Annotated in this window: 190 protein-coding genes, 3 tRNA genes, 4 pseudogenes and 1 CRISPR repeat array (2 of these 198 cut by a window edge); of the genes and pseudogenes, 132 read left to right on the top strand and 65 right to left on the bottom strand. The window is 44.8% G+C overall.

What is annotated here, in order from left to right; all coding sequences use genetic code 11:
* The 3 genes in view from gspE to gspC are tightly spaced (at most 50 nt apart) and all read right to left on the bottom strand, a layout consistent with a single transcriptional unit that may run on beyond the window.
* On the bottom strand, positions 1-1342 hold the 5' portion of the coding sequence (gene gspE / locus EOPP23_RS15440; RefSeq protein ID WP_153766891.1) for a type II secretion system ATPase GspE. The gene continues 146 nt to the left of window position 1, outside the view; 1342 of the gene's 1488 nt are visible here — the first part of the coding sequence; it begins with the start codon at positions 1340-1342; the stop codon falls past the left edge of the window.
* Positions 1342-3543: a type II secretion system secretin GspD gene (gene gspD, locus EOPP23_RS15435; protein WP_153766890.1), complete on the bottom strand. Its 2202-nt coding sequence runs from the start codon at positions 3541-3543 to the stop codon at positions 1342-1344. The genes gspE and gspD overlap by 1 nt, the downstream gene beginning before the upstream one ends.
* A 50-nt stretch (positions 3544-3593) precedes the next feature.
* Entirely contained in the window at positions 3594-4397 is an 804-nt protein-coding gene (gene gspC / locus EOPP23_RS15430) for a type II secretion system protein GspC (protein WP_194842627.1), read from the bottom strand.
* 422 nt (positions 4398-4819) lie between these two features.
* Between gspC and EOPP23_RS15425 the strand changes: the two genes are divergently transcribed.
* From EOPP23_RS15425 to EOPP23_RS15410, 5 genes are all read left to right on the top strand, one after another.
* Positions 4820-7759 carry an Ig-like domain-containing protein gene (locus EOPP23_RS15425; RefSeq protein ID WP_153766888.1) on the top strand — a complete coding sequence of 980 codons (2940 nt, stop codon included), beginning with the start codon at positions 4820-4822 and terminating at the stop codon, positions 7757-7759.
* A gap of 324 nt (positions 7760-8083) precedes the next feature.
* On the top strand, positions 8084-10477 hold the full coding sequence (gene lon / locus EOPP23_RS15420) for an endopeptidase La (RefSeq protein ID WP_370514801.1): 2394 nt from the start codon (positions 8084-8086) through the stop codon (positions 10475-10477).
* A 388-nt stretch (positions 10478-10865) separates the two neighbouring features.
* Complete coding sequence (locus tag EOPP23_RS21660; RefSeq protein ID WP_255471720.1) at positions 10866-10991, top strand: hypothetical protein; 126 nt, start codon at positions 10866-10868, stop codon at positions 10989-10991.
* Between the two features lies 1 nt (position 10992).
* On the top strand, positions 10993-11265 hold the full coding sequence (locus EOPP23_RS15415) for an HU family DNA-binding protein (protein WP_034840682.1): 273 nt from the start codon (positions 10993-10995) through the stop codon (positions 11263-11265).
* A 210-nt stretch (positions 11266-11475) separates the two neighbouring features.
* On the top strand, positions 11476-13377 hold the full coding sequence (locus EOPP23_RS15410) for a SurA N-terminal domain-containing protein (protein WP_153766885.1): 1902 nt from the start codon (positions 11476-11478) through the stop codon (positions 13375-13377).
* A 30-nt stretch (positions 13378-13407) separates the two neighbouring features.
* Here the strand turns inward: EOPP23_RS15410 and EOPP23_RS15405 are convergent, their stop codons facing one another.
* The 3 genes from EOPP23_RS15405 to EOPP23_RS15395 all read right to left on the bottom strand — a co-directional run bounded on the left by EOPP23_RS15405 (position 13408) and on the right by EOPP23_RS15395 (position 16893).
* Positions 13408-15681, bottom strand: coding sequence for a hypothetical protein (locus EOPP23_RS15405; RefSeq protein ID WP_228550743.1), 2274 nt, complete (start codon positions 15679-15681; stop codon positions 13408-13410).
* A gap of 115 nt (positions 15682-15796) precedes the next feature.
* On the bottom strand, positions 15797-16354 hold the full coding sequence (locus tag EOPP23_RS15400; protein WP_153766883.1) for a hypothetical protein: 558 nt from the start codon (positions 16352-16354) through the stop codon (positions 15797-15799).
* 65 nt (positions 16355-16419) lie between these two features.
* Positions 16420-16893, bottom strand: a complete 474-nt coding sequence (locus EOPP23_RS15395) for an Lrp/AsnC family transcriptional regulator (protein ID WP_153766882.1) — start codon at positions 16891-16893, stop codon at positions 16420-16422.
* Positions 16894-17066: 173 nt separating this feature from the next.
* On the opposite strand from EOPP23_RS15395, the gene hppD reads away from it, so the two are divergent.
* From hppD to EOPP23_RS15370, 5 genes are all read left to right on the top strand, one after another.
* On the top strand, positions 17067-18161 hold the full coding sequence (gene hppD, locus EOPP23_RS15390; protein WP_153766881.1) for a 4-hydroxyphenylpyruvate dioxygenase: 1095 nt from the start codon (positions 17067-17069) through the stop codon (positions 18159-18161).
* An 11-nt stretch (positions 18162-18172) separates the two neighbouring features.
* Positions 18173-18955, top strand: a complete 783-nt coding sequence (phhA, locus tag EOPP23_RS15385; RefSeq protein ID WP_153766880.1) for a phenylalanine 4-monooxygenase — start codon at positions 18173-18175, stop codon at positions 18953-18955.
* 200 nt (positions 18956-19155) lie between these two features.
* The gene (locus EOPP23_RS15380; protein ID WP_153766879.1) at positions 19156-19974 is read left to right on the top strand and encodes an alpha/beta fold hydrolase; all 819 of its coding nucleotides are present in this window, start codon (positions 19156-19158) and stop codon (positions 19972-19974) included.
* On the top strand, positions 19955-20806 hold the full coding sequence (locus EOPP23_RS15375) for an alpha/beta fold hydrolase (RefSeq protein WP_153766878.1): 852 nt from the start codon (positions 19955-19957) through the stop codon (positions 20804-20806). The genes EOPP23_RS15380 and EOPP23_RS15375 overlap by 20 nt, the downstream gene beginning before the upstream one ends.
* A gap of 47 nt (positions 20807-20853) precedes the next feature.
* Positions 20854-21690 carry a DUF4892 domain-containing protein gene (locus tag EOPP23_RS15370; protein WP_153766877.1) on the top strand — a complete coding sequence of 279 codons (837 nt, stop codon included), beginning with the start codon at positions 20854-20856 and terminating at the stop codon, positions 21688-21690.
* 83 nt (positions 21691-21773) lie between these two features.
* Here EOPP23_RS15370 and EOPP23_RS15365 read toward each other — a convergent pair whose 3' ends face one another.
* Entirely contained in the window at positions 21774-23105 is a 1332-nt protein-coding gene (locus EOPP23_RS15365; RefSeq protein ID WP_228550742.1) for an MATE family efflux transporter, read from the bottom strand.
* Between the two features lie 190 nt (positions 23106-23295).
* Positions 23296-26988: a methionine synthase gene (metH, locus tag EOPP23_RS15360; RefSeq protein WP_153766876.1), complete on the bottom strand. Its 3693-nt coding sequence runs from the start codon at positions 26986-26988 to the stop codon at positions 23296-23298.
* Positions 26989-27225: 237 nt separating this feature from the next.
* On the opposite strand from metH, the gene nfuA reads away from it, so the two are divergent.
* Positions 27226-27807, top strand: a complete 582-nt coding sequence (gene nfuA, locus EOPP23_RS15355) for a Fe-S biogenesis protein NfuA (RefSeq protein WP_153766875.1) — start codon at positions 27226-27228, stop codon at positions 27805-27807.
* 198 nt (positions 27808-28005) lie between these two features.
* On the opposite strand, the gene greB is transcribed toward nfuA, so the two are convergent.
* Positions 28006-28485, bottom strand: coding sequence for a transcription elongation factor GreB (gene greB / locus EOPP23_RS15350; protein WP_153766874.1), 480 nt, complete (start codon positions 28483-28485; stop codon positions 28006-28008).
* 190 nt (positions 28486-28675) lie between these two features.
* Between greB and EOPP23_RS15345 the strand changes: the two genes are divergently transcribed.
* Complete coding sequence (locus EOPP23_RS15345; protein WP_153766873.1) at positions 28676-29140, top strand: hypothetical protein; 465 nt, start codon at positions 28676-28678, stop codon at positions 29138-29140.
* A gap of 63 nt (positions 29141-29203) precedes the next feature.
* Here the strand turns inward: EOPP23_RS15345 and EOPP23_RS15340 are convergent, their stop codons facing one another.
* The gene (locus tag EOPP23_RS15340) at positions 29204-30277 is read right to left on the bottom strand and encodes a 3-deoxy-7-phosphoheptulonate synthase (RefSeq protein WP_153766872.1); all 1074 of its coding nucleotides are present in this window, start codon (positions 30275-30277) and stop codon (positions 29204-29206) included.
* A gap of 243 nt (positions 30278-30520) precedes the next feature.
* Complete coding sequence (locus EOPP23_RS15335) at positions 30521-31294, bottom strand: sulfite exporter TauE/SafE family protein (RefSeq protein WP_153766871.1); 774 nt, start codon at positions 31292-31294, stop codon at positions 30521-30523.
* Between the two features lie 207 nt (positions 31295-31501).
* Here EOPP23_RS15335 and cysB point away from each other — a divergent pair, with 207 nt between their 5' ends.
* Complete coding sequence (gene cysB, locus EOPP23_RS15330) at positions 31502-32476, top strand: HTH-type transcriptional regulator CysB (RefSeq protein WP_153766870.1); 975 nt, start codon at positions 31502-31504, stop codon at positions 32474-32476.
* A 143-nt stretch (positions 32477-32619) separates the two neighbouring features.
* Here the strand turns inward: cysB and EOPP23_RS15325 are convergent, their stop codons facing one another.
* Together EOPP23_RS15325 and pabB are read right to left on the bottom strand one after the other, a co-directional pair.
* Positions 32620-32901 (bottom strand): hypothetical protein, encoded by a 282-nt coding sequence (locus EOPP23_RS15325; protein WP_153766869.1) that lies wholly within the window; start codon positions 32899-32901, stop codon positions 32620-32622.
* A gap of 43 nt (positions 32902-32944) precedes the next feature.
* Positions 32945-34363 carry an aminodeoxychorismate synthase component I gene (pabB, locus tag EOPP23_RS15320; protein WP_153766868.1) on the bottom strand — a complete coding sequence of 473 codons (1419 nt, stop codon included), beginning with the start codon at positions 34361-34363 and terminating at the stop codon, positions 32945-32947.
* Between the two features lie 260 nt (positions 34364-34623).
* Here pabB and EOPP23_RS15315 point away from each other — a divergent pair, with 260 nt between their 5' ends.
* From EOPP23_RS15315 to EOPP23_RS15285, 7 genes are all read left to right on the top strand, one after another.
* A complete protein-coding gene (locus EOPP23_RS15315; protein WP_153766867.1) occupies positions 34624-35280 on the top strand; it encodes a GntR family transcriptional regulator in 657 nt (218 codons plus the stop codon).
* A gap of 58 nt (positions 35281-35338) precedes the next feature.
* Positions 35339-36178 (top strand): oxaloacetate decarboxylase, encoded by an 840-nt coding sequence (locus EOPP23_RS15310; RefSeq protein ID WP_153766866.1) that lies wholly within the window; start codon positions 35339-35341, stop codon positions 36176-36178.
* Between the two features lie 77 nt (positions 36179-36255).
* Positions 36256-37383: a 2-methylcitrate synthase gene (prpC, locus tag EOPP23_RS15305; RefSeq protein WP_153766865.1), complete on the top strand. Its 1128-nt coding sequence runs from the start codon at positions 36256-36258 to the stop codon at positions 37381-37383.
* A gap of 176 nt (positions 37384-37559) precedes the next feature.
* The gene (gene acnD, locus EOPP23_RS15300; protein WP_153766864.1) at positions 37560-40160 is read left to right on the top strand and encodes a Fe/S-dependent 2-methylisocitrate dehydratase AcnD; all 2601 of its coding nucleotides are present in this window, start codon (positions 37560-37562) and stop codon (positions 40158-40160) included.
* Positions 40161-40294: 134 nt separating this feature from the next.
* Positions 40295-41479, top strand: coding sequence for a 2-methylaconitate cis-trans isomerase PrpF (prpF, locus tag EOPP23_RS15295; protein WP_153766863.1), 1185 nt, complete (start codon positions 40295-40297; stop codon positions 41477-41479).
* Positions 41480-41718: 239 nt separating this feature from the next.
* Positions 41719-42957, top strand: coding sequence for a hypothetical protein (locus tag EOPP23_RS15290; protein ID WP_153766862.1), 1239 nt, complete (start codon positions 41719-41721; stop codon positions 42955-42957).
* Positions 42954-44273 (top strand): hypothetical protein, encoded by a 1320-nt coding sequence (locus EOPP23_RS15285; RefSeq protein ID WP_153766861.1) that lies wholly within the window; start codon positions 42954-42956, stop codon positions 44271-44273. The genes EOPP23_RS15290 and EOPP23_RS15285 overlap by 4 nt, the downstream gene beginning before the upstream one ends.
* 23 nt (positions 44274-44296) lie before the next feature.
* On the opposite strand, the gene EOPP23_RS15280 is transcribed toward EOPP23_RS15285, so the two are convergent.
* Complete coding sequence (locus EOPP23_RS15280) at positions 44297-45118, bottom strand: pyruvate, water dikinase regulatory protein (protein WP_370514780.1); 822 nt, start codon at positions 45116-45118, stop codon at positions 44297-44299.
* 164 nt (positions 45119-45282) lie between these two features.
* Here EOPP23_RS15280 and ppsA point away from each other — a divergent pair, with 164 nt between their 5' ends.
* Positions 45283-47646 (top strand): phosphoenolpyruvate synthase, encoded by a 2364-nt coding sequence (ppsA, locus tag EOPP23_RS15275; protein ID WP_153767225.1) that lies wholly within the window; start codon positions 45283-45285, stop codon positions 47644-47646.
* Between the two features lie 318 nt (positions 47647-47964).
* Positions 47965-48456: a putative 4-hydroxy-4-methyl-2-oxoglutarate aldolase gene (locus EOPP23_RS15270; RefSeq protein ID WP_153766859.1), complete on the top strand. Its 492-nt coding sequence runs from the start codon at positions 47965-47967 to the stop codon at positions 48454-48456.
* Here EOPP23_RS15270 and EOPP23_RS15265 read toward each other — a convergent pair.
* The 3 genes from EOPP23_RS15265 to aceA form a co-directional block, all read right to left on the bottom strand.
* Positions 48447-49028 carry a hypothetical protein gene (locus tag EOPP23_RS15265; protein ID WP_153766858.1) on the bottom strand — a complete coding sequence of 194 codons (582 nt, stop codon included), beginning with the start codon at positions 49026-49028 and terminating at the stop codon, positions 48447-48449. The genes EOPP23_RS15270 and EOPP23_RS15265 overlap by 10 nt on opposite strands.
* Before the next feature lie 813 nt (positions 49029-49841).
* Positions 49842-50840 (bottom strand): threonine/serine dehydratase, encoded by a 999-nt coding sequence (locus tag EOPP23_RS15260; RefSeq protein ID WP_153766857.1) that lies wholly within the window; start codon positions 50838-50840, stop codon positions 49842-49844.
* 226 nt (positions 50841-51066) lie between these two features.
* Positions 51067-52338, bottom strand: a complete 1272-nt coding sequence (gene aceA, locus EOPP23_RS15255; protein ID WP_153766856.1) for an isocitrate lyase — start codon at positions 52336-52338, stop codon at positions 51067-51069.
* Between the two features lie 337 nt (positions 52339-52675).
* On the opposite strand from aceA, the gene EOPP23_RS15250 reads away from it, so the two are divergent.
* From EOPP23_RS15250 to EOPP23_RS15245, 3 genes are all read left to right on the top strand, one after another.
* Positions 52676-53644: a LysR family transcriptional regulator gene (locus EOPP23_RS15250; RefSeq protein ID WP_153766855.1), complete on the top strand. Its 969-nt coding sequence runs from the start codon at positions 52676-52678 to the stop codon at positions 53642-53644.
* Positions 53645-53935: 291 nt separating this feature from the next.
* Complete coding sequence (locus EOPP23_RS21655; RefSeq protein ID WP_255471705.1) at positions 53936-54067, top strand: hypothetical protein; 132 nt, start codon at positions 53936-53938, stop codon at positions 54065-54067.
* A 162-nt stretch (positions 54068-54229) separates the two neighbouring features.
* Positions 54230-56392: a malate synthase G gene (locus tag EOPP23_RS15245; RefSeq protein WP_153766854.1), complete on the top strand. Its 2163-nt coding sequence runs from the start codon at positions 54230-54232 to the stop codon at positions 56390-56392.
* A 69-nt stretch (positions 56393-56461) separates the two neighbouring features.
* Here the strand turns inward: EOPP23_RS15245 and purB are convergent, their stop codons facing one another.
* The 3 genes from purB to mnmA form a co-directional block, all read right to left on the bottom strand.
* Entirely contained in the window at positions 56462-57832 is a 1371-nt protein-coding gene (gene purB / locus EOPP23_RS15240; protein ID WP_153767224.1) for an adenylosuccinate lyase, read from the bottom strand.
* A gap of 159 nt (positions 57833-57991) precedes the next feature.
* Positions 57992-58603, bottom strand: a complete 612-nt coding sequence (gene hflD / locus EOPP23_RS15235) for a high frequency lysogenization protein HflD (protein ID WP_370514779.1) — start codon at positions 58601-58603, stop codon at positions 57992-57994.
* A gap of 88 nt (positions 58604-58691) precedes the next feature.
* Positions 58692-59825: a tRNA 2-thiouridine(34) synthase MnmA gene (mnmA, locus tag EOPP23_RS15230; RefSeq protein ID WP_228550740.1), complete on the bottom strand. Its 1134-nt coding sequence runs from the start codon at positions 59823-59825 to the stop codon at positions 58692-58694.
* A gap of 426 nt (positions 59826-60251) precedes the next feature.
* Between mnmA and EOPP23_RS15225 the strand changes: the two genes are divergently transcribed.
* From EOPP23_RS15225 to clpA, 3 genes are all read left to right on the top strand, one after another.
* Positions 60252-62483 carry an NADP-dependent isocitrate dehydrogenase gene (locus EOPP23_RS15225; RefSeq protein WP_153766853.1) on the top strand — a complete coding sequence of 744 codons (2232 nt, stop codon included), beginning with the start codon at positions 60252-60254 and terminating at the stop codon, positions 62481-62483.
* Between the two features lie 433 nt (positions 62484-62916).
* Positions 62917-63273, top strand: a complete 357-nt coding sequence (gene clpS, locus EOPP23_RS15220) for an ATP-dependent Clp protease adapter ClpS (RefSeq protein ID WP_153767221.1) — start codon at positions 62917-62919, stop codon at positions 63271-63273.
* A 20-nt stretch (positions 63274-63293) separates the two neighbouring features.
* The gene (gene clpA, locus EOPP23_RS15215; protein WP_153766852.1) at positions 63294-65591 is read left to right on the top strand and encodes an ATP-dependent Clp protease ATP-binding subunit ClpA; all 2298 of its coding nucleotides are present in this window, start codon (positions 63294-63296) and stop codon (positions 65589-65591) included.
* A 43-nt stretch (positions 65592-65634) separates the two neighbouring features.
* On the opposite strand, the gene infA is transcribed toward clpA, so the two are convergent.
* The 3 genes from infA to aat form a co-directional block, all read right to left on the bottom strand.
* Positions 65635-65853 (bottom strand): translation initiation factor IF-1, encoded by a 219-nt coding sequence (infA, locus tag EOPP23_RS15210; RefSeq protein ID WP_034842760.1) that lies wholly within the window; start codon positions 65851-65853, stop codon positions 65635-65637.
* Between the two features lie 232 nt (positions 65854-66085).
* Entirely contained in the window at positions 66086-66796 is a 711-nt protein-coding gene (locus EOPP23_RS15205; RefSeq protein WP_153766851.1) for an arginyltransferase, read from the bottom strand.
* Positions 66783-67511, bottom strand: coding sequence for a leucyl/phenylalanyl-tRNA--protein transferase (gene aat, locus EOPP23_RS15200; protein WP_153766850.1), 729 nt, complete (start codon positions 67509-67511; stop codon positions 66783-66785). Before aat ends, EOPP23_RS15205 begins: the two co-directional genes overlap by 14 nt.
* 144 nt (positions 67512-67655) lie before the next feature.
* On the opposite strand from aat, the gene EOPP23_RS15195 reads away from it, so the two are divergent.
* The 3 genes from EOPP23_RS15195 (at position 67656) to EOPP23_RS15185 (ending at position 70269) form a co-directional block, all read left to right on the top strand.
* Positions 67656-69116 (top strand): aminoacyl-histidine dipeptidase, encoded by a 1461-nt coding sequence (locus tag EOPP23_RS15195; protein WP_370514778.1) that lies wholly within the window; start codon positions 67656-67658, stop codon positions 69114-69116.
* Positions 69117-69372: 256 nt separating this feature from the next.
* Positions 69373-69771, top strand: coding sequence for a hypothetical protein (locus EOPP23_RS15190; RefSeq protein WP_153766849.1), 399 nt, complete (start codon positions 69373-69375; stop codon positions 69769-69771).
* A gap of 216 nt (positions 69772-69987) precedes the next feature.
* Positions 69988-70269, top strand: coding sequence for a 4a-hydroxytetrahydrobiopterin dehydratase (locus EOPP23_RS15185; RefSeq protein ID WP_153766848.1), 282 nt, complete (start codon positions 69988-69990; stop codon positions 70267-70269).
* 13 nt (positions 70270-70282) lie between these two features.
* Here EOPP23_RS15185 and EOPP23_RS15180 read toward each other — a convergent pair whose 3' ends face one another.
* The 5 genes from EOPP23_RS15180 to EOPP23_RS15160 all read right to left on the bottom strand — a co-directional run bounded on the left by EOPP23_RS15180 (position 70283) and on the right by EOPP23_RS15160 (position 75738).
* Positions 70283-72205: a hybrid sensor histidine kinase/response regulator gene (locus EOPP23_RS15180; RefSeq protein WP_153766847.1), complete on the bottom strand. Its 1923-nt coding sequence runs from the start codon at positions 72203-72205 to the stop codon at positions 70283-70285.
* A 94-nt stretch (positions 72206-72299) separates the two neighbouring features.
* Positions 72300-73214 carry a glycerophosphodiester phosphodiesterase family protein gene (locus EOPP23_RS15175; RefSeq protein WP_153766846.1) on the bottom strand — a complete coding sequence of 305 codons (915 nt, stop codon included), beginning with the start codon at positions 73212-73214 and terminating at the stop codon, positions 72300-72302.
* Between the two features lie 135 nt (positions 73215-73349).
* Complete coding sequence (locus EOPP23_RS15170; RefSeq protein WP_153766845.1) at positions 73350-74645, bottom strand: ammonium transporter; 1296 nt, start codon at positions 74643-74645, stop codon at positions 73350-73352.
* Between the two features lie 87 nt (positions 74646-74732).
* The gene (locus EOPP23_RS15165; RefSeq protein ID WP_153766844.1) at positions 74733-75071 is read right to left on the bottom strand and encodes a P-II family nitrogen regulator; all 339 of its coding nucleotides are present in this window, start codon (positions 75069-75071) and stop codon (positions 74733-74735) included.
* Between the two features lie 118 nt (positions 75072-75189).
* Positions 75190-75738: a class I SAM-dependent methyltransferase gene (locus EOPP23_RS15160; protein ID WP_228550739.1), complete on the bottom strand. Its 549-nt coding sequence runs from the start codon at positions 75736-75738 to the stop codon at positions 75190-75192.
* Positions 75739-76423: 685 nt separating this feature from the next.
* On the opposite strand from EOPP23_RS15160, the pseudogene EOPP23_RS21545 reads away from it, so the two are divergent.
* Positions 76424-76656: pseudogene (locus tag EOPP23_RS21545) on the top strand (ISAs1 family transposase); the annotation flags it as partial.
* An 89-nt stretch (positions 76657-76745) separates the two neighbouring features.
* Here EOPP23_RS21545 and EOPP23_RS15150 read toward each other — a convergent pair.
* A complete protein-coding gene (locus EOPP23_RS15150) occupies positions 76746-77786 on the bottom strand; it encodes an IS1595 family transposase (protein WP_153766841.1) in 1041 nt (346 codons plus the stop codon).
* Between the two features lie 56 nt (positions 77787-77842).
* Here EOPP23_RS15150 and EOPP23_RS15145 point away from each other — a divergent pair, with 56 nt between their 5' ends.
* The 27 genes and pseudogenes from EOPP23_RS15145 (at position 77843) to EOPP23_RS15015 (ending at position 107471) form a co-directional block, all read left to right on the top strand.
* Positions 77843-78307 (top strand): ISAs1 family transposase, encoded by a 465-nt coding sequence (locus EOPP23_RS15145; protein WP_370514777.1) that lies wholly within the window; start codon positions 77843-77845, stop codon positions 78305-78307.
* A 10-nt stretch (positions 78308-78317) separates the two neighbouring features.
* Positions 78318-78431 (top strand): annotated as a pseudogene (locus EOPP23_RS15140) (IS200/IS605 family transposase); the annotation flags it as partial.
* A gap of 220 nt (positions 78432-78651) precedes the next feature.
* Positions 78652-79695 (top strand): GDP-mannose 4,6-dehydratase, encoded by a 1044-nt coding sequence (gmd, locus tag EOPP23_RS15135; RefSeq protein WP_255471703.1) that lies wholly within the window; start codon positions 78652-78654, stop codon positions 79693-79695.
* Positions 79692-80615 carry an NAD-dependent epimerase/dehydratase family protein gene (locus EOPP23_RS15130; RefSeq protein WP_153766838.1) on the top strand — a complete coding sequence of 308 codons (924 nt, stop codon included), beginning with the start codon at positions 79692-79694 and terminating at the stop codon, positions 80613-80615. Before gmd ends, EOPP23_RS15130 begins: the two co-directional genes overlap by 4 nt.
* The gene (locus EOPP23_RS15125) at positions 80608-81018 is read left to right on the top strand and encodes a hypothetical protein (RefSeq protein ID WP_153767220.1); all 411 of its coding nucleotides are present in this window, start codon (positions 80608-80610) and stop codon (positions 81016-81018) included. Before EOPP23_RS15130 ends, EOPP23_RS15125 begins: the two co-directional genes overlap by 8 nt.
* Positions 81015-81587, top strand: a complete 573-nt coding sequence (locus EOPP23_RS15120; protein WP_153766837.1) for a hypothetical protein — start codon at positions 81015-81017, stop codon at positions 81585-81587. The genes EOPP23_RS15125 and EOPP23_RS15120 overlap by 4 nt, the downstream gene beginning before the upstream one ends.
* Positions 81584-82678, top strand: a complete 1095-nt coding sequence (locus EOPP23_RS15115) for a DegT/DnrJ/EryC1/StrS aminotransferase family protein (protein WP_228550738.1) — start codon at positions 81584-81586, stop codon at positions 82676-82678. The genes EOPP23_RS15120 and EOPP23_RS15115 overlap by 4 nt, the downstream gene beginning before the upstream one ends.
* Positions 82675-83481, top strand: coding sequence for a hypothetical protein (locus tag EOPP23_RS15110; RefSeq protein ID WP_194842626.1), 807 nt, complete (start codon positions 82675-82677; stop codon positions 83479-83481). The genes EOPP23_RS15115 and EOPP23_RS15110 overlap by 4 nt, the downstream gene beginning before the upstream one ends.
* Positions 83478-84782: a lipopolysaccharide biosynthesis protein gene (locus tag EOPP23_RS15105; protein ID WP_153766835.1), complete on the top strand. Its 1305-nt coding sequence runs from the start codon at positions 83478-83480 to the stop codon at positions 84780-84782. Before EOPP23_RS15110 ends, EOPP23_RS15105 begins: the two co-directional genes overlap by 4 nt.
* Positions 84783-85019: 237 nt before the next feature.
* Positions 85020-86156 carry a hypothetical protein gene (locus EOPP23_RS15100; protein ID WP_153766834.1) on the top strand — a complete coding sequence of 379 codons (1137 nt, stop codon included), beginning with the start codon at positions 85020-85022 and terminating at the stop codon, positions 86154-86156.
* Between the two features lie 385 nt (positions 86157-86541).
* Positions 86542-86940: an HAD-IIIC family phosphatase gene (locus EOPP23_RS15095; protein ID WP_370514776.1), complete on the top strand. Its 399-nt coding sequence runs from the start codon at positions 86542-86544 to the stop codon at positions 86938-86940.
* Positions 86937-88553: a hypothetical protein gene (locus EOPP23_RS15090; protein WP_153766833.1), complete on the top strand. Its 1617-nt coding sequence runs from the start codon at positions 86937-86939 to the stop codon at positions 88551-88553. Before EOPP23_RS15095 ends, EOPP23_RS15090 begins: the two co-directional genes overlap by 4 nt.
* A gap of 11 nt (positions 88554-88564) precedes the next feature.
* Positions 88565-89284: a capsular biosynthesis protein gene (locus EOPP23_RS15085; RefSeq protein WP_228550737.1), complete on the top strand. Its 720-nt coding sequence runs from the start codon at positions 88565-88567 to the stop codon at positions 89282-89284.
* Positions 89285-89464: 180 nt separating this feature from the next.
* Complete coding sequence (locus EOPP23_RS21835; RefSeq protein WP_153766831.1) at positions 89465-90244, top strand: glycosyltransferase family 2 protein; 780 nt, start codon at positions 89465-89467, stop codon at positions 90242-90244.
* On the top strand, positions 90241-91344 hold the full coding sequence (locus EOPP23_RS15075; protein WP_153766830.1) for a hypothetical protein: 1104 nt from the start codon (positions 90241-90243) through the stop codon (positions 91342-91344). The genes EOPP23_RS21835 and EOPP23_RS15075 overlap by 4 nt, the downstream gene beginning before the upstream one ends.
* The gene (gene asnB / locus EOPP23_RS15070) at positions 91344-93287 is read left to right on the top strand and encodes an asparagine synthase (glutamine-hydrolyzing) (RefSeq protein ID WP_153766829.1); all 1944 of its coding nucleotides are present in this window, start codon (positions 91344-91346) and stop codon (positions 93285-93287) included. The genes EOPP23_RS15075 and asnB overlap by 1 nt, the downstream gene beginning before the upstream one ends.
* Positions 93288-93377: 90 nt before the next feature.
* Positions 93378-94796: a mannose-1-phosphate guanylyltransferase/mannose-6-phosphate isomerase gene (locus tag EOPP23_RS15065; protein ID WP_153766828.1), complete on the top strand. Its 1419-nt coding sequence runs from the start codon at positions 93378-93380 to the stop codon at positions 94794-94796.
* Positions 94797-95255: 459 nt separating this feature from the next.
* Positions 95256-97082, top strand: coding sequence for an acyltransferase family protein (locus EOPP23_RS15060; RefSeq protein WP_153766827.1), 1827 nt, complete (start codon positions 95256-95258; stop codon positions 97080-97082).
* Positions 97083-97577: 495 nt separating this feature from the next.
* Entirely contained in the window at positions 97578-98714 is a 1137-nt protein-coding gene (locus EOPP23_RS15055; protein WP_153766826.1) for an ISAs1 family transposase, read from the top strand.
* A 185-nt stretch (positions 98715-98899) separates the two neighbouring features.
* Entirely contained in the window at positions 98900-100177 is a 1278-nt protein-coding gene (gene tviB / locus EOPP23_RS15050; RefSeq protein ID WP_153766825.1) for a Vi polysaccharide biosynthesis UDP-N-acetylglucosamine C-6 dehydrogenase TviB, read from the top strand.
* Between the two features lie 60 nt (positions 100178-100237).
* On the top strand, positions 100238-101260 hold the full coding sequence (locus EOPP23_RS15045) for an NAD-dependent epimerase/dehydratase family protein (RefSeq protein WP_153766824.1): 1023 nt from the start codon (positions 100238-100240) through the stop codon (positions 101258-101260).
* A 6-nt stretch (positions 101261-101266) separates the two neighbouring features.
* The gene (locus EOPP23_RS15040; protein WP_153766823.1) at positions 101267-102403 is read left to right on the top strand and encodes a glycosyltransferase family 4 protein; all 1137 of its coding nucleotides are present in this window, start codon (positions 101267-101269) and stop codon (positions 102401-102403) included.
* A complete protein-coding gene (locus tag EOPP23_RS15035; RefSeq protein WP_153766822.1) occupies positions 102400-103350 on the top strand; it encodes an SDR family oxidoreductase in 951 nt (316 codons plus the stop codon). Before EOPP23_RS15040 ends, EOPP23_RS15035 begins: the two co-directional genes overlap by 4 nt.
* An 18-nt stretch (positions 103351-103368) precedes the next feature.
* Positions 103369-103926, top strand: a complete 558-nt coding sequence (locus EOPP23_RS15030; protein ID WP_153766821.1) for a sugar transferase — start codon at positions 103369-103371, stop codon at positions 103924-103926.
* A gap of 364 nt (positions 103927-104290) precedes the next feature.
* A complete protein-coding gene (locus EOPP23_RS15025) occupies positions 104291-106084 on the top strand; it encodes a nucleoside-diphosphate sugar epimerase/dehydratase (protein WP_228550736.1) in 1794 nt (597 codons plus the stop codon).
* 182 nt (positions 106085-106266) lie between these two features.
* A complete protein-coding gene (locus EOPP23_RS15020; RefSeq protein WP_153766820.1) occupies positions 106267-106623 on the top strand; it encodes a transposase in 357 nt (118 codons plus the stop codon).
* Complete coding sequence (locus EOPP23_RS15015; protein WP_370514775.1) at positions 106575-107471, top strand: IS3 family transposase; 897 nt, start codon at positions 106575-106577, stop codon at positions 107469-107471. The genes EOPP23_RS15020 and EOPP23_RS15015 overlap by 49 nt, the downstream gene beginning before the upstream one ends.
* Before the next feature lie 165 nt (positions 107472-107636).
* On the opposite strand, the gene EOPP23_RS15010 is transcribed toward EOPP23_RS15015, so the two are convergent.
* On the bottom strand, positions 107637-108209 hold the full coding sequence (locus EOPP23_RS15010) for a hypothetical protein (protein WP_153766818.1): 573 nt from the start codon (positions 108207-108209) through the stop codon (positions 107637-107639).
* A gap of 257 nt (positions 108210-108466) precedes the next feature.
* Here EOPP23_RS15010 and EOPP23_RS15005 point away from each other — a divergent pair, with 257 nt between their 5' ends.
* From EOPP23_RS15005 to EOPP23_RS14985, 5 genes are all read left to right on the top strand, one after another.
* Positions 108467-109660, top strand: a complete 1194-nt coding sequence (locus tag EOPP23_RS15005; protein ID WP_153766817.1) for an outer membrane beta-barrel protein — start codon at positions 108467-108469, stop codon at positions 109658-109660.
* A gap of 235 nt (positions 109661-109895) precedes the next feature.
* Positions 109896-110465, top strand: a complete 570-nt coding sequence (locus EOPP23_RS15000) for a polysaccharide biosynthesis/export family protein (RefSeq protein WP_153766816.1) — start codon at positions 109896-109898, stop codon at positions 110463-110465.
* Positions 110466-110498: 33 nt separating this feature from the next.
* Positions 110499-112697, top strand: a complete 2199-nt coding sequence (locus EOPP23_RS14995) for a polysaccharide biosynthesis tyrosine autokinase (RefSeq protein ID WP_153766815.1) — start codon at positions 110499-110501, stop codon at positions 112695-112697.
* Positions 112698-113083: 386 nt separating this feature from the next.
* The gene (locus EOPP23_RS14990; protein WP_153766814.1) at positions 113084-113287 is read left to right on the top strand and encodes a sugar phosphate nucleotidyltransferase; all 204 of its coding nucleotides are present in this window, start codon (positions 113084-113086) and stop codon (positions 113285-113287) included.
* A 127-nt stretch (positions 113288-113414) separates the two neighbouring features.
* On the top strand, positions 113415-113699 hold the full coding sequence (locus tag EOPP23_RS14985; protein WP_194842624.1) for a VPA1269 family protein: 285 nt from the start codon (positions 113415-113417) through the stop codon (positions 113697-113699).
* Positions 113700-113704: 5 nt separating this feature from the next.
* Here the strand turns inward: EOPP23_RS14985 and EOPP23_RS21650 are convergent, their stop codons facing one another.
* Complete coding sequence (locus tag EOPP23_RS21650) at positions 113705-113827, bottom strand: hypothetical protein (RefSeq protein WP_255471701.1); 123 nt, start codon at positions 113825-113827, stop codon at positions 113705-113707.
* Between the two features lie 60 nt (positions 113828-113887).
* Here EOPP23_RS21650 and wecB point away from each other — a divergent pair.
* The 17 genes and pseudogenes from wecB to EOPP23_RS14900 all read left to right on the top strand — a co-directional run.
* Positions 113888-114478, top strand: a pseudogene (gene wecB, locus EOPP23_RS14980) (non-hydrolyzing UDP-N-acetylglucosamine 2-epimerase); the annotation flags it as partial.
* A gap of 470 nt (positions 114479-114948) precedes the next feature.
* Positions 114949-116205, top strand: a complete 1257-nt coding sequence (locus EOPP23_RS14975; RefSeq protein ID WP_194842623.1) for a lipopolysaccharide biosynthesis protein — start codon at positions 114949-114951, stop codon at positions 116203-116205.
* 4 nt (positions 116206-116209) lie between these two features.
* A complete protein-coding gene (gene pseB, locus EOPP23_RS14970) occupies positions 116210-117211 on the top strand; it encodes a UDP-N-acetylglucosamine 4,6-dehydratase (inverting) (RefSeq protein ID WP_153766810.1) in 1002 nt (333 codons plus the stop codon).
* Positions 117208-118356, top strand: a complete 1149-nt coding sequence (gene pseC / locus EOPP23_RS14965) for a UDP-4-amino-4,6-dideoxy-N-acetyl-beta-L-altrosamine transaminase (protein WP_153766809.1) — start codon at positions 117208-117210, stop codon at positions 118354-118356. Before pseB ends, pseC begins: the two co-directional genes overlap by 4 nt.
* The gene (locus EOPP23_RS14960; protein WP_153766808.1) at positions 118353-119219 is read left to right on the top strand and encodes an aldo/keto reductase; all 867 of its coding nucleotides are present in this window, start codon (positions 118353-118355) and stop codon (positions 119217-119219) included. Before pseC ends, EOPP23_RS14960 begins: the two co-directional genes overlap by 4 nt.
* Entirely contained in the window at positions 119216-121243 is a 2028-nt protein-coding gene (locus EOPP23_RS14955; RefSeq protein ID WP_153766807.1) for an aminotransferase class III-fold pyridoxal phosphate-dependent enzyme, read from the top strand. Before EOPP23_RS14960 ends, EOPP23_RS14955 begins: the two co-directional genes overlap by 4 nt.
* Positions 121244-121250: 7 nt before the next feature.
* Positions 121251-122366, top strand: coding sequence for a UDP-2,4-diacetamido-2,4,6-trideoxy-beta-L-altropyranose hydrolase (pseG, locus tag EOPP23_RS14950; RefSeq protein ID WP_153766806.1), 1116 nt, complete (start codon positions 121251-121253; stop codon positions 122364-122366).
* A gap of 37 nt (positions 122367-122403) precedes the next feature.
* Positions 122404-122964: a UDP-4-amino-4,6-dideoxy-N-acetyl-beta-L-altrosamine N-acetyltransferase gene (pseH, locus tag EOPP23_RS14945; RefSeq protein WP_153766805.1), complete on the top strand. Its 561-nt coding sequence runs from the start codon at positions 122404-122406 to the stop codon at positions 122962-122964.
* A 90-nt stretch (positions 122965-123054) separates the two neighbouring features.
* Positions 123055-124104, top strand: a complete 1050-nt coding sequence (pseI, locus tag EOPP23_RS14940) for a pseudaminic acid synthase (protein WP_153766804.1) — start codon at positions 123055-123057, stop codon at positions 124102-124104.
* Positions 124105-124230: 126 nt separating this feature from the next.
* A complete protein-coding gene (locus EOPP23_RS14935; RefSeq protein ID WP_153766803.1) occupies positions 124231-124941 on the top strand; it encodes a GNAT family N-acetyltransferase in 711 nt (236 codons plus the stop codon).
* A gap of 612 nt (positions 124942-125553) precedes the next feature.
* Positions 125554-126858, top strand: a complete 1305-nt coding sequence (locus EOPP23_RS14930; RefSeq protein WP_153766802.1) for a hypothetical protein — start codon at positions 125554-125556, stop codon at positions 126856-126858.
* Positions 126848-128098, top strand: a complete 1251-nt coding sequence (locus EOPP23_RS14925) for an O-antigen polymerase (protein ID WP_153766801.1) — start codon at positions 126848-126850, stop codon at positions 128096-128098. The genes EOPP23_RS14930 and EOPP23_RS14925 overlap by 11 nt, the downstream gene beginning before the upstream one ends.
* An 80-nt stretch (positions 128099-128178) precedes the next feature.
* Complete coding sequence (locus EOPP23_RS14920) at positions 128179-129312, top strand: glycosyltransferase family 4 protein (RefSeq protein ID WP_153766800.1); 1134 nt, start codon at positions 128179-128181, stop codon at positions 129310-129312.
* Positions 129312-130733, top strand: a complete 1422-nt coding sequence (locus EOPP23_RS14915) for a mannose-1-phosphate guanylyltransferase/mannose-6-phosphate isomerase (protein WP_370514800.1) — start codon at positions 129312-129314, stop codon at positions 130731-130733. The genes EOPP23_RS14920 and EOPP23_RS14915 overlap by 1 nt, the downstream gene beginning before the upstream one ends.
* Positions 130734-130736: 3 nt before the next feature.
* Positions 130737-132113 (top strand): phosphomannomutase CpsG, encoded by a 1377-nt coding sequence (locus EOPP23_RS14910; protein WP_153766799.1) that lies wholly within the window; start codon positions 130737-130739, stop codon positions 132111-132113.
* Between the two features lie 52 nt (positions 132114-132165).
* Positions 132166-132537 carry a VanZ family protein gene (locus EOPP23_RS14905; RefSeq protein WP_194842622.1) on the top strand — a complete coding sequence of 124 codons (372 nt, stop codon included), beginning with the start codon at positions 132166-132168 and terminating at the stop codon, positions 132535-132537.
* Between the two features lie 56 nt (positions 132538-132593).
* A complete protein-coding gene (locus EOPP23_RS14900; RefSeq protein WP_153766797.1) occupies positions 132594-133967 on the top strand; it encodes an undecaprenyl-phosphate glucose phosphotransferase in 1374 nt (457 codons plus the stop codon).
* Between the two features lie 360 nt (positions 133968-134327).
* On the opposite strand, the gene EOPP23_RS14895 is transcribed toward EOPP23_RS14900, so the two are convergent.
* Positions 134328-134822 carry a transposase gene (locus tag EOPP23_RS14895; protein WP_194842621.1) on the bottom strand — a complete coding sequence of 165 codons (495 nt, stop codon included), beginning with the start codon at positions 134820-134822 and terminating at the stop codon, positions 134328-134330.
* 154 nt (positions 134823-134976) lie between these two features.
* Here EOPP23_RS14895 and EOPP23_RS14890 point away from each other — a divergent pair, with 154 nt between their 5' ends.
* Positions 134977-135297, top strand: coding sequence for a helix-turn-helix domain-containing protein (locus tag EOPP23_RS14890; RefSeq protein WP_153767216.1), 321 nt, complete (start codon positions 134977-134979; stop codon positions 135295-135297).
* 2 nt (positions 135298-135299) lie between these two features.
* Here EOPP23_RS14890 and EOPP23_RS14885 read toward each other — a convergent pair whose 3' ends face one another.
* Genes EOPP23_RS14885 through EOPP23_RS14850 form a run of 8 tightly spaced genes read right to left on the bottom strand, consistent with a single transcriptional unit; the run spans position 135300 to position 144681 of the window.
* Positions 135300-136184, bottom strand: coding sequence for a hypothetical protein (locus EOPP23_RS14885; protein ID WP_153766795.1), 885 nt, complete (start codon positions 136182-136184; stop codon positions 135300-135302).
* On the bottom strand, positions 136184-137782 hold the full coding sequence (locus tag EOPP23_RS14880) for a TniB family NTP-binding protein (protein WP_153766794.1): 1599 nt from the start codon (positions 137780-137782) through the stop codon (positions 136184-136186). Before EOPP23_RS14880 ends, EOPP23_RS14885 begins: the two co-directional genes overlap by 1 nt.
* A complete protein-coding gene (locus tag EOPP23_RS14875; RefSeq protein WP_153766793.1) occupies positions 137779-140145 on the bottom strand; it encodes a hypothetical protein in 2367 nt (788 codons plus the stop codon). Before EOPP23_RS14875 ends, EOPP23_RS14880 begins: the two co-directional genes overlap by 4 nt.
* A 35-nt stretch (positions 140146-140180) precedes the next feature.
* A complete protein-coding gene (locus tag EOPP23_RS14870) occupies positions 140181-141011 on the bottom strand; it encodes a TnsA endonuclease C-terminal domain-containing protein (RefSeq protein WP_153766792.1) in 831 nt (276 codons plus the stop codon).
* A gap of 33 nt (positions 141012-141044) precedes the next feature.
* A complete protein-coding gene (gene cas6f / locus EOPP23_RS14865) occupies positions 141045-141611 on the bottom strand; it encodes a type I-F CRISPR-associated endoribonuclease Cas6/Csy4 (RefSeq protein WP_153766791.1) in 567 nt (188 codons plus the stop codon).
* Complete coding sequence (locus EOPP23_RS14860; protein WP_153766790.1) at positions 141608-142657, bottom strand: type I-F CRISPR-associated protein Cas7f/Csy3; 1050 nt, start codon at positions 142655-142657, stop codon at positions 141608-141610. Before EOPP23_RS14860 ends, cas6f begins: the two co-directional genes overlap by 4 nt.
* 9 nt (positions 142658-142666) lie before the next feature.
* A complete protein-coding gene (locus tag EOPP23_RS14855; protein WP_153766789.1) occupies positions 142667-143512 on the bottom strand; it encodes a hypothetical protein in 846 nt (281 codons plus the stop codon).
* Positions 143509-144681 carry a hypothetical protein gene (locus EOPP23_RS14850; RefSeq protein WP_153766788.1) on the bottom strand — a complete coding sequence of 391 codons (1173 nt, stop codon included), beginning with the start codon at positions 144679-144681 and terminating at the stop codon, positions 143509-143511. Before EOPP23_RS14850 ends, EOPP23_RS14855 begins: the two co-directional genes overlap by 4 nt.
* 415 nt (positions 144682-145096) lie before the next feature.
* On the opposite strand from EOPP23_RS14850, the gene EOPP23_RS14845 reads away from it, so the two are divergent.
* The 10 genes and pseudogenes from EOPP23_RS14845 to EOPP23_RS14800 all read left to right on the top strand — a co-directional run bounded on the left by EOPP23_RS14845 (position 145097) and on the right by EOPP23_RS14800 (position 155206).
* Entirely contained in the window at positions 145097-145651 is a 555-nt protein-coding gene (locus tag EOPP23_RS14845) for a recombinase family protein (RefSeq protein ID WP_153766787.1), read from the top strand.
* 28 nt (positions 145652-145679) lie between these two features.
* Positions 145680-145946: direct repeats of the CRISPR family, unit length 28 nt; unit sequence ATTCATAACCACCTATGTGATGGGTAGC.
* 277 nt (positions 145947-146223) lie between these two features.
* Positions 146224-146292 (top strand): annotated as a pseudogene (locus EOPP23_RS21705) (helix-turn-helix domain-containing protein); the annotation flags it as partial.
* Positions 146293-147731: 1439 nt separating this feature from the next.
* Positions 147732-147962, top strand: a complete 231-nt coding sequence (locus tag EOPP23_RS14835) for a WecB/TagA/CpsF family glycosyltransferase (RefSeq protein WP_370514799.1) — start codon at positions 147732-147734, stop codon at positions 147960-147962.
* 23 nt (positions 147963-147985) lie between these two features.
* A complete protein-coding gene (locus tag EOPP23_RS14830) occupies positions 147986-148360 on the top strand; it encodes a VanZ family protein (RefSeq protein WP_153766786.1) in 375 nt (124 codons plus the stop codon).
* A 43-nt stretch (positions 148361-148403) separates the two neighbouring features.
* Complete coding sequence (locus EOPP23_RS14825) at positions 148404-149777, top strand: undecaprenyl-phosphate glucose phosphotransferase (protein WP_153766785.1); 1374 nt, start codon at positions 148404-148406, stop codon at positions 149775-149777.
* 148 nt (positions 149778-149925) lie between these two features.
* Positions 149926-151257, top strand: a complete 1332-nt coding sequence (locus EOPP23_RS14820) for an O-antigen ligase (protein ID WP_153766784.1) — start codon at positions 149926-149928, stop codon at positions 151255-151257.
* A gap of 208 nt (positions 151258-151465) precedes the next feature.
* A complete protein-coding gene (galU, locus tag EOPP23_RS14815) occupies positions 151466-152293 on the top strand; it encodes a UTP--glucose-1-phosphate uridylyltransferase GalU (protein ID WP_153766783.1) in 828 nt (275 codons plus the stop codon).
* A 147-nt stretch (positions 152294-152440) separates the two neighbouring features.
* Positions 152441-153184, top strand: a complete 744-nt coding sequence (locus tag EOPP23_RS14810) for a tyrosine-protein phosphatase (protein ID WP_153766782.1) — start codon at positions 152441-152443, stop codon at positions 153182-153184.
* Complete coding sequence (locus tag EOPP23_RS14805; RefSeq protein WP_194842619.1) at positions 153184-153840, top strand: hypothetical protein; 657 nt, start codon at positions 153184-153186, stop codon at positions 153838-153840. The genes EOPP23_RS14810 and EOPP23_RS14805 overlap by 1 nt, the downstream gene beginning before the upstream one ends.
* Before the next feature lie 169 nt (positions 153841-154009).
* A complete protein-coding gene (locus tag EOPP23_RS14800; protein ID WP_153766780.1) occupies positions 154010-155206 on the top strand; it encodes an SWIM zinc finger domain-containing protein in 1197 nt (398 codons plus the stop codon).
* Positions 155207-155499: 293 nt separating this feature from the next.
* On the opposite strand, the gene EOPP23_RS14795 is transcribed toward EOPP23_RS14800, so the two are convergent.
* A complete protein-coding gene (locus EOPP23_RS14795; RefSeq protein WP_228550735.1) occupies positions 155500-156435 on the bottom strand; it encodes a hypothetical protein in 936 nt (311 codons plus the stop codon).
* 167 nt (positions 156436-156602) lie between these two features.
* Between EOPP23_RS14795 and EOPP23_RS14790 the strand changes: the two genes are divergently transcribed.
* Positions 156603-157199, top strand: coding sequence for a DUF1285 domain-containing protein (locus EOPP23_RS14790; RefSeq protein ID WP_153766778.1), 597 nt, complete (start codon positions 156603-156605; stop codon positions 157197-157199).
* 109 nt (positions 157200-157308) lie between these two features.
* Here EOPP23_RS14790 and EOPP23_RS14785 read toward each other — a convergent pair whose 3' ends face one another.
* Positions 157309-158967 carry an electron transfer flavoprotein-ubiquinone oxidoreductase gene (locus tag EOPP23_RS14785; RefSeq protein ID WP_153766777.1) on the bottom strand — a complete coding sequence of 553 codons (1659 nt, stop codon included), beginning with the start codon at positions 158965-158967 and terminating at the stop codon, positions 157309-157311.
* A 603-nt stretch (positions 158968-159570) separates the two neighbouring features.
* On the opposite strand from EOPP23_RS14785, the gene EOPP23_RS14780 reads away from it, so the two are divergent.
* The 8 genes from EOPP23_RS14780 to EOPP23_RS14745 all read left to right on the top strand — a co-directional run bounded on the left by EOPP23_RS14780 (position 159571) and on the right by EOPP23_RS14745 (position 165469).
* The gene (locus EOPP23_RS14780; protein WP_153766776.1) at positions 159571-160320 is read left to right on the top strand and encodes an electron transfer flavoprotein subunit beta/FixA family protein; all 750 of its coding nucleotides are present in this window, start codon (positions 159571-159573) and stop codon (positions 160318-160320) included.
* The gene (locus tag EOPP23_RS14775; protein ID WP_153766775.1) at positions 160320-161249 is read left to right on the top strand and encodes an electron transfer flavoprotein subunit alpha/FixB family protein; all 930 of its coding nucleotides are present in this window, start codon (positions 160320-160322) and stop codon (positions 161247-161249) included. Before EOPP23_RS14780 ends, EOPP23_RS14775 begins: the two co-directional genes overlap by 1 nt.
* Before the next feature lie 240 nt (positions 161250-161489).
* Positions 161490-162146, top strand: a complete 657-nt coding sequence (uvrY, locus tag EOPP23_RS14770; protein ID WP_153766774.1) for a UvrY/SirA/GacA family response regulator transcription factor — start codon at positions 161490-161492, stop codon at positions 162144-162146.
* 57 nt (positions 162147-162203) lie between these two features.
* Positions 162204-164111 (top strand): excinuclease ABC subunit UvrC, encoded by a 1908-nt coding sequence (uvrC, locus tag EOPP23_RS14765; RefSeq protein ID WP_228550734.1) that lies wholly within the window; start codon positions 162204-162206, stop codon positions 164109-164111.
* A 117-nt stretch (positions 164112-164228) separates the two neighbouring features.
* Positions 164229-164801, top strand: a complete 573-nt coding sequence (pgsA, locus tag EOPP23_RS14760; protein WP_153766773.1) for a CDP-diacylglycerol--glycerol-3-phosphate 3-phosphatidyltransferase — start codon at positions 164229-164231, stop codon at positions 164799-164801.
* Positions 164802-165051: 250 nt separating this feature from the next.
* Positions 165052-165127 (top strand) — tRNA-Gly (locus EOPP23_RS14755).
* Positions 165128-165245: 118 nt separating this feature from the next.
* A tRNA-Cys gene (locus tag EOPP23_RS14750) sits at positions 165246-165319 on the top strand.
* Between the two features lie 63 nt (positions 165320-165382).
* Positions 165383-165469: transfer RNA gene (locus EOPP23_RS14745), tRNA-Leu, on the top strand.
* A gap of 485 nt (positions 165470-165954) precedes the next feature.
* Here EOPP23_RS14745 and EOPP23_RS14740 read toward each other — a convergent pair.
* Genes EOPP23_RS14740 through EOPP23_RS14730 form a run of 3 tightly spaced genes read right to left on the bottom strand, consistent with a single transcriptional unit; the run spans position 165955 to position 170843 of the window.
* Positions 165955-167094 (bottom strand): TniQ family protein, encoded by a 1140-nt coding sequence (locus EOPP23_RS14740; protein ID WP_153766772.1) that lies wholly within the window; start codon positions 167092-167094, stop codon positions 165955-165957.
* 1 nt (position 167095) lies between these two features.
* Positions 167096-168223, bottom strand: a complete 1128-nt coding sequence (locus EOPP23_RS14735) for a TniB family NTP-binding protein (protein ID WP_194842618.1) — start codon at positions 168221-168223, stop codon at positions 167096-167098.
* Position 168224: 1 nt separating this feature from the next.
* A complete protein-coding gene (locus EOPP23_RS14730; protein WP_153766770.1) occupies positions 168225-170843 on the bottom strand; it encodes a Mu transposase C-terminal domain-containing protein in 2619 nt (872 codons plus the stop codon).
* Positions 170844-171402: 559 nt separating this feature from the next.
* Here EOPP23_RS14730 and EOPP23_RS21830 point away from each other — a divergent pair.
* Complete coding sequence (locus tag EOPP23_RS21830) at positions 171403-171702, top strand: helix-turn-helix transcriptional regulator (protein WP_153766769.1); 300 nt, start codon at positions 171403-171405, stop codon at positions 171700-171702.
* Here the strand turns inward: EOPP23_RS21830 and EOPP23_RS14720 are convergent.
* On the bottom strand, positions 171697-172509 hold the full coding sequence (locus EOPP23_RS14720; RefSeq protein WP_194842617.1) for a helix-turn-helix domain-containing protein: 813 nt from the start codon (positions 172507-172509) through the stop codon (positions 171697-171699). The genes EOPP23_RS21830 and EOPP23_RS14720 overlap by 6 nt on opposite strands.
* Before the next feature lie 239 nt (positions 172510-172748).
* Positions 172749-173012 (bottom strand): hypothetical protein, encoded by a 264-nt coding sequence (locus EOPP23_RS14715; RefSeq protein ID WP_153766767.1) that lies wholly within the window; start codon positions 173010-173012, stop codon positions 172749-172751.
* Positions 173013-173293: 281 nt separating this feature from the next.
* Between EOPP23_RS14715 and EOPP23_RS14710 the strand changes: the two genes are divergently transcribed.
* From EOPP23_RS14710 to EOPP23_RS14690, 5 genes are all read left to right on the top strand, one after another.
* Positions 173294-173506: a helix-turn-helix domain-containing protein gene (locus EOPP23_RS14710; RefSeq protein WP_153766766.1), complete on the top strand. Its 213-nt coding sequence runs from the start codon at positions 173294-173296 to the stop codon at positions 173504-173506.
* Positions 173503-174126, top strand: a complete 624-nt coding sequence (locus EOPP23_RS14705; protein WP_153766765.1) for a BrxA family protein — start codon at positions 173503-173505, stop codon at positions 174124-174126. Before EOPP23_RS14710 ends, EOPP23_RS14705 begins: the two co-directional genes overlap by 4 nt.
* Entirely contained in the window at positions 174123-174731 is a 609-nt protein-coding gene (locus tag EOPP23_RS14700; RefSeq protein ID WP_153766764.1) for a DUF1788 domain-containing protein, read from the top strand. Before EOPP23_RS14705 ends, EOPP23_RS14700 begins: the two co-directional genes overlap by 4 nt.
* Positions 174732-174764: 33 nt before the next feature.
* The gene (gene brxC / locus EOPP23_RS14695; RefSeq protein WP_153766763.1) at positions 174765-178436 is read left to right on the top strand and encodes a BREX system P-loop protein BrxC; all 3672 of its coding nucleotides are present in this window, start codon (positions 174765-174767) and stop codon (positions 178434-178436) included.
* Positions 178437-178861: 425 nt separating this feature from the next.
* Positions 178862-180037: a hypothetical protein gene (locus EOPP23_RS14690; protein WP_153766762.1), complete on the top strand. Its 1176-nt coding sequence runs from the start codon at positions 178862-178864 to the stop codon at positions 180035-180037.
* A 28-nt stretch (positions 180038-180065) separates the two neighbouring features.
* On the opposite strand, the gene EOPP23_RS14685 is transcribed toward EOPP23_RS14690, so the two are convergent.
* Positions 180066-180419, bottom strand: coding sequence for a hypothetical protein (locus tag EOPP23_RS14685; RefSeq protein WP_153766761.1), 354 nt, complete (start codon positions 180417-180419; stop codon positions 180066-180068).
* 340 nt (positions 180420-180759) lie between these two features.
* Here EOPP23_RS14685 and EOPP23_RS14680 point away from each other — a divergent pair, with 340 nt between their 5' ends.
* From EOPP23_RS14680 to EOPP23_RS14635, 10 genes are all read left to right on the top strand, one after another.
* The gene (locus EOPP23_RS14680) at positions 180760-182370 is read left to right on the top strand and encodes a hypothetical protein (RefSeq protein ID WP_153766760.1); all 1611 of its coding nucleotides are present in this window, start codon (positions 180760-180762) and stop codon (positions 182368-182370) included.
* Positions 182367-183605: a hypothetical protein gene (locus EOPP23_RS14675; protein ID WP_153766759.1), complete on the top strand. Its 1239-nt coding sequence runs from the start codon at positions 182367-182369 to the stop codon at positions 183603-183605. Before EOPP23_RS14680 ends, EOPP23_RS14675 begins: the two co-directional genes overlap by 4 nt.
* Before the next feature lie 243 nt (positions 183606-183848).
* A complete protein-coding gene (pglX, locus tag EOPP23_RS14670; protein ID WP_153766758.1) occupies positions 183849-187493 on the top strand; it encodes a BREX-1 system adenine-specific DNA-methyltransferase PglX in 3645 nt (1214 codons plus the stop codon).
* 211 nt (positions 187494-187704) lie between these two features.
* Positions 187705-189414 carry a UvrD-helicase domain-containing protein gene (locus EOPP23_RS14665; RefSeq protein WP_153766757.1) on the top strand — a complete coding sequence of 570 codons (1710 nt, stop codon included), beginning with the start codon at positions 187705-187707 and terminating at the stop codon, positions 189412-189414.
* A 62-nt stretch (positions 189415-189476) separates the two neighbouring features.
* Positions 189477-191426: a DUF262 domain-containing protein gene (locus EOPP23_RS14660; RefSeq protein ID WP_153766756.1), complete on the top strand. Its 1950-nt coding sequence runs from the start codon at positions 189477-189479 to the stop codon at positions 191424-191426.
* Positions 191423-194029, top strand: a complete 2607-nt coding sequence (gene pglZ / locus EOPP23_RS14655; protein WP_153766755.1) for a BREX-1 system phosphatase PglZ type A — start codon at positions 191423-191425, stop codon at positions 194027-194029. Before EOPP23_RS14660 ends, pglZ begins: the two co-directional genes overlap by 4 nt.
* A 358-nt stretch (positions 194030-194387) precedes the next feature.
* The gene (locus EOPP23_RS14650) at positions 194388-196097 is read left to right on the top strand and encodes a hypothetical protein (protein WP_153766754.1); all 1710 of its coding nucleotides are present in this window, start codon (positions 194388-194390) and stop codon (positions 196095-196097) included.
* Positions 196097-196801, top strand: a complete 705-nt coding sequence (locus tag EOPP23_RS14645; RefSeq protein WP_153766753.1) for an OmpA family protein — start codon at positions 196097-196099, stop codon at positions 196799-196801. The genes EOPP23_RS14650 and EOPP23_RS14645 overlap by 1 nt, the downstream gene beginning before the upstream one ends.
* Positions 196798-197934 (top strand): HNH endonuclease, encoded by a 1137-nt coding sequence (locus tag EOPP23_RS14640; RefSeq protein WP_153766752.1) that lies wholly within the window; start codon positions 196798-196800, stop codon positions 197932-197934. The genes EOPP23_RS14645 and EOPP23_RS14640 overlap by 4 nt, the downstream gene beginning before the upstream one ends.
* A gap of 591 nt (positions 197935-198525) precedes the next feature.
* Entirely contained in the window at positions 198526-198864 is a 339-nt protein-coding gene (locus EOPP23_RS14635; protein ID WP_135512722.1) for a YajD family HNH nuclease, read from the top strand.
* Positions 198865-199149: 285 nt separating this feature from the next.
* On the opposite strand, the gene EOPP23_RS14630 is transcribed toward EOPP23_RS14635, so the two are convergent.
* The 5 genes from EOPP23_RS14630 to EOPP23_RS14610 all read right to left on the bottom strand — a co-directional run bounded on the left by EOPP23_RS14630 (position 199150) and on the right by EOPP23_RS14610 (position 204113).
* Complete coding sequence (locus EOPP23_RS14630; RefSeq protein WP_153766751.1) at positions 199150-200427, bottom strand: hypothetical protein; 1278 nt, start codon at positions 200425-200427, stop codon at positions 199150-199152.
* A gap of 234 nt (positions 200428-200661) precedes the next feature.
* Positions 200662-201213, bottom strand: a complete 552-nt coding sequence (locus EOPP23_RS14625; RefSeq protein ID WP_228550733.1) for a winged helix DNA-binding protein — start codon at positions 201211-201213, stop codon at positions 200662-200664.
* Between the two features lie 50 nt (positions 201214-201263).
* On the bottom strand, positions 201264-202565 hold the full coding sequence (locus EOPP23_RS14620) for a TRAP transporter large permease (protein WP_153766750.1): 1302 nt from the start codon (positions 202563-202565) through the stop codon (positions 201264-201266).
* The gene (locus tag EOPP23_RS14615) at positions 202562-203083 is read right to left on the bottom strand and encodes a TRAP transporter small permease (RefSeq protein WP_153766749.1); all 522 of its coding nucleotides are present in this window, start codon (positions 203081-203083) and stop codon (positions 202562-202564) included. The genes EOPP23_RS14620 and EOPP23_RS14615 overlap by 4 nt, the downstream gene beginning before the upstream one ends.
* Positions 203084-203132: 49 nt before the next feature.
* On the bottom strand, positions 203133-204113 hold the full coding sequence (locus EOPP23_RS14610) for a TRAP transporter substrate-binding protein (protein ID WP_153766748.1): 981 nt from the start codon (positions 204111-204113) through the stop codon (positions 203133-203135).
* A gap of 305 nt (positions 204114-204418) precedes the next feature.
* Between EOPP23_RS14610 and EOPP23_RS14605 the strand changes: the two genes are divergently transcribed.
* The 5 genes from EOPP23_RS14605 to EOPP23_RS14585 all read left to right on the top strand — a co-directional run bounded on the left by EOPP23_RS14605 (position 204419) and on the right by EOPP23_RS14585 (position 208784).
* The gene (locus EOPP23_RS14605; protein ID WP_153766747.1) at positions 204419-205168 is read left to right on the top strand and encodes a 5-oxoprolinase subunit PxpA; all 750 of its coding nucleotides are present in this window, start codon (positions 204419-204421) and stop codon (positions 205166-205168) included.
* The gene (gene pxpB / locus EOPP23_RS14600; RefSeq protein ID WP_153766746.1) at positions 205165-205884 is read left to right on the top strand and encodes a 5-oxoprolinase subunit PxpB; all 720 of its coding nucleotides are present in this window, start codon (positions 205165-205167) and stop codon (positions 205882-205884) included. Before EOPP23_RS14605 ends, pxpB begins: the two co-directional genes overlap by 4 nt.
* Positions 205874-206836: a biotin-dependent carboxyltransferase family protein gene (locus EOPP23_RS14595; RefSeq protein WP_153766745.1), complete on the top strand. Its 963-nt coding sequence runs from the start codon at positions 205874-205876 to the stop codon at positions 206834-206836. The genes pxpB and EOPP23_RS14595 overlap by 11 nt, the downstream gene beginning before the upstream one ends.
* Before the next feature lie 225 nt (positions 206837-207061).
* Positions 207062-207556, top strand: coding sequence for a 2,4'-dihydroxyacetophenone dioxygenase family protein (locus tag EOPP23_RS14590; RefSeq protein WP_153766744.1), 495 nt, complete (start codon positions 207062-207064; stop codon positions 207554-207556).
* Between the two features lie 10 nt (positions 207557-207566).
* A complete protein-coding gene (locus tag EOPP23_RS14585; protein WP_153766743.1) occupies positions 207567-208784 on the top strand; it encodes a cytochrome P450 in 1218 nt (405 codons plus the stop codon).
* A gap of 79 nt (positions 208785-208863) precedes the next feature.
* Here the strand turns inward: EOPP23_RS14585 and EOPP23_RS14580 are convergent, their stop codons facing one another.
* The 4 genes from EOPP23_RS14580 to EOPP23_RS14565 all read right to left on the bottom strand — a co-directional run bounded on the left by EOPP23_RS14580 (position 208864) and on the right by EOPP23_RS14565 (position 210848).
* Entirely contained in the window at positions 208864-209298 is a 435-nt protein-coding gene (locus tag EOPP23_RS14580; protein WP_153766742.1) for a GFA family protein, read from the bottom strand.
* Between the two features lie 12 nt (positions 209299-209310).
* Positions 209311-209724: a GNAT family N-acetyltransferase gene (locus tag EOPP23_RS14575; protein ID WP_153766741.1), complete on the bottom strand. Its 414-nt coding sequence runs from the start codon at positions 209722-209724 to the stop codon at positions 209311-209313.
* Between the two features lie 36 nt (positions 209725-209760).
* Positions 209761-210267 (bottom strand): GNAT family N-acetyltransferase, encoded by a 507-nt coding sequence (locus tag EOPP23_RS14570; protein WP_228550732.1) that lies wholly within the window; start codon positions 210265-210267, stop codon positions 209761-209763.
* 62 nt (positions 210268-210329) lie between these two features.
* Positions 210330-210848, bottom strand: coding sequence for a GNAT family N-acetyltransferase (locus tag EOPP23_RS14565; protein WP_194842615.1), 519 nt, complete (start codon positions 210846-210848; stop codon positions 210330-210332).
* A gap of 160 nt (positions 210849-211008) precedes the next feature.
* On the opposite strand from EOPP23_RS14565, the gene EOPP23_RS14560 reads away from it, so the two are divergent.
* The 6 genes from EOPP23_RS14560 to EOPP23_RS14535 all read left to right on the top strand — a co-directional run bounded on the left by EOPP23_RS14560 (position 211009) and on the right by EOPP23_RS14535 (position 216574).
* A complete protein-coding gene (locus tag EOPP23_RS14560; protein ID WP_153766738.1) occupies positions 211009-211500 on the top strand; it encodes a hypothetical protein in 492 nt (163 codons plus the stop codon).
* 65 nt (positions 211501-211565) lie between these two features.
* A complete protein-coding gene (locus EOPP23_RS14555; protein ID WP_153766737.1) occupies positions 211566-212624 on the top strand; it encodes a PQQ-dependent sugar dehydrogenase in 1059 nt (352 codons plus the stop codon).
* Between the two features lie 220 nt (positions 212625-212844).
* Positions 212845-213816: a cysteine synthase A gene (cysK, locus tag EOPP23_RS14550; RefSeq protein WP_153766736.1), complete on the top strand. Its 972-nt coding sequence runs from the start codon at positions 212845-212847 to the stop codon at positions 213814-213816.
* Positions 213817-213951: 135 nt separating this feature from the next.
* Positions 213952-214866 carry an SPFH domain-containing protein gene (locus EOPP23_RS14545; RefSeq protein ID WP_370514774.1) on the top strand — a complete coding sequence of 305 codons (915 nt, stop codon included), beginning with the start codon at positions 213952-213954 and terminating at the stop codon, positions 214864-214866.
* Positions 214867-214884: 18 nt separating this feature from the next.
* Entirely contained in the window at positions 214885-215331 is a 447-nt protein-coding gene (locus tag EOPP23_RS14540; protein WP_153766734.1) for an NfeD family protein, read from the top strand.
* 184 nt (positions 215332-215515) lie between these two features.
* Positions 215516-216574 carry an ion channel gene (locus EOPP23_RS14535; RefSeq protein ID WP_153766733.1) on the top strand — a complete coding sequence of 353 codons (1059 nt, stop codon included), beginning with the start codon at positions 215516-215518 and terminating at the stop codon, positions 216572-216574.
* A gap of 84 nt (positions 216575-216658) precedes the next feature.
* On the opposite strand, the gene EOPP23_RS14530 is transcribed toward EOPP23_RS14535, so the two are convergent.
* Together EOPP23_RS14530 and EOPP23_RS14525 are read right to left on the bottom strand one after the other, a co-directional pair.
* A complete protein-coding gene (locus tag EOPP23_RS14530; protein WP_153766732.1) occupies positions 216659-217438 on the bottom strand; it encodes a class II glutamine amidotransferase in 780 nt (259 codons plus the stop codon).
* Between the two features lie 32 nt (positions 217439-217470).
* Positions 217471-217878 (bottom strand): hypothetical protein, encoded by a 408-nt coding sequence (locus tag EOPP23_RS14525; protein ID WP_153766731.1) that lies wholly within the window; start codon positions 217876-217878, stop codon positions 217471-217473.
* A 251-nt stretch (positions 217879-218129) separates the two neighbouring features.
* Between EOPP23_RS14525 and EOPP23_RS14520 the strand changes: the two genes are divergently transcribed.
* The 3 genes from EOPP23_RS14520 to EOPP23_RS14510 all read left to right on the top strand — a co-directional run bounded on the left by EOPP23_RS14520 (position 218130) and on the right by EOPP23_RS14510 (position 222763).
* On the top strand, positions 218130-218846 hold the full coding sequence (locus EOPP23_RS14520) for a DUF599 domain-containing protein (RefSeq protein WP_153766730.1): 717 nt from the start codon (positions 218130-218132) through the stop codon (positions 218844-218846).
* A gap of 131 nt (positions 218847-218977) precedes the next feature.
* Positions 218978-220900, top strand: a complete 1923-nt coding sequence (gene htpG, locus EOPP23_RS14515; RefSeq protein ID WP_153766729.1) for a molecular chaperone HtpG — start codon at positions 218978-218980, stop codon at positions 220898-220900.
* Positions 220901-221206: 306 nt separating this feature from the next.
* A complete protein-coding gene (locus tag EOPP23_RS14510) occupies positions 221207-222763 on the top strand; it encodes a trypsin-like serine protease (RefSeq protein WP_194842614.1) in 1557 nt (518 codons plus the stop codon).
* 43 nt (positions 222764-222806) lie between these two features.
* On the opposite strand, the gene EOPP23_RS14505 is transcribed toward EOPP23_RS14510, so the two are convergent.
* The 6 genes from EOPP23_RS14505 to EOPP23_RS14480 all read right to left on the bottom strand — a co-directional run bounded on the left by EOPP23_RS14505 (position 222807) and on the right by EOPP23_RS14480 (position 228602).
* Positions 222807-223841, bottom strand: coding sequence for a hypothetical protein (locus EOPP23_RS14505; protein WP_153766727.1), 1035 nt, complete (start codon positions 223839-223841; stop codon positions 222807-222809).
* Between the two features lie 43 nt (positions 223842-223884).
* Positions 223885-224193: a N(4)-acetylcytidine aminohydrolase gene (gene yqfB, locus EOPP23_RS14500; RefSeq protein WP_153766726.1), complete on the bottom strand. Its 309-nt coding sequence runs from the start codon at positions 224191-224193 to the stop codon at positions 223885-223887.
* Between the two features lie 105 nt (positions 224194-224298).
* Entirely contained in the window at positions 224299-225405 is a 1107-nt protein-coding gene (gene ugpC, locus EOPP23_RS14495; RefSeq protein WP_153766725.1) for a sn-glycerol-3-phosphate ABC transporter ATP-binding protein UgpC, read from the bottom strand.
* A gap of 17 nt (positions 225406-225422) precedes the next feature.
* Positions 225423-226337 carry a sn-glycerol-3-phosphate ABC transporter permease UgpE gene (gene ugpE / locus EOPP23_RS14490; protein WP_153766724.1) on the bottom strand — a complete coding sequence of 305 codons (915 nt, stop codon included), beginning with the start codon at positions 226335-226337 and terminating at the stop codon, positions 225423-225425.
* The gene (locus EOPP23_RS14485; RefSeq protein ID WP_370514773.1) at positions 226337-227215 is read right to left on the bottom strand and encodes a sugar ABC transporter permease; all 879 of its coding nucleotides are present in this window, start codon (positions 227213-227215) and stop codon (positions 226337-226339) included. Before EOPP23_RS14485 ends, ugpE begins: the two co-directional genes overlap by 1 nt.
* Positions 227216-227291: 76 nt before the next feature.
* On the bottom strand, positions 227292-228602 hold the full coding sequence (locus EOPP23_RS14480; RefSeq protein WP_153766723.1) for an extracellular solute-binding protein: 1311 nt from the start codon (positions 228600-228602) through the stop codon (positions 227292-227294).
* Between the two features lie 221 nt (positions 228603-228823).
* Here EOPP23_RS14480 and EOPP23_RS14475 point away from each other — a divergent pair, with 221 nt between their 5' ends.
* Positions 228824-230686 carry the 5' portion of a hypothetical protein gene (locus tag EOPP23_RS14475; protein ID WP_153766722.1) on the top strand. The gene runs 828 nt beyond the window's last position, so the window shows 1863 of its 2691 coding nt (coding positions 1-1863); the start codon lies at positions 228824-228826; the stop codon falls past the right edge of the window.

Raw genomic sequence — 230686 nt, 5'->3', positions numbered from 1 at the left:
TGGCTTCTTCGGTGCTCAGAAACAGTTCATAGATGCCTGTTCGACCCTGATAACCTGTGTGGTTGCATTCATGACAGCCGGTTGGGTGCCAGATAAGTTTGGCTGCAGAGTGAAGAGGGGATTGAGATAAAGACTGTGCTGACTTCATAAGCTCCAGCTCGGCTTCTGTCGCTGGTGCCTGAATACGACAGTGCAGACATAAAGTCCGTACCAGGCGCTGGGCCAGTACACCAAGAAGGCTGGATGACAGAAGAAAGGGCTCAATACCCATGTCTCTCAACCGGGTCACGGCACCGGTTGCGGTGTTGGTATGCAGTGTACTTAATACAAGGTGACCGGTCAGTGAGGCCTGAACCGCTATTTCAGCCGTCTCAATATCACGGATCTCACCGATCATAACCACATCAGGGTCCTGTCGCAGGATAGCTCTGAGCCCCCGGGCAAAGGTCATATCGACCTTGCTGTTGACCTGAGTCTGTCCGATGCCGTCGATATCGTATTCAATAGGATCTTCAACGGTCATGATGTTGCGTTCAGGGGTATTGATTTCACTAAGGCCTGAATACAGCGTGGTTGTTTTACCCGAGCCGGTCGGGCCGGTTACCAGCAAAATGCCATGGGGCTTCTGCAGTTGTTCACGAAACTGCTGGCAAAGCTGTTCGTTCATACCGGACTGACCCAGATCGTGCTGAACACTGCCTCGGTCGAGCAGTCGAAGCACGATACGTTCACCATGACGTGCCGGTAACGTCGATACTCGTACGTCAACTGCGCGACCACCCAGTTTCAGGGAAATACGACCATCCTGTGGTATCCGCTTCTCGGCGATATCGAGCTTCGCCATAACCTTGATACGAGATACCAGCAGGGCAGCCAGTTTTCGTTGTGGTTTAAGGATTTCTCTTAATACGCCATCAATACGGAATCGGATGATCAACGAATTTTCAAAAGTTTCAATATGGATGTCGGAAGCACCTTCGCGAATAGCCTCTGACAACATAGCATTGATCATGCGAATAATCGGTGCGCCGTCATCCGCTTCCAGCAGGTCTTCATTTTCCGGTAACTCTTCTGCCAGTGTCTGCAGCGCATGATCACTGTCGATATCCGTCATCAGTTGTCTGGCGGTATCAGAGTCTTGCTGGTAGTGCTGTGCCAGCCGTTGTTGGAATTCTTGCTCCGGAATCAGCGTCAGTTTGAACGGAGCCGCCAGTGAACGCCTGACTTCCAGCAGGGTTTCAGCAACTAACGGTTCGACATGATAGAGCTGATAACCCTGCTCGCGGCTTTCAATCAACACCTTAAAGCGATTGGCGAAGGAAAAAGGCAGACTCTGGCTCATTAATTGATGGCCTCATCATCGACTTGTTTCAATGATGATTTGTTGAGAAAAATAATTTCCCTGGCAACCACTAGTTTCTGTCCAACTGAAAGCTCATTACCCTGCAGGCCATTCATATTCCTGAGTCTGCCGACTGTTGTGCCGTAATGTCTGGCTATCGAGTACAGAGTGTTCCCCGCTTCTACGGCATGGTATTGCAATCGCTCGCTTCTAACAGGCTCGGAGGCTTCCTTTGTCTGTGCTGTCGATGATGTCTCGGTTGATGATTGAGGTTCAAATGTAAGCTCTGGTAATACTGGAACCCTGGTATCCGGCATCAGATCGATACCATCTTCGGATTTCCTTATTTGCGCTGCACGAATCAGGCTGTATTTGTTAGCACTGATCTGCTTCATCATCTCATCATCACGGATAATAGTCGGACGGATAAAGACCATAAGGTTTCGTTTGATGGTTTTGCTGGATGTTGAGCGGAACAGGTGACCAAGAACAGGAATGTCTCCCAGCAGGGGCACTTTGGATTTACTTTCTTGAACATCGTCGTCCATCATACCGCTGATCACGACCGTATCACCGCTGCGAACCATAACCGAGGTCTTAACTTCGCGGGTAGAAAAGGTAACGTCTACGGCGGTTCTGCCATTAACCTTGGATACTTCCTGTTCAATATCCAGGCGTACTGCGTCACCCTCGTTGATTTGCGGCGTAACGTGCAGCTTTACACCGACCTGACGACGGGTAATGGTTTGATAAGGATTATCATTGTTACTGCCCGACGTTGAGCCGGTAATGGTTGGAACTTCATTACCGACGACAAAAGAAGCGGGTTGGTTGTCCAGAGTCATCAGGCTTGGCGTGGATAAAACATTGGACTGGGTCGATGCCGCTACCGCCTGAACCAGTGCTGCCCAGTCTCCGGATGATACAGCAATGGCTGAGCCTGATATCCGTGCCAGGGATTTGGCAAGGCTGCTGAAGTCGCCACCTTTATCCGGTGTTGTTGTGGTAACGATATTACCGTCGACCACGGTCTGAGTGGTGGTGCCTTTCTGCTTTTGTGCGCCTGCAACCCCGGCAAGAATTTCTCCAATAGGTACTGATTTTCCGTCGTTAAACTGAACCAGTGAACCGTTCTTTCCGGCCAATTGCAGAGACAGGTCAATACCGTCAGCATCTGATACTTCAGCGATAATGGCTTCGACCATAACCTGAGCTCGACGTATATCCAGTTTGGCAATCAGCCCTGACAAGGATTTCATCAGCTCTGGCTGTGCGGTAATAACCAGGGCATTGTTATCCTCGTGAGCGGTAATGCTGTAGCTCTTGGTGCCATTCTTACTGCTCTGGGCTACAGAGGCAGCATTTTCAAGAACTTCCTTCAGTGAGGCTGCCCGTGCGTAACGCAGATAGAAAACTTTGTCGTTGCCGCTGTTTCCTGATCGTTCCGCATCCAGCTGTCTGGCCAGCTTTTTCATCCGGGAGAGCATTTCCGGTGTGCCGGATAGGATGACCTGATTGCCCTGCTCATTAGCGACAACATTGGTCATACCAGTGCTTTTGGCATTTTTATCCAGATAAATACTGGTCAGGATCCTTGCCATTTCTTTTGCGGAGGTGTGAGACAGAGTGACAACGGCTACCGATTTTGCGCCTACCTGATCAATCTGCTGAACCATACTGACCATTCGTTCAACGTTGGAAGCACGGCCGGTAATAATCAGGATATTGGAAGGGTTAAAGTTAACGACAGTGCCATAGTTAGCATTCATCTGTCTCAGAAGAGGAGCCAGTTCACGGGTAGGCACGTTGTTGACGGCAACGACCCAGGTCACCATGCTGTCGGCAGGTTGACCGTTCGGGTTGGTCAGTGGAAAGACAGTTTCCTTACTTTTTTTGCTTTTAACTACTTTCAGCAGGTCGTTTTTTAATGGAATTACGCTATAGCCGTGCAACTCGAGAACACTGAGGAATAACTGATAATATTGTTCTTCCGTCAACTCGTTATGAGTGCGAATGGTGATGCTGCCCTTGACCGAAGGATCAGTAAGAATGGTTCGACCCAGAGTAATGCTGACAGTATCAATGAACTCGGTGATATTGGCTTTGTTAAAACTGGCAGAGTATCCCTGTGCCACAGCAGTGTTGCTGATGGCAGTACTGAGTAGCAGTGAGGCCAGTAGCCCGTATAATGAACGACGCATATTCTTTATTTCCTGATAATTCTTCTTGGCTCAGCTGCAGGTTGTGTCAATCATATGGATAACTGTATTTGATGAAGCTGTCCGTCACGTTCAACGGTTACACTGACCTGTTCAAGTAGCTCAAGTTCTTCCAGCATCTCTAAAGCTTGCTGTGGTGAAGTCATGTCGTAGCCATCAATGGCAATCGCTATGTCGTCTGCCTGGAATCCGGCGCGTTCAAAGGCATCTCCGAGACGACCACTGCTGATTCGATAGCCTTTTAGAACATCACCGTCTCTGACCGGCGCCAGGTTGATGATCTCATCGACGGTAGACAGAATGTTGTCAGCATTTTTTGAGCCGCGCAGTTGCAAGCTTGCCTCTTTGTCAGCCGGCAGACGTATGTTTGCAAGAACCCGGTCAGGGTCATCGGGCCGTAGAAGCAGTACTTCGTTTCGGCCATTACGGCTCAGTACAACACGGTCGGCGTGGATGCTGACGATGGTTGCCTGGGTATTAGTGATCGAGTCACCGGATTTCAGAATCTGCTGATTGCCACCTGTTTTGATGATGGCGAGTGACTGGCTGTTATCCGGGTGAGAGACAATGCCAGTTAGTGTCGCAGTAACAGTCGTTCTCGGTAATTCGGTAATGGCAATAGCGGAGGCGGGCTTTGGCTTAAATGACCCAAATAATTCCAGTTTAGGCAGGTGTTCATAACTGTGATTTTTGGCAGTAACGGCGGAGTTGAATGTCGTTCTTGTCTGGAGAGCTGGGCTGGCAATGGCTTCCAGCTGGCTATGATTTTGCAAAGCGAGCACAGTTTTCGCAATGAATACCAGTGCGAGCCCTGCGAGTGTGGCTTCCAGGGCCAAAACGAAAATTCTTCCTGAGATGAAATTTCTGCCCTTCAGTCTGTCTTTTAACGTATTGCTGGTCAAGGCAAGGCTGCTCGTTATCTTTTGTTCTGATCGTTTACTTGTCCTGACTTTCCATGAGGCAACTAATCCATATTTTAAGTAAACGACAATGACTTACCTCAGGCTCGGGCATTTCAGCACATTAGCAAGAGGAATGTAAGTGTATAAGTCGGGAGATAAACAGAAATGAGGTGTGTATCCAGTTTTCGGAATCATCTTCCTTAATGATTAAGAAAACCGATTAATTGACGTATTCACAGTGACAGCCAGTGATGCTGTTTTGGTTTGATAAGTGCCTGATAAAACGGTGTGAATCTGTTGGTTAATGCTCAGTGGTTCTGATGATTGAATGATTGTATATAAGATTGGTGTATTAAATGAATAAGCTGCCACTGGCTTTATTAGCAGGCCTGGCATTCAACAGTTACGCGACTGGGCCGCAGATTGTTCCTGAATATCCGGGGACAATTCCCGTGTATATTGGTGCCAAGCAAAAGAGTTATACCAATCAGATAAAAACCACCAGTTGGGATCACTATGAACTGACAACGCCGCTTGTTCCCATGAGGGACACCTTCAAGCTGCACAGCAAGCCGGATGCAAAAAAAACTGTTTATCTTGATCTTGATGGCCATGTTGAAGATATAAGTGGCCATAAGGCTTCAGAGCGCGGTGAAGCCATAGTTGTTAAACCTTTTGATGCCGACGGCTCTCCTGATACCTTCAATGTTGATGAGAAAATAAGAATTCAATACTGGTGGCTGATCATGGCTGAAGCTATGGCGCCCTTTGATATTGATGTGACCACTGAATACCCTGGTGAAGACGCTATTCGCAGGGACTCAGGCTCAGACCGTTATTACGGTACCCGTATCGCCTGCGGCAACAGTGTTGAGGGTAATTCCGGTGGTGCTGATTTTGGTAATGCCCTGCTGTCTGGTCAGGACCATTCGCCAACTTATGCCGGTAATGGCTGCTCCAGCATGATTCATGAGTTCGCGCACACCATTGGTGGTTACCATCCCGAGAACTATGCTGGTCAGCATGAAGAAGGCATTGAAACCATTAAGGGGAAAAAGGGAGTTGGTGAAACCAGGTACGCTTTCAACTGGAAGAATAATCTTCGTCGATATAACAGTTGGACCATCAACGATCTGACGAACATCAGAAATAACAGTATTGATTTTCGTAAGGATGATCATGGCGATAGCATTTTAAATGCTACAGATGTCGTCTGGAATAAAAGTAGATCAGGATTCAGGCAAGGTGGTCTGATCAGTGAAAATGTTGATCTTGATGTTTTCAAATTTCGATTAAACAAAGTCCATCTACTGAGAGTCAATATCGACCCATCAAAGCTGGCAGGTAATCTTGATATTCAGGCGAGCCTGTTGGACAGCAATGGCGAGATCATTGTCAGCAGCAATCCGGTGACGCACCGTGATGCTATTCTGGAAAAGCGATTGTCTGCAGGTGTTTATTATATAGCAGTCCGAAATACCGGCCGTAAAGCAGATGAAAACCACCTGGGTTACCCTGATTTCACTGCGCTTGGGCACTTCACTCTATTCGCTGAATTGACCCCTGTCAGTAAAGCGCTAAAGCAGGTTACTGATGACTTCTATATCGTTGGAAAAAATGCCCGCAAGTTAGTACGACCATGGAGTAATGATTCAATTAAGGCAGAAGACATTGCTTTCGTTGAATACGCCGGTTCCGGCCTTGGTGCCAGACTGACAGCAACATCTCGCATTCTGAAAATTGATGGCCCGGGGGTCGCAGGCAGTGACAGCATCGCTTATACGCTGACCACAAAAGATGGCCGTACGGGCAGTGGTACCATCAACATCCAGTTTGTAGATAGCAGTAAGGCTCATGCTGTTTCTGACAACGTTAATGTTGCTGCCGGGAACTCCGTTAGTTTCAGCCCTCTCTGGAACGATAAAAGCTCAGAAGGTGGTCTCAGGCTTGACTGGGTATCCAGACCTGAATTTGGTGCCATTGAAAAAGCCAGTGATAAGCTGGTTTATAAGGCGGCTCCGAACTTTCAGGGTGAAGACTCTGTCACCTATCGAGTGGTTTCCAAATCCGGCGTGAAGTCAGAAGCGGAAGTGGTTTTCAGCGTTCATGATGCCAATGGCTTACTGGTTCAGTCAGACTATCGAAAAACTATTGAGGGGCATGCGGTGCCTGTTGATTTGTTGGTTAACGACAGTAGTACTGTTGGTCAATTGAAGGTCACCGATATAGGTTCTGCTGAAAATGGCAGCATTGAGCTGGCCATTGATGGCCAGCTGCATTACCGCCCAAAGGACGGCTTTATCGGACGTGAAGTGATCAGCTACCAGGTAACAGATGGCGTATCTTATGCTGATGGTGAAGTCACTATCGATGTCGTCAAGTATTCCTGGAGTGGCGATAAACCTTTACCGGAAGACGATACGGTTACCACTGTTATGGGTAAACCCGTTGTCGTAAATGTTCGACAAAACGACAGCACTCTGACAGGTGATGCCTACGATATCAGAATCAGTTCTTATAGAGGTTATGGGCAAGGCTCCCATGGCAAGGTAACTATGCAGGTTGATGGTGAAACACTGGTTTATCAACCGGAACCGGGCTTCTTCGGTCTTGATTCATTCGGCTATAACAGCAGTGTTGCTGACTATGCGTCGATACGAGAGCCTGCGCAGGTTTATGTGCTGATCAAAGAGATCGGTGGGCCTGAAGCAGATAGCTGGAAGATACGAGACGTGGACAGTCTGGACTCTACTGTCCTTGCTGACAGTGGTCAGAATACAGTGCTGATAGGGAGTTACGAAAGTGATGCCCTTCGTGGCAGTACCGGTAATGACTGGTTACTGGGGCAGCAAGGGGCTGATCGTATGACTGGCGGCTCGGGTGATGACTGGGTGAGTGCTGGTAAGGGAGATGATCGCCTGTTCGGCAATCATGGTAATGATCTGTTGTTTGGTGGCTCTGGGAATGACCTGATCAGCGGTGGCAATGGTAATGATGTTTTAGACGCTGGTACTGGTAATGACATCTTAAACGGTGGTAAAGGTGACGACACCTATAAGATTACCAAAGGACGTTATGCTGATCTTATTCAGGACAAGGGTGGTAATGATACTTTAGTGCTTGATAAAGGTATCAGTTTTTCAGACATCATAAACAGTGAAATGAAGGGTAAGCATCTGAAACTGATCTTGAGAGCAGGGCAAAGCATTACTATTAAGAACTGGACAGACCAGGGCAGCATAGAGTGGCTCCAGACGGTGGATGGAGCAAAAATTCCGCTGCAGAATATTCTTTAGTCCTGTTTGCCTTTATAAAAGTCTCCTTAATCAGAAGGCGGCTGCTATTTGCTAAGGCGTTCTCAATCAGGTTACTCGCATAGTTGATTGAGAACGGCTCCTCGTAGCCTCCCTTTACCTGCTACCCTCTCTTTGTACCTTCATCTATAAGGTAATGCTTTAATGCTATTGTATTTTGTCAATAAAACCCTCATGTTAGCTTTTAACAGGTTCTGAAAATGCATCAGAATCATGAGAGCCGTGTCCAAAGGCTATAAATCGGACTGTACATATGAAGACGTCGTAAAAGGGGACTGAGTCATGGATAACAAAGATACCTTACATCTGTCAGAGCCCTTTGAGTTGCCGTTACTGCCTCTCAGGGATGTTGTTGTTTACCCCCATATGGTGATTCCGCTTTTTGTCGGAAGAGACCGCTCTATTCAGGCCCTTGATGAAGCCATGGGTCAGGATAAAAAAATTCTGCTGGTTGCCCAGAAAAATGCTCAGGTTGATGACCCTGAAGCAGGAGACTTGTTTGAAGTCGGAACTCTGGCCAGCATTCTGCAATTGCTGAAGCTTCCGGATGGTACCGTAAAGGTGCTGGTGGAAGGTGAACAGCGCGTTACAGTTAACCATTTGATGGATCAGACCGACTTCGTTACTGCTGAAGTTCAGGTCATCGATGGTACCAGTGTCAGTGAACGTGAAAGTGAAGTATTAATTCGTTCCTTGATGTCGCAATTCGAGCAATACGTTCAACTCAGTAAAAAAGTACCTAATGAAGTACTGACATCACTCAGCGGTATCAGTGACGTAGCCAAGCTGGTCGATACCATTGCGGCTCATATGCCGATGAAAATCGAGGACAAGCAGAAGGTACTCGAAGTCGGTGATCTGGGTGAACGACTGGAATACCTGATTGGTATTATGCAGGGCGAACTGGATTTTCTGCAGGTAGAAAAGAAAATTCGTGGCCGTGTTAAAAAACAGATGGAGCGCAGCCAGCGCGAGTACTATCTGAATGAGCAGATGAAAGCCATTCAGAAAGAACTGGGCGATATGGATGAAGCCCCGAATGAGCTGGATGAACTTAAGCAGAAAATTGATGACGCAGGCATGTCTGCGGAAGCTAAAGAGAAAACTCTGGCTGAACTCAATAAGCTGAAAATGATGTCACCGATGTCGGCGGAAGCGACAGTGGTGCGTGGTTATATCGACTGGATGATCGGTGTGCCATGGAAGAAACGCAGTAAAGTACGTCATGATATGAAGCGTGCTCAGGATATTCTTGAAGCTGAGCATTATGGTCTTGAAGAAGTGAAAGAGCGGATTCTTGAATACCTCGCCGTACAAAAGCGAGTTAAGAAGATCAAGGGACCGGTACTCTGTCTGGTAGGACCTCCGGGTGTGGGTAAAACCTCTCTGGGTGAATCCATTGCCCGTGCCACCAATCGAAAATTTGTGCGTATGGCGCTGGGTGGTGTCCGCGATGAGGCCGAAATAAGAGGCCATCGTCGTACCTATATTGGTTCCATGCCGGGTAAGCTGATTCAGAAGATGGCCAAAGCCGAGGTCCGTAACCCACTTTTCCTGCTCGATGAGATCGACAAGATGGGTTCAGACATGCGCGGTGATCCGTCTTCAGCACTTCTGGAAGTGCTGGATCCGGAACAGAATAACTCTTTCAACGATCACTATCTGGAAGTGGACTACGACCTCTCTGATGTCATGTTTGTCTGCACCTCCAACTCCATGGATATTCCGGCGCCGTTGCTGGATCGTATGGAAGTGATTCGTATCCCGGGTTACACCGAAGACGAAAAGGTTAATATCGCCACGCGCTACCTGGTGACCAAACAACTGAAAAACAGTGGTCTGAAAGACGGTGAACTGTCTTTTGAAGAAGCGGCTCTTCGTGATGTGATTCGTTATTACAGCAGAGAAGCGGGGGTTCGTGGTCTTGAGCGTGAAATAGCGAAGATTTGTCGTAAAGCTGTGAAGGATGATGCTCTGTCGGTTGCAGACAGGCATAAGATAGTAACGCCAGATTCTCTGGAATACTTTCTGGGGGTTCGTAAGTTCAGCTTTGGCTCCGCAGAAGATCAGGATCAGGTAGGGCAGGTGACTGGTCTGGCCTGGACTCAGGTTGGTGGTGAACTGCTGACCATTGAATCCATGGCGGTGCCGGGTAAAGGACAGATCACCAAGACAGGTTCTCTCGGTGATGTCATGCAGGAGTCCATTCAGGCTGCACTTACTGTGGTCAGAAGTCGTGCCGAGACGTTGGGAATTGCTGCCGATTTCCACCAGAAGCATGACCTCCATATTCACGTTCCTGAAGGTGCTACCCCTAAGGACGGTCCTAGTGCCGGTGTCGGTATGTGCACTGCCCTGGTATCTGTTCTAACTGAGATACCTGTGAAAGCCGAGGTTGCCATGACCGGCGAAATTACCCTGCGTGGTCAGGTACTGGCTATTGGTGGTCTTAAGGAAAAACTGCTGGCTGCACACCGTGGTGGCATCAAGACCGTGGTTATTCCTGAAGAGAATCGTCGTGATTTGAAAGAGATTCCCGAGAACATTAAAGAGGACCTGAACATCGTTCCGGTGAAATGGATTGATGAGGTTCTTGATATAGCTCTTCAGTATATGCCGGACGCTGATAGTGAAAAATCGCTGAAATCAGTGGCTAAAAGTGATAAAGGACGTAAAGGTAGCCAGATAAAGACCCACTAGGCTGTGGCTTTTGTTGACTTTATCCGCTGACCGTTGATATAAAAGGCGATCGTTACAAACCACGTATTATCTGGGCTGGACAACATTTTCTTCATTCCTGTTGTCAGTCCGGGTTATACATTTGAGCCATCAGGTTCAATGTTCTAAACCTGCTCTTTCGGTTCTTTATAAACTGGCTGAGAGAAGAGGTTTGAGTGGTTGTGTTATCAGGCTGTTTTTTATCGGTACTGACATCTCAATTTTGAGAATGGTTGATATTTTTACATCGATTGACTGAAGTTTCCGTATTTTGCTGCGGTTTGCCGAGATGTTGTTGATGTGGATTACCGGGAAAGCTTCCGGCAAGATGTAAAAACGGTATTAATTAATGGGGAGGCTGCGCTACTGCTTGAGTTTTCAACTAAAATCACGCAGCATAGCAAAGCGCCCGATGGGTTGGGCATTACAGGGTATTTTCCTGAATGCCATTCAGGCCGTTAAGGCTGAAAACGCATCCTACAAAGAAGGGGAATAGAGTGAACAAGTCCGAGCTGATTGAAGCAATTGCGGCATCTGCTGACCTGCCAAAGGCTGCCGCTGGTCGTGCCCTGGACGCCATGATCAACTCTGTCACTACTGCTCTGAAAGACGGTGAACAGGTTGTACTGGTTGGTTTTGGTACTTTCGCTGTCAAGGAGCGTGCCGCTCGTACAGGCCGCAACCCTCAGACTGGTGAACCGATTGAAATTGCTGCTGCCAAGATTCCTAGCTTCAAGGCAGGCAAGGCGCTCAAAGACGCTGTAAACTGATTTAGCGCCTCTGGCAATGAAGCCTCAGGGCTTCAGAAAACCACAAGGGATGGGGCAAAAAAAACAGCGAAGTTCATTACACTGTATTTTTTTGCTACCTTTCCGAAAAGGCGCATCTTCACGATGCGCTTTTTTTTTGTTTCTGGACCGGCCATCAGGTTCGTGTCTTAATTAATCTAAGCTAAAGCGAGCTTTGAACCTGAGGTTAGTATGCTCCAAACAATGAGGGACTCGGCGAAGAGTTGGGTAACGTTTGTTATTGTCGGCATTATTGCCTTCATGATGGCGATTACCGGCCTGGAAAGCCTGTCACCCAACCCTAATAATCCTAATGTAGCCACTGTTAACGGGGTTGATATTACCCGTTCCGAGTTGGCCCAGACTCTTGAACAGCAACGGCGGGCAATGATTCAGCGTATGGGGGATCAGTATGATCCTGCTTTGCTGGATGAAAAACTGCTGAACGAGCAGGCTCTTCAGTCTCTCATTGACCGGACTCTTCTGCTTCAGGCTGCCGAAAATGGTGGTATGAGTGTGGGTCAGAAAGAGCTGGATGCAATGATTATCAGCATGCCGCAATTTCAACAGGACGGTCGTTTCGATCAAGATCGTTTCATGATGACCGTTCGTAGCTATGGCATGTCGCCACAACAGTTCCGTTCCGTATTGAAAGACGAAACTCTGCTGGGGCAGATTCAATCCGGTGTTGCCGGCTCTGAATTCATGACCGTAGAGGAAGTCCGTCACCTGACCCGTCTGGAAAACCAGAAACGTGATATCAGCTGGCTGGTTCTGGATGCTGCTGGTAAGCGTGCTGCTGTTACTCCTACGACAGAAGAGATTAAAGCTTACTACGACAATAATAATGATCGTTTCATGACCGATGAGCAGGTTGTGATCAGCTACATCGAAATGAACCGCGCTTTCGTAGCCGAACAGGTTGATGTTGAAGAGCAGGATCTTCGTGATGAATACCAGCGTCGTATTCAGGATCTGGAGGCCAAGCCGGGCAAGATGACGGTATCAACGATTCTTCTGCAAACGGGCGACAAACGTTCCAAAGAAGAAGCCGTTAAGCTGACTAATGACATTATTGCCAAGCTGAATAGTGGGACAGACTTTGCCAAGCTGGCAAAAGAGTATTCTGAAGACCCGGTTACTGCAGCTAATGGCGGTGACATGGGGCAGGTTCAGGCAGGTTTCTTTGGTGATGACTTTGACGAAGCTATTGCCAATTTGAAATCAGGTGAAGTTTCTCAGCCAGTGGAAACTGACTTCGGTGTCCAGGTTCTGAAAGTAACTTCCCGCGAAAAGACTGAGATTCCTTCATTTGACGAGTTGAAAGAGCAGCTCCTGGCTGACCTTAAGCGTGATGAAGCCGGAACCCTCTACCTGGATAAAACCAGAGAGATGGCGGATATCAGCTTTGAAGCATCTGACCTGGGACAACCTTCCGAGCAGCTGGGTCTTACGATTCAGTCTGCAGGTCCGTTCTCCCGTAAGGGTGGTCAGGATCTGACAGCGGATGCCAAAGTCATTGCTGCTGCTTTCAGTGCTGATGTGCTTGAGCTTGGTGCAAATTCGGAACTGGTTGAACTGTCTCCTGAAAAAGCGCTGGTACTGCGTGTTAAGGAACACCTCAAGCCAGAACTGAAGCCTCTGGAGCAAGTGCAAGGTAGCATTATTCAGGCTCTTAAGGTTGAAAAGGCTAATGAGCAGCTTCAGGTTCAGTCAGGAAAACTGCTGGAAGAGCTGCGTACAGGTCGTGAATTCAAAGTGGTAGCAGATACTGCAGGTATCAAGCTGAACGAAGCGATCGAAGCCACTCGCAGGCAGCAGGGTGTTCCGCAACAGTTGCTGGCCACAGCCTTTAAACTGCCTCACCCGATCAACAATACTGCCAGCTTTGGTCAAGCTGAACTGGCTAACGGTGATCTGGCGATTATTGCTCTAAACAAGGTCGCTGAAGGCAGTGCTACTGATGCAGATGCAGAACGTGACCGTATGATGGCTATGTTCCTGGCTAATGCCAATGCCCGTAATCTGTTCACGGAATACCTGAAGAGCATCAAGGCTTCCGCTGACATCAAGATTATCAAAAAGGAAGAGTGAGTTAGAGTTCTTCCTACCTCTTGATCGTTGTCAGCTCGAACTTTTTCGGGCTGACATCAAGGGTCTGAATGGCTGCCTTAAGGGTGGCCATTTTTCTATTTCGGGCTCCATATCCTGTTGAGACAGTTTCACACCTGCCTTCCCTGAAATTACAGAAACGGAAATCTGTGGTGGTGGGGCATGAATTTCCCCGATTTTCAGTTTCTTCCTGTCTACAACAGTTTCCGCAGTGACTCTGTATTCCTGCAGTTGTACCTTGCCTTTATCGTCTGCTCCAAAACGGTATAACGGTCTTTTTGTTGTGTATGTCTGCTGAACTTTATAATTGCCGTCAGGTTGCTCAGTAACTTTGTATTTAATATCTGTTTCTGCACTCTTAAGATCCGCAGATAGTTCGATCGGAGTCACCTCACGCAGTCTGTGATGCTCTATCTGTTGAGCGTAATCAGTCAGGCTCGTTTTCAGAAAGCGGCTCATGGTTGCACCACTTTTGGTATTGTTCATAAATCTCCCAAGACTGTATTTGCTTAATGCTTCTGTCGCACGTTTGGTTTTATGATTAACGCCATCTTGATTGAGCGTTGCTCGTCCTGAAAAAGGCTGAGAAGCTTCGCTTTCTCCAGCAGGTTTGAGCTTGATTTTAGATAAACCCTTGCTCCATTCAGCTTTCATGGTTTGTTCAACCGCAAGCTGCTTGGGGTCAATAGCTCTGCCAGTAAGATAGGACAGTGATTGGGGCAGTCTTTCTATACATTGTTCTGCGAGAGTGCTTTGTGCTGATGGGAGAGCTTTTTCAAGCCAGGTTGTTATAGCTGTCGTTGTCTTGAAGTTTCTTATAACTTTCAGTGCCGAGTTTGTACTGTTATAGAGCCGGTTAAGCGCAATATCGTAGGTGTTACCGGAATCGTTGGGATCAGAAAGTTGAGCAAGATAGCTGTCGATTTTAGATATATGGCCTGGTATACCCTCCATCTCCTGATTTGTCTTGATACGAATTGCATTGATATCCTGATGGAATGACTGGCTCCATGAAGATTGCTGTAAGGTTTTTTCCGGTTTCTGGTTCAGCCATTGGGGATCAAGGCAGCGAGTGATGGAGCCGAGCAGTGAAGTTTGCTCCGGCATGAGGATTGAAAGTACCAGCAGATAGTTTTGGTAGCGTTCTGAGGAAAGCTGATTCTTGTTCAGATCAGACTCTAGAGCAGAAAACAGGCGAGTTAATTCAGGCGATGTTGATGACTCTGAAAGAGTATGAATCAGATCGAGAAACTGTTCTTTTGTTACCGGTTTTTTAGATGTGGTTGCGAGTTTAAGCTGATGCTGAAGTTCAACACTGGATTGATGGCATCTGGCTATTGTTGAGAGAGATTCTGCTAATCCATCGAGTTCATTAATTGAGGGTAGTTGAGCAAGCTCTCTGGCTGTTTCCGGGGTAGGGCTTGCCATAAATGTGAGAAGCTCACAGCGTGCTTCTTCGGGAATTTCCTGCTCCAGCTCAAGGCACACTTGTATTAGGTTTTCTGGTGAAACGATGGCGGGACACAGCTTCAAGAATGGACTTGTATCGACGGCTTTCTGTTTTTGTTCAGATTTTTCTTCATCAGCTTTGTCAGCAGCTTCTGCTTTCTCCAGCTCATCAAGGTGCGACATGGTTACCAGTATTTTAGCGGGGAAGGCATTGAGCACGTCATCGTCGTCCTCACCCTCATTCTCGCCATCATCAACCTCAACAACCAGACCGCTGGCTATAAGGTTGTGAATAGAAGGGTTTCCGGTCTCACGGGAAGTAAGCAGTAAAAAATAGAAGATGAATGCCTGACCCAGCTGCAAGTCATCATTAAGCATCTGTTTTCCACAACTGATCGGTTCCGGGAGTGAAAGATAAGTGTCCAGAGTCTTCAGGTGATGCGGCGCCAGCTTTGAGGCGGAAAACCAGCCGGTAGGCTTTACCTTTCCGGGGTGACCTTGTGCCAGTCCCATTTTTACCAGCAGAAAATCAATTTTATATTCAAGAAGGAGGTCATCGTTGTATTCCTCCTTATAGTGACTAATGAGTTCCTGTTTAAATTCTGTCAGTTGATCAGATTTCAGTTTCTTGCCCTGAAAGCTGATTAAAGGTCTGCCTTCAACTGGAGTGACTTGCCATCGATCCAGTGTTTTTTGTGAGAAAGGCAGGCTGGCAGGCTTGTGCACCGGAGGCACTTCAACAGGAGTAACCTTACGAGTATCAGTACGCCCGCCAGGCTTATTCCGGCGGGCCTGAAAACTCTGTCCAAGAGAACTGAAAAGTGCTCGTATCTTCATTGCTGAGTCTATCATCCGTGAAGTTCAGCCTTACTTCTCTATAACGGCTGTCAGCAGGGTTGGCTGAATGTTTAGACTCAAGCCTGGAGAACACTTCTATTCAGCCCTCCTGTTTTCAGTCTTCCAGTTCCAGCATCCAGTCGCCAGCCAGCCAGAAGTCGTCGAGTTGAGATGAGAGGACCGGTCGAACCTTTTGATCAAACATCTGCTTACCGTCCTCGAATGACTGAAGACATTCGGCTTCAATAATCGGGCCGATTAATTCAGGCTTGCTGGTCTGGTTAGAGTCGAGCCGTGCAATGACTTCCGAGGCTGAAAAACCGTTACCACAGCCCCAGATTTCATTCAGGCCTTGGCGAGCACAGCCATAAACGATTTTCTCGATATTCAGTCCATAGCAACCTCCCCATAAAATATTAGTCATGGCGCCACTTTCAGGCTCGGCCGTAGTAATCATTGTTAGGGCGTGATCTGCTTTGTAATGAAAATTCTGAGCCAGCAGGTGAATGGCCAGAGCTTCGGAGCTGAACAGAGGGCTTATGTGCATGGCGTTGCAGGCGGTGACCAGAATCTGCCCGCAGGGATCAATAATGGTAGTGACAAAGGGAGCGACAGGGTTGGCATTGATTCCAAGCTCGACCAGCTCACCCATCAGTTCTTCATACTCCTGCATAATTGCCTCCGGGGCATAGGAAAGTTGCATGAAGCATAGCTGTAATGCGGTGAAACAGCGTTTTTTTACAGTTGCAGAGGCAGGCGGGTTGTCGTTTTAATGGAGCCCAGAGATAAGGAGGTGTGAACCTTGCTGATGCATTCAAGGCCAAGCAGTTCTGTCATAACAAACTGTCTCAAGGCTTCGTTATTACTGGCAATGACTTTCAGCAGGTAATCACCTTCCGCGCCGGTGATGGCATGGCATTCAAGTATTTTCTCATTATTTAGAACCTGCTGTTGAAACTTGTCAGCAGTGGTTGCGTCATGCTGACTAAGGGTGACATTAATAAACGCCTGAACATCGAGTCCCAGCGAACTTGCGTTAAGCAGGGTGGCCTGTCGGGAGATAATGCCTTTTTCCTTGAGCCGGCTGATTCGCCTTGAGCACTGGGAGCTGGAAAGATTTATTCGCTGGGCGATGGTGTTCAGGCTGATACCATCTTCACTTTGTAAGACCTGCAGCAGTAGCCGATCAAACTTATCCAGTGACTCATCCATAATCTGCCCTTTATGTGCAATATTATTGCATCACACTCGCGAACGTCTTGCAGAATGCAACCTTATTGTATCCCCGTCCTCTTATACTGAATTCTGGTCTTGAAAATAACAAGTGGCTGGCGATAGAGCCATACAATGGTTCTGCTCATTCAGCTTATAAAGGGAGACTTGGCATGGATGCAACAGGCAGTAAATCTGTGATTACAGATATCAATCCTATGGGAACCGACGGTTTTGAATTTATAGAGTTTTCCATGCCTGACCCCGGTGTTCTAGATCAGTTATTTAATCAGTTAGGCTTTAAGGCGTCAGGTTCTACCCCGTCAGGTAACAGAATGCTTTACCAGCAGGGTGATATCAGCTTCATCATTAATTCTGATAGGGATTCATCGGGTCATTCCTTTTACTCTATCCATGGTCCTTGTGCCAGCGCCTTCGGAATACGTGTGGCGGATGCCGATTATGCATTAAAACGTGCTCTCAGCCTAGGCGCAGAGCAGGGTGTATCCGAGTATCAGGTGAATGGACGAGAAGTCCCCTGTATTGTCGGGATTGGTGGTTGCCTACTGTATCTGGTGGACAGTTATAGCTCGTCCGGTTCTATCTATCAGGATGATTTTCAGGTCGATAATATTCAACTGGAAACCACCAATAATGCCGGCCTAGAAATACTGGATCACGTCACCCACAACGTCTATCGCGGTAATATGGATAAATGGGCGGGCTTCTATGAGAAGTTGTTTAATTTTCAGGAGGTTCGTTACTTCGATATTGAAGGAAAACTGACCGGCTTGAAATCTCGAGCCATGACCAGCCCCTGCGGAAAAATTAAAATTCCTATCAATGAATCATCAGACGACAAAAGTCAGATTGAAGAATACCTGCAACAGTATCAGGGAGAAGGTATTCAGCATATTGCTCTGACTGCCAGAGATATCTATGCAGCAGTCGATCAGCTAAAGCTGAATGGGCTACAGTTTATGACGTCACCGCCAGAGACCTATTATGAAATGTTGTCAGAAAGGTTGCCCTGGCACGGTGAAAATGTCGACGCATTAAAATCAAGAGCGATACTGCTGGATGGTGCACCGACGCCAGATGGTGGTTTATTGCTGCAGATTTTTACTGAAACGGTTATTGGTCCCATCTTTTTTGAAATTATTCAAAGAAAGGGAGACGAAGGATTTGGTGAAGGGAACTTCAAGGCTTTGTTTGAAAGCATGGAGCGTGATCAGGTTCGACGAGGTGTACTTCAGGATTCTGATTAAGGGCGTTCTGTATGAAAACAGCATCCAGTTATACGGCCAGAAAACCTGACGCTTCAGGGTTGATTGATTACCCTGATTCTGAGCATGAAGTCTGGTCTCTGCTCTATAACAGACAGATGACAGTTATCATAGACAGGGCTTGTCCCGAGTATCATCAGGGGCTGGATTTGCTTGGCCTGACAGCAGACAGAATTCCACAACTGCCAGAGCTGGATGCAGTGCTGCAGCAAACCACGGGCTGGTCTGTCGCCAGAGTCCCAGCCCTTATTTCGTTCGATCGCTTTTTTCAACTACTGGCCAACAGGCAATTTCCTGCTGCTACATTTATTCGCAGGAAGGATGAATTGGATTACTTGCAGGAGCCGGATATCTTTCATGAAGTGTTTGGCCATTGCCCGCTGCTGACTAATCCTGATTTTGCTGCGCTAACAGAAGTCTATGGAAAGATGGGGCTGGCCGCGAGTAAAGAAGAGCGGGTCTATCTGGCAAGATTATACTGGATGACAGTAGAGTTTGGCCTGGTACAGAGTGGTGATAGTGAAGGATTGAAAATATACGGTGGAGGTATTCTTTCCAGTCACAGTGAAACGCTTTACGCACTGGATAGCGATCAACCAGTGCGCAAAGCGTTTGATTTAATTGATGTACTCAGAACGCCTTATCGAATTGATATCCTGCAACCCGTTTATTTTATTATTCCCGAGTTTCATGAACTTAAATCTATCGTTGAATCCGACATTATGGAGGCAGTGCGTGAAGCCATGAAACTCGGCATGCATAAACCACTTTTTTAAGCTCCATTTATTATCTCGCTTAATATTCGTCTTACCACTTTTGTATGTTGCTTTCCAAAAACCATCCTGATAGCGTTTCAGACCGCTGAATAAAAGCTGCAACCAGTAACTATAACGGGTTGCTTTTATCGTGTTTATGTTCGTTTTTCTCAGTCATGTACTGAGTATTGCCAGAGTAGAGAAGAAAAAGAAATATTGGAATGAACAAAACACAGATTCATTTTGCCCACGCCAATGGCTTTCCGGCATCCAGCTATCAGAAATTATTTACGGCTCTTGAGCAAGACTACGATATCGGTTTTATCGACTGTCATGGTCACACGTCCGAGTTTCCAGTCACAGACAACTGGGAGTATCTGATTCAGGAACTGGTCTGCGAACTCAAGCAGAATTACACGTCACCGGTTATTGGTCTGGGCCACTCCTTCGGAGGAGTGCTTACCTGGTTGGCCGCGAGACGTAATCCCGAGCTATTCAAGGCAGTAGTCGTCCTTGATCCGCCGTTGTTAACAGCTATGGATATGGTTTTTATTCGACTGGTGAAACGATTGGGAATCATTGATCGTATTACGCCTTCAGGTAGAACCAAAGTCAGAAAGACAGAATGGTCAACCGCTGTCGAAGCAGAAGAGTACTTTCGTTCAAAATCACTGTTCAAAGGTTTTGACCCGGATTGCCTCAGTGATTATGTTGCCCATGGCATGATGCACGGTAACGCGTCTCTTCGACTTAAATTTGAACGTGAGGTTGAAGCAGCTATCTTTGCTACCGTGCCTCACTCATTTGGCAAGGCCGCAGAAGATTTTAAAGCGCTGCCGGTAGCCATGATCCATGGCTCTGACAGTGATGTAATGACAAGGCACAGAGTTTTGTATCATAGAATTGCAAATGGTTTTATAACCCGACCCTTTGAGGGCGGGCACTTGTTCCCTTTCCAGAAACCTGACGCTGCGGCGGATTCAATTCGGGAAACCATTGCTGTTCTGACAGGAGAGAGAGATGGACCCCAGGGACATTGAAATTAATATTGGCCGGATGAGTTTTTCCGGTCAGGAGTGGGGTGACCCTGATGGCAAGCCCGTTATTGCACTCCATGGCTGGCTGGATAATGCGGCCAGCTTTGCACCGCTGGCGGCTTTTCTTGATAAAAGTATCAGACTGATCGCTATTGATCAGGCAGGGCATGGTCGCAGTGATCATCGCGCAGAGCAAATGGATTACTCCATCTGGAACTATGTCGAGGATGTTGTTGATATCGCTGATACGCTGGAGCTGGAATCCTTTTCACTGCTGGGTCATTCCATGGGGGCTATTGTTTCCACTATGACTTCGGCAATACTGGGTGATCGAGTTGAAAAGGCCATCATGCTCGATGGTCTTTTTCCAATGCCCCGTAAAGCAGAAGACTCTCCGGCTGCATTGAAAGCATTTGTTGACGAACGCAAAGCTTTCCGTAAGGGCAAAACCGTTAATCGTTTTCGCTCTATGGAACACGCGGTAAGGGTTCGCTGCCTGGGACAGTTTCCTGTGAGCAGGGATTCCTCTGCCATTCTGGTAGAGCGAGCACTTTATATGGACGGAGATGCCTGGACCTGGCGTACCGATCCCAGGTTGAACCTCCCTTCGCCTGCGCGATTTACTGAAGATCAGGCGTTGGCATTTGCCGAGCAGATGACCTGTGAATCCCATATGTTGTATGCGAAGGAAGGTTATATTGATGCCCTGATTGAACCGCATCGTGAGCGGCTCGCTAATATTCAGTTTTACCCAATGCCGGGCAGCCACCATTTTCATATGGACGGTGAAACGGAAGCGGTTGCGGCGATAGTTAATACTGTTATGAATACCTGACTGTGATATTCTGAAAGTCGGTCAATTGGTTGAGAAACAAGTGCCTTATGCCGGTTTTCAGATTTCCCCTGGTGTTAACCCTTCTTGGCGTTCTTCTGCCAACAACTGGCTGGACAGCAGCCGATGATATCAAGTCTTTTCCTAATGCCCGGATTGATTTGGAAGAGTCCCGGCAGGTGACCAGCTATCCAATCGTCAGTAGCACCATTAAAAAAGTGAATGGTCAGGTTACTGCTGACGAAGAGAAATGGCTGAGTGGTGATCTTGAACGTACTCTCTACCTCCTTCCCAATGGGCGTTCCAGTGAGCAGGCCTTTGAATACTTCAGGGAGCAGCTGCTGAAACTGGGCGTTGCGCCTCTCTTTGAATGTGATCGTTTCAGTTGTGGTGAAAGTAATTTCTGGGCGAACAATATTTTTAAAATATCCCGTCTTTATGGTCTTGATAAAGCACAATCCTATTTTGTAGGTAGTCGTCTGGAGGCAGGTAAAACCGTCTACTATCTGGTTTATACGATAAGGCGTGGAAATAAGCGTGAATATGCGCTGATGGATGTGTTTACAGAAGGTAAGAAAGTGTCTCAGCTTTCTTCTGATGAATATTCAATTCAACTGCCACTCAATGCGGAAGCATTTAAAAAAATCGAAGCCTTTAAGCAGGTTGTCAGCTCTGCAGCAGATAAGGTGGCTCTCATCAGTATCAGTTCGTCAGAAGCTCAGAATAATGTCGATCTTAAAACCAAATTAAGTCAGCTTACGGATGCCCGAAGAGCGGTACGACGAGCACTGATCAGTAAAGGTGTTTCAGAAGAACGTTTTTATATTCAGACTCAGGTTGGCCAGGCTTCCTCTGACTCATTGAGTGTTCTGCTACTCGAACCCTGAAGTAAATCGAGCTTTGAATCAAAAGTGCTGGGGTACAGTTTGCGCCAGCACTTATTTTTTTAAGCTCAGGTAGACTTAAAGCCTCAGACACTGATTCGATTCCATTTCCTGGCCTGCCATACCGTCACGAATGCCATTGAGCTGAACAGTCGCTGTAACAGCTGAGTGATCCAGATCGCAGTCAGTCCCATTCCCAGAACAGGCCCAACCAGCCAGCATAAAGGCAGCAGTATCAGCCACTGGCTGGCCATTCGAATACCCAGTACCGTTTTATTAGCGCCGGCCCCCAGCAAAGCCTGAGTAAAGACCAGCGAGGCGGCATCCAGAAGAATGCTGAAGCCGGTAATCTGCAGTGGCAGTTTGGCCTGCTGTACCAAAATATCCTGATGCAAAAACAGGCTGAGTATTAATTCCGGAGTAAACAACAGTGGCAGACTGAGCAGCATCAGAATACAGACGGTCACACCAACAATATCCCAGCCCCAACGCCAGGCTTTTTCAGGCTTGCCAGCCCCAAGGCTTTGGCTAACCAGCGTATTTGCTGCCATGCCGAGCCCGATACCCGGAAGAATCAGCAGTAATGATATGTTCATCAGTACATGAGCAATGGCCAGTTCACTGCTGCCCATCTGGGCAATAATGGCGAACAGCATCATAAAACCGAAAGAGAACATCACCTGTTGTATCGAATCAGGAACCGCCAGTTTGATTAAGCGACCTGTCTGCTGAAAATCCATTTTCCTCAAAAAACTGAAGTTCAGGAAGCCGTGACTGGTGGCTGCTTTCGTCATCGAAAACAGATTTAGAAGCGCTGCGAGATAGAGTGACAGGAAGGTGCCAAGGGCTGCACCTTCGACCCCCATTGCAGGTAATCCAGCTTTGCCATAAATCAGGCAATAACTGGCGGCAGCGTTAAATAGGTGAGAGATCACCAGAATACGCATAAAACCGGAAGGCCTGCCGGTGCCATTCCAGTAGCCTCGAAAAGAAAGACACATGGCTGCAGCTGTCAAAGACATAACACGAATCTGAAAATAGGAGACGGCGGCATCCTGAATCACTTGCGACTGGCTGAATATCTGCAATATCCAGGGAGCCAGTAATACCAGGCAGATACTGAAAGGCAGGGTGATACATAGAGCAAGTAACAGACCATGGTTGACGGGTGTCGCACAGGTGCTGAACTGCCCGGCACCAAAACGACGGGCGACTTGTGCCTGTACGGCAGAAGATAGACCGGCGACCACAGCCATAGCGACAAAGATGGCGTAACTTGCAGCACCAACAGCTGCAAGGGAATCACTACCTAATGGGCCAACCAATGCAGCATCCACAAGATTGAGCAGACTCTGAGACAGCATGGCCAGAATGATAGGAGTGCCCAGTCTGAGAATTGTGGTTACGCGTTGCTTCAAGTAAACCCCGGGGAAAAAGAGTGATGCAGTAAAATTATTGTAAGCCTGAAGAGCCGGTAATGTCACCAGATAAAGCTTAGGTAATGGCAGAGGTGCAGTAGGGTTCAATGACTACACGGCAGTGTGTATTACAGTTCAGAATAAATTTGCAGGTCAGTATTTGATCTTGATACTGACCTGCAGGGAGCGTTTATTCGAAGTTAGGTCTCAACCAGCGATGAGCTTCATCAAGAGGCATCTTCTTACGTTCGGCATAAGACTCAAGCTGGTCCTTGGCAATTTTCCCAAGACCAAAATACTTGGACTCAGGGTGTGAGAAGTACCAGCCGCTGACACTGGCTGCAGGCATCATGGCGAAGTGTTCGGTTAGTGACACACTGGTGTTCTTTTCTCCATCCAGCAAAGCAAACAGCTGAACTTTTTCCGTGTGATCAGGGCAGGCCGGATAGCCCGGAGCAGGGCGAATACCTGTGTACTTCTCCTTGATCAGGGAGTCATTATCCAGTTCTTCGTCCGGTGCATAATGCCAGAACTCTTTACGCACCCTTGCGTGCATATGTTCGGCAAAAGCTTCAGCCAGGCGGTCAGCAAGGGCTTTGACCATGATGCTGTTGTAGTCGTCGCCATTATCTTCGTATTGCTTGGCCAGCTCTTCAGCACCTATGCCTGCAGTGGTGATAAAACCGCCAATATAATCTTCCAGTCCGGTCGATTTAGGGGCAATAAAGTCAGCCAGCGAATAGTTAGGCTTGTCATCCGGTCTCGGGTTTTGCTGACGCAAATGATGAAGTAGGGTTTTAACGTCGCTGCGATTTTCATCCTGATAAACTTCCAGATCATCACCATTAATCTGGGACGCAGGCCAGAAGCCGATAGCAGCTCTGGCGGAAATCTTTTTGTTATCAATCAGGTCCTTCAGCATTTCACGAGCGTCTTCGTAAAGGCTTGTCGCTGCTTCACCCACCACCTCATCCTCAAGTACTGCCGGGAATTTTCCGCCCACGTCCCAGGTGATAAAGAAGGGGGTCCAGTCGATGTATTCGACCAGCTGCTCAAGGGGATAGTCTTCAAAGACTTTTGTACCGGTGAACGTCGGCACTGGCGGCTGGTAATTTTTCCAGTTGGGTGAGAAAGCATTATCCAAAGCTTCCTCATAAGTCAGTAACTGTCGCTTACCGTGACGTTTGGCATGACGGATACGAATCTTCTCATATTCCGTACGGGTTTCTTCCAGCAATACGGGTTTCAGTTCGTCGCTCATTAAGCGAGTGGAAATGCCTACACTGCGAGAGGCATCGGTTACATAGAGTGAAATATCATTTTGATACTGAGGCTCAATCTTTACCGCGGTATGTGCGCGAGAGGTAGTCGCACCACCAATCAGTAGTGGTAAGTTCATGTTTTGTCGTTGCATTTCGCTGGCAACGTGAACCATTTCATCCAGAGACGGTGTGATCAGGCCGCTGAGGCCGATGATATCGACGTTTTCTTCCCGTGCTGTTTTTAGAATTTTATCGCAGGAAACCATCACACCAAGGTCAATAACTTCAAAGTTATTACAGGCCAGTACAACTCCGACAATGTTCTTGCCAATGTCGTGTACGTCACCTTTTACCGTTGCAAGCAGGATCTTACCGTTGGAACGGATTTTTCCGGACTTCTCTTCCTCGATAAAGGGAATCAGGTGGGCAACGGCCTGTTTCATAACCCGGGCACTTTTCACTACCTGGGGAAGGAACATTTTACCGGCACCGAATAAATCACCTACTACGTTCATGCCGTCCATCAATGGACCTTCGATAACGTGAATAGGGCGGTCGGCCTGCTGTCGTGCTTCTTCGGTGTCTTCTACTACGTAAGTGTTGATGCCTTTTACCAGTGCGTGTTCCAGACGTTTGTTAACGTCCTGCTCACGCCAGCTGAGGTCTTCAACTTTCTTTTCACCTTTTCCGGCACCACGATAATCGTCTGCGATAGACAGAAGGTCATCAGTGCCTTTGTGACTGGCGTTAAGAATCACAGCTTCTACTTTTTCCCGTAGATCCTTGGGAATCTCTTCGTAAATTTCCAGCTGTCCGGCATTTACGATACCCATGGACAGACCATTCTTGATGGCGTGATAGAGGAATACAGCGTGAATAGCTTCACGAACCGGATTATTACCCCGGAATGAGAAGGAAACGTTACTGACACCGCCGGAGCTCATGGCGTGTGGCAGATTGTCCTTGATGTATTCCACGGCATTGATGAAATCAACGGCGTAGTTGTTGTGCTCATCAATACCTGTGGCCACGGCAAAGATGTTGGGGTCGAAAATAATATCTTGCGGCGGGAAGCCAATCTCGTTGACCAGAATATTGTAAGAGCGAGTGCAGATCTCAATCTTGCGCGCTTCGGTATCCGCCTGACCTTCGGTATCAAAGGCCATCACTACAACAGCGGCGCCATAGTTACGGCAGAGGCGAGCATGATGTCGGAACTGCTCTTCACCTTCTTTCAGGCTGATAGAGTTAACAATGCCTTTACCCTGAATGCACTGCAGACCGGCTTCGATTACATCCCATTTGGAAGAGTCGACCATTACCGGAACTCTGGAAATATCCGGTTCGGAAGCAATCAGGTTCAGGAAGGTGGTCATGGCACTGTGGGCATCGAGCATGCCCTCATCCATGTTGATGTCGATAATCTGGGCGCCGTTTTCTACCTGCTGACGGGCAACGTCCAGTGCCGTGTCGTAATCTTCTTCGATGATCAGGCGTTTGAAGCGGGCTGAACCGGTTACGTTACAGCGCTCACCGACGTTGACGAAGAGTGAGTCAGAAAAGATATTGAACGGTTCCAGACCACTCAGACGACAGCCGACTTTAATTTCCGGAATCTGGCGACGTTCGATGGTGGCCATACTGTCAGCAATGGCTTTGATATGCTCCGGCGTGGAACCACAGCAACCACCAATAATATTGATCAGGCCTGATTCGGCAAACTCCTGAACAATCGCATTCATTTCTTCCGGCGTTTGGTCGTATTCACCAAAAGCGTTAGGAAGACCGGCATTCGGATGTGCACTGACGTAGGTGTTGGCAATATTGGACAGTTCTTCCAGATAAGGGCGAAGTTCATCAGCGCCCAGAGCACAGTTTAGACCCACAGAAATGGGGTTGGCGTGCTGGATAGAGTTCCAGAAGGCTTCCGTCGTTTGTCCGGACAGCGTACGACCGGATGCATCGGTAATAGTGCCAGAGATCATGATGGGCAGTTCGTAGCCCAGCTCATCAAACAGATCTTTTACGGCAAAGATTGCGGCTTTGGCATTCAGAGTGTCGAAGATGGTTTCGATCAGAATAATATCCGAGCCACCTTCAATAAGAGCTATGGTCGCCTGTTTATAAGCTTCTGCCAGTTCCTTAAAGCTGGTGTTACGAAAGCCAGGATTGTTTACATCCGGTGAAATGGATGCGGTTCTATTCGTTGGGCCAAGAACACCGGCGACAAATCTTGGTTTGTCAGGATTAGCTGCGGTAGCTCTGTCAGCCACTTCTCTGGCCAGTCGGGCTGATTCTCTGTTTATTTCTGGAACGAGATGCTCCATCTCGTAATCAGCCATGGCGATGGTGGTGGTATTGAAGGTATTGGTTTCAATAATATCCGCACCGGCATCGAGATAAGCCTGATAGATTTCCTGAATAATGTCAGGACGAGTCAGAGACAGCAGGTCATTGTTGCCTTTGACATCACAGCCATGATCCTGAAAGCGGTCACCACGATAATCCGCCTCAGTCAGCTTGTATTTCTGGATCATGGTTCCCATGGCTCCATCGAGCACCAGAATGCGATCATTCAGTTGCTGATGAAGTAGGGAGGTTCTGTTGTCATTATTAGGCATGGTCTGTATCCGGACAAAACTTGCGACTGCTCACCGGCAGAAAAACTGCCCGGCATATGCTGGCCGAAATGGTGATTAAAGGTGATGAATAGTACCAGATTATATGTGCTTGTACTTATAAGGGCTGTTATATCCTTTATGTATGTAGTTATAAGAATACTTGACTGAATCGCTGGGGTTTTCACAACAGGGTGCTATGGCTTAGAATGGCGCTCATATCGAAGAGAGGGTTCTGAGTTGAATATTACAATCACGGAAGCTGCACAGGAGTACCTGGCAACACTGCTGGAGAAGCAGAATGTAGAAGGGATTGGTGTTCGTCTGTTTGTAACACAGCCTGGCACGCCTTATGCGGAGACTTGTCTGGCCTACTGTAAGCCGGGTGAAGAGAAGGAAGGCGACATTGTGATGGAGCTGATCCACTTCAATTGCCATGTTGAAGGTAAGAGTGAAGCTTTTCTCGAAGACGCTATGGTTGATTATTCCAGCGACAAGCTGGGTGGGCAGCTGACGATTAAGGCTCCCAATGCCAAACTGCCTCAGGTAAGTGATGACAGTCCGCTGGATGAAAAGATCAGCTACTATCTGCAGACTGAAATCAATCCAGGTCTGGCTTCCCACGGTGGTGTGGTGTCTCTGGTAGAAATTGATGAAGGTGTTGCTGTTCTGCAATTCGGCGGTGGTTGTCAGGGTTGCAGTGCTGTTGATATGACATTGAAAGACGGTGTTGAGAAAACACTGTGCGAGCGTATCCCTGAGCTGAAGGGCGTTCGTGATGTCACAGACCACAGTGTGACCGAGAACGCTTACTTCAAGTAAGGGTTACTGATTCAAGTGCCGACTCTATTGTCGGCATTTTTATGTTTCAAATTAACTTAATAGATATTATCCAATCATAATTGTTTCTAGAATCTATTTTCAGTCTTTCCTGAATAACTAAGAACAGCAATAATGATGGGCTGATAGAGTTATCAGCCTGCTTATTTTGTAGTCCTTCTTGCAGTTCTTCTCGATGCTCTACTGAAAGGGCTGATATTGAATTTTGTTAATAAACCAGTCCTTGATGCCGGAAGGGGTGTTAACACTGACTTCATCGTCAACCTGTTTGCCAAGTACGGCTCTGGCCATAGGTGAGTCTATGGTGATATGACCTTTACTGGTGTCTATTTCATCAGTGCCGACAATGCGACAGACCAATATCTCACCTTCTTCATTTTCCAGTTCCAGCCAGGCGCCAAAGTAGGCTTTACCTTCCTGCTCTGGAGAGTATTCAACGACTTTAACCGCTTCCAGTCGTTTTCTAAGAAAGCGTACTCTGCGGTCAATGGCTCTCAGTTCTCGCTTGCCTTCCTTGTATTCAGCATTCTCGCTGCGGTCACCAAGGGCTGCGGCTTCGGAGACAGCCTGAGTCACCTGCGGTCGCTTGATTCGCCAGAGATAGTCCAGTTCTTCCTGCAGGGCTTCTTTGCCTGCTGCGGTAATCAGGTTGGTTTTCATGGTCAATAGCTTGCGAACTTATGTAATAAGTGATGATAATAATTATTCGGCCTGCGTCTGTCAGTTTAAATCAGCCGCAGTAACTTTTATAAGCGACTTTTATGGTGTGACTTTTAAAAAGTCATTACTAAGAAGTCGCTATACGCATCGGGTTGTAGCGTATTTTTACCTAATTGCCCATGATGCCAGTATGACTAACGGCCAAAATCGTGTATTGTTTCCCGCCTTTTCTACCCCGGTAACAGCGGAATTATTTCCAGACAAGGGACTCGTGAAACGATACAAGCAAGCCATACTGTCTAACTACTTCGTCACTCATATTATCTCCCCATGCGGCACTGAGCATCACCATCTGGTTGAAGCCAACTTGGATATTGAGTCACGAGCCGATCGTACTCTGTGTACCGAAGTCATACACGGAGCCTACGAGTATGAAGTATTAACCAATGCTTTGCTTGTCGACGCCTGTCCGATCTGCTCTGCCATTCTGGATCGTCGTATCAGTAATATGCCGAAGGATCGAAAGCTTCACTCTATGGTAGAGGAAAGTGAGCAGGAAGTGCCTGAATCACAGATGGCCCTGATGCTTCCGGAAATATCTTCGGATGAGTCTGAGTTGCTGGATGAAAGCGGTCAGATTGACCTGTTTGGTTAAAGGAAGGAAATAAAAAAGGCGTAACCCGAAAGCTACGCCTTGTTGAGACTCATTGGAAACTGATTAGCTCACTCTGGCTGGCAGAACATCTTTCAACTTGGTTCTCATATCACGCAGCGTCTTTTCAGTAGTTTCCCAATCGATGCAGGCATCGGTAATGGATACGCCGTATTTCAGATCGTTCAGATCGGCAGGCACTTTTTGTGCACCCCAGCCAATATTACTTTCGACCATCAGGCCAACAATGGATTTGTTGCCTTCCAGAATCTGGTTGCTGACATTCTCAAGAACCAGTGGTTGTAAAGAAGGGTCTTTATTGGAGTTAGCGTGTGAGCAGTCAATCATAATGTTCGGCTTGATGCCTGCTGCCTCCAATTCCTGTTCGCAGATACGAACGCTGACCGAGTCATAGTTAGGCTTGCCGTTACCACCACGCAGTACTGCATGGCCGTAAGGGTTGCCCTTGGTACGTGTCACAGCAACCTGACCGTTACTATCAATACCCAGGAAACGGTGTGGCTTTGAGACCGAGTTGAGTGCATTAATCACTACTTCCAGTCCACCGTCAGTACCGTTTTTGAAACCTACCGCAGAAGAAAGGCCGGAGGCCATTTCACGGTGAGTCTGGGATTCTGTGGTACGGGCACCGATGGCAGACCAGGCCACAAGATCCTGCAGGTACTGAGGAGAAATTGGGTCCAGAGCTTCAGTAGAAGAAGAAATGCCCAGTTCGGCAACGTCCATCAGCAGACGACGGCCGATGTGCAGACCTTCTTCAATCTTGAACGAGTCGTTCAGATGCGGGTCGTTAATCAGACCTTTCCAGCCAACGGTGGTTCTTGGCTTCTCAAAATAGACCCGCATAACCAGATAGAGGGTGTCGCTTAGCTCGTCAGCCAGTTTCTTTAGACGACGGGCATAATCCATTGCGGCATCGACATCATGAATAGAGCATGGGCCTACAACGACAAACAGTCGGTGATCCTTGCCATCCAGAATATTGCGAATAACCTCGCGGCCTTCAGACACAGTCTGGGCAGCGGCTTTGCTCAATGGGATTTCCTGCTTCAGTCTCTCAGGAGTAACCAGTACGTCCTGGGATTCAATGTTCAGGTTTTCTATTGGTAATACGGCCATTTTTTGGACTCTTTATCGCAATCTCAATCTAATATTCTCCCTGGCGGGGCTTGCCGTGGCTTTTAAATAGGAGCTACGGCCGCCGTAATTGCTAACCTTGTGGGTTGCAGCTGTTCACGACGTTTCACACTCTAATCAAGGCTGCCTGTGCCTGCAACCTCCGAAAGGGGTATCTGTATATTTACTCTATTTTTTCTGTACTGCTTTCCTCTTCCGATACCTGTGAGAGGAGAGCAGATGTATTCACGTCAGGTAACGAATGCCCAGAAACAGCAGAATAGCTGCCAGAACCATCCTCATAATATTCTCAGGCAAGTGTCGGCCTATTTTAGTTCCCAGATAAATAGCAGGAAGTGAGCCTATCATCAGGGAGCCAAGCAGGCTGAAATCAACATTGCCAAGCCAGATATGTCCTATACCCGCCACTAATGTTAGAGGAACAGCGTGAGCCAGTTCTGTGCCGACCACTCTTACTGAAGTCAGTGCCGGGTATATGAGTAGCAATACAGCTGTGCCTAGTGCGCCAGCACCTACGGATGACAAAGTTACCAGAGTTCCGAGCACCGCTCCCATGGCAATGGTAAATATCGACAACTGTTTTGAAGGGCCTGCCGGGCGCACTTTATGTTTCTGCAGCTTCTTCAGCTTGTTACTGAATAGCAGTACCAGTGCCGTTAAAGTCAGCATAAAACCAAGGCAGCTGGTTAAGATCGGGCTATAATGATCGCTCTCGGTAAACAGATACTTCAAAAGAAATATCGTCGCAACGGTAGCGGGTATGCTGCCGATGCAGAGCAGTCGAACCAGAGGCCAGTCGACGCTTTTTTGCCGGTGATGGATGACGACGCCACTGACCTTGGTCAGTGCTGCGTACATGAGATCGGTTCCGATAGCCACGTAGGCAGGGAATCCGAAAAGTAACAGCAGCGGCGTCATCAGAGATCCGCCTCCGATACCGGTCAGGCCGACGGCAAAACCCACGCCGGCACCCGCAAATATGTAGAGCAATGTGTCCATGAATTATGGTCTAAAGTTATAAGTAGCTCAGGCGATGTTTGAAATCATGATAAAAACCAGATGATTTGCTGGTAACTGTAGCGACCGGCTTGTATTCTTGGAAGTAATTAAATGGCATTCTCTTATGCCACTTAGAACTAAGAATGCTCATATTTCTCTACCTCACGCTACGGGTAATAAAGAAGTTAGCTTGACCGGAGGCCATCAATGAAGCTGCAACAGCTGCGCTATATCTGGGAGGTCGCACACCATGACCTCAACGTTTCAGCCACAGCGCAGAGTCTTTATACTTCCCAGCCTGGCATCAGTAAGCAGATTCGACTGCTTGAAGATGAGCTGGGTGTAGAAGTCTTTGCCCGAAGCGGTAAACACCTTACCCGCATAACACCTGCCGGTGAAAAAATTATAGAAACGGCCGGTGAAATTCTCCGTAAGGTTGAAAGCATTAAGCAGGTTGCCCAGGAGTTCAGTGATGAACGCAAAGGCAGTCTTTCTATTGCGACGACACATACTCAGGCTCGCTATGCGTTGCCGAATATCATCGACAATTTTATCAGCCAGTACCCGGATGTATCGCTCCATATGCATCAGGGGACGCCTATTCAGATTGCTGAAATGGCGGCTGACGGAACCGTTGATTTCGCCATCGCTACGGAAGCTCTGGAACTTTTCAACGATCTGGTGATGATGCCTTGCTATCGTTGGAACCGTTGTATCCTGGTGCCGAAAGATCACCCTCTGGCGCAAGTTTCTGAACTGACTCTGCAGCATGTTGCTCGTTTCCCTCTGGTGACATACGTATTCGGTTTTACGGGTCGTTCAAAACTGGATGAAGCCTTTATGAACGAAGGTCTTTCACCCAGAGTTGTGTTCACTGCAACCGACGCTGACGTGATTAAGACTTATGTCAGGCTTAACCTTGGGGTCGGTATCATCGCCAAAATGGCTTATGACCCTGATACTGATTCTGACTTAGTCGCTTTGAATGCGGATCATCTGTTTGAACCAAGCGTAACGAAAATTGGTTTCCGCAGGGGTACATTCATCCGTGGCTTTATGTATGACTTTATTCAACAGTTTGCGCCACACCTGACTAAGGACGTGGTTCAGGACGCGATTTCCCGCCATAACAAGCTGGAAGTGGATGAGCTCTTTTCCGGAGTGCAGCTGCCAGATCGTTGATCGTCTGCCTTTTTGAATAGTGTTTTTGTGCTTTTTAGAGTTTTCTGTCAGTAGCGATATTCAGCTTTTTCCGTCACCACCAGATCGAGGTGACGGAAAATGGCTGTGTTCAGAAGAACCTGGGATAAAATACAGTTATCTTCTCAGGCGGGTAGAGCGTTGAATACTTCTTTCACCAGCTTAAAGTAAATAGTAAATATTCTTGTCTCTTGGCCTTCTTCCTCAACGATAAAAAACGGCGCTTTATCAGCATTGTAAAAGTCAGCCAGTAGTGAGCCTTCACTAGTAGGATCGCTTTCTTTGGCAACAACTACCTTATCGATAAACTGCATCTGACCGGCTTTATCCAGTCTCTCCTGAACTTCCCGGCATTTCTTGCATGGGCTGCCATCCGCCAGTTCTTTTTTAACCATAGTAATGCGCATGGTGTTTCCCCTTATGTTGATTGTTTTTCTGTTGGAAAAAATTCTAGCAGTTTGAGTCAGTTGCGGTCAGTGCAAATTGCTCCAGTCCACGCATCAGGTTTTTAACCTTGGTGATGGATTCCTGATATTCCTGATGACAGTCTGAGTCGGCAACAATAGCACCGCCACCCCAGCAGTGCAGGGTATTGTCGTTGGCGACAATGGTTCTGATGGTAATACTGGTATCCATATTGCCATTGCAGCTTATATAGCCAATGGAGCCACAATAAACACTGCGGGCAGAGGCTTCCAGTTCACGAATGATTTCCATCGAGCGAATTTTCGGAGCACCTGTTACCGACCCCCCTGGAAATGCGCTTTCCATCAGTTCCAGTAAGCTATGATCATCAGCCAGTTCACCTGTCACTGTGCTGACCATATGATGGACGTTGGCGTAACTCTCAAGTCCAAACAGTCTTGGTACTTCTATAGAGCCGGTTTTGCAAACCCTGCCCAGGTCATTACGAAGCAGATCAACAATCATCAGGTTTTCTGCCTGATCCTTTTGACTGCTGAGCAGTTCTTCAGCCAGAGATTGGTCTTCTTCCGGCGTTACACCTCGCGGTCGAGTGCCCTTGATAGGGTGTGTTTCTACCTTCCTGTCAGCAACTTTTATAAACCGTTCCGGTGAATGACTGAGAATCGTAATATCAGGATGATTAATGAAGGCCGAGTAGGGCGCGGGACTGACTGTGCGCAAATGCTTGTAGGCAGACCAGCTTGATCCAGAATATTTTGCGGTGAACTCCTGGGTGAGATTTACCTCATAGGTGTCTCCGGCAAGAATATAATCCTGTACGCGATCAAAAACTTCACTGTATTCATCTTCATTGATAGATGTAGTGAAAGGTGATGTCAGCTGGAAATGTTCAGCTTCAACAGTACGGGTAATATCGAGTTTTTTCAGTATTTCCTGTTGCTGATCAGCACTGATATCAGGATGAAAAACCACACAGCTTCTTTTCTCCTGATGATCACTGATTAATGCCCAGTGATAAAGGCCCACCCCCATTAATGGGAGCTCTTGCCCTCTTGCTTGAATGCGTGATGGCTCGAGCAGGCCGACCAGTTCATATCCCCAGAAACCCAAAGCACCTCCAGTGAAAGGCAGGTCTTCATCGGAAACTGTTGTCATGGTATTCAGAAGCTGGTCAACCACAGAAAAAGGTGATGCCTGGTTAAATTCCTGAATGTGTCCATTTGAATGATTGTTAACAATTATGCGGCTGTTTTCGTATACAGAGACGTCTGCCCAGGGCTGGGCAGTGATGATATCGAAGCGGTTATGCTGTTCTTCGTTAAACGCAGCTGAGCTGCTGTCCAGAAAGCAGGCCCATGCATCATTTGCAAAGGGTTCGAAATAAAGGCTGGAATCAGCCTGATAGTCCAGTTCAACGATGAAGAGGGCTGACGATGAGGGCATAAATGGCTCCGACTACTACTGTGCGCAATTCTACCTATAGAGCCTTGGCAGTGCTATCCGAAGCAGAGATTTAACTGCAGGTAACTGGTTTAACTTTCTGCTCTTTTCCGATTTTCCAAAGCAGGTGTCAGGTGCTTCTACTAAAGTTTAAGTCAGGATTGTTAACAATATGTTGAGTAAGACTTACTCATTAGTGTATAAAGTGTCTCGAAAGATAGAAACTGTAGACAATGTTTGAGTGGGACTGAACTGTGTCAATAATGAAAATCGGTACACAAGCTCAGGAAGTGGCAGACATATTGATCAGGGATATCACTTCCGGTGATTTACCTGAAGGAAGTCGTGTATCTGAACCTGAGCTGTCTCGCCGCTACGGTATTGGTCGTGGCCCTCTGCGTGAAGCTATTCTCAGGCTGGAAGGTATGGGGTTGGTAGTCAGGGCACCCCATGTAGGCGCCAGAGTTGTTACCCTGAGTCAAAGTGAACTGGTTGAAATTTTCGCTGTTCGAGAAGCACTGGAAGGAATGGCAGCTCGACTCGCCGCAAAAAACATGTCCGACCACGAGTTGCAGGAGCTCGAGGCACTTTTGGATTCCCACGCTACCTATATAAAAGAAAATAAAGGTCAGGTCTATTTTGACCAGCAGGGTGATTACGACTTTCACTATCGAATCATTAAAGGCTCTCATAACCAGCGGTTGGTCCGTTCACTCTGTGATGAGCTCTATCATCTGATTCAGATGTATCGAAAATCGTCTGAAAGCAGTAAGCGACCTGAACAGGCGCTGTTTGAACATCAAATGATTCTGAAAGCACTCAAGGATAGAGATGCTGATCTTGCCGAGATGCTGATGCGTCGACATATCGGCAAGGCACGACGGGAAATCGAACAGTTTATTGAAGCTTCGTCAGCGTAATGCTGGCGGAGCCACTAACGTACACACTATATAAAAGAACAACAAAAGAGGACGTGATATGAGTGATAAAGACAATGCTCTCAATCGCCTGATTGCCAAAGAAGGAATCGTAACAGCACCGGGCGTTTATGACGGCATCTCGGCTCGTCTGGGTGAAGAAGCCGGTTTCTCTGCTCTGTACGGCAGTGGTGGAGCAATTGCCCGTTCTACCGGTGTGCCGGATATCGGCCTGCTGACTTTGACCGAAGTTGTTGATCGCTACCGTCAAATCTGTGATGCCACTTCTCTGCCGGTAATTGCTGACGCTGATACCGGTTTTGGTAATGAAGTGAACGTTAAGCGCACGGTTGAGCTATATAAAGGTGCAGGCGTTTGCGGTTTCCATATTGAAGATCAAGAATTCCCCAAGCGCTGCGGTCACCTGGATGGTAAGTCTCTGGTGTCACTGGAAGAAATGTGCAAGAAGGTCTCTGTCGCGGCTAAGTACGCTGGCAACATGACGGTGATTGCCCGTACTGATGCTATTGCAGTAACCGGTTTTGACGATGCAATTGAACGTGCAAAGGCGTATGTTGAAGCAGGCGCCGATATGCTGTTTGTAGAAGCACCTCAGACTATCGAGCAGATTGAAGAAATTGCCCGACAAGCGCCGGGTCCAAAGCTGATTAATATGTTCTACAGCGGTAAGACTCCACTGGTACCGACGGAAGATCTGAAGGCCATGGGGTATCAGCTGATTATCATTCCATCCGACCTTCAGCGTGCAGCAGTGACAGCGATGCGTGAAGTGCTGGGTGTTATCAAGCGTGATGGAAACAGTGGTGCTATTGCCGACGGCATGATGACATTTCAGGAGCGTGAAGCGCTGGTTAAAACACAGGAATTCCTGAACCCGTAATAAACGATGATCGTCGGTTATTAATCTGATTCAAACCCATAGTTTGTTTTCATAAAAGAATAAAACGGAGAACTATCATGGCTGAGAAAAAGCTGAGTGGCGCAGGCCTTCGTGGTCAATCTGCAGGCGAAACTGCATTGTGCACTGTAGGTCAAACCGGTTCTGGTTTGACCTATCGTGGTTACGATATCAAAGAGCTGGCGGCTAACGCTGAGTTTGAAGAAGTGGCTCATCTGTTGTTATACGGAAAACTGCCAAATCAATCTGAACTGACTGCTTACAAAACTCGTCTGAAAGGCATGCGTGCACTTCCAGCTGCCTTGAAAACAGTTCTGGAGCAGATTCCGGCTACTGCACATCCTATGGATGTTATGCGTACCGGTTGTTCCATGTTGGGTAATCTGGAAACTGAAGGTGATTTCTCAGAGCAACTGGATCACATTGACCGCATGCTGGCCATCTTCCCTGGCATCATCAACTACTGGTATAACTTCAGCCACAACGGTGTTCGTGTTGAAACCGAAACCGGAGCTGACTCTATTGCCGAACAGTTCCTGTGGACCCTGCATAACAAAAAGCCTGAACCACTGCACGTTAAAGTAATGCATGCGTCTCTCGTTCTGTACGCCGAGCACGAGTTCAATGCATCAACTTTCACTGGTCGTGTATGTGCTTCTACCCTGTCTGACATCCACAGTTGTGTTACCGGCGCTATCGGTTCCCTGCGTGGACCTCTGCACGGTGGCGCTAACGAAGCCGCTATGGACATGATTCAGCAGTGGCAGAGTGCCGATGAAGCGGAAGAAGCGATCATGGGTATGCTGGCTCGCAAGGACAAGATCATGGGCTTCGGTCACGCGATCTACCGTGAGTCCGATCCACGTAACGCCATCATCAAGGAATGGTCGCAGAAGCTGGCCAAGCAGGTAGGCGACACACACCTGTATGCGGTTTCCGAGCGTGTTGAAGCCGTTATGTGGCGCGAGAAGAAACTGTTCTGTAACGCTGACTTCTTCCATGCGTCTGCTTACAACTTTATGGACATTCCTACCAAGCTGTTTACACCGATCTTTGTATGTTCCCGTGTATCCGGCTGGACTGCTCACGTCATGGAGCAGCGTGCCAACAACCGTATCATCCGTCCTTCTGCGGATTACACCGGTCCTGAAACCGCTGAGTGGGTTGCTATTGAAGATCGTGCGTAAGCTCGATTGAAATAGTTGTTCACTGGGCTGGTCACTTTTTTAAACGTTCTTTAAGCATTCTTTTAAACGTTTTTTAAGCAAGAGTGACTGGCCCAGTCAGCGAAGAAAATAATAATAAAATAATCAGATCACTCGATCTGATTCAAACAATCATGAAGTTGATGGATTGCGAAGTCATGAATACTGCATACCGCAAAACTCTACCGGGCACTCAACTGGATTATTTCGACACCCGCGCAGCAGTCGAAGCAATCCAGCCCGGATCTTATGAAAAACTGCCTTACACCTCACGTGTACTGGCTGAACAGCTGGTTCGTCGCTGTGAGCCTGAAGCGCTGACTGATTCCTTGAAACAGATTATTGAACGCAAGCGGGACCTGGATTTTCCCTGGTATCCGGCTCGTGTTGTTTGTCACGACATTCTCGGCCAAACCGCACTGGTTGATCTGGCCGGTCTTCGTGATGCCATCGCTGATGAAGGTGGTGACCCTTCCAAGGTTAACCCGGTTGTGCCAACCCAGTTGATTGTTGACCACTCTCTGGCTGTGGAACACGGTGGTTTTGATGCTGAAGCCTTTGATAAAAACCGTGCCATTGAAGACCGTCGTAACGAAGACCGTTTTCACTTTATCGAGTGGACCAAAACCGCTTTTGAAAACATCGATGTCATTCCTGCCGGTAACGGCATCATGCACCAGATCAACCTGGAGAAAATGTCTCCGGTGATTCAGGCTCGTGACGGCGTTGCTTATCCTGATACCTGTGTTGGTACTGACAGTCACACACCGCACGTTGATGCACTGGGTGTTATTGCAATCGGTGTTGGTGGCCTGGAAGCGGAAACCGTTATGCTCGGTCGTCCTTCCATGATGCGTCTGCCGAACATTATTGGTGTAGAACTGACGGGCAAGCGTCAGCCTGGTATTACAGCCACCGATATCGTACTGGCTATTACTGAATTCCTGCGTAATGAACGTGTTGTTTCTTCCTATCTGGAATTCTTTGGTGAAGGTGCAGCCAATCTGACCATCGGTGACCGTGCCACTATTTCCAATATGACACCAGAATTCGGTGCTTCTGCCGGTATGTTTTATATCGACGAACAGACCATTGATTATCTGAAGCTGACCGGCCGTGAGCCTGAGCAGGTAACTCTGGTTGAACAGTACGCCAGGGAAACCGGTCTCTGGGCTGACAATTTAAAGGCCGCTGAATACGAACGTGTTCTGACATTTGATCTGTCCTCTGTATGCCGCAACATGGCAGGTCCATCAAACCCACATCGTCGTTTGCCTACAGCTGACCTGGCTGAGCGCGGTATTGCGGTTGATCTGGACAAGGCACAAGCCGAAGAAGCAGAAGGCAAAATGCCGGATGGCGCAGTTATTATCGCTGCCATCACTTCCTGCACTAATACCAGTAACCCTCGTAACGTGGTTGCTGCCGGTCTTGTTGCCCGTAAGGCTAACGAGCTGGGTTTACTTCGCAAGCCATGGGTGAAATCTTCTTTTGCGCCAGGCTCCAAAGTAGCCAAGCTCTATCTTGAAGAATCCGGTTTGCTGCCAGAGCTGGAAAAAATGGGCTTTGGTATTGTCGGTTATGCCTGCACCACCTGTAACGGTATGAGTGGCGCACTGGATCCTGAGATTCAGAAAGAAGTCACTGAACGTGATCTTTATACTACGGCGGTATTGTCCGGTAACCGTAATTTTGACGGACGAATTCATCCGTTCGCCAAGCAGGCATTCCTTGCTTCACCGCCGTTGGTTGTAGCCTATGCTATTGCCGGTACCATGCGTTTTGATATTGAAAAAGACATACTGGGTACAGATAAAGACGGCAATGCAGTAACACTGAAAGACATCTGGCCCAGCGATGAAGAGATTGATGCTATCGTTGCTGACAGTGTTAAGCCTGAGCAGTTTAACGAAGTCTACATTCCGATGTTTGATCTCGGTCAACGAGTGGAAGCTGAAAGTCCACTGTACGACTGGCGCGCACAAAGTACTTATATTCGTCGACCTCCTTACTGGGAAGGTGCGCTGGCCGGTGAACGTACCATGAAAGGTATGCGTCCTCTGGCAGTACTGGGTGACAATATCACTACTGATCACCTGTCGCCCTCCAATGCCATTATGATGGACAGTGCTGCGGGTGCTTATCTGCACAAAATGGGTGTTCCGGAAGTTGATTTCAACTCCTATGCCACCCACCGTGGTGATCACCTGACCGCACAGCGTGCAACCTTTGCTAACCCTAAGCTGTTGAATGAAATGGTTCAGGAAAACGGTGAAGTAGTGCAGGGCTCTCTGGCTCGTGTTGAGCCGGAAGGCAAGGTAACCCGTATGTGGGAAGCTATCGAAACCTATATGGAACGAAAGCAGCCGCTTATTATCATCGCCGGTGCTGACTATGGTCAGGGTTCTTCCCGTGACTGGGCAGCCAAAGGTGTGCGACTGGCGGGTGTTGAAGTGATTGTTGCTGAAGGCTTCGAACGCATTCACAGAACCAACCTGGTGGGTATGGGTGTATTGCCGCTGGAATTTAAAGCGGGCACCACCCGTAAGACCCTGGAGCTGGACGGTACTGAAACCTACGATGTTTTGGGCGAATGGACTCCGGGTGCGACTCTGGCGCTGTTGGTTCATCGTCAGAACGGTGAAACTGTTGAAGTGCCTGTGACCTGTCGTCTGGATACCGCTGAAGAAGTGTCTGTTTACGAAGCTGGTGGTGTACTGCAGCGTTTTGCGAAAGACTTTCTTGAATCAAACTCTTGAGTCAAACCGCTAAAGGTAGGTTGGGCTGAATGTAATAAAGCCCAACACTTGTTTTTCAGCCTTGTTGGGTTACGAGCTTTGCTCTAACCCAACCTACATTCCACAATCAAAACGAATTAAGGAAGGTTGTAGCCATGGCTCATGCTCCACAAATTAAAATACCAGCGACCTATATGCGTGGTGGCACCAGTAAAGGTATGTTTTTCAGCCTGACTGATCTGCCGGAAGCTGCGCAGGTAGCGGGTAAAGTTCGAGATGATTTGCTGCTGAGGATTATTGGCAGTCCTGATCCGTACGGTAAGCAAACCGATGGTATGGGCGGAGCAACCTCAAGTACCAGTAAAACCGTGATTCTTTCCAAATCCGAACAGCCTGATCACGATGTCGATTATCTGTTTGGCCAGGTAGCCATTGATCGTCCCTTTGTAGACTGGAGCGGTAACTGCGGAAACCTGACGGCTGCAGTGGGTGCTTTTGCTATCAGTAAAGGTCTGGTTGATCAAAGCCGTATTCCGGAGAATGGGCTCTGTACTGTTCGTATCTGGCAGGCTAATATCAAAAAAACCATCGTTGCTCATATTCCCATAACCCATGGTGAAGTTCAGGAAACCGGCGATTTTGAGCTGGACGGTGTGACTTTTCCGGCGGCGGAAGTTGAAGTCGAGTTTATGGATCCGTCTGACGGTGAAGGCTCCATGTTTCCTACCGGAAACCTTGTTGATGATCTGGAAGTGCCGGGAGTTGGCACTCTGAATGCCAGCATGATCAATGCCGGTATTCCTACCATTTTCCTGAACGCTGAAGAGATCGGTTATACCGGTGCTGAGTTGCAGGAAGCCATTAATGGTGATGCGGAAGCACTGACGAAGTTTGAAACCATTCGTGCCTATGGTGCTGTGAAGATGGGATTGATTCAGGATATTTCTGAGGCAGCAGCCCGTCAGCATACGCCGAAAGTCGCTTTTGTTGCCAGGCCAAAGGACTATGTTTCTTCCAGCGGTAAAGAGGTTCAGTCAGCGGATATTGATCTGCTGGTTCGTGCCTTGTCTATGGGAAAGCTGCATCATGCCATGATGGGAACCGCCGCGGTTGCTATCGGTACGGCTGCAGCGATTCCGGGAACATTGGTTAATCTGGCTGCTGGAGGAGGTTCACGTTCGGCAGTTACCTTTGGCCATCCTTCAGGCACTCTGAAAGTGGGTGCTGAAGCCAAGCTGGTGGACGGTGACTGGGCGGCGACTAAAGCCATTATGTCCCGCAGTGCCCGTGTGCTGATGGAAGGCTGGGTGAGAATTCCCGGTGATGCACTGAATCAGTAGTTATTTCTCGCAAGTGGTTAAAAGTAACGCCTTTTAACCACTCTTCTTAGATGATTTTTAAACAGTTTCTTATTATTAGTCCCTTATCTCAGCCGATATAGCCCTCAGGTTTCCCTTCTTTATGAGTCCTGATCATGAGGTTATATCTACTCCTGCTTCTGTCTTCTTGTCTGATGCATTCTCTCAGTTCCTGGGCTGTAAGTAGTGATCAATTCTGTGTAAAGAATGATCTCTATAAAGTGTTCAGTTCGCTGGTCAGCAACACGAGTATCGGGATCACTATAGAAAAAAATGGCAAGGTTGTTTTTCCTGACAGCGGCTCACCCTATGATCTCGGCTGGGGGAAAAGCTGGTGCAGAGACAGTATCGAAGGCGAGAGCCTTATTATTCATGAAGCTCAGTACTGGAGCAGTTGGAAAAGTCGCCAGAAATTAAATGCCGCTTTTTTGGGAGGTATAGAAGTCAGGCTTGAGCAGGCAGGTCGCAATGATACCAATTTCGGCATTAATCTTGTTTCCAGGCCAGAGGATATCAGCCAAATACCGAATTCTGCCTCTTGGATGACCGATCTGCTGGCTGATTCGGATCTATCACTGAATCAGATTTGTATCCCCGGCAGCCATGATAGCGGGACTTACGCTATTTCGACTTATTCAGGGTTAGATCCTGAAATGGATGAAGCGCTGAAGGGTATTTTTGACATAGCCGGTAACGCTCTTGCACTTCCGATAAAGGATATTGTTAAGGCCTGGTCGATCACTCAAACATTGAATACCTATAACCAGCTGAAATCCGGCATTCGTTATCTCGATATCAGGGCCCGAATGGTGAATGGAACGCTATATACAGCCCACGGTCTTCTTGGTGCGACCATTGCTGATATGCTGGATGAGATTCGAAGATTTCTGGATGAACACCCAAAAGAGGTTGTTATATTTGATATTCAGGAATTGCTTGGCATGTCTCAGCAAGACATCGATCAACTCTACACTCTACTGAATAAGTACTTTGCAGGGCAAATAGCCCCCTCCAATATGACATCTTCGACTCCAATCAGTGACTTTCAGGAGAAGGGGGTGCAGCTGATCGTTGTCTCCAACGCCTGGCCTAATGGTTACAGCAACTGGCAGAGGGGGCAAAATCTGAGCAGTCCCTGGTTTGATCAGAATGAGCCTTATCCTTTATTACAGAAGCTTGCACAGGGTATTCGTTATCGCAGTAATGACCGGTTCTATGTTTCTCAGGTGGTGCTTACATCCAGAGACTCGGATATGAAGCTGATGGTGCTGGGTACGTCACCTGCCAATCTGTGGGAGCTTGATAATACCCTTCGTTATCGTTCCGGCTTTGCTCAGTATCTTCATAATGCGGCCCGTGCTTCAGGGCAGCTGTCCAATATTATGCTGCAGGATTTTCCGGAATCGGGTGATCTCTATAACAATTGCATGCAGGAGAATATCAGGAGGCTGGAGCAATGAGACATTTACTGACGGTTTTTCTTATTCTGTTCTTCAGTCGTGTTGTTGCAGCCCCTGTTCCTCAGGCGTTGTCTGAGCGATTTGATCAGCTATTGAGTGAAACTGAAGATGGATACACTCGGGAAAAGCTTTCAGATGCCAGAGCAGATGTTCTGCTGGCGTTAAATGCCTGGTGTAGCAGGCAGGATGAATGTCAGCCAGAACTGATCAGTATCACTGATCTTGAATCTCTGACCAGTATTCTGCTTTCTGCACGGGGTGATGAAATCAGACTGAATGCACTGATCATCACTGAACTTGCCGCTATTCAGGATGATCGACGTTATTTGCTATTGCAAAGTCATCAGTCCGAGCTGGTAAAGGATTTTAAGCGTTACTGCGAACTGAATATTACCTGTTATATCGATAGCCTGACTGATGAACAAGTACGCCGATTTTTAAAAGTATGGACACCCTCAGAAAAGGACGCAGAGGCTCAGGTTGTTGATTCTGAAAGTGCCCATGACTCATTGCCTCCCGAATTACCACAACCATACTGGGAATGCTCTGCATTCGAGAATAACAAAGACAACAGTATTCGCTATGGCTGGCTTTACTGGCGGGATGTGCGTGTCTTTCTGAATCCGGAAGTCGCAAGAAGAGAGCAGGGACCGTTGGTGTTCTACTGGCATGGTTCCAATGAAACCTGGGAGCAGATCTATCGTGTGCTCGGTAGTTCAGTGATGCAGCAGATTATGGATGAAGGTGGCATTATTGTGGCTCCCCATGCGGGAGCACCAGAAGCTTTGCCATGGTATGTCATGAATCCTGCGACTGCCATGTTGGAGAATGACTTCTATCTTGCTGATCAGTTAGTGGCCTGTTCCGAGCAGCTCTATGATATCAATGAACGACGAATTTACAGTATGGGTTTCAGCGCCGGAGGGATTATGAGTACCGCGATGGGACGTTATCGTTCTAATTATATCGCCTCCATAGCCAGCTATTCCGGTGGTCAGCTGCCCTGGTACGCAGTCACTTTCAGTCAGCAACCGGCAAATTATTACAACGCCTTTATCACCTATGGAACGCCGGGCAAAGATATTGTGCCGAAGGTAGAGTTTGCTGCAACCAGTGAAAGCTTTATTAATTATCTGGAGTGGCGGGGCTTTCATCGAGTCAAGGTTTGTCAGGAAAAGCGCGGTCACAGTATGCCTTATAGTACGATGCAGAAAGGCTGGGACTGGATTAAAAACACCCGCTTCAGAGAGCTCTACCCCAGTGATGTAGAGAACTTTCAGGAAGCGGATGTTCGTTATAATGGCGTCGGTTGCTGAGTGACCATTTAAACAGCCTGGAGCTATTTCAGTCGCCGCTTAAGGTCAGTCAAAGACATTACTCTGGTGGCGATCTCTTCGATGGATGAATCCGTTGTACTCAGATACTTAACATTTTCCCTTCTATAAAGCTGCTCAATAGTCTGAATTTCATACTGGCATTGCTGACTGGATGAGTACCTCGAATTAGGTCGCCGCTCATGACGAATACCGGCCAGGCGACTGGCGTTAATGGTCAGACCAAACAGTTTGTCCCGGAAAGGCTTTAATGGTGCAGGCAGTGTCAGGCGGCCTTCAAAATCTTCTTCTGTGATCGGATAGTTAGCTGCAAAAATACCAAACTGAAGTCCTAGGTAAATACAGGTCGGTGTTTTGCCTGAGCGTGAAGCCCCAAGTAGAATGATGTCAGCCTTATCATAGTAACGGGTTCTGGCACCATCATCATTATCCAGAGCAAACTGAACCGCTTCAATACGGCGATGATAGCTGTGGCTATGAGTCGTTGAGCGCTTCTTGCCGGGCTTATACAGAGGGTGCTCGCCCAATTGTTGCTCAAGTCCTGGCAGAAAAGTCTGAAACAGGTCGACGATGTAGGCGCCACTGCCATGAAGCGCTTCACTCACCTCATCAATCAGCACGGTCATAAATACAATGGGTTGTATTTGTTCAAGTTTGTGAGTGTTATGAATTTGCCCAATGATCTCTGCTGTTTTCTCTGCAGAATCGATATAAGGACAGGTAACGTGTTGAAATTCATAGCCTTCAAACTGAGCCAGCAGGCTCTGGCCAAATGATTCGGCAGTGATGCCGGTTCCGTCTGAAACAAAAAAAACAGTTCTTTGCACTTTTTCTCTCTTTGGGTGTATCATTTTCGCACAAAATCTAACATATTAATTCCGCTGAATCACGGACCTAATAAATTGAATGTATGCCGGTTTGACTCCGGTAAGTCATTTTTGCGCATTGAAGAATGGCTGGAAGCACCGAAAATTATACGGGGACTGCTGCTTTGAACAGTTTTGTTATTGGCCTGGAACATCTGGGCTCAGGAGATGTAGAGAAGGTTGGAGGCAAGAATGCCTCTTTGGGTGAAATGATCAGTGGTCTGTCTCAGGCTGGCGTTAAGGTGCCAGGTGGTTTTGCGACCACAGCAGAAGCGTACCGTGACTTTCTTGCCGGTAATGGCTTGTATGAAAGAATTCACCAGTTACTCGATGGTCTTAATATCGATGATATACGGGCACTGACGACAGCGGGTGCCCAGATTCGCCGCTGGATCATGAGTGAGCCTCTGCGCCCTGAATTCGAACAGGCTATCATCGACGGCTATCGTCGCATGAGTGGCGGCAATGATGAGTTGCCCGTGGCTGTTCGTTCATCAGCTACTGCTGAAGACCTTCCTGATGCATCTTTTGCTGGCCAGCAGGAAACCTTTCTGAATATCCGTGGCGTCAGTAATGTACTGCATGCGGTTCGTGAAGTATTTGCCTCCCTGTTTAATGATCGTGCCATTGCTTACCGTGTTCACCAAGGTTTTGACCATCGTAATGTTTCCCTTTCGGCCGGGATTCAACGCATGGTGCGCAGTGAAACCGGCTCTTCCGGTGTCATGTTTACCCTCGATACCGAAAGCGGTTTTGACAATGCCGTATTTATTACCTCGTCCTACGGCCTCGGTGAAACGGTTGTTCAGGGTGCAGTAAACCCTGATGAATTTTACGTTTACAAGCCTGCGATAAAAGAGAGGCGTCCGGGCATTCTGAGGAGAAATCTCGGCAGTAAAGCCATCAAGATGGTATACGGCCGTACAGGTGTAACCGGTAACTCAGTTCAAACTGTGGATGTTGATCTGGCGGCCCGTGGTCAGTTTTCCATTACAGATGAAGATGTAACTGAGCTTTGTCGTCAGGCGCTGGCTATTGAAGCGCATTATGGTTGCCCGATGGATATTGAGTGGGCCAAAGACGGTGATGACCAACAGATTTATATTGTTCAGGCGAGACCGGAAACTGTTCAGAGTCGGACCTGTAATCGCTCTCTTGAGCGTTACACCTTGAAAGAGCAGGGTGAGCTTTTGATTGAAGGTCGCAGTATCGGTCAGAAAATCGGCCAGGGTAAGGTTCGCGTTATTCATGACCTCGATGAAATGGATCATCTGGAAGACGGCGATGTGCTGGTAACTGATATGACCGATCCGGACTGGGAGCCGGTCATGAAACGCGCTGCTGCTATCGTTACCAACCGTGGTGGGCGTACCTGCCATGCGGCGATTATAGCCCGTGAGTTGGGCATTCCGGCAGTGGTGGGTTGTGGCAATGCAACCCGATTGTTGAAGGAAGGTCAGGATGTAACGGTTTCCTGTGCTGAAGGAGATACCGGCTTTATCTATAAAGGCCTGCTCAACTTTGAACACAGTGTTCGTAACCTTGATGAAATGCCGGACCTGCCTTTCAAACTGATGATGAATGTTGGTAACCCTGATCGTGCTTTCAGTTTTTCACGCTTGCCTAATAGTGGTGTTGGTTTGGCGCGACTGGAATTTATCATCAACAAGATGATAGGCGTGCATCCAAAGGCATTGCTTGGTTTTGATAAGCTGCCTGCCGATGTCAAACGACTGGTTTCTGAACGTATGTCGGGCTACAGCGATCCGGTTGATTTCTACGTTGAAAAACTGGTGGAAGGTGTTTCTACTATTGCGGCTGCTTTTGCGCCAGAGAAGGTTATTGTTCGTCTGTCTGATTTTAAGTCCAACGAATATCATAACCTTGTCGGCGGTAGCCTGTTTGAGCCTACTGAAGAAAACCCGATGCTGGGCTTCCGTGGTGCGTCCCGCTACATCTCTGATGATTTTCAGGCCTGCTTTGAGCTTGAATGTCGAGCCATGAAGAAAGTACGGGATGAAATGGGGCTGACCAATGTCGAGTTGATGGTGCCTTTTGTTCGTACGCCGGATGAAGCGCGTCAGGTTATTGAGATCATGGCGAAATTTGGTCTCAAGAGAGGGGAGAATGGGCTTCGTATTATCATGATGTGCGAGTTACCTTCCAACGCGCTGATGGCGGATGAGTTTCTTCAGTACTTTGACGGTTTTTCCATTGGCTCTAATGATATGACTCAGCTGACACTGGGGTTGGATAGAGACTCCGGTTTGATTGCCCACTTGTTTGATGAGCGTAACCCAGCAATCAAGCAGTTGCTTTCCATGGCTATTCAGGCCTGTCGCAGGCAAAGTAAATATATTGGTATCTGTGGTCAGGGCCCCAGTGATCACCCGGACTTCGCCAAATGGTTGATGGACGAAGGCATTGAAACAGTGTCGCTTAATCCGGATTCTGTGCTGGAAACCTGGCTTTACCTCGCTGACAACTGATTTCCTTCCCATTATTGTTTATCAGTAGAGTCTGCTATTTGCAGGCTCTGCTTTCTCTGCTTCTTATTAACTATATAGCTTCTGTTTATCTCCGGTATTCATGCCACTGACGTTCGCTTTACTGCGCATGTCGGTACACTCTTGATTGACCTCTGTTATACCCATCGCCTTTCAAGATGCTACGTTGTTGTCTGCTCTCGTTCACCCCAGTCACCTACTGTTCGTAGGCTCCTGAGGTTCACTCGGTTGACGCCTAGTAGCATCTTGAAATCCAATGGGTATATAAGAAAAACAATCGAGAAGAGCTGTGAGACAATTATGACATTTACGACCCCTGATCTCTGCGATGAAAATCCCGGTAAAGTCTCAGTTCTTGAGTCGGGTTTTAAAAATTTTGGTGGCATTAATGAATTCTACGGTGAAGTAGTTACTCTTAAATGTTTTGAAGACAACTCTCTGGTGAGAGAGAATGTTGGTCGAAACGGTCGTGGTAAGGTGCTGGTGGTTGATGCAGGTGGTTCAAAACGGCGGGCAATGCTTGGCGATATGCTGGCAGAGAAAGCAATAGAGAATGGCTGGGCAGGCATTATTATTTACGGTTGTATTCGTGATGTTGATATTATTGCTGGCCTACAACTGGGAGTTCAGGCTTTGGGTTCACATCCGATGAAAACCGATAAAAAAGGTGTGGGTGAAGAGGGGCTGGAGGTGAGCTTTCATGGTGTGTCTATAAAGCCTGGTCAATTTATCTATGCGGATAATAATGGGATTGCTGTTTCTGAGCATTGCCTGATTCATGTTCAGGGATGAATCGTATATTTAATGAATTCATTTCTCCAAAGATTTTGAAAGAGGGAGTTGGCTTCCGGTTTCCAGCTGTTATCGCCGACGAGTGAGTCCCAGAGCATCGGAAACCGACCTATGCAGTCGTCACAGGAAATGTCCTCATACCAGAGGTCGAAGCCCGCGGGGGTGAGATATTTCTTGTCAAGCGAGGATTCTTGATGATGGCTCAGAGAGTTCATTAAATAAAGCAGTGTTTCGTGTGAGGGATTATTGCTGGCTATCAGGTCATCGTTGCCTAGAAGTTCCGAGGAGTAGAAGTGAAACAGAATCGGATTATGTGCTGTTATCAGTGGTAGATAGCCGCCGGAATCTTTTGCGGTGATATCAAGATCCATATAGATCATCCAGTGATTGTTTGCATCAGTATTCTGCTTGGGCACCCCGGGTAGCGAAGAGATTCCCTTTGTTATCAGTGCAATTCTGGCTAAGTCAGACGCTGCGGCAAAGCGGCTGCGAGAAAATACCGGAATATCATCAAAAAACATGCGGTCCAGCAGCTTCTGTATAGGTAGAGCGCTCCCCTGTATGTCATTCAATTGAGCGTCTGCTATGTCCAGAACGCTTATATTGTCTCGACTCTCGCTGAGGACGGTGTAGGCCAATAATTCCTGTTTACTGATCAGTCGATAGTCAACCCAAAGGATAATGGACAGATCTTTGTACAGATCTGCCCAGTTTTGGATATTGATCGCGTACTGTGTTGGGAGGTCAGGCCCAAACCATATGAAATTAAGTACTTCTGCAGTGTGTGGGCTTTTTTGATAGCTGTATGCCCTATGTGTTTGAGGAATTTCTTCCAGATTGGTTGGCTTTGTTGAAGGGTGTTCTTATGAAAGAAGCTCCATTCTGGCATTGAAGGTCGATGAATCATCGGCAATTCCGAGCATTTTGGTATGAAGGTGCCTCATTGCAGATATTATTTCATTCGGTGACAGTGATTGTAAGAATGTATCTCTTTTATCTGTGAACAAATAGTAACTGAGCAGTCCGGCTGCAATGACTTGAGTCTGATATTCAGAGTGTTCTGTCGTCTTGATTTCTCTAATAGTTTCTGTCCCCAGTGCCAAAGCTGTTCGCGTTTTTGTTTCGATGAGTTGCTACCGGCAAATAATACTCTCCAAAATAAGGAGCCTTGTTTTTCTGTGGCTGAATAGAGTGCAGTAGTATTCAGATTTTCATAAGCTTCGATCATTGCGCTGTAAGATAAAAAGCCCGTAGCAGTGGCCATGCTGTTGCATCTTTCTACGCTGACCATTTCCGGTGAACAAAGGCTGAACTGCCACTCATAAGCCATTGACTGCGAGGGTATGTTCGCGAGCAGGCAGAAGAGGAATATTGGGTAAAGATGTTTAGTTGATATCATCTTGTATTAAAAGATCTCGGTATTGCCTACTGTCAATATTGCCGCCGGTAGCAATAATGCTGACAGACTGATTTATAAAGTACTGGGGATATTGTATTAAAGTGGCAATCCCGATAGCTCCGCTTGGTTCCAGTACCAGCTTTAATTCCCTGAACGACAGTTGAATAGCTTCTCTGATGAAAACCTCCTTAACTGCCAGGCATTGACTATTGCTGTTCCTCAAGATGTCAAAATTGTTTACACCAGGTGTTACTGCCTGCAATGCGTCGCATATGGAAGGAGTTTGACCGTTGTCTCGTTCGTGCTGCTGATTAACCAGTGATTTTTTTAAACCAGCATAATGTTCTGGCTCAGCAGTGGTCAGTAGCGGTTTTTGACTGCAATCTTCTATAGCTAGTTTTGCGCCTGCAGCCAGGCTGCCACCACCCACAGGACAAACAAGACTGTCCAGAGTAATATTCTTTTCCTGTGCCTGTTCCAGCAGCTCAAGTGTGACAGAAGCCTGTCCTTTAATGAGCTTCAGGTCATCAAATGGGTGAAGCAGTGTGTAATTATGCTGTCTGGCAAGGTCAATGGCCTGCTGGCTTGCGGCTTCTTCTCTGGAGGGTGAAAATTCATGGCAGAGAATAACTTCAGCGCCTTGTTGTCGCGCAGCCAGAATTTTTATTTCAGGTGCGTCGGCGGGCATCACTATATGTATATTAATGCCGAGCAGCCTCCCTGCTGTGGCCAGTCCCCGGGCAAAGTTTCCGGATGAGTAGGCGATAATACCGTGTTCTTTTTCACTGTCAGACAGCTGAAGAAGTCTGGACAGTGCTCCTCTGAATTTGAACGCTCCCGTCCGCTGTAAGTTCTCAGCCTTGATGAAAACGGAGCCATTAATCAAATTACTGAGTGTTTCACTGTAAAGCAAAGGTGTTCTTGCAATGTAAGGCTTTTGAAGCTCATACAGTAAGTAGAGTTCTTCCTGGTCGGGCGGGTGCATCTGAAAATCCAAACGTGGTATCGGATGTAAGATAGACGCAGTTTCAGGGAAAAGGTTCAGAAAGGCGGCGGGGCTGTGCAAGCCCCGCCTGTCAGGGCCTTTTGCTTTCGCTCAAGGCTGTCTGGGAGTCTTTAACCTACCGGGGGGATAGTTGAAGGCTCTCAGGTTTTCACTCAGGTTCTTTCTTAAGGTGTGCCGGTTGGTCGTGTGTATAGCTCTTGTTATATCACCTCCCTTTCTGAATAACGTGAGTAATATGGTCAAAGTAGCCGGTGCCCACTTCTTTTTGAGGGTTAGTGAAGGTATAACCCTGTTCCTCGGCAGCGTACTCTTTGGCCTGTACCAGTTCGGCATAGTGCTTCATGCCTTCGCCTTGTGCGTAGCTATGGGCCAGTTCAAACATATTGCCCCACATACTGTGAATGCCGGCGAGAGTGACAAATTGGAACTTGTATCCCATTTTGCTCAGCTCATCCTGGAAGCGGGCAATAGCGCGGTCATCCATATTCTTCTTCCAGTTAAAGGAAGATGAGCAGTTGTAGGCCAGTAGCTGGTTCGGGTACTCCCTGTGAATAGCCTCAGCAAAGGTTCTTGCTTCATCCAGATCCGGTGTGGCTGATTCGAACCAGAGCAGGTCTGCATATGGCGAGTAAGCCAGGCCTCGCGCAATCGCTTTATCAATGCCTTTATTAGTTCGGTAGAAACCTTCTCTGGTCCGTTCGCCGGTCATAAAGCGATGGTCGTACTCGTCAATGTCCGAAGTTATCAGGTCGGCGACACAGGCTTCTGTTTTTGCCATAACCAGTGTTGGCACATCGGCGACATCGGCAGCCAGTCTCGCGCTAACCAGTTTATCTACGGCTTCGCTGGTAGGAAGCAGAACCTTGCCACCCATATGGCCGTTCTTTTTGACGGAAGCCAGCTGGTCCTCAAAGTGGACACCGGCAACGCCTGCAGCAATCATATTGGTCATCAGTTCGTAGGTGTTACGTACACTGCCAAAGCCGTCTTCACCGTCAGCCAGAATCGGTGCGAACATATCGATAAAGCCTTCAGTACCTGCTACGTGGCCGCACTTGGATTGGATCTGGTCAGCACGACGCATGCTGTTGTTCATTTTTTTAATCAGGTTCGGGACCGAGTCCACTGGGTAGAGTGACTGATCGGGGTACATGGCACCGGCAGAGTTGCTGTCTGCAGCTACCTGCCAACCTGAAAGATAAACGGCTTCAATGCCGGCTTTAATCTGTTGAATAGCCTGGCCACCAGTGACAGCGCCCAAAGCGTTCACATAACCTTTACGGGATGTGTTGTTGTAAAGCAGATCCCATAGTTTTTCTGCACCCATGCGGGCCAGTGTGTTCTCTACCTTGATAGAACCGCGCAGACGTACGACATCAGCAGCTGAATAAGGTCTGGCGACATTTTTCCAGCGAGGATTCTCTTTCCAGTCCTGTTCTATGCGGGCAATTTCTTCGGCGATGTTGTAATGAGTCATTGGTACGCCTCTCCTGAAATTCAAACGGTTGTTTGTCAAGGCGCTTTCAATTTATAACAATGCTGAACATTATGAATAATTTATTACCATTATTATTGTCATTGTTGCGGTGAATACCTATGTAGGAAAATTACAACAAGACTTTGGTCGAGGTTTGGTTGAATATCAGGCTGTGGTCTTCTTTTGTTAGGATATAGGTAATATCTAATTGAAACGACTGTTTGAAAATGGTTCGCTCAGTATTTATGCTTGGCGTTTGGCGAGTGTAAACAATAAGTAGTGATCAGCCGTGAGAGCGCTCTCTGGATACTCACGGTAAATAAAGCGAATAATAAATATGAACCTGGCCCGGATTGATCTGAATTTACTCGTATACCTGGATGTACTGCTCCGGGAAAAAAATGTAACCCGTGCCGCTGAGTTGCTGGGTATTACTCAACCAGCGATGAGTAACGGTTTGAAACGCCTGCGAAGTTTGTTTAACGACCCTCTGCTGGTACGTACCAGTGAGGGTATGTCGCCAACCGAGCGGGCAATAGCGCTTCGGCCGCAGATAGCAGAAGCTCTGATGCTGCTGGAACATGCCGTGTTGCCAAGAGATGCTTTCGATCCCCTGGAAAGCAAGCGTATTTTTCGGGTTATGGCCAGCGACTATTCGGAATCGACTCTGATTCCTATGGTGCTGAAGCGGCTTCGTGCAGAAGCTCCAGATGTCACTCTGGATATATTGACGCCCAGCGACGTCAGCTTTCATGATGTTGAGCATGGTCGTGTTGATATGGCAATCAACCGTTTCAGTACCATGCCGCAGTCGTTTCATCAGTCGCTGTTATGGCGGGATTCGTTTTCCTGTGTTCTGAACAAGGAAAATCCCATTATTCAGGATTTTACGCTGAAGAATTATCTGGAAGCACGGCATATCTGGGCCAGTAAAACCGGAATGGGTGTGGGTGTGGGTGTTGATCCGGAAGATGTTCAGCAGCTGGGCTGGGTTGATGAGGCTCTGTCTGCGCTTGGGTATAAACGTGAGATTCGGGTTTTCACTCGGCATTATCAGGCTGCCATGCTGATTTCTTCTCAGAATGACTTGATTGCAACACTGCCTAGTCGGCTTGCTGAACTTCAACACCATAGAGATAACCTGGTCGTATTGCCGCCGCCCTTCGAAATACAACCTATTCAGTTGAAAATGGCCTGGAGCTCTCTACTGCATCACGATGCAGGGCACCAATGGTTGCGGCAGTTGATCAAGTCTGTGGCGAATCCTGAATCTGCTTCTTTCCTTCATGCCAGTCAGGCAGTGTAATCACTACCCGACTCTTCTCTTTATCGATTTGCATTTGCTCTCATCATAAAAGGACTGGATATGATCTTCAGTCTTTTTATTTTTCGCGCACAAATGTTAATAGATGGTAGGTGATGTTAGTTTATAGAAAATACCTGTGGTAATAAGTGTTTTAGATTGATAAGGTATGTTCATCTGAAGAAGGGAGGAGGGGCCTTTCTTCAGTACGCGGGAAGAAAAACGATAAATGTGGATTTGTCGTTTTAAGCGTGAACTTAGAACTAAAAGATAAATCCACTGGAAGGTCTAATAATGAACTGGTTAACAGAACTGAACGATGAGCACAGCCTTTTTGAAGTAGCTGATGAGTGTGTAGAACATATGTCTGAAAGCTACTACATGGTGATTGCCGAGCAGAAGCAGGAATCTCATCCTGACGACTGATTTCGTTATTCGATCATAAAACCGCCTTCATGGCGGTTTTTTTTCGCCTGAGGAAAGGTATTTCTTCAGCGAATATCGCTAATAAATGTTCTGAATTGGTAATTCATGTGAGCTCGGAATAACAATACAGCCTGAAGTCGAGCCGGATAAAAAGGAAAGCAGATGACCGCACGAATCCGCCATGGGGGCTTACAGGTTGCAAAGCCTATTGATGATTTACTGAATCAGGCAATCGCCGGTACAGGTGTTGAAACTGGACAGTTCTGGCAAGGGTTTGAGCAGCTGCTGGCTGAGTTTTCTCCTGAAAATAACAAGCTGCTGGAGAGACGTGAAAGTCTGCAGCAGCAAATAGATCAGTGGCACCAGCAGAACAATGATCGGCCGCACAGTCCGCAAGCCTATAAGGATTTTCTGATCCGTATTGGTTATCTGGTGCCTGAGGGTGATGATTTTTCAGTAACTACTGACAATGTCGATAGTGAGATTGCTTTGCAGGCAGGGCCGCAGCTGGTGGTTCCGGTGATGAATGCCCGCTTTGCCCTGAATGCGGCCAATGCCCGCTGGGGAAGCCTCTATGATGCTCTCTACGGCACTGATGTTATTTCCGAAGAAGGTGGTGCTGAGAAGGGTTCCGGTTACAACCCTGTTCGTGGCCAGAAGGTTATTGCCTTTGCCCGTCAGTTGCTGGATCAGGCTGCTCCGCTTGCTAAAGGTTCGCATGCTGACTCCATTGCTTACTGTATTAAGGAAGGACAGTTGGCTGTGTCGCTTGCCGATGGCTCGGTAACGGCTTTGCAGTCTGGAGATAAGCTGGTGGGTTTTGTCGGTGATGCTGAAAGCCCTTCTTCTGTTCTATTGAAAAACAATGGCTTGCATATAGAAGTTCAGATTGATTCTGAATCCGCCATTGGTAAAACCGATCCTGCGGCTATTAATGATCTTGTGATGGAAGCGGCTGTCAGCACCATTATGGATTGTGAAGATTCGGTGGCTGCTGTGGATGCTGAAGACAAGGCGGTTGTTTATGGTAACTGGCTTGGATTAATGAAGGGGGATCTGCAGGAAAGTTTCCAGAAAGGTGGTCAAACCCTGACCCGTGAATTGAATGTTGATCGTCAGTTTACTACTCCTGATGATGAGCGGCTGAGTTTACACGGTCGCAGTTTGATGTTTATCCGAAACGTAGGTCACCTGATGACCACAGATGCCATTCTCGATCCCGAGGGTAATGAAATTCCTGAAGGCATTATGGATGGTATGTTCACTTCACTGATTGCCATGCACGATTTGAAGCGTTCAGGTAATTCCAGAGCCGGCAGTGTTTATATTGTTAAGCCGAAAATGCACGGCCCGGAAGAAGTGGCTTTTGCAAATAAGCTGTTCGCAGCAATTGAAGCTGTGCTGGGGTTGTCTGCGAACACTCTGAAGATGGGTATTATGGATGAAGAGCGTCGCACCTCCGTCAATCTGAAAGAGTGTATCCGTGCCGCCAGTGAGCGGGTTGTATTTATCAATACCGGCTTTCTTGACCGTACCGGTGATGAGATTCACACCAGTATGGAAGCAGGGCCAATGGTGCCGAAGGGTGAGATGAAGCAGTCGGCCTGGATCAGTGCCTATGAAGATCAGAATGTCGATATTGGTCTTGAATGCGGTTTGCAGGGCAGGGCGCAGATCGGTAAAGGTATGTGGGCTATGCCTGACGAGATGGCGCAGATGATGGACGCTAAAATTAGTCATCCGAAGTCCGGTGCCAATACGGCCTGGGTTCCTTCTCCTAACGCAGCCACTCTCCACGCGGTTCATTATCATCAGGTTGATGTCAAAGCCCAGCAGCAGACCATTGCTGAAAGACAGCGAGCCAGCCTTGATGATCTTCTGGCAATTCCGCTACTCGAAGATCGTAACAGTCTGACCGAAGAAGTCATTCAGCGAGAGCTTGATAACAATGCTCAGGGTATTCTTGGTTATGTAGTGCGCTGGACTGATCAGGGTGTGGGTTGCTCAAAAGTGCCTGATATCAACGATGTTGGTCTGATGGAAGATAGGGCGACTCTACGAATTTCCAGTCAGCATATGGCAAACTGGCTGCGCCACGGCATCTGTTCAGAAGGGCAGGTGATAGCATCCATGAAACGAATGGCTGCTGTTGTGGATCGTCAGAATGAATCTGATGCTGACTACACGCCGATGGCGGCTGATTTTGATAGTAGCGTGGCTTTTCAGGCGGCTTGTGAGCTGGTGTTTGACGGTTGTGTTCAACCCAGTGGTTATACCGAACCGGTTCTGCACAGAAGGCGTAGAGAGTTTAAAGGGAAGGTATAACGCTTTCTTTTTATAAAGAACCAAAAAAGCCCTCAAATTCGAGGGCTTTTTCGTTCGACAGATTAAAGCTTAGATAGCTTTAGCCTGGTCAATCGCATTACCGATATAGCTTCCCGGAGTCAGCTGTTTCAGTTCTGCTTTAACGGCTTCAGGCATTTCCAGTCCGTCGATAAAGGCGGACAGGGTTTCCTTGGTGATGCCGTCCTGACCGCGGGTCAGTGCTTTCAGCTTTTCGTAGGGTTGGTCAATGCCGTAGCGACGCATAACGGTCTGAATCGGTTCAGCCAGAACTTCCCAGCTGTTATCCAGATCTTCGTTCAGACGTTCAGCACTGGCCTGCAGCTTGCTAACACCTTTCAGGGTGGAAGCGTAAGCGATCAGGGAGTAACCCAGACCGGCACCGAGGTTTCTCAGTACGGTGGAGTCAGTCAGGTCACGCTGCCAGCGGGAAACAGGCAGTTTCATCGCCAGATGCTGCATAACCGCGTTTGCGATACCCAAATTGCCTTCAGAGTTTTCGAAGTCAATCGGGTTAACCTTGTGTGGCATGGTGGAGGAACCGACTTCACCAGGAACGGTTCTCTGTTTGAAATAGCCCAGAGAGATATAACCCCAGATATCACGATCAAAATCGATCAGGATAGTGTTGAAGCGGCAGATGGCATCGAACAGTTCAGCGATGTAGTCGTGCGGCTCAATCTGAGTGGTGTAAGGGTTAAACGCCAGACCAAGGCTGGTCACGAACTCTTCAGCGTGTTGCTGCCAGTTCACTTCCGGATAAGCAGACAGGTGAGCGTTGTAGTTACCAACGGCGCCGTTAATCTTACCCAGCGGTGTCACCTGCTTCATCAGCTCTACCTGGCGGCGCAGACGATAAGCGACGTTCGCCATCTCTTTACCGAGAGTGGTAGGGGATGCAGTCTGACCGTGGGTACGGGACAGCATGGGCTGTTCTGCATGAGCGTGAGCCAGAGCTTCGATCTCGGAAATAATCTTTTCCATCGGTGGAAGAACCGCTTCTTCCATACCCGCCTTCAGCATCAGGCCGTGAGACAGGTTGTTGATGTCTTCCGAGGTGCAGGCGAAGTGAACGAATTCACTGACGGCTGCCAGCTCGCTGTTGTTCTGAATCTTTTCTTTGATCAGGTATTCAACGGCTTTTACGTCGTGGTTGGTGGTACGTTCGATCTCTTTTACACGAAGCGCGTCTTCAAGAGTGAACTGATCGACCAGCTGATCCAGCAGCGCGTTAGCTTCTGCAGACAGAACTGGAACTTCGGTAATGGCAGCGTGGTTGGCCAGAGCCTGTAACCACTTAACTTCAACGGTAACGCGAAAACGGATCAGACCGTACTCGCTGAAGATGCTTCGCAGACTGGATGTTTTGTCTCCGTATCGCCCGTCAACCGGGGAAACAGCAGTCAGTGCAGACAGCTCCATGTTCAACATGCCTTTATGCTCTTGGAAAGGGCGCATCATACCGAAAAATGCCTGTTGATTCAGTGGCAATTTCAGGAGTGAGGCGGGGTGAATGATTCTTTTTGTGCTTTTTATTAAAAATGCAGCTCGATTGTTTATTCTGATTCTGAAGCGAGCTGCTTACAGTTTGCTCAGGCCATCAAGCAATTTGTTGCGACCAATAAGTAGCTGGAAGCGGCTGCCGCCGGTCTGGCGCCAGAGAATGGCGGAACGAATGCCGGCAAATAGAATGGCGCGAATCTTGTTGGCATTGGCTGGAATCTGAAGGTTCTTTAAGTCGCCGGTAACCTGTACCCGAGTCTTAAAAGTACTGACCGTGTCGAGGTAAATGCTGGCAAGACTGGAGATGACCGTTTCGTGCATCAGACCAAAGTGTTCGGACTGACCCTTAGTGCGCTCAAGGCGCTGGCCAATCTCTGCCAGCATGTTCTTGTTGCGGGACAGTTTGCGTTCCAGATGAATCAGGGTCAGGGCATAACGAACCGCATCACCTTGAATAGTGTCTGCCTGACGTTCAAGGACGTTTTTCAGAACACGGCGACCTGCCATAAGATTCTCGTAGCCGCCATAGACGTCGGAAACATTATCAGGGTTGGTAATAAAAAGACTCTGGATCAGAGGTTCAAGCTGGTCGTTATCAGTCTGGCCGTTCTTTGCCATCTGTTCCACCAGACCGGCGGCCTGGAAAATGCCGGACAATGCGGCGGCCTGTTCCTTCGAAGTGTACTGCACCCGTTGCTCTCTATCTCTGGTTGTCTCTAGCGTTGAATCTGGCAGCAAGATCGCTCAGGAAATAGTTGCCAGACTTTTATAGTCATTATTAATGGCGGGATTCTATAACACCGCCGCCCAGACAGATATCATTTTGATAGAAAACAACAGACTGACCCGGGGTTACGGCGCGCTGAGGGTCATCAAAGGTCACCAGATAACCGTTTTCATCCTTGCACAAAGTACAGATCTGATCCTGCTGGCGGTAGCGAACCTTGGTGGCCAGTTTGATCGGCATTGCCGGCTCTTCTCCGGAAATCCAGAAAATATCACTGGCTCTGAGGCTTTCTGAAAACAGTAGGGGATGCTGGTTACCCTGGCCTACGACCAGAATATTGTTCTCAACGTCCTTATCTACTACATACCAGGGCGATTCGTCTGCACCCTTCATGCCGCCAATACCCAAGCCCTGACGCTGACCAATAGTGTGGTACATCAGACCGGAATGCTTGCCGATGGTTTCACCACTGTCGGTGATAATGTCGCCAGGCTGGGCAGGCAGGTACTGCTTAAGGAAATCGGTAAAGCGACGTTCGCCAATAAAGCAGATACCAGTACTGTCCTTTTTACCTGCAGTAATCAGGTCGTGCTCTTCAGCAATGCGGCGTACTTCCGGCTTTTCAATATCGCCAACAGGGAACAGGGTCTTTGCCAGCTGTTCAGTGCCGACCTGGTGCAGGAAATAGGTTTGATCCTTGTTGTTATCAATGCCTTTTCTCAAAATGGCTTTGCCATCAACAGTATCCCGGCGGGCGTAGTGACCCATGGCGATATAGTCGGCATCGAGAGTGGCCGCATAGTCCAGAAAGGCTTTGAACTTGATTTCCTTATTACAGAGAATATCCGGGTTCGGTGTCCGACCGGCTTTGTACTCTTCAAGGAAGTGTTCAAAAACGTTGTCCCAGTACTCTGCAGCAAAGTTGGCTTTGTGCAGTTTGATGCCGATTTTGTCACAGACTGCCTGGGCATCAGCAAGGTCTTCCATGGCCGTGCAGTATTCAGTGCCGTCGTCTTCTTCCCAGTTCTTCATAAACAGGCCTTCGACTTGATAGCCTTGTTGTTTCAACAGCAGTGCTGAAACAGAAGAGTCGACACCGCCGGACATGCCGACAATGACACGAATCTCTTCGTGGGGGCGATCTTCGGAGGCTTCTATGGATGGGGAAGTGGAAGCTTGCGTCATGATTATCTAATAGCTGACTGTAAAGAGCGGCTATTCTACCTGTGCGGTAGTTTTTCTTCCATATAGTCTTCTTTAGGTAAGAATACTTACTGAAAATGGTAAATTATGTAACAAAACTACATTTATTCCTTACTCGCATTGGTATATCTTATGGTGCCGATAACGCCAAAAGCGTTCTGAGGCTGTGCGTGCAGTAGAAAATCTTTTCTTTTTCATCTCTGCAGATGGTCGTCCAGGCTCCATATTCATTGTTTTTTGTTGAATGACCATCAATTTCTGGTGGCTTTCAGTATGAAAACTGCAATGACATACACGGTCGAATAACAGGTTCGAATAACAAATTCAGCGAATCGTGACGCTCAGAGGTGTGATGCTCAGAAATAGTTCCCGCCGAAGCGCCGCAGCCAGTTGTTTTAGGAGAAATTAATGACAACAGATACCACTAAAATCATCTACACCATTACAGATGAAGCTCCTGCGCTAGCCACATATTCCCTTCTTCCTATCGTTGAAGCGTTCACCAAAGCAGCAGACGTTGCTGTAGCAACCAAAGATATCTCTCTGGCGGCTCGTATTATTGCCAACTTCCCTGAGAAGCTGACTGAAGCACAGAAGCAGAACGATGCTCTGACTGAGCTGGGCGAGCTGGCCAAGACGCCTGAAGCAAATATCATCAAACTGCCTAACATCAGTGCTTCTATTCCTCAGCTGGTTGCTGCGATTAAGGAACTGCAGGCGCACGGTTACGACCTGCCTGATTTCCCGGAAGAAGCTAAAACTGAAGCAGAGCAATCTGTTAAAGCACGTTACGCCAAGATTCTGGGCAGTGCTGTAAACCCTGTACTTCGTGAAGGTAACTCTGACCGTCGTGTAGCTGCACCGGTAAAAGCTTATGCTCAGAAGAATCCGCACTCCATGGGTGACTGGAGTTCCGAGTCGAAGTCTCACGTTTCCCATATGGAAGACGGTGACTTTTATTCCAGCGAACAGTCTGCTGTTATGCCGGAAGCGTCCGACGTTAAGATTGAATACGTGGGTAAAGACGGTTCTTCCCAGGTACTGAAAGCAAAAACCAGCCTGCTGGCCGGCGAGGTGGTTGACAGTGCTGTTATGAATATCAATGCCTTGCGTGCTTTCTTTGATAAAGAAACTGAAGACGCCAAGGAAAAAGATGTGCTGCTGTCTCTGCACCTGAAAGCGACCATGATGAAGGTTTCCGACCCGATCATGTTCGGTCATGCGGTGACTGTTTTCTATAAAGACGTGTTTGAAAAGCATGCTGCCGTATTTGCTGAACTGGGTGTGGATGCGGATAACGGTCTGGGCGATGTATACGCCAAGATTGAAAATCTGTCTGCTGAACAGCGTGACGTTATCAAAGCCGACATCATGAAGGTGTATGAATCTCATCCTGATCTGGCGATGGTTGATTCCGACAACGGTATCACCAACCTGCATGTACCGAACGACATCATCATTGATGCGTCCATGCCTGCGGCGCTGCGTACTTCCGGTATGATGTGGAACCCTGCCGGTAAGCTGCAGGACACCAAGTTCATGATTCCTGATCGCTGCTACGCCGGTGTGTATCAGGCGGTTGTTGATTTCTGCAGAGAAAATGGTGCGTTTGATGTCACCACTATGGGTAACGTATCCAACGTTGGTCTAATGGCTCAGAAAGCGGAAGAGTACGGTTCCCACGATAAGACCTTCAAAGCTCCAGGTGAAGGTGTGATTCGTGTCACTGATGAGTCCGGCAGCACTGTTTTCGAACAGAAAGTTGAACAGGACGATATCTTCAGAATGTGTCAGACCAAAGACGCACCGATTCGTGACTGGGTGAAGCTGGCTGTTAACCGTGCCCGTGCTACTGGCTCGCTGACTCTGTTCTGGCTGGATGCTAACCGTGCCCACGATGCACAGTTGATTGCCAAGGTTAATGAATACCTGAAGTTCCATGACACTGAAGGTCTGGATATCCGTATTCTGCCTCCGGTTGAAGCGTGTCGTCTGTCTATGGAAACTATCAAAGCTGGTAAAGACGCGATCTCCGTTACCGGTAACGTACTGCGTGACTACCTGACTGACCTGTTCCCGATTCTGGAGCTGGGAACCAGTGCCAAGATGCTGTCTATCGTTCCTCTGCTGGCCGGTGGTGGTCTGTTTGAGACTGGTGCGGGTGGCTCTGCGCCTAAGCACGTTCAGCAGCTGGTGAAAGAAAATCACCTGCGTTGGGATTCTCTGGGTGAGTTCCTGGCTCTGGGTGTATCTCTGGAAGACATCGCTGTTAAGACCGAGAACAAGAAAGCTCAGGTTCTGGCTGATGCACTGAACGCCGGTATTGGTAAATACCTGGATGAGAACAAGTCACCATCCCGTCGTGTCAACGAACTGGATAACCGTGGCAGTCACTTCTTCCTGGCTCAGTACTGGGCGGTTGCTCTGGCTGAACAAAATGAAGATCAGGATTTAAAGGCGAGCTTTGCTGATCTGGCCAGAACTCTGGTAGAAAATGAGTCGCAGATTGTTGAAGAGTTGAACTCTGTTCAGGGTGTTGCAGTTGAGCTGGGTGGTTACTTCCAGTTTGATGATGCCAAGGCTGCTGTAGCCATGCGCCCAAGTGCGACCCTGAATGCTGCAGTTGATGCGCTGCGTTAATTGACTCGCTACTGTCGAGTTACGACTGAGCACTAATCAAGTTGTGACTGAGCACTAAATAGTACACTTAACCCTATGAACGGCTGGCAATTTTTATCAGCCGTTTTTTTATTATGAGATGCGGTATAGTCAGATTCTGTAGCCATTTCATGTTTCAATGTTGCTGTATTTCCCGCTCATGACTGTCATCTTTATTCCTTTCTTATAAAGCAGTTGAATTTTTCACTGTCATCTTTCGTTGTTCTTTCCGATAACTTCTTTAGAATGGAATTCAGGGTGTTTGTGTTTTGACGTTGTGCAGTAAATTCATTCTGTAAGTGCACCTATAGAAAGACGTCAGATGACACCTGAAGTGGCGATCCAGAGCCTTCGAGAACCAGCTGTACACTAACTGGAAGCAAGTGCAATGCAGCATATCGCAGTTCATCCGTACATGAGTAAATTTGAGTGGGTTCGTCTAAGCTTGGAAAAAGAGGGAGCAGAGTATGAAGGTGACACTGATGTCGCCGTGGCACCGGCGAAAACAAAGCTGCAACCGCCCGCCAAATATCAGGTAGTGCTCCTGAATGATGATTTTACGCCGATGGATTTTGTTATTGAGATCCTGGAGAAGTTTTTCAACATGGGAACTGAGCAGGCTACACAGACCATGTTGATGGTACATACGCAGGGCAAGGCAATTTGTGGGACCTTCAGCAAAGATATCGCTGAGACCAAAGCCCGGCAGGTGAATGAGTACTCCAGAGAATGTCAGCATCCCCTGATGTGCAAAACAATTAAAGCCGAATAGTGTTCTCAGGATAATTTTTTATGCTCAATAAAGACCTCGAGTTAACGCTGAACAGTGCATTCAGAGACGCAAGAACCAAGCGTCATGAGTTCATGACTGTTGAGCATCTGTTACTGGCACTGCTTGATAATGAATCTGCTTCCCGCGTGCTGGTGGCCTGTGGCGTTGAAACCGACAAGCTCCGAAAAGAGCTGGAGGAATTTGTCGACACCACAACACCTTTAATTCCAGAAAACGATACTGATCGTGAAACTCAGCCAACTCTTGGTTTTCAGAGAGTGCTTCAGCGTGCTGTGTTTCATGTTCAGAGCTCCGGTAAAAAAGAAGTCACCGGCGCTAATGTTCTTGTCGCTATTTTTAGTGAGCAGGAAAGTCAGGCTGTTTATTTCCTCAAGCAGCAGGACGTTGCCCGTATTGATGTGGTGAATTACATCGCTCACGGCATTTCTAAAATGTCCGGCAATGAAATGGAAGATCTTGGTGGTAACGAACTGCTGGAAGATCATTCTGACTCAGAGGGTGGCAGCAAAGACCCTCTGAAGAATTATGCCACCAACCTTAATGAGCTGGCACGTGCTGGCAAGATCGACCCGTTAGTCGGTCGTGAAGAAGAGGTTGAGCGGGTTTCCCAGATACTGACTCGCCGTCGTAAGAATAACCCGTTGTTAGTGGGCGAAGCAGGCGTTGGTAAAACCGCTGTTGCTGAAGGTCTGGCCAAACGAATCGTTGATGGCGAAGTACCAGAGGTTCTGTCCAACGCCGTTGTCTACTCGTTAGACCTGGGTTCTCTGCTGGCAGGCACCAAATACCGGGGTGACTTTGAGAAACGCTTCAAGAAGCTGCTGGGCGAGCTGAGAAAGCTTGATGATGCGGTTCTGTTTATTGATGAGATTCATACCATCATTGGTGCCGGTGCGGCATCCGGTGGTGTCATGGACGCTTCAAACTTGTTGAAACCTTTGTTGACCACCGGTGATCTTCGTTGCGTCGGTTCCACTACCTTCCAGGAATTCAGAGGTATCTTCGAAAAGGACAGGGCGCTGGCTCGTCGTTTCCAGAAGGTCGATATCGCTGAGCCTAACGTAGAAGATACGATCGATATTCTTCGTGGCTTGAAGAGTCGTTTTGAGGAACATCACTCTATTGAGTATGTTGATGAAGCATTGAAGGCTGCTGCTGAACTTGCCAACAAGCATATTAATGACCGTCATATGCCGGACAAAGCTATTGACGTTATTGATGAGGCGGGTGCCTATCAGCAGTTGCAACCGGCAGAATCACGCAAGTCCGTCATCGAAGTCGGTGATGTCGAAGAGATTGTTGCCAAGATTGCTCGTATCCCGCCTAAGTCGGTTTCATCGTCTGATAAAGAACTGCTCTCCAAGCTGGAGCGTAATCTGAAGATGGTGGTGTTTGGTCAGGATGACGCTATTACATCACTGTCCACGGCGATTAAGCTTTCCAGAGCTGGCTTGAAAGCACCTGACAAGCCAGTCGGCACCTTCCTGTTCTCGGGTCCTACTGGTGTCGGTAAGACCGAAGTATGTAAGCAGTTGTCCAAGTCCATGGGAATGGAGCTGGTTCGCTTTGATATGTCCGAATACATGGAAGCCCATACGGTTTCCCGTTTAATTGGTGCACCTCCCGGTTACGTTGGTTTCGATCAGGGGGGGTTGCTGACTGAAGCCATCAATAAGACACCTCACTGTGTATTGTTGCTGGACGAGATTGAGAAAGGTCACCCTGATGTCTTCAATCTGCTGTTGCAGGTGATGGATCACGGTACTCTGACGGACAACAATGGTCGTAAGGCTGATTTCCGTAACGTTATTCTGATTATGACCACCAACGCTGGTGCTCAGACAATGACCCGTAGCTCTATCGGTTTTACCGAGCAGGATCATACGACGGATGGCATGGAGGTCATCAAGAAAACCTTTACACCGGAATTCCGCAACCGCCTTGATTCCATTATTCCTTTCGACGCCTTGTCTGAAAGTACCATCAAGCATGTAGTTGATAAATTCCTGACCGAGCTTCAGGCTCAGCTGGATGAAAAACTGGTGCAGATTGATGTTGATGATGGTGCGCAGGAGTGGCTGGCAGAAAAAGGTTATGATCGCATGATGGGCGCTAGGCCAATGGCGAGGGTCATTCAGGAGCACTTGAAGAAGCCCCTGGCGGAACAGATCCTGTTCGGAGATTTATCCGAGAACGGTGGTTTTGTTCGAGTCACCGTTAAAGGCGAGGAACTGTTCCTGAAGTTTGAGCCTGCCAAGAGCAAAGCATCCGATCTGGAAGCTGTTGATGGCGAATAAGAGGGCTTAAACGTCTTTGGAGAGCAGGGGCTAACGCCCCTGTTTAGCGGGAGCGGTAGGTGATGCGACCCTTGGTCAGATCGTAAGGAGTCAGTTCTACCTTAACCTTGTCGCCAGTCAGAATACGGATGTAGTTCTTGCGCATCTTGCCGGAAATATGAGCGGTCACGACGTGGCCGTTTTCCAGCTCAACACGGAACATGGTGTTAGGCAGTGTGTCGATTACGACACCTTCCATTTCAAGACTTTCTTCTTTTGCCATTAAAAGCAAACCTCAGAGTAGATCGTTAGGTGAATAAAACTGGCAGGCATTCTGCCTGAAAATCCTTGCTAAAGCAAAGAGTGTTAAAGCAAGGTGGGCAGCTATCACTCCCTGATAAGTGCTCCAGAACATCACTTCTGAAAAGCTTTTCTAAAAAGCATTCATGATAAACACTGCTGCTGACTAGAAGAAAAATCGAGATTGTGAAATACCTGTATGGCAACTGCTGGCTCTATTTTAGAGTAACCCAGTGATTATTGACATAGACCTCCAGTGGTCGGTACTGGATTTTATAGCTCATTTTCTGACATTCCTTTATCCAGTAACCCAAATGCAGGTACTTTAGTTCCATTCTTTGTGTTTCCTCAATCTGCCAGAGTATGCAGAATGAGCCAAGGCTTCTGTTTTTCTTCAAAGTCGTGTCATAAAAGGTATAGATGGCAGAAAGGCTGTTGCTTAACTGATCGGTGACTGCAACAGCGATCAGTTTGCCGTCGAGTCGAAACTTATAAAAAGAGCAGAATTCCGGGCATTCAACCAGAAAGGATTTGAACTGACTGATCGAGGGTGGGTACATATCGCCGTCACTGTGTTGAGAGCAAATGTAGTGTTTATACAGCTCATAGCTTTCCTCATCGTACTCGGCCTTGTGTCGTGTAACCGTAATATCCTGATTGCGATTGAGGATTTTTCGATGATTGCGTTTGGGTTCAAAAAAGTTAACTGAGACACGGGCAGGGATACAGGCATTACAATTTTGGCAATGAGGGCGATAGACGTGCTTACCGCTGCGCCTGAAGCCTATATCAGCCAGATGGCGATACAGGTCGGGAGCCAGCTCTTTGTCAGGGTCAAGAAAGAGCGTGGTTGCCTGCTTATCTTCCAGGTAGCTGCAGTCATGGGGTTGTGTCGCAAAAAATTTCAGTTCTTTAAGGGCACTCATCGGGGCGGGCCGTCCATTGCCATGTTACTTTCCAGTGTGCATCGGATACAGGATGACGGCAATAGTCGTTCAGATGTTTTATAAAAGTCTCTCTGTGCATTAGCTTGGCGCCAAGACTTTCAAGATGGCTGCTGGGGACCTGGCAATCAATTAATTGGTATTCTCTGTTTACGAGTTCTCCGCAAAGATGAATCATTGCCAGTTTGGATGTGTTTGAGGCGCGACTGAACATGGATTCGCCAAAAAACACTTGATCAATAGCGACACCGTAAAGACCGCCGACTAACTGGTCCTGCTTCCATACTTCGACAGAATGTGCGTAACCTGCTTTATGAAGCTGGCAGTAGGCCTGCTTCATTTCTTCGGTGATCCAGGTGCCGGCTTGCCCGCTTCTCGGTTCGGAGCAGGCGTCAATGACGTCTCTGAAGGCTGAATCGAAGGTGACTTTATAGGTTTTCTTTTTCAGTAATCGTTTCATGGAACTGGAGATATAGACCTCATTCGGTGCGATCACCATTCTGGGGTCCGGGCTCCACCAAAGCAGAGGTTCGCCTTCATTGTACCAGGGGAAAATACCTCTCTGGTAAGCCTCTAAAAGCGTATCTATGGTCAGGTTGCCACCCATGGCCAGCAAGCCGTCAGGTTTTTCCAGGGCATCAGTCACTGGTGGGAACTGAATGTTGTGCTGGTCGAGAATGTGAATGGTTTTCCGCATGAGTTATGGCTGCTGATGACTGTGTATTGAATGAATGTCTGATCTGTCTAGTGTAAATCGTCGATAAATTCGTGTAAGCACTTATATTAGTTTGTTCAATCTACGACTAAGTTCAAAAACCAACTTACATCACAGGACTCAGTCGTGTCTCAACTCAGCAAACTTTCTCCTCAGCCTCTCTGGCAGCACTTTCAAAGTCTTTGTGATATTCCAAGGCCTTCAAAGTTTGAACAGCAGGCTGCGGATTTCGTAAAAGAGTTTGGCGAAAAGCTAGGCCTCGAAACACTGGTTGATGAAGTGGGTAACGTTATTATTCGTAAACCCGCGACTGCCGGCATGGAAAATCGTCGCGGTGTTGTTTTTCAGAGTCACCTGGATATGGTACCTCAGAAAAATACTGACACGAACCATGATTTTACCAAAGATCCTATCAAAGCCTATGTTGATGGTGAGTGGGTTACTGCAGAGGGTACGACACTAGGCGCCGATAATGGTATTGGTGTTGCCGCCGCTATGGCAGTACTGGAATCGACCGATATTTCTCACGGTCCTGTTGAGGCGCTGTTCACCATTGATGAAGAGAGCGGAATGACCGGTGCGCATGGCTTGAAACCGGGTCTTCTGAATGGTCAGATTCTGCTGAACATGGACTCTGAAGAAGAGGGTGAACTCTGCGTAGGCTGTGCCGGTGGTGTCGATGTGTCTGTTAAGTCGAGCTACACAGAAGAAGCTGCTCCTGTTGGCTATCAAGGGCTGTCTATCTCCCTGAAAGGGCTGAAAGGCGGTCATTCCGGTGTTGATATCAAGCTTCAGCGTGGTAACGCCAATAAGCTGATGGTTCGATTGCTGAAGGCTATGGCTGCGATTAATGTACGTCTGGCCAGTTTTTCTGGCGGTACTTTGCGTAACGCTATCCCCCGTGAAGCTTTTGCTGTAATCGCTGTGCCTGCTGATCAGGCGGTCACCGCCGAGCGAATGATTTCAGAGCATCTGGAGCAGTTTCGCAATGAGCTGGCAGAAGTTGAACCTAGCCTGACTATTAATGTTGAATCAGAAGAGCTGCCTGCGAAGGTGATGGCTCTGGCAGATCAGCAAAAGCTGCTGGATATTCTTCATGTTTCGCCTAATGGCGTGCAGCGCATGAGTCTGAGTGTTGAAGGGGTTGTAGAAACTTCAAACAATCTGGCTATCGTAACCATCAAGAGCGGTCAGTTCAGTGCTGAAAACATGGTGCGAAGCCTGGTAGACAGTGCCCGTGAAGATCACGCTGAAGCTATTGCCTCACTGTATCGTCTGGCGGGTGTAGAAGTCGTTAAAGATGGTGCCTATCCGGGCTGGAAGCCAAATACCGATTCCGACATTCTCAAGGTAATGTCTTCTCTGCATGAAGAGATGTTCGACAGAGCGCCCGAGATTACTGTGATTCATGCCGGCCTTGAGTGCGGCCTGCTGGGTAGCGCATACCCTGAGTGGGATATGATCTCTTTTGGTCCGACCATTCAGTTTCCGCATTCGCCGGACGAAAAGGTATCCATTTCCGCTGTCGCAAACTTCTGGAAGTACCTGCTGGAAACCCTGAAACGCATTCCTGAGGCGCATTCCTAAAGTTAAGCTTCTGCAGGTGAGCGGGTTTTATTCGTGAAATCAGAAAAAACTGCAAAAAGTTGTAGATTCTGCTTTTCTGGTTAGCCGAAGTGTAATAGACTTCGGCTCCGTCTACAGTCAATCTGCTTTCACCAGCCTTGAATGAAGAACAATTCATCTCTTTATCACATATCCTCAAATCACATACGGAACCTGTGTGCTGGTGTGAGTCTGTTTCTATTCCAATCTAAAATCCTTTCTGGAGGTAAATGATTCTATGGGTACCCTGAGCGCGGGAGGCCGTTTCTTTAAAGATGAAGAACTGGAAATCATTGAACAACAGCGCCTGCAAGCTCTTCTTGAGATTACTGAGCAGCACACCAAGGAAGTTACTCAGCTAAAATCCCGTCTGGAAGCTGCTGAGTCAAAAGCTGAGAAGTTCGGTAAGCAAATCAAAAATGACGAGAATGAGCTGAAAACTCTGCGAGCCAGTAACCCTGATCGTATGAAGAAGCAGGTTAAGCGTCTTCAAGAGCAGAATCGTACTCTGACTACAGAGAACGGTACGTTGAAAACCAAGCAAAAGCAGCTGACCCAACAGCTGAATACCAGTAAGCAGGAGCTTGAACAGCTTCAGGCTGAAAAAGAAGAAAACAAAAGCGAAGAAGAAAAGTAATTTTCTGAACGTGTTTTCTTGCCGGTATGGAAGGCAGCCGGCTGTGCAGCATAGTGTTTATCTGACTGTATAGCCTTGCCTGACCGGTGTTCTATTTCTATCTCTGCTGTATCAATCCTTCCCTTTTATTTTCAAAAAACGCTATGCTCAAGGACTACTTCCAATAACAACTTTGCAAGTACTACTTCCAGGTGCTGCTTGATTGGAGCTTGTCTTATGAGTGACTGGCAAACTCGCGTCTACGATGGCGTGGAGCATATTGAAAAATCCTTTTCGTTCAAAAAATACTCCAGGGCTCTCTGTTTTTTAAACGCTGTAGCAGGGATTGCAGAAACCTATATTCATCATCCACGGATAGTTATTGAGTGGGGTTGTGTCACGGTAGCCTGGGGGACGCATGAGTCTGAGCAAGGGGTCGGTGTTCAAGATATTGATCGATTTCTGTCGAGGGAAACCGATCAATTGTTCGCTCTGTTTCAGAAGAAGGTTGTCGTTTAAGTTCAGTGAGATTCTAGTAAGGCAGTGCTAACCAGAACAGAGTGCCATTTTGGGTGTTTTTATAACCGATTTCGCCATTCATTAATGCTGCCAGCTGTCTGGATATATTAAGACCGAGGCCTGATCCTGTAGCGTGCAGGTGTTCACCCTGGGTGAAGCGATCAAAAAGAGTCTCTCTTAATTCTTCAGAGATTCCAGGGCCTGAGTCTTCTATCTCAAAGAGGATGTGTCGGGATGATAAATCAGGATCCGGTTTAACTCTGAGTTGTACGGTGCCTGATTGGGTGAATTTGATGGCATTACTTAACAGATTAGTCAGAATTTGCCTTAGACGAGCGGGGTCGCCCGAAATGGATTCGGGCAGTTTGGGGTCAAAGAAATAGATGAACTCGATATTCTTTTGTTGAGCCAGTGGTGTGAATATGTCGACTACCTTTGTTGCAGTCTTCTCCGGACTGAAATCAATGGAGTGGAGCTTTAAATTCCCTGAATCGAGCCGGGTGTGATCGAGAATATCATTCAGAATCTGAAGCAATGACTTCCCTGAAAACTGTATGGTTTTGACCTGCTCTAGCTGGGTTTTGTTGAGATTGGACTGGGATAGCAGTTCAACAATGCCGAGAATGCCGTTCAACGGTGTTCGTATTTCATGGCTTACCTTGGCTAGTAGTTCGTTCTTGGCATTATTTTCTGTTCTGGCAACAATGGCAGCTCTCTCTGCAGCTTCCTTATTCACTCTGAATAAGTGTATCTGGTAACCCAGGCCCGCAAGCATAATGACAAATTGAAAGGCGAAAGCGATTTTCAGTGCGTACGTTGAATTGCTGTAGTTGTGTGAGATGCCCAGATTGGCCGCAGCAACAAAAGCGATGATGGTAAATGAAAACATCCAGGCGGTAAGAAAAATATAGGCCGGTTTGTAGCGTTGGAAGGCTCTGACGGTTGCTTGCCCGCAGATCCAGAGAATGGCCAGAGATTCGGCAATAATAATGCTGAAAGAGGCGATCACATAGGGCAGGAAAGGGGATGCAATCAGAGCTATCAGGCAATAGCCAATAAAGAAACGGTTGATGAGATCTGCTTTGGGAAAAGCTCGCTTGAGATCAAGGTATTTTCTGGCGAACAGTGTTGTAAATATACTGTTCAGGCACTGAAATATGACAATGGATATTTCCTGAAATTTGATGGCATTTGGCCAGAAGGCGTAACCGCTGCCATCAAGTGCCATTATCGAAAGGGTCATGGCGAGAACGGATAGGAAATAGTAATAGAACAGTTTTTTCTTTACTAAAATACTGACGAATAACGAAGTGAGAATCACCATCAGGCTGATGCCGTAAAACAGCCCGTCCAATTTGTAGCGTTGTTCGGATGTTTCCAGCATGGCCTGAGAGCTGGTAATAAAAAGAGGAATGTGTAGAGAGCTGGTGCTGTGAATGTCTATATAAAAAGTATTGGTAGAGTTTGCAGGTAATTTTATCGGAAACAGTAGTCTCTGGCTGTCCAGTGGGCGTTCGCTATATGGGCGGCGGTCGCCGCCAGACAGGATAACCCACTCATTATTACTGTTTAGATAATGAAGGTTGACATAATCGAGTCGTGTAAAGGCTGATTCCACAAACAGTTCAAGATCTGAATCATCAGGGTTGTGGGCAGTAAATCTCAGCCATATACGGTCATCGCTGTAGGCAAGGTTGAGATTGCTGGAATCGACCTTTTCGAATTTAACGAGTGGATTGTCAGCCAGTGTTTGAACATCGAGCTTTTTATCGGGTGTTCGAAAAATCTCCAAAAAGGGATTCAGAGCGGTGAAAGGCATCGTTGGGGATGTTTGAATAATAGTGCTCTGTAATGCCTGGCTGCATACTGAGGTGAGCAGTAATGCAAGGCCCGCCAGATAGGTGACAAGCAACTTCCCTGTAATAATTTTTTTCATATCCTTGCCTGGTACATTCCTGTCAGCTCTGCTGGCTGATCATTCCTGACAATTAAGTCCGTTACGTGCTGCATTAATGTGTTGCATTATTGCTTCAGCTATTAAGAATTTCCAGTAGTCTTCCAGGGTCATCTGTCTCAATCCAGTCGACACCTGCAGATTTAAGTCTTAGAGCTTCATGCTCATGATCAATCTTGGAAGATGCCTGGTAACGTGTATCTTCAGGGAATAGAGTATAGGCACCCAAAAGCATATTGTTGTCGTGGTATTTGCTTGCAGTATCATCGTCAATCAGATTGTGCTCGGCATCAGCTACCGTTGAGTGCACAAATTCGCCAACACTGTTGAGCTCAAGTAGAAAATTTAACAGCCAATGACTGTTGCTTAAATCTTGAGGTGTTGGTTCTTTTAATTCTGGTATGGGTAACTGATTAATCCACTTTGCCAGTCCTCCCAGCATGCTGTCGTCGTAAGCGAAGCCTGAATGAATCTCCGGGCACTGATTTTCGAGTGCGTTAAGCATGAAAAAGTCAAAAGAAGTAACGACAACTTGATTTTGTGATTGTGTCTTTTTAATAATATCGGCAACCAGTTTCCCCGTACTTCGTTTGAACCAGTTGGGTGAATAGGCTTTCATTTCGATATTGATAAGAAAGTCTGAAGGTAGTTCGTCAATGACTTCTTCAAGAAGAGGGATGGGTTGTTCATGCTGGTAGTGGATCAGAGTGCCATCGCCGCGGTCAATGCTCTTCTTGATGCTTAATTTTGAAATCTCATCCCAGGTGAGTTCGCTGATGTTACCGGGTTGTCCGGTAAGGCGCTTGATGTCATCGTCGTGAAATACGACTATCCGGTCATCGGCTGTTTTAAAAACATCCAGTTCTATCCCTGCAGCCCCCTGAGTGCAGGCTGCTCTGAACCCGGCTAAAGTGTTTTCCTGGTAAAGCTTTGGGCAGCCTCTGTGGCCAAGTACCAGCGGCACAGCTTTAGGCTTGAAGAATCCATTCATGCTTTATTGTTTTGTTATTTATGATTGGGTTTATCCTAATCATAAATGAGAGGGGGAGGGGGGCTAATGATAGAAAACGAGAACTGCATCTCACAATGTTATGGCTCGAAACAAGAGTTCCGAGCCAGTATTGTTTTATAGGTCGTAACCTCTCTCTTCGTGCTCGATAATATCGAGACCTTCAGTCTCCTCATCATTGCTGACACGAAGCCCGAGTAGAGTATCGACAATTTTCAGTAATATATAGCTGACAATGGCTGTATAGATAAACGTGGAGGCAATACCGATTAGCTGGACGATCACTTGATCACCCATGGTGACGCCTTCCGCATAACCTTTGCCGCTGAATACGCCGAGCTCGTTGGAAGCAAAAATACCAGCAAGAAACGTACCGAGAATACCGCCTACGCCGTGCACCGGAAACACATCGAGTGAATCATCAATCTTCAGACCACGTTTGATCCACTGAGTCATGCCAAAGCAGACAAAGCCGGCCGTTACACCAATGATCAGAGCGCCGCCCGGACCAACAAAGCCTGATGCGGGTGTGATAGTGCCAAGACCGGCTACCATGCCGGTAACAATGCCAAGTACAGAAGGTTTGCCAAACTTAACCCATTCAATGCCTGCCCAGGCAAGTGCGCCTGCCGCGGCAGAAATGTGTGTGACCAGCATGGCAAAGCCTGCATCACCGTTAGCGGATAGCGCGGAGCCTGCGTTAAAGCCGAACCAGCCTACCCATAGCATACCTGCACCGGTGACTGTCATGGTCAGGTTGTGAGGTGTCATGGGTTGAGTCGGGTAGCCTTTACGGTTTCCGATCACCATGGCAGCAACAAGAGCTGCAACACCTGCTGTAATGTGGACAACGGTTCCGCCTGCGAAATCCATCAGTCCCATCTCGTACAGCCAGCCGCCTTCAGCCCAAACCCAGTGCGTCACGGGTGCATAAACCAGAATGATCCATGCTGCAGTGAACACCATGATGGCACTGAATTTTGCCCGTTCTGCAAATGCGCCCACTATCAGTGCGGGTGTGATGATGGCAAAGGTCATCTGAAACATGGCGAAGACACTTTCAGGCAGATCGCCAGACAGGCTGTCGGCTGTCATATTGGCAAACATGACCTGATCGAGTCCACCAATGAGTGCAGGTAGTTCGGAGCCAGAGCCGAATGCAAGTGTGTAGCCAATAATCAGCCAGAGAATGGATGCCATGCAGGCAATGGCAAAGCATTGCATGAGAACAGAGAGAACGTTTTTCGATCGAACCAGTCCGGCGTAGAAAAGCGAGAGGCCGGGCAGGGTCATAAAGAGAACCAGTGCTGTAGCAGTGAGAATCCAGGCCGTATTGGCCTGATTCAGTGTGTCTGCGAAAGCAACTGTAGGCATCAAGGACGCCAATACCAGGAATGGAGCTACAGTCTTCATTGTTATATTCGTTCTAATAATTATGTTTTTATTTGCTTATGTTTGTAGGGTAATTTAGCGATTACCTTCTCGTTATGATGTGCTGGTCTAGATGGCTTCTGTGCCTGTTTCGCCGGTTCTGATTCTTACCACTTGTTCTAGCGCGCTGACAAAGACCTTACCGTCACCAATTTTGCCCGTGTTGGCGGCATTAATGATGGCTTCGATAGCCTGGTCAACCTGATCATCGGAAACAGCAAGTTCAAGCTTCACCTTTGGGAGGAAGTCAACAACGTACTCGGCACCGCGATAGAGTTCAGTATGCCCCTTCTGACGACCAAAGCCTTTTACTTCAGTCACTGTCATGCCTTCTATACCCACTTCGCCCAGCGCGTGGCGAACATCATCGAGTTTGAATGGCTTGATGATGGCAGTGATCATTTTCATATTCTTCTCCTGCGGTCTGAACACTTTTAGGTGCTTCTGTAATCCGTTAATGGTCTGACGAGGTATTCTACGTGATTTTCGTCGAAAAAAATAAACTCAAGTAGACTATGGTCATAAATCATTCTGCTTTACGCAGAAAAATCACATCGCGATCTATGAACTCAATTTCAGCGTTCAGTTCTTTGGCTAGCCAGTTGAAGGTCTCGATAGAGTAAAAGCAAACGTGTGTTGGGTCATTTTTATAATGCCAGCGGCTGAATGCTTCCTGGTCGATAACCAGCTTGGTCATAATGGCCAGATAGCCTCCGATATTGAGTAAGCTCCATAACTGAGAAATGACATCTGATGGGTGATGGATGTGTTCGACTACCTCGGTTGCTGTTATGAAATCATATTTTTCATTTAATACCGATTTGTCTTTATGAAAGAAAATATCGTAAAGGTGCATCGTGTGGCCGTGGTCAGACATTATCAGGTGAAGAGTGGGTCCGGGTCCGCAGCCGAAATCTAGGCCTTTGCTGGCGGGTTTTAGGTTGGAGGTTAGAGGTTGGGTTAGTCTGGAAAGGAATCGGCGGTAGCCTCCATCATCAGGATTGTTCTCGTGGAGGAGGTATTCATGATGTTCTTCAGTTGTGGAGATGTATTCATGTGGTGGTACGAAAACCAATTGGCATGTTTGGCATTGGAGGTATGGGCGTTTGTGGTCATGGTGAAAGCGGGCGTTCTGTATCGATTGGCAGAGAGGGCAGGATAGGTCTTGGGTCATGAGTGCTATATGAAGAGTTCAGTGAAGGAATAGGTGAATAAGTTGATTCTCCATTTATTTTGTATGAATGAAAAGGTTGATTATCAGAGGGGTTGGTTAAAGCTTGCTTAAACACTGAGTGCTACCTACTGGATGCGGAGAAGAGTGAGTGAGATCTCCGACAAACTGAAAGAGATAGAGGCGAGCCTTTGTGGTTGAAGCTGGTCAAGGTCAGATAGGTGTGATTCAGGATGCTGTAGGGTGTTTGCCTAAAGCACGTGTACAGATTACGGGTGTAGTGCTTAATAAGCTTGACCCTAAAAAGCGTGGCGCTTACGTTAATATTCAGAGTGCCTTACTGGGGAAGTTGTTTGTGTGCAAAAGGTTTTGGCTTAGTGGTTAGCACTTTCTTTTATGTTTTGTATGAAATGCGTATAATATCCAGCCTCTAAAATGGCTCTAAATCCTGTTTTATTCATCAAAAGCCTATTATCAGTTGGTATTTATGCAACTGGTTCGCTGTTCCTGAATTAGCGATAAATCTTGGTGGGCGGTAGCGTGCTTTCTGTTTTTGCCATCAACAGAAAACAAGAATAATAAGCGCGGAGCAATCCATATGATCAGCGCTTTTTCAGCGGCAAATAATGTAGTTTTAGGGCAGTTCAAGACAGAAGAAAAGTCGGATGAAATTACGGCTATTCCGGAATTACCAAAGCTTCTGGAAATCAAAGGATGTCTTGTAACCTTGATGCTATGGGGTCTCAGAGAGAAGTTGCTCAAGCGATTGTGAATAAAGAAGCAGACTACCTGTTAGTGGTAAAAGGCAACCAGGGGAGGCTTGAAGCTGCTTTTGAAAAGCACTTTTCAAAAGATAAACTCAACCAATGGAAAGGTGATAGTAACATGACTCGATAAACGGGTCATGTAGGCTAAGTTCCCGCAGATAGTTGAAAGCCCCAATGCTCTGCAATTCTGCTAACGAATCGTTCAGTATTTAACTTTACTGCACCTGATAGATCTCGCTTCCAAGCCAGATAATGCGGGAGGTAACGGGTTGCTACCCCACGAAATACACCTCCGATCCAGCGTTTTAAGTCACTATGATAAGAGTTAACATGTTGAATATGATAAATGCCTTCAAGAACATGTTGACCCGCTGAGGTCACCAATTCCTTAAACTCAAACCCAAGCTTCTCTGCAAGCTTTTCGTGGGCAAGATGGGCATCAGCACAGACCGTTGCTTCAATTGATATGCAGCCGTTCAAATGACGACACAACTCATTTGCACTCTCGTTTTCTAAAACACCATCAACAGTGTGCCGATTACGGTCACGAGCCACCATTACCGGGACTTTTCTGGTTTTGTTCTGATCATTACCGCGTTTGCGAGAGGGTCTTGGCAGACCTTCTCTCTGCCCTTTAAAGGATTCACGGAAAAAAGTTTCGTCAAGCTCAGTGATGCCCGAAAGCTTCTCAGCCTGATCGTTATTGATAACTTCCAGGAAGCGGTGACGCCATCGGAAGGAGGTTTTCAAATCAATATTGTATTCATTGGCAGCAGCACGAAGAGTCATGGAATAAGTCATGCCGGTAAGATAATTATTCCATTTTTCTGGATACCTAAGTCTTGCCAGAGGCGTTGCACTGAATGCATTAAATGTTTTCTTGCATGATTTACAGCGGTAGCGTTGCCGACCACTTTGAACCCCCCAGCGATAAATGCTGTGGCTTTTACATTCAGGGCAAACAGGTTGTTCTGCAAAGTGGGTTAATATGCTTGTTGCAAGATCAGGCGTCGAGCGCTGGTTATTGGAAGAGGGTTTGCTGTCTACAGGAGCGAAATCAGGCTTTTCCTCTGAATCATCAATGGGAATACGAGCATTGAGTAGCGTTTTATCAAGAATACCCCACTGTTCGTTGTTTAATGATGGAATGGAATCGATAAAGTTCTGGAATAGCTCTGACTGCATAACAACCCCCAGAAATACTAGAAGACATAGGGAGTGTAGCTCATTCAACTATTTACGTGAACACAGCCGGTCATGTACGTACTGAGTCACGCATGTATTTTGTGAGTGACATCTTCGATGAGCTCGCCAATTTTTCATTTGATTGTCACGGTCTGAAAACGCTCGGAACTGCTCTTTCATCAAGAGAGACTAAAGGTGAAGTTCTGGGTTTGGGTGATGTCTGCATTCGCTACTACATTAGCTCAGCGGAATTAACAGCAGAGCAATTAGGTAAGGCCAGTCGTGAGCACTGGCACATAGAAAACAAGTTTCACTGGAAGTTTGATGTAGCTATGCGAGAAGGTGATTGTTGTATACGCAGAGAAGATGGTGCAGAAGTACTTGCAGTTTTCAGGCATGTTGCAGTGAACCTGTTAAACAACACGACAACATTTAAGGCTGGGCTTAAAAGGAAACAGAAGACAGCGGCGATGAGTGCTCGCTATCTTTCTGAAGTCCTCGCAGGGCAAGGGCTTTCATGATCTTGCCGTGGCAAGAGGGTGCTTTTGCGTTACCTCGGGAGAGCTTACAGAAAATATGATCAAAGAGTATTTGGATCATCATTTCGAACCGAAGGTTGACGATAACTTCAGAACTGAAGGTTAACGTCAACGCGTCTTTGACGCGTATCCGGACTTTTAGTCCGTAATACTAACCCACCGGCTTAAGCCGGTGATTGTTGAGTAGAAACAGAATTTTCGCTCATATTTGATGAAGCTACTACAGCTCGTTTGGGTTGTCAGAATAGCTATGATTATATGAATTCGTTTGCTTTTCACTACTAGTAGATTAGTGCATTCACGCACTAGGTTGTTTCAACACAGGTATGGGAAAATTGAAAAAAGCATTTTTAACAGGTGTGACAGGTCAAGATGGTTCTTATCTAGCTGAATTTCTGCTGGAAAAAGGTTATGAGGTTCATGCCATTGTAAGAAGAAGTTCTGTTTTCACAACTCAACGGATTGACCATATTATGGCGCATCCGAAGTTCAAAACTTACCATGGTGATCTATCTGATTCTAGCAATCTTCACACTTTACTAGCTAAGATTCAGCCTGATGAAGTCTACAATTTGGGTGCACAGTCTCATGTAGGTGTCTCTTTTGAGGTGCCAGAATATACTGCTGAAGTTGATGCTGTGGGTACCATCCGTTTGTTAGATGCAATTAAGGATCTTGGTCAGAACCCACGTTTTTATCAAGCATCGACCTCAGAGCTTTTTGGGGGGCTTCCTGAAACAGCCCCTCAATCTGAGAAAACACCATTCTATCCAAAGTCCCCATATGGTGCGGCCAAGCTTTATGCATACTGGGTTACGGTTAATTACCGTGAATCTTATGGTCTATATGCTTGTAATGGCATCTTGTTTAACCATGAGTCTCCTCGACGTGGCGAAACTTTTGTAACTAAGAAAATCACGAAAGGAGTGGCAAAAATCTCTCAGGGACGTCAAGAAATTCTTACGTTGGGTAATTTGGATGCAAAAAGGGACTGGGGTTACGCAAAAGACTATGTAGAGTGCATGTGGCTGATGTTGCAACAAGATAAACCGGACGACTATGTCATTGCATCAGGCGAAACTTACACAGTAAGACAGTTTGTAGAATGGACGTTTGAAGCTGTAAATATTGAGATCAAGTGGGAGGGCAGCGGCGTTAACGAGAAAGGGATCGATGTAAAAAGTGGAAAAGTCTTAGTTGAAGTAGATGAAAAATACTTCCGGCCTGCTGAAGTCGATTTGTTGTGGGGTGACCCTAGTAAGGCTCGTGAAAAACTAGGTTGGGAGCCGAAAACTAGTATTAAACAATTAGTAGAGTTAATGGTTCAGTACGATCTAAAGCACGATACCTATGGCTGGAGCGATCAATGATAGTTGTTACAGGTTGTTCGGGGTTTCTTGGCAAGCGAGTCTGTCGCCTGCTTGATGCAAAAGGACTTGATTACATTGGTACTTCTCTGAGCCAAGGACTTGACCTAAGAGATCGGCAAGCAACAATCGATTTCTTTCAAAAAGTAAATCCTCAATACGTTTTGAATTGTGCAGCATATGTTGGAGGGATTCAGTTTGGCTATAAGCATCCTGCAGAACTGTATCATAACAACCTTCATATGACTCTTAACCTCCTGGAGTCCGCATCACAAAGTAAGGTGGATCGCATTGTAAATCCGATCTCTAATTGTGCTTATCCCGGAGCTGCAAGCTTCTTCAAGGAAGACGAGTTTTGGGATGGCCCTTTGCATGAATCGGTAATGGTTTACGGTTTTGTGCGTAAGGCGTCCTGGGTAGGGTCGTGGGCTTATGCGAAACAGCATGGGTTGGATGTTATTAACCTGATTCTGTCAAATATGTATGGCCCTGAAGATCATTTCGAAGAAGAAAGATCTCACGCACTCGGGGCTTTAATTATGAAGATTGTTCGCGCGAAGCAAACCCGTCAACCTCAGGTGGTTGTTTGGGGGAGTGGTACACCTGTCCGTGAATGGCTGCATGTAGACGACGGTGCTGAAGCCATGGTCAGAGCTATTGATGTAGAGCCTTCACTGAACCCTATCAATATCGGTATTGGCAAAGGTATTTCCATTCTTGAGATGGCGAGTCTTATCAAAGAGTTGACAGGTTACGAAGGTGAACTGGTTCTTGATACCTCCAAGCCTGATGGTGCTCCTTATAAGACGGTAGATGGTTCTCGAGGGTTGCAGCATTTTGGCTGGCAACCCAGCAGCGATTTTAAACAAGGTGTGGCTGAAGCCATCGACTGGTATATCGAAAACGGATTAAATGATGACTGATGTAGTTGAAATCAAAGAAGATGACCTGGTATTGGCTCGTCATATACCGGCAAGCGCAGCATGGTCTGAAGGCTTGAACTTCTTTTCTCAGGATTCTGAGTTTATTCAGGTGGGGGTTTGGGGTTACGGTGAAGGCAAAGAACTTAAAGCTCATATTCACAATGAAGTGAAAAGGGAAGTTCTTTGGACTCAGGAGGTACTGTTTGTAAGACAGGGGCGGATTCGTGCCAATGTTTTTGATACACAAGAGCAGAAGGTTGCAGAACTTGAGGTTAGTGCAGGCGACATTATTATTCTATTACGAGGCGGGCACGGCTACGATATCCTCGAAGATGGAACACAGGTGCTTGAGATCAAGAATGGGCCGTATGTTGGTCCAGATTTAGATCGGAGAAGGCTGTGAGCGAAAATTTATTTTTCGATAAGTCTCAACTAAAGCACTGCGGCAAAAATGTAATTATCGGAAAGACAGTTCGAATTAGAAATCCAGAAAAAGTATGGATCGGCGATAATGTTATTATTGACGATTACACATATATGTCAGGTGAAATAATTCTAGGTGACTATGTTCACATTGCTGCTGGTTGTGTTCTGTCTGCAAGCATGTCAAAGATAACGATGGAAGCTTTTTCTGGTTTGTCTGCAGGATGCAAAGTTTATGCTGGATCATCAAACTACATGAAGTGTGGCTTGGACCTACCCACCATACCTAAAGAGTTTCAGTTTAATGTCATTCAAGAAGATGTATATTTTGAATCTTTTGCGCTTGTTGGTGCCGCGAGCATTATTCTTCCAGGATGTAGACTTCCTCAAGGTTTAGCTATCGCAGCAGCATTAACTGTAAGAAAAAAAGATAAGTTGTTGGCCTGGCATGTTCTTTTAGATGCACAAGGTAAACAGGTACGAAGGCGCGGAATTGACAAGTTAAAAAGAATGGTTTCACAGTTTTATAAGATCGAGATTGAATCATGAATGATTTCATAATGCAGATGCGCCCTCTTTTTGGAGAGGAAGAAAAGAAAGCTGTCTGTGATTACATGGATGAAGATGGCTTTATTACAGAGTTCAAGCGAACCGAACAATTCGAGCAGATGATAGCCGAATTTACCGGTGCAAAGAACTGCATTGTCGTTAATAACGGCACCATCAGCCTGACTCTGGCAGCAATGGCGGTTGGGATTCAGGCTGGGGATGAGGTTATTGTTCCTAACTTCACCATGATTGCAACAGCGAACTCTTTAAAGATGTTTGGCGCCGTACCCGTCTTTGTTGATGTTGAGCCAGAAACCCTTTGTCTTGATATTGAGAAGGTAAAGTCCGCTATCACTAGCAAAACCAAAGCAATCATGTTGGTTTCTGCCAATGGCCGTTATCCCGAAGCTGGCGTTTCTGCATTTGAAGCATTGGCTCAGGAAAAAGGATTGATACTGATTGAAGATTCGGCGCAATCATTAGGCTCCTTCTATCCTGATGGCAGGCATATAGGTCGTGCTGGTTTGGTCGGTAGCTTCTCGTTCTCTGCCCCGAAAATCATTTCCACAGGACAGGGAGGCGCAATAATCACAGATGATGATGATGTAGCTGACAGATTACGCCGTCTTAAGGACTTTGGACGCTCCGGTGGTGGAAATGATATTCACGACAGCGTGGGATATAACTTCAAGTTCACTGAGCTTCAGGCGTGTATTGGCATTGAGCAGATGAAAAAACTGCCTGCCCGAATTGAACGCAAGAAACAAATTTGGCAGCGCTACTCTGAAAGACTTGCCAGCGTCAAAGGTATTCAGCTTTTCAATCATGATATTGAAAGAACCGCACCATGGTTTATTGATTCGCTGGTCGAAGATCGCGAATTGCTTATTGCACACCTCAAGGAATCTGGGATTGGTTCCAGAGTGATGTATCCGCCAATTAATAAACAGCGTGCTTATGAAGTGGCTGGTGAGCATCCAGTCTCCGAGTTAGTCGGGCAAAAAGGATTATGGTTACCGTCTGCCGTACAACTTACGGATGGTGAAATTGATCGAATCTGTACTGCTATTAGAGAGTTTTACCTGAAATGAGTACGATTCAGGAATCTTCACTGGCCATTGTTGTAGCCTCCTGCGATAAGTACAGCGACCTGTGGCAGCCGATGTTTGAGGAGTTTTTCAAACATTGGCCTGACTGTCCATTTCCGTTGTATCTGGTGGCTAATCACCAAACATATAATGATGATCGTGTTACAACCCTCTGTGCCGGGGATGATCTCGATTGGTCTACTACTGTTGCTCGTGCTCTTCAGGGGTTAAACCATTCACATATCCTTTTTTGGATTGATGATGCCTTTCTATCCGAAGATGTTGATACAGGCCGAGTGCAGGAGTTGTGCAATTTTGCTTTTGATCAGAAAACGAACTTTCTTCGGTTACGTCCAAACCCCAAGCCGGGGAAATGGTTGAATCGAGACATTGGCATTCTTAACTCAAATGCAGCCTATCGTGTCTCATTGTTTGCCACTATATGGAAAATCGATGCACTCAATAGCATTCTAAAGCATGGAGAAAGCGCCTGGCAGTTTGAAGTGAATGGCACTGAACGCTCTCGGAAAATGGATGGTTTTTATACCACTGGAAATGATGTTTTCAAATATCTCCATGGTGTTGAGAGGGGCGTCTGGATACTGCCTGCAGCTAGAATCCTGCAGAAAAAGGGATATGCCATTGACTTCGAGTACAGGCGCATTATGACTGAGTGGGAAAATATGCTCCTTAAATATCGCTTGTTCAAGAGCTGGGTATTACATCAGATTCCAGAAAAATACCGAGAAGAAACGCTCAGGCGTGTTCAGCGCTTCTATCGCTGGATCGGTTTACGCAGGGCATGAAGATTTTTTCTGACTGGAGAAAGATATTAAGGCGACATTCTATTCATATATGGAATATCGCCTACTTTGCAGGAACACGTCTGATTTCAATTGCAGTATTCATTATTGCTGTACCGTTTTTCATAAAACTGGCATCAGATCAGCAGTATGGTCTTGCTGCGATTGGATTTTCGTTGCTAGGGATAGGTACTGTACTTGATGTCGGTTTCGGATACGTACTCATACAAAGTTTAGGGCGACGGTTTGCACGAGGGTATCCACCTGATACCCGTAAAGTTAACGGACTGTTTTCACTGTATCTTGTATTCGCTATTGTAGTTGCGGTGGTGGGAGGGGGAATTGCCTTAACCCTTGCACCGTCGTTTCCGGAGAAAGTTTTATATGGCTCAATAGCACTGCTCCTTCCAGCTCTTGCTATGAGTGGGGTGGTTGCGGCGGTCTTTCAGTCCCAGAATATTCTTAAGCCAATTAATCTATCGAGGTTTTTCTTTGAGATTGCCAAAGCTTTAGCCTTGGTTATATCGGCATTTGTGGCTAAAAGCATTCTGTGGATTGGACCTGTAATGGTGGTTATGGCGTACTGTCGAGCAATGGCTGATCGATGGTACCTGGCGAAGGCAGCAGGTATTTCTCTAAATGTGGTTGCTCCGAGCCAAGCCAGTCGCTTCTGGCGCCTAGCGCGCCTAGGTTCAGCCTCTCTTACTATTGTCATAATTACAATACTGGTCACGATTGGCGACAAGATGTTGATTAAGCATCTTTATGGCAGCGATTCTGTAGCATATTACTCTATTGCATATGACATAAATACCAAGGCATATTTACTTGTTCAGGCTGTAAATTCTGCAATGTTTGCCGTTGTTCTTCACCGGTTTGCGAGAAAAACTGACAGTAAGGCTCCTATCATGGCTGGTATTGTGACAGTATCAGTGGTTGCGCTGGTATTTTATTTACCACTTGCTGTTTGGTCTGAGCAACTCCTGAGCCTATGGGTTAACGCTAGTTTTGCGAAACAATCAGCAACACTGACCAAGATAATGACAGGTGCAAGTCTTTTATATCTATACGGCAATGTATTTGAAAATGCATTAACAGCAATGGGGCGGGCACGAGATAACTTATCGGTATATGTTGTTGCTATAACCGGTTATATCATTTCCATACCTGTGTATATTCACTTTCAAAATTTGAATGGCATTATGTATAGCTACATGACTTTATGTGCAATTTTGTGTGCTGGCTTTTTTTATAAGTATTATTCTGTTTCAAAAAAATATCCTTCTAAGAGTAGAAATGTGTGAATTTATATCTTACCGTGCCTCTTTGTGCTATCAAAGCGATGGACCGCTACTGCCTATTGTTTGCCTGAATAAAGCGTCAGTAGATATCTCCAAAGAAATTGGGATATAGTCTAATACATAATCAGTATAGAAAAATGGATGGATCACATTGAGGCAATTAACTGAGCTACGAAATCGATCAAACAACAACATATCATTGGTTGTGTTGTAGTGAACTATATTGGCCTTGGAGATCGAATGGATACTCGGTTAAATAAGGTGCTTGTTATATGCCTTTTCATCTTATTTTTTCTTCTGTCAGATATTTACTATCAAGCGGTTGGGCGTATATTTGACTATATTGCCATCCTCATTTTTCTAGGGATGTGGGTATTTAATTTTCACTCATTTCGCTCATTTCAAAGATCTTATATTGTTAGTGCGTCATTACTCTTGGTTTTTATTGTATTTCCATGGTTATTAATGGGTGTTCTGAATGAGAGTGTCTTAGCTAGTGCGGCCCTGCTAATTGGGTTGGCTTTTGTTTTTCCATTGTCTTACTATTTTACATGTTGTGGCCTTCGGTCATCAGTAGAGAAAAGTGTCAATCTGTTAATTTTATTGAATGCTTTGGTTTTGTTAGGAACGTATCTTACATACCACATTTTTGGTGTTTTTTTTGATATTCCTTCCATTTTCGGCTCTATAGAATCAAGAGCTTTGAATGTACCCCTAAATTACTTTAGACCCTCTGGAATTTATCAGGAACCAAATGCTTATTGTACAGTAATGTTTTCTTTATTAGCTGCTTGTTCTTTTATGGAGAAAAGAAGCAGGGCTGTTGAAATTCTGGGGATTATCACGATAGCACTTACTAAGTCGCTGTGGGGAATGGGAAGTATTTTATTACTAGTGTATTTGCTGTACGGAATTCGTGGGTTACGAAATACAGCGATAGTAGTGATCACTTTGTTTTACACAGCCACACTTTCTACTGATATTAGTATTGATTCTATTGCTGAAAGGTCTGTTACAGTATCGAGAGTTGTTAATCTGTCAGATGATCCTTCTAGACAAGCACGATATGGAGATGTTGAAAATGTCAGCTTTAATATCTTCTTCTTCATTGGGCATGGTGTTGATTCGAAGAATTTTCAAAGTTTAGCTGCAAATGGCATCGCATTTATGATTTATTGCTTCGGATTTATTGGTTCGATTATTGTATTTGTGTATTTGTTGGCTTTAAATCGAGCCAATCATAAACACATGCTTGCAATTGTTTTTTTATTGAGTACTTACCCTTTATTCTCTTATATGTATTTTTGGTTTTGGCTTGGTATTACTCTTGCGTTTATAAGGAGTTCTCCAAAGATCAGGACGATTGCATCAGCCTGAAGATATAGAAGATATAATAGCCAGTTCATAGCAGGGGAAGAGCATGCCCCCTCGTCGAGTATTATTTGCAGAACATTCTTCATTTTTTAGAACTCATAGTAATTCAATCGAAATTCGTCGTTATTTTAGAAAAATCAGTAATCGTAAGGGGTACATCAGAGCTACGGCTGGCTATAGTTGAATTGAAAACAACCTGACTTATGCTGTCAGTTTATTCTTTTGAGTACATTACTCTGAAAGTTGTAAAAATTTTGCGCTAAGCCAAAGCTGATGAGGGAGGTCAGGATCTTATCCTGCCGTAATAGCTCCCTGATGTTTTGAAGCCTTTTCCAAATCCAGTGTGTTTCACTATTTCGACGATAATGTTTCTAGCTAACTGGTACCAATGATGAAAAAGTTAATAGTTGATCTCGATGGAACACTAACATTATCTGATACATCAGATTATTTAAATGTTGCGCCGAACAGAGAAGTAATAGATAAATTAAAGGATTACAAGGATAATGGGTTCGAAATTGTAATATCTACAGCCAGAAATATGCGTACATTTGAAGGTAATATAGGAAAAATAAATATTCACACTTTGCCAGTCATTACCAACTGGCTAGATAAACACGATGTACCCTATGATGAAATAATTGTGGGTAAGCCTTGGTGTGGCTTTGAGGGGTTTTATATAGATGATAAAGCTGTTCGTCCTTCAGAATTTAGTGCCATGACTTACGAAGAAATTCAAGAGCTATTAGTGAAAGAGAATTCGTATAACGATGGTGGGAATGCATGATTCTTATAACTTCTGGAGCTTATATTTCCGCCGATCTTATTTCAGACATAGGGCGCTTGCCACCAGCATTTTTACCTGTTGGCAACAGACGACTATTTACCTTGCAGCTTGAACAAGTTAAAAAAATCCAAGGTGATATTTATCTTTCAATCCCTGAAGATTACGAAATTAGCCATTATGACAGGGTTGCTCTTGAAAAATCAGGTGTAATTTTAATACAAATACCTGAAGGTCTTACTATCGGAGAGTCCATTCTTTATTGTTGGAATAGTACAGGAAAGCAGTACAATAAACTGCAAATTTTGCATGGTGATACATTGATCCAAGATCAGAGTTTTGAAACTTTGGATGTAGTGTCTATTGCTCAAAATCAGGGATACTATCATCGCGCTACCGTTTCAAGAGGTAATCTCAGCAAAGGCATGATTAAAGATGCATGGGCTGGTGATGATGAGTGGGTCTTGTCGGGCTACTTTGCTTTCAGCAAACCTCACTTACTCATTCAAGGAATCGTTAAGAACCATGGTGACTTTGTTCAAGGGTTAAAGCATTACAGTCAGCAGACCCCGCTATTTGGTCAAGAATCTGGTACATGGCTTGATTTTGGACACATCAATACATTTTATCAGTCGCGTACCTTGATCACGACTCAGCGTGCGTTTAACGAGATGCAAATATCCCTTCGTACTGTGACCAAGGCAAGCAGTAAAGCTCAAAAAATGAGAGCCGAAGCCAATTGGTTCAATTCTTTACCCGGTGTGTTGCGTATTTATACTCCTCACTTATTGAAGAATGAAGTTGATAGTGATCACCCAAGTTATTCATTGGAGTATCTCTACCTTTTGCCATTAAATGATCTGTTTGTCTATGGTCAGCTGCCCGCAAATAGTTGGCGTCAAATTTTCCGTTCATGCAAGGGAGTCAGCCAAAAATTCAGGTGTTATAAGCCTGATCAGAAAATAGAATGCAAAAAAATAGAAAGTTTGTATTTGCCAAAAACCTTAGGTCGTTTACAGGATTTTATAAAGCAGGTTGATTTCGATATCCATAAGACTCTATCCATTAATGGTCGGAAAGTACCCTCTCTGGATTCTATTGCGAAAGAAACAGCTGAACTTATATCCACGCCTGATGATTCTTCTATTGGGATTTCACATGGTGATTACTGTTTTAGTAATATCCTCTATGATCCACGGATAGAGTCAATCAAGCTAGTAGATCCAAGAGGAATTGATAACGATGGTACACTTACTATCTATGGCGATGCACGTTATGATATTGCAAAACTTCATCACTCTGTAATCGGCTTGTACGATATGATTATTGCCAACAGATTTGAATTAAGTGCAGATATTGAAAATGGACAATTCTCACTTGTTTTTCCAGATCAAAAAAGAATAGAGGCGATACAAGAAATATATAGAAGCATCTTTTTTTCTCACCCTATTGATTTAGAAAAAGAGATACTAGCTATCACTATTCATCTATTCATTTCAATGTTGCCACTGCATTTTGACCGTCCTGATGGGCAGCTAGCTATGATAGCTAACGCTTTACGCCTTTATAGTGATTTGATGGATATGGATAGCGTGAAAGTAGAGGCTGTTACATGATAGTGATACCAATGGCCGGATTATCAAGTCGCTTTACTAAGGCAGGCTATGACAAACCAAAATACATGCTGAAAGCTAAAAATAAAACCCTCTTTCAGCACTCCGTCGAAAGTTTTAAAAAGTATTTCGACTCTGAACAATTTCTTTTTATTGCTCTTGAAATCCAAAATACTGAACAGTTTATTGAGAAGGAATGCAGAAAGTTTGGTCTTAAAAATTACCAAACAGTAATCTTACCAAAGCCTACCAAAGGTCAGGCTGAGACGGTATATATGGGCCTCAAGGAAGCCATGGTTGCTGGCTCCGAACATTTAATAATATTTAATATAGATACATTTCGACCAGGATTTACGTTGCCGACATCATTTTCAATACGGGGTGTTGACGGTTATCTTGAGACATTTATTGGCTCTGGTGCAAACTGGAGTAATGTTGTCCCTATTAGTGATAATTCTGATAGAGTAAAGCTCACTGCCGAAAAAGAAGAGGTATCCGAACTTTGCTGTACTGGTTTGTATGTGTGGTCAAAATCAGAATTATTTTATCAGACATTTCAAGAGCTTTCGTTACAAAGACCGGAACAGCTCAATGGTGGTGAATATTACATTGCCCCCATGTACAACACTATTATAAAATCTGGTGGGGACATAAGATACACAGTAATAGACAAGAGTGAGGTTGTTTTTTGTGGTGTTCCAGAAGAATATATGGAGTTCATAGCTGCTTCATAATTTTCTGGAGATTAGTATTGAGGGTCTATTTTTAAGCTAAGTTTTGACTCAAAAAAGAAATCAATAAGATTCAATTAAATAAATATATCAAACTATTAATGGTTTATATTATATTATGTCATAGTTTTTCCTTTTTATGAAAAACTAAATATGAGCACAAAATTACCATGTCTGTAAGAAATGCAAACAGAGCGGCTGTTAATGTTTTCAATAATCATTCCTGTCTACAAGAGCTATACACTGCTAAAAAGGTGTTTAAATTCTTTAGTTCAGCAAAATCCCAGACTATTTGAAGTTATCATCGTTGATGACACTCCGCCAAAATATCGTCAAATAATTGATTTAAAGGAGTATCGATTCAGTCATAAGGTAGTTGCTAATTATAAAAATAGAGGGGTTACATTTTCTAGAAATAGAGGGTATTTCTTAGCAAGAAATAAGTACTGCGTTTTTTTAGATTCTGATGATACCTTAACCCCAAATTCGCTTTCATATCTATTAGAAATGATAGATTTACACAAGCCCCAAATTATTCTATCGCGGTGTTCAGATATATACGGCAATATAGTCGGATCAAGAATGGATTCAACTATTTCAAATTCAGTTTCTGTGCTTGTTGATACGTACGGTAAGGGAGAGCGTTTGGTGGTTGTAAAAAAGTGCTCATATAAGCCGTTTATTTCAAGTTTAAGAGGTCATGAGTTTGCTGGTCTTTTAAGATACATAGATCGTAATTCAGCTAGCAATGTGATCTCGGTAGATTTAAACAAAGTTACTCGCTGCTATCATGACGACAATATAAATAGTATAAGTGCTGGTAAATATTTACATTCAAGATTTAAGCTCATTATGAAAGGGCATTTGGTCTCAGTGATTTACTTATGTAAGTTTGGTCGGTACTTTAATTCCTTGAAGTTTTTTCTTAGATACTTGATTTATTTTTTTAGGATTAGAAGTTGATAATAATAGACCCTCATACAGATGATAATATATATTTTCCGCTTAGTTTTTTCTTGGCCAAAAGGAAAGCGCTAAAGAAGTATGAATATATCAAAGAGTCTGATGACTTATCTTTTTATTTTACGTATAAGTCAAGCTCGCTACCGAGAGTTGTTACAAACTATTTACCAGGGTTTTTATTGTTTCTTATAGTTAAGATTGAAATAATTATTTGGAGGCGTTTAAACAAAATTCCAAGATCAATAGTAATAAAAAAAGAAATTGATAGTAATTCTTTTATTTTTTTGTACAAAAAAGAACATTTGTTGAAGGAGTTGTCTTTTAGGTCCGACTATAGTATTTATTGTCATTTGTCACATTATCATTTGTATGATGTTGCTTGCGAAGCATATAATTCTGAAAATGTTTTTTTGTGTTATGATAATGATGTTTCAGGCCATTCATATTTCAATAAAAAATTTCCTTTATATAATAAAAAGCTGATTGTGGTTAGTTTTTTTGTCAAGGATAGGTTTTTTTCTTCGAATATTTCCTTGGAAGAAATGAGGTCGAAAATTGCGATCACAGGTACTTTCCATTCATATAAAAAAAGTAGTGGTGATTTTGGAATATATTGTGATGATATCTGTACCCTGCATCCAATTAGATACATGCTTTATAAAATGGATTTAAAGGATCCTTTGAGAAAAATACTTTCTATGCGTTTGTCGCGGTATACACCTAAGAAAAGCCTAATTGATCTGATATTAAACTTTAGGGAATATAGACAAAAAGATTACTTTGAATTTGATATAGTCAAGTTCTATTCTGGCCATAAATTTTCTATCGTTGCCGGAGAAGGTACTGGAGCGATAGCTATTGGAGCTTTGGAGGCACTGGCATCAGGTTCTATTCCATTTCTGACTCCGCATGAATCAAAAGGTCTTGATCTGCCTTTTGATTCATATATACAGTACGATGGAAGCTATGATGACTTAAAGGAAAAAATAGAAGAATGTTTTAGTTCTGAAGACTTCAAGGATCCTAATTATTACCGGAGTGTTGCAAAACAGTTTGATTATAAACACTGTCTTAAGAAGTTTAAAGCAAGGATTACTTGATGTGTGGGTTTGCAGGATTTGTTGGTGCTGATTTTGACCGACCAAAAGCCATTAGTACATTGCAGGAAATGGGGCTGGCTATAGAGCCGAGAGGGCCAGATAGTCATGGGGAAATTTATCTTGAAAAAATCGGAGTAGGTTTTTCTCATCGTCGACTTGCTATATTAGATTTATCTGAGCAGGGGCATCAGCCCATGCTTTCTAAGTCAGGAAGGTATGTTATATCTTTCAACGGTGAAATTTATAATCATCTTGAGCTTAGAGACGAACTGAATAATGATGGCATTAAGCCTGCTTGGCGAGGTCATTCTGATACTGAAACCTTATTGGCTGCAATTGAGCAATGGGGTTTATTGAAAGCTCTCCAGAAAGCTATTGGTATGTTCGCTATAGCATTATGGGATAACGAAAAGAATAAACTATTTCTTGCCCGCGATCGTTTTGGCGAAAAGCCTTTATATTATGGTTGGACAGGGGGGGTTTTTTTATTTGGTTCAGAACTAAAAGCATTGCGTGCATATACGTCATTTAATGCTGATATTGACCGTAACTCTTTGGCACTCTTTTTACGGTATAGCTACATTCCTGCACCCTATTCTATATACAAAGGCATCAGCAAGCTTCTTCCGGGGACAGTGCTTTCTCTGGATCGTCATACTAAAGATATTTCAATCAGTAAGTATTGGGATCCAAAGATTATAGCCGAGGAATCTGTTAACAATACAGTAGAAGAACAGGCACCTGAGACGGTTATTGATGATCTTGAGGTATTGCTTAAGTCTGCGATAAAGCAACAAATGATGGCCGATGTACCTTTAGGTGCCTTCTTGTCTGGTGGTGTTGATTCGTCGCTCATTGTTTCTTTGATGCAAGCACAGTCGGATAAACCAATCAAAACTTTCTCGATAGGCTTTCATGATAAGGAATATAATGAAGCCGAACATGCGCTTGCTGTAGCTCGGCACCTTGGCACTGAGCACCAGGAATTCTATGTTACTCCGGATGATGTTCTCACGTTGATCCCAGGTATCAGTGATATATATGACGAACCTTTTGCAGATTCATCCCAGTTACCAACGTATTTAGTGTCCAGAATGGCTAAAGAATACGTTACAGTGTCCCTATCAGGCGATGCTGGTGATGAGTTGTTCTGCGGTTACAACCGATATCTGATGACACAAAGAGTCTGGTCAAAACTACGTCTTCTACCTATTGCGGCACGAAAGGTCATAGCAAAAGGCTTACTGACTGTTTCAGCAAACAGTTGGAATCGTTTAAATCGGATGCTCCCTGGCAAAATCCAAATGCGTAACCTTGGGGATAAACTTCATAAAGCGGCTCAAGTTATCAGTGTTAGTGACGCTGACCAACTCTACCTCGGTTTAGTCTCTCACTTTCAAGATCCATCCAAATTAGTGATTGGCTCTGTAGAGCCCGCGACAATGGTGAATAATCTGAAAGGAGCTCTAAAAATAGTAGACCCCATTGATCGGATGATGGCTATTGATACTCTGACATACTTACCTGATGATATATTAACTAAAGTAGATAGAGCTGCTATGGCGGTGTCTCTAGAAACCAGAATACCTTTTCTGGACCATAGAGTGTATGAGTATGCTTGGTCATTACCGAAAGAGTTTAAGCTTAGGAATGGGTGCACCAAGTGGTGTTTACGAGAAATACTTTATCGTTATGTACCAAAACAACTTATAGAACGTCCAAAAATGGGATTTGCAGTTCCTATAGATAGCTGGTTACGTGGCCCGTTAAAAGGGTGGGCTGAATCTCTGCTTGAAGAGAAACGTTTACAGGCTGAGGGTTTCTTTGACGCGGCTCAAATTCAGGATCTTTGGCAACAACACCTGAGTGGTCAGCGCAATTTACAAGGCCAGTTATGGAATGTGCTGATGTTTCAGCAATGGTTTGAGAAACATCATAAATAAGTGCAAAGTTACTCTTCCAACGTAAGTGACTTAATAGCTTGCACGCTTCCTCAACGGATATTTCTTTTTTCCTGATAATACTGAAAAATTATGAAAACTATTCCTGTCATTATGTCAGGAGGCTCTGGTAGTCGCCTTTGGCCTCAATCCCGCTCTCTTTACCCTAAGCAATTCTTGCCATTGGTTAATGACCAGACAATGCTTCAGAACACTATATCACGGCTGGATGGGTTAAATTCTGTTTCAGCTCCACTGGTGATTGCTAATGAAGAGCATCGCTTTCTGGTGGCTGAACAGTTTCGTCAGATGGGTCGCAAGGCTTTAGCCATTATGCTTGAACCTGTTGGACGTAACACTGCGCCTGCGGTAGCTCTGGCTGCTCTGAAAGCTTTGAACCATGAAGAAGAGCCTTTGTTGTTAGTATTGGCGGCTGATCATGTGATTCAAGATGTTGAGGCTTTTCATCAAGCGGTTGAAGCGGCTTTACCTGCTGCTCGAAATGGTAAGCTAGTGACATTTGGTATTGTGCCTACACATCCCGAAACAGGCTATGGTTACATAAACGCATCTACCAGTTTTGAAGATAAAAGTGCTTTTATACCCGTTAGGAAGTTTGTGGAAAAGCCCGACTTAGAGAAAGCTCAGAGCTACCTTGCTTCAGGCAATTATTATTGGAATTCAGGTATGTTTCTGTTTAAAGCTTCACGATATTTGGAAGAGTTAGAAAAGTTCCGTCCTGATATTCTGAAAGTCTGTAAGAAATCAATGGTAGTACAAGATACTGACCTTGATTTTGTTCGCCTGGATGAAGATGTTTTTAAAGCATGCCTCGATGAATCTATCGATTACGCGGTGATGGAGAAAACCACGGATGCGGTCGTTGTACCTCTGAATGCCGGTTGGTCTGATGTCGGCTCCTGGTCATCTTTGGCAGATATTTCGGAAGAGGACGACGCCGGAAATGCCACCCTTGGGGATGTCATACTGCATGATACGCGCAATACATACGTCCGAAGTGAGAAGAAACTAATTGCGACAGTAGGTGTAGATGATTTGGTGATCACCGAAAGTGATGATGCCATCCTGGTGGCACATAAAAATCAGGTTCAGGATGTTAAAAAGATTGTCGAGCGTTTAAAACAGGAAGATCGCTCTGAAGCCAAGCTTCATCGTAAGGTTTACCGCCCTTGGGGCGCCTACGACTCTATTGATGCCGGTGAACGTTTCCAGGTTAAGCGTATAACGGTTAAGCCTGGTGCCAGGCTTTCTCTCCAGAAACATTATCACCGTGCAGAACACTGGATTGTAGTGAAGGGAACTGCACTTGTAACCAATGGTGATAAGGAGCTATTGCTTACTGAGAATCAGTCTACTTATATTCCTATTGGTGAGGTTCACCGGTTGGAAAACCCCGGAAAGTTCGATCTTGAAATGATTGAAGTTCAGAGCGGTGGGTATCTTAGTGAGGACGATATCGTCCGATTCGAAGATACTTACGGACGGGTTTAACCCCAGGGCAAGATCATGAAAGCCCCCGCTATGCTTGGACTGTAGAATGTTTATTGATCTTCCAGGAGTTTACAAATAATCAATATCAAAATGATGCATTTTGACGAAAACCAGTAATAACCATGGCTCCAAGCATATTGAAATATTCATGAAACTCTGCGCTTTTACATAGATAGCCTTCAAGAATCATATTTTTGCTCTAAAAATTTCAGAAACTTTACGCTAGGCCAAAGCTGATAAGGACTTTCATGATCTTGCCGTGGAAATGAAAGCAACTCTGCAGCAGATGGTTGGAGCTAAGAAGAACAAACGTGCAAACGCACTCAAAGAAGTAAAGCATCGTTGTAAAGAGTTTGGCTTTACGGCTGGGATGCTAAAGGTTCGCTAGCTGAAGATAGAAAGGCTGAGGAAAAGTAACGCTTAGCTTATTTTCTAAATATCACTTAAAGGATTGTTAACTTGAAATATCGCGCTGAAATAGACGGCTTGCGAGCACTTGCTGTTGTCCCCGTAATTCTTTTTCACGCTGGGTTTGAACTTTTTAGAGGGGGATTTGTTGGCGTTGATGTGTTCTTTGTAATCAGTGGTTACTTGATTACGACAATCCTTATTGAAGACATAGAGAATGAACGTTTTAGCATAGTAAACTTCTATGAAAGACGTGCGAGACGCATACTCCCAGCACTCTTCCTTGTAATGCTTGTGTGTATTCCGTTTGCTTGGATGTGGATGCTGCCAACTCAAATGAAAGACTTTTCGCAAAGTCTTGTGGCTGTCAGTCTGTTTGCATCTAACATTCTTTTTTGGCGCGAGAGTGGATACTTTAATGCAGCTGCAGAGGAAAAGCCTTTGCTGCACACATGGAGCTTGGCTGTTGAAGAACAGTACTACGTGCTATTCCCCATATTTCTCATCCTAGCTTGGCGCTTTGGTAAGAATAGAGTGTTTTGGATGATTGTTGTGATGGCAGCAATCAGTTTGCTGTTAAGTGAATGGGGCTGGCGTAACGAGGCAACGGCGAACTTTTACTTAGCCCCAACTCGTGCTTGGGAACTATTCGCTGGCTCTATCGCTGCATTTATTGTGCAGAAGAAAGGTGTGCAAAAGAACAACGCTTTGTCACTGCTTGGTTTAGCGGCAATAGTCTTTTCAATCTTTTTTTACGATGAAACAATACCATTCCCTAGCGTATACGCCCTAGTGCCAGTGCTTGGAGTTGTTCTGCTAGTGTTGTACGCAGATAAAGAAACATTTGCGGCTAAACTGCTGAGCACTAGAGCCTTTGTAGGCGTTGGTTTAATTAGTTACTCAGCATACCTATGGCATCAGCCCTTATTTGCATTTGCACGACTAAGAACGCTTGAAAACCCATCTTTATTATTAATGTCAGCACTTTGTGTTTTATCCTTGTCTCTTGCTTACTACAGTTGGCTTTTCATTGAAAAGCCATTTCGTAATAGACAATTAATTGAAGGGAAAAAGTCATTAATCATTTCTCTTTTTGGCCTAATTAGCTTTTTTGGGGTCGGCATAATTGGGCACCTAAGTGGAGGTTTTGACAATCGTTTTCCAAAAAACTTACAAACATTGCAAACTGATTTTACTGGTCGTAAACCTGAACTATGTGATTTTAATGAAGACTACTGTGTTCTGGGTAATATCGAGAGTGAGCATAGTATTTTAGTTTTTGGTGATAGTCATGCAGAAAGATTATTTCACCCAATAGTTGATAGGTATGGGGCTGATTACAAAATTTTTCTAACATGGGAGCGAAGTTGTTATTTGGGGGATGCGAAATGGCAACCTCTCTTGGGACATGATCCACTTCTTTGTGAAAGGAAAAGAGAAATAATTAGTGATTTGGTTCGCAACGAAAGTTTCACATATATTATTCAATCTCAATTTTGGATAAATGATGATTATGACTTTGAATCAATTAGCAATCTAACTGAAGCTTTGGTGGAGCAGATTAATGCTCTTCGACATTTTACTAATGAATTAGTTATCGTTGGAAATACGCCGTATAACCCAATAATATGCTTGCAAAGACAATATATAGGCCTGCAATGTGATCTTTATGCAAGGGAAATTGAGTTTGAAGAGGCTGGAAAAAATATTGCCGAGGAGAATAGAATGAATGTTAATTTTATTCATCCGTATAAATTACATAATAGATACCTAAATGGACAAATCTTTGATTCAAAAATGATATATGCTGACCAGCATCACTTGTCGGATTTTGGGGCAGATTTACTTGCAGCAGAAATTGCTGAAACGTTACAGTGAACTTTAAATTACACATTTCAGAAAGTAGTTAATAGAAAATGATTAATACTAATAAGTGAGTGACAGGGCAATCAAAAGAAACCAAGCAGCAATGTTCGTACGCTATTACGAGAACAGTGTGCGCTCATCAGCCAACACCACCTACCCCACAAGGCAAGGTCATGAAAGCCCCTGCCAGCTCAGGCCTAGCGTAAAGTTCCTAAAATTTCTAGAGCAAGAATATGATTCTTGAAGGCTATCTATGTAAAAGCGCAGAGTTTTATGAATATTTCAATATGCTTGATGCCGTGAGTATTACTGGATTTCGTCAAAATGCATCATTTTGATATTGGTCGTTTGTAAACTCCTGAAAGACCAATAAGCATCTTACACCCCAAGCGTAGCAGGGCAGGGAAAGAGCATGAAAGCCCTTGATATTAAAGGCTTCTAAAACTGTTCGCCTTCTCATTAATACGTCCAAGGTCTTATAAAGTGAGTTTTTATAAGACCTCATCAATGAAAGCTTTTGACTTGATCACTCAACTCTCAATAATCAGCGACCCACGACAAGCTTGGAAAGTCGGCCATAAATTGTCAGATATTCTCTTTCTGATGGTCTGTGGCGTAATTGCTGGCGCCGAAGGTTGGGAAGAAGTTGAGGATTTTGGGCATGAGCGACTTGATTGGTTTAAGGCACATGGCGACCTTAATGAAGGCATTCCGTCCCATGACACCATTGCCCGAGTGGTCAGCACGATCAATCCCAAGCAGTTTCAGCAATGCTTTATTGACTGGATGAACGCCTGTCATCAAGCCTCGGACGGTGACGTTATTGCTATTGATGGGAAAACACTTAGACGCTCCTATGACAAGAGTAAAAAGCGCGGAGCTATTCATATGGTCAGTGCTTTTTCAGCGGCGAACAATGTCGTTCTTGGGCAGGTTAAGACCGATGAGAAATCTAATGAGATCACCGCGATTCCAGAGCTTCTTAACTTGCTGGAAATCAGAGGCTGTCTTGTAACTCTTGATGCTATGGGCTGTCAGAGGGATATAGCTCAAACAATTGTCAAAAAAGATGCGGACTATTTATTGGCAGTTAAAGGCAATCAGGGAAGGTTGGAGAAGGCATTTAACCATCACTTCTCCATAGAGAAATTGAACGAATGGACGGGTGATAGTTTCATGACCCGTGAGACCGGGCATGGTAGAACAGAAAGTCGAATGTATTTTGTGAGCGATGTAGTTGATGAGTTTGTGAATTTCTCATTTGACTGGCCTGGCCTTAAAACATTGGGTATAGCGTTATCTTCCAGAGAGTTGGAAGGAGAGCTTCTAAGCCTGGATGATATTTGTATTCGTTACTACATCAGCTCAGCAGAACTGACAGCGGAGCAGCTAGGAAAAGCCAGCCGAGAACATTGGCACATTGAAAATAGACTGCACTGGAAGTTGGATGTTGCCATGCGTGAAGATGACTGCCGAATCCGTAGAAATGATGGTGCAGAAGTGTTCGCAGGGTTCAGGCATATAGCCGTGAACTTGTTGAACAACCCGAAAACCTTTAAGGCAGATCTTAAAAGGAAACAGAAGAAAGCGGCGATGAATACTCGTTATCTTGCTGAAGTCTTCGCAGGGCAAGGGATTGCATGATCTTGCCGTGCCTGCTGAATAATATTACAACGTTCAAAGCGGGCCTGAATAGAATCAAAAGAGCGCAGTTTTGAGTGCACGGTATCTATCTGAAGTCCTTGCTGGGGAGCTTTCATGATATGACCGTGAGGTGTGAATCCTTTATTTAAATTTATTGAATTAGTTTGTAAGCGGAGTGTCAGAAATTGAGTTCCATTAGTGATCAAAATATTGCTGTTATAGGACTGGGTTACGTTGGCTTGCCCTTAGCCGTTGAATTCGGTAAGCATTACTTAACTATAGGCTTTGATATCAACGCCAATCGTCTAGCTGAACTCAAGCAGGGTTATGATAGCACTTTGGAAGTAGATGATCATGAGCTCGCAGAAGCCCGGCACCTTTCTTATAGTTGTTCGCTTGATGATTTGAAAGCCTGCAATACTTATATTGTAACAGTGCCAACGCCAATTAATGAGAACAAAAAGCCAGACTTAGCGCCCTTGATCAAGGCGAGTGAAACTATTGGCAAAGTGCTAAAACAGGGTGATATCGTAATTTATGAATCGACTGTTTACCCTGGTGCGACCGAAGATGACTGTGTACCAATTTTAGAGCGGGTTTCTGGCTTGACCTTTAATAAGGATTTCTTCTGTGGTTATAGTCCTGAACGAATTAACCCAGGTGATAAAGAGCACCGTGTTACCTCAATCCTGAAAGTAACCTCCGGCTCAACACCAGAAGTAGCAGAAACTGTAGATCAGCTTTACCGCTCTATCATTACTGCCGGTACTTACAAGGCAAGCTCTATTAAAGTAGCAGAAGCTGCAAAAGTCATAGAGAATACTCAGCGTGACGTAAATATTGGTCTCATCAATGAACTGGCTTTGATTTTTAACAAGCTCAGTATTGATACTGAGGAAGTACTTAAAGCAGCTGGCACTAAATGGAATTTTCTACCATTTCGTCCTGGATTGGTCGGTGGGCACTGCATTGGCGTTGACCCCTATTACCTTACACATAAGGCTCAGTCAGTCGGCTATCACCCTGAGATCATTCTGGCAGGTCGTCGCTTGAATGACGGTATGGGGGCTTATGTTGCCAGTCAATTAGTCAAAGCAATGCTGAAAAAACGCATCCATGTTGAAGGTTCCGTCGTGCTGGTAATGGGTCTGACCTTCAAAGAAAACTGTCCGGATATCCGCAACACCAAGGTCGTTGATATTATATCTGAGCTTCAAGAGTATGGTGTTCAGGTTGATTGCTATGACCCATGGATTAATTCTGAAGAGGCACAGTCTGAATATGGTATTACACCTATCAATGAGCCTGCTATAGCCAAATACGACGCTGTTATAATGGCCGTAGCTCACAAGCAGTTTATTGATATGGGAGCTGATAAAATTCATACCCTATGTAAACCATCTCATGTTGTTTACGATCTCAAATATACCCTTGCAGCGGATGCCAGCGATCTGCGCCTCTAATCTGTTTCATTTTAATCTAATTAAGGATGCCCGCTTTCAGCAAAAGAGCGGGCTGAGAATATGACTACCTATTCACAATTACTTAAATCTCTTCCAAATTCTCCAAAAAAATGGCTGATTACTGGTGTAGCTGGCTTCATTGGCTCAAATTTACTGGAGCATCTGCTCAAACTCGATCAATACGTCGTCGGTCTGGATAACTTTGCCACCGGGCACCAATATAATCTGGATGAAGTAAAGAAGCTGGTTAGTGATGAACAGTGGGCAAGATTTACCTTTGTTGAAGGTGATATCTGTAATGAGAGTGACTGTCATAAAGTTTGTGCTGGCGTTGATTATGTATTGCATCAAGCTGCACTTGGCTCGGTCCCTCGTTCAATTAACGATCCGATCACCACTAATGCCACCAATATCTCTGGGTTCCTGACCATGCTCACCGCTGCACGTGATGCTGAGGTAACTAGCTTTACTTATGCTGCGAGCAGCTCAACTTATGGTGACCATCCGGCACTACCTAAAGTAGAAGATAATATTGGTAACCCTCTTTCACCCTATGCTGTGACTAAATACGTCAATGAGCTATATGCGGATGTGTTTGCCAGAGCTTATGATTTTAAAACTATTGGTTTACGATATTTCAACGTATTTGGTAAGCGGCAGGACCCTAATGGAGCCTATGCCGCTGTAATTCCCAAGTGGACCGCTGCGATGATTCAGGGGGGGAGTGTTCTTATCAACGGTGATGGTGAAACCAGTCGGGATTTTTGCTTTATCGAAAATGCGGTGCAAGCAAATTTACTGGCAGCCACTGCAGCTGATTCAGCCAAAAATGAAGTCTATAACGTTGCCGTAGGCGATCGTACTACATTGAATAGTCTCTATGGTGCTCTACAGTCAGCTCTGGCTGAAAACAATAAACCCTACACCAATGCACCTGTTTATCGTGAATTTCGTACCGGTGATGTACGACATTCTCAAGCAGATATTGGTAAGGCTGCTGATAAACTGGGCTATCAGCCTGAATATCGAATCATTGAAGGTATAGCGAAGGCAATGCCGTGGTATATAGAGAATGTTGGTTAATTTAATTTGAACTTACAATCACACATTATTCTTTTCGTAGTTAATGCTCCGGAATTCTTTATCTCCCATCGCCTGCCTTTGGCTGTTGCAGCACAAAAGGCTGGTTTTGAGGTGCATGTCGTAACGGCTGATGGTTCAGAGGTTCAGACTATAAAATCTCAGGGCTTTACCCATCATGTTGTACCCTTTGCACGCAGTGGTCAAAATCCATTGAATGAACTCTCCACATTGTTTACTTTGGTCAGACTATTCAGGCGATTAAAACCCTCACTGGTTCACCTTATTACGATTAAACCGGTACTCTATGGTGGCATTGCTGCACGTTTGACTGGTATCGATTCTGTGGTAAGTGCAGTTTCTGGTCTAGGGACGGTGTTTCTGGCAAGTTCGTTGACTGCCAGAATACGTCGCACATTGGTAACTCAGCTGTATAGATCTGCATTTAAACACGATCGTTTGGCAGTCATTTTCCAGAATCCGGATGATCGGGACTCTTTGCTGAAACTCAAGGCTCTAAAAATAGAGCAAGCCCGTATGATTCGAGGTTCTGGAGTAGCACTGGTGGATTATCCTTTTGAACCTGAACCAGAAGGTAAGTCTGTTGTAGTAATGGCGGCACGATTGCTCAGGGATAAAGGTGTCATTGAGTTTGTTGGTGCAGCAAAGTTATTGAAAGAACGCGGTGTACCTGTAGTTTTTCGGCTAATCGGTTCACCTGACTCTGGCAATCCAACCAGTGTGACACAGAGTGAGCTGGATCAATGGGCCGCAGACGGCAATGTAGAGTTGTTAGGATATCGAAAAGATATTGCGGCACAATATTCAGCAGCCAATATTGTCTGTCTTCCATCATATCGAGAAGGCTTACCAAAAAGCCTCGTTGAGGCTGCTGCCTGTGGCCGTGCCGTTGTAACAACAGATGTACCTGGTTGCAGAGATGCTATTACTCCAAATGTAACTGGTCTTCTGGTAGATGTAAAAAATTCAATTGCTCTGGCTGATGCAATCCAAAAGTTGGTAGATAACTCTTCATTAAGAAAGCGTCTTGGTCGGGCAGGCAGATCGCTGGCAGAAGAAGCATTTGCTATTGATGAAATTGTTGATCAACATATGGGTATCTACCTAGAGCTTCTTGAACCATGAAAGCAGCAAGTAATATTTTGATAACAGGAGCTACAGGCTTTGTCGGGAAAGCTTTATTGGATCAGTTATTATGTAATGATCAATTTGAGGTGTCTGCTGCTCTTCGCTCTGCCAACAGCCTTGATTATTGTAAAGCCCATGTTGTTGGTGATTTAAACGGTGAAACGGTCTGGACTGAGGCGTTGACTGGTCAACAAGTCGTTATTCATACTGCTGCTCGTGCTCATATCATGAAAGATGAAGTTGAAGATCCTCTGGCAGAGTATCGACAAGTAAATGTAGAGGGTACACTTAATCTCGCGCGACAAGCAGCTATGGCAGGTGTTAAGCGATTTATATTTATCAGCTCGATCAAGGTCAATGGCGAACAGACTGGAAATGGGCAATCATTTGGCGCTGATGATCTCCCATCACCCGGGGACGCATATGGTGTTTCAAAATGGGAGGCTGAACAGGGGTTGAAGAAACTTGCCATTGAAACTGGTATTGAGGTGGTGATTATTCGTCCACCGTTAGTATATGGGCCAGGTGCAAAAGGCAATTTTTCCAGTATGGTCAAATTGGTTGGCAGTGGTGTGCCCCTACCTCTAGGAGCTATCCATAATCAACGCTCACTGGTTGCTCTTGATAATTTAATAGATTTGATTATTACGTGTGTTGATCATCCGGCTGCTACGAATCAGACATTTATAGCAGGGGATGGTCAAGATTTATCGACCACTGATTTATTAAGTAGTGTTAGTAAGGCAATGGGCAGACCATCACGTTTGGTAGCAGTACCAAGTTCCCTATTGATGTTGGGGGCAACAATACTTGGTAAAAAAGCCATGGCACAACGGCTCCTAGGTTCACTACAGGTCGATATTGCTAAAACACAGAGTTTACTTGGGTGGGTTCCTCCTTTATCAGTAGATGAAGGCTTACGACGGTGTTTTCTTAAAAACTAGTACTAGGGAGTATATTCATTGATTCGTTTTTTCGATGTTGTTTTTTCATTTTTTGGGTTGTTGTTTGGTTTCCCTGTGCTTCTAATTTTATTAGTTATAGGATTTTTTGACACAGGGTCGCCCATTTTTACTCAGGTTCGTGTGGGAAGAGGGAAGAGGCCATTCACATTAGCCAAATTTCGAACAATGAAGGTTGATACCGCTTCTGTTGCTAGCCACTTGGCGAGTGCATCCTCAATCACACCTTTTGGGCATTTCTTGCGAAGAACCAAATTAGATGAGTTACCGCAACTTTGGAATGTTCTCAAAGGTGATATGAGTCTGGTAGGTCCAAGACCCAACCTTTTCAATCAGAGTGAATTAATTGAGGCGAGAGATAAACTGTATGTTTATAATGTAAGGCCTGGTATAACAGGTCTTTCACAGGTAAGTGAAATTGATATGTCTACTCCTGAACTGTTGGCAGTAACAGACAGTAAAATGATCAAAACGTTAACAGTTAAGAATTATTTCAAATTTATTTTAATGACAGCTACAGGGCAAGGGCAAGGTGACAGTGTAAAAAGTTCAAACTAAGCCCCCCACTTATTTAATAAACTGATTCTAGCTTCAGTCAGCAGAATAACCATCAATTTCCCTATATTGCATACTTATTGGAGCATGGAGGCAGTCAGGAATGCGAGCCTGATTATATTCCTTGATATAAACAATGCGCGGAAAACTCCTAAATCTACCCCGTAATCAAAAGCGAGTTGTATCATTAATATTTGATACTCTTGCTATCTGGATCTGCCTCTGGTTGGCATTTTATCTCAGGTTGACACCAGTAGAACACGGCGCCTCACTTGTGGTTAATTTTTGGCAAGCCTTTTTATTAGCTCCACTCTGCGCAATTCCCTTTTATGTCCGTATGGGGCTTTACAGGGCCGTTCTCCGTTACATGGGGGCCCATTCAGTTTTCACTATTGTTCGCGCTTCCATTTATGCGACAGGCGTCTGGTTGCTGATGAACTTTATGATGGGGGCAGATGAAAAAATACCTCGAAGTGTCCCTATTCTTTACTGCCTGTTGCTCATTGCTTCTATGTGCGCTATCCGATATGCAATGCGCTCTTGGCTACTTGGCCAAAGTTTTAATGATATTTTTCCTCTATTGAGTCCAAAACTGAAGAATAAACGTTCCGGGTCTGGTATCCCCGTGGCTATTTATGGAGCAGGTGAAGCAGGTACACAGTTGATGTATGCGCTGGATCGCGGGCGAGAGTATCATCCAGTTGCTTTTATTGATGATGACAGTTGTTTGCAGGGGCGGATGATGGGGGGTAGAAGTATATACTCACCATCTAACATCGAGACTCTGACTTTAGAAACCAGTGCTGAAGAGATTCTTCTGGCATTGCCATCACTCCCACACAGTAAGAGAAGGGTTATTGTTCAGAATCTTGAGCATTATGGTTTGCCTATTCGAACCATGCCGGGTATAGCTGATATTGCTAGTGGTCGTATGAAGCTACAGGAAATTCATGATATTGATATCGGAGATGTACTGGGACGAGAAGAAGTTCAACCAGACACTGATTTGATGCAGAGGAATATTTCCGGTCAAGTGGTTATGGTAACTGGTGCCGGAGGTTCTATTGGTTCTGAGCTCTGTCGTCAGATATTGACGGCTGGTCCAACAACGCTGGTTTTGTTAGAGCATGCAGAATACAACCTCTATGCTCTGGACCAGGAGCTTCAAGCTACAATTCGTAAGCAGGGAATAGTTGTAGATCTCGTTCCGGTGTTGGGTTCTGTAAACGACCCCAGGCGCTTGATCGATCTGATGACAACATACAGCGTCAATACAGTTTACCACGCAGCTGCTTATAAACATGTTCCCATCGTTGAGCATAATCTTTCTCAAGGATTAAGAAATAACGTCTTGGGTACGCTTAATACTGCACAGGCTGCTATTGCCTGCGAGGTGGATCAGTTCGTTTTGATCTCAACTGATAAAGCGGTTCGTCCGACGAATGTTATGGGGGCTTCCAAAAGGCTTGCTGAAATGGTGCTGCAGGCACTTAGCCGTGAAAAGGAAGTCAGGTTTTATAACCCAGAACTATTTGGTTTCGCTGAGCAACCAGTAAAGAATAAAACTCGTTTTACTATGGTGCGCTTTGGGAATGTGTTGGGTTCCAGTGGCTCTGTTATTCCACTGTTCCGTGAGCAAATTCGCTGTGGCGGCCCAATAACGGTAACTCATCCTGAAATAAATCGCTATTTTATGACCATTCCAGAAGCTTCACAGCTGGTTATTCAGGCAGGTGCTATGGGAACAGGTGGTGATGTTTTTGTGCTGGATATGGGGCTACCGGTTAAGATCGTCGATCTGGCTAAACGTATGATTCAGCTATCCGGCTTGACACTGAAAGATGCAAATGCACCGGATGGAGATATAGAGATCACTTTTTCCGGGCTACGACCAGGTGAAAAGCTCTACGAAGAATTGCTGATTGGCGACAATGTTACCGGAACAGACCATCAACGTATAAGTCGCGCTAATGAAGAATGGCTATCCTGGGATGAGCTTACTGCTATCATCACTCAGATGCAGGAAACACTTCATGACCATCACTACCGACTGACTCGTGAACTGTTATTGCGCTATGTCAATGGCTTTCGTCCCAGTTCGCAAGTAGTTGATTGGCTGTATAAATCTCCAGAACATCAGGAAGAAAATAGTGCTGATTAATTGTTGATTTGCCTATGAAATGAGAATTGGGATATTTATCAACATCAGAATCGAATAGAGTAAAAAAATGCGGTTTTTTTATTTGTCGTTTCTGATTCTGGGTGAGCCAGTAAGGTATGCACTTGAGACTGAACCTCCCCCGATAAAGTGGACACCTCATTCCTAACCGAAAGAGGTGTTTTATGAGTACTTACAGACCTGACAAACCCACACGTCGATACTCTAATGAATACAAGGTCAGTGCCGTACGGATGACCTTCAAACCAGGTGTTATGATTAAGGACGTTGCTGCGTCACTGGACATACATCCCTTCATGCTGTCCCGCTGGCGTAAAGAGTATTTCGAGGGCAGTCTTGTGGCGAATGAACTCAACGTACCTGAACACCTGAAACAAATTCCCAAGCAGAAAGAGCTCACTGATGCTGAGCGCATCAAAAAGCTCGAAGCCCAAATCTCAACGCTTAGGATGGAGAATGACTTTCTAAAAAAGTGGCAAGCGTATGTGGCAAAACCACGAAAGAACGGTTCGCCTTCATAGAGCGTTGCCAGCAAGGGCTCTGCATACGTTTCCTTTGCCAATACATGAAGGTCTCCTGCAGTGGTTTCTATGCCTGGAGAAAGCGTGAGCCTTGCCCTCGGAAGCTGGAAGATGAGCAGCTTCTTATGCGGATTACTGCGATATTCCATAAATGGAAAGGCCGGTATGGCAGCCCTCGTATTCATCTTGATCTTCGGGATAAAGGCATTGCAGTCAGTCGCAAGCGGGTTGAACGACTGATGAAAGAAGCGAACCTGATCGGGCGCGTCGCTCGTATTTATCGTAGAAAAGCGATGCCCGAAAAGACTTGTGACCCTGTATCGAATTTGCGCAAGGACTTACCTAAGCCAACAGCCATTAATCAGCACTGGACCTCTGATGTCACGTATCTGAAGGTCGAAGGCCATTGGATGTTTCTGGCCGTTGTGATGGGTCTTTACTCTCGACGGATTGTAGGTTGGTCGTTGAAAAACAATCGAACGGCGTCCTTAACGAAAGCGGCGTTACTAAAGGCCATTCGCAACAGACGCCCGCCGAAAGGGCTTGTATTCCATACGGATCAGGGCATTGAATATCGAGCGAATGTCATTCTGAAGATCCATAAACGCTATGGTTTTATACCGAGTATGAATCGAGCTTATCACTGTACGGATAACGCTGAGATGGAGTCGTTTTTCCACTCGTTCAAGGGTGAGTTTTTTACGGGAACAGTCTTCAGAAATACCCATCATCTGCGTGATGCATTGGCTGGATATATCCAGCATTTTTATAACAGAATTCGACGGCACTCGAGCCTTAATTATCAATCCTCGGTAAAATATGAAGGTGGCTGTTTAGCTGCCGGATAAGTGTCCATTTTAACGGGGGGAGATCACTGGTCTTAAAAAGGTATTGGTGCAAGTCGGGAAAAGACATGAGTTGAGATGCGCAGAGGCAGGACTGATTATGATTGCTTTAAATGGGATATATAAAAACGGCGCACCAGGCGCCGTTTTTTATGCCTGTGCCAAAACTTAGTTAGGGCTTACAGGTGTTGGCTCAGGTCTGGTTGGTGTAACAACCGGTGGTGCAGGTGGCGCAATTGGAGCAGCAACAGGCGCTTCAGCAATTGTTTCTGCAGGCGCTTCAGTTACAGGTGTTTCATTACCCGCTGCAGTAGCAGGCAGTGTGGCAATGGTATTAGCAGCAGCAGTCTGGATAGCGGCAGCAGCTTGCGGTGCAGCTTCAGTTGCAGCACTTACTACCTGGGCAGCCGCTTCAGGCGCAGCAGCAACAGCTGCAGATACTACTTGAGCAGCTGCTTTAGGTGCAGCTTTTACAGCAGTAGAAACGATAGCTGCAGCTTGCTCAGGGAAAGATTTAACGGCAGCGCTTACAATGCTGCTCAGCAGGGCAGAGCTTTCGCTTAGCTGTGCAGAAGCGGCAGCGATAATAGCTTCAACATTAGCGCCTTCTTCCTGAATGGCTTTGGCCAGTGCATCTTCAGCAGACATAGTCTGCAGGTCAGTCACCAGGTCTGCCTGTGCTGTGCTGGCAATAGCTGCAAACAGCAGGGCGCTGGCAGCAACGATCTTTTTCGGGTTCATTCTATTTCCTTGTTAATACATCAGCCAGGTTCCACTCGACCATGATCGTCAAGTTACGAGCGGAACTGACAGAGTGAATCAAGCTAACGTTGGTACTGGAAATTATAAGGAGAGCATCTGTATAATACAATGCCAGATTTGATGTATCTGTGTTAGGATTCTTACGACACTAGATATATAACAACTATTGGAACAGTAAGGCTACAGTGGAGTATCCTTGCATTCTGCAGACACTAAACACAACGAAACGACAATTCATGAACAAAATCAGTAAGCTGAGTCTGGCCATTGCCATGGCTGGATATGGAGCGGCCGCTGTGGCTGCAGTAGAAGACGCAGGTCACGTTCAGTGGGGTGCTCTTGAAGTAACTCCAGCCGCAAAGCTGCAGGTAGGTTATGACGACAACCTGTACAAGGACGACAAGAGCGCTGAAAGCTCTACTGTTTATGCACTGGGTGCCTCTTCAGAGTTTAAGGCTCAAAAAGGTCTGAACGAATACGCTCTGACTCTGGGTGCCCTGAGTAAAAAGTTCTCTCAGGACAGCAAGCATAACTTTACTGATGTAAACGCTGACTTTGCTGCTCATCAGGAATTCAACAGCCGTAACCGTCTGGATCTGGATCTGGGTTACGCTATTGGTCATGATGAAAACTCACGAGTTAACGAAGAAGTTGACCCTTCCGCTCCTGAATATAAAAAGACGACTGCAGGCCTGACTTACGGCTTCGGTTCTACAGAAGCGAAAATGCGTATTGACCTGTTTGGTGATTACGACAAGCAGGATTACAACAGAGGTGAAGGTCAGGATCGTAGAATTAAGTCCTACGGTGCTACAGCATTCTATCGCTTCATGCCAAAAACCGATCTGGTTTTTGAAGTAAAAGATCGTCAGTTAAGCTATACCGAGCAAGACAGTGCTGATTACGATGTTTTCTCCTACCTGCTGGGTTTGAACTGGGAAGCGACTGCTAAAACGACTGGCTTTGCCAAACTGGCTCGTCGTGAGCGTACTGCTTCCGGTATTGATAAAGAAAGCTTTAACGGTTGGGAAGTGGGCGTAAGTTATATGCCTGTTGATCGTTCCGTATTCCAGCTGTCTGCTAACCGCGACTATGGCCTGGAATCTGATGACCCTACATCAGCTGCATTCACCAAGAGTACAGCAACTACATTGAGCTGGATGTACAAAGCTACCTCCAAGATTACCACCAATGTTTCTTATACTCTGACGAAAGAAGATGTTGAAAAGGCAGGCAAAGTTGAGAAAAAACGTACTTTGAATGACCTGACCCTGTCTGCTGATTGGAATGTGAAACGTAACGTAACTGTTTCACTCTCTTACACCAATGGTAAGCGTGATGAAAAGCTGGCTTCTGGTGCGGACGCTGATACTAAGGCTAAAGACTTCAAACGTAACGCCTACATGCTGACCGCTGAACTGGCGCTGTAATTTCTTTCATAACTATTTAAATCAATTTCAAATAGTTGGAAGACATCAAAACTGGGGTATAATGCCCCGGTTTTGCGTTTAAGTACCTGCTTCAGGGTGCAAAAAATGCAGTTCAGTAGAGCTGCATTTTTTATATGAATACACTGAATGAGAGTGTTCATAGAGCTATTGTTAAATTTTCCATAAGTGAGTAGCCGTCTTGGATAGCAGACACTGCTCCGGGAGTAGTCTGTCGATGTTTTCTATCAGGGAAAGGCTGGAGCTCTCAGCGATTCTCCTTCTTGTTACTGCGTTCTTGTCTAGTGCTGCATTGTCAGGCGTCGCTCAGGCTGATGTCGGCAGTGTTTCAAAGTATCGTCTTAACTCTGGCGATTTGATCTCGGTTTCCGTGTTTGGTGAAGACGATATGTCGGTCGAGACACGTCTGACTGATGCCGGTACTATTTCATACCCGTTCCTGGGTGAAATTCGTGTAAAAGGCATGACCGTAGGTGAGCTTCAGAATTATCTGATTCGTAAGCTGAAGGGTGATTATTTTGTTGATCCCAAGGTCAGTGTTGCCATCAAGGAATACCGCAAATTCTTTGTCAGTGGTGAAGTGAAGTCTCCGGGCGGTTTCTCGTTTGAACCCGGGCTGACATTGGAAAAAGCGATTGCTCTGGCCGGTGGTTTTACTCAACGTGCGTCAAAAGAAAACGTTGTAGTGACCCGTGAAGTAAAGGGCAGGCTCAAGGAAAGAAAAATGAAGTTGGGTGAGAAGGTATTGCCTGGCGACATTATTAATATCAAAGAAAGTTTCTTCTGATCAACGATCCGGCTGTATAAGTTAACATATTCTATGTCTACCGATTCTACACAACAGCCTGTTCGACAGGCTCCTCAGGACGATGATGTGATCTCTCTGCGAGAGATCTTCCATGTTCTGACTTCCCATAAGTGGGCGATCATCGGCTTTACCTTCGCCGTCACCCTGATTGCAACGCTGGTTGTTTTCTCGTTAACGCCCATTTATCAGGCGACAACGGTACTGCAAATTGAGCAGGAGCAGGCCAAGGTTGTTTCTATTGAAGAGATTTATGGCCTTGAGGGTGGTGGCGATAGCTACCTGAATACCCAGTTTGAAGTGCTTAAGTCCCGCAGTGTGCTTGAAAAAGTGGTTAATAAACTGGACTTAACCAGTAAGCCTGAATTTAACGCAGAACTTCGTGAGAAAGCCTGGTACGCCGATGCTTTGAACTGGCGCAGCTGGTTTGGCCTTGAAGTGCCTGTCGTTGAAGAAGATGATGCTCGTGTATTGCGCGATACCATTAATACGCTCGAAAAAAGCATCAGCATTCAGCCAGTTAAGAAAACTCAGATTGTAAAGATTAATGCGCAATCACAGGATGCAAAACTGGCTGCCCGTATTGCCAATGAAGTGGCCAATGCCTATATCGAAAGCTATATGGAAGCCAAACTGTCGTTGACACTGAATGCCACCGACTGGATGCAGGGCAGGCTGACAGAACTGTCTGAAAAACTGAAAATAGCTGAAGCAAGCCTCCAGGCTTACCGTGAGCAGGAAGAGTTGGTTGATTTGCAAGGTGTCCTGACTATTTCCAGTAATGAACTGAAAGCCCTGACTGAAAACCTGGTGCAGGTGCGTCGCAAGCTGGCGGTGTCTAAAAGCATTAATCAACAGATTAAAAGTGGTCAGTTCAAAAAGGGTAAGGGGTATGAGTCGATGCAGGCCGTGCTGGACCACCCTTCAGTGCAAAGCCTGAAATCGGAAGAGTCCAAGATTCAGCGACTGGTGAAAGACCTTTCCCGTCGTTACGGCCCCAAGCACCCTAAGATGATCTCGGCACGCAGCGAGCTGGAAAGTATTCAACTGAATATAAAAGATCAGGTGCGTGCAATCATCGATGGTGTCGAGCGTGACTTTGAGGTTGATAAAAGTAACGAGCGTAGCCTGACTGAAGCGGTTGCTAAAGTTAAGAATCAGGTGCAGGACATCAATCGCAAGCAGTTCCGTTTGCGTGCCCTTGAGCGTGAGGTACGCACCAATAAAGACCTGTACGATGCCTTCTTCAAGCGTATTCAGGAAACCAGTGCCACGAGTGACTTGCAGACAGCAAATGCACGAGTGGTTGATCAGGCATTTACCCCCAAGGCTCCTGTTAAACCGAAGAAAAAGCTGATTATTGCTATTGCGGGTTTGCTGGGTTTATTGGTTTCCTGTGGTATCGCCTTCTTGCTGGAAATGCTCAATAACACGATTCGTAGCACTCGGGACATTGAAGAAAAGCTGAACCTGCCGGTGTTGGGTGTGTTGCCTTTGTTATCCGCTAAAGAACTTAAAAAAGACCAGGCGCACAGGCTCTTCCTTAATAAAGATATGCACGGTTTTGGTGAAGCGGTTCGTACCATTCGAACCAGTATCAACCTTACCGCCATGGATAAAGAACATCGTGTCTTTGCGGTTACGTCTACCGTGCCGGGTGAGGGTAAGTCGTCCACGGCTTCCAATCTTGGGCTGGCGTTAGGGCAATTGGGTAAAACCCTGCTGATTGACTGTGACCTTCGTCGCCCTGTAGTGGGTAAAAACTATGGAGTAAAGGGCGGCTCAGTGGGTATGGCTAACCTGCTCGCAGGTACGGCAACCATTGAAGAGTGCATTCACCCTGCAGACGGTATTGAAGTCATTCCTTGTGGGCAGGTGCCGCCTAATCCTCAGGAGCTGTTGTCGACCAGTAAGTTTGCAGAAGTGGTGGAGCAGCTTAAGCAAAGCTATGACTATGTCGTGATTGATTGCCCGCCGGTTCAGAGCGTGAGTGATGCGCTGACGGTTTCTCGTGCCAGTGATGGTCTTATTTATGTAGTGGAGTCCAGTCGTGTGCAGTTGGGTGCCATACAAAATACCGTGGGTCGTCTGCTGCAGGCCAGAGCGCCGATTACTGGTGTGGTTCTGAATAAGATAGACCCGAGTAAGAAGGATGCTTATGGCTATAGTCAGGGCTATTACGACTATCAGGGTTACTATCAGTCCAAGGACTGATAACTAATGACAATTGGCTCATTAGAGCAGTAAAGGTGGCATTGGCCGCCTTTATTTTTTTGAAGTATGTAAGTTATTGATATATTAGTAAATATGCTAATTAAAAACATGTGAGAAATAAGTCACAATTACTGCGTTTTGTATTTGTGGCATGTATAATTCTGAGCGCTAAAAATGACAGCAGCGGCTCTCTTACAAGTATGTTTCGCCGTATTATCACTGTTCTCTACGCTGTCCCGGTATATGCGTTCAATCTTGGCGGGCGGTAGCGTGCCAAGAAATGTTTTCTCTAGATATACTTTTCGTTGTCGTTATAAAGAAGCTCTTAAGTAACTCCCTGTCCTCTCGAATCGTATTCAATTCTCTAGAAAATAACACCCGTCATCATGTCTGGCGGCACTGGCAGTCGCCTATGGCCTCAGTCCCATGCATTGTATCCAAAGCAGTTTCTGCCTCTGGTTAATGAACACAGTATGTTGCAAAACACTTTGCAGCGACTGGAAGGCATCAGTGCAATAAATGCACCTTTGGTGATTGCCAACGAAGAACACCGATGTATTGTCCCTAAAGAGAATGCCCGTTATTCCTAGGACAAGAAATTATATTAAAAGCCTCTTGTGACTGCTTTTTATAGGCTTTTTTAGTCTTTTCCGAACCCCTTGTTCATAGCTATAAATGTATAACTTATAAATTGTTATACCGTGGTTAATGCTTGCTATGAGCCGTGGGGAGCGTGGTTACACCTTACCCTGGCAGAATGAGGACGTTTTGTATTGGCTGAATCGGTTAAGAAACTGCCAGGAACGATACAACCCCATTGAAAACCCCGTTGATTGCACGACACTGGAGAGAAGGCACACAGGCAGTAAAAAAAGCGTCAGTGAATTACGCAATATGGGGCAGCGTTGCTTTTTGTTTCGTAACCCAACCGGAAAGACGGAAGAGGAGGGGCCCAGCCTATCATTCAGTATTCCGGAGAAGGGTTCTGGTATCAGCTGTTGAAAGAGCTAGAGAATCAGCTGTGCCGGACAGGAGAGACGCACAGCAACGGTGAACAGTTGAGGTTGGTCACTGAGTATCCAGTAGGAACCAGCGAGGCCAAAAAGAAAACCACGTTGTTTCCGCTTCACAGCCTTTCTACCTATTTTTCAATTTTCGATAATCTCATTTAACGGTCATAATTCCACAAAATGAAAGTACTCGCAGTATTCGGAACCCGCCCTGAAGCCATTAAAATGGCTCCGCTTGTTCAACAGCTTTATAAACACTCCGAGATTGATGCCAAAGTCTGCGTAACCGCCCAGCACAGGGAAATGCTCGATCAGGTTCTTGAATTGTTCGACATCGAACCGGACTATGACCTGAATATAATGCAGCCTGGTCAAACCCTGACTGAGATCACCAGTAACATTCTTAAGGGAATGGAATCTGTGCTCCATGAAGCAAAGCCGGATATTGTGCTGGTGCATGGCGATACCACCACTACGATGGCCACCACACTGGCGTCGTTTTATCAGCAAATCCCTGTGGGCCACGTGGAAGCTGGTTTGAGAACAGGTGATATTTATTCTCCCTGGCCGGAAGAAGCTAATCGTAAGCTGACAGGTTCATTAGCTCAGTGGCATTTCGCCCCCACTGAAAAAGCCAGGAACAATCTGTTAGCGGAAAGTGTGCCTGATGAGCGAATCATCGTAACAGGTAATACGGTGATAGATGCTTTATTAGAAGTAAACGAAAAACTGGAACAGAATGAAGAGCTAAGAGCTGATGTATTGTCCCTAAAGATACCCGAACCAGAACACAACTTGAGAGCCCGAAAATAGGTTTCGGTCATGCAGCTTAATGTTTGAATAACCCGAACTGATTCTGATTTTTCGATTTTCAGTTCAAAAAAGCAGTCCCTAAATTATCCGAACTATCCAACCCCTTCTGCTACCTGATTCACAGTAATAATCAGACAGTTGTTTGAATTCATAAATCAATACGTCGATGCTCGTTCATAATGCATCTCCAGCGTATAACAGTTCGTCATTTTAGTAGATTAGGTTCAGCTCTTGAGACAGCTAGAGTTTTGGTTTTTTAGCCGAATTAAGCGGTTGATGATTATATAGAGTATAGCCAACCCTCACTGAGTGTCTGCAACTATCCCGTAAGCGTATGACTACAGAATAGATATAAGTATTACCATTCTATTAGAGTACTTATATGTATTTTTTAGCTAATCTGAATAGCCTGAGCGCCTAAGATAAGTATGAACAACAGATTGGAAGTATTACTAAATGTAGGGCTTAGAGGTGCAACACTAATCAGTAAGTTTGCATTGCTTTTCTTTCTTGCTAAGTATGCCGAGCCGGAAGATGTCGGTGTGTATGGATTAATTTCAGTAACTATAGGATATTTGCTATATTTTCTAGGTGTGGATTATTACACCTACTCTACTCGAGAAATGTTATCTGTTGATAGGGGGAAGTGGCCAGAGATACTGAGAAATCAAGCAGTTTTTCATGTGTTAGTGTATTTAGTAGTTTTGCCTTTCGTTTCAATTGTTTTTATTACTGAAATACTATCATTAAAATATTTGATTCCCTTTTATCTCTTATTGATTTCAGAACATATTGCTCAAGAGTTGAATAGAATTCTTATTGCTGCAGGGCGTGTGCTTACAGCCTCGGTTGTTCTTTTTTTACGTTCAGGATTATGGTGCTATATTGCTATAGGGCTAATCTATTTTAAAGTATATGAAGACAATCTTATAGTAACACTATCAACATGGATTGTAGGTAGTGTTGCTGCTGCAATGATTGGCATCGTGGCACTTAAGGATTTGTCTTGGAAGGATATAAAAGGTACGAGTGTTGATTGGTCGTGGATAAAAAAAGGTCTCAGTGTTGCAGGGTTGTTTCTAATTGGCACATTGTGTTTAAGAGGGATTTACACCGCTGATAGATACATCGTTAATTATCTTTCAGGTGTTGCGATGGTAGGGGTCTATACATTTTATATGGCCGTCTGTAGTGCTTACACATCATTTATTGATGCTGCTGTGATTTCTTTTCGATATGCAAAAATGGTAGAAGCTTACAGAAGGGGCGATATTACGCAGTTCCTGATTCTAAGAAAGGGTATGCAAAATGCCATTATTGGGATTGGTGTATTGATTGGAATAGCTGCTGCTGTAATGATTAATCCGGTGCTTAGTATTCTGGATAAAAGTAGTTACACAAATCAAATTCAGTTTTTCTGGATTATGTTAGCTTCATCTGGGATTGTAGCTTTGAGTTTGGTGCCTCATTACTCATTATACGCATTTGGTAAGGATAGAGTACTAGCCGTTATTAATGTTGTAGGTGTTTTGGTTTTCTTTACTTCTACCTACACAATATCCATTTATTATGAAGGTCTAACTTCAGTTGTTTTTTCGATTTTAATAACGAGTATTTATTTTTTACTATTTAAACAATTGTTTTTCAGGTTGTTCTTAAACACATTAAATATAGAAGTGAGATGAGTTGATGTTTAATAATCAGTCAGTCCTAATTACAGGCGGCACAGGTTCATTTGGTAAGTTGTATGCGAAAACCATCCTGGAACGTTATAATCCCAAAAGAATTGTTATCTTCTCTCGTGACGAGCTTAAACAGTTTGAAATGCAGCAAGAGTTTAATCATCCCTGCATGCGTTACTTTATTGGTGACGTGCGGGATAAAGATAGGTTGTCTCAAGCTATGAGAGGTATTGATTATGTTATTCATGCGGCAGCAATGAAACAGGTTCCAGCCTCAGAATATAATCCGATGGAATGTATTAAAACAAATATTCATGGGGCAGAAAATGTAATTCATGCTGCCTTAGATAATAATGTTGAGAAAGTGATTGCGTTGTCTACCGATAAAGCGGCTAACCCAATCAATCTATATGGTGCTACCAAGCTGGCTTCAGATAAATTATTTGTTGCGGCCAACAATATGGCAGGTGGGCACAAGACTAGATTTGCTGCTGTACGTTACGGTAATGTTGCAGGTTCTCGAGGCTCTGTTGTGCCATTCTTCAAAAAAATGATAGAAGAAGGTGCAGATCATCTTCCGATTACTCATGAAGACATGACTCGTTTTTGGATATCTCTACAAGACGGCGTAGATTTTGTTCTTAAAAACTTTGATCGGATGAAAGGCGGAGAGATTTTTGTGCCAAAAATTCCTTCCGTCCGCATTGTTGATCTTGCTAAGTCAGTAGCTCCGGACCTTGAGCAGAAAATAGTGGGTATTCGTCCGGGAGAAAAGTTACATGAAATCATGTGCCCCGCTGACGATTCCCATCTGACTATTGAATTCGATGATCATTTTGTGCTGTCTCCTACTATCACATTTCGCAGCAGTGACAATGATTTTACAGAGAACAAGTTAGGGGAAACTGGGAAGCCTGTTGAGCAAGGTTTTGAATATAATTCTGGGTCAAATAACCATTTTCTAACAATCTCTGAAATTCTCGATTTTCATGAGAAGGCGGATGTATGATTCCTTACGGCCAACAAGATATTAATCAACAGGATATTGAGGCCGTGCTGGAAACCCTGCAGTCAGACTTTCTGACGCAGGGACCTAGAGTCCCAGCATTTGAGAAAACGGTGGCAGAGTATTGCCAAGTTAAGCACGCCTTTGCTGTGAACAGTGCTACCTCAGCATTGCACATAGCATGTTTGGCGTTGGGCGTTGAGGCGAGTGATATCGTCTGGACGACCCCAGTCACATTTGTAGCCTCCGCGAACTGTGCCCTCTACTGTGGTGCTGATGTTGATTTTGTTGATATCAATCCAGAAACATTCAACCTGTGCCCACAAAAGCTGGAAGAAAAACTAAAGCAAGCCGCTTCCGAGAATCGCCTTCCTAAGGTTCTAATACCTGTTCATCTTTGTGGTTTGCCCTGTGATATGAGGGCTATTAAGCAACTTGCAGATGAATATGATATTAAAATTATAGAAGATGCTTCCCATGCAATAGGTGGTCGATATGAAGATTTACCCATTGGTAGTTGCCAATATTCTGATATCACTGTTTTCAGTTTTCACCCAGTCAAAATTATCACAACTGCTGAAGGCGGAATGGCTGTTACCAATCAGTCTGATCTGGCTGAAAAAATGGCCCTTTATCGAAGTCATGGCATTACTCGAGAACCATCGTTGATGACTCATGAACCAGATGGTCCATGGTACTACCAGCAGGTTGAACTGGGTTTTAATTACAGGATGACTGAGCTTCAGGCAGCGTTGGGAGTTTCTCAAATGCACCGGCTTGATGCCTTTGTAGCTAAAAGGCATCAAATTGCTGATCGCTACGATGATTTATTGAAAAATCTTGACCTTACAATGCCTGTACGCAGTACAAGCAGCTATTCAGGCTTGCACTTATATGTTATTCAGGTAGATGCAAAAAAGAGACTTGGATTGTTTAACTTATTGAGAGAATCAGGCATTGGTGTAAATGTACATTATATTCCTGTACATACACAGCCCTACTATCGGTCTTTGGGTTTCAAAATAGGTGATTTTCCTGGTTCGGAATACTATTACAGTCGGGCAATTTCTCTTCCAATGTACCCAAATTTAACTGAAAATGACCAAAATTATGTAGTAGCTAAGATTAAAGAGGGGCTAATGTTATGAAGTTAGCTCTTGGCACAGCTCAGTTCGGTCTTAAGTATGGTGTTGCTAATTCCAAAGGGCAGGTTAGCCAACTAGAAGTCAAAAACATCCTTCATCTTGCTGCTGAAAATAGTATACAAACGCTTGATACAGCAATTGCTTATGGAAACAGTGAGGCCGTTTTAGGAGAGTTAGGCGTTGATGGCTGGGATATAATTAGCAAACTCCCTGCAGTCCCTGATAATTGTAAGAATATTTCTCAGTGGGTTGACGACCAAGTCACAGCATCACTTACCAGACTTCAGAAGCCGATGGTTCATGGCTTATTATTACACCGTCCAAATCAGCTACTAGATAGCTACGGAACTGAATACTACCAAGCGCTGCAAAGACAGAAAGATTTAGGTCGAGTGTCAAAGATAGGTATTTCTATATATCAACCAAGTGAACTGGATGCATTGCTTTCAGTCATGAATTTTGACATCGTTCAAGCTCCTTTCAATATTCTAGATTTAAGGCTGATTGAAAGTGGGTGGTTAAAAAAGTTACATCAAAATGGAATTGAAATTCATATACGCTCTGTTTTCTTACAAGGTCTTCTTTTGATGGATTCAGAACAAAGGCCAGATATATTTTCAGATTGGAAAGAGTTGTTTTCAGATTGGGATGATTTTGTACAAAAAAATCGATTATCACCTGTTGAGGCCTGTTTAAGGTATGTTCTAGCTCAACCTGAGATTACACAGGTTATTGTTGGTGTTGATAGTAGCCAACAATTACAAGAAATTATTTCTGCTGCAAAAGGAGTGCTGCCAAAAATTCCATCTGCTTTAGGTACCACTGACCCAATTTTACTTGATCCTTCTCGCTGGAATCAGTTATGAATATTGTTGCCATAGTACAAGCCCGAATGGGCTCTAAGCGTCTTCCAAATAAGGTTATGAAGACTATTGGAGGTGTGCCTATGATAGAGTTGCTTCTAAAACGTTTGTCTAAAGCTAAAAAGGTTAATCAAATTGTTTTGGCAACAGGCGTTGGCTCTGAAAACAAACCATTAGCTGAGCATGTGTCCAATCTAGGCTTTAAAGTTTTTCTCGGCAGTGAAAGTGATGTACTTGATCGTTTCATTCAAGTTGGGAAAGAAGTAAAAGCAGATATTGTTGTTAGGATAACTGGTGACTGCCCTTTAGTTGATCCAGATTTAGTTGATCATGCTATAGAATATTTTAATGAATCGAATGTAGATTATCTCAGTAATAGTGCAGAGCCTTCTTTTCCAGACGGCCTTGATATTGAAGTTTTTCATTTTACTGCTCTTGAGAGAGCCGCAAAAGAGACAAATAGCTCTTTTGATAAAGAGCACGTAACACCTTATTTACGAAAACAAAATAAGTTTCGACAAATAACCTTGAAAAATAGTGAGAATTTGTCAGATTTGCGTTGGACAGTTGATGAGCAGCAAGATTTTGATGTTATAAAGAATGTGTTTTCATATTTTTCTCCTGATATTCATTTCAGTTGGCTACAGGTTTTGAGACTTCAACGTTCTCAACCTCAGCTTTTCTCCGATAATCAGCAACTAGTAAGAAATGAAGGTGCCATTTTGAACAGTGGACAAAAGCTTTGGAAGCGAGCTAAGAAAATAATTCCAGGTGGCAATATGTTGCTCTCAAAGAGAGCAGAAATGTTTTTACCTGACCAATGGCCAGCGTATTTTAGTAAAGCTAAAGGTTGTAAAGTCTGGGATCTGGATGGAAAAGAGTATATTGACATGTCTGTTATGGGTGTTGGTACCAATACCTTAGGGTATGGTCACCCTGAAGTAGACGAAGCTGTTCATAGGGTGGTGACAGATGGCAATATGACCACGCTAAATTGCCCCGAAGAGGTATACCTTGCTGAAAAATTGATTGAATTGCATCCTTGGGCTGATATGGTGCGCTTCGCTCGTTCTGGTGGTGAAGCTAATGCTATTGCTATCCGAATTGCCAGGGCCGCAACAGGAAAGGACAAAGTTGCGGTTTGTGGTTATCATGGCTGGCATGACTGGTACCTCTCTGCCAATCTTGGAGATCAGGAAACATTGGCAGGTCATCTTTTGCCTGGTCTTGAGCCTAGAGGTGTTCCTGAAAATTTGAAAGGAACCGTTCTCCCATTTAATTACAATGACTTCGAAACACTATTAGAGTTGGTTAATCAACACGATATAGGTGTAATCAAAATGGAAGTGCAGAGGAATGAAGATCCACAAGATAACTTCCTACAGAAAGTACGTCAGCTAGCCACCGATAATGGAATTGTATTAATTTTTGATGAATGCTCTTCTGGCTTTCGGCAGACTTTTGGAGGCTTACATCATCACTACGGAGTAGAGCCAGATCTCGCGGTATTTGGTAAAACACTAGGCAATGGTTATGCTATTACCGCAACCATTGGTCGTCGTGAAATCATGGAAGCGGCGCAAAGTAGCTTCATAAGCAGTACTTTTTGGACTGAACGTGTAGGGCCAAGTGCTGCTCTGAAAACACTTGAAGTTATGGGTAGGGAAAAATCCTGGGAGAAGATTACTGCTATAGGCAAAGATGTTCAGAATCGATGGCTACAACTTGCCGGAAAGCATGAAATTGACATCACATTGTTTGGCATTCCAGCGTTGACAGGTTTTGTATTTGATAGCCCAGATGCGTTGATGTATAAAACTCTGATTACTCAGAAAATGCTAGAAAAAGGATATCTTGCAGGGAACAGCATCTATGCCTGTATAGAGCACACACCTGCAATTATTGAACAATATTTTACAGAGCTTGACCCTGTTTTTGCACTGATTAAAGAGTGTGAGGATGGTCGAGATGTGCAGAGCTTGCTCAAGGGCCCTGTGTGTCACAGTAGCTTTAAGCGTCTAAATTAGTATAGAAATGAAAGTTGTTATACGAGTTGATGCGTCAACAGAAATAGGTACTGGCCACGTCATGCGATGCTTGACGCTAGCTAATGCGTTGAAAAAATATCTCAGCGCTGAAGTTCTTTTTATCTGCCGAGAGCGCGAGGGGTGCCTTTCAGAGCAGATTAGAAAAGGGAATTTCAATCTTAAGTTTTTAGCTCAGCCTGCTCGGTTAGAAAGTTTTAATTATGATACAGAATCATCTGATATCAGTCAGGCAGAAGATGCAAAAGATACGCTCTTAGCTATAAAGCGATGTCCTAGTTTTTTGATGGCAGACTGGCTAATAGTGGATCACTACGGGTTAGATCAAAACTGGGAAAAGCGAGTTCGCCCCCATTGTCATAAATTAATGGTCATTGATGATCTGGCAAACCGACAGCATTGTAGCGATCTTCTTCTTGATCAAAATTACTATCAGAATATGGGATCACGCTACCGTGAAAAAGTGAATAAAGACTGTCTCTGCCTGTTAGGACCTAATTACAGCTTGCTCAGAGAAGAATTTTCAACGGCAAAGAAAGCACAGTGGCGAGATACAAACCCAGAGGTATTACTCTTTTTTGGTGGTGCTGATCAGGTCAATGCAACTCAGCATGCAATTGAAGCCATACTGCCAATTATCCAGTCATTGGGCATGGTCCATGTGGTAGTTGGTGCTTCAAATCCTCATGCAGAAAAGATTAAATATCTATGTCTTCAGCATGAGAAATTACGCTACCACTTTGCCATTGACTATATGAGCAAGCTTATGCAGGAAGTCCAGTTATTTGTTGGTGCTGTAGGGTCTACTACATGGGAGCGTTGTGCTGTTGGATTGCCAGGAATTGTTGTGACAGTAGCGGATAATCAATTACAACTTGCCAATGATTTAGATGCTATGAGAGTGCATACTTGTCTTGGTACATTTGATGTTGGAGTTGATTTTACAGAAGCATATCAAGCTCAGATATTCAAGACTATGCGTAACTATGCTCTCTGGATTGAAATGCAGGATAGATCGATGGATCTTACTGATGGTAAAGGCTGTCGAGCTGTCACTAATATTATGGAATTAGCGATGAATAGCGAAAATAATAATAGCTTTTAATACTCTTTTCTTAAACTATCTTATCGAGTTTCATACAATGGTATCTTTCGGAACAATAAGAGAAATACAGCCTGACGAAGTTGAACTAATGCTTGCGTGGAGAAATGCTCCATCCGTACGCCAGAATATGTATACGAATCATGTAATAACTTTGGCTGAGCACTTAAAATGGTGGGAGAGCACTAAACAAAACAACAAAAGTCAGTATTTTATGTTTGAGTCTAATGGTCAACCCTATGGAATAATTGGTTTTACGGGAATAGATAGACTGAATAGGTGTACTTCCTGGGCTTTTTATGCTGCACCGGGTAGTCCAAGAGGTACTGGAAGTAAGATGGAATTTCAGGCGCTTGAATATGCTTTCAATACCCTTAAACTTAATAAAATATTTTGTGAAGTTTTGAGCTTTAATGCTGCTGTAATTAAACTACATAAGAAATTTGGATTCGTTGAAGAAGGGGTTTTTCGTCAGCAACACCTTGTGGACGGAATATTCACTGATGTACATAGATTGGGTTTATTAGAAAGTGAGTGGGCAGAACAAAAGAGTGCTGTTAGGAGTAGATTAGAAAAACTGTTTAAAATTCCTAAAGAGTGACTTTTATATCCCACATAATAATTAACTTTAATTTCCATTGATTTTAATGAGAGTTGAAGTGTGATTAGATTTAAGTAAGAAGATAAATTGATGAATGATACATTTGAAATTGCTGGTAGAAAAATAGGTTCAGAATATCCACCATATATTATTGCCGAATTGTCGGCAAATCATAATGGTGATATCAATCGAGCATTTAAAATCATGGAGGAAGCTAAGAAGGCGGGTGCGGATGCTATAAAATTGCAGTCGTATACTCATGAAACAATAACAATTGACTGTGATGCGGAAGAGTTTCAGATACATGGTGGTCTATGGGATGGTCAAACACTATATGAACTCTATAAGGGTGCACACATGCCATGGGAGTGGCATAAGCCCCTATTCGAGAAAGCAAAAGAATTAGGAATTACGATATTCAGTTCCCCCTTTGATTTTACTGCTGTTGACCTACTTGAAGAACTAAATACGCCTGCTTATAAAATCGCTTCTTTTGAATTAGTAGATTTACCATTGATCGCACGGGTTGCACAAACTGGTAAGCCGATGATTATGTCAACAGGTATGGCTAATGAAGATGAGATTCAGGAAGCTGTTGAAACAGCCAGAAAACATGGTTGCAATGAATTGCTAGTATTGCATTGTGTCAGTGGTTACCCGGCTCCAGCTGATCAGTATAATTTAAGAACACTGAAAGATATGGCTGAGCGGTTTGATGTGTTGGTAGGATTGTCAGATCATACGATTGATAACGCAACAGCAGTTGCCTCTGTAGCGCTGGGTGCGTGTTTGATAGAGAAGCATGTAACGCTAGATCGCACTGGTGGAGGGGCGGATGATAGCTTCTCATTAGAACCTTCAGAGTTGACTCAGTTATGCAGGGACACAAAAACTGCTTGGCAGTCACTGGGCAAGGTGAACTATCAGCGAACTGAGGCAGAAAAAGGAAATATCAAGTTTCGTCGATCTTTGTATATTGTAAAAGATATTGGTAAAGGGGATATATTTACCGAACAACATATTCGTTCTATCCGTCCAGGCAATGGTATCGAACCAAAATATTATGATGAAGTAATAGGTAAAATAGCTAAGAAAAAATTGGTCTACGGTATGCCATTAAAGTATGAGTATTTTGAATAAATTCCCATCTCAGATGTTTATCATTTCGTGGGCTAATTCATAGGCTTTTCTTTTTTATTAGTTTTTATGTGTATTTTAAAATAAATAAAAGTAAGCCATAAGATTTTACGATGAGTGTTTGTAATAATGAATTCTAATAAATTTGATCTTGATGTTTTTATAGAAGGTGAATTGACCGATTTATGTATAGCGACTGAGGCATTCGCGTACTCGTCAAATTGGTATAGTTGGTTTAATGATAAAAATGTTAATAAATACCTTGAGCAGGGTGCTATTCCAAATACCAGAGAACTTCAACAGAAATTCTTTCTGAGTGTAGCGAATGATCGCTTACCTTTAATAATAGTAGATAAAAATAAGGTGCCTATTGGTACGATTTCGTTGTCATTTATAGATCATGTGAAGAAGACATGTGACATTGCTTTAGTCGTTAGTAATGATGGTGATCGGAAGTATAAGCCATATATTAGTTTAGAGGCAATGGCTCTGATGACAACTCATGCTTTTGAGATGCTTGGAATGAAGCGAATAAGTGCTGGACAGCATATTGAATTAAAAGGGTGGCAAAATAGGCTGGAGTTAATTGGATATAAATTAGAAGGTATTCATTTTGGGAAATTTATTAAAGGTAATCATACATCTGATGTTCTTTCGATTTCTATGAATTTGGAAGATTTTGATTTTTTAACTAAAAGTCGTAATGGTAAATTGTGGGATAGTTTTGAGTTTATGAGGAAGAGAATTAAATCCATGCCGCGAAGTTCTATTTTTAATGAGTTTCTTGAGTTTTATAATACTACTCGATCGGATTACTATGAAAAATTATTCAAATTGTAATATTAAAGCTTACAATTAGCGCTAAATTTCTATTTTTCAAATTAAAATTCAAATTAATATTTAAACTTAAATAATCTATTATAAATTATTTAGAGTTCTATTTTCTATTTCTAGCAGTTAGTAAATAAATTGAGAATGTGCTATACGAACCTGTTAAAAGTAGCTAGGTACCTCAACGATCGTAATCGAATATTTCAGATTTATCGGCCAACTACTATTTATCACTATAGCGGCAAAGGTTTCAGTGAAATACTAACGCTATATTTCTGTAGAAATTATATTCGAAAGCGAATATCTGACTACTTATTACTGAATCTTAAAAGCTAAGCTTTAATTAGTAAGTTGTTTTTTGTTAAGTGTGTGAGTAGGAGGTTTGTTACGGTATCTTCTATGTGATTAAAAACAACTATAAACAGACTCGTGCTGAATGAACAGATCAAACATATCAAATGGTATTATTTATTTTGATACGACTCTTTAAATTTTGTGTATTGCTACACATAGCGCGACAGATATTCTTATTTCATGTGGTATGAGTGATATAAAAATGCTTTAAGTGTTATCTATTTTTAAATATAGATAATAGAACAACTATTATTTTTTAGAGTTATTATGAAAAAAATACTTTTTATTGAGAACAGATTAAAGACACTGTTATGGGCAAGATTAGCAGAAGAGTTTGTCTCACAGGGGTTAGAGTGTCGATTTTTAGTGCAAAATAATTTATTTAGAGTAGCTGGTCATGAAAATTATATAATACCTTTCCCTGAATCTAATGATTTTTCAAAGTCAGAAGGTACGTTTTTTGATAAACTGAAGATCCAAGATAGAAGTGTTTCGATATTTTCTCGATCTAATGACCATTATAATTATTATTATAATGAAATTGAGAAATATTTGTGTAATTATGATCCTGATGTGGTTATTGGTGAATGTACTCTTTTCCATGAATTGATCGCAATAGAAATTTGTAAAAAAAAGAATATTGAATTCATACATCCAACAAGTTGTCGGTATCCACTCGGAAGATTTTCTTTATATAAATATGATACTTTGCAGCCATGTAATGAAAATAAACTATTTGAAATAAATGATCATGATGTTGCTCTAGAAACTGAAATTAAAGAAAGATCTATAGTTCCTGATTATATTAAAAGAACTACATCTATAAAGGACTCAATAGAAGGTAAGCTAAAGAAATATGCTGTTAAGAAGTACTCGTTACACGGTAGAATTAAAGGTGAGGTTTATAATACTCCATCACTATTTAAAGCAGCAGCTAAAGATACGAGCGTAATCTATAATAAACACTGTTGGGATAGCTGTGCCATAGATATTGAAGCTATTGATGATTGGAATAAGACTGTTCTTGTTCCTTTACAGTTACAACCAGAAGCAAATATTGATGTTTGGGGTTATCCATATAATAATCAAGTGGAGAATGTACTAGAGCTTCTACGAATTATTCCTAAATCTTGGAGTGTTCTTCTTAAAGCTAACCCTAAAACTAAATATGAATTATCTTCTGATCTTTTATCACTGTTGAGAGAAAATGATAGAGTAAATGCATTAAAACATTCCACTACAATGGACGACATATTTAATTTGTCAAAGTATATCTATTCTGTGACAGGAACAATCAATATAGAAGCTGCATTAGCTGGTAAAATAAATATCTCAAATAAATTCTATCCTGTCTCTCTCTTTTCAAAGAAAGAGCATATTGAAGGTGACCTTTACGGTTTCAGATATGACGCAGAAAAAGGGAGTTTGGCAGCCTATCTTCGAGAGAACTCATTTGAGGGTATTATTTCGGATCCAATTAATAGTCCTTCTTGTATATCATCAGATAATATTTCAAAAATAACAAAAGCATTTTTTGGTTATTTTTTTCTGAGGATTACTAATGATATATAGTCCTTTAAAAATAATGACTTTTTCACTTTCCTTATATGTTCTTTTAGTTGTAATCGGAACAGGTTTTATAGACTACTCTGGTCTAAATGTTGAGTTTTATTTTCTTGTGCTTCTATCTATCCTGTTTTTCTTTTTAGGTATTGTGGCTTCAAATTCTATGAATAAGAAAAGGAAAGTCATAAAAAAACACTTGTTTTGTAATAAGGAAAGGGAAAAGCATAGGTTCAATGTTGCTTTGATTTTGTCTTTTGTAGGTATTTTACTATCAATAATAGATAAGTTTTATTTTCGTGGGTATAGCATATCGCTATCAACCGGTTTTTCAGAAAGTAGGGAGTTGCTGGCAAGCGCGAGTACAAACATATACTCATTAGTATCCGCACCCTTATGTGCTTTTTCATATTTTTTGCTTTTCCAATACTTTAATGTATATAAAAAAATGAACGAAAGTAAGTTTCTTGCATTTCTTTCCATAATATTTGGTTTGTATTTGCCATTGGTTAATCTTACTGTTGGTTCACGTATTTACTTGTTTATATATTTTGCGATTCTAATGATGACTCTTATGTATCATAATAAGGTGAAACTAAAATCCTTAATTAAACCTGTGTTTTTATTGGTTTTTTCTATTGTTATATTGATATCTGGAGTAATATTTTCAATTCGTATCGAAGAAGTTGGTTTCGCGATAGAGGATAGTATATTTATTTCTGGTTATTCAAGATTTGCAGTTCCAGAATTCGATTTTTTTGAATATTTCAAGAATAATGACTTTCTTTTTTCTCTCTATGTTTTTTTGATTAACTTCATTCAATATATCACACATGGTATTTACGAATTAGCATATTTACTGGATTATGGTTTTCAAGATTTTCAGTATGGGAACTATACTTTTTTTGTTTTTTATAAAGTAATTTCATACTTTTCGGGCTTACCTTTCGATCCAGGCACCTTACTAGTTGCACCAAGAAATGGAATTTATACTACTTTTCTAGGTCCGTTGTTTATTGATTTTGGTTATTTTTTGGTTATATTTTGTAGTATGTTTGGGTTTTTTATGCAAACTATTTTTTCCAAAGCTCAAGCAAATAGTGTTTACTGTCCATTGTATTTTTACTTAAGTCTTTTGTTGTTCTTTTCACCAATTATAAATTTAATATTTAGTGGTCAAGGCTCTTATATATTTATAGCTACATTGATTTATATTTTTATTAGCAAAACTAAATTCTCTAGGCAATAAGAAATTATTTTAGAAAATTCTAAAAGAGTTAGATGTTGAAGAACCAGGTATTTATTTTTTATAAAAGGTTTATGACTTAAATGAGAGTTGCAATTATTCATGACTGGCTAGTAACTTATGCTGGTGCTGAAAAAGTGTTAGAGCAGATCATATCAATATTTCCTGATTCAGATATTTTTTGTTTAGTTGATTTTATTCCTGACAATCAACGATTTTTTTTGAATAATAAGAAAACTAAGTGTTCAGTCATTCAAAAATTACCGATGGCAGAATCGAAGTATAGGAATTATTTACCACTATTTCCTCTAGCAATTGAACAGCATGACATAGGTGACTACGATCTTATTATATCGAGTAGTCATTGCGCAGCTAAGGGAGTATTAACTGGTCCAGACCAACTGCATATAAGCTACTGTCATTCGCCTGTTAGGTATGCATGGGACTTGCAACACCAGTACTTAAACGAAGCAAATTATACTAGAGGGATCAAATCTTGGCTTATAAGGTATCTACTACACAGATTTCGTATTTGGGACAATCGAACTGCGAATGGTGTCGATCATTTTGTTGCGAATTCAAATTATATTGGTAGGCGTATAAAAAAAGTCTATGGAAGATCTGCAACGACTATATACCCAAATGTTGCAATCCAAGACTTTGATCTCTGTATAGAAAAAGAGGATTACTATTTAACTTGTTCAAGAATGGTTCCATATAAAAAAGTTGACCTTATAGTTAAATCGTTTTCAGAAATGCCGGATAAAACGCTAGTTGTAATTGGTGATGGTCCTGATTTTGATAAGATAAAAAAAAGTGCAGGCTCAAATATACAGTTACTGGGGCATCGACCATTTAATGAACTGAAAGACAGAATGCAGCGGGCTCGAGCTTTTGTTTACGCCGCAGAAGAAGATTTTGGTATTGTGCCTGTAGAAGCTCAAGCGTGTGGTACACCTGTTATAGCTTTTGGGAAAGGGGGGCTTAAAGAAACGGTTGTTGATGGAAAAACAGGTTTGTTTTTTGATAATCAGACTGTATCTTCATTATGCGACGCTATACAACGGTTCGAGAACACTACTTTATTATCTCCATCCCTAATTAGGGAGCATGCAAGCCAATTCTCTACAGAAAGGTTTAAACATGAATTTAGTGCATTTGTGATGAGTAAATGGGAAGAGCATCAGTTAACATTGAATGGAAGTAGTAATAAGTGATTTTACCCGTAATAATGTCCGGCGGCTCCGGTAGTCGTCTCTGGCCTCAGTCCCGTTCTCTCTATCCCAAGCAGTTTCTGCCGCTGGTGAACGATCAAACTATGTTCCAGAACACATTATCCCGCCTTGAGGGGCTGGAATCTGTGTCAGAGCCTCTGGTGATTGCCAATGAAGAACATCGCTTTTTGGTTGCAGAGCAGTTTCGTCAAATGGAGCGTAACGCTTCTGCCATTATTCTTGAGCCCGTAGGCCGGAATACTGCGCCCGCAGTGGCATTGGCAGCACTCAAGGCTATAGCCTTAGCAGAAGATCAAGAGCCTTTATTACTGGTGCTTGCGGCGGATCATGTGATTGATGATGTCCCAGCTTTTCACCAAGCTGTTGAAGCAGCATTGCCCGCGGCCCGTGATGGTAAGCTGGTGACTTTTGGTATTGTGCCTACTGCTCCGGAAACAGGCTATGGCTATATCATGGCCAGCAGTGAGTTTGTAGAGAGCAGTAAGCAGCTTGCGCCGGTAGAGCAGTTTGTTGAAAAGCCCGATCTTAAAACAGCTGAGGAGTATGTTGCCTCCGGCAACTATTTCTGGAACTCCGGTATGTTCCTGTTCAAGGCTTCACGCTATCTCGAACAATTAAAAACATTCCGTCCGGATATCCTGAATGCCTGCCAACAAGCTATGACCGTTCAAAATGAAGACTTGGACTTCGTTCGTCTTGATGAAGCCGCTTTTAAAGCCTGTCCGGATGATTCCATTGATTACGCAGTCATGGAAAAAACCAAAGATGCCGTAGTAGTACCTCTGGATGCAGGCTGGTCTGATGTCGGTTCCTGGACATCACTGGCAGATATTTCTGAAAAAGACGAAGCCGGTAACTCTACTCTGGGTGACGTGCTATTGCAGGATACACGCAACACCTATGTGCGCAGTGAGAAAAAGCTGATTGCCACCGTGGGTGTTGAAAATCTTGTCATTACAGAGAGTGATGATGCGATTCTGGTCTCTCATAAAGATCGTGTGCAGGATGTGAAGAAGGTTGTTGAACAGCTTAAAGCTGAAAACCGAACCGAGGCAAAGCTGCATCGCAAGGTGTACCGACCTTGGGGAGCTTATGATTCCATTGACCATGGCGAACGTTTCCAGGTGAAACGAATCACGGTTAAGCCGGGTGCACAGCTTTCTTTACAGAAACACTATCACCGTGCCGAACACTGGATCGTGGTGAAAGGCACAGCACTGGTAACTAATGGAGAGCAACAGATTCTACTGACTGAGAACCAGTCTACTTATATTCCAGTGGGTGAGGTTCATCGACTGGAAAATCCAGGGAAATTTGATCTGGAACTGATAGAGGTACAGAGCGGTAGTTATCTCGGTGAAGATGATATTGTTCGATTCGAAGATACTTATGGACGGTCTTGATCTATGAAACAGTTGTCTTGTTTTAAGGCCTACGATATTCGTGGCCGTCTTCCTGATGAGTTGAATGTCGATGTTGCAAGAGCCATTGGGCGTGCTGTTGCTGAGTATCTCAAACCTGAAAAAGTTGTCATCGGTGGCGACATCAGGCTATCGACACCAGAACTGAAAAGTGCCTTAAGTGACGGTTTGAGAGTTGGGGGAGCGAGTGTTGTTGATATCGGCCTATGTGGTACGGAAGAAATCTATTATGCTACTTCTCACCTGAAAGCCGATGCGGGGATAATGGTTACTGCCAGCCACAATCCCATGGACTATAACGGTATGAAGCTGGTGCGGGAAGAAAGCAAACCCATTTCCGGCGATACCGGGCTCAGGGAGATTGAAGAACTGGCCCATGAATTCCTGCAATTAGATAAGTCTAACAACAGTGTAATGCAGGGAGATTATTCAGAGCTGAACAATATTTCCCCCTACATCGATCATATTCTTGGGTATATAAAACCTGACAATCTTAAGCCCCTAAAACTGGTTGTGAACGCAGGCAACGGCGCTGCCGGGCATGTGATTGACGCAATTGAGGAAAGGTTTAATGCGGCTTCTGTACCTGTTGAGTTTGTGAAAATTCACCACGAACCGGATGGTAACTTCCCACACGGTATTCCTAATCCACTATTGCACGATTGTCGACAAGCAACCACCGATGCTGTGCTGGCACACAACGCTGACATGGGCATTGCCTGGGATGGAGACTTTGACCGCTGTTTTCTGTTTGATGAAAAAGGCCAGTTTATTGAGGGTTACTACATTGTAGGTCTGCTGGGTGAAGCGTTTCTGGCTCATGAGCCGGGTGCGAAGATACTCCATGACCCACGCTTAACCTGGAATACGATTGACCAGGTAAAGTCAGCCGGAGGTGAGCCAGTACTCTGCAAAACCGGTCATGCTTTTATTAAAGAACGTATGCGAGCAGAAGATGCTGTATATGGTGGTGAGATGAGTGCTCACCATTACTTTCGTGATTTTGCTTACTGCGACTCAGGCATGATTCCCTGGTTGTTGGTGGCTGAATTGATGTCCCGTAAAAACAAACCATTGTCAGCTCTGGTTGAAGAACGTATTGCTTTGTTTCCATCCTCTGGAGAAATTAACAGTAAACTTGACGACGCTCCGGCAGCCATTGCTCGTGTACTGGCTGACTATCAAGCGGATGCTCTAGACATTGATCATACTGATGGTATCTCTCTCGATATGGGAACGTGGCGGTTCAACCTGCGTTCCTCGAATACAGAGCCTGTCGTACGTTTGAATGTTGAAAGCCGTGGCTCTGTAGCTCTGATGAAAGAGAAAACTTCAGAGATTTTGAGCATTCTTCGAAGATAAATTTGTCATATTTGGCAGCTTGAAGGTAAATATGGTAAGTGCTTTTCGTATAATGGCTATTGCTTGGTTGGCATTTATCATCGGCTTATCGGCTGCCAAGAGTGCAGGTTATGGTTCCTCTCTTTGGGGAGGAATCGAGGTGTTTCTTGGCGGTAACAAACAAATGCATTTCGCCATGGCCTGTGTTCTCTCATTTCTTGCTCACCTTGCCTTTCCGGCGTCTCGATTTCGATTGGTCACTCCGGTACTGATGATTCTTGTATTAGGGTGCGTGACAGACGAGCTATTGCAGTATTATCTACCAACACGACACTTTAATCTTTATGACTTTGCCGCCAGCCTCTTAGGATTGATTGCAGGGTATTGTATATTTCATATTGTGAGTCATACCAAAGTAGTAGTTTCAAGTTCCCGTTCCTTATAACTCTTCTTATTACTTTTTTTTATAAATCCTCTCTATTACTTTATTGATGTAACTTCATGCCTACTATACACTTGGGGCGCACTCGGTTGCCTCTTTACCTGCTTATTATTCTGGATTTTACCGTAGCCATTGCCTGCGCAAAGTTTTCAGAGCTGATCCGTTTTCAATCCCTGTCTATGCTTTGGCCCAATGCAAACTTGATAGCTATTCAATCTTTGCTGGCGGTGCTCTGTTCATTTGTTGTGGGTGTTTACGAGCCTTGGCGAGGAAGAGACCTTCATGAACGGTTGGGAAAGGTTATTTGGGCATGGATTCTGTCATTTATTACTCTGGCACTGTTTATAGTGGCGACTAAAACAGCGGAGAGCTATTCACGACTTTGGATTGCTATATGGTCATTGGTGGCTGTCTTTGGTGCTGTAGCCTGTCGGATTTGTGTTTACAAAGCTCTTGTGAAAATGCGAAGTCAGGGGCGTAATACTCGACGAGTCATGGTCATTGGTCGTGGTCGTAACTATCAAATGATTCTGGATGATTTTCAGGGGAGTAACAGCTATGGCTATAACATTGATACCGTTATTCCTTATGAATCGGAACAGCAGGCTGCAGGTGAACTTGATGCAGTATTGGCAAAAAATGAACACTATGATGAATGCTGGATCTGCCTGCCTTTAAAGGACAGTGGGGCGGTTCATAGTCTTATCGAGGCGATGAAACATTCTACGGTTGATGTGCGTTTTATGCCTGGCCTCCAGGATATTCCGCTGTTGAATCATAAGGTTTCACCCATTGGCGGATATTATTCACTTGATATCAGCTGCTCGCCGCTGGATGGTTACAGTCGTATTGTAAAAGCGATTGAAGACCGCGTGGTTGGGCTAATCATCTTTCTGCTGATTTTGCCTGTGTGTGCGCTTATAGCACTGGCGATAAAGCTCACATCGCCAGGCCCTGTGCTGTTCAAACAGTATCGTCATGGTATTGATGGCAAACGGATTAAGGTTTATAAATTCCGGTCCATGAGTATCCATACAGAAGAGCAGGGGAAAGTGACTCAGGCGTCAAAAGGTGACGCCAGAATTACCAAAGTAGGCGCTTTCTTGCGCCGAACCAGCCTGGACGAGTTGCCGCAGTTTTTTAATGTAATACAGGGGAAGATGTCCATTGTCGGCCCACGGCCTCATGCCCTTGAGCACAATGAGTACTATAAAGAAATTGTCGAATCCTATATGAAACGTCATAAGGTGAAGCCTGGAATTACAGGTTTGGCTCAGGTACGAGGGTTTCGAGGCGAAACAGACACACTGGAAAAGATGCAGAAGCGTGTGGAGTGCGACCTTGAATATATGGATCGCTGGACTTTGTGGCTGGATTTCAGAATTATTTTCATGACGGTGTTTAAGGGTTTTTTGAATCCTAATGCTTATTGATACCGATGCGTAGAAGTGTCACTTCTTTTGTTGTAATTTCAGTCAGCAGAGCTATATTCATGGAGATGTAAGTTCAGTGAGTTTGATCGTTGAGCTTATGACTGCATTTGAGGTGGCTATTAAATGTTTTTCACCAAGGTCTCCTGAGTATAGAACTTGGACCATCGCAAGGTGGCTGAAGAATGTGCGACTGTGGTTTATTTTTCCACCGATAGGTAGGGTCGCAGTGCGATAGTTCGTGGAGTTTACTGCCAATTTTATAACCGCCAAAATGGCAGGCTCCTCTGGGGGGTATGGTTGTAATAACCAAAATGAAATATAAAAAGAATCCTCAGCCAAATACTTTTTCTTCGTAACGGATCACTCTGCTCTTGCCATTAGCACTACAGCCTCCCTGAAAATGTCTCGCTCCCTCTTTAGCCTTTGATTTTCATTGCGCAGAATCTGCAGCTCTTGCGGCAGCTTTGTCATGGTGGACTTCAGAATGCTTTCGTTCTCTATCTGTGTGGACGGTTGATGGTTAGAACTTTGGCTAACCAAGGGTTCTTGATCGCTGTTGTGATGTGTGGCCGACGCTGGGACTGCAGTGTCTTGCTTGTTTACCTGATTATTGGCCTTTGGTCTTGAATGTTTGTCTTGATCAATAAACTCCTTCTTCTTCAGGTCATCAAGATCCAGTAAACCTTGATTTTTCAGCGCGCGCTTTTTTGCTGCGACCCAGTTGGCCAGCGTGCTCTCTTTTACTTTCAATATTCTCGCAACCTGTGATGTAGGCTGCTCTGCAGTTAAGGCTAACTCTACTGCTTTTTGCCGAAACTCGAGTGTATAGGTTTGACGCTTTGATTCTGTAGCCATGATTTTTCCTTCATAGCGTGATGTTCTTGTGCATCTCACTTGAAAACTGACGAATACAGTCGGTAAGAAGACGACACAAAAACTTAAGAATCCTAAGTATATACGTGAACGAGAAACAAGGAAGATTTGTTGGTGCAACCACTCAGAGTACATGATGTCACTCGTGTCACGATCTCCTTTACCAACAAGGCTTAAGACAGCCAGAAAAGCGAAAGGCATTTCTCAGAAAAATTTGGGTATACTCGCGGGTATCGATGAGTTTTCTGCCAGTGCCCGTATGAACCACTACGAGAAAGGAAAGCATTTTCCAGACTTCGACACTCTGGAACGTATTGCTAAAATACTTGATGTTCCTGTGCCTTATTTTTACTGCAAAGATGATCAGCTGGCAGAATTGCTTGTTCAGTACGGTAGGATGCCAAGTGAAAAGAAAAAGAAACTACTGACATTTCTGGCTGAGCTAGAGACTCTTTGAGTCTATCGAACTTTAAAACTGCACTTTTTTGTACCTTGATAAATGACTACTTCACTGGCTGTGATCGGAATATTCTTAATATCAATAATTCTCTCTATCCAATATCTCTTCTGATGATTGTCCTGAATACAGGTCAGCTTTATATCGCTGATCCTTGGCGGTTCAAATCTCAAAGGATGACTGGCTCTCTGAGGTAGCAAGATAGTTTCATTGGCTACGGAGTTGAAGCTCGCTCTGAACGTCATACAGGTATACCAGCGCGCAAGAAACTGAGCAGTACCTTTTGTGATAAAAGCTCGTCTGTAGCGTCTCAGCAGGTGTAGGGTTAATCGTTCGCCCTTTTGCTCTTTATAGCTGATGGCTGTCTCCATTCTCCCCGGGTAGATCACATCGTCGCAACACAAGGCATTGGCAATATAACATTTACGAATGAATTCCATTGCAGGCAGGTAATAAAGTCGGTCTTCATTTCTGAAGCGGAAGATGGGTTGCTGGCCAAATACGTCCTCCGCTCCCTGATACATACATTTATCTTTTATCCATTGAGGGCAATCTGCCAGTGACAGTAGATCGACTTCATGGGGAGAAAAGCGAACGGTATGCCAGGGTTTGTCTGGGAGTTCATAGTTTGGATAGCCACTGTTGATCTTGGTACCCATTCCCATACGGCGCATAAACCGGAAAGGTAGTGGGTAATCCATGTGGTTATTTTCGCTATCCCGAAAGCGCATTAGAATACGTTGGCCGCCTGTTTCGTCCCTGAGAATATTGCCCCAGAAACAAAAATGTTGTGAGCCGCCATCAACTGTCGTCCAGTTTGGCAGCCGTTGTTCTCCCGATTTTTTCTTGTAGGGTATGATCCCCAGTCGCTGTATATGACTGGTCATCAGAGATCTCTTAGATTCGTAGTTAAATTATTAATTTTCAGGTTTTCATAAACGGCTTCTTTTCCCCCGTCTTTGGTATAGCAGCTCCTGAATCGGTCAACCTTGAACGATGTTATGTTAATTTCTTTGCGTTCAATATAAGGAGCCAGCAGCTTGCCAAACTCAGGGTCTGCATCAAGATTCAATGCTTTTCGTAACTGATCTTTAGCATCCGGATACTTGTTAATGATACATCTGGCGAGCAGGTGGGCTCTATCGGGCTCAATACCCTCCGCCAGCAGTTTATTCGTCAATGACTGTTCATTGGTGACCTTTTTACGAATGTGCTGATATTCAGTCTGCTGCTCTTCAGAGGGCGCAATCTGGTAGTTCCTGGCTAATTCAGCAATCTCGGGTAGCTGGTCAAGTCCCATGTCTTGTATTTCCTGAGCACTGGCAGGGTTTTCTACAAGACACTGAATCTTATTATTTACAATACGCAGCTCTTGTTCAGCCACTGTGTTGATCAGCTCCGGAGTGATCACTTCCTCAAGGCTGGGGCTCCGATTGTGGTCGTATATAAGTTTGATTTGAATTAACTGAAACAGCTTAACGATATAGTCCCTGATACCAGCAGTGCACATATAAAATGCTTGAAGTATGGCTTCAGAGGGTGCATCAGTTGCTTGTTCAATCCACTGGTACTCCCACATCTCTCGTATAAAATCGACGAAATCCGGGGACAATATAAAATCACGATGCTCGTTTCTACCCGTGGCAAACATAGGCAACAAAGAAGTACTGCCAGGCCCGATAATTTTGCGTGTCTGCGAAGGATACTTTTCAAAAATCTTCAAAATGTCGGGTGTACCAATGAACAAGACAGGTATACAAAGCCTGGTTCTCAGGTACACGAGGTAATTCAGAATGGTTTCATAGTTATCTTCGCTGGATTGCAGCAGGAACGGCACTTCATCGATAGCTAATAGACCCACTTTGTAATATCGCAACAGATACCGTATATCTTTTTTTTCATCGATAAAAATGCCGAATCGATCCTGTAAAATGTATTTGAGTGACTCGATAATGTTTTTTTCAAGAGATTTTTCCTTTCCATCATGGGGGGCCATGATCATAAGTACAGGGACCTGATACTGCTGGAAATCTCTGCTGTCTTCAAAGTGATCAGGGTCGTGAATAATGATGTCAGGAATGAGCTGCAGGCAGTTGGCTGTACCGTCACTCTTTCCCGTGCCGGAAGGCGCAATAAGGAAACCACCAAGTGGCGTTAAGCTGTAACTTCTGTTTATTCTTCTAGTGTTTTGAAAATAACCGTCTCTGATTAAACTGTCGAATTTAAGATAGAGGTCGTAGTGAGGTGCCTGTGATAAAAACCAGCTCGAAAGAACGAAAGGACCTCCGGCGCGTTCATGGGCTGGCAGGTTTTTTTCAGCTGGGTCATAAGGTATCGGGTTTTCAATAGCATCTGTAAAAGTTGCCATATCCATTCTTAAAGGCAGAGCTTCGATATACGGTATGCCTCTATTTCTAGACAGAGGCTGTTCTTTGTAAACGGCTTTTTCTATCCATAAATCCCGATCATCATAGTATTTGTTCATTCTGATTGACGCTCACTCAGTTTTCTTCGTTTAGCTTCTCTACGGATAGCTCTCATTTGTTCATCATGAGCTTCAGCTTCTTTCTCTGCTGTTGTTTTGGTAGATAGTGGAGGTGACTTGGTGGTTTCACGAGGGGTAACTGGTTCATTTCGAGTACGTTCGCTGGTTTCATGTGGTTCCTGGTCTGGCTCTGCTTGGATAGGTGGTGCATCGCGTAATTGCGGTGGTGCTTGTGGAGGTAACTCAGGTGGTATTTCGGGAGGTAACTGAGCTGACACTTCTGGACATTCAGGCTCAGGTACCTTTTCCTGCTGCGCTTCTCTTTTTGCTTCCTGGTGCCTGTTATCTCTCATTCCTTTCCAGGTGGCAGGAGTGTTGCCTTTTTCTGGAAGACGGCTTTTGGTTTGGGCAATTTTCTCGTTGATTGCTGTTTCGGTGGTGTCATTCATATTTTGATCATGTGAGATCTGAATGTTTTCCTCTTCTTCATAACGCAGAATGAACTCAGCATCTTTAAAGGTTGTACCTTGATATTTATCCCTGCACCTTGGTGTAAGTTTGCAAGGAATGTATTCGATCTTGTTGTCTTTTGGTGTAACCAGATAGGCTTGATCCATTGAGTAAGGATCATAGGCAAGTGTTATGTTTTTTTGGTAATTGCCCCTTTCAAACCAGCCCCTTTTCTCAGCGTAGGAGCAGAAATAATACTGATCTTTAAAAAAATGGATGCCTTGTCTGTTTGTTGAACACGGTTTGCGTGGTAGCAGAGCCTTTTGCACCTGCTGGATAGGTGGGGTGCGTAAAACACCACCAATATTTTCAATACCGTACTGCCAAAGCTTAACGGGTATGGCCGGAACTCCTTTTTTAATCATATCCTTAGTGCGAGGATAGCCAACCCTGACACTAGCATTCAGTTTGAGTATTATTCTCAGGTACAGCCCGATGAATTCACGGAGTGTCAGGCATGCCTCGCGGCGTGGATCTATGCCTTTTCCAAGAATCTGGTCCCTGACTTTAAAGGATTGCTCGACTGTGTAGAGTTGAGTGTATTGCCCTTTTTTCTGCGATATATCAAACGACTGCTCAGTAGTTCCTTTCAAGTCAGGACAGTAGACTTTATGATTCTCTATGGATTGCCCAATGAGTTCTATCAGGCCGTCTGGTTTGTCACCTCTAAATTCGCCATGATCTGCACGTAATTTTTCTGATAACCCACTGATCAACGGAAATAATTCAGTACCTAGATACTCCAGCTTCTGATTATCTAAATCGTTCAGATCAATACCGTATTTCAGGCAAAACAGTTGTTTGTCTTCCAGAAGATTACGGATAGCCATAGAAGCTGCAGCCCAGGATGGACCCTCGACACCAATGAAGAGGCCAACAATCATTCGGGAGAAAACATCTACTATGTGGTAGATCACAGGGCGACCTATGATCACAATCTCATGGGGTGTGACTGGATCATCATAGTCAAAATAACTACTGAGAACATAAACATTGGCAATGGTTGCATCGATTTCAAATACACTGCCTGGATAGGGAGCGTTAGCGACACTGCTACTAAACATGGGGCGATCAGATCGTGGTACTACTATTTTTCCGTAACGTTGCCTGAACAGCTTCATTTTTTGGTAGTCTTTATTATTGTAATCAAGCATTTGCTTGTAAGAGGGTACCTCTCTTCGATTGCAGCCAGGAAAGAAGGCTCGAATCATTCTTTTATAGCTGCTTTTTATGGTTTGTTTTTCGCTGATATGGAAGTGTTTCAGGGCATAGTCGAACTGGCTATGGAATAGATGGCTTGGTCTTCCTTCTCCATGCTCTTTGCTTGGTCTTCCTCTTTTTTTTGGCGGAACTTTTGTGGCTACAGGGTTTTCATCATTTTCAGTAGAATTGTTTGCTTTTTTTAATATACCTCTTTTATTGTAATCAGGAGCCAAGGCCAGTTCGGACTGACCTTTCTGAAAATATCGAGATACCGCAAGATAAAATGTTTCTTTGCTGATGCCGTGGGCAGCATGGGCTGCTGTAAACGCTTCTCCTCTGACAGAAGGAATAAATATATCGGGTTGATTAATCAGATAGGGCTCGAGAATTAGCCAGAGTTCACTTGCTCTATCTTTTTGTTTGTCTGATAAAGTCTGAGGCTCCAGGTTGTATGGACTATCCTCGACAACTTCAAGCACGCCTTCCTCAAAACGTTTAAGTATCGATTGTGTCTCGACAGAAGTAGGGAAAGTGTTCTTTGGTTTGTCGGGCAGGTTAATTATGTAGGTGTAGACACCGCGAACAGGGAGGTATGTAATGCGGAAACATTGATCAAGATCCTTGTCTCGGAACACTTGCCCTTTTTGCAACAGGTCACCAGCTGCTGATAGTTGCTCTGCTGAACTCATGAGAGAAACTCGCCTTCCGAGTTGATCGACAGGCTTGAGAAAGGAGTTGTTTCTCCTATCGGACTTGTAAAGTAATCTACAGTTAAAATGGCATGAGCTAGCATTGCCCGACAGATGCGCAGACAGCTACCTGTTGGGTATTTCAGCTTTCCATCTATGCTTTTGCAAACCTGATTTATTGGATTGGGGTTATTTCTAGATATTTCATCCAATAGGTGAGACTGGATTTTCCGAAGGTTGATTCCCGGAAAATCTGTAGATGAAATTTCGTAAGCACTGGCTACCCAGTTGAAGCCTTTGATTATCTCTGAAGAGGTTTCACGCTCGGTAAAAACTTTCAGCGGTGGTGTTTTTAGTTCATGCTCCAGATATAGGCTTATGATATCCAGACGCAGTAATGCTTCTTTAGTGAGTTTTGAGGACCAGGCTACTTCAACACCTATAGAGCCTGGAGTAAAAAGTTCATCATCTGTCAGTGTTAACAGGTAGTTGACCGTTAGAACCTCTGGAATGACAGTGTTTTCGTAACAGGGGTGTTTTATACCCAGTTGGTCTGCTATTGCTAAAGTGACTTCTCGGTCAAGACGGTAGTGTTCACGGATATCAATGACACGAGGATTTTCCTCAATCATTCTAAGTGCTGTAACGTCAAGATTGTCGCGTAATTCATACTTTCTCCGAACCAGTCGACCTTTGACGCGGTTCAGGTTGCTCTCTGAACTCTTTCGTTCTTTCTTTTTGAGCCATGAGCGGTATTCCATGCCTTCGCCACGACCATGGTTTTGACGAACTTTTTCAGAGATTTTCGTTTCTGTCCAATTTGGCATTTTTGAACTCTTTGATCCTGGTTTTCAAGGTATTCAACCTGGGACAGTGGCTCCGGCGGAGCTCAAACCATAGCTTGAGAAAGAGCCGTCATGTCGTTGGGGGGATGACTCTTTGCGAATGTATATTTTGAATAGGTGGCCAGATTTACTCCTGATCCAGATGTAATGAAGCGGGTCAGTTATTTTGTCTAATACGGAAATTTTTTCTTCAGCTTCTTTTTCACTCAAACCAAGGTTTGTCCAGTGACCGATAATTCGTCTGTCGTTTCTTCTATCTCGTATGAAACGAAGCTCTGATTGTTGCTCGGTGCTCTCTCTGATAGGAGGGATATCAACGGATTGGTTCTTCTTCAGTAGTTGGATAAGAGGGTGGCGCTTAAAGTTGGTGAGGTCGTTTTTATCATAGCTGACTACACGAATAAGGTTGCCAAGGCTTTCATCGGAATATTCTGGAAATGATAGCCCAAGAGCACCTTCCTGACGTTTATTGATACCATGTAGTATAACCATGATGGTACTAGCGGTATTGGATCTGAGTATGTCTATAGGAGGCACGTGAAAATCACAAATAAACCGGGGTTTACTGTTAACTCTGGTCATTTTTCAGCTCCTGTTTCTTTCTTGGCTGTAAAAAGGCCGCCTCTCGTTATATTCGCTGCCAGAAAGTGGCTGTGAGGTGATGGTATTTTGGTTTGAACCAGGTCATCCGTTATATCTTCGATATCCATAAAGATATGGTAAATATCCAGGCCGCTTTTCCAGCTGCGATAAGGTTTATTTTCTTGTTGCTCGTAGCCAAGAGGGTTAACGTTTATAGGCGGCGCATCTAAGGAATTTTCATACCAGCGATCTACTTTATGGAGTGCATTAGAAATCTTTGTTTTATGGTAAGCAGCTTGTCGCTTGCCATTCGGAGTCCATGCACAAGACAGTTCTCTTACCCTGGCGGATTTGTTATCGCTACTTTTGTTATTTTCGTCTACAAACTCTTGTGATGGGTATACCTCCATACCGGGCATCGTTGGAAAGACAGCCTTCATAGTGATCTGGTTCTTTACGGATTGATCAGTCAATGCTCTCTGAATAAATGTGATCACGGCCTCAACAGATGCCTGGGAATTGCACTGTTTTATGTCCTTCAGGCTAGGAAAAGTGACATCGTCAGGAAGTGTGTAGGTGTGGGTTTCATCATTGAATCTCAGAATACTCTGCCGACCTTTTGTAAAGGTTTCTGAATTTCTCCAGCACCAGGTAAGCCCTAGTATATTTTCGGCGTAGCCTTCAGACAGGGTTTTAAATTCATCTGTTGCATAATAGGCATCAGTAAATGCAGTAAGTATTCCTGCCACCTCATGATTCTCGCAACGATAGGGCTTCTTCCAGTGCTGTAGGATTGTGAGTGAGCACTCAATAGAAAACTCGCAAGTGTCACTGGCCAGTGTCGCTAAATCGGCTCTGAAAATATTAAGTGCGTTGGTGTTCTTTTGGTTCGTCCCGGATGCAGAAGCAATATCACTGAACGGACCGACCAGTGTTTTTCTTTCAAGAATGATTGGGGTTGTCTCATCGGAAGCATTGGTTTGGGAGAAAAAACCAAGACTTGTTTCAAGTGAACGTCGATAGCTCAAGCCTTTGGGAAGTTTCATAGCTGTGCTCTAGGAAAGTTGTTCAGTGAAGGAATTGTTAACAGCAAGGTAATCTCTATCTTGCCATTGGTAGTGCCAGAAGCTTTTTTCTAACTGTTCCTGGCTTAGTTGGAATAGATAGAGTGGCTGAGCCAGTCCAATAAGAGGCTCTGCAAATGCATGGTGATAGTTTTCTCTGACGTTGAGTCGAGTGTGTGGCGATTCCAGAAGCCTAAGCCCCATGACCAGTGGAAAGAAACTGCTGATATTATGAATGTTTTCATATTCGTGACTGTCACAGAGAAGGTTAATAAATACATCTAAAGCATCAGAATCAGAATCAGGCTCTGACGCTATTTCTGGCCAGTGTTCTGAAGAAAGAGATAGTGGTAAAAAACCGGAGACAGGCCTTGTGAGAAGAACGTCATAAAGCGTCTCTATCGAATTCAGTATCAGGGGGTTACTATCGGTGGGGGAAAAGCAATGGCTTTTCGCCAGAGTCATATTCTGAAGCAGGTATTGAGCTTGCTTATCTTTAAGTAGATCCTGAAGAGCTGATTCTTGATTGGTTTCTAGGCGCAAGATCAGGTCAATGGAGAGGTATTGTCTCGGGGTGGTAGTCAGTCTGTTCTTTAATACATGCGAGTCTCCTGGCACATAGCTTCTGAATGCGCTTCTCTCTTGCATGGAGCGGCAATCATAAATAATAATTGATGCAGATTCTTGGATATCAACGGTTGCTATAGAGGACAGTTGATGCTTGATATTGCAAGCCCAGCCAAGCAATGTGACAGGAGAAATCATGCCCTTAATTAAGGCAAACTGCAGAGCGTTAGCTTCATGCAATTCCAGGTTTTTCCAATAGAGATAAATCATGAAAAAATCTCTGTGATGTATTGTGACACTGTATTGATAAATAGGTTTTTTATGAATGTGGTATATGCATCTGTTACCTGAAACTGAGTTTGGGTCATAAATCTATTTTTCTTCCAGTGCTCCCAGGCTTCAGTGACAATTGAGCCCGTATCAGTCTCAGAAGATGGGAGGACTGATATGCCCAGAAAAGCGAGAGAAGGAGTCGGAACTATAGTTTGTAACTGCTCAAGGAAAACGTTCTTACGGTCAGGGTACTTGTTCAGGTAGTGATACAGGTGGCGGTAATCCGAGAAGAGTGAGCTGATTTCACTGTTCAGGGTGATGACTGCTTTCTCCTTATCCGTAATGTTTTGATAACTGCTTTTTTCCTCATTTTCGTGTTTCTCAAAACATCTGGGAGCAGGTAGCAGTAGAGCTATATCTGAATTGTGAAACAGGTGACCATCTCTTGCTAATCGCCATAAGCACAGTTGCCAGAAAGGGAAGTGGTTTTTTACTCGTGAGTAAAGAATTCGAATATGTCCTCTACTGTCCGCAACCAGGTCTCCAAAAGTGCCAACGTTGGGCCCGTTGCCGATAGGTAATATCGTTTTGATAAAGTTCAGGTGTTTTCCAACAAGCCTGCGATGAAGCTCCCCTTGAAGAAGGTGACTGGAAACTGGTGTAACAGCAATGTAGCTGGCTTTACCGTCAGGCAGAAGGATTTGTGGCTCAACTGCTTCTTCAGGGAAAGGGGATTGAATATGAAGTCGAAGTATTTCTATGGTCTCATTTAACTGGCTGGCAGGTGCCCCAAGGTCGATGAGCATATTGGTGAACTTTCCTTGAGCTAATAAATCGTCTGCAAGATTTTGCTGTTTGTTATGGCAAATAAACTCTGTGAAAAGGAGTTTTTTGATTTTCATGCAGGAAGAGTTAAACGACCATCCAGTTCTTCGACCGTGTTTAATATTACGACTCCCGATGTATAGATTGGCACTGCTATCGTCGTATTGCTCAGGACTGAATATATAACCATGGGTACGGCTATCGAGAAATTTCAGATTATGAGTAATGCTACCTGCAACTGAATACCTTACTTTATTCCAGAAATCGTCGTTCTTTAACTGGGCTGAAGCTGCCGTTTCAGACAATAGAGAATTATCAGTTATAAAAGTCAGGTTTATCATAAGAATAACCGCAACTTTTTCTAGACCAGTAACATCAAATGGAGCCAGGTTCTGACTGGAGAATTTTTTTAATGATTCTGGTTTGTCGGTGAGATCATGCTCATAGAGTAGAGAGATAAAATGACACACAGTTAACTCAAAGGAAGAGGATTGCTTAGGGAAGCTTAGTTTTTGAGCTAAACTATGTAAAAGACAAAGTAATTATAAAGATCGTCGTTTAATAGTTAATTTCGGTCTGAGAGAAAGCTTGGTCTATTTGTGTCTGTATAGCGTATACCCTAACTGGACGTCAGGCTTCTCCAAGAGAAAGTGTCTGATTAGACTCCACAAAATTATAATCTTACAGTTTCAGCAAAGGGTTATAGACTCTATCCAGACACTTTTCGTTTCGTTATGACAGGTTTACGTTGTTTTTATGAATGGTCAGCGAATTGGTTATGTCAGGGTCAGTAGTTATGACCAGAATCCAGATCGACAGTTGGATGGTGTTCAGCTCGATCGAACGTTCACTGATAAAGCTTCAGGAAAAGATACCCAGCGCGATCAACTGGAAGAATTATTGGCTTTTGCCCGAATCGGTGACACTGTGATTATTCATAGTATGGACCGTCTGGCACGGAATCTCGAAGATCTTCGACGTATAGTTCGAACATTGACTTCAAAAGGAGTTCGAATTGAGTTTGTTAAGGAAGGTTTGACGTTTACAGGGGAGGATTCGCCGATGGCACAGCTCATGTTATCTGTGATGGGAGCTTTTGCTGAGTTTGAGCGGGCATTGATCAAAGAGCGACAAAGGGAAGGTATAGCACTGGCCAAACAGAAAGGTGTATATAGAGGAAGGAAGAAAAGCTTATCTGAAGCTGAAGTTTTTCAGCTCAAGACGAGAGTGGCAGCAGGTGAGAAAAAGGCCAAGGTCGCTCAAGACCTTGGTATTAGCAGGCAAACTATTTATCAGTATCTTAGCGATTAGTAGTCAGGTTGAGGTTTTATGTTTGCGTATTTATAACCACCTATGAGATAGATAGCACTAGCAAGGGATCGTCTTACGTTATCGCTTGATTCATAACCACCTATGTGATGGGTAGCGATGTGTGGTCAGCACTAAAGTTGGACATGAATTCATAACCACCTATGTGATGGGTAGCGCTACTGTCGATCTCACACGAGTTTTCAGACTATTCATAACCACCTATGTGATGGGTAGCTTCGGCATGATTAAACCTATGCCAAAAAACAAATTCATAACCACCTATGTGATGGGTAGCCTGATAGATATGCTGCTTTCCCATTGAGATACTTGTATTTTATCTGGATTCACAGGTTTTACCAATTTTCAGCCATCTCGAAATGCATTGGAAATTTGATCTTTATAAACAATGAGTTATAGATTTTTCCTGTTTTGAAAAAAAGTATAGGTGTTTTTCTATTACTGCTATTGAGGTGTTCACGATTTAGGCATAAGCCGACAAAGGTGCATATAGAGGAAAGAGGAGGAGGTTATCTGAACTCTAATTTTTTCAGCTCGAGCCGAGAGTAGCTGCAGGTGAGAAAAAGGCCAAGGTCGCTCGAGACCTTGGTATTAGCAGGCAAACAGTGTATCAATATCTGTAGTTTAGTTTAACCACCTGATCGATGGAGGTGTCACGAGGCAAAGGCGCGAGAGTTTTGGCGGATTTATAACCATCCAGTAATAGGCACTACAGAGGACTTATCTGTCTGATTTTAAAAACTCATGCTTACCAGATTTCTCCAATATCCGCCTAAGAGACGGAGCTAGGCTTTAGTCATGGGAGTGGGTGGAACCTTCGAATTTTTAGCCACCTGTTCGATGGATAACATGTAGAGAATGAAAATTTCACCCTTCATTAATTCATAACCACCATGTGTGACGGATAATACAGAAACCATGGGACAGGTGATCGGTTTCGAATGTGTAGCCACCTATATGATTGCAAATATGATAGTCACACTCCACGAATTTTGCCAAATCGCTGAGCAATGGTACGTTCAGACTATTCCATAACCACCTATGTGATGGGTAGCTTAGGGCTGAGCACAAGCTGGTTGCCACGATATTCATAACCATTTATGTGATGGATTGTCTGATGTAGCCAGGTTAAAAGCTAGGCCCACCCAGTGCTGGAAAGTAATGATCGAGTGCTCTATCAGGTCGGGTATGCTTTTATAGCCACCCATATGGTGGGAAGTTTGTGGTTCCAGATGATAAGCCGCTGGTATGATTAATAGCCACCTATGTGGTGGATAGCATTATTTTCCTTGGTCTCGGCATGATCGGGTAATTCATAGCCACCTATGTGATGGATAGCTTTCTTGGAAGTCTTGCTGCTTTCATTCGGTAATTCATAGCCACTATACAGTAGATAACATTCAGATAACTTCGATACTAGTCTGTTTTAGTTCATAGCGATTCAGTGGCGGTTTGACGTGTGATTGAAAACATAAAAATGCATTATTCATCAATTTTAGCCACCTGAAGATGGTAGGCTTACAGGACCCAGTCGGGAGAGTTTTGGCGGATTTATAGCCATCGGTGATGATAGCATTGTCGTCTGATTTTGAGAGAGCTTGCTTTCAGAATATTAAATATTAGCCGCCATACAGGGCGGGTGAAGGCTTTCGTTATAGGGGTGGGAGGAACCTTCGATTTTATAACCATCTATGTGTGATGGTAGACATCAGAAATATTCGTAGCCTCTATATAAGCATAAGCCTGAAGCATATCCGAATATAAAGATTTTACAAATTTTCAGAACTCATGAAATCGACTAAAATCATTAACTAATCATCTCGCCAGAGGTGGGGATGAAAAGTGTTCCGCGCGTTAACTTCCATCTATTGCGATACTCGATATTATGATGGCTATAAATTCTTCATTTGAATTTGATATATATCTTCTGCCACTTAGGCGGTCAAACTGTTCGCTTGTGAATGTTCTGGTTCGGGTATCTTTAGGGACAAAATCAGAGAAATTCTGAGTTCGGATAACAAAGTGCCAGTTCGGGTATCTTTAGGGACAATACAAAAATTTTATCAATAAATGGCAGGATCGCCTGGGGGTCGATTTCGTTATGGGCGTTGGTGGCACGTTTGATGTAGTTGCAGGTAAGGTAAACCGCGCTCCGCTCTGGATGCAAAAGTATGGGCTTGAATGGTTCTATCGAGTGTTGCAGGAACCACGTCGTATGTGGAAACGATATCTTATAACTAATAGTAAGTTTGCCTGGTTATTGTTGAAAGAAAAATTCAATACTAATAAATAACTTTTTATTGCGAGCCATACTAGTTGAACCGATTTTTCCTCACACTAGCACTACTCTGGAGCTTCTTCATCGTAAGCCTGTCACTGCTAAAAAGTCTGGGCTTAGCTCATAGCTACTGGTCAACCGTTGAAAGAATAGCGGGCGGTGGTAGCCTTGAACATTTCTATATGGCTCTGGTTCTGGCCACACTCTATACACTGGCATTGCCACAACGCTTTCATAGTAAGTTGTTTATGGTGCTGGTGTTAGCTTGCGCAATGGATGAGTCTGCCCAGTACTTTTTCCCATCGCGGGATTTCAACCTTTACGATTTTGGTGTTACTGTAACAGGTCTTTTTGTGGGCTGGTGCATCGCAAAAATAAGTTTGAGTGTTTTTATGAAAGGAGTCAGTGAGTAGAAGCTAGCTCAATATTATTGCTATTTTCTCTCAGTAGAGTGTTATGCCGTCATCACTACTATCTGGCAGATCAAAACTGCCCCTGTTTTGCCTGGTTGCCTTTGATCTGATAGTCGCCCTGGGTTGCGCAGAAATTGCCGAATACCTGCGCTTTGGTGATCACGTGGGCAAACATAATATCAACCTCATGTTGATACAAGCCCTTCTGGTTATCGTCTTTTCATTTTTGTGCGGTGTGTATCAACCCTGGCGTGGTAGAAACCTGCTGGAGCGCTTTGGAATGGTGTTTCTAGCGTGGGGGCTCTCTTTTGTAGGCCTGGTTGCCTATCTGGTCATGACCAAAACAACCGGCAAATACTCTCGTATCTGGTTGGGCTATTGGGTGCTTATTTCCATCCCTGTAACGATTATTGCACGGGCCAGCTGTTATCAGTTACTGGCGAAATTCAGGGCAAAGGGTCGCAATACCCGCCATGTACTGGTGATTGGCAGTGGTAGAAACTACCAGAATATTGTCGAGACTTTTGGCAAAGACAATGCGCTTGGTTTTCGTTTGGCAGACAGTATTGATCATACAGGTATGAATGAAACACTGGCAAAACTGGCCGAAGTGATAGCCAGAGGGCAGTTGTACGACGAATGTTGGCTCTGTCTGCCATTGTCTGAACACAAGCTATTACAGCCCATTATGTATGAGTTACGACATCACACATTGAACATACGCTTTATGCCTGGCCTTGCTGACTTACCTTTGCTGAATCATAAAACTACCCCCATTGGTGGCTTCTATTCGCTCGACATCAGCTGTTCACCTATGGACGAGAGCAGCCGTGTTATAAAAAAGCTGGAAGACATAGTGATTGGCAGCCTGATTCTGTTATTGATTTCACCGGTTATGCTGGCGGTTGCTGCAGCGGTTAAGCTCTCATCACCTGGCCCGGTATTTTTCAGGCAGTTGCGTCATGGTGCAGACGGGCGACCGATCAAAGTGTATAAATTCAGAAGCATGAAAATGCATGATGAAAGTGAGGGGCAGGTTACTCAGGCTAAAAAAGGCGACAGCCGTGTCACCAGAGTGGGCGCCTTTATTCGTCGTACCAGCCTGGATGAGTTGCCGCAGTTTATTAATGTATTGCAGGGCAGGATGTCTATTGTTGGTCCTCGCCCTCATGCTTTGGCACACAACGAGTATTATAAAGACTTGGTGCAGTCGTATATGAAACGCCATAAGGTTAAGCCGGGCATTACCGGTTTGGCTCAGGTGCGTGGTTTTCGTGGCGAAACCGATACGCTGGACAAAATGCAGAACAGAGTAGAATGTGACCTTGAGTACATTAATAACTGGTCACTCTGGCTTGATCTCAAAATAATCGTAGGCACAGTGTTCAAGGGGTTTGTTAACCCTAATGCATACTAAGCCGCGGTAAATAAATAACTGTATATTCGCCTGGTGGTTGTCTGGTCGTTGGCCTGTAACGCATGACGACATTTATTGGATTAACTAACTGTCTTTTCATCAGGTGCAATTCACTATAAGATTCAGGGCTTTTCAGTGCTGAATCTTCATGTCTTACAATAAGTCTCTTTTCTGGTTGTTATTGCTTGTGCTGGCTTGGCTGCCACTTCCTTATGGCAGTAATACCTTATGGTCGAAAGGGCTGCTTATTGTTCTGGTTCAGGCTATCTCGGTGCTATGGCTGTTGGGTTTTGCTCTCGGTAAGTGCCAGCTGACGCCTGTTTTTCGAAAATCCACAATTCCTCTCGTTCTTCTTTTTTCTCTCAGCATCTGGGTATTCATTCAGGGTGATGACCTCGCAGGTATTTTACCAGCGAGTCTTGTCTTTGATGTTTTTGCAACACGGTTGTCCTTCTGGCTGACCCTGAGTTACAGCCTGCTATTTGCATTGGTTCTGCTGCTGGTGACCAACAGTAAACGGCTGAAACTGCTGGGGTGGGCTTTTGTAATATCAGGCACCTTTCAAGCGGTGTTTGGTGTGCTGAGTACACTCTCTGGTGTTGAAACACTGTTGTTTTCCCCAAAAGAAACCTACTTTGGTGTTGCCACGGGTACTTATGTGAATCGCAACAGCTTTGCCGGTTGCATGGAGATGACCCTGGCTATGGGTATGGGGCTGCTGATAGCGCAGTTGAATGATAAGAAAGCCGCGTCCTGGTCTGAGTGGTTGCTTGAAACACTGAAAACCCTGATGAGCAGTAAAGTACTGTTGAGGTCAGCTCTGGCGATAATGGTGATCGGGCTGGTGGTTTCAAAATCCCGCATGGGGAACACGGCCTTTTTTTCCAGCCTGATGCTGACCGGGTTGCTCTACGTGGTTTTGCGCAAGAAGCTAACACGTAGCATGGTGATTTTATTTGTCAGTCTTATTGCGATTGATACCCTGATTGTCAGTCAGTGGTTTGGTCTTGAAAAGGTCGTTAACCGGCTTGAGCAAACCAGTCTTCAGAAAGAAACCCGCCCCAATGTTGCCGAAGTCACCTTGCAGGCTATTCCTGAGCACGCTGTAACAGGAACAGGTGTCGGTAGTTATTACACCGTTTTGCCTCAACATCATGATGGCAGCTGGCGTGGCTTTTATGACCTGGCTCACAACGACTTTCTGCAATTTGCGCTTGAATTTGGTGTGCCTGCTTTTGCGTTACTGGTGTTACTGGTGTTGATGAGTGCCTGGATGGCCATTGCCACCATGCGAAAGCGAAATAACCGGCTGTTTATAGGGATGGCGTTTTCCAGCTTTATGGGGGTGTCAGCGATAATGATTCATTCGTCTGTCGATTTTAATCTCCAGATACCTGCTAATGCAGCGTACTTTGTTTGCTTGTTGGCGATGGCCTGGGTAGTTCGATATCTGCCATCCAAAAAGTCATACGGTCGTTGAATGACTGTCTGTACTTGATGTTTAGATGAATGTTTTGCTATTGATAAACGTCTAATCATGTATTCATCGGTCTCACTGTCTCGATTGATGAGGATATAGACATCTTTCTGGTATTATTGCCCTATTCGATTCAGTGGGCTTGTATGAACTTCAGTTTTTGGAACTGAAGTTCATTAAAGTATTTATTCTATTTTTAATGGCTTATTTCATGCTTAAAAAGTGTCTCTTCCCCGCTGCAGGTTATGGCACCCGTTTTCTACCTGCCACTAAATCCATGCCCAAAGAAATGATGCCCATCGTCAGCAAGCCGCTGATCGAATACGGTGTCGAAGAAGCCCTTGAAGGTGGCATGGCGGATATCTGCATAGTAACAGGCCGTGGCAAGCGTTCACTGGAAGATCATTTCGACTCCAACTTTGAGCTGGAACACCAGATTGCAGGCACTTCCAAGGAAGAATTGCTTACTGATATTCGAACCTTGATTGATAGCTGTACGTTCTCCTACACCCGTCAGCGGGAAATGAAAGGCCTGGGCCATGCCATTCTCAGTGGTAAAACGCTGGTAGGCGATCAGCCTTTTGGTGTAGTGCTGGCAGACGACCTTTGTATCAACGAAGACGGTACTGGGGTTCTGGCACAAATGGCGGCACTGTATAAACAGTTCCGTTGCAGCATTGTAGCCGTAATGGAAGTGCCTGAAGATGAAGTACACAAATATGGAGTGATTGCTGGCCAGAATATTTCTGACGACATCATTCGTGTAGAAAACATGGTTGAGAAACCAACGGCAGATAAAGCCCCCAGTAATCTTGCAATCATTGGTCGTTATATCCTGACGCCAGATATCTTTGAACTGATTGAAAAAACTGAACCAGGCAAGGGCGGTGAAATTCAGATCACCGACGCTTTGATGAAGCAGGCCCAGCAAGGTTGTGTGCTGGCTTACAAGTTTAAAGGTAAGCGCTTTGATTGCGGTAGCATAGAAGGCTTTATTGAAGCCACTAACTATTGCTATGAAAAGAATCACACTAGCTAGATATTAATGTTTGATTTGTTGGGTTACGGCTTTGCCTAACCCAACCTACAATTTCCACTCCCTGTTCTATTCCCTTCTGTATTTCTCTTCCTAAAAAAACCTTCACACTATATGATTCTTCGCAGATTTGTTTGCGAAGAATCATAGATGATCGATATCCATAACCATATCATTCCCGGCATAGACGACGGAGCTCAGTCCATTGAGGATTCCCTTGCGCTCCTGAAACTGGCTGTTGATAACGGCATTCAAAAACTGGTGTGTACGCCTCATATGCACGCTGGCCGTTTTGAGAATGATATTGACACTATCCTTCCTCCATTTATTAAGCTGTTGAGTGCAAAGTCAGAGCAGAATCTTCCTATTGAAATCGCTATGGCGGCAGAGGTTCGTATTAGCGATGAATTTATGATTCAGTTGAAGAAGAACAAGGTCCCGATGCTGGGGCAGTGGCAGGGCAGTGATTGTATATTGCTGGAAATGCCCCATGCCCAAATTCCCATGGGCATTGAAAATCTGATCAATTGGCTGAAACGACAGAATATACGTCCTGTCATTGCTCACCCTGAGCGCAATAAGGAAATAATGCGTCACCCGGAACGTGCAAAGAAACTTGCTGAGAAAGGTGCGTTGTTTCAATTAACCGCAGGTTCCATTGCCGGCCAGTTTGGTAGCCAGGCAGAAGAGATTTCTAAGTGGTTGCTGGACAATAAACTGGCACAGTTTGTTGCCTCTGATGCCCACAACACCACACGACGCCCTCCGGCTATGAAGGAGGCGGCAGCAGTGCTGGATCAATGGGTAGGTGAAGCAGAACGGATCAAGCTGACTTTCTCAAATCCGGACGCGCTGACCCAATCCATTTTTCATAAACAGTTGAGCACTAAATAATGGCCAGGAAAGCCAGATTGAACCCTAAGCATTTGCTAATTGCAGCACCACTGATTGTGCTTCTTCTGCTTGGAATGGTGCAGGGCAAACGCATGGTGTTTGCCGGTATCTACAATCATCAAACTCAGCAATACCTTGATTTCTGGGATCAGCAATTAAAAAAGAAAGGCAGTGACTTCACCGTTCGTGAGAAAGACTTTGACGTTGCATTGAAAGGGGCAAACAAAGCGCTTGATCAGCTTCCCAAATCAGGCGAACAGTGGGTGTTTAAAGCCAGAGTGCTCGACTGGGGGCAGAAGTACGGTCTGTTCGAAGAGTCTGGTTTGACGAATGATCAGTATCTCTCTGTCTGGAAAACAGCAACAGAGCTTCGACCTTTCTGGCCATACTCTTATCTCGACTATGCGATGGCTCGTGCACAGCTGTCGCTGATTGATGATGAGTTTGAAGGCGCTTTACTTAAAGCCAATCAGTACGGTCCATGGGAAAAAAGAGTGATGGAAACAACGGCTTTGTTGGCAAGCCATTACCGAGACTGGTTGAGTGAGCCTACTCAGAGAGAGCTGGACAAAAGCATGGATCGTTTAGCTCGGCACTATCCGCGGCAGGCCAGGACTTTTATTGAGCAGAGAGATAAGGCTCTGAAAGAAGGTTGATATTATAGCGTTCTTGTTTCGAACCTTAATCATGAGTCATATTTGACAGAGCGCTGAGTAGGTTACCTTCATATTTTCATATACAGCTAACAAAAACAGGAGCCCTTCTAGCGTTGAGGGCCTGGTGGTTTGGTTGCAGATGAAATGGTTGAAATGACAGGATATTCCATTGAACAGCTATCCCGACATCACTGACGACCTGCTGATCAAACTGGCCGGTAAAAAAGCCTTCACGCTGGGGCAGGCCAGCTTTGAACAGGGCACTGTTTCAACATTAAAAACCCGTGGTAAAAAGACTACTGCGTCAGTTGTTGCTGACGAGGGTGGAAATGTACAGCTGCATTACACCGCAACGGGGATTGAAGGCAGTTGTGATTGTCCTGAGTCCGACGGCTTTGATTTCTGCCAGCACTGTGTGTCCGCGGCTTTGGCGCTCAGGTCGCGTCAGTCAAAACCGGATCTTAAGAAAAGTGCCAAGCCGGTTGAAGTGCTAACGGCCTACTTTGAACGACAAAGTAAAGAAGATTTGCTGAAGACACTGGTTCAGGTGGTTAATAGCGACAAGGCGCTTCGGCAGAAATGGTTGCTGCAGGCAGATAACTCCCTGGGTCGGCTGGATAAGGGGGCATTAAGAAAACGGATTACGTCAGCCATTCCTTTCAAGAAAAGCATTCAACGTTATCACCGGGTCAGAAAATATTTCGCTGATATGGAGAAAGCGCTGCTGACTCTGAAAGAACCCTTACAACTATTACCGGCTGATCAGCAACTGGAGTTGGTAGGTTATGCCATAGAACGGCTGGACAAGACGACAGACACCATTGATGACTCGGGTGGTTATCGTTTCCCGTCACTTGAGTTACTGAAGGCTTTGTTGCTATCAGCCTTCAAAGAAGTGCTCTGGACGGACACGAAGAAAGCTGAATACCTAGTTGGCATTCTCCAGAATAATGAGTATGGCTTCTATGGTTCGGTTCCTGAAGATTATCAGGCGTTCATGAGCAAGGAATGTCTCGACCACTTTTATAAAGCCGTAATGCAACAGTGGGATGGGTTGCCCCCTTGGGAAAAAGGGGGAGACTGGAATGCCAAGCGACAATATTCAGGCCTGTTCAATGTGTTAGAGCGTCTTGCCAGCGAAGCGGGTGATCTTACTGAGTTGTTAAAGCTGAGGCAAAAAATCGCTGAGGATGACTATGACTTTGCTGATCTGGCTCGATTGTGTGTTGAGATGAATGACTATGGGCTCGCACAAGAGTATCTGGATAAGATTCGTCACACACATATGTTGCGTAGTGAGGCGGTTCAGCAGATTAGGCAGGAAATACTGTTGGGTGCAGGAATTCAGAGAGAAGCAAAAAGCTAAACATAACTATATCGGTTGGTTGAATGAGGCTTTTCCTTTGGCAGAAGGCAATGGTTCAGTTTGATATAAAAGCTTAGAGATAAAAAGAAACCCGCACCTCTGGGGGAAGAATGCGCGGGCTAAGACCATAGGAGTGAAACATAGGTACACAATCCAAGTACCCGAGTCATAAGACTCAGACTGACTAGTCGTAGGGGGAGATCGACTCAGTCAGCAGGGGTAATTATGGTGCAGATTTAGAAAGCGTCCACTTTGCCATAATACCTTTTTTGCATAATCATCGAATTTTATAGCTAGTGCGGTTGAGAAGGTTGTTCTTCACTGGCTGTGCCACTGTCTTTCCCCATCATCCTCAACTCTCTGAACTTACCCGGCGACATATAAAACTCACCTTCTTTTCCTTCCAGTGCACCATGCCCGTTCCAGGGAAGTAACTTGTAATCCGAATGATGGGTGTAATCCAGAAACGGATACTTGATGATCTGGAAGTAGGGCGAGTAATCAAAGTCACTGGGTGTGCAGAGTTTGGGGTTGCGCTGATAAAGCTGCACAGCCTGATCAGCATCCAGTTTCACCAGAGGCAGGATTGGGAAGTGTATAAAGCTGAAGGCTTCGGCAATCATGCTGGAGCAAACGGTTTTTGCTTCGTCGCCAGGGGAGTGTTTGAACAGGCTTGAACGCCAGCGTCTTGGAATTATCGAGTAGGGGAAGAAGAAGCGGGCCAGGTCGAGTACGTGGCGAACGTTGTAATCAAGCCCTAAGCGACTGGCGGCGTAACGAACGACCTGCTGACTGTCGCTGTAGTTCAACCCATTAGGGCGGCATATTCTCAGATGATCACCTTCATAACGACTCAGCGGGTGAACCACTGTTCCAAAACCTAATTCGCTCTCAATGATCAGCTGCTCATCGGGGGAACCATCAAAAGCCTGTCGAATGGTTTCCCTGATGCGATCATCTTCAATGTCGTGCAGACGGCCAATATAGAGCATGGCGTGGGACCAGGGACTCTGGGTGATCTGCTTAATGACATTGCTGACTCTGGACTTGCCTTCCACAAGGATGACATCGCAAGCTTTCAATTCATGACGAATTCTCTCGAAATCACATTGCGGACTGCTGTAGTCCGTTGATTCCTGCATCAGCCATTGAGTAAGAACATTGGCGACGGATTTGAACAGCTCCATGACTCTTCCCTGTTGGTCTTCCACTAATTCAAAGATTAGCATCGGCCATTGCTCCGCTTGAATGATCAGGCGAGTGGTTTTAAAAGCTCTGCTGTTTTCAAACTGCCTTTCTGCGTCCTGCACGATAAGACGATATAATGACTCTATTGCACTAATGTTTCAGCTGTACACCAGCTAAGCCATAACAATGACAAAGGCCGAGGTGATCAATGAGTAATGAATCCAGCTCTAAAGGAAAGCAAGATTCGGACAAACCCAATCCCGGTAAACTGGCAGAAAGCCTGAAAATCATAAAAAAGAGCAAAGGCCTGCCGCCGGTTCACGACTGGAATCCGGATTTCTGTGGCGATATTGATATGGAGATCAAAAGGGATGGCTCCTGGCATTACATGGGTTCACCTATTGCTCGTGAATCCATGGTCAAACTGTTCTCTACGATTCTCAGGCATGACGCTGACGAAAAATTTTATCTGGTGACTCCGGTTGAGAAGGTAGGAATTCGTGTAGAGAGTACGCCCTTTGTGATCACCTCATTTGAGCAGGATGATCAGGGTATTACCTTTATCACGAACGTCGGAGACAGCGTCCGATTGGATGACACTCATCCACTGTTACTGAATCAATCAGAATCTTCAGCTGAACCGGTTCCGTGTATCAATATAAGAGATCGGCTTGATGCCTGTTTGCACAGAAATGTTTATTACCAATTGATTGAATTGGCTGAAGAAAGAGTAAGAGATAAAAAGACAGAGTTTGTATTGTGTAGTGAGGGTCAGGAATTTGTTCTTGGTGTTATTGATGCGTAGAGAGTGAGTAGAGAGGGCATTGAGAGTGTGTTGAGAGTAAGTAGGAATTGTTATTAAGAGAACAGAAGGAAGAAGATGATTCTTCCTTCTGTCGGTATAGCACTAGAGATTACATATTCGGATAGTTCGGACCACCTAAGCCTTCCGGTGTTACCCAGGTAATATTCTGGGCAGGGTCTTTGATATCGCAGGTTTTGCAGTGAACGCAGTTCTGACTGTTAATCTGGAACTTCTGCTCGCTGGTTTCTTCGTCTTCCACAATTTCATAAACGCCGGCCGGGCAGTAACGCTGGGCGGGTTCATCAAACATCGTCAGATTTTGTTTCAGTGGAATAGACGCATCCGCCAGTTTCAGGTGGCAGGGCTGATCTTCTTCATGGTTTGTGTTGGACAAGAAGACAGAATCAAGACGGTTAAAGCTGATGGCATTATCCGGCTTGGGGTAATCAATCTTCTTGCTTTGAGCCGCAGGCTTCAAGGTGGCATAGTCGGGTGTAGTATCACGAAGAGTGAAGGGTAGTTTGCCGCCAAAGATGTTCTGATCAACAAACGCAAAGCCACCACCGATAAAGTTACCAAACTTATGCATGGCCGGACCGAAGTTACGCTGTGTATGAAGTTCTTTGCCCGCCCAGGAATCATCAAAGGCCTTGTTGTAAGCAACCAGGTCTTCACCGCCTTCTGAACCTGCCTTAATAGAAGCAAACACTTCTTCAGCCGCCAGCATGCCAGACTTCATGGCAGTATGTGTGCCTTTAATCTTGGCGCCGTTCAATGTACCCGCATCACAACCCAACAACATGCCACCGGCAAACGACATTTTCGGCAGCGCCTGTGGGCCACCTTTAGCCAAAGCACGAGCCCCGTAAGAAACACGTTTGCCGCCTTCCAGATATTGTTTGATCACTGGCGATTGCTTGTAGCGCTGGAATTCTTCAAACGGACTGACATGAGGGTTGGAGTAACTGAGATCGGTAATAAGACCCAGTACTACCTGATTGTTTTCGATATGGTAAAGGAAGCCACCGCCCGTTGAACCACTTTCACTCAGTGGCCAGCCAGCCGTATGAACAACCAGACCCTGCTGGTGGTTTTCAGGCTTAACATCCCAGAGTTCTTTAATGCCGATACCGTAATGCTGAGGGTCTTTGCCTTCATCCAGGTTAAACCGACTGATCAGTTCTTTACCCAGGTGACCACGGCAACCTTCCGAGAAGAGGGTGTATTTAGCGTGTAACTCCATGCCTGGCATGTAGCTGTCTTTCTGTTCGCCGCTTTCGGAGATGCCCATATCGCCAGTGGCAATGCCTTTCACTGAGCCATCTTCATTAAACAGCACTTCGCTGGCAGCAAAGCCGGGGAAGATTTCAACACCCAGCTGCTCAGCTTGTTCAGCCAACCAGCGACACAGGTTGCCCAGGCTGATGATGTAGTTGCCTTCGTTGTGCATGGTTTTAGGCACAAACAATCCAGGCACTTTCATGGACTTCTGTTCCGAGGTCAGCCAGTAAATATCATCGGCTTTCACTTCGGTGTTCAGTGGTGCGCCTTTTTCTTTCCAGTCAGGGAAGAGTTCATTCAGTGCGGTAGGTTCAAAAACAGCACCGGAAAGAATATGTGCACCCACTTCGGAACCTTTCTCAACGACACAGACACTGAGCTCCTGGCCGGATTCCTGAGACATTTGCATCAGACGACATGCGGCAGACAGACCCGATGGTCCCGCACCCACAATGACGACATCAAATGGCATAGACTCGCGTTCCATGATGGATTACCTCCCTCTGCCGGGTAATTTGCAATGTTATTATTGTATAACCATCCGTCATGCACAGGCGGTCATGACGTGATAGATAGTATCGTATCGTTAAATACGCGTATTAAACAGGTGTTTGAATTTTTCTGGCATTATAACGACTTGGTGAAAAATGACCAGCCTTCAACAGTTGTTACCACTGTCAAAAATTGCCATTTTCAGGTTTAAAGCGGTCTGCAGGGTATGTTCATGGTCTTTTAACAGGCCAGGGACGTAACAGAAGATCACACTGTAGAAGGCGTCTTTAGTGTATGCAGCGAATGCGTGAAATACATAGTTCGTATCGCCTAGTTTGCGTGGCTGTAATCCAAACGCAGGTTTGAACCCTTATTGACGTGGTGGTAGAGTGCTGTCTCGCAGCGCTGTGAAACAATGATAACAAATGTGCACGACACTCATTTTCAACGCTACTGCTTTAGCTGAAAATGCTTGAAGCAATAACGCTCTGGGCAATAACGCTCGAAGCAAAATGTGTGAATGGTTTTCGTAGTTTATAGCACTGCTTAATAATCAACATGATCCAGTCATAGTAAGAATAAGGAAGGCTGCGCACCCATGAAAATTCTTGTAGCCGTAAAACGAGTCATCGACTACAACGTCAAGGTTCGTGTAAAAGCGGACCAGACCGACGTTGATCTGACCAACGTGAAAATGGCCATCAACCCGTTCTGTGAAATTGCTGTTGAAGAAGCAGTAAGGCTGAAAGAGAAGGGCGTGGCCTCTGAGATTGTTGCAGTGTCTCTGGGCGAAAAAGCCTCTCAGGAACAGCTTCGTACCGCACTGGCGCTCGGTGCTGACCGCGGTATTCTGGTTGAAACCGACGAACAGTTGGGTTCCCTGACCGTTGCCAAACTGTTGAAAGCGGTGGTTGATGAAGAGAAGCCGGATCTGGTGATTCTCGGTAAACAGTCCATCGACAGTGATAACAACCAGACCGGCCAGATGCTGGCTGCTCTGAGTGGTTTGCCACAAGGTACCTTTGCCTCTGAAGTTGTGGTTGAAGATGGCAAGGCTAACGTCACTCGTGAAGTAGACGGCGGTCTACAGACAGTATCCCTGTCTCTGCCAGCGATTGTGACCACTGATCTGCGTTTGAACGAGCCGCGTTACGCGTCTCTGCCTAATATCATGAAGGCCAAGCGTAAGCCTCTGGATACTAAAACCCCGGCTGATCTGGGTGTTGAAGTAACCAACTCACTGACCACCGTTAAGGTTGCTGCACCTCAAGAGCGCAGTGCCGGTGTTAAGGTAGGCAGTGTTGAAGAGCTGATCGAAAAACTGAAGAACGAAGCGAAGGTAATCTAATGGCTATTCTCGTAGTTGCAGAACACGACAATGCAGCCCTGGGTTCAGCCACTCTGAATACCGTTGCTGCTGCCCGCCAGATTGGCGGTGACATTCACCTGCTGGTGGCCGGTGCTGCTTGTGGCTCAGTTGCAGAAGCTGCTGCGGCCGTAGAAGGTGTTGAAAAAGTACTGGTTGCAGACAATGCCGCCTACGAACATCAGCTTGCCGAAAACGTCAGCCTGCTGGCATCAGAACTGGGTAAGAGTTACAGCCACGTAATGTCTCCAGCCAGCACCAGTGGCAAGAACTTTATGCCACGAGTAGCTGCGCTGCTGGACGTTGACCAGATTTCTGAAATCGTCAGCGTTGAAAGTGCCGACACTTTCTCCCGTCCTATCTATGCCGGTAACGCGATTGCTACCGTTCAGAGCAGTGCGGCAGTTAAAGTAATCACTGTTCGTGCCACCGGTTTCGACCCGGTAGCTGCCGAAGGTGGCAGTGCGGTTGTTGAACAGCTGTCGCTGATTCATGACGCAGGCGTTTCTTCCTTTGTTGGTGAAGAAGTCGCTCAGTCTGACCGTCCTGAACTGGCCGGTGCTGACATTGTTGTCTCCGGTGGTCGCGGTATGGGCAACGGTGAGAACTTCGAGATTCTCTACAAGCTGGCCGACAAACTCGGCGCTGCGGTAGGTGCTTCTCGAGCGGCGGTTGATGCAGGCTTTGTACCGAACGATATGCAGGTTGGTCAAACCGGTAAGATCGTTGCTCCTAATCTGTACGTAGCAGTGGGTATCTCCGGTGCTATCCAGCATCTGGCGGGTATGAAGGACTCTAAAGTTATTGTTGCGATCAACAAGGACGAAGACGCGCCTATCTTCCAGGTAGCCGACTACGGTCTAGTAGCTGACCTGTTTGAAGCGGTGCCAGAGCTTGAAGGCAAACTGTAAAGGTTTTGCTTTAATTGCGTAAAAAGCCTGACGACATCGTCGGGCTTTTTTGATATTATGGTACTACTTTCGGGATAGTGTTTTTGGAATAACATCCTACTAATGCCTATTAGCAGTGAATTCACTTTTCCCTGAAGTATGAAACGGGTTCCAGCTCCTCATGAGCACCTTTTCATAAAATGTACGCTTGCTACTGCAAAGCTCGATGACAGAATCAAATAGTTCAGGTTGGAGTGTGTCATGATTCGAGTCCTGATTGCTGACGATCACGACCTGGTCCGTACCGGACTATCAAGAATGCTGTCTGACGTCGACGGTCTGTTGATCGTAGGTGAAGCCTGCAGCGGCGAAGAAGCCATTGAACTTTGCCGCAAAGAGCGTCCTCAGGTTATTTTGATGGATGTTCGCATGCCGGGCATTGGTGGTTTAGAAGCCACCCGTAAGCTTACGCAGTCATTCCCCGACACCCGCATTATTGCCGTTACTGTCTGCAACGATGAACTTTATCCCACTAAATTGATGGAAGCCGGTGCTTCAGGCTATGTCACTAAAGGCATCAGCATTGATGAGATGGTGAAAGCCATACGCACCGTTGCTGGTGGTAAGCTGTTTATCAGCCCTGATATTGCCCAGCAGATGGCGATAAAAGCCTTGCAGCCTTCCAACAGTTCACCCTTCGAAGTGTTGTCCAGTCGTGAAATGCAGATCAGTTTAATGATTGTTAACTGCGAGAAGGTGCAGGTAATTTCCGACAAGCTCTGCCTCAGTTCCAAGACAGTGAACAGTTATCGTTACCGCATCTTTGAAAAACTCAAGATCAACAGCGATGTAGAGCTGACTCATCTGGCTATTCGGCATGGGCTGGTTGATGCCGGACAGGCGCTGGCAACGGTCTGATATTTTTTCAAAGTTCTTAAGCTGTTTGTTCGGTGTGGGCAGTCAAGCAGCAATTTAATGTTCGATTACGTACGTCTACACCCTTATACTGGCGTAAATGACCCTTTCTGGATTTTGTTGTTCATGGAAAAAAGCGATCAGCCAGAACGCTTTGATCACAAGGCTTTTCTTGCCAGAACACCGACGCGCCCCGGTGTTTACGATATGCGGGATGAAGAGGGAAAAACCCTCTACATTGGCAAAGCCAAGAATCTGAAAAACCGTCTTTCCAGCTATTTTCGTGCCACCGGTCTAACCACCAAGACCATGGCGCTGGTTAATCGTATTGACAGTATTCATACCACGATTACCCACTCCGAAATGGAGGCTCTGCTGCTTGAGCAGAACCTCATCAAGGACAAAAAGCCTCAGTACAATATTCTTCTGAAAGACGACAAGTCTTACCCGTATATTTATCTTTCTACGGATGATGACTTTCCTCTTATCGATTATCACCGTGGTCGAAGCAAAAGTAAGAAAGGGACATATTACGGCCCTTATCCCAGTGGTGCTGCGGTAAGAGACAGTCTTCACCTGTTGCAAAAGATCTTTAAGCTGCGCCAGTGTGAAGACAGCTACTTCCGCAACCGCAGTCGTCCATGCCTTCAGCACCAGATCAATCGCTGTAAAGCGCCCTGTGTGCTGAAAGTCAGTAAAGAAGAGTACGCCCAGGATGTTCAGGACACGCGAAGTTTTCTTGAAGGGAAGAGTCCGCAGCTGATACGCAGTCTGATTAAGAGAATGGAAAAAGAATCCGTCGACCTTAATTTTGAGCAGGCTGCAGAATTGCGGGATCAAATCAATCAGCTCCGTCATATACAAGAACAACAGTCGGTTGACAGTGCGGCGGGTGACGCAGATATTATTGGTTTTGCCGAGATGGCGGGTAAGGTGTCCTTTGATGTGTTGTTTGTCAGAGGCGGGCGACTGCTAGGGCATAAAAGCTATTTCCCTAATTTCAGGCTTGAAGCTGAGCAAGGCAGTTATCTCTCGGAATTTATGGCGCAGTTTTATATCAAGCTGGCCGCCAGCCGAAACTTTCCTGCCGAGATTATTCTGCCTTTTCCTGTCGAAGACCTGGAGCTTCTGGAGCAGGGGGTCAGTAACTTTGCCCAGCGATCGGTTCGATTGAAGCATCGTGTTCGTGGTGAGCGACTGGAGTGGCAGAAGCTGGCAGAAAAGAATGCTTCCATCAGTCTGCAGACAGAACTGGCTAACAAGACACACATTCATAAACGCATCATACAATTATCTGACCTGCTGGGCATGAAAGAGACAATCTCCCGTATGGAGTGTTTCGATATCAGTCATACCATGGGCGAAGCGACTGTGGCGTCCTGTGTGGTGTTTGATAAGGAAGGCCCTCTTAAAAGTGAATACCGCCGTTTCAATATTACCGGTATTACCGGTGGCGATGACTATGGCGCTATGCGCAAAGCTTTATTCAAGAGATACGAGAAACTGGCCGAAAATCCGGATAAGACACCCAGTGTGATTCTTATCGACGGTGGTAAGGGGCAGCTTTCTATGGCAGAACAGGTAATGGAAGAACTCTCGCTGCAACATATTCCTCTGTTGGGTGTGGCTAAAGGTGTCACCCGGAAAGCGGGTTTGGAAACGTTATTGTTCGAGGGCAGGGAGCTGTCACCAGAAGGGTATGATGCGGCACTGTTATTGATTCAGCACATCAGGGATGAATCGCACCGATTTGCGATTACAGGTCACCGACAACGTCGCCAGGTGGCTCGTAAACGTTCGGCACTGGAAGATATTCCAGGTGTGGGTGCTAAGCGCCGATCAGCCCTGTTGAAGTTCTTCGGTGGTCGACAAGGGGTGTTGGATGCTCCGGTTAATGAACTGGCTAAGGTGGAAGGCATTAGCCAGACGTTAGCCGATCAGATTTACGAGCACCTGCACCCTCGGTAGTTCGATAAAAACAGGTTTTCTGCTGGATTAGCATGAACTAATCCAAAAGCAGTTTGTACATGCACAGGTGTCTGTGTACCTTATGCGATTAATATTGACTGGTTTGTTTTTGACTGTATGAATGTCCCTAATCTTCTGACGCTTCTGAGAATTATTCTTGTCCCTGTGCTGGTAGTGCTTTTCTATCTACCGCTGGAATCGAGGGCTTTTATCTGTGCTCTGATCTTTATGATCGCGGCGTTCACCGACTGGTTTGATGGTTACCTGGCACGTAAGCTGAATCAGACCACACCTTTTGGTGCGTTTTTTGATCCGGTTGCTGACAAAATTATGGTGGCAACCGCGCTTTGTCTGCTGGTGGAAGATTATCGTGAGTTCTGGATGACGGTGCCTGCCATGGTCATTATTGGTCGTGAAATTGTCATTTCTGCACTTAGAGAGTGGATGGCAGAGCTGGGTAAACGTACCAGTGTTGCAGTCAATATGATTGGTAAGATGAAAACAGCGCTGCAGATGATGGCCATTACCATGCTGCTGTTTTCATCGTCTCCGTTGAACGGCTTCTTTGGTTACGCGGGCATTGCGTTATTGTATGTCTCAGCCATTCTGACACTATGGTCAATGTATGTTTACCTGAAAGCAGCCTGGCCGGATTTGAGCCCGTTCACCAAACCAAGTCAGCCGGATTAGTTTTTATCGAATAACGACGTAAACTGTTGACACTTACGGAAATATTCTTAAACTACGCAGCATCTTCAACGGCAACGAAGCAAAGCGAAACGCTTTCAACGAACCCGAGATACTTCTAGAAAGTAACTGAAGTGCTGCGGGAATAGCTTAGGAGTCGAATATAACCTTGTTAAGGATTAGGTCGCCTCAGAGTTAAAGAGTGAGTCTCGTTTCCCGCTCTGACATCGAAGATGTCATAAAATATCTTCATGCGGGAATAGCTCAGTTGGTAGAGCACAACCTTGCCAAGGTTGGGGTCGCGAGTTCGAGTCTCGTTTCCCGCTCCAGATTAAAAAAGAGTGTGAGCACAACCTTGCCAAGGTTGGGATCGTCTTCTTATGAATAGAAAGGCGAGTCTCGTTTCCCGCTCCAGATTTTACTCAGTAAGGTCTGAAAGAAAATAAAGGCGAGTTAGCAAAGCGGTTATGCAGTGGACTGCAACTCCATTTAGACCGGTTCGACTCCGGTACTCGCCTCCACTTTTCAAAAGCAGGCTCTTAAGCCTGTTTTTTTATGACAATTCTCGATAGAATTGATCATATGCCCGGGTGGTGAAATTGGTAGACACAGCAGACTTAAAATCTGCCGACCTAACAGTCGTCCCGGTTCGATTCCGGGTCCGGGCACCATAAAAAATTGGGATTTTCAAATGGTGAGAAGCATAAAAAATGTCCTTATGGACAGCTTACACCAAGAAAATTCCAGATATGAAAAATGGCCACAATAATTGTGGCCATTTTTTTTGCCAGTTTGAAACACAGCTTCAGTAAAACCGGACACCATAGCAGAAAATATTCCGGACATTTTTCTAAAAAACACGACATAATTTGTCAGGGTATGAAGCTAATAGTAACGATGATGTTTTTTCTAAGCGCAGAAATTCTGTCCGGCTAGTGCGAGGGGAAAATTGATACTATCAGGGAGGTGTCTTCTATCTTTGGTGGAGGATGGCTTACTTGGAAAGCCTTGCTGTTTCTTCTCGCCAGAATTTAATTATTTCTCTATAGCCAAAACGAGACTTATCTTTTCCAAGAGCTGTAACTACTTTTCGGTATGAAGGGGTAAATCCTGCCGATGCTAACTTCTCACAAGTAGATCGCATCAGCATTCTTTTTTAATGCTCAAGTGATTTCTTTCTTTCTGATCGTAATTTATTGTTATTGAAGATTAATTGTTTAACCAAAACTGGGAAGTTATATTCCAAAAAGCGCTTACCGACATCCAAGTCTTTAGCAACTTTTGATAGTGGAATTATGTCTTTTTGAGACTCTACGACAATGACCAGGGCTCTGAAAATTACTTCCTTGCATTTTTCTTTAGAAAGTTCCTGTCTTCGCTCAATTTTTGCCTCTTTAAGATTGACGATTATATTTTTATGGTTAAGGAGAAGGTCGTCGGGTGAGACTCCAATAGCGTCGCAAAAGCATAGAAGGCTAGACATGGTTGGTCTTGTGCCTCTTTTGGCATTGGAGCACCACTGGCTGATCGTGTCTCTGGAGAATGAGATGGTGCGTTCAAGTTTCAGGGTAGAGCTTAGATTCGATGCGCTGAGAACATGCTGAATTCCAATAACGAATTCTTTTTTAAGATCTTTACACTGCATTAAACGTCTTCTTTCAGCGACCATCTTAACGATATATGTTTCCTTACTGCTCAGTGTCTTAGTAGAGCTCTCCCCCTTACCAAGAAATCCACCACACGAAGAACAGTAACCTACGGGAAGAACGCTGGAGACCAACTTCTGTTGATTGTTGCAAATGCTGCATACTGACATTAATAGACAGTTATGGCGGGGGCATGTCTTAACTGACTCTAAGCTCCAGATCAGAGGTTCATAAAGAGGCGAATTGTCTGCAAGCCAATCGTGAAAACATGCACGGCACCATTTTTTCTGTTTTGCAAATAGGCCTTTTCCTCTGGTGTCGAGAAGTGTCTGCCAGGGGGTAGTGGTTAACTGCCACAAATCAAACCTTCCTGTTGCTTTTTGGATGGCAGATAAATATGCGGCAGCTTTTTCTCTGTAGCCATTTATGGCGGAAAAGCCGTAGCGATCAAAAATATCGTCCGACAAGTTTCCCTGATTAGCGATTGGATTAAGGTAGTCTCTAAGGAACCACCTGAGAGGCAAATAATGCATAGTTGCAACTCTTGTAAGGTAGCTACTTAGTGACTCAACCATGTAGCTGTCACTGATGCCTATTGGTGCTAGGGGTAGCAAGTCTGATCTTGGGCAGTGTGAGTATATATTGTTCATTTTATGCCCCCACGCTGTCTCGTTCGGGCAACCTGTTAACACCTTGGCGGAAGTTGTTCTTGGTAGGTAGAGGTACTTTTCCTAAAAGGGTTTCTTCAACGTCAGTAATAGAGAACTGATGAAAGTACTCCAACCCCAGAGTAATTTCATCAGCTATCGTTTTTAACTCCCTCGGTGATAACTGCTCACCTCTGAGTAACTCCATGGTTACATATTGGCTTTTTGAGTAAAGGGTCTTAACCAATGTTCTCGTCAGCCAATCTTTAAGCAATCCTATGCAGCCGCAGCTACCGACATAAATTTCATTGATATTGTTATATATGGCATCTGAAAAATAGGTCGGGTACCTAGCTAAAAGTGCGTCTAATGAGTCTGCAAACTCAGACATTTCTGTCTTACATGTTCCTTTGTATGCCCCAAGTTCGATGATCTCTGATCGTCGGGCAAGCTGTCCCGAAGTCTCGCCAAAACGCAGTAAGCGATAGGTACCGACGAGAATAATGGTGGCGTTACTTTCGTTTGCTAATGACTTAAGAAGCTCCATTGAGTTGAAAGCCTGTTGTTTGGTATCGCAGGCATCGATGATATGCTGAGCTTCATCAATAATCAGGTACTTAACAGCTCTTTGTTTTATGAAAACCTTACAGGCTTCAGAGAGTTCCTCAATGGTTGATTCTCGTCTAAGCAGTTTTGCCATATCCTGATGACTTAATCCTTCCTGATGCTCAAGGTGAAAATTTCGACTATCAGAGAAGTGATCTCCTGCCTCTCTAAGGATGCGTTTCAGCAGTAATTTCCAGACCCCTTTATGCTCAGTAGCAGCAGGACACTCAAATAATACGACTGGATATACATGCGTACTTGATTGTATCTCCTCATGACATTGATCTATGAGCATCCTTTTGATACGAGAAGTCAGAGTTGTTTTTCCAGAACCGGTAGGCCCTACCACTTGGTAGATTTGTGTGCTGCTCGGGGATATCGTACGAAGCTTCAGCTCCTCATAGGCTTGTTGAAGCCGCGGATGAAGAATAATACTGTTATTAATGAAGTAACTAGTCCGTTCATCATTGCTGTAGTCGAGTACATCATCGCTGAATTCCGCGCATGGGTGCTTGATCTTAGCCATTTTAGAAATCCTTGATCTGAGATTGTCCTGGAGTAAATGCACCATTTTCGTTAACAGCATCACCTTTCAAGGTCGCTTTTTTAGTGGACTCTTCTTTACTCAGACTTCTGAGCTTTTGTTCTGTTTCTTGAATTCGCTTTGTAGCAGGTATTGCTCGTTGTGCTCTGCTTTTAGGGGAATAAAATGAACCACTTGCTTGATGAACCTTAGATATGGTCTCTCGATTAATGTTGGGATAATAGTTATCTTCAAGCGTAACTCGCTCACATCTAACCCACCCCTTCAGGTTGCAGTACACGTATGAGTTATCTTCAGGGTCAATACGTACCATCACATGCTTGCCTAACCATTCCGGTTTTTGAAAAAGTTCATGTTGATAGCAGTAGTGCCCCACTGTGACACCCTTAACTGGATCAATGACTCTGGTTCGTTTTGACTTCGGGTAAGGCAGCATCATGATTTGAATATTTTGATCATTAAGATCTAATACTCGATTATTCCGGAAGCCATGCCTTTCTAGACTTTCCTTGATAACGTCTGCGGGTGCGATTTTATGAGCAGGATGGACTGTATGGTTATAGTGCTCATAACAGTACCATTTCAACTGCTTCTCAAGCTCCTGGAACGTCCATAGAGCGCTATAGTAAGGGTTAACCTCCTTGGTCATTTGTCTTGGGTTTTTAGTGAGCTGTGTATTAGCTTCAAGGCAGTGAATGAACGCATCATTCAGTTCTTTAAACTTGCCTTCAACAGCAGAACCGCCTCTGGGGTTAGACTTTCTACTTTGAATCGTTACCGATCCGAAGGCACAGAACTGCTCAAATTCAACATTCTCAAACTCTTTTCCGCCATCGACACGGAATGATTCAGGTAACCGTTTATGACGATCTATCAGTTCCCTTATCAGCATCATAACGCTATATCTGGATGGTGGGTCGATAGAAAGATATACAGCAAGTATCGCTCGGCTGTATGCGTCAACAGCAATTGTGAGCCATGGGCGCTTATTCTCACCATTAAGTTTAATGACAGCGTCTGTTTGCGTGCTATCCAGATCTACTGTGATAAAGGCTCTCTCTCCACGTCGGTTTTCAAACAGTCCTTCTGTTGAAGCAACTGGCAAGAGTGCTCGTGACTCTTTTCTGCCTCTACGAGATCTTACTGTCCGGACTAGTTCAACAGTTTTAATTTTGCGTCTGAACCAGCTTTCTGATGGTATGTCAAAATCCGTAGTAGATAATTCAGCTACGAAATCCCTGTAAACGGCAGATACCTTTTTGTTTCTAGGGTCAAGAAAGTTCTCCTCAATCACCTTTTTGGCGACTTGATCTACCTCAGGACCAATTGTAGAGATCCTGTTACCTTTCAAGTCATCATTGTTGAGTAATTCTGGTAGCCCATTGCCCCTTCTGGCAACTCCCTCCAGATATAGGTTTTTGTATCTTCGAACTGTCCTTGAAGATTTTCCAAGGCGAGTGCAGGCCTCATCTATGGGTATCTCACCATCTACATGGGATCGTATTATCTCGAATTTTTGTACAGCTAATTTTTGTCTGGATTCATTTGCTGAAGATATCCGAGATGTTTGGATATCAGGAATGTAGGAAGAGGACTTAAGCTGGATAGCGCCAGAGTTGACCATTGCTTCGAGCTGGGCTTTCTTCATTTCTCTTATTGAGTCGGTCTCATTAATCTGAATGCTGATGATTACTGAGTTTTTATCTATTGATAAGACTTTCCAGGATGTTTCTCCATGCTGATATTCGTTGCCTACAGACAAAGGTTTAACCTCAGCAAATACAGGCAAGTTTGCAGAGTCGATATCGTTGGATAGCGTGTGTACCTGGCAAGCTGTCAGTGAAGAAAAAACTCGACAGCTTTCTGGCTCGGATAACTTATCCCCATCAAAATTTATAAAAAGGTAGCCTTGGGCAATGAGGAAAAAAACCTCATCACTCGTGATTTTCTGGCTATTTACCAAGTCAGCAATGGTGACACCCATCTTCTGATCAAGATAGGAAGTGCACAGGTTCTTGAAGCCCATCAGCTTTTCTTGAGGGTGACTGATTTTTTTAAAATCAAGCAGAAAGCGTAAGTTGCTTAAACGGCACTTGTTGAACATAGCATCAGTTACTATTCGGAAACTGATACCAGTACCCTGAAGGTGGCGCTCCATAGCCGGTGACGTGTAAGTGCCTGATTGTTCATCGTAACTATACCGGTCGGGATCTTTATTGCTCAGAACTATTAGCTCTTTCTCGCGCTTGCATTCAACCAGATTTACACTGTCGATAGTTACTTCGAGTGCGTCTGGTGTATACCAGATAGTTTGCTTCTTCCCATCACCTCTGACGTAAGTTAAGCGTATTTTTTGGCTTTGTTCCCACATGCTGAAAACCTGATCATCCATTTCAGCCTCAAGAAAATAAGCTAACTCAAGATCACTCTCGGTCTGCAGAGTGACGCCCATCTTAGCGCTGGCAAAAATTGATTTTTTGCTTCTACCACCGCCAGGTATCCTGCGAGCAGGATTTTTTGCAGTTTCTTGACAATAATTTATGCCTTTTTCACTGATCTCCAGGTTCTGAAGGTGGTGAAGCATTCTTTTGTCCAAAGTCATATCGACTCCTTGATTCTTGTTATTCAAGTCGTCAGAACTCAAAAGAGAAGCATAAAATGTGCTTCCTTGTTACCACCAGGTAAGGTAGTAATCTTGAGTTCTCATCCCTTGTAATTAACTGTATAAAAAAACAGTTCTTAAAAAAAACAGTTTTTTCATGCAGAGCTTATTATTGGTTTAGCTTTTGACTGTGTTGTGATTTTTATTTAAAATATAAGAACAGATATTAAATATATATAAAAACAAGGAGTTAACATCATTTCACCAAACTTTCTTTAATCAATTTGTACTAAAGTTTGGGTTTCTGCCTAAAAAATCTCACTTCATAACTGCGCTTTTTTTTGAATACAGGGTTACCGTATAAGGTAACTTTAGTGCAAAAGCTGTCTTTTTCAATGTTTGCTTAATTCATGTTTATCTCTAGGACAGGAGTAAAGATTGAAAGAAACTTGCCCAATCCCTCCTGTGTGAATAGCAGGGCTTCATTGGTTTTACCTGAAGCATTTCTCTTGTAGAGTGATCTATGGATAGTAAATAACAACAAGAAAGCTGCAAATTCATGGATGAGAACAGTAAGATCAGACCTTTGTACGATAGGGCGTATGAACTTCTACTCCTCAAGCGTGTAGGGAAAAATATTCGTGACTTTAGGGAGAAACATAATGTCACTCAGAGAGAGCTTGCCAAGTTAGCAGGATTACAGGCTTCTTATGTTAATGATATTGAAAAGGGTCGTAGAAACCTGTCGTTTAGAAGCTTTCTAAAAATCTGCATTGCTTTAGATGCTAGGCCAGAATCTCTTCTGATAGGAACGGACAGAGATTCTTTGAGTAGGAGTCGTATTCAGGAAAATTCATAATCGTGATCTGGGTAAAACGTATTCTTTAGAATGCTTCTGAATCTCAACAAACCTTTCCCCATACCAACTCTGATAGTACTTAGCACCACCTTCCTCGTGGTGGATATCAATCAGATCCATAGGCCAGCTAATCACGTTTTTGTATGGAGGCTGGCTCATCTTCCCCAGGGCAAGCTGACGGGCCATTTTTTTATTACAGGGGCTGACAAGGCCTGATTTCAGCTTAAGAAGCTCACTTCTGGATAGAAAACAACCTTTTACAGGGGGGGCCGGATGTAATTCAGAAAGCTTTTGAAAAAAATCCAGGATTGCCGGTATGTAATGATGCTCACCAAGCCAGCCTGGATGCCAGAAATCGAGAGCATTTAAATCCCAAATATCTGTTCTATATTCGCTCCGATCTACCAAAAGGTATATCTGACTCCACTCTTGAGGGTCGGCACATACGGTCAACTGCAAAGCAGGTAGCTCTTTGATATATGATATCAGCTTCTGGGTATGCTCAGTTTCAAAGTAGCAGTAGTCCTTTTGAGGAAAAGGAACAAACTCAGGTTCGGGTACTACTTTGTATAGTCTCGTGAAAAATAATACTGGAAACCAATGGGAGTGAAGGTGGCCACATATATGGTCTTTCATACTGCCGTGTTTGAGCCAGTCAATTGATGCGCCTGTAGCGTGGTTAACCTTTTCCAACAGCTTGAGGCTGGCTTCAACCTTACCCTTCTCTAGATTAATAATCTCAAGTTCGCTGGTATCACCTAATAATTCAGCTAACTGTGAATGACTAACCCCAAGATGCTTCCTCAAGAATCGTATTCTTCGACCTGCCAGATAAGCTGGTGTACCCGCATACTGGCTACTGACCTGAACACCAGTAGAAAGGAGAGCACCGAGCAATAGTAGCGCTTGTAGAAAGGGTTCAAAGCTCGGTTCAGCTACAAACCAGACAACAGCGATAATGAGGGTGAATAGCGGATATATTCCTGGAAGCACAGCAGTCCCTACCGGTTTAAGAGATCATCCTTGAATGTGAAGCCTATCTTACATCAAAACTTATAAACTTCTGAAACCGCTTCAGGCGCACGTAATCGCTCAGCGTCTTCTACCCCAGAACCAATATCAAATGGCACCACCCAAAGTTTCAGCTCAGGCGAGAAATCAAAGCTCTTCTCAAGAGCTTCACTAAACTGTTCCGTCCTTGGATAAATCAACACCATCTGGCCGTTACCACCACTGAAGTGGTTATAGTTCTCCGGACACACAAACACGGGTAATATCCAAACCCAATAGAGGTGTGTAGTGGACCCCATAAACTGGACAGCTCGCTAAGTTAAGTTTTCCGACTGTATTGCTTGAATCCAGCTCTGCTTATCCAGAATAGCGTCTGCTAGTGTCAAATTACCGATTAATTTATGACTGTGCTCAACCGGTATTTGAGGCGCGCTTTAATCTGAGTGAATTTTTCGGGCAAGCTTTGAGATGATTCATCTAGATCTATCATGATTAAGTTTGGTTAAGTCGGCTTTGTCATTGTAATAGTGTATTTATTTCGATACTGTCCAAACATCATCAAAAATGTATTCCGCACTCAATGAATTCTCCGTCCCGCTGGTTATCCGTAGAAGAAATTGCCCAACACCTGGGTGTAAGTCGTGACACTATCTATAGCTGGATCAATAATCGTGAGATGCCAGCTCACAAAGTAGGTCGACTCTGGAAATTCCAAACTCCGGAAATTGATATCTGGGTGCGCTCTGGTGGTGCAGCAGAAACAGATCGTTCGACAGGAGAGAAGGTCAAATGAACGCCAGAAATTGGCTGAGTGATCTTACGACGGGCAGTATGAGGCTTCGGGAAAGTCGTTTAATTGCGGAACTACTTCTTACAAACCCTGATGCAGAACAATGGAAAGAGCAAATTGAAGCTCGAAACCTGTTGCAAAAGTCATCTGTGCATACCTCCATTAGAGTGGCATTAGGGTTACGTCGTCGCCTTGAACCTATGGGGCCTGACTTTCTCAAGATGATAGTGTCAGATGATGAAGTTGCATCCAGACAGCTGATTCTCCTTGCTGTTTTGGTGAAATCTCCTGCAGCCTGCCATTTTATGAGTGATGTTCTGGGTGAAGCTCGCCGAATGTACCAACCTCAAATCCCTACCGGAGCCTGGTCTGACTTTATACAGCAGCACTCTTCTCGTGTAGAAGGCCTTGAAAAATATTCTGAAAGCACCTTAAAAAAAGCAGGGTCCAATCTGGTTAGCATGTTGGTTTCAACAGGTTATCTGGGCTCGTCGAGGAGTATGTCCCTGCAAACGGTATACCCTGTCTCCGAAGTGTTGACCGTAATCGAACATCTGGGAAAGATGAAAAACATTCAGCCGCACTGGCAATATTTGCAGTCTGCCATGGAGTGCACACAATGAAGCAAGCATCTAAACAGATTCAGAATCGACTGAACCTCATTCAGGAGCGAATTGAAAGTAAAGAGTTTCTGAACAATGAAGGACTGGGTAATGAAATCGGGTTCTGGATCTTTGATTATTTGCCTGAATACGAACTGTCTGTCAGAGCGCACACCAGTGAAATGGTTCAGCGACTTGAAAAACGTGGCTACCAGTTTGTGGTTATCAATCTCTTTGAAATAGTTATTGAAATGCTGGAAGCCAGAAGGCTTCTGGATAAAGCCTTTGTCAGAGAAGTTGCTAAAGGCGCTTCAGTATTAAAAGATGCTTTAAAAGCGCCACTTGATCAGAAGCGTATCGCTGATTTTATCAGCCAGAAATTTGATCCTTGCGGGCAACAGTTTGTCATTCTTACCGGACTTGGTAATGTCTGGCCCTTACTTCGTGGTCATGAATTATTGAATGCCCTGCAGGCAAAAATGGGCAATACACCGCTCGTGCTTTTTTATCCTGGTGTATACAGCGGCCTTGATCTTCAGCCTTTCGGCCTGATCGAATCAAGAAACTATTATCGTGCCTTTAAACTTGTGCCTGAAGATGGCTCTGGCTCCGTAGTGAACCAGTAATCAAAACGAATGGACAGAGCCATGAAAGATGTTATGAATATTGAAAATTTATTTGTTAAAAAGCTAACCCGTAGTATCAACGGGGTTGTAAAAGCAGAACAGCTGGACAAAGAAAGCGTATCCATAGAATTGGATGAGTACGTTGTTACTGAAGAACTGAACAGGCACTTCCGAAACTTTTTTGAGACTTACACGCCCGCTGTCAGTGGTATGACGGATGCCTCCATCGCAGGGAAAATTGGTGTTTGGGTTTCAGGCTTCTTTGGGTCGGGTAAATCCCACTTCATTAAGATTCTTTCCTACCTGCTGGAAAACAGGGAAGTAGATAAAGAAGGGGTTCCTCTTAAAGCGATTGATTTTTTCGATGGCAAAGTGGACGGAGTACTTTACAACGATATTCACAGTGCAGTGACCAAACCCACTGATGTGATGCTGTTCAATATTGACTCCAGAGCGAACACTGAAGACAGAGAAGACGCAATACTCAAGGTATTCCTGAAGGTGTTCAATGAGAAGCTGGGCTACTGTGGTGATCATGCTCATATAGCCCACCTGGAAAGAGAGCTGGACAAGCGAAATCAGCTTGAAGCATTTAAAGCCAAGTTTGCCAGTCTGACGGTATCCACATGGGAAGAAGAGCGTGATGCATACGACTTCTATCGTGACGATATGTCAGAAGCACTTGCGTTCGCTACAGGGCAAAGTGATGAATCTACAAGACAGTGGGTCGAACAGCTCGAGTCCAATTTTCCTCTGGACATAAAGAACTTCTGCAAATGGGTAAAAGAGTACATCGATAGCCAGAACGACAGAAACGTTCTGTTCCTTGTGGATGAAGTGGGTCAGTTCATCGGTGACAACACCCAGATGATGCTCAAACTGCAGACGATTACTGAAGAACTGGGCACTATTTGTAAAGGGCGAGCCTGGGTCGTTGTAACATCGCAGGCCGATATCGATGCCGTACTGGGGCAGTTCAGTACCAGTAAAGGTAACGACTTTTCAAAGATTCAGGGCAGATTTTACACCCGTATTTCTCTCTCCAGTTCCAATACTAACGAAGTCATTCAAAAACGTTTGCTGGAGAAAAACGAAACAGCGAAAGCAGAGTTGTCTCGACGGTTTGCCGAGAAAGGCGACATCATTCGTAATCAGTTGATGTTTGATAAAACGACGACAGCTGAATTATCCGGTTACAAAGACACCATTTCGTTTGTCGATAACTATCCGTTCGTCCCGTATCACTACCCACTGGTTCAAAAAGTGTTTGAATCCATCCGTACCAAGGGTGCAACGGGTAAACATCTGGCAATGGGTGAGCGATCTCTGCTGGACGCTTTCCAGTCAGCAGCCAAACAAATACGCAACCGTGAAGTGGGAGCACTGATTCCGTTTTATTGCTTCTACAGTGCTATTGAGAGTTTTCTGGAACCTGCGGTTAAAAGAACCATTGATCAGGCCTGTACACTGGATACTCTGTCAGAGTTTGATGGTCAGATGCTCAAGACCCTGTTCCTTATTCGTTATGTGGATACGGTGAAAAGCACACTTGATAATCTGGTGACACTTTCTATTGATCAAATTGATGTCGATAAAATTTCACTGGGCAAACAGATCGAAGAAAGCCTCAATCGCCTTGAACGACAGCTGTTGATTGCCCGCAATGGTGATGAATATATATTCCTGACCAATGAAGAAAAAGAGATTGAAAACGAGATTCGCCATACTGACGTAGAGTCTGCAGAACAAACTCGGAAATTATCTGAACTTATTTTCGATCAGGTACTGCAACGTAAAAATCAGTACCGCTATCCGGAAAATAAGCAGGACTTCAAAGTCAGCCGGTTCTGTAACGGTCACCCAAGAGATGGAGCTAATCTCGAAGATCTGGTGATTCGGGTTATCTCCCCGTTGGACAGCACGTACACCCAGTTTAATGAGCAACAGTGTCTGGCACACTCCCACGAATCCAACGGTTGTGTCCTGATTAAACTGGGCGAAAACAAACGCTTGTGGGATGAACTTCAAACTTTTGTGAAAACTGATCGATTCCTAAAGGTAAATTCCGGGCAGCGTCCAGAGCAGGAACATTTGATCCGTGAAAAATCGCTGGAAAATAATGAGCGAAGTAAACGGCTACGGCACGAATTTGAAGACCTGTTCAGAGAAGCAGAGTTTTTTGTGATTGGCTCTCGTTTTAATCCCGGAGCTTCAGCGCCATCGGGTATGGTGGAAGAAGCCTACAGTTATGTGATCCAGAATACCTTTGCGAAACTGGGCATGCTGAAACCAACCCAGAGTGATATTAATCAGGAAATACGTTCAGTTCTGGCAGCGGACGATATAGCTCAATTGGGTTTTGATATGGGTGATGCTCAGTGCAATCCCCAGGCAACCAAAGAAGTAGAGCAATACATAAGCCTGAAAATTGAGTTGAATCAGCCAGTATCCGTTAAGGATGTTGTTCATCATTTTACTCACCGCCCTTATGGCTGGCCCGATGATGAAGTGCTTTTGCTACAGGCAAGGCTGGCACTGGCCGGTAAGATTAACTTTATCTACAACAAGGAAGAGCTGCCACGGCACAGGGTTTATGATCGTTTGACCGGTCGAAGAAGCTGGCCTGATTTACGTCTTCAAAGAATACGGCAGCATGAAGAGCGTGATCTCACTAAAGCAGCAAAACTGTATAAAGATCTTTTCAGTAAAACATTCACGGGCACGGGCGAAAAAGCACTGGATGAAAGCCTGAGAAATGAGCTCAATAAGTGGCAGGATACGCTGAAAAGTTGTGACAACAAATCCCAGACAGGGCAGTTCCCTGGCAAAGATGTCATACAAAATGGTCTGACATTAGTGTCGGGTATTCTTGCTAATAAAGACAGCTTTCGGATGATTCAGCACCTGCTTAAAGTAGCTGGTGACCTGGATGAGTTTTCAGAAGATTTTGAAGACGTAGATGATTTCTATTCTTCCCAGTTCAATACCTGGCAACAGCTGGCCAAAGCACTGAACAGCGATTTCAAACTGAACCAGGCGGCTCTGGAGAAAGAAGCCGTTGCAGCCAGTGCTCTGCAAAAGCTGGAAGCTATCTATAGCAACGCTTCGCCTTACAACAGTATCAGTCAGGTAAATCGTCTGATTGAACAGGTTCGGACGGTTAACGAAAGGCTGTTGTCTGAAAAGCGTGAACATGCACTCAGTCGCATTGATGAACGCTTGGGGCGTATCAATGGGCAACTGGAAGAAGTATCCGCTCCGGACAACCTCAGAAACACCGCATTGAGGAAGTTGCAACTTTGCCGTAAGAACATTGAAAAGCAATTATCCATTGCCGAGATTTTCAGTGCCCAAAATGAAGCATCAGACCATGAAGAAGATGCAGAACTGGTGATTAACCAATACGTTGAAACAGAACGTAAACGTTTGGAGGAAGAACAGAAGAAGAGGCTGGCAGCGGTAGCCGCATCCAAACCTGTCGTACAGGCAAAGTCAGTGGCAGGCAAGACCATTGAAAAGCCAAAACCTCAGGTGGCCGAACCTGCTGCACCGGTTTATGTCAAACGGACCATCAGCTTCAGTCCGGACTCAGTAGCACCTCGCCATTATCTGGAAACGGAAGAGCAGGTCGAGGCTTATCTGGACAATATTCGTAAAGAATTGATGAAAGCAGTGGAAGATGGGGATCGGATACGGATTCGATAATCAGAACCTGATCTGAAGTAAAGACGGCTGCAGTAAATTAGAGCGCTCTGATTTTCTGCAGCCAGTAAATGAGTAAAAATTAGCCTGTGTCGTTTGCAGACAATGACTTATTTATTTTTCGCCGGACCGTTCCATCGACCTTTACCAGAGGGGTTGCCAGTAGTGCTTGGCTTTCCTCCAGGGCTATATGGATTTTGTGGGGTAGGAGTTTTTCCGGAACCGTTTCCATTAGTATTCTTGTTACTGTTACTCATAATAATTCCTTAGTCATTTAAATGAATTTGCAGCGGCTCTGTGAGCTGCGTGTTCAAGACTACTGATGAACCTGTTGGGCTGTTAGTGATACTCCACGGGAAAAACGGCGTTTTCAGGTAAAACTAACGTACTATCGAATTAATAAAAATCTGAGATGTAATTGAAGCATAATGAATAATTGGGTCAAAAAAGGTTTTACCAGTCCGTTATTTTTTAACTGTCCTGAGTTGGCACTTGAGCTATGGGGTATAGCTAAGGGGACAGAAATATTTACAAAAATTTCTGATCTAACAGGTGTCAAAGTCCAGCCTACAGAAAAGACGCTTCGTAAGTTATTAAACGAACCTTGGAATGCCACTGACACCTCTGCTAATAAACTTCTTAAATTCTATAGAAAAGCGTTCACAAAACTGGGAGCCTCTGATGAGGATATAAAGGTCTTTATCGAAGGTAAAAAAGAGTGGACTGCTCGTAATGGAGCCTGGCGTAGTATATTGTTTGGTTTTCGAAGACAGTACGGAGCACGATTCTTCCCTAACACGCTTGCACTTGTCGAACAGCTCTTGAACAAAGAACATATTGCATTTATTGAAGGGCGATCTAACTGCCCTGTCGATCTGGCTACGGCGAAGTTTACCCAAACTGAATACTATAAAAAATACGCTTTGCCGTTAACAGGTCTGGATAGTTTTGAGACAGTATCAAAACACACAGATATTGATAATATAGTTGATGATATTGAGGCAAATGTTGAGTTTAAACATTCAGTATTTCATGGTGGGATAAGTTTACAGATGGATATATTGGCATGCCTGGAAGTTGAATGGCTTGCCAATAGTGATAGCTGTCATTTGACAGGTACAAAACATCAGAGTGCCATCGTGGATATTTTGCCGGAATTCCGCGAGGGGAACATTATTTGGCCATTAGACAAATTATTATTACGCTGGCGAACAGAATGTGGCTTAACAACCTGGCAAGCAATGGCAGCAGTTATAGCAAAAGAGAAGACTGTTTCAGATAAAGAAAGAGATGATGAGACACATCACGAATATACATTACGACAAATTCATGATCTTCGGGCAAAGCACAGAATTGCCAAAGATGAGGTTGTAATGGATTGGCTGAAAAAATTATGTGAGGCAGGTGGTCTGTATTATTCCGAACAGGCGAACCTCGGTTTGTACAGAGTTGCATCGTTTATGACACGATTACTTCGCGATTGCGAAGCCGACCAAAAACGCTCAGAAAACCCGGATAAGGAGTTATCCCCCCAGCAGCTTATTGCTGCTTTTGAAACGTATAAGCTGCATTTTAAACATCATTTATCTGCTGCTGAAAAATAACTCGTTACAGCAGCAGATAAATGAATGATTAGATATCGTTTTTGGTTAAATGCCAGCCCGAACTGTTCGGGCAAGCATAAATATTTAGCCTTATACCTTGTTCTTCATGCAGGATATTGGCTCTGAGAAGAGCCTGCCCCATTCCTTCATAAGTTTCTTTTGGGCGGCCATCGGAACCAGTGCAATGACTGCATTTCTTACTGGGGGTATGTCTATTTAATGGAGAGAGGTGCCACAAGTTGCAGCGATTACACTGGTAGGGTGTAAGTGCATTGTTATATTGAGCACTGGCGTATTCAGCAGCACTATGAGCTTCTAATTCTGAAGAATATACGGAGAGAGGTGAACCTGACAATTTGCCAAAACAGGTTTCGCTTTTCATGAGAAGAGCTCCTTGCTGATTATTGTTCGTTGTGAGTGAACGAATGTCAGAAGGAAGATATTTGAACTGATGATCATTAAAAAGTGATACCCGAGGGGAAAAATAGAACTTAGGCTGGTGTAACTGTTGACTATTAACCCCCATTCTGAAAGACAAGTACTTGTTTTATCACAACCGACTTAGAATAACTGCTTATACCTTTTTTACCCCTCCATCTCGTATTATTAGCCTGTTAATATAACCCTCGTCGTATATGTTCGACATAGCGGTATTCCTGAACGGTCATTTTCTCAAAAACCAGTTCTACCGAAAAACTAAAAACTCTTGGAGATAACAAATAATGACGGGTTTCCGGACGGATCCATCAGTATTAACTCGTTCAGAATTACGAAATCAGCGCCTTGATGAATTATTGAGTAGTTGCAGAAACCAGGTGTTACAACAGATTGTTGGCCCTTTTGGACTTACTCCAGCCATGTTTGACGACAAAGAGGGTGGCAATGTTACAACGCTTCATAATTTTGAAAATGGAGTGACAGCAACGGCTGAAGATCAGGCTCGTTATGAACAATATAACGACGTGAAAAATAACGGCAATTACGACAGAAAAGAATACGATCGGGATTTCCGTCAAACCCGCAAAGATATCCTGCAATCTGATGACCCGGTCATCAGTGCTTATACTGGTAACGAACTGCCGAAAGACGGCAGAATGCATCTGGATCATGTGGTTGCTGCGAAAACAATAGAGACCGCTGCTGAATCTCACCTCTATATGAACCAGGAAGAGCGCATTCAGATGGCCAATCAGGATGCGAACCTGAAACCTTGTGAAAGCAACGTTAATCAGTCGCTTCAGGACAAGGAAAAAATGGAATGGGCGAATGCCCAGCGTAAGGCTGATCCAGGTAAAACCAATGCCGAGTCCTTTGGTGTTGATCTTGAATTAATGGAAAAAACCAACAATGACGCAAAAGAAGCCATTAAATCCGATCAATTAAAAGCTCAAATCCAGAAGCAGGGAACAGAACTGCTACAGACAGGAGCATCGGAAGCCGGGAAAAATGCCCTTCGTCAAGCCATGGGTGTATTACTGCATGAATTCGTGAGTGGTGTTTTTAACGAAATTACGGTGATTTTCAAAAACCGCAGTATCGATAACATTGTTGAACACGTTTTACAGGCCGCCAAAAGGGTAGCCGTTCGGGTTAAAAACAAAATGAAAACAGCGTTGGAAGCGGCCTTCAGTGGTGGCATTCAAGGTTTTATCAGTAACTTGCTGACATTTATGATTAATACTGTCGTCAAAACTTCAGCCAAAGTGGTCACTATTATCCGCGAGAGCATCAGCGGAATCTATAAAGCAGTAAAACTGGTTATTAACCCTCCTGAAGGTACCCCTCGTATTGAAGTTGCACGACAGGCCACAAAGATATTGGCTGGTGTGATTACCACGGGCTTTGGTCTGTTTTTTGAAGAAGCGATTAAAGGATTTATTCTGACAGTGCCCGTATTGGCGCCACTGGGCGATATATTTGCTACGGGTGTTACTGCTGTGCTGACGGGTATCAGTGCTGCGGTAATGATGTATGGACTTGATCGTTTTTTTGATTGGCTGTCCTCTTCCGGTACTGAATTTTTACAAGCCATTGAATCGAACCTTGATGCGACTAAAAATAATATTCAGTCGATGGCTAACTGGATACAAAGTCAGTATCAGAACTCTGTTCAATATCAGGCCATAGGTGAAGGTTACCTGTTGATTGAAGCAGACCTTCAGGATACTGCCCGCTCTTATCGTCAGATGTCACATTCTTTGTCCAGAACACTGGGTGAGCGCACTCATACCTTAAACCAGTTATCAGCCGGCTATGAAAGCACTCGTGACAGAGGGATAGAGCTGGATGCATTACTGGATAGTTATCAGCTTGAAAATCAGGATGTAAAGTGAGCAATATTATAAAATCCATGGCAGGGGTTAATCTGCCAGACAGCCTTAAAAGTCAGCTGCAGGTGAAGGAACTGATTGCAAGCTTTACTGCGGATTACAAAGAACTCGATAACCTGAAGAATGCTCGTGAGAAACATGAAAGCCGAAGTGCAATAGCCCGCTGGTGGAACTCGGATGAGTTGGAAGAAGCTCAGCTGGATGCCCAGGAACTACAAGCTCGCTTCTCCAAGAAGTTGGGGCAGTTGATGGCGATAAGCATCGAGCAATCAAGAATGCTGTCGAGTCAGCAGGATGATCTGAAAAGTCAGCAGTCCAAAATTCAGAAGCAGACGGCCCAGCTGAAAAGCAATTCTGAAGATCTCGCCAGTCAGCAAACAGATCTTGAACAACAAAATCAGGAATTGAACAAGCTGGTCAAAGAGTATTTTGCGCTAAAAGGCTTGACTGAAGAAGGTGCGACAAAGCTTATTCAGATTGCTAAAGAAGTAAAAGCGACGAAGACGAACTTGCTGGCAGAATTTGATGAACGACTGGCCGTCATCAAGTTTCTTCGTGAAGATGTGATTGAGAAGATGGCGCATCTTACTCAACAGCAGCATGCCACACTAACTGATTTCCAGCAGTCTCTGTCTGGTGAGTATCAGGCGCTTTCTGCCCAGGTTGCAGAGTCAGAGCAGTCCAGAGAAAAGTATAATGTGCAACTGTCAAAAGAGATGACAGTCATTGATGAAACCTTGGCTCGACTAAACAGTCAGCAGGAAGACGATCGCAACGCGCAAAACCAACAGTTAGCAGAACAACAGAACCAGTGGCAGGAAGCCCAGAGTGAGTTGAGGAAGCTGTTTGACGGACAACAAATTGAAAACCAGGAATCCATAGAGACACTGAAAAAACAGTTTGGTCATGATTTATCGACACTGGGCCAACAGGTAACCGCGAATCAAAGTCAGACATCAGAAGACTTGCTGGCACTGCAGGAAAAAACGGACGACAGGTTAAAAGCATTGAACGTCGGGTTTGATGACAGCCACAGCAAATTGACCGAGTCGATTAACGCTCTGGAGACACAGAGAGCGGCTGACATTTCTCGTCAGGAACAAAACTGGAAAGAAGAAAAACAGCAACTTGAGTCGAACCTTCGTACAACACGATACGCTTGTGGGGGAGGATTTGTTCTCGTCAGCTCCGCTATTGTTGTACTCGGGCTGGTTTTGAAAGGCGTGATTGTTATCTGATTAAGTCAGAACTAATACCCATAAGCCAATCTGGCAGGCAGGCTCAGCCTCAGTGATCGCATTCCCACGCTCTGCATGGGAATGCATACCCGAAAATCATCACACTCCCATCCAGAGCTTTGGATCAAATCACCCTGAAAATTTGCGCCACACGGCCTTACCTATGAAGCCTCATCCACTGGTACAATAGAATCATTCTATGTTTCAGTCTCTTGCGAAGAGACCATTTCCAGGTTCGATTCTATGAACACCTCCCGAATTAAAAAGTATGCGCCTAAAGCGCGTACGGCCTTTATTGATGCGGTTACCGCAAAAGCGACACTGTTTGGTATTCATTCAGACACCACCATTGACGAAGCAAAGGTCACTGGTGAGGTTATGCAGATTGGCAGCAAAACCTTTTCTTCCAGCCTTGCGCCTTTACGACAGCGGCTGGTGGAACGAGTGCAGCGTCAGGGCTTTGAAGCACTGATGGAACAAGTGGCCTATAGCTGGTTCAACCGCTTGTGCGCCATTCGTTATATGGAAGTCCATGACTACCTTGGGCATGGTTTGAAGGTGCTGGAAGATTTTGAGATTTTGCAGCACGCCGCCGATGCTGCGGCTGATCTGGAAGTTGACCGCAACGCCGTACTCGACCTCAAGCTCAACAACAAAGACGAAGAACTGTATCGACTGTTGTTGCAGGCGCAATGTCATCAGTTACATAAAGCCATGCCGTTTCTGTTTGAAGCCATTGATGATGAAACCGAACTGCTCTTGCCCGACAACCTCACCCGCACCGATTCCCTGATTCGTTCATTGGTGAACGAACTACCGGAAGAAGACTGGCAGCAGGTAGAAGTCATTGGCTGGCTGTATCAGTTTTATATTTCCGAGAAAAAGGATGAAGTCATTGGCAAGGTGGTGAAGAGCGAAGATATTCCCGCCGCCACCCAGCTGTTTACCCCGAACTGGATTGTGAAATATCTGGTACAGAACTCCGTAGGTCGCCAGTGGCTGCAAACCTATCCGGATTCCGCCATAAAAGGCGAGATGGAATACTACATCGAGCCTGCCGAACAGACGGACGAAGTTAATAAGCAACTAAAAGATATCACCCCAAAAAGTATCGACCCGAAAACCATCAAAGTGCTCGACCCGGCCTGTGGCTCCGGTCATATTCTGGTGGAAGCCTATAACGTACTGAAAGCCATTTACGAAGAACAGGGTGAGCGGCCAAGGGATATTCCCAAACTGATTCTGGAAAACAACCTGTTTGGTCTGGATATTGATGACCGTGCGGCGCAACTGGCGGGTTTTGCCCTGATGATGATGGCTCGCAACGACGACCGTCGTATCTTCACCCGTGAGATAAAACTGAATATTTTGTCATTGCAGGAAACTGCACACCTGAATTTGCCAAAGCTTTGGAATGCGCTGAATCTGACAGGTAAAGCAGGGCATGGCACATCAACAGGCTTGTTTGAGGAAACAGGCTCTGAGATAGCAGTGCAGGATGAAAACTATCAACTGCTGGCGGATATTCTACAACGGTTTGAACAGGCGAAAACCTTTGGTTCCCTGATTGATGTGCCTGGGTCACTGGCTGAACCGTTGAAAGCTTTGCTGGATCAGTTGCGGGAGCTGGCTGAAAGAGGGGATACGGTGCAGAAACCGGCGGCTAAGGTGTTGGTGCCTTTTGTGCGGCAGGCTTGGGTGTTGGCTCAGCGGTATGATGCGGTTGTGGCAAATCCGCCGTATATGGGTGGTAAGGGTATGAATGCTGATTTAAAGATTCTTTCGAAAACAAAATACCCAAATAGTAAATCTGATCTGTTTTCCATTTTTATAGAACGTTGTTTAGAGTTAGGAGTTGAAAGCGCTGATCTTGGATTAGTTACCCCTTATGTATGGATGTTTTTAAGTTCTTACGAAAAACTCCGTGAGGATATAGTTAATAAGCACACTTTAACAAGCTTAATTCAGCTTGAGTACAATGCATTTGCTCCAGCATGTATTCCAGTATGTACATTTACCATTAGTAAACAACATCTGAGTGGCTTTACTGGCGGATATATAAGGCTTTCAGACTTCAAAGGACACCTTAGCCAAGCACCTAAAACTATTGAAGCAATTGAAAATAGAACATGTAGCTGGTTCTTTGAAGCGAGGCCTGAGGATTTTAAAGAGATACCGGGATGTCCAATTTCTTATTGGGTTAGTCATGATTTCAGAAATCTATTTTCAGGCAAACTTTTATCTGAATGTTTAGATCTAAATGCAGGTATGTCTACAGGTGATAATGAGAAATTCCAACGGCTTTGGTTTGAGGTATCAATAGAAAATATTGAATATTGTGCTTCAAGCAACGAAGAAGCCAAAATTAGTAATAAGAAGTGGTTTCCATGTAATAGTGGCGGCGAATTCAGAAAATGGTTTGGAAATAACTCAATTATTGTCAATTGGGAAAATGATGGCTATGAGATAAGAAATTTTAGAAATGATCAAGGGAAATTAAGATCAGCACCAAGAAATACTGAGAAATATTTTCAGTCAGGAGTAACATGGACGAAGCTATCATCCGGTAGATTTGCGGCAAGATGGATGGATAGCGGTTTTACATTCGATGATACTGGCAGGTCAGGTTTCTTAAAATCGAATTATTCGAGGGAGTCTATTCTTGCTCAAATGAATTCAAATTTATCGCATGAATGTTTGTCAATGCTTACTCCTTCAATGTCATTTACGAGTGGTGAGTTAGAAAAAATACCTGTTGTTGTGAACTTCAATGATTCTTTAAAGGATAAAGTATGTGATTTAGTAAAATATCACCGTGAGGATTGGAATGGGTTTGAGAGAGCGTGGGGGTGCAAATTAAATTCACTTGTAAAACTTAAAGTGAAGAGTATTCCAAGCGCTTATGAGCTGTTCAAAGTTAATTCCTCTAAAAATGTTCATTATTGTCGAGAAATTGAAATACTTATTTTTAGTGAAATAAATAAAATTGCCAAAATTGAAAATGAAATATCAAACTCAATTCCTATTGAGCAGATCACTTTAACAGTTAACCCCCATTACCGCTACAACAGCAAAAACGCTACCGATCAAGAGCTGGAAAACCGCTTCCAATCCGACACCCTAGCCGAACTCATCAGCTACAGCATCGGCTGCATGATGGGCCGCTATTCCCTCGACCGTGAAGGTCTGGTCTACGCCCATGCCGGTAACGAAGGTTTCAACAAACTAGTGGAAGAAAACGCCTACCAGACTTTCCCGGCAGACGACGACGGTATTATTCCCATGCTGGACGAACCCTGGTTTGGTGACGACGCCACCAACCGGTTCCGTGACTTTGTAAAAACCGTCTGGGGTGAGGAGAGCGTTAACGAAAATCTGGACTTTGTCGCCCAAAGCCTCTGCCTGTACGGCATCAAACCGAAAAAGACCGAAGGCGCACTGGAAACCATCCGTCGTTATCTGTCTACCCAGTTCTACAAAGATCATCTGCGCACCTACAAAAAACGCCCGATCTACTGGCTGTTCAGCTCGGGTAAACAGAAAGCCTTTGAGTGTCTGGTCTACCTGCACCGTTACAACGAAGGCACACTGGCACGGATGCGTACCGAGTATGTCACACCGTTGTTAGGCAAATACGATGCAACCCTGCAACAGCTGGACGAACAGGTTGAGCGTGCCTCCAGCACCGCCGAAGCCAATAAGCTGAAAAAGCAGCAAACCGCGCTGGAGAAAAAGCTCACCGAACTGCGCGCCTTTGATGACAACCTGAAGCATTATGCGGATAGGCGAATTTCGCTGGATCTGGATGATGGGGTGAAGGTGAACTACGGCAAGTTTGGTGGTTTGCTTCATGATGTGAAGGCGGTTACTGGCAAGAAACCTGCTTGATTTCATCTCTTTTATTCTCGTGTATCGACGGGCTCTGCTTTAGAGTCTGTTGGTGCAGAGAAAACGGAAATTTTTATCCTGCTGGTTGTGTTAAAACATCACGGTAATGAATCTAACTCTTAGCTCGCTTTTAACAAGGCGCGGCGTGTGAAATTTGTTAACCTATACACGGCTGAAAACTTCTATTAAGGAAAACCAGAGGCATCTGTTTATGGATCAGGCGGTACTTGAACGGCAACTACTGAAGCTTTTATCACTACATGCCCCAGTGAAGGCACGAAAACTTGCAAGTGTACTTGCTGATGAATTCGGTCTTCATGTTGATCGCAGTGATGTAAATTCTGCTCTATACCGCCTTAAGTCGGGAGAGAAGACTTCCGTAGACAGTTCCTATCAATGGAGTTTAGTTGGGCACTCTTCACCGAATGTTTCTAAGCCTAAAACGACTGAATCCGTAGTCGTGCCCATTGAGCCTGCACAGCCAACGATCACCTTTACTCCTGAACAGCAATCCATTATCGACCTTGACCCTTTCCAGCACTTGCTGATCAGGGGGCAAGCAGGCAGCGGTAAAACAACGGTTCTTGCGGCTCGGGCAGGCCGAATGCTGTCTGCTATGAACAAGGGCAGCTTACTGTTTTTGACTTATAACACGGCTCTTTGTGCGTATGTGAAAAATGCTTTTCAACAGGCAGGCATGAAAGGGGATATTGATGTCCGAACCTTTCATGACTGGTCTCGGGTTGCAGCCAAAGAACTGGGTGCTGATTTTGTCGGTTGGATTAATAGTAAGTCACGGACTGAACAGCTTAAAAAACTGATTGAAGAAGGGCGTGACGAGCTGGGTGAACACCGCCTTTATGACCTAAAAGCTTCTCCGCACCTGCTTGGCTGGTGGAGTGATGAAATAGCCTGGTTATTTGGTCAGCATGTCACTCACCTTAATGAATACCTTGATATTGAACGTATTGGCCGGGGAACGGCGATTCGTGTTTCAAATGAAGACCGTAGATTTGTCTGGTTCGTTTTCGAATTGTATCAGGAGTGGCTGGAAGAGACTCAACAGGAAGACTATGACAACCCGGCCGGGCTGATTTTAAGGGCTCTTATGGAGCAGCAGGCGACAGATCTTCCTGAAAGCCTCAGATATGATCATGTGATGGTTGACGAGGTTCAGGATTTTGATAAAAGCTGGTTATTGGCCGCTGTAAAAATCCCCAGAGTGTCGTTGAGTCTTGCGGGCGATCTTGCGCAAAAAATCTATCGCCGAAGCTTCACCTGGTCCTCAGTGGGTATACAGGTGATGGGGGGACGTTCCCGTAGACTCTCTGCAAGCCACCGAACTACTCGCCAGATTATGCAAGTAGCTGAATGTCTTTTAAAAGATAACGATGTGACAGCAAGTTCTGATTACACCGTCCCCGTAGCGCCGAGAAAAAATGGTCCTGTGGTTACACGGGTAATTGGTTCTGACCCCAGGCACTCTTATGAACGGGGTTACGAGCATATTGCCCGTGAGTTTAAGCTGATGCGAACAACCACCGTTGCTGTTGCATTACCCTTTACACGGCAGTTATATCCAGCCACCAAGGCTTTGGAAAAGCTGGGTGTGAAGGCAAAAAATGCCAAGGGGGCCAGCCTGGGTAAATTCGGTGGAGGAGTGGTTGTAACTACCTATCACCAACTTAAGGGGCTTGAATTTGATCATGTGGTTGTTATGGGGTTACACGACGCTCAATACCCAGGTCGCCTGCTCGAAGCCCTGCCTGAAGAAGACAGACCTGATGAAATGAACCTGATGCGTAGAATCCTGTATGTTGCGCTGACTCGTGCCAAACAGAGTGTGACATTGGTGGGTTCTGATCCATTTTGCCGTTTTTTTGATGATATTCCGGCTGAGTTTTTTGAAACGGTAAGCTGATTAACTTAATGACATTTATCTCGGCTGGAGTGGAATAAACCCAGCCGATCATGGAAGTAATAATGAAAAAAGTGGGTGTACCGCTTCAGTCTTTATCCGAAATCCTACCGAACAGTTACTTTAGAATTCCTGATTACCAGCGCGGTTACGCGTGGGAAAAGCCCCAGGTCGATGACATTCTTAAAGATATTGATCACTTGCTTGGATTAGAGTCTGAAGTAATTTCAAGCCATTACACGGGCACATTGGTAGTTACGGCAGCCGGTAATCACAATGACAATCCTGTTTATGAGGTTGTTGATGGACAACAACGGCTGACGACGCTGGCTATTATAGTGGGTTGTCTTATCAATAAGGTTGAAGACAAGAAGTATTTTAAAGAATTACAGAGCCTTTATCACTGTAGGGGTGATGTTGGTAATGAGTATTTTGTATTACAGCTTAATAATGAAACCCGAGTATTTTTTGAAAATGTAGTACTCGGTAGCGAGAGCGAAAGAGAGTATCCGGCGACATTAAATGCTCATAAAAACCTATTATCAGCTCGAAAAATCATAGAACGCTGGATCAATGGACACCTGAAAAATAGCACATCAACATTGGAACAATTGCTAAATGTTGTTCTGAAAAGACTAGGGTTTATAGTTTATGCTCCTATGCATGATGCTGAAGTCGGGATTATGTTTGAAGTAATCAATAACAGGGGTAAGGATCTCAGCGAGCTGGAAAAAGTTAAAAATTACCTTATCTACTGCTGTGCCAAAATGGGAACTGGTCAGTTACGTGAGTATATTAATGACTCATGGGCTCAAATTTTACGGGGACTGACAGCCGCAGGGAAAACGTCAAATCAGGAAGAATCAGCTTTCCTGCGTTATTGTGCCATTGTCTTTTTCCAATTTAATAAGAGTGAATCTCATAACTCCTACAAAGAGTTAAAAAAGAAGTTTGATGTGGATTCTATTTGTCAGACGAATGAATCTAAGGCCGATGCGTGTGAGCAACTAAAAAGTTTTGTTAGTTTCATGACGTCCGCAGCTTACTGGTATAAAGCACTCTACGCTCCTGAAACTGTCCAGCTGGAACAAAAACTCGCTGACAGTCTTGAACTGCTACGTGCTCAGAACCACCACGCCTCAATCATGCCTCTGATTCTGGCTGTTTTAATCAGGAGCAAAGGAGAAGGTTCAGCTGCTTTGAACCACCTGAAATTATTGGAAATACTCAATTTCAGGGTCTATCTGGCAAATAATATTACCAAACGCTCAGATACAGGACAGGGGGACCTTTTTGGTTATGCAATTGAATATTATGAAAATCTCCCATGGCAAGAAGAGTGGAGCTTCGCTGCAAGTGATAGGAACATAAACAACTATGACTTGTGGTTAGAAGTTATGCTTGTTCAGTTCATTAAACATCATTGCAGTGACGGGTTGTTTGAAGAATCATTTTATCTTGATGAAAATGAAAACTGGATGGATTTTTATAAATGGACGGGTCTGCGCTACTTTCTTATGAGCTACGAGTCATATCTACAGCCCAAAAAAACCATCAGCATTGATCGGATACTGCTCAAACCGTCAGACAAAAAGACCAATGATTATTTTTCTGTTGAACATATATGGGCTACTGAAAACCGCAGTAATGAAGGTGAAAACGACCGTTTTCAGGATCAGTTTCAAAAACGCCGCTTAGGTAATTTTTGCTTGTTGGAACTAGGAATTAATATCCAGTCCAGTAACCAGGATATTGAGGATAAGATAGCCGTCTATTTCGGTGAGAATAGTGACCACCAAATAACTGAATTAGCGCATGTCAAATTGACAAAAGATGATACTGAAGAAGCTCTTGAAGAACTTTCTGAGATGAGAAGGACAAAAAATTACTACAGCTCATTAGCGAGTGAACTTTGTGATCGACAGGAGGAGCGCTATGTTAAGTTTGCCATGGAGCGCTGGTCTGTTGATGACTATCTTGGTGCAGAGGATGACTCTGACGAGGATGAAGAATGAACATTGAACAACTGAAACAGGGCTTAGAGGCCAAGTTTCAGAATCACAGGGTTGTCTTCTGGTATGACCCTGAAGAGAGCTTTAAAGAGAGCATCGAGTCGCTGTTACTACCTGAAGTGACTGTTCTTACAATGGATGGCTTGTCTACGTTCGAAGTAAAGAAACGGATAGAGCTGGATGAACCTGAAAGTCGTTTTTTGCTGTATTTCGCCGATGATTTACCCGATCCGGAAAGTGACTGGTTACTGGATATCCGTCTATACAGCACCCAGTTTTACGCTGATGCAAGTTCGATGCTGCTGAATGAGTTGGGCATCAGCCAAATGTCATTACGCAGGCATATACAGCAACGACAGTCATTTTTTGCGAGCAGAAAACGACTGGACGCCTTGAAACAACGAGTGGATGCGTCTGAGTCTGAGTCAACTCTGGACTTGAAAATGATGGCGGTACTGGTGGGCACAGAGTCATCAGGTTTCGACGAGATTCTTCTCAAGTTATTTTTCGAGTATGCAGATACTTTTGACAGCGAGTCCAATACACAAACGCTCTGTCGTAAACTCGAGAAGCAAGGGTTTCTTCCAGCGCTGTTTTCTGTAGCGGCTGAACAATTTGGTTACATATCTGAAGAGCCGTCTCTTTCCGATTTACTGCTTAAGTTATTTTCTACCGAGTTATGGGACTCCCTTGAGGGAGATCATAAAAACTGGCTGAACAGCAACGTATTACCGACAGCATCTGGGCGTGCTACGGCTATTGCGTTTATGAGTGGCTGGCGTGACAGCCGACGGTTTGCGAAGTCATACGACAAGATTTCAGCTGACCTGGAAAATAAGCTGGATGTAGCCAGTAATATCCGCAACAGTTCTCTTGAATCTTTATTGAACTGCTCAACATTTGAAAGCGTTGAGCAGGCGGTGATCAAATACTTGGTTACTATTGTTCTGACTTCAGACCCGTCACTGACTCGTAGCCAGTTTGATAATGCTGTTTCTCAAAGGATGACCGGACACTGGTGTTTAATACGCCCGGAATATACGGCTATCTACCAGGCCCTGAAAGCAGCCAGTGACTTGTTTGAGATACGTAAAAGATACAATGAGGGCTTTGCGTTTGAATCGATAGAAGCCATTTACTCAGCGTATGAATCGGACCTGTACCGATTTGACCAGTTTTATCGTTTGTTTAATGAGCATGCAGACAAGGTTCAGGCAAAAGGCGCTGATATTCTCAGGCAGCTGGATGAGGCCGTTGAAGAGCTTTACTGTAATTGGTATTTGTTTGAGCTGGGACTCACCTGGGACAGGTTACTGGAACAGCAACAAACTGAGCAGGGCAGCATTGATTATTGGCGTATAGCCGGGACTTTATCTCAGCAGGACTTCTTCAGGGATCAAGTGAAGTCGGCACTGAATCAGTCTCAGGTTAAACGGGTATTTGTTGTTGTTAGTGACGCCCTTAGATACGAAGTGGCAGAAGAGCTTTCCAGAACGATCAATGGACATAAGCGCTTCAAGGCAGAATTAGGTTCTCAGCAGGGTGTATTACCAAGTTACACCCAGTTAGGTATGGCTTCACTACTGCCCCATAAAGAACTGGCCTATGACCAGCGGCAAAACGCTACGGTGTTTGTAGATGGTCAGTCTTCTGCCGGCCTTGAAAATCGCAATAAAATACTGGTAGCTCATCAGGGTATGGCTGTGTCAGCAAAAGAGCTGTTAGGTTGGTCTAATCAGGAAGGCCGAGAGAAGATACGAGATGCAAATGTCGTGTATATCTATCACGACACGATTGATGCGACTGGCGATAAAGCCGCTACTGAAGATAAAACCCTGAAAGCCTGTCGTGATGCAATCGGCGAGCTTGAAGACCTGGTGGGTCGTATTATCAACCGGCTGAATGCCAGCCGTGTTGTATTGACGGCTGACCATGGCTTTCTATTTAGACAACAGGCACTGGTATCTGCTGATAAAACCGCTCTGACTCAGCGACCTGACAGCGCCTTCGAAGCTAAGAAACGCTACATTCTGGGCACGAACCTGCCCTCTGAAGAGAATTGCTGGAAAGGCTCTGTTTCAGTAACAGCAGGTACCAGTTGTGATACCGGCTTTTTATTGCCAAAGGGCGTTAACCGTTTTCATTTCATGGGTGGTGCCCGATTTGTGCATGGCGGTGCAATGCCTCAGGAAATCTGCGTACCTGTAATGGTTATAAAACCGTTGCAAAAACAGCAAGCTGAAAAGAAAACCAGACAAAAGGTGGGCGCTGTTGCTGCCAGTCAGCCGATAAAACTGGTCAATAACATAGACACTGTTCGTTTCTTGCAAACTGACGCTGTGTCGGAGCTGTTTATCCCCCGTTCTCTTGTTTGCAGCATTATAAATGCTCAAGGGAACACTGTTTCCAGCGAAGAAACCGTAGTATTTGATAGTGCGTCCGACAATATGGCAGACCGTACCCGAGAAGCTCGCCTTAAACTGATTGGTTCGGATTTTGACCGTACAGCGGTTTATACCTTGAAGCTGGTGGATGCAGAAACCAATATGGAGTACAGCCAGTACAGCGTGAATATTGACTTGGCTTTTGAGGATGATTTTTTCTGACTAGTCGTATTTATAGAATATGATTTCTTTATAGTTCTGAGAAAGCAGGCATTTAACATAGTCATAGCCAGTCTTCGAATAAGGCTGGCTATGACGGTCAATAGGAAAGTCACGATAAATAGTACTTGTCACTTGGGTCAATACAGATAGTTCATTCCTTTGTAGTCATTAGAGTTCTAATACAGGGCAAAAAACACGTAAAACGGACCGCATCTCTCTCATGGGCGAACGGTAGTACTAAGTGGTAGTATCCACTGCGCTTAAGGTTAGGGCTTTAATCTTTTATTTCAGCCCTTATCCCAGTCTTTATGGTTAGTCTTTGAAGAATTAACCGGTCACCCGTGCATGAAGGTCATAGATGGAATTCCTGGAATCAACAATTAATATAGTCTTTTTGACTTTTATCATTCTGACGCTGATCACAGCAATAGTGTTTCGAAAACAAGGTAAAGCCAGTGAGTTTGTTAACTATGCGCCAACTCTTTTAACGACGCTGGGTATCTTTGGCACGTTTTTCGGTATTGTCCTTGGACTGATGGCGTTTGATCAGAATAATATTGAAACCAGTATTCCACCGCTTCTTGCTGGCCTTAAAACAGCATTTTTTACCAGTCTTGCAGGCATGCTGGGATCATTGCTGCTGAAAACACTAACAACGACTCCCTGGCTTAGACCAAAACAACTGGAAGAATCAGGCAGTGAAGCCTCACCCGAACAGATTCTTGCCACGATGCAGGCGCAGTTAAAAGCTACTGAAGAGTTGAAGGAATCTTTGGTAGGTAATGAAGAGTCAACTCTGGTTGGGCAGCTGAAGATCATGCGCGGTGATGTGAATGATAATATGAAGATGTCCCGCAATCTGGCTACTGAACAGTTTGATAAGCAGCAGGAGCAGTTTGTTGAGTTCTCCGACAAACTCTGGCTGAAGATGCAGGATTTTGCCGATACGTTGTCAAAATCTGCTACTGAACAAGTGATTGAAGCTTTGAAGCAGGTGATTGTTGATTTCAACAACAATCTTACTGAACAGTTTGGTGAAAACTTCAAACAGCTGAACGACGCCGTTTATAAGCTCGTGGAGTGGCAGGATAATTATAGACAGCAGCTGGAACAGATGAACCTGCAGTATGAACAAGGTGTACAGGCTATTACTGCAACAGAAGTATCCGTTGCTCATATCAGTGATAAAACCCAGTTAATTCCTGAAACCATGAGAGATCTTCATGATGTTATGACCGTTAACCAGCAGCAGCTAGGTGAACTTGAGCAGCATCTGGAAGCCTTCAAGGATATGCGTGACAAAGCAGTAGAGGCTGTACCAGAGATCCGTCGTCAGGTGGAAGAAACCGTAACTGATATTTCAGCGGCTGTTACTACCGCCAATACGCACTATAAAGAGTTATTGACTGAATCTGATCGTTATATCCAAAACCATATTCAAACTTCAGAAGATTTGTTGGGCAAGTTCTCAACAGAAACTGAAAAAGGCATCGAAGTGGTTGGTAAGACCATTGATTCCGCAGCTACTGAGTTTACTAATAATACAGCTCGTACCAATGAAAGCTTGCAGACCAGTTCTGATTACCTACAAAAACAAACGGAAACTATCAAGCAGCACCTTAGCGATACCGTCAGTGAATTGAACAGTACTGTTCGGGATATGATCGAAAAATTGGTGGTTGATGCACAGTCCATCAATAAAACCATGCACGAAGCCAATCAGAATCTGGTGACCGATACCGGGGATGTACGCGACGCTATGTTGAAGTCAACAGAGCAATTACAAAAACAATTGGGTGAAATGCTTGAACAGGCTGCTACCCAGCAAGTAAACCAAGCTAAAAAGACTTTCGATGCAATGGAAGAGCAGGTTCGCCAGCAGGTAGGTATGACCGGCGAAGCGGTGGACAGCCAATTGAAACTGATCGACCAGTCTATGCAGCAGGAAGTCACTCGAGTGATGACTGAAATGGGGCAGGCTTTAGCCCAGGTAACAGGTAAGTTCACGGATGACTACATCAAGCTAACCCAGGCTATGAATGAAATTGTTAGACGGCAGGCCGCTTGATGGAACAGATTTTCGGAACGCAGAAAAGCGATAGTGAAAGTGGTGAACACTGGCTCACTATCTCTGACCTGATGGCTGGTTTAATGATGGTGTTTCTGTTTATCGCCATTGTTTTTATGCTGGATACCCAGAAAGAAAACGAAAAGATTAAAAGCGTTGCAGTGGCTTACCAGGAGAATCAGGTCGCTATTTATGACGCTCTTACAGCTGAATTTGAAGACGATCTGACACGCTGGGGAGCTGAAATAGACAAGGAAACGTTGTCTTTCAATTTCAAGTCACCGGAAGTCCTGTTTGATATCGGAAAAATATCATTAAAGCCTAGCTTTCAGTCCATTCTGAATGACTTCTTTCCTCGCTATCTGGCCGTGTTAAAGCCTTTCAGAAAATCACTGGATGAAGTTCGAATAGAAGGTCACACCAGTAGCGCCTGGAATGCTAATAGTACGGAAAAAGCCGCCTATTTTAAAAATATGTCGCTGTCTCAAGGTCGTACACGTTCTGTTCTGTATTACCTTTATGGGATTGTTCCCCATGAAACAGCATGGATAAAACGCAATATCGCCGCAGTAGGCTTTTCTTCATCACGACTCATCCTGAAAAAGAATGGGCAGGAAGACGCTAGACGCTCAAGGCGCGTGTCATTCCGAGCTATTACTAATGCGGACATACAGATCAAACGGATATTGGAGGCTGAATCTTGAAGCTTTCAATCGATTTTAGTGCCTTACATAGAGCTGTTGCACCTTTAAAACATACAGTACTCGAATTCAATATTACTAGCCAAGCCACTGAGTTGGTATCTATAGCCGGAGACCTACTGAAAGGTCAGGTGTTAGGGCGTGATATTCAACTCGAAGATATTGATGGCACTCAGGGTATTCTGAACTATAACGGGCATCAGGTGATGCTCTATATCCCGGATCAAGGAGACGACATCCTTGCTGTATTAAATGATGGCAAGCAAGGTCGACGCATTCATATTGCCGAGTGTTCAACGCTAGAACTTATGAGAAATACTGGCCGATTTGGGCGTTATGACGTTATAAGTCGTATGGATGGAATGTTCCCTGTGTTTGGTTCCAGTCCTGAAACTGGGGAGACTATTGAAGGTGATGCTGATTTAGGAGTGTGTAAGAATTGTCTGAAAGTACTGAATTATCAGCGCTATGATGACCTTCCTTGGGCAGATAAAAATACAGTTTTTTCTGACTTTAACTTCGAAAGTTTTTTTGAGAGCTACAGTTCATTTTTCAAAAGTCTACCTGCGTCGAGTGAATCAGCAAAGTCTGGTTATACTTCAAACTGGCCAGCCATTTCAGCTAGAGTTCGTCGACAATTAAATTATAACTGCGAACATTGTGGAGTTGACCTTAAAGATCATGTTGGTTTACTCCATGTTCATCACATCAATGGCAATAAAACAGATAACCGGAGAGAAAATCTCCGTGGTTTGTGCGCTGCCTGTCATAAAAAACAACCTCATCATGGTCATTTGCATGTTAGCCGTGAGAATGCTCTTACAATAAATAACCTACGACGAAGTCAGCACAAATTCGATGTCTTTGACTACGACAGGCTTGAAGAATTTTCAGATACAGCTCTTGAAGGGCTGAACAGTAAGTGCCGTCGCTACAAGTTACCGATTCCAGACCTCGGGGTAATGGTGAAGTCTGGTCTAAAGGTAGTCTCCATTGATTTGGCCTGGCCAAGAAGCAAGGTAGCTGTACTGATTAAGCCAGACGATCAGTCATTACTTCAGTCTGAGGGATGGACAGTTTTCAGTCTGGGAGCGGCGATGAAACAGTTTGATCAGTTTCAGAAGCAGGTTCGTTAAAAGTAAAGTACTGAGTACCCAAGCATATTACTTCATATGTTCGGTTACTCAGCGTCATTTTGAAAACGGACACCTTATTTGGCTATTTTCCGGCCATTATTTTTAAAGAGAAAACGGACAGCTTATATAAAAAAAACAGAGTTTCGGACAGGTTCTTTGGAGGAATGTTTCTCATTCATGGGGTTATATGCATGATACTGGCCATTTTATAGGACAATCAGGGGTCATAATTTGTGCTTCTCACCATCAAAAATAATTTCTAGTTTAGATGAAAGTAATTTCTTAAAACTAGAGGTAGTAGGAAATTCTAGATAAAAAAACGCTATTACGAAAGTAATGGCGTTTTTTTTTACTTATGAAAAATGGAAGCTGCATTTACTCGAGTTTGAGAGGAGTATGTTTCTCGAAGCATACAGCGAGATCTTTGTCGTAAGTGCAGGCAAAGCTTACAGCCCGAGCTCGTCTACAACGCTAAGAAGTCCAATACTCACGAGCGTAGAGTGATTCAGTAACGGCTAATGAAAAAACTCTGGATTTACAATAGAATTCGGTCAAATTGAATTTATTGTATTCATTCAGCAAGAGAGCAGTATGGCTATTATTCCAAAGAATTACGCTTCGCTTGAGACGGGCTACCGGGACCTGGCGCTCAAACTCTTTCCATGGGTTTGTGGTCGTTGTGCTCGTGAGTTTCAATACTCCAAAATTCGTGAGTTGACTGTGCATCATATCGATCACGATCACAGTAATAACCCAAGCGATGGTTCTAATTGGGAACTTCTGTGTCTCTATTGCCATGATAATGAACACTCAAAATACAGTGACGCTCACCAGTACGGGTCGACTGTTAAGGCGGGTTCTGATCTTAACCAGGATGTGGCTACAGGTAATCCTTTCGCTAACCTGAAAGCGATGATGGATAAAAAGTGAGTTGAAGAAACGTTCGTTAGTGGTTGGCTGCAGATCCCATGAAACAATCTGCAACCAACCTCTGATAAAATCAGTGCCGTTAGTTCACTGGCTATGGCAGGCAAGGAGCGCTTGCAGGCAAAGAGTGATCTCTTAAATTCCGGGAATGCCAATCGGTCCAGGAAGGTCCGGGATCAGTGCGCAGCCAGTTAACCAAATGAATATCATAATTATTATAAATGTTCTCTTCATAGTTAATCCTGAATGGCATGAGAGTTGATTCCAGAACAGAAGACAGTGGGTCAGCTATCCTAGTCTGATTGGCTGAGTATCTGTCCAACCGCCTCTGGGTTGTGTCATATCACTATTCCATTGAGCATGTTCTGCTCCTTTTGCTTTCAGAACAAGCTGCTGATAGTGGTTAGTTGTAATCTGGTTAGGAAATGCCTTTTTCATCATTGTATGAGATGCATGATGAACAACCCGGTCCAGTGAAGAGCTTTGCCTTTTGAAGTCTTCAGCGGCATCAACATTATCATTTTCCAGGTTAGTGGCAGTTTGTCCCTGGCAGTATGATGAGCAGGTGTAAGAAAGTTCGTTCAGCAATGCCAGAAAGCGGTGTTCTTTATTATCAGCCTGATAGGGAACAATAACTTTGCTTTCTGTATCAAACTTTATACCTGGAGGGCTGATTGTCACCTCAGTAGCGTCTTCTCTCAAACCGGCCGCACGACTGCGATCAATTTGCACGAGCTGAAAATCTGTTAGTTGTTTACGCTCGGGTAGCTCAGGAAGATACCTTCCGAGGTTTCCAGCTTCTATAGATCCTGTCGCTGCATGGGTTTGACTGCCTTCTCCTATGACGAAGTAATCCCGCAGCATTTGATATCTGTCATGAAAGTCTGAGGATGATTTTATCGGAACCAAACCGGCACTTTCACCAAGAGCTGTGCAAACTACGGGGTCATTTAATAGTCTGACGTTATCTATTGATCCATGTTTATGAGCGGATATCAGCAAATGTTCAATAGGCTGATTCAGTGCCACAGAAAGCTTATTGAGTTGATGTGCTGTTATTGGTCTGTTTGTCGTTCGGCGAGAAGAGGGCTCACCGTGATGATCCTGTTTCGCTATCCCGCTTAACACCAGCGCGAGCTTTATTCTGATCTGGTAACTTTGATTGCTTTCACCCTCGGTTTTCCAGGTATTTCCCTGTGACAGGTCTTTCAGTAAGGTTTTGATATTAGCTCTGTTAGCACGAAAGCCTTCGTAGTTATTTCTGAGAGAGCTTAGAGCCGTAATCTTTTCACTGCCAGTGTTTGATCGCTGGGAAGAATCAGTTTCCGGGTGATGTTTTAATGAAGCAGTGGCTTGTTCATGGGTGATATTTCTATTCTTGAGTCGGGTAGGGTCGGTATGTATGAAAGAACTGGCTCTCGGTAGTTCTGAGCGAGGTAGATTAATAACCTGAATTCGGCTGAAGCCCAGAAACCGTTTAAGTTTCGTAAGCCTGGTTGTTTTACTCTCAACGGTTCTGTCAGGAGTAGTGGTTCGTGAGTTTTTTGCACCGTCGATATTAGCCATAAAACGCCCTTAACAGTATGTATCTAACGCTACTTTCTATTAGCGGTTAGTAATTGATCAATATAAGAGCTGTTAAAACCATTAGCTAAGTATTACCCTTTTATACAATCATACCTATTTGTTTTTTTAAATATATCGAACTTCTCAAACTGGATCAGTAAAGGAAAAGTGATGGCACCAAAGCGAGCTTTGGTGCGTGTTTACAGGAAGAGGTCGAATTTTGTAGGAGAAGAGTTACAAGGAATGAGCAGCCCGAGACGCCTGATCATAAAGCCCGGAAAGGGTACGCATCATGGCTGCTACATCTCCAAGGCTGGAATCCAGCTGCAGTTGCTCCATGGAGCGCATCAGGCAAAGATCACGAATACGGCGGTACTCTGCACAAAACTCCTGACCTTTTTCAGTCAGAGAATAATAGTTATCTTTGCCTTTTTTAGTAGCCTGCAACAAACCGCTCTTTTGCATTTTTCGAACGGAGTAAGAAACTGTGTGTACATCTTCAATGTTCAGAGTAAACGCAACATCCGCAATTCGCTTTGCCCGTTCTCGGTGGTTGATGTTGTGAATAATCAAAATATCCAGCGGGCTTAATTCCTGGTGGTTGGCCGAGTTACTGCAGCAAACCATCCAGCGCTGAAATGCATTATTCACCATAGTCAGGGCGTATTCGAACTCACTGAGAGGCAAGCCCTTGTCATCGGCAAGATGAGAAGAAGAAACAATTGAAATAGTTTGTCTCTCATCCAGCTCAACGGGGCTGTTGTTACTACTAATCTTATTATTCAATTCCAGCTCCCGGGCTATGCATTTGCACAGCCCTGAAAATCTCTAACATTTTAACCCGCAGTCATTTTAGCAGGCAGCCAGGTCACCATCTCCGGCAGGGCGACTATCATAACGACAGCAAGCATCAACAGGAAGAAGAAGGGCAGAGCGGCCTTTGCCACATAAAAAATATTACGACCAGTAAGAGACTGGATAACAAACAGGTTGAAACCAACTGGTGGTGTTATCTGTGACATCTCCACAACCAGCACAATATAGATACCAAACCAGAGCGGATCTATGCCGGCCTGCAACACCATTGGAAGAACTACAGATGTCGTTAAAACAACCACCGAAATGCCATCAAGGAAACAACCCAGCACAACAAACATCAGAGTAAGCAGTAGTAGCAGCATATAGATAGACAGGTTCATATCAGCAATGGATTCAGCCAGCATTCGGGGAATACCAATAAAGCCCATAGCCACTGTCAGAAAAGCTGCGCCCGCCAGAATAAGAATGATCATGCAGGAGGTTCGCATGGCACTCATCAGGCTGGCTTTAAAGTTTTGCCAATCCAGTGCATCGGATTTCCAGGCCAGAACCAGTGACCCAAGTACACCAAATGCAGCGGCTTCCGTTGGTGTCGTGATACCACTGTAAATAGAACCTAATACAAACAGAATTAAAGTAGCCAGCGGAACCAGACGTATCAGTGCTCTGCGTTTTGAGAGAGCACCAGAATAATCAGGCTTCGGCATTTTCTCCTTATTGAGCATTGACCATACTGCGGTAAAACCAACAAACAGGCCTATCAGTGTCAGCCCAGGTATTACACCAGCAATAAAAAGACGTCCGATTGATACTTCTGCTGCTACGCCGTAAACAATCAAAATAATGGACGGTGGAATCAGCAAACCCAATGTACCGGAGCCGGCAAGAGTACCAATGGCCATCTTGTCGTCATAACCCTGTCGTTTAAGTTCAGGGAGAGTAAGGCGGCCAATGGTTGCAGCGGTTGCCGCAGAAGAACCGGAAACAGCTGCAAACATACCGCAGCTGAGAATGTTTACGTGAAACAACTGGCCAGGAATACGTCGCAGCCAGGGTGATAAGCCGTCAAACAAATCCTGAGACAATCGGGTTCGAAACAGTATTTCTCCCATCCAGATAAACAGTGGCAAAGCGGCCAGAGACCAGTCAGATACAGCGCCCCAGGTAGTCGTGGCATAGATAAGACCAAAGCTGTCATTGCCCAGAGCCATCATGCCAATAATACCGACAGATAATAATGACAGGGCTACCCAGAAACCCGATGCCAGCAATGCAAACAGGGCAAACAATAAAATCATGCCGATAGTGATAACACTCATTCATCCACTCCAGCGGCCAGTTGTTCATCTTCAGAAAGAGGCAATCGCTTGCCTTTTATAAAACTTTGAACGGTTTGATCCCATATGGATAGACAGAACACACACATGCCAACTGCCATAGGCAATTGAACGATCCAGAGAGGGACTGGAATATATCCTGATGACAGTTCTTCGTAGATTTTCGATTCCCAGACCAGATAAACAAGCTGCCAGCTGAGATAGCCGATCAATACTGAGGCCATAACTAACGTAAAGCGTTCAGCCTGCAGTGCAAAGCTGTCGTTGAATCTGGAAATAAACAGACTGACTCGTATATGTCCGCCCGTCTGAAAGGTATAGGCAAGACCAAGAAAACTGGCTGCTGCCAGTAAGAAGCCGGCAAAGTCATCACTGGATGGAACAACAATGCCCATCAATCGACCACTGACACGGGCAAGAATTAACAGGCAGACCAGAACGATACACAATGCTGCAGCAGCACCGGCCATCCTGTATACCCAGTCGAGCAGTTTACGCATTTGAATACTCCTGAAAACGCCAGCGAATGCTGGCGTCTGTGTCAGCTTTTTACTTTTTGTAAGCGCTGATAACGGTTTGGCCTGCAGAGCCAGACTCTTTCAGCCATTCACTGGTCATGGTTTCACCAACCTGATTCAGCTGTTCCATCAGGTGTTCAGTCGGCAGGGCAACCTGAATCCCATTGTTGGAAAGCTCGGCTGTTTTTTGTGCTGTTTCTTTACGAGCCTTATCCCAGCCACGTTGTTCTGCAGCTTTTGCGGCAGTCACAATACTGTTTTGTAGTTCTTTAGGCAGACGACGGAAAGCTCGCTTGTTCACCACAACCATATTCTTAGGCAACCAGGCCTGAACATCGGTGTAGTTGTTGACATAATCCCAGGCCTGACTACTGACGCCTGTGCTTGGAGAGGTGATCATGGTATCGATAATGCCGGTAGAAAATGCCTGCGGTACTTCAACAGTTTGAACCGTTGTTGGCGAGGCACCAAGCAGTACGGCGAGACGAGAAGTCGTGGCACTGTAAGCGCGCATCTTGGTGCTGTTAAGATCTTTTACATCTGCAATCTTATTTTTGCTGTAAATACCCTGCGGTGGCCATGGCACAGAATAAAGCAGTTTCATACCTTCTTTATCCAGCGCTTTCTCAACTTCAGGGCGAGAAACCTGCCACAGTTTTTCTGCCTGATCAAAACTGGTCGCCAGGAAGGGCAGGTTATCGAGTTTGAAGATCGGGTTCTGGTTACCCATGATACCAATCAGCATTTCACCAATCTGTACTTGTCCGGAACGAACAGCTCTGGGAATTTCCTTATGTTTAAACAGTGAACCACCCGAGTGAACATTAATGGTTAATTCGCCTTTAGTGGCTGCATTAATGTCTTTAACAAATTCACGAATATTCTGGGTGTGGTGAATACTGTCTACATAAGGAGTAGGCATATCCCAGCGAATTTCAGCCTGTGCCGACGTGGCCAGTATGGAACCTGTGATAGCTGCTGTGAGAGCAACTTTACGAAAAAGGCGTTTCATGGTCTCTTCCTTTCTAATTATTGTTGACCAGTAACTCTTATGTCTGAAAGCGCTCTGATCAGAGTTCAGGCAGTTTCAATAAGGCAATGCTAGACGAGCACTGTTCTGTACAAAACTATACTTTGATGGTGTATCTAGTCAATACTACGTATACGATTTGCATGCGATACGTACGATAAACTATCATTTGTCGTTATTGAACAGGATGATAAGCCATAATCGTGTACTCGTTGACAGGAAAACACCTGATATTCCCCTCCAACGAACTACGATAGCACTATCAAAAATAATTAAGAGCTGACTCAATGACGGATAGAAAAAAACACCTGCTGCTTAACTGTGATATGGGCGAAAGTTTTGGTCCATGGCAAATGGGTTGTGATGCGGAAGTTATGGTATTTGTTGATATGGCCAATATCGCCTGCGGTTTTCATGCCTCAGAGCCCGATACCATGGCGCAAACTGTCAAGCTTGCTGTTGAATATGGCGTGACCGTTGGTGCACATCCAGGTTATGACGACAAAGCAGGTTTTGGTCGTCGTTCTATTCCACACTCTCCTGAGTCCATTACTCACCTGATGCAATATCAGGTAGGTGCTCTGCAAGCAATCTGCCAGCTTTATGGATCTGAAGTCAGTTACATCAAACCTCATGGTGCGCTGTATCATGACATGATGAATAAGCAGGAGGTGTTTGAAGCCATTCTGGATGCAGCTGCAAGTTTTAATGGTCAGGTAAGACTGATGATTCAGGCAACAGCTAATAATCAGAACTATCTATCTCTGGCCAAAGCTAAAAACGTTGAACTGCTTTTTGAAGCATTCGCTGACCGTGCTTATAACGATAAAGGCCAACTGTTGCCCAGAAGTCAGTCGGGAGCCGTACATCATGATTCCGATATTATCTGTAAGCAGGCCAGACTGATTGCCACTGAAGGTGTTGTTATTACTGATACGGGGAATCGATTGCCACTGAATGCAGACACACTTTGTGTTCATGGAGATAACCCTGAATCTATTGCCGTAGTGCAAAGAATTAGAGAGGCACTGGCATGAGTCTCGATCTCAGCCAGATTCACATTGAACCCGTCTCGGAAACAGGTTTGATGATTTATTTTGCCGACAGCATCAGTGAAGAAACAGCCATTCTTATTGGAAACAGTTGCAGCTATTTTCAATCGCTGGCGTTCGAATGGCTGATAGAGATTATTCCTTCGTATTCGTCTCTCTATATTCAGTACGACGCTTTGCAGCTGGATTACCTTACGGTAAAACAAAACCTGTTAGCGTCCTTTAAGACGATGCCAGAAGCTTCGCTTGCCGCAACAGGTCAGGGAAAGCAGATTGAACTGCCTGCCTGCTATCATCCGGAAGTCGCACCTGATCTTGAATCTGCAGCAACTGCACTGAAACTCGGTGTTGACGAGTTGATTGAAATCCATAGCAGCCGTGTATATCGGGTTTGTGCCATTGGCTTTGCTCCGGGTTTTGCTTTCCTCGCTTCTGTTGATTCACGGATTGCTTTACCAAGACTTTCAACACCTCGAAAGAAAGTCATGAAGGGCAGTATCGGAATCGCTGATCAACAAACAGCTGTTTACCCTCAGGATTCACCCGGTGGCTGGCAAATTATCGCTAACTGCACAACAGCATTGTTTAATCCAGACAGTGAACCAATGACGCCTTTCAGTGTCGGTGACAGTGTCCGCTTCAAACCCGTTTCACTGGAAGAATACCTTAAGTCAGGAGGACAGCGCTGGCATGGTGAATGAAGTACCTGTTGTGAAACCAGCTATTAAAGTAGTCAATGCTGGTCTGCAGTGTTTGTTACAAGATAAGGGCAGGCTGGGAGTAGGGCAGTCAGGCCTGAGCCAAGGTGGTGCAGCCGATGAGCATGCCAGCCACTGGGCGAATTATCTGCTGGGCAATAGCAGTAATTTTGTTGTTATCGAGATTGCGCTGGGTCTGGCAGAGTTTGAAGCACTGATTCCCGTTCAGCTATCTATTACTGGCGCAAATGGTAAAGCGACTATTAATGGTCAAACCCTAACAAACTGGAGCAATTTTCAGGCGTTGCCGGGCGATCGAATAAAGTTTGCAGGTTGTGCCAATGGTCAGGGAAGGTTCTGCTATCTGGCCATCAATAATGGTTTTCAGGTCACTCCAACTCTTGGCAGTGCCTCTACCGTTGTACGAAACAGGTTGGGAGGCTTAAATGGAGGCGCTTTGCAACAGGGAGATTCTCTTTCTGCCTTTGAATGCCCAGACTTCAGCTTTTATACCAGAAAGGTTCCTGAGCAATTTATTCCTGATTACACGCAGCCATTGAAATTGAACCTGATTGAAGGGTATCAACATAAGCTTTTTTCCATACAATCTATGAGACATTTTTACAGTCAGGACTTCCAGGTTTCTTCACGGTCTGATCGTATGGGCTTTCAGCTTGAAAAAGGACGGATTCAGTTACCGGACAATCTGACTGGCATCATTTCAGAAGGTATCGCATTGGGTGCTGTTCAAATCCCCGCCGATGGTCAACCTATTATTTTGATGCAGGACAGGCAGACACTGGGTGGTTACCCAAAAATTGGTTGTATCAGTCGCCAAAGTCTAAGCCAGCTGGCACAACGACAGCCGGGCAGCTCTGTATCTTTTACTCCTGTGTCACTGGAGCAGGCTCAGGCTGAATGGTTAGTGTTCAACCGCTTTTTCTCATCAAGCTAACTCTTATTTCCGTATGACTATGAATGTAGGTTGGGTTGAGACACGAAACCCAACACAACCTACGACAGTCGCATACCTTCAATAGCACAATATCATTGACGTTTATTAACGGTTGTTCCTGTTTAAATCAGGTGTAATAATTCGCTCTCAAAATAAAAATAATAACAATAGAAAGGCTCACAGCTGTTTTCATTAACATTTTGTCAGAGCCATTAAGGAGCGAGAATGGATCTCCCCGTCTTAGATATCAATTCAATCCCCGAATCGCCACTGGCTGCTGGCCATCTTAATCATAATGACCTTCCCTGGGTTGATCAGGGCATGGGCATTGGTTTCAAAATACTTCGTGTCTGCAACCAAACAGGTAGCTGGGTCACCATGAACCGTTTTCCTCCCGGAACCCTGTTACCTAAACATCGCCACAGTGGTGCTGTCACTGCCTTCACACTGCAGGGTAGATGGGGTTATCAGGAGCACGATTTTCTTGCTACTGAAGGATCTGTTATTCGTGAACCGGCCAACAGCGCACATACTCTGATTGTTCCGGAATCAACTGATGAAGACGCAGTTGTTTTCTTCTGTATTGATGGCAGTCTCACCAACTTTGGTGAAGATGGTTCTGTCTGGGGCATTGCTGATGGTCATAGTCAGCTGGCTGATTATCTTCGTCTTGCCGAAGAACAGGGTCTTTCTGTTGATGCCAGCCTGATACTGGCTTGAGGGTTGCTCCATGAAACTTGAAGATATTGATATTTATAACCCTGACAACTATGTCGACAGTATTCCACATGCCCAGTTCAAGCATTTAAGAGACAAGGCTCCGGTACATTGGCATCAGCATCCTGATGGTGTTGGTTACTGGGTCTTGAGTCGTCACGAGGATGTTCGTGCTGTTTCCCGTGATTTCAAAACCTTTTCCGCTCAACGTGGTTTCGTCATGGTTGATGACATGCCAGAAGATATTCTGCCAATGGTGCAGGGGCAGTTGCTGGGAATGGATCCACCAGACCATGGACCGCTACGGCGGGTTGTTTTGAGTCGTTTTACCAGCCGTATGCTGGCTGAGTTGGAACCGAAAGTACGACAGATCTGTCGCCAGATTCTGAAGGCAGGTTTTGAAAAACCTGAATGTAATTTTGTCTATGATATCGCCGGCCAGTTACCCAGTGCTGTTATTGGTTCAATGCTGGATGTGCCTGCGGATATGTGGGGCAAACTGCGAGAATGGTCTGATCTGCAGACTTCAGGCAGTGATCCGGATATTGGTGGAAGTCCGGAAGAAGTTAAACAGGCCGCTGAAGAAATGGGAGCCTATGGTTACAGTCTGGCGGCTGAACGAAAGGACAAAGGTGGCGATGATTTGATTTCATTGCTGGTGAACGTTGATGTTGATGGTCACAAAGTGAATGCAGCTGAATTTTCATCGCTGTTTATTCAGATCACAGTGGCCGGCAATGAAACCACCCGATCCCTGATCGCTGGTGGCATGTACGAGTTGATTCAAAGGCCGGAACTCTACAAACAGTTGGAAGAGCAGTTTGAAGCAAGGCCTGAGTTACTGGCGTCAGCTATTGAAGAGATGCTTCGCTGGACCTGCCCGTTGCATTACTTCCGCCGTACTGCAACAAAAGATACAGAAATAGCCGGACAGTTCATTCGCGAGAACGACAGGGTTGTGATGCTGTACAGTTCTGCAAACTTTGATGACAGGGAGTTTGAGCAACCACTGGAATTTAAAATAGACCGAAAATCTAATAACCATATGGCTTTCGGCCATGGCATTCACTTCTGTCTGGGGGCTCATCTGGCAAGGCTGGAAACCAAAATATTCTTTGAAGAGTTTTTCAAGATGTTCAAGGGGATTGAGTTAACCGCAGAGCCGACACGGATACGTTCTAATATGGTGAATGGCTTTAAACACATGCCAGTGAAGCTGATCCCTCGTTAGGGGGCTTCATTTAAATGAAGTAGAACGCCAGATAGTTTGATCATGCTCTCATTCTAACTGGTGTTCTTCATCGGCGAGCTCAGTTGCTTTCGCTTTCACCGGCAAAGATAGCGACCACTTCTGCACCAGTCATCGCTTTAATATCGTTCGCAAAGCAGAAGTAATTCGGTTTTTCATCAATGAAGATCTGCTGAGTAAAGTTGAACTCATGTGAATCACCGAATAAGCCGGCTGGCATCATATACTGGTCACTGTGTTTGAATCGGTAGAAAAGATGTGTGCCACAGTGTGAGCAAAAACCACGATCTGCCCAATCTGAAGAACTGTATGTTGTTATTGCATCTTTACCTTCAAAGCTTACGTTGCTGCCACATTCAACTGCCATAAAAGGGCCTCCTGTCCACTGCTGACACATAGTGCAATGACAGGCGCCTACGTTCAGGCTCATCTCAGGACAGGTAACTTTTACCGCGCCACATAAACATTGCCCTTGTGCGCTTTCATAATCTGCCATAGTCAGTCCTTATCATTTCAATTGTTTGGTCATATAAAAGACGGTTGGGAAATCATTGTCTTCAAGCGTCATCTCGGTTTTGTAGCCGTGTTTGCGATAGAAAGGTTCTGCCTGAAACGATGCTGTATCCAGCATAACCGAATGGCAACCCTGCTCAACAGCATAGTCTTCCAGAGACTTTAGCAGCCTTGATCCTAACCCCTGATTTTTTAATGGTTCGGATACCCAGAGGTATTGTACCAGCAGCCAGTTACCTCTCATTCGACCAGCAATGCCAGCGACTTTTACAGCTGAATCATCATTGATGTAAAACGCCAGCTGATCATTTCGGATGTTTTCAAGAAAAGGTCGGTTAAACGCCCGAAGGTTATCCCTGATCTCAACAATATCCTGATCAGTGGGTTCGGTATTTTTGATAATGTCCATATGTACTTCTTATTATGAATTATTTGTAACTAACGCTTAGCTAGTAAGATCGTTTACAAGTAGACCAAACAACATGTCGTTTTGCCACTGGCCTGCGATCCTGTAGTTGTCTCTTAGTCTGCCTTCCTGCTTAAAACCTGTACGTTTCAGAAGCTCGCAGCAGGCAACATTTCCTTCAGTAACGGTTGCCTTAAGTTTGTGAAATCGGCATTGCTGAAAGGCAAATTCTGCCACCGCTATCAGATTTTCTTTGCCGTAACCTTTACCTTGATACTCAGACAGCAGCATAAAACCAACTTCTGCTTGCTGATAAGGATGCCACTCTGGATAGAATCCGGTGACACCAATCGGCAGTTCTGACTCTTTTTCAGTAATGACCAGACAGAGCCATTGTTTACTGTTCTTATTCCACGCGGGTAGTCGAGACTGAAAACGATCCCGTATTGCCTGCTCATCTCGAAGATCGGCCACGTACTGCTGAATACCTGGGTCTGTTTCAAGTTGATAAAACAACAACCAGTCTGAAAGCTGGATTGGTTTCATTATTAACCGGCTTGTTTCAATAAATAATTCTTCGCACATATCATCACCAGCTAGCACAGGATTCATAGTTTTAATGTGTAAATATGAAGATCCTGAAGTCGCCCCGCCATTTCCATATAGCCTGACAACGTATCGGTATGAACTGCACCAAGCCTCTTGGCAACAGTAATACTGGCCTGATTTTCTTCAAGACAGGTTATTTTCAGTGATTGAACGCCTTCATTTGCCAGCAGATTACACACTTCCATGGTGATTTTTGCTATTACACCATGTCCATGGGCATGTTCGGACAGCCAGTAACCAATTTCAGCTTCCGAAGACTCTCTGCAAACTGATTTGATTCCAAAAACTCCTGACACACTCTCTTTGAACAGGATTTTATACCAGCGCGATTCAGGCAGGCTACTGTTGATACGGTTTTCTATATACTGTTCAGCAGAGCTGAGATTAGTAACGTCATCAACCCAGTAGAGGTACTTTGACAGTAGTGCTCTATTCATTTCAATAAGATCGAAAAACACACCAGCGTCAGCTACCTGTAACCGCTCGAGGCTAACGTCCTTCGTTATTTTAAGGTTCATAGACATCCCTGACCAAAAAAATACGCTTTCTTCTTTCGCTCAGAATACCAGACATAGTTGAAACATAGAAAAGACATTGCTGAAATATGGCAGGCTTGCTATCTGGTGAATGCTGTCTTGTTACTGATATGATTTCAAGAAAACTATCGGTAACACCCTGTTGACTATTTTTAAAACAACTTTTAAAAAAAGAGCGCCTAAGAGAACGACCTTCATCGCATTTCTAGTAGCAGTATTGACTGTCTTTACTATCGGCAGCAGCTCGCACACTCAGTTTGTATTGAATGAACTCGTGGTTTTAGGTATTCCGATTAACCTGGGTACGCGCTTAAACGCCACCATCACAGATTTAATGGGATTACTGCCTGGTTATGGAACCATTATTGCGCTTGGCCTGTTGATTGCTTTTATTGTAACTCGTGCCATAGGCAAGCTTTGTGGCAGGCTAACGCTTGCCTGGTACTGGTGGTCATTTGCTGGCGGCTTAGCACTATTAACGGCTCTTATGCTTATGAAACCACTACTTGATGTGACACCCATTGCTGGGGCTCGAAGTACTGCCGGTCTATTTTTTCAGTGTTTGGCTGGTTTGATCGGTGGCGCTGTTTTTGGTCTTTTACAGACAGAGTCAAAAAATAGAGAGAGTAAATAATGAAACTCTGCAGATTCAGATCAACAGTTCTTTCGATCTTCGCTTTAGCAGCCACCAGCGTTTCGATGGCTGAACAAGCAAATGTAATCCATGAAACTGAATTGCCGGAGTTACGAGTTTCGACGGTTATTTCAGGACTACAAACACCCTGGTCTATGGCTGAGTTACCTTCAGGTGAGTTTCTGGTCACCGAACGGGCGGGTCAATTGAAGCTTGTTCGAGGTGATAAGGCTGAAAGCATTACCGGCGTTCCTGAGGTTTATTTTGCCGGGCAGGGCGGTTTACTGGATATCAAACTTCATCCTAATTATCAGAATAATGGTTGGCTTTATCTGAGTTACGCCTTTGGTAAGCGGAGCAAAAATGCTCTAAAGCTGATGCGGGCAAAATTAAGAGACAACAGGCTGGTTGAGCAACAGCAACTTCTAACCGTTACTCCTTTTAAAGATACGCCGGTTCACTACGCTGGCCGTATTACCTTTCTGCCAGACAACAGTCTGTTGCTGACCAGTGGTGATGGCTTTGATTATCGCGAGAGCGCCCAGAAAAAAGATTCACTGCTGGGTAAGATTATCCGCATCAACGATGACGGTACGACACCGGAAGACAACCCATTCGTTGCTGAAAAAAATACCATAAGTATTATTTATTCTCTGGGGCATAGAAACCCTCAAGGATTGGTTTACGACAGCAAAAGAAATGTCGTTTTCAGCAATGAACATGGCCCGGCCGGTGGTGATGAGATTAACATTATCGAGGCAGGAAAAAACTATGGCTGGCCAGTAATCACCTATGGTCGTGACTATTCCGGAGCCCAGATTACACCTTTCAGGGAATACCCGGGCATGGAACAGCCTCTGGTGAACTGGACACCGTCCATAGCGCCTTCATCCATGACCGTTTACTACGGTGAGATGTTTCCAGAGTTTCAGGGCGACCTGCTGAATACAACGCTGAAGACCCGAGAATTACGCTGGGTCGATCTGGATGGCACTAAACCGGTAAAACAGGTGTCACTGCTGAAAAACCTTAATCAGAGATTCCGACATATTGAAGTGGCACAGGATGGCAGCCTGTTACTGCTGACTGACAGTGGCCAGCTATTGAGGGTAGATAAACCATAACTGGCTCAACTCTGATAGGAATACAGACCAGAATCTTATCTTCTGACCTGCACTCCTATCAGAGTTCACATCAAGTTCAGTCTCAATCCTTTCCTATATTCTTTTCAGGTATAAAAAAATAAGATTAAGTTCCTTTACGGGTATGAATAATTGTTTAGAGTTTAACTCAACAATCCAGATCGTTTGATACTCAACTCAAAGCTTTTATAAGGACAGAAATATGACCGCAATCTTTCAGGATAATTCGCAATCCATTGGCAATACGCCACTGGTTAAACTGAACCGTCTTGCAGGTGAACATAATATTTTTGTCAAAATGGAATCCCGTAACCCTGCCAACAGTGTTAAATGCCGTATCGGTGCTAGTATGATCTGGGATGCCGAAGCATCAGGCAAGTTGAAAGAAGGCGTAGAACTGATCGAGCCAACCAGTGGTAATACAGGTATCGCACTGGCTTTCGTTGCTGCATCCAAAGGCATTCCTCTGACACTGACTATGCCTGCTTCCATGAGTCTTGAACGTCGCAAGGTTTTGAAAGCTCTGGGCGCGAAACTGATTCTGACTGAACCGGCTAAAGGTATGCCTGGTGCTATTGCCAAAGCGAAAGAACTGGCAGAAGCTGAACCACAAAAGTATTTACTGCTTCAGCAGTTTGAAAATCCGGCTAACCCAAGAATTCATGAAGAGACTACTGGTCCGGAAATCTGGAACGCTACCGACGGCAATGTTGATGTATTTGTTGCGGGTGTTGGCACAGGCGGAACCATCAGTGGTGTATCTCGTTACTTCAAAAAAATTCAGGGTAAGGCCATTACTTCGGTAGCGGTTGAACCAGAAGCTTCGCCTGTTATCAGCCAGACCATCGCTGGTGAAGAGGTAAAGCCTGCGCCTCACAAAATTCAGGGCATTGGTGCCGGCTTTATTCCGGGCAACCTAGACCTGACCCTGGTTGATCAGGTTGAACAGGTTTCCAATGAAGACGCGATTGAAACAGCGCACAAGCTGATGAAACAGGAAGGTATTCTAGCGGGAATTTCCGGAGGTGCGGCAGTCGCTGCGGCTATTCGTGTTGCGGAACAGACTGCCAATAGAGGAAAGAATATCGTTGTCGTTCTGCCTGATTCTGGTGAACGTTATCTGAGTACACCACTGTTTGAAGGTGTGTTCAGTGATGCTGAAAACGTCCAGTAGATCCAAAACTGAATGTTAATGAAAACGCCTGAGCTCAATCGGCTCAGGCGTTTTTTGTGTCTTATGGTCAGGACAGGGCAAATAATATCTGTCACACTCATTGACTCAGAAGAAAACTTTCAAGGAGTCATGGTCGTGGGATTTGAATTTACAGCATTGGCCTTCGTGCTACTGATTGCTGTCCTGATTGCAACCGGTGTTCGTATGATACCGCAGGGCTATCATTACACGGTCGAACGTTTCGGAAAGTACACTCGTACATTAAGCCCTGGTCTGCACGTCATTATTCCAATGATCGATGGAATTGGTAAGAAACTCAATATGATGGAGCAGGTTCTGGATATTTCACCTCAGGAAATTATCTCCAGTGACAATGCTCAGGTAACGACCGATGCCGTTTGTTTTTATCAGGTTCAAGATGCCGTCAAAGCTTCCTATGAGGTAAACGACCTGTATCGTGCAATGCAGAATCTGGTGATGACCAATATTCGTGCGGTTCTGGGCTCCATGGAACTGGATGAGATGTTGTCTAACCGTGACCGTATCAACACTTTACTGCTGGCTAAGGTTGATGAGGCGACTGATCCATGGGGCGTAAAAGTCACGCGCATCGAAATCCGTGATATTGCTCCACCGCAGGACCTGGTTGATTCGATGGCTCGCCAGATGAAAGCAGAACGTGAAAAACGAGCCCAGATCCTGGAAGCTGAAGGCGCCAGAGAAGCCGCAGTCAAGGTTGCTGAAGGTGAGAAGCAGGCTCAGATTCTGAAAGCGGAAGGGCAGCTGGAAGCTGCAAAACGTGAAGCTGAAGCTCGTGAACGCTTGGCAGAAGCAGAGGCTCGTGCCACCGAAGTGGTTTCCCAGGCAATCAGCAGTGGTGACTCAAGAGCGATTAATTACTTTGTTGCTCAAAAATACGTCGATGCCTTACAAAGTGTTGCGGCTGCAGACAACAGTAAGGTCATCATGATGCCTTTGGAAGCAAGTAGCGTGATTGGATCACTGGCTGGTATCAAAGAGCTGGTTGGTGAAATGAAAACGCCTCAATAAGAGAGGGTTTGATAAAGAATGGATTTTTTACAATCACTGCAACCCTGGCACTGGCTGGTGTTCTGCTTTCTGATGCTGGCAATGGAAGCATTGGGTGCTGGCGGTTTTCTGTTGGGCAGTGCCGCCGCAGCTCTTCTACTAGCTCTGATGACCTGGATGATGCCTTCTCTTGACTGGGCATCGCAAATGATCTGGTTTGGTGTTGGCAGTCTTGTTTTCACTCTTGCGTACTGGAAGCTGTTTCGCAGAGTAAATGAAAAGACAGATCACCATGAACTCAACCAGCGCGCGGCACAATTAGTTGGTCGTGCTGTTGTGCTTGAAGAAGAGCTGTTACCTGGCCTGGGAAGGGTTCAGGTCGGTGATACACTTTGGAAAGTCGATGCCGAGCAGTCCTATGAGAAAGGTAGCCGGGTAAAAATCGTTGGCTATGAAGGTATGATTCTGAAAATTGAGTCCTGCTAAACAAGCTGCCTGATACTGAATCCCCTGACTTTGAATAACTCGTCACAAAGTCAGGTTTCTTCTTTCGCTACTGCATGGAATGTCTCAACTTTCAAATAGACTCGGTTTAAAAAAATACTCATCAAATTTCCAACTCTGGTAGCATTACCCTCTTTGATAACAATTACAGGTTCTTGTTGAAGCCATGGTGGATCTGATAAGGACAACCCTTCGCTATATAAACCGTCATCTGCTGAAACTCAGCTGGCTGGCTCTGATACTGCTGATCATTTCTCTGTTTTCGTTTTCATGGGTAATGATGTGGTTTTCAGGTGAGCAGGAGCTGATCAAACCGGACATCTGGTTTTATTATTTTATTACTACAGCGACAACTGTCGGTTATGGTGATCATAGTCCGGTAACGTCCGGTGGGCGCTGGATTGCATCTCTGCTGCTGATGCCTGGAGCTGTTGTTATATTCGCAGGTATTCTGGGTAAAATGTCGACGGGACTGGTAGAGGTATGGAGAAAAAATATGCGTGGCAAAGGTGACTTTTCTGATCTGAAACATCACATCGTTATTCTGGGCTGGCACCAGGAACATACACCACGAATGATCAGCCTTATCTATGGCGACGCCCGTCGTCAGGATCGCAAGGTAGTACTCTGTGCCAGTGAAGAGATGGAAAATCCGTTTCCTGATCAGGTGCTATTCGTACAAGGCGAACACCTGACGAATAACGATGTACTTGAACGTTCAGGTGTTGCCAATGCAGACAGGGTAATTATCTATCGTTCTACCGATGACAAAACCCTGTCCAGTTGTCTAACCGTTGCCAATGTTGCAAAAGGGGCACACATTGTCGCCTGGTTTGACCAGAAACATATGTCGGAGCTGCTGGAAAGCCATTGTCCGCAGGTCGAATGCCATAGCAGTATCTCCATGGAGTTGATGGTTCGTTCAGCACAGGATCCGGGCTCGTCCAGAGTGCAGGAACAACTACTGGATACCATGATCGGCCCGACCCAGTTCAGCGTACAAATACCGGCTGACTTTACTGGTACTCAATTCAGTCGCTTACTGGAAGTCATGAAACAGCAGCATGAAGCTCTCGTATTAGGCGTGGCTGACAGTGTGACGGGGAATGATCTGATCTTGAACCCGGCAGGTTGCACTGAAGTGAAGGCAGAACAGTTAGTCTACTATATGGCGGCTGAACGAATTAACAGTAACGAAATTGATTGGAAAAAACTGGCCGGTTGACCGTATTGCAATACTGTTTTCAAACCGGTGGCCAGAATAATCTCTGGCTACCTGCTGATCAGAACCCGGAATGTTAACTGGCTATCAAGGTTCCTGCCTGAAAACTACCTCACCATCTTTAAAGACAATAAACTCACCTGATTCCATGATATGCCAATCTTCATTGGTGGTGAGAGGGTCGGTAGCAACCACAGTCACTATGTCTTTATCTGTTGTCACTTGCTTGAAGTCCACCGTAACCGAGTCATCCTTCAATACCGCCTGATCAAAGGGCGCTTTTCGAGTAATCCAACTCAGCTTGGTGGTACAGAAACAATAAAGATACTTTGAATCTGTTAAAAGCAGGTTAAATACGCCAAGCTTCTGCATTTCAATGGCAAGACCATTTATAAAACGCTGAACCGTAGCTGGCCGTGCCGGCGGTTTAGGAAAGCGACTGCGAATCTGTCCCATCATCCAGCAAAAAGCGTATTCACTGTCTGTGGTTCCTACTGGCAGATAATGTTCCAGCGGGTACTTCTTGATACCTTTTAACTGACCATTATGAGCAAAGGTCCAGTTTCTGCCCCAGAGCTCGCGGGTAAAAGGATGGGTATTCTCAAGACAAACACGTCCGGCATTAGCCTGACGAATATGGCTGATAACGATATCGCTTTTGATTGGATAATTTCTGACCAGTTTCGCAATCTCGGAGTTGCAGCTGGGGTAAGGGTCACGAAACTCTCGAACACCAGCACCTTCATAGAAAGCTATACCCCAACCATCACTGTGGGGACCTGTCTTGCCACCTCTCTGCATCAGACCACTAAAGCTGAAGCAGATATCGGTGGGTGTATTGGCACTCATGCCAAGTAATTCACACATGAAACACTTCCATCACTCACATCATAAGTAGATTATACGCTGGGTTCTTTACGGCTTCCGCCTGCAGATTTAGGCCGGGGTTTCTTTTTCACCTCTGGTTCGGCTTTCTTTTCTGCCTTGGCGATCTGTTTCCTCACGGGCAGAATAATTCCGAGAAACAGAGCGGCGGAGGATGTAATCAATACAGGCAGGCCGGCTCTGGTTGCCGCTTCCTGACCGTCAGACAGAAAATCAAACAGTGACGTCAGCAGTGCCGGCGTAAACAATGTAGAACCTTGTGCCAGAAACCATGGCGTATAGAGCAGGGCAGCTGTCACCAGCCAGAGGCTGCGACGAACTCTTGCACCAAAATTACGCGTGATAAGGATTAAAGCCAGCAGGCAGCCTGTTGCACCAGCCAGATACACTGCCCAGCCCATCATATATTGAGTACTTGTCATTGAGTCTCCTGTTTCAGGACTTCTTGTGAACCCTGAAACCTGTTGAAATCGTCATACGATGAAAAACCTGACCAGAACAGTTGCTGTAATGCTCGAATCTGCATAGTCTGGAATAGTATTTGCAGCTAAGGTTGGCAGCGTTTAATCGCCTTGGATTCAGCCGACACTGGTTGCTAATGATAATAAAGGGGGCAGAGCTTGTCATTGATAATAAATTCGGTTCAATACCGAAATATCAGGGAGTTGTGGAGATGAACGAGCTAACCGGAGTGGTTTCCCTGTTTGACTGGCTAGCACTGTCCAACCTGATTGTACTTTGGCTGGGTTACACCACGTTTTCTTACCATGCCGGTAAATCCCGCCCCTGCCTTGCAGGCAGTCTCGCTCTTTATCGTCGGGACTGGATGTATCGCCTGCTGGGCAGAGATAACCGTATTGCTGATGCCAGCCTGATCTTCAGTCTTCGAGCTTCTGTCAGCTTTTTTGCTTCAACCAGCATACTGGTTATGGCGGGGCTGATCACCGGCATTGCTGCTTCGGAAGAGGCGGTGGGCGTTCTATCAACCATGCCTTTTGTCAGCACCAATACTCGTGAATTATGGGAACTGAAGGTTTTGGTGATGCTGGTGATCTTTGTTTATACCTTCTTTGAGTTCACCTGGAGTCTCAGGCTGTATAACTTCACCTGTGTTCTGGTTGGCAGTGCGCCATTGATGCAGGACATCAGCGGAAAGAAGAGTGAGCAGAAGGCTTTCGCTGATAAGAGCGGCCATATAATGACTCTGGCAGCGAATCATTTTAACTATGGGTTGAGAGGTTACTATTTCTCGCTGGCAACCCTGGCCTGGTTTATTCACCCCGGTCTGTTTATGTTCACAACCATGGCGGTTGTTATGGTTCTATACAGACGAGAGTTCCACTCTTCGGTGCTGCACGCACTGGAACAGAGCGAAAAACACGTTAACTAAAACTGGTTCTCAGAGGCAGGTAAACGCATGAAAGGTAGAAAAAATTTAATTTCTACCCCTTGAAAGCAATTTTGGCAGCCCCATATTGTTGTTCATAGGCAAATAATCGCTAATTGAACAAAGAGGGTCCGATGACTGTCGAAGCCAAGAAAGAAACCATGGGTTTTCAAACAGAAGTAAAGCAGCTTCTGAACCTGATGATTCACTCCCTGTACTCCAACCGTGAAATCTTTCTGCGTGAGTTGGTCTCAAATGCGTCCGACGCTGCTGACAAACTTCGCTTTGAAGCTCTGCACAATGACAGCCTGATGCAGGATGATCCGAATCTGGATATTCGCATCAGCTTTGATAAAGAAGCCAAGACCATCACCATCGCCGATAACGGCATTGGTATGAACCGTGAAGATGTCATTGCTCATCTGGGTACCATTGCCAAATCCGGAACCGCTGATTTCCTGAAGAACATGTCCGGTGATGAGAAGAAAGACTCTCACCTGATCGGTCAGTTCGGTGTTGGTTTCTACTCTGCTTTCATCGTTGCAGACAATGTAGCTGTTGAAACACGCAAGGCTGGTGCTCCTGCTGAAGAAGCCGTTCGCTGGGTATCTGAAGGATCCGGTGAATTCACCATTGAAAACATCGAAAAAGAAAGCCGTGGTACCAGCATCATTCTGCACCTGAAAGAAGATGCGCTGGAATTTGCTGACGGCTGGCGTCTGCGTAACATCATCCGCAAGTACTCTGACCATATCTCCATGCCAATCCTGATGTTGAAGGAAGCGACTCCTTCTATGGATGAAGAAGGCGAAGAGAAAAAAGAAGAGCAGGCTCCTGAATGGGAAACCGTTAATACCGCAAAGGCTCTATGGACCCGTTCCCGTTCTGAAATCAGTGACGAAGAGTACACTGAGTTCTACAAGCACATCAGTCACGACTTCGCCGATCCAATGAAGTGGAGTCACAACCGTGTAGAAGGTAAGCTGGAATACAACAGTCTGCTGTTTATTCCTGCCAAGGCGCCTTTCGACCTGTACAACCGTGATATGCAGAAAGGCCTGAAGCTTTACGTTCAGCGCGTCTTCATCATGGATCAGGCCGATGAATTTCTGCCAATGTACCTGCGCTTTATCAAGGGTGTGGTGGATTCCAACGATCTGTCCCTGAACGTATCCCGTGAAATTCTGCAGAAAGACCCAGCCGTTGACAGCATGAAATCTGCGCTGACCAAGCGTGTGCTGGATATGCTGGAAAAGATGGCCAAGAAGGAAGAAGACAAGTACGCCGAATTCTGGAAGGAGTTTGGTCAGGTTCTGAAAGAAGGCCCGGCTGAAGACTTTGCTAACCGTGAAAAGGTAGCCAAGCTACTGCGTTTTGCGACCACTGAAGCTGCTGGTGCTGATCAGGTTCAGACTCTGGAAGGCTATGTTTCCCGCATGAAGGAAGGTCAGGACAAGATCTTCTATATCACCGCCGAAACTCACAATGCTGCTGCCAACAGTCCGCACCTGGAAGTCTTCAGAAAGAAAGGTGTTGAAGTTCTGCTGCTGTCCGATCGCGTTGACGAATGGCTGATGTCTCACCTGAACGAATTCGATGGCAAGCAGTTCGCTGACATCGCCCGTGGTGATCTGGATCTGGGTAAACTGGACGACGAAGAAGACAAGAAGGCTCTGGAAGAAAGCGCGAAAGAGAAAGAAGACCTGCTTAAGCGCATCAAGGATGTGTTGACTGAAGAAGTGGACGACGTTCGTGTAACTCACCGTCTGACTGATTCTCCAGCCTGTGTCGTGGTTGGTGAACATGATATGGGCGCACAGATGCGCAAGATCATGGAAGCAGCTGGTCAGGCAATGCCTGAAGCCAAGCCTATCTTTGAGATCAACCCTGAGCACCCACTCGTTGCACGTCTGGATAAAGAAGCGGACGAAGATCGTTTTTCTGACCTGACCCGTGTGGTATTCGATCAGGCTAACCTGGCCGCTGGTGGTCAGCTGGATGATCCGGCTTCCTATGTTCAGCGTCTGAACAAGCTGCTGCTGGAAATGGCAGGTTAATTCCTGAAACGGTAAAGAAACGGGAATGATCCAGGAAAGATCTTCCCGTTTTTTCTTTCCAGTGCCAACTCTGTTACGGAATAGAAGTTCCTCACGAGCCTCTATTCCTATTCTCCCGCTACTTAGTATTTCTATAACACTTCACATTTACGTCTAGCTGTAAGCACTCTGCATTTGTACTGAAATATTGATCACGCCTTTAGAACGTTCGTCCAATTAAAAAATTCAAAGAATAATAGTGAAAATTATTTACTTTTTCATTCATCAACTATGCTCCACGCAAATAAAATAAAACTGGGGAAAGGTATGAAGTCGATTGTTGTGAGATTGCTGTTTATCTTGCCAATTTTCTTTACCAGCCCGTTGGTAGCTGATGAATTGAAACTGGATGACTTTGTTTATGATGATCCAGTGTTCAATTCTGTAGGAAAATTTTTTGGCAACTACCAGTCATGTTCTGCTGTATTGATTTCTCCCCGTGTAGCAATTACAGCGGCTCATTGTCTGGGAGACTACATGCGAATTACGAATGACCAGTACAGAGGGAAAACAGTAGACTGGGACAGCATAAGACTTCCTGATTTGATGTTTCGGCCTTATGAAGTTGAAGCGTTTACCGTTGCTGTTAGGTACGCTGTTTTTACCAAACATTCCGATGCAATGCGAGTTAATGTTGTGACAACGACTCCTTTCAATCTCCAGCGTGTAATTAACGATAAAGATGACTTTGCTGTTCTTCTCCTGGCTGAAAGTGTCGACATCCCTCCGTCAATACCGGTTATGAAGCAACCCTGGGATGAAGTTTCAGCTCGTATCAGGCAGGCTGAAGAAGAAAAAAGCTTATTTTCTGTCGGCTATGGACCCATTGAAGTACTTCATTCTCAGGGAAATGAGAGAAGGGTAGTGAAACAATTGTCTACCGATTTTGATACAAGCGATCAGTCAGAAATAATAATTAATTATCAAAACTCTCGATGTTCGCAGCATGGAGACAGTGGTGGAGGCCTGTTTATCAGAGGAGAGCATCAGCTGGATTTACTCGGTATTTTAATATCAGGATCCTATAGGGCAAAGTTTTTGAAATTAAGTGAATTTCGAGAATTACTGGAGGCTGATCAGATCAAAGATCCTGATAACTTCATACATCTATTAAATCAGGAACACAGTGATCAATTACCAGAAAAACGAATGCTTTATTTTAATAAACAGATCGCAAACACAGATAGATGGATAATAGCTTTCGCCGACAGCCAGGAAATAGCTGATGCTGAATCAAAGAAGGCTTTAATCCAGTCACAAAGGAAGATGATTGCGGATATGCTCGAAGACTGCAACGAGTGGCCTGAGAGTTTGCTTCAAGCACAACAACAGGCTGATTACATTGCTGAGCATCCGGAAAAACTCCACTATCTTGCACGAGGAGCAACATGGTTTGGCTCTTGGTTGGAACTTTTACTCTCTAATAAAGGAGCTGGCTGGTTTGATGAAGAGCGATATAATAAGTCACAATTGCAAGTTGAATCCATTCAATCAGATCTCAACGATATGCATTCCCGTATGGACTTTTTATGCAACATAAAGTCTCTGGAGAGATTCGAAGAAATCAGCAACTCATGCTACACAGAAACATCTGGTGAATGTGCGCATCAAGATCTGCAGCGCGTTGTCAGCAGAGCACCGAGTGATATGTGGAGTCCGGTAACACATATAGGCGTTGAAAGCAGAAATATTCACGATGAACTGGACTTGTTGGTTAAGGGCGAAAGTCAGTTCAAACAATTGTGCTCCAACTTTTACTGGGCTATCTGGGGTTATCTTCTTAGAATGACTTACGACTATGATAAAAAGACCTGCGTCTATTAGACAAGAGATGAAAATTTGATATCCGGTTGCATGAGTTACATACTTATGGAACCCAGACACTGTAGCCATTACAGAGCTGTGCTTTGAAATCGTAATAGGCCACATAATTGAGTTTGGTCTTCCTGAGCTCACAGAAAGGTATGCCTTCTGCATTCCAGACTCTGAGTAACCGACCTTTGTACGAGTCAATGAAGTAGTTCATATAATCAAGGTCAACAATGTTATTGTGGTTAAATGCGGCATTCACAAAAGCGATACTTGACGAGATATTAATAGGCGAACTTATTTCGTCAATATTAAAAATATACGGCCCCGTAAAGGCATTGGCTGAGAGGGTATCATGACCCGCTTTTTCCAACTCAGTATTATAGGTAGAGTTTCCGTAGGGCAGTAAAGATGTGACTTTGTCGAGTACGATACTGCCGCCATTGATCACCACGATAATACGACCACTTAACTCCGCTGCGGTAGGCCAATGCCAAACAGCAGGCGTTATATTTTGACTGGTATTAAATTCAAGCAGCTCTCTGGGTTTATACAGCTTCGAACCAAAGGCCTTTCTTAGCATTGTAAAAAGTTGTTTGGGAGACCGCCTCTGACTTGGCTGACTCCAGTTTTGTTTCTTATCCAGAAACAGTGTAATTGGAAAATGATCGGGGTGTTGTTCACTCCATAATCTGATGTCCATCAGGCACTCAAAAAGAGAACCATTTCCTGTGCCACAATTGTTATTGTTACCGCTTAAAAAATTATGACGAACATACCAGTGATCGGGTAAGCCTGAACCCACTCCGTAATAGTGGGTATCCCAGATATCCAGCTCAACGGCCTTAACGTAATCCAGTGCTTCAATAAATGACTCACTATATTTTGTCTCGAAACAGTTGTGACAGGCTAACTGTGTAATTTCATTAAAAGGCGCGTTCCAGGCTTCAGGCAGGATCGTATTATCAGACTTTCCCAGAGGAAGCAGTACATAATCCAGGTTACCCTCGGCTGAGGCCAGAGCTATCTGATGAAAATAGGACTGCGTATAAACAAATAATACGAGTGTTATTCGTTTTAGTCGTGCATCCATGCGCTTGACCCAGAACCTCTTATCTATAACCTATCATCAGATCTTATTCGGTGGCGAACTCAATAACAAAAAAATTATTTTCATCAGGATAAATCTCTTTGATCACTGATTTAAGCTCTGGTAGGGACATATTCTCCTGCTTCGCATGCGTTTCAGTGAGATCTTCAATTCGGACAGGATAAACATCAACAACTTTCAGGTTGGCAATAAACTCACCTTCAGGATTGGTGAATGCCTTGACCAGGTTACCAGACTGATAGTCCGATTCGCTATGATCACGAATAGTAATTGTTTTTAAACCTGAACGAATGTCACTGGAAAAACGACTGTAGAAAGTGATTTCTTTACTCATCGGGAGGCACCTCTTAATCTGTATTCACAGGCATGATGCCGTATACAGGATTAAGAGGCATTAGGTATGTCTACGCACGAAGCTTCATCCTAGAACCAAAGCCTGTCATGCAATGGCGACCAGTACTTCCTTCTGGTTATGCTGTTCAAACTCGATTCTCATACCGCTTTCAACATCAAACATATGCCAATTTTCTCGTTTGAAGAGAACCGGGACGATTTCACCCTCTTTGAGACGGGTCTCTTTAGGCACTCTAACGGTTAGCTTTTGAGTGGTTCCTACTATTGAGCCAATAGCCAGTTTTTCAGATCCGAGTTCTTCGACCATTTCGATCATCAGATTGCTGTCCTCGTGCCCTGGCGATACTATATCTATATCTTCAGGTCGGACTGCAAGGTTTGCAGGACGTGGGCCTGAAAGATTTTGATGTTGCAGCCTGGTACCATTTCTCATCACAAAGGCACCGTTTACAATCCGTCCTTCCATGACATTGATCGTTGGACTACCAAGGAAGCCAGCCACATAAAGTGTCGCCGGCTTATGATAGAGCTCACTCGGCGTACCTATCTGTTCTGCCTTGCCCTGATTCATCACAATCAGACGATCACCCAGCGTCATGGCCTCAACCTGATCATGCGTTACATAGATGGCGGTTGTCGCCAGTTTCCGCTGGAGCTGTTTTATCTCGATACGCATCTGACCACGGAGTCGGGCATCAAGATTCGACAGAGGTTCATCAAACAGAAACAGTTTTGGCTTGCGAACGATTGCTCGTCCCATCGCTACTCTTTGGCGCTGGCCACCGGACAATTGCGAAGGTTTTCTATCCAGTAGCTGATCCAGCTCCAGTATTTTTGCGGCTTCGTTCACTCTCTGTTCAATTTCAGCTTTAGGCACTTTTCTGTTTTTCAGCCCATAAGCCATATTGTTAAAGACTGACATATGCGGATACAGTGCGTAGTTCTGGAACACCATGGCTATATCACGTTCAGCAGGCTCCAGCTTATTAATGATTTCATCGTCCAGTTGTAAGGTGCCAGAGGTGATCTCTTCCAAACCGGCAATCATTCTCAGCAGCGTCGATTTACCACAACCCGATGGACCAACAATAACGATAAACTCTTTATCCGCTACTTCAAGATCAACGCCCTTGATAGCTTCAACGCCGTTACTGTAAACCTTTTTTATATCGTTCAGCTCAATACTCGCCATTTTCAATATCCTGATAATTATTTTTCTGATTCCACCAGCCCTTTTATGAACATTCTTTGAAATATCACCACAACCAGAACCGGTGGCAGTGTGGCAAGAATGGTCAGGGCAAAAGCGAGATTAAACTGGGGCAGGTCACCCCCTTCATACATAACCTGAAACATCTGACGGATACCGACGACAACGGTGTAATAGTCAGGGTCAGTCGTCATCAGCAAAGGCCAGAGATACTGGTTCCAGCCGACAACGAACATAATGATGAAAATCGCCGATATCATGGTTCTCGAGAGAGGCACCAGAATATCGATGAAAAATCTTAAAGGGCCGGCATTATCGATACGTGCAGCTTCCAGTAATTCACCCGGGACAGAACGATAATACTGGCGGAAAAAAAAAGTGCCGGTGGCAGAAGCAATCAATGGAACGATCAAACCTGTATAGGTATTTAACAGTCCAAGGTCAGCCACAACCTGATACGAAGGAATAATCCTGACTTCCAGAGGCAACAAAAGCGTCGCAAAGATAATCCAGAACAGCGGTGTTGCCAGCGGAAAGCGAAAATACACCAGCCCATAAGCGGCCAGCATTGAAATAATCACCTTTCCTATGGCAAAGCCGAGACCAAGAACCAGACTGTTCGTCAGCATTGAGGCCGCCGAAATAGATAACTGTCCGCTGGAAATCGTAAACAACTCTGTGTACGTCTCTATAGCAAAGTTGCCCGGCAAAAATTGCAGCCCTTCCCGAAAAAGGGTCTCTGGGGAATGAGTGGAAGACATCAGGGCAATCCACAAAGGCGTGACCAGAAACAGTACACCAAGTACTAGAATGCCATGCTGTAGTATTTTCACGGCTAATTTCTTTGAAGGCAGTCCTTTTGAAATCAGCAATGTCAGGCTGCTTTGTTTTGAGTGGGCATTTAATGCAGTCATTAATAATGCACCTTCTTTTCAATAAATCGGAACTGGAAGATGGTCAAAGTCAGCACAAATACCATGAGAATGACAGACTGAGCAGCGCTGCTGCCTAAATCGGCACCCAGAAAGCCATCGGTATAGACCTTATAAACCAGCGTGTTGGTTGCAGAGCCCGGGCCACCGCGAGTAGTGACATCTATGATCCCGAAGGTGTCAAAGAAGGCATAGGTGGTATTGATCACCAGCAGGAAAAATGTGGTTGGCGCCAGTAGTGGGAAGGTAATACTCCAGAACCGTTTAAATGAACCGGGACAATCTATTCTTGACGCTTCTGTTACCGAGTTCGGAATACCCTGCAAACCTGAAAGAAAGAAAATGAAATTGATGCTGACCTGCTTCCAGACAGCAATCAAAACCACGACAAAGATGGCATCTGAACCGTTCTGATTATGATTAAACTCAATGCCTGATTCATTGAGCAATGCATAGAGATCACCAATCAACGGGCTGAACATCAGGTTGCCGATCAGACCTGCAGCAGGAGGTGCAATGGCATAAGCCCACATCAGTAGAGTTTTATAACTACTGGCGCCACGAATAACACTGTTTGCCTGCACAGCCAGCAAGAGTGCGATGGCCATTGATAGGAAGGCGACAGTGGCTGAAAAAAATAAGGTGTAGCCGACGGTTCCTAGGTAATCCGGGTCTGAAAATATCTCTTCATAATTCAGCAAGCCAACAAACTCACTGCTCAAACCAAAAGCATCTTCAAGTAGGAACGACTGATGTACGGCCTGAATGGCAGGCCAGATAAAAAATATCAGAATGATGAGAATTTGTGGGGCGACGAAAAAATAGGGGCTGAACCCGTGTTGAAACTGGACCTTTTGCACTGGTTTATTCTTCTGATTGAGCCTTAATTAAGGTAACAGCAGCCCGTATAACTAAGACCGCTGTTACCCTGCCGGATTACTTATACGTCTTGTTAAACCTTGCCAGCAGTTTATTGGACTCTTTTTCAATCTTATTGAATGCACTGTCTACACTGGCATCACCAGAAAGAATCTGTTCATAGTTCTTATACAGACTCTCCCTGATTTGAACGTAGTATCCCAGTCGATAGCCTTTTGACCAGTCTCCGGTCTCTTGACTCAGCTGAAGAATGCCAATTTCAGCATCCGGCTTCTGTTTGTAGTAGCCCGTGTCTTTTGCCAGCTTATAAGCCGCATTAGTGATAGGAACGTATCCGGTTTCCTTGTGCCAAAGCAGTTGAATTTCAGGTTTGGTCAGGAACTTGTAGAACTCGGCTGCTCCCTTGTATCGCTCTTTTGAGTGACCAGAGAAACTGAACAGAGCACCACCACCGATAAAGGTGCTTTTCGGGCTGGAAGTGATGCTCTGCCAGTAAGGCAGGTAAGTTGTACCGAAATCGAAGTCCGCTGTTTTTCTCAGGTTACCGAAGGAACCGGAAGAACCCAGCCACATAGCCACTTTTTGTTGTACAAAAGCATCCTGATTGTCTCCCCAGGCACGACCAAAGTAGCCATAGTATTTGTTATCGAGCCATTCCTTAACCTTGGACCAGTGCATCTTCAGCTGGTCATTGTTGTAGAGGATTTTTACATCAGTACCGTCAAAGCCATTGTTGTCGGTGGCCATTGGCAGGTTATGACGGGAATGGAAGTTCTCGGTGAAAATCCATGGGCTGTGGGATTGTGCCAGAGCGGTAAAACCAGCCGCTTTCAACCTCGGCGCCATCGCTTCAAACTCTTCCCATGTTTTGGGAGGTTGCACAATACCTGCTGCTTTCAAAGCGGATTTATTGTAATAGAGCAGGGGGGTCGAGCTGTTGAATGGCAGACCAATCATTTTTCCCTGAGAATCTGCATAGAAGTTTCTTACGCCGGGAATATAGTCTTTTGAATCAAAAGCAACATTATTGTCTTCCAGCAGATCCTGCACAGGATAAACCGCCCCCCTGGCATTAATAATGGTTGCTGAACCGGCATCAAACACTTGAATGATATCCGGAGCCTGTCTGGCTCTGAATGCTGCGATGCCCGCTGTCATGGTGTCTTCGTAGCCACCCTTATTTATGGCTTTCAGGTGATACTTACCCTGACTTTTGTTAAAACGATCTGCAATTTCCTTGACCATTTCACCGTTACGACCGCTCATGGCGTGCCAGAGGGTAATATCTGTTGCCGCATAAGTGCTGCTGATAAGCGAACCAGCCATTATGGTGGCAGACAGTGCCGTTTTAGTTATTTTTCCCAGCATAAATCTATCCTGCTTTTAATTGAAAACAGAATCATATTGATGGCAAGACATGACAGAGAGGCGACAAAACTGCTTCAGTTTAGTTACAAGCCAAGAGTTATTTTTTTGACCGTCAACTAAACAATCCGAGTTTTTATAAACAGAATGACAAGAATGATCTCTCGAAGCTCTCCCTAAGTTCTGTCTAGACTGTTTCTCAATAGCAGTAAAGGAGTACCAGAATGAATCCGTATGAAAACAACGGTTCGAGATGGAGCCCAGAATTAAGACAACAACCTCCCATCAAAGAAGGTGAGCAGACCAGCCAGTATCGGACGCACTCAGCAACCCGATATATCGAGAGTATTCCGCAGGGCCAACCTCAGGCAACAGGGCTTTCCAAACGTGACTGCAGAGACATTAATCAGGTTGCATCCGAGCTCGAAAAAAAATTAAAGAGAGTACTTTGTTCAGAAAAACGACCTGATCAGCAGGAATATTGTCAGCTTATCGGTGATCTGGATTTATTACGGAAGAATAAGCACTCACAAGCAAAAGGAATTTTCAGTCGCTTTTGTTTTTACAATATAATTCCAATTCCGGCTAACCACGTGAAAAATTACGCTGAAACACCTGATAGCTGCGCAGAATGCCTGAAAGATCTTGTTGAATTAAGAACTAGTCAAAAAATACGTGATAAAGACCTTGATCCAGCCCAGCTCAAAACGGCACTTCTGGCACTTAATAGTCTTAATCATCCCAATACAGATAAGTTGCTTGAGCAAGCAGAAACTCTATTTACATTTCGAAAAAAGACTGAAAGCGACGGTCTCTTCAGAGACACAATGGCTGTTGGTCGCGCTCAGCGAATGTCTCCACCGAGTTCTCCAAAGCTGGCAAGACATGATTATATGAAAGGCATGCCATTACTGAATTTAAAAAGTGAGGCTAAAATAGCAACCAAAGCAGGTGACCATGAAAAGGCGTTCTTCGCCTACTACCAGCTTGCCAAGCTACAAAACGAGCCTATTGAAGTTCAAAAAGCATGGCTTGAAATGACCCAATTATGTCTGGTGGGTGACGTTGATCGTTCGAAGATCCCTCCTGATGTATTGGTTAAGAAACTTAATGAGCTTGCAGTTGCAGGAAATCTCGGTGCACGTTTTCAACTTGAGTCTCTTGCTCAGCATGAGCATGCGCCCTATAGAAGAGAGTTTCATTCTCAGGACTGTTCAAGAATTCTTGGAGATATCTCTGCCGGTAATAACCAGCGGGCTGCAGCTCTTTTTCAGCAGCAAAGATCACAGCCTATTGCACCCCATTACCAATATGACGACGACGCCCCTCCTATGTCATTGTTCGCCAGCGAAAGGCAGGGGTTACCACCAGCTCTGCCAACAGTGCCCGAATATATAGACCCATGGGCTGAAGCGGAGTACCCGTCTCTGCATGCTCTGCAAAGAGGTGGTTATGATTGGCAAAGGCCACAAGGGCTTGATGATTATTATTACCAGGATGATGATCAGGGGTTAACCAGTCTGGCAGCACTCGAATCAATCAAGCCTACTGAATCTTTACTCGAACGAAACCGGTCCGATGCGGATCTACCACTGTCAGAACGAATCAGCCAGTGGGAAGCTAAACACCAGCTTGAAGTTAATCTCAGAAAATCCCCGCCGGCACACTTATCCGCTGTGTTTATGAAAACACTGACTGGCCAGACCATCACCTTGGGGGATCTTAATCTTGCAGGGCCTGTTGCAGATTTATGTATGGATGTAGCTGAAAAAGGGTACCCGCTCTGTACTCAGAGAGTGATTTATAACGGTGTGATAATCAATGAAGGAGAGTCACTTCATGAACAGATGACACGTAAAGGCTATGACATCCTGTCCACTACAACCCTCCATCTTGTTCGAAGACTGAATACAGAAAAGTTGAATACCGTACTGGCGGGTAAATTTTGTTCAGCAGATAGCCAGGACGAAGAACCCCTCATGCCAGCGCGCTTCAATTCAACTGAAAAGATAGAGCGTGTCTTATTGAAGCTACGTAGGCAGGCTAGAACCACAGGAGCTTCGCTAATGACAGGAAAACCAGTTGGG

The sequence above is a fragment of the Endozoicomonas sp. OPT23 genome (assembly GCF_009653635.1).
GTDB lineage: Bacteria > Pseudomonadota > Gammaproteobacteria > Pseudomonadales > Endozoicomonadaceae > Endozoicomonas_A.
This window is presented reverse-complemented; position numbering and strand designations above follow the sequence as displayed.

Bases quoted from the DNA above. Each gene is read 5' to 3' on its own strand.
- EOPP23_RS15190 (WP_153766849.1), top strand. From the start codon at position 69,373: ATGGGTACCCTGAGCGCGGGAGGCCGTTTCTTTAAAGATGAAGAACTG.
- EOPP23_RS15335 (WP_153766871.1), bottom strand. From the start codon at position 31,294: ATGGACACATTGCTCTACATATTTGCGGGTGCCGGCGTGGGTTTTGCC.
- EOPP23_RS14570 (WP_228550732.1), bottom strand. From the start codon at position 210,267: ATGAAACCAATCCAGCTTTCAGACTGGTTGTTGTTTTATCAACTTGAA.
- infA (WP_034842760.1), bottom strand. From the start codon at position 65,853: ATGGCAAAAGAAGAAAGTCTTGAAATGGAAGGTGTCGTAATCGACACA.
- EOPP23_RS15405 (WP_228550743.1), bottom strand. From the start codon at position 15,681: ATGAAGATACGAGCACTTTTCAGTTCTCTTGGACAGAGTTTTCAGGCC.
- EOPP23_RS15105 (WP_153766835.1), top strand. From the start codon at position 83,478: ATGAAGATTTTTTCTGACTGGAGAAAGATATTAAGGCGACATTCTATT.
- EOPP23_RS15005 (WP_153766817.1), top strand. From the start codon at position 108,467: ATGAACAAAATCAGTAAGCTGAGTCTGGCCATTGCCATGGCTGGATAT.
- EOPP23_RS15225 (WP_153766853.1), top strand. From the start codon at position 60,252: ATGACAACAGATACCACTAAAATCATCTACACCATTACAGATGAAGCT.
- EOPP23_RS14925 (WP_153766801.1), top strand. From the start codon at position 126,848: ATGATATATAGTCCTTTAAAAATAATGACTTTTTCACTTTCCTTATAT.
- EOPP23_RS14735 (WP_194842618.1), bottom strand. From the start codon at position 168,223: ATGGCTAAGATCAAGCACCCATGCGCGGAATTCAGCGATGATGTACTC.
- EOPP23_RS15310 (WP_153766866.1), top strand. From the start codon at position 35,339: ATGAGTGATAAAGACAATGCTCTCAATCGCCTGATTGCCAAAGAAGGA.
- EOPP23_RS14530 (WP_153766732.1), bottom strand. From the start codon at position 217,438: ATGTGTGAATTACTTGGCATGAGTGCCAATACACCCACCGATATCTGC.
- EOPP23_RS14520 (WP_153766730.1), top strand. From the start codon at position 218,130: ATGAACGAGCTAACCGGAGTGGTTTCCCTGTTTGACTGGCTAGCACTG.
- EOPP23_RS15110 (WP_194842626.1), top strand. From the start codon at position 82,675: ATGAGTACGATTCAGGAATCTTCACTGGCCATTGTTGTAGCCTCCTGC.
- EOPP23_RS14880 (WP_153766794.1), bottom strand. From the start codon at position 137,782: ATGAACAAATACTATGATGATCGGGATTTATGGATAGAAAAAGCCGTT.
- EOPP23_RS14565 (WP_194842615.1), bottom strand. From the start codon at position 210,848: ATGAACCTTAAAATAACGAAGGACGTTAGCCTCGAGCGGTTACAGGTA.
- EOPP23_RS14665 (WP_153766757.1), top strand. From the start codon at position 187,705: ATGGATCAGGCGGTACTTGAACGGCAACTACTGAAGCTTTTATCACTA.
- EOPP23_RS15345 (WP_153766873.1), top strand. From the start codon at position 28,676: ATGACTAACGGCCAAAATCGTGTATTGTTTCCCGCCTTTTCTACCCCG.
- EOPP23_RS15315 (WP_153766867.1), top strand. From the start codon at position 34,624: ATGAAAATCGGTACACAAGCTCAGGAAGTGGCAGACATATTGATCAGG.
- EOPP23_RS15170 (WP_153766845.1), bottom strand. From the start codon at position 74,645: ATGAAGACTGTAGCTCCATTCCTGGTATTGGCGTCCTTGATGCCTACA.
- EOPP23_RS14700 (WP_153766764.1), top strand. From the start codon at position 174,123: ATGAAGCAAGCATCTAAACAGATTCAGAATCGACTGAACCTCATTCAG.
- EOPP23_RS14510 (WP_194842614.1), top strand. From the start codon at position 221,207: ATGAAGTCGATTGTTGTGAGATTGCTGTTTATCTTGCCAATTTTCTTT.
- greB (WP_153766874.1), bottom strand. From the start codon at position 28,485: ATGAAAACCAACCTGATTACCGCAGCAGGCAAAGAAGCCCTGCAGGAA.
- aceA (WP_153766856.1), bottom strand. From the start codon at position 52,338: ATGACTCATTACAACATCGCCGAAGAAATTGCCCGCATAGAACAGGAC.
- prpF (WP_153766863.1), top strand. From the start codon at position 40,295: ATGGCTCATGCTCCACAAATTAAAATACCAGCGACCTATATGCGTGGT.
- htpG (WP_153766729.1), top strand. From the start codon at position 218,978: ATGACTGTCGAAGCCAAGAAAGAAACCATGGGTTTTCAAACAGAAGTA.
- EOPP23_RS14480 (WP_153766723.1), bottom strand. From the start codon at position 228,602: ATGCTGGGAAAAATAACTAAAACGGCACTGTCTGCCACCATAATGGCT.
- EOPP23_RS15410 (WP_153766885.1), top strand. From the start codon at position 11,476: ATGCTCCAAACAATGAGGGACTCGGCGAAGAGTTGGGTAACGTTTGTT.
- EOPP23_RS15380 (WP_153766879.1), top strand. From the start codon at position 19,156: ATGAACAAAACACAGATTCATTTTGCCCACGCCAATGGCTTTCCGGCA.
- EOPP23_RS15125 (WP_153767220.1), top strand. From the start codon at position 80,608: ATGACTGATGTAGTTGAAATCAAAGAAGATGACCTGGTATTGGCTCGT.
- EOPP23_RS15165 (WP_153766844.1), bottom strand. From the start codon at position 75,071: ATGAAAATGATCACTGCCATCATCAAGCCATTCAAACTCGATGATGTT.
- EOPP23_RS14985 (WP_194842624.1), top strand. From the start codon at position 113,415: ATGAGCCGTGGGGAGCGTGGTTACACCTTACCCTGGCAGAATGAGGAC.
- EOPP23_RS14845 (WP_153766787.1), top strand. From the start codon at position 145,097: ATGAATGGTCAGCGAATTGGTTATGTCAGGGTCAGTAGTTATGACCAG.
- EOPP23_RS14825 (WP_153766785.1), top strand. From the start codon at position 148,404: ATGCCGTCATCACTACTATCTGGCAGATCAAAACTGCCCCTGTTTTGC.
- EOPP23_RS14645 (WP_153766753.1), top strand. From the start codon at position 196,097: ATGGAACAGATTTTCGGAACGCAGAAAAGCGATAGTGAAAGTGGTGAA.
- EOPP23_RS14900 (WP_153766797.1), top strand. From the start codon at position 132,594: ATGCCTACTATACACTTGGGGCGCACTCGGTTGCCTCTTTACCTGCTT.
- uvrC (WP_228550734.1), top strand. From the start codon at position 162,204: ATGTTCGATTACGTACGTCTACACCCTTATACTGGCGTAAATGACCCT.
- EOPP23_RS14615 (WP_153766749.1), bottom strand. From the start codon at position 203,083: ATGCGTAAACTGCTCGACTGGGTATACAGGATGGCCGGTGCTGCTGCA.
- EOPP23_RS14705 (WP_153766765.1), top strand. From the start codon at position 173,503: ATGAACGCCAGAAATTGGCTGAGTGATCTTACGACGGGCAGTATGAGG.
- pseH (WP_153766805.1), top strand. From the start codon at position 122,404: ATGGTATCTTTCGGAACAATAAGAGAAATACAGCCTGACGAAGTTGAA.
- EOPP23_RS15035 (WP_153766822.1), top strand. From the start codon at position 102,400: ATGAAAGCAGCAAGTAATATTTTGATAACAGGAGCTACAGGCTTTGTC.
- EOPP23_RS14740 (WP_153766772.1), bottom strand. From the start codon at position 167,094: ATGAACAATATATACTCACACTGCCCAAGATCAGACTTGCTACCCCTA.
- ugpE (WP_153766724.1), bottom strand. From the start codon at position 226,337: ATGACTGCATTAAATGCCCACTCAAAACAAAGCAGCCTGACATTGCTG.
- EOPP23_RS14590 (WP_153766744.1), top strand. From the start codon at position 207,062: ATGGATCTCCCCGTCTTAGATATCAATTCAATCCCCGAATCGCCACTG.
- EOPP23_RS14660 (WP_153766756.1), top strand. From the start codon at position 189,477: ATGAAAAAAGTGGGTGTACCGCTTCAGTCTTTATCCGAAATCCTACCG.
- EOPP23_RS14775 (WP_153766775.1), top strand. From the start codon at position 160,320: ATGGCTATTCTCGTAGTTGCAGAACACGACAATGCAGCCCTGGGTTCA.
- EOPP23_RS14635 (WP_135512722.1), top strand. From the start codon at position 198,526: ATGGCTATTATTCCAAAGAATTACGCTTCGCTTGAGACGGGCTACCGG.
- EOPP23_RS14595 (WP_153766745.1), top strand. From the start codon at position 205,874: ATGGTGAATGAAGTACCTGTTGTGAAACCAGCTATTAAAGTAGTCAAT.
- EOPP23_RS14920 (WP_153766800.1), top strand. From the start codon at position 128,179: ATGAGAGTTGCAATTATTCATGACTGGCTAGTAACTTATGCTGGTGCT.
- EOPP23_RS14895 (WP_194842621.1), bottom strand. From the start codon at position 134,822: ATGGCTACAGAATCAAAGCGTCAAACCTATACACTCGAGTTTCGGCAA.
- EOPP23_RS15065 (WP_153766828.1), top strand. From the start codon at position 93,378: ATGAAAACTATTCCTGTCATTATGTCAGGAGGCTCTGGTAGTCGCCTT.
- gspD (WP_153766890.1), bottom strand. From the start codon at position 3,543: ATGCGTCGTTCATTATACGGGCTACTGGCCTCACTGCTACTCAGTACT.
- EOPP23_RS14935 (WP_153766803.1), top strand. From the start codon at position 124,231: ATGAATTCTAATAAATTTGATCTTGATGTTTTTATAGAAGGTGAATTG.
- prpC (WP_153766865.1), top strand. From the start codon at position 36,256: ATGGCTGAGAAAAAGCTGAGTGGCGCAGGCCTTCGTGGTCAATCTGCA.
- cas6f (WP_153766791.1), bottom strand. From the start codon at position 141,611: ATGACCAGAGTTAACAGTAAACCCCGGTTTATTTGTGATTTTCACGTG.
- EOPP23_RS15090 (WP_153766833.1), top strand. From the start codon at position 86,937: ATGATTCTTATAACTTCTGGAGCTTATATTTCCGCCGATCTTATTTCA.
- EOPP23_RS14580 (WP_153766742.1), bottom strand. From the start codon at position 209,298: ATGGCAGATTATGAAAGCGCACAAGGGCAATGTTTATGTGGCGCGGTA.
- EOPP23_RS14540 (WP_153766734.1), top strand. From the start codon at position 214,885: ATGGATTTTTTACAATCACTGCAACCCTGGCACTGGCTGGTGTTCTGC.
- EOPP23_RS15375 (WP_153766878.1), top strand. From the start codon at position 19,955: ATGGACCCCAGGGACATTGAAATTAATATTGGCCGGATGAGTTTTTCC.
- EOPP23_RS21835 (WP_153766831.1), top strand. From the start codon at position 89,465: ATGCAAACAGAGCGGCTGTTAATGTTTTCAATAATCATTCCTGTCTAC.
- EOPP23_RS14780 (WP_153766776.1), top strand. From the start codon at position 159,571: ATGAAAATTCTTGTAGCCGTAAAACGAGTCATCGACTACAACGTCAAG.
- EOPP23_RS14525 (WP_153766731.1), bottom strand. From the start codon at position 217,878: ATGACAAGTACTCAATATATGATGGGCTGGGCAGTGTATCTGGCTGGT.
- EOPP23_RS14955 (WP_153766807.1), top strand. From the start codon at position 119,216: ATGAATATTGTTGCCATAGTACAAGCCCGAATGGGCTCTAAGCGTCTT.
- EOPP23_RS15340 (WP_153766872.1), bottom strand. From the start codon at position 30,277: ATGGCCGTATTACCAATAGAAAACCTGAACATTGAATCCCAGGACGTA.
- EOPP23_RS15020 (WP_153766820.1), top strand. From the start codon at position 106,267: ATGAGTACTTACAGACCTGACAAACCCACACGTCGATACTCTAATGAA.
- EOPP23_RS15425 (WP_153766888.1), top strand. From the start codon at position 4,820: ATGAATAAGCTGCCACTGGCTTTATTAGCAGGCCTGGCATTCAACAGT.
- EOPP23_RS14890 (WP_153767216.1), top strand. From the start codon at position 134,977: ATGTCACTCGTGTCACGATCTCCTTTACCAACAAGGCTTAAGACAGCC.
- EOPP23_RS14870 (WP_153766792.1), bottom strand. From the start codon at position 141,011: ATGCCAAATTGGACAGAAACGAAAATCTCTGAAAAAGTTCGTCAAAAC.
- pseI (WP_153766804.1), top strand. From the start codon at position 123,055: ATGAATGATACATTTGAAATTGCTGGTAGAAAAATAGGTTCAGAATAT.
- EOPP23_RS15115 (WP_228550738.1), top strand. From the start codon at position 81,584: ATGAATGATTTCATAATGCAGATGCGCCCTCTTTTTGGAGAGGAAGAA.
- EOPP23_RS14715 (WP_153766767.1), bottom strand. From the start codon at position 173,012: ATGGGGTCCACTACACACCTCTATTGGGTTTGGATATTACCCGTGTTT.
- EOPP23_RS15130 (WP_153766838.1), top strand. From the start codon at position 79,692: ATGATAGTTGTTACAGGTTGTTCGGGGTTTCTTGGCAAGCGAGTCTGT.
- yqfB (WP_153766726.1), bottom strand. From the start codon at position 224,193: ATGAGTAAAGAAATCACTTTCTACAGTCGTTTTTCCAGTGACATTCGT.
- pglX (WP_153766758.1), top strand. From the start codon at position 183,849: ATGAACACCTCCCGAATTAAAAAGTATGCGCCTAAAGCGCGTACGGCC.
- EOPP23_RS15000 (WP_153766816.1), top strand. From the start codon at position 109,896: ATGTTTTCTATCAGGGAAAGGCTGGAGCTCTCAGCGATTCTCCTTCTT.
- cysB (WP_153766870.1), top strand. From the start codon at position 31,502: ATGAAGCTGCAACAGCTGCGCTATATCTGGGAGGTCGCACACCATGAC.
- EOPP23_RS15205 (WP_153766851.1), bottom strand. From the start codon at position 66,796: ATGAGTGCCCTTAAAGAACTGAAATTTTTTGCGACACAACCCCATGAC.
- ugpC (WP_153766725.1), bottom strand. From the start codon at position 225,405: ATGGCGAGTATTGAGCTGAACGATATAAAAAAGGTTTACAGTAACGGC.
- gmd (WP_255471703.1), top strand. From the start codon at position 78,652: ATGGGAAAATTGAAAAAAGCATTTTTAACAGGTGTGACAGGTCAAGAT.
- EOPP23_RS15055 (WP_153766826.1), top strand. From the start codon at position 97,578: ATGAAAGCTTTTGACTTGATCACTCAACTCTCAATAATCAGCGACCCA.
- EOPP23_RS14820 (WP_153766784.1), top strand. From the start codon at position 149,926: ATGTCTTACAATAAGTCTCTTTTCTGGTTGTTATTGCTTGTGCTGGCT.
- EOPP23_RS14790 (WP_153766778.1), top strand. From the start codon at position 156,603: ATGAGTAATGAATCCAGCTCTAAAGGAAAGCAAGATTCGGACAAACCC.
- EOPP23_RS14855 (WP_153766789.1), bottom strand. From the start codon at position 143,512: ATGATTTATCTCTATTGGAAAAACCTGGAATTGCATGAAGCTAACGCT.
- aat (WP_153766850.1), bottom strand. From the start codon at position 67,511: ATGCGGAAAACCATTCACATTCTCGACCAGCACAACATTCAGTTCCCA.
- EOPP23_RS15400 (WP_153766883.1), bottom strand. From the start codon at position 16,354: ATGCAGGAGTATGAAGAACTGATGGGTGAGCTGGTCGAGCTTGGAATC.
- asnB (WP_153766829.1), top strand. From the start codon at position 91,344: ATGTGTGGGTTTGCAGGATTTGTTGGTGCTGATTTTGACCGACCAAAA.
- EOPP23_RS15045 (WP_153766824.1), top strand. From the start codon at position 100,238: ATGACTACCTATTCACAATTACTTAAATCTCTTCCAAATTCTCCAAAA.
- acnD (WP_153766864.1), top strand. From the start codon at position 37,560: ATGAATACTGCATACCGCAAAACTCTACCGGGCACTCAACTGGATTAT.
- mnmA (WP_228550740.1), bottom strand. From the start codon at position 59,825: ATGACGCAAGCTTCCACTTCCCCATCCATAGAAGCCTCCGAAGATCGC.
- EOPP23_RS14535 (WP_153766733.1), top strand. From the start codon at position 215,516: ATGGTGGATCTGATAAGGACAACCCTTCGCTATATAAACCGTCATCTG.
- EOPP23_RS15285 (WP_153766861.1), top strand. From the start codon at position 42,954: ATGAGACATTTACTGACGGTTTTTCTTATTCTGTTCTTCAGTCGTGTT.
- metH (WP_153766876.1), bottom strand. From the start codon at position 26,988: ATGCCTAATAATGACAACAGAACCTCCCTACTTCATCAGCAACTGAAT.
- phhA (WP_153766880.1), top strand. From the start codon at position 18,173: ATGAAAACAGCATCCAGTTATACGGCCAGAAAACCTGACGCTTCAGGG.
- EOPP23_RS14620 (WP_153766750.1), bottom strand. From the start codon at position 202,565: ATGAGTGTTATCACTATCGGCATGATTTTATTGTTTGCCCTGTTTGCA.
- EOPP23_RS14860 (WP_153766790.1), bottom strand. From the start codon at position 142,657: ATGAAACTTCCCAAAGGCTTGAGCTATCGACGTTCACTTGAAACAAGT.
- EOPP23_RS14975 (WP_194842623.1), top strand. From the start codon at position 114,949: ATGAACAACAGATTGGAAGTATTACTAAATGTAGGGCTTAGAGGTGCA.
- EOPP23_RS15370 (WP_153766877.1), top strand. From the start codon at position 20,854: ATGCCGGTTTTCAGATTTCCCCTGGTGTTAACCCTTCTTGGCGTTCTT.
- EOPP23_RS14995 (WP_153766815.1), top strand. From the start codon at position 110,499: ATGTCTACCGATTCTACACAACAGCCTGTTCGACAGGCTCCTCAGGAC.
- EOPP23_RS14960 (WP_153766808.1), top strand. From the start codon at position 118,353: ATGAAGTTAGCTCTTGGCACAGCTCAGTTCGGTCTTAAGTATGGTGTT.
- EOPP23_RS14930 (WP_153766802.1), top strand. From the start codon at position 125,554: ATGAAAAAAATACTTTTTATTGAGAACAGATTAAAGACACTGTTATGG.
- EOPP23_RS14730 (WP_153766770.1), bottom strand. From the start codon at position 170,843: ATGACTTTGGACAAAAGAATGCTTCACCACCTTCAGAACCTGGAGATC.
- EOPP23_RS14685 (WP_153766761.1), bottom strand. From the start codon at position 180,419: ATGAAAAGCGAAACCTGTTTTGGCAAATTGTCAGGTTCACCTCTCTCC.
- uvrY (WP_153766774.1), top strand. From the start codon at position 161,490: ATGATTCGAGTCCTGATTGCTGACGATCACGACCTGGTCCGTACCGGA.
- EOPP23_RS14575 (WP_153766741.1), bottom strand. From the start codon at position 209,724: ATGGACATTATCAAAAATACCGAACCCACTGATCAGGATATTGTTGAG.
- EOPP23_RS15325 (WP_153766869.1), bottom strand. From the start codon at position 32,901: ATGCGCATTACTATGGTTAAAAAAGAACTGGCGGATGGCAGCCCATGC.
- pseG (WP_153766806.1), top strand. From the start codon at position 121,251: ATGAAAGTTGTTATACGAGTTGATGCGTCAACAGAAATAGGTACTGGC.
- pgsA (WP_153766773.1), top strand. From the start codon at position 164,229: ATGAATGTCCCTAATCTTCTGACGCTTCTGAGAATTATTCTTGTCCCT.
- EOPP23_RS14850 (WP_153766788.1), bottom strand. From the start codon at position 144,681: ATGATAAACCTGACTTTTATAACTGATAATTCTCTATTGTCTGAAACG.
- EOPP23_RS14910 (WP_153766799.1), top strand. From the start codon at position 130,737: ATGAAACAGTTGTCTTGTTTTAAGGCCTACGATATTCGTGGCCGTCTT.
- EOPP23_RS14680 (WP_153766760.1), top strand. From the start codon at position 180,760: ATGACGGGTTTCCGGACGGATCCATCAGTATTAACTCGTTCAGAATTA.
- EOPP23_RS21655 (WP_255471705.1), top strand. From the start codon at position 53,936: ATGAACTGGTTAACAGAACTGAACGATGAGCACAGCCTTTTTGAAGTA.
- pseC (WP_153766809.1), top strand. From the start codon at position 117,208: ATGATTCCTTACGGCCAACAAGATATTAATCAACAGGATATTGAGGCC.
- cysK (WP_153766736.1), top strand. From the start codon at position 212,845: ATGACCGCAATCTTTCAGGATAATTCGCAATCCATTGGCAATACGCCA.
- clpA (WP_153766852.1), top strand. From the start codon at position 63,294: ATGCTCAATAAAGACCTCGAGTTAACGCTGAACAGTGCATTCAGAGAC.
- EOPP23_RS14905 (WP_194842622.1), top strand. From the start codon at position 132,166: ATGGCTATTGCTTGGTTGGCATTTATCATCGGCTTATCGGCTGCCAAG.
- EOPP23_RS14785 (WP_153766777.1), bottom strand. From the start codon at position 158,967: ATGGAACGCGAGTCTATGCCATTTGATGTCGTCATTGTGGGTGCGGGA.
- EOPP23_RS15175 (WP_153766846.1), bottom strand. From the start codon at position 73,214: ATGAATGGATTCTTCAAGCCTAAAGCTGTGCCGCTGGTACTTGGCCAC.
- EOPP23_RS14650 (WP_153766754.1), top strand. From the start codon at position 194,388: ATGGAATTCCTGGAATCAACAATTAATATAGTCTTTTTGACTTTTATC.
- EOPP23_RS15270 (WP_153766859.1), top strand. From the start codon at position 47,965: ATGACATTTACGACCCCTGATCTCTGCGATGAAAATCCCGGTAAAGTC.
- EOPP23_RS15095 (WP_370514776.1), top strand. From the start codon at position 86,542: ATGATGAAAAAGTTAATAGTTGATCTCGATGGAACACTAACATTATCT.
- EOPP23_RS14605 (WP_153766747.1), top strand. From the start codon at position 204,419: ATGACGGATAGAAAAAAACACCTGCTGCTTAACTGTGATATGGGCGAA.
- EOPP23_RS15395 (WP_153766882.1), bottom strand. From the start codon at position 16,893: ATGGATGAGTCACTGGATAAGTTTGATCGGCTACTGCTGCAGGTCTTA.
- purB (WP_153767224.1), bottom strand. From the start codon at position 57,832: ATGGAGCTGTCTGCACTGACTGCTGTTTCCCCGGTTGACGGGCGATAC.
- EOPP23_RS14610 (WP_153766748.1), bottom strand. From the start codon at position 204,113: ATGAAACGCCTTTTTCGTAAAGTTGCTCTCACAGCAGCTATCACAGGT.
- EOPP23_RS15150 (WP_153766841.1), bottom strand. From the start codon at position 77,786: ATGCAGTCAGAGCTATTCCAGAACTTTATCGATTCCATTCCATCATTA.
- EOPP23_RS14805 (WP_194842619.1), top strand. From the start codon at position 153,184: ATGGCCAGGAAAGCCAGATTGAACCCTAAGCATTTGCTAATTGCAGCA.
- EOPP23_RS14690 (WP_153766762.1), top strand. From the start codon at position 178,862: ATGAATAATTGGGTCAAAAAAGGTTTTACCAGTCCGTTATTTTTTAAC.
- EOPP23_RS14710 (WP_153766766.1), top strand. From the start codon at position 173,294: ATGAATTCTCCGTCCCGCTGGTTATCCGTAGAAGAAATTGCCCAACAC.
- pabB (WP_153766868.1), bottom strand. From the start codon at position 34,363: ATGCCCTCATCGTCAGCCCTCTTCATCGTTGAACTGGACTATCAGGCT.
- EOPP23_RS15185 (WP_153766848.1), top strand. From the start codon at position 69,988: ATGAGTGACTGGCAAACTCGCGTCTACGATGGCGTGGAGCATATTGAA.
- EOPP23_RS14795 (WP_228550735.1), bottom strand. From the start codon at position 156,435: ATGCTAATCTTTGAATTAGTGGAAGACCAACAGGGAAGAGTCATGGAG.
- EOPP23_RS14505 (WP_153766727.1), bottom strand. From the start codon at position 223,841: ATGGATGCACGACTAAAACGAATAACACTCGTATTATTTGTTTATACG.
- EOPP23_RS15010 (WP_153766818.1), bottom strand. From the start codon at position 108,209: ATGAACCCGAAAAAGATCGTTGCTGCCAGCGCCCTGCTGTTTGCAGCT.
- hppD (WP_153766881.1), top strand. From the start codon at position 17,067: ATGGATGCAACAGGCAGTAAATCTGTGATTACAGATATCAATCCTATG.
- pglZ (WP_153766755.1), top strand. From the start codon at position 191,423: ATGAACATTGAACAACTGAAACAGGGCTTAGAGGCCAAGTTTCAGAAT.
- EOPP23_RS14990 (WP_153766814.1), top strand. From the start codon at position 113,084: ATGTCTGGCGGCACTGGCAGTCGCCTATGGCCTCAGTCCCATGCATTG.
- clpS (WP_153767221.1), top strand. From the start codon at position 62,917: ATGAGTAAATTTGAGTGGGTTCGTCTAAGCTTGGAAAAAGAGGGAGCA.
- EOPP23_RS15100 (WP_153766834.1), top strand. From the start codon at position 85,020: ATGGATACTCGGTTAAATAAGGTGCTTGTTATATGCCTTTTCATCTTA.
- EOPP23_RS15180 (WP_153766847.1), bottom strand. From the start codon at position 72,205: ATGAAAAAAATTATTACAGGGAAGTTGCTTGTCACCTATCTGGCGGGC.
- pseB (WP_153766810.1), top strand. From the start codon at position 116,210: ATGTTTAATAATCAGTCAGTCCTAATTACAGGCGGCACAGGTTCATTT.
- EOPP23_RS15025 (WP_228550736.1), top strand. From the start codon at position 104,291: ATGGGGGCCCATTCAGTTTTCACTATTGTTCGCGCTTCCATTTATGCG.
- EOPP23_RS14885 (WP_153766795.1), bottom strand. From the start codon at position 136,184: ATGACCAGTCATATACAGCGACTGGGGATCATACCCTACAAGAAAAAA.
- EOPP23_RS21830 (WP_153766769.1), top strand. From the start codon at position 171,403: ATGGATGAGAACAGTAAGATCAGACCTTTGTACGATAGGGCGTATGAA.
- brxC (WP_153766763.1), top strand. From the start codon at position 174,765: ATGAATATTGAAAATTTATTTGTTAAAAAGCTAACCCGTAGTATCAAC.
- EOPP23_RS15260 (WP_153766857.1), bottom strand. From the start codon at position 50,840: ATGCACCCGCCCGACCAGGAAGAACTCTACTTACTGTATGAGCTTCAA.
- EOPP23_RS15245 (WP_153766854.1), top strand. From the start codon at position 54,230: ATGACCGCACGAATCCGCCATGGGGGCTTACAGGTTGCAAAGCCTATT.
- EOPP23_RS15250 (WP_153766855.1), top strand. From the start codon at position 52,676: ATGAACCTGGCCCGGATTGATCTGAATTTACTCGTATACCTGGATGTA.
- EOPP23_RS15085 (WP_228550737.1), top strand. From the start codon at position 88,565: ATGGCCGGATTATCAAGTCGCTTTACTAAGGCAGGCTATGACAAACCA.
- pxpB (WP_153766746.1), top strand. From the start codon at position 205,165: ATGAGTCTCGATCTCAGCCAGATTCACATTGAACCCGTCTCGGAAACA.
- EOPP23_RS14585 (WP_153766743.1), top strand. From the start codon at position 207,567: ATGAAACTTGAAGATATTGATATTTATAACCCTGACAACTATGTCGAC.
- galU (WP_153766783.1), top strand. From the start codon at position 151,466: ATGCTTAAAAAGTGTCTCTTCCCCGCTGCAGGTTATGGCACCCGTTTT.
- EOPP23_RS14810 (WP_153766782.1), top strand. From the start codon at position 152,441: ATGATCGATATCCATAACCATATCATTCCCGGCATAGACGACGGAGCT.
- EOPP23_RS14630 (WP_153766751.1), bottom strand. From the start codon at position 200,427: ATGGCTAATATCGACGGTGCAAAAAACTCACGAACCACTACTCCTGAC.
- EOPP23_RS14555 (WP_153766737.1), top strand. From the start codon at position 211,566: ATGGCTGAACAAGCAAATGTAATCCATGAAACTGAATTGCCGGAGTTA.